Here is a 230,686-nt window from a genome sequence, read left to right on the forward strand (position 1 = left end):
CTGCCGTGCCCAGGCCGACGAGCGCGGCGAGCGGGAGGGCGAGCAGGCGCAGACGATCCTGTTCCATGGAACTCTCCTGTTGATTCGGGGTGTCGTGATTCGGGGGATTGCCCGAGTCGGGCGGATCGACTGTCGTCATGCGCTGACAGCGCTGTCAACGTCCGCGGGTACGCATGTGTCGTTTGGCGAGACAGGTCACGAAACGATGTTCAGTGATCGTGAAAAGACGTGAACCCGCGCACGCGCGATGCTGCGCGGCAGCACGCGCGCGCGTGGTGTCTACGTGGCGTCCGAGGGCGCGTCGCGGGTCGCTTTGAGCTGCATCAGGAACGCGTGCAGCATTTCCGTCGACAGGCCGTGCAGGCTCAGGCGATAGCCGGCGCGCAATGTCGACATCGGCAGCAACGGATGCTTGTTGTTGACCAGGATCAGGTGCTCGCGGGCATCCAGCAGGGTGGCCGCGTAGATGCCGATGGTCTCGTCGAGCTGCAGCGAATTGGTCGCGCGCCAGAAATCGTCATCGGTGAGCAGCAGTTGATAGATCGGGGTGAACAGTTCGATCGCGCTCTGCAGATCGAGCACGTTGCGCCAGCGCCGCGGCATGGCGTCGAGCTCCAGTGCGGGTCGCTCGATCATCGACAGGTCCGGATCGACCACCGGCATCAGTCGCGCCCCTTCCGCATCGAGCGCCTGGTTGAGGCGGATGATGAAGTTGTACAGGTTGAGGTCGTGGACCAGGAACATGTCCTCGCGCACATCGGCGATGCGGTCGGGACGCAACGGGTTGGTCGGCACGTCCACCGGCGCATTGCGGGCGATGAACGACAGCACCTGCGACCCGAGATGGAAGTGACGCAGGATCAGCCAGTTCGCCTCGGGCCGGATGAAATGCTCCATGCCCCAGGCCAGCAACCGGTGCAGGGTGCGCGAGAACGCCATCTTGCGCGGCGTGAAGACTTTGGCGATCTGGAACAGCACGATCAGGGCGCGCGCCAGCGGGCGGACGAACGGCAGGATGTACTGGCGCGAACGCGAACTCGAATCCGCGAGCCAGGCGCGCTTGACCTCGTCGTCGATCGGCGTGCTGCGGTCGAGATAGAGCGCCAGCCACGGGTTGGGATCGCGAGGGTCGTGCGGCTGGGACAGGAAATCCGGCGTCGAGGTCATGGCGAAGGCTCCGGCACGGCGTCGGCGCCGAGCACGTGTTCGAACTGCATCAGGTAGAGCTGCGCGGTGCGGTGCGCGGTCTGCACGATGGCGCGCACGTTGCGGCCGTCCGCATCGTCGTGGGCGAGTGCGATCTCCACGCCACGCAGCCAGCGCAGCAGGTGATGCTCGTCGTTCTCGCCGTGGTAGTCGAGGAAGCGGAACGCATCCGCCGGCAGCGGCAGGGCGCGTTTCATCAGCGGCAGCAGCGCCGGGATGATGCGTTGGCCGGTGCCCTCGATGATGTAGATCGCCCCGAGCAGGCCGATCGGGTTGGGCGTGGCGGCCAGCGCGTGCAGGTAGGCATTGAGCGCCTCGCCTCCCGGGTTGCGGTGCAGGCGGTCGATGTCGTCGACGCGGCCGCCGGCACGGCGGTAATCGTCGAACAGGATCGCGTAGTCGTCCTGCTCGTCGCCGGCATGCAGCTCGATCAGCGCCGCGAGATCCTGATACGGCGCGCTCACCGATGCCGCGCCTTCGCGCATCCACTTGCTGCCCTCGCGCACCTGCGGGATCCAGTCGCGCATCCATTGCAGGTAATGTGCGGTACCGAATCCGCCCGCATGAAGCGTGCGCACCAGCGGTGTGCGCCACACCCGCGACCGGTAGTCGTGCCACAGCGTGGCCAGCTCGCCGAGCACGTGGCGCAACGGGGCCGGGGCGGCCGCCGGGTCGTGCGGTGGCGGGACCGCGTCGGCCGCAGTGCGCCGCACGGCATCGGTCGCCGCTTCGGGGACTGTCGATGGCGTGGCCCCGATGGGCTTGGACTGCGACCGGCCGGGCTGCGCGGACGCGGGCAGCGGCGCGTCGCCGTCCTCGACCTCGATCAACACGAATGCCACGCTGAACCGGCCCGATTCCGGAACGAAGCAGAGGATACGCTCGCCGGGCTGCGGATCGCGGGTGCGCAGGAATTCGTCGAGCATCACGAAGATCGATGCGGAGCCGGTATTGCCGCGCTGCACGAGATTGCTGTACCAGCGCTCGCGCGGGATCGCCAGGCCGGCCTTGTGCATCAGCGTGTCGACCACCGGCGCGAACTTCTCCGACGAGTAGTGGCACAGGAAATGGTCGATCCGCGCCGGGTCGATCCAGCCGGCGTGGCACAGGCTCGCGTATTCGTGCACCCCGACATCGAACAGATGCGGCAGCAGGCGGATGTCCTGGCGCAGGAACAGTGCGCCGTCGGCCTCGGCGTCCGCCCAGGCGTCGTAGTCGAGGTGCGAACGGCTGCGGTCCGGGGTCAGCCCGAGCTGCATGCAGACCGGATAGTCGCCGGAGAACGAGCGCTGATGGAGGCCGCGCAGGCGCAGCCGGATCGGGCGGTCGCGCCGCGGCGTCGCCGTCAGCCGCAGCGCGCCGGCACCGTCGGACAGCATCCAGCGCAGGAAATGCGCGTCGAAATCGGCGTCGTAGCCGTGTGCGGCGTAGCGGCCGCGCCGGAACAGCCGCGACGGCATCTCCGCGGCGGCGACCAGCGCGTTCGCATGCGCGCCCAGCTCCACAGCGGCGGCCGCCGCTTCCCAGGCGCCGACGCCGGATGCGCAGATGCCGTGCGCGGACAGGGTCTGCATCGGCGGGGCGCCGAGTTCGCCCTGCACCATATTCGCGAATCCCGGCATCAACGCATCGCCACCGGCGGTGCCGCAGGCGAGCATGCCGATCCGCCCGATGTCGGTTCCGGCGTCGTCCAGGCAGGCGCGCAGGGCGGCGGCGGCCATGCCTGCGCACGACACGCGCGTGGTGCCGTCGTCGCCGATCGCGTAATGGCGGCTCAGGATGCCGTTTTCGGCCAGGATCCGGCGCTTGATGCGCGACGACAGCCGGTTGAGGGGGGCGATGTAGGCGTCCATCGCCGTGTTGTCCACGGCGGGTCCGGGCAGGTGGGCGCCGGTGCCTTCGATCCAGGTCCGTTCGAATGCGGTGGGCATGCAGCTCTCGTCAGTGGGAGGCGGGCGGCGTTCGCACAGGCCGGGGGGGCGTGTCGCGATCCGGAAGCGCGGTACCGAACCAGCGGTCGAAGGCGCCGAGCAGAAAACCGAAATTGCCGTGGTAGTGGGCGTGGTGCTGTTGATGGCGCCGGCTGGCGGCGGCCCAGCCCGTCGCCGGCCGGCGGCGGCCGATCTCGTAGTTGCTGTGGCCGAAGGCGTTGAGCGCGATGCTCATCACCGGCAACGCCAGCAACGCCCACGGGCTGAAGTCATGCGCCAGCATCGGCAACAGCGGCACGCTGCCCAGCATCGCGGCCTCCACCGGATGGAAGGCGTAGGTGGAGAAGGGGGTGGGGACGTGCGAGCGATGGTGGTGGGCGTGGACACGGCGCAGCGGCCGCGTGTGCAAGAGCCGATGGCAGGCGTAGAAGTGCAGTTCGTTCCACAGGAACAGGAGAGCGATCTCCAGCGCGATCCGCCAGCCCGGCGCGTGCCACGCCAGGTTGGCCCATCCCATGACCAACAGCGCCCAGGGCAGCAACAGGCCGATGCCGAACACCAGGATCGACCCCGTCGATGCGAAGATCTCGCGCCGGATCTGTCCGGGCGCCGGCGGCCGCGGATCGATCGGACCGCCCCAGCCGATCCGTGGCAGCGCCGTGCGCACCAGCCACCAGGTGCCGACGCCGGCCACCGCGTACAGCAGGCCGAATCCGGCCACACCGGCAGCGGCGACCTGCAGCGGGGACAAGGCGACGATGGCGGCGGTCATCCGGAACTCCGGGTGGACGTGCGCCGATTGTAGGCGCTGGGGGTTTCCGGGCGCCGCCCCGGCGCCGGTGCCGACGTACCGGGACAGGACGGAAGGCGCGTCCCGCCGCGAGGTCCCGCAGTCGGCGTTAAGATCGGGCATCACTCGAGGGGGAGGGGGCACTATGCAGTCGAAGACACGGTTCCGCTGTTGCACGCTGGCGCTGCTGGTGGGCGCGTTGATGGCGACTGCCGCGCATGCGGCGCGGCCGGAGCGTACATTCCAGACCGACGAGGCATTCGACGCGGCCGCGGTGCCTGCCTATGCGGGCGATCACGCCGCGGCCTACGCGCGCATCGATGCGGACCTGGACGAACACGTCGCGCACCTGCAGCGCTGGGTCCGGCAACGCTCCATCAGTGCGCAGGACGACGGGATCGACGCCATGGCGCGCCTGGTGGCCGACGACCTGCGCGGTCTCGGATTCCGGGACGTGGAGCTGGTGGAGACGCCCGGCCATCCCGGCGTGCTCGGGTACTACGATGCGGGTGCGCCGCACACCCTGGTCGTCTACATGATGTACGACGTGCAACCGATCGAGGCCGACTGGCAGATCGGCGACCCGTTCGCAGGCGAGCTGGTAGACCACGAGCTCGGCACGGTATTGATGGCGCGCGGCGCCACCAACCAGAAGGGCCCGCAACGCGCCTTCCTCAACGCCGTCGACGCCATGCTCAAGGCCGACGGCACCCTGCCGGTGAATCTGTACGTCGTCGCCGAGGGCGAGGAGGAGCTCGGCTCGCCCAACTTCGGTGCGGTCCTGGAACCCTGGATCGACCGCCTGCGGCAGGCCGACGGCGCCTTCTTTCCGGCCAACGCGCAGACCTCCGCGGGCGAGATCGCCCTGCCGCTCGGCGTGAAGGGCATCGTCTACTTCGAGCTGGAAGCGCGCGGTGGCGAGCGCGGCGGCCCGATGCGCGCGGAGATCCACGGTTCCTACAAGGCCCTGGTGGACTCCCCGGCGCTGCGGCTGGTGCAGGCGATCGCCTCGCTGACCGACGCCGACGGCAACACCATCGCCGTGCCCGGCTACTACGACCAGGTGCGCGCGCCGAGCCTGGACGAGCAGCGCCTGATCAACGCGCTGGCGGCGACGGCCGACGATGCCGGCGTGCAGCGCCAGCTCGGCGTCTCGCGGTGGATCGACGGCATCGAGGGGCGCGACGCGCTGGTGCGCCTGCTCTACGACCCCACGCTCAACATCAACGGCATCTGGTCGGGCTACGGCGGCGAGGGGATGATGACCATCCTGCCCCACGTGGCCACCGCCAAGATCGACTCGCGCCTGCCGCCGGGGCTGGAGCCGGACGTCGCCGAGCGGATGATCCGCGCGCACCTGGACGCCGGTGGCTTCGAGGACGTGACCCTGCGCCGGCTGTCGGGCTACCCGGCCGCGGCCACCGGCGTCGACACGCCGCTGGTACAGGCCTCGATCGGCGTCTTCAACAAGTACGGCGTGGTACCCCGGGTGTCGCCCTGGCTGGCCGGCAGCGCGCCGTTCTACCAGTTCACCCGCACCCTGGACCTGCCGTTCGTGCTCGGCGGCCTTGGCCACGGCTCGGGCGCGCACGCACCCAACGAGTACATGGTGATCCGTCCCGCCGACGGCGTGAACGCGGCCGGGCTGGCCGAGGTGGAGAAGGCCTACGTGGATCTGCTGCACGCGCTGGCCGAGCAGGCCGGGGCGCCCTAGCGTGAGCGGATCCACCTGGCCCGCGGCGTTCGCCACCGAGCGGCTGCATATTCGCCCGGTCCGGTCCGACGACGATGCCTTCCATGCGGCCCTGTATGCCGATCCGGAGGTGATGCGCCATGTCGGTCCCACGTTGGGCGGGAAGGCGTCGGGGCGTCTGCTCGAGCGGTTCGTGGCGGCCTGGGCGGACGCGAGTGGTCTGGCGCGGCTGTGGATGGTGGAGCACACTGGGCGCGGGGCGCGGCTGGGCCTGATGAGCGTGCGGTCGAACGGGGACGAACCGACCGGCGAGCTGGGCCTGCTGTTTTCGGTCGAGAGCCAGGGCGGCGGCTACGCGGCGGAAGCGGTGGCCGGCTTGCTGTCCTGGATCGGGCCGTCCGGGGGGGCGCTGCGGGTCCAGCACCGGGCGTCGAACGAACGGGTGGTCGCGTTGATGGGAAGGCTGGGATTCGTCGACGATGGTATGCGCGACGGATTTCGCTGGTGGAGGAGCGGCTGACCGCGGTTGCGGGATGTTTCCAAGGGATGCGGGTTTTTCGAATTCCGGACAGGTGACGTGTGGTGGACAGGGGACGGTTGGCATGTGTCGGCGTGGGCATGATGCTCGGAGCGCATCTCACGCCGAGGGCGAGGAGCGAAATCGCCCACGCGGAGGTGGTGTTCGCGGCGGTGTCGGACCCGTTGGTGGAGATCTGGGTGCAGCGTATGCATCCGGACGTGCGCAGCCTGCAGCACTGCTACGCTGATGGCCGCTCGCGGCACGATACCTATCGCCGCATGGTGTCGCTGATGGTGGACGAGGTGCGCGCGGGGCGCCGGGTCTGTGGTGTCTTCTACGGTCATCCAGGGGTCTTCGCAACGGTGCCGCACAAGGCCATCGCACAGGCGCGCGAGGAAGGGCACGAAGCTCACATGGAGGCGGCCGTCTCCGCCGAGGATTGTCTGTACGCGGATCTGGGCATCGACCCGGGGCGGACGGGGTGCCAGCACTTCGAGACCAGTCAATACATGCTGTACGAGCGGACGATCGACCCGTCGTCCTATCTGATCCTGTGGCAGATCGGCGTCGCGGGCGATGTATCCGTGACGCGGACCCGCACCGGCCCGGCACATCGCGGCCTGCTGGTCGAGAAACTCTCCGCGATCTATCCGAGTAGTCACGTCGTCACGCTGTACGAAGCGGCGACCCTGCCGATCAGGGCTGCGCGCATCGAGCATTTCGCACTCTCCAAACTGAGGGACGCGACGCCTACGATGCACAGTACGTTGGTGCTGCCGCCGGCGGCGCCGATGAAGCGGGATGAGGCGATGAGGGCAAGAATTGCCGAGCTTGAATCGTCGCTCGGCGAAGTACCGGCCTGACCACAGGCCGGGTGGCACCGCCCGCGGCACGATCGTGCCGCGGGTTTCAACCAAGAAGAGGGGGATTCGTGGACGCAATTTCGTATCTTGAGCAGTTGGGGGCCAACCCCCACGCCGCAATGTCGGACGAAGATGGGGCCGACGCGACGCGCGAGGCGGTCCGGGACAGGCTGGAGGCGGCGGGTCGGGCGATGTTGTCCGAGCGTGCCGAAGCACCCGTCGTGTTCTCTTGTCTGATCATGACGCCGGACGGGGAGGAGGGTGAGGATGAGTCGCCTTCGGAGAACGAGGATGACGACGAGCGGGGAGACCGGGAGTCCCGCTGATCCGATCGCGAGATGGAAAGGATTCTGCTCATGATGCGCCCCTGCCACGCACTGCTGGCGGTGTCGATGGTGTTCGCCAGCTGCCTCTACCCCTCTGCGGCGCGGGCGGTGGAGGGCGGACTGGATGCGATGCTGGCCGAGGCCGAAGCCGCCAGGACCGCGAACACCCAACGCCTCGATGAGATCATCGAGGCGGCCGCGCCGCTGCTTCCCGATGGCACCGAGCGGCAGCGGCGGCGGTTCGAGATCATCACGGCTCATCGCAAGATGACCCTCGGCCGGCCCGAGGAGGCGGTCGCCATCATGGCCGGTTCCAACCTGATGGCGTCCTCCTCGGACAGCGAGAACTATCTCGTCTGGTCGATGATGGCAAACGCGTACGTGGTCATGCGCGACTTCACCAACGCGCTTCGTGCGACCGAATCGATGCTGGCGCTCCGCGATGCCGTGGGTGACGACCCGAGCCTGTTGCATCGCGGCTTGATGGTCGCCGCCTCCGTCTACAGCCAAACGGGCGAGTACGGGCTGGGAATCCGCTACGCAGAGGAGGTCCTGGCGGGCGGCCCGGACGCACGCAACCGGTGCGCTGCGGAGATCGTCGTCATGGAGGGACGGGTCGGTCTGGCGGAAGGGTTCGGAGACGACTATTCGTCCGATGTGCTGCTTGGCTGCGATGCGCTCGGGGAGCCGATCTTCTCGGGGCTTGCCCGTCTGCACGTGGCCAGGGAGTGGGCGCGCGTGGGCCGTCTGGACGAAGCGCTGGCGATGATCGAGGGTGCCTTGCCAGCCGTCGAGGGCATCGGCTACTCGTTTCTGACCGGCCACTACCACGCCCAGCTCGCCGCGATCCATTCCGAACTCGCCGATACAGCCGCCGCACTCGAACATGCCCGACGCTCGGTCCAACACGAGAGTTCGATCCGTGGTTCCGAGGCGCTCGTCGGCGCCTGGCGGTTGATCTACGAGGCGGCCGAAGCCGGCGGCGATCCGGCGGTCATCCTGCCGGTGTACAGAAAGTATGCGGAAGCCCAGCGCGCCTATTTGAGCGACGTGCGGTCCCGGGAGATGGCCCATCAGATCGTGCGTCACCAGTCGCAGCAGCAGGCCCAGCAGATCGAGCTGCTCGCACAGCAGAACGCGTGGCTCGAGCTCGAGCAAACGCTCACCCGGCAGCGTGCGAGGTTGTGGCTGGCGATGGCGTTGCTGCTGTCGTTTCTGCTGGTCAGCATCGCGTACTGGGCGTACAAGACCAAGCGCCTCCAAATGCGCCTGCAGCGCTTGGCCGAGACGGACACTCTGACGGGACTGAGCAACCGCGGCCATTTCACCGGGCAGGCGCAACGGGTGCTGGAGGAGCATCGCCGTACGCGGGATCGTGCCGCGTTGGTGATGCTGGATCTGGATTACTTCAAGCAGGTCAACGACCGGTTCGGACATGCGGCCGGCGACTGGGTGCTCGCCGAGGTCGCCAGGGCCTGCCGCGAAGCAAGCCCGGCAGGCAGTTGCATCGCCCGCCTGGGGGGCGAGGAGTTCGCGATCCTGTTGCCCGGCGCCGACGTACAGGTGGGGCGGGGCGTCGCCGAAACGCTACTGCAGCGGTTGATCGAGGTCGATACCGCGGCGAGCGGTCACGATATCCGCTTGAGCGCGAGCTTCGGTGTCGCCGACACGGCGGGCGGGGGCTACGAACTGAGCCGTCTGCTGTCGCATGCCGACCGGGCCATGTACGCGGCGAAGGGGGCCGGCCGCGGCCGGGTGCGCGTGGCCGGGGACGTCGTTCCCTCACCGGTCAGCGAGCCGCGATCGGAGGGGCCTGTGCAGACGGCCGCCATGGCGTGCCCGGGATCGGCCGCGCCACGCATGCTGCCTACCTGAGTATCGGATGCGTTAGAACCTGATCTCCACCGCCGGCACACTGCGGTGCGCCGGTCCGTGGTGGGCGAATTCGATGTTGTTGCCGTCGGGGTCGAGGACGAAGGCGGCGTAGTAGTCGGGGTGGTAGTGGGGGCGCAAGCCGGGTGCGCCGTTGTCGCGCCCGCCGGCGTCCAGCGCCGCGCGGTGGCAGGCGGCGACGATCTCGCGATCGCCTGCCTGGAACGCGAAATGATGGCGGCCGGTCAACGTCCCTTGCGCCGCTTCGCTCCCGGCCGAGGACACGACCAGTTCGTCCGCCCAGAAGTAGCCATCGCCCCCGCCGCCGATCGGGATCCCCAGCACTTCGAGGATGGCGGCGTAGAAGCGGCGGCTGGCCTCGAGATCGCGGACAACCAGTTGCAGGTGATCGATCAGGCGGCCACGGAACAGGCGGTCGGCGTCCATCGGAGTTCCTCGGGCGTTGCGGGGCGGTGTGGTCCGCGACGGTGCGCGGTGCCGGCGTCGACGATGTGAAGATGGACCATGGCGTTCGCGGGATCGCCCGCACGGCCGCGGTTCGCCTACCCCGGGACTTCTGGCCCACTGCAGCCGTCGGCCGGCGACGCTATCCTGCCGGGCTGGGTGCCCGCGAGGCAACCCGTCGTTCCCATCGGAGAAGTGCATGAAGAAGTCCTTGTTGACCCTCGCCACCGCATTGGCGCTGAGCACCGCCGCGCCGCTGGCCTCGGCCCACGAAGCCCGCCCTTGCCTTGACGACGCCTGCGACATGCTGGCCCTGTTCCACGCTGCGCCCGACGCGGAAGGCGGCAGTGCGACCGTCGAGGCGCCGAAGTTCGGCACCTGGGGCATCGACACCGCGGGCATGGACACCAGCAAGCGCCCGGGCGAGGACTTCTTCGGTTACGTGAGCGGCACCTGGGCGGCGAATACGCCGATTCCGTCTGACCGTTCCAACTACGGTGCGTTCGCCATTCTGCGCGACCTGTCCGAGGCCCGGTTGCGCAGCCAGCTGGAAGGCTACGAACTCGGAAATCCGGCCGTGGACGGCGACGGCGCCAAGATCGCCGCGCTCTACCAGGGTTTCATGGACGAGGCGACGATCGAGGCGCTCGGCGCGCAGCCGCTGGAACCTTACCTGGCGGCGATCCGCGCCGCCGACACCCACGACGCGCAGGCGCGCCTGATGGGGGCGAGCAGCGGCGATTTCGGCCGCAGTTTCTTCGGCCTGTTCGTCTCCGACGACCAGCGCAACCCGGATGTCTACACGCTGTACCTGAGCCAGGGCGGCCTGGGCCTGGGCGATCGCGAGATGTATATCGATACGCGCTTCGCACCGCAGCGCGAGCGCTACCAGGCCTACGTGGCGCAGTTGCTGGGCCTGGTCGGCTGGGCCGATCCCGAGACCAGCGCGCAGGCGATCGTGGCGATGGAGACCGAACTGGCGCAGGCGCACTGGACGCGCGCCGAGAGCCGCGACCGCGACAAGACCTACAACCCGCTGGCCACGGCCGAGTTCGACGACGCGGCGCCGGGTTTCCCCTGGAGCACCTTCTTCACGGCGGCCGGCGTCGATCACGCCGAGGTGGCGGTGGTCCGCCAGGACACCGCAGTGCCGAAGATGGCCGCGATCTTCGCCGCCACCGATGTCGCCACGCTGCAGGCCTGGCAGGCGTTCCAGACCGTCGACAACGTGGCGCCGGTGCTGTCGTCGGACTTCGCCGACGCGCAGTTCGAGTTCCGCTCCAAGTTCCTCTCCGGGCAGCCGGAGCAGCGCGAGCGCTGGAAGCGCAGCGTGGAGTTCGCCGAGCGCGCCATGGGCGAGGCGATCGGCCGCGACTACGTGCAGATGTATTTCCCGCCCGATGCCAAGGCCAAGATGGACGAGCTGGTCGCCAATGTGAAGACGGCGATGGGCGCGCGCCTGGACCAGCTCGACTGGATGGGCGACGAGACCAAGGCCGAAGCGCACGCCAAGCTGCAGAACTTCGGGCTCAAGATCGGCCATCCGGATGACTGGCGCGATTACAGCGGTTTGCAGGTGGTCAACGGTGACGTGTTCGGCAACGCGCAACGTTCGGCTGCGTTCGAGTGGGACTACCGCCGCAACCGCATCGGCCAGCAGGTGGACAAGGCCGAGTGGGGCATGACCCCGCAGACGGTCAACGCCTACTACAACGCGGTCAAGAACGAGATCGTGTTCCCGGCCGCGATCCTGCAGCCGCCGTTCTTCGATCCCGATGCCGATCCGGCCGTGAACTACGGTGCGATCGGTGGTGTGATCGGTCACGAGATCATCCACGGTTTCGACGATCAGGGTCGCAAGTCGGACGGCCAGGGCGTGCTGCGCGACTGGTGGACGGCCGAGGACGCGGCGAAGTTCGAAGCGCAGGCGGCCAGGCTAGGCGCGCAGTACGAGGCGTACACCTTCCCGGAACTGCCGGGCATGCACATCAACGGTCGCGTCTCGATGGGCGAGAACATCGGCGATCTGGGCGGTCTGACGATCGCACTGGAGGCGTACCGGCGTTCGCTGGACGGTCAGCCGGCACCGGAGATCGACGGCTTCAGCGGCGAGCAGCGGCTGTTCATGGGTTGGGCGCAGGTGTGGCGCACGCTGTGGCGCGACGATGCGCTGCGTCAGCAATTGGTCAACGGGACCCATTCGCCGGGCCAGATCCGCGCGTTCGCGCCGCTGCGCAACATCGACGCCTGGTACGACGCGTTCGACATCACCGAATCCGATCCGCTGTGGATCGCGCCGGAAGAGCGCGTGCGGATCTGGTGATCGGTCTGCGCAGTTGAAACATGAAGAACGGGCGCCGCGAGGCGCCCGTTCTTCGTTCTGCGGATCGTCTTGGGGGCCTGGAGAATCCTCAGCGCGAGGGCGCGGCGTTTTCGAAGAAGGCGCTGTAGATCCGCCGGCCTTCGTCCACGCTCGCCGCCCACTCCGCATCCGACAGGTCGCCGTAGCGCTCCGGTCCCTCGCGCCAGAGGGCATCGAAATCGCCGACCCTGCGCCTGCGCACGAGGTCCAGCGCGTATCCGTAGGCGTGGAAGGTCTTCGGGTCACGGGAGTAGAGCAGGTTGCCGTCGCCGTGACTCCGCACATAGGTCTGCAGCGCGGCTTCATCGCCGGCGCGGAGCCGCGCTTCTAGCCAGGTGCGTGCCAGATCTCGCCGACGGACGACTTCTTCGATCTCGCGGACGATTTGACCGCGCGTGCGGAACTGGGCCAGGCCCTGTGTCGCGTATGCCGTCTGGGCACGGGCGTGCCCGGCTCGCGCTGCGCGTTCGAGCCATTCGGCGGCGCGGCCGATGGCGTCCGGGCCCACGGCGTCGCATTGGGCGTGACGCGCCAAGTCCTGCAAGAACCGGCCTTGCAGGTTCTCCAGGCGGGTATCGCGGATCAGGTCGGATACGGTTGCGTCCCCATCCAGCCGACCCAGCTCGTCCTCGTACGCCTGCAGGAGGATATCCGGCGAGCCCTCTTCGAGGGCGCGCGGGCATCCCGACAGTCGCGAGCCGAGCACGTGCATCGCGTCGAGGTCGCCGGCGTCGGCACGCGCCTCGAGGTGGCCGAGGATCTCGTCCAGCGGCGCCGTCCAGTCCGCATCGTGATGTGCTTCCAAGGCCCGGAAGCGTTCGGTACGCTCGATATGGGCGGTCGATGCCTCGATGCGCGCGCGCAGGGCGGCCGCCTGCGCGATGCGTTCGTCCGCCGCGGGCGCGGTGGGTGTGGCGACGTCGATGGGCCGGGCGCTGCTTTCGGCCGTGGCGACGTCGCCGCCGGTGCAGGCGGCCAGCAGGAGCAGCAGTGCGGCCAGCGCCCACGTGGCCGGCGGTGGTGCGCACCGGGTCATCGCAGGGTCTCCGGTCTCGGCCAGCCGGCGAGTATCTGCTGCGCGGCGGCCTCCGCATTCCTTCGCGCGACGGCATCGAGCCCACGCGCGTACCGGTGCTCGGCCGTGTCTAGCAGCGAGTGCGGTGCGCGCGCGCCTTCGCGGGTCTGCCGATAGGCGAGGAAGTACGCGAGTGATCGCGCGGGATCGGGACCGAACACGCCATCGGCGCCGTAGGCCTGCGCGGCCGCGCCCAGCGCAGCCGGCTCGCCCCGTTCGAGGGCGGTGTGGAGATGGGCGCGCGCGCGTTCGCGACGCCTGACGACCTCGGCCATGTCGGCCAGCAGTGCCGCGTCGTCGCGGTACGCATCGAAGGCCAGATGGGGGTAGAGCGCCATCGCACCCGTATGCCCGGCATCGGCGGCGCGGGCGATCCAGTCGAAGGCGCTGTCGTCCGGTGGTGCGGCCCGCAGGCCGTCGGTGCCGGCGCACAGCCGCTGGGATTCCTCCTGCGCGAACAGCAGCATGTCCAGGTTGCGGTCGTCACCCCCTCCTGCGCGAACAGCAGCATGTCCAGGTTGCGGTCGTCACCCAGGGGGCGCCCGCCAATGCTGATCGTGTCGCCGGCACTTGCGATCAGCTCGACGAGCATCGTGGTGAAGCGCCCGCCCGGCATCGGCTGGTGGTGCAGGCAATGGGCGATGGTGCGGCCGATGATGAAGGCGGCCTCGGGGTGGCCCGCGCGGGCCGCGGCCTCGAGGTCCGGCCGCAGGTCGTCGAACCTGCCCGTCGGCAGCGGGGCGTGCGCCCGGGATGCATCGCCCGGCGCGGCGTTCGGTGCCGACGACGCGCCGGGGTGCGCCGCCGTGGCCGGCGACGGTGCCTCTCGCGTCCACCACCACGTCAGCCCCGCGAGGACGCTCCCCGCAAGGCCTGCGAGCATCCATGCCCGCAGCCGGTGGTTCATGACGACTGCGACGCCTGCGCGATGTAGTCGTCCACTTCGCGCTCCAGCAGGTCGAGCGGGACCACGCCGGTCAGCAGCACGCGGTTGTGGAAGGCGCGCGGGTCGAAGCGGTCGCCGAGGGCGTCGCGGGCCTTGTCGCGCAGGCGGATGATCTCGAGCTGGCCGATCATGTAGGACGTGGCCTGGCCGGGCATCACCACGTAACGGTCGACCTCCGACGGCGGGATGCCGTAGTCGATCGCCTGCTGGCGGGTCCAGCGCATGGCGTGCAGGCCGGTATCCACGACCAGGCGGCGGGCGCGGAACAGTTCCGCGTCCAGTTGGCCGAGCAGGCCTTCCGGATCGTTCTCGTACCAGCCTTCTTCGGTCGCCAGACGTTCGGCGTACAGCGCCCAGCCTTCGCTGAAGGCGGAGATGCCGCCGAGCGCGCGGGTCTGGCGGAACTTCGGAAGGTCCTGGTTCTCCACCGACAGCGCGACCTGGAAGTGATGGCCGGGCACGGTCTCGTGATAGACCAGCGTGCGCAGACCGAAATGGGTCAGGCGGTCGGGCCGCAGCGGCATCTGGTAGATGCCCGGTCGCGAGAGGTCCAGCGGCGGCGCGGTGTAGCTGGCGGCGGCGCTGGCCCAGCGGTACTCGGGGTAGGGCTGGGCGATAACTTCGGATTCGGGGCGGATGTCGAACAGCGCATCGGCGCGACGTTCGGCATCGCGCATCATCGTCTCGATGTCGTCCATGATCGCCTTGCGGCCGCTGGCGTCGTCGCTGTAGGCGAGATCCTTGCGCAGCGCGTCCACGCGCTCGCGCACGCTGCCGTCGGTGCGACCGATCGATTGCAGGATGGTGTCCATCTCGCCTTCGATGCGCGCGACCTCGCGCAGGCCGATCTCGTGGATCTGCTCGGCACTGAGGTCGGTCGAGGTGAAGCGGCGCAGATGGTACGCGTAGGCGTCGGCGCCCTGGTCGAAGCGCCACAGACCGGCGTCGTCGGTGGCATCGGCCAGTTGTGCTTCCAGCGTGTCGATCGCGCGTTGCCAGGCGGGGTAGACCTGCTCGCGGACCATCTCCGTCGCGCTGGCCACATGCGCGGTACGCGTATCGGCGTCGATGCCGTCAGCCGACGCCAGGCGTTCGTCGAACGTCGTCACCAGCGGATTCTCGGCGGGCGGAGCGGCGATGAACTGGCGCATCTGTCCGAGGGTGGCGTCGAGGATGAAGCGGGGTGGCAGGACGTCGCGCTCCGCGAGCTCGCGGCTGCGGGCGATCGCCTCGTCCATGCGCGCCTCGAACTGGCCCAGGCGTTGCAGGTAGTGGTCGGCGTCCTGTGCGTTGCGCACCGGGTGCATCACCGTCATCAGGTTCGGCAGGCCGACGTTGGCGCCGCCGAACTGCTGCAGCGGATAGCTGTAGTCCTCGAAGGGTTCGCCTTCGATCATCGTGCGCAGCTGCCAGTCCATGAGCTCGGCGGAGACACGGTCGGTCGCGTTCATCGCGTCGCGGTCGAAGCCGGCCAGCTCTGCGCGGCCGCGCTCGGCCAGCGCGAGCGTCTCGCGCCGGTACTCGGCCGTCTGCGGCGTGAGCTGGCGATCCATCTCGGCCTGCACTGCGGGATCGTCGAAGTAGCGGCTGGCGGTGGCGGCGGTGGGCTGTCGACGCATCCATTCGTCGGTGAAGGACTGGAAGAACGCCGAGACCGATGCGTCGGTCTGTTCGGCGCCCGCCTCGCGGGGCGTCGCGCTCTCGGCTGCGCCCTGCGGTGCGGGCGAGCACCCGGTGAGAGATGGGGCGGCGAGGGACAGGGCGGCGGCGAGTGCCAGCCCCAGCGGGGCACGGCGGATGCGTTGGACCACGCGGAACTCCTGTTGAACGAACGATCCCCGATCTTAATCGACACGTCGCCTCGTCGTGACCGGGCGTGTTCCATCCGGACGCGCAGGCGAGCGCGTCGCAGCGCTGCGACGCCACACGCTCACACCAGCAGGAGCACCGCGCTGATGATGAAACCCGATGCGAACAGCAGCATCAGGCAGTAGCCCATGATGTCCTTGATCTTGAGACCCGCGATGGCGAGCAACGGCAGCGCGAAGAACGGCTGCAGCATGCTGGTCCAGGCGTCGCCCCAGGCGACCGCCATGGCCACGCGCGGCAGGTCGGCGCCCAGCGCCTGCGCGGCCGGGATCATCACCGGCGCCTGCACCGCCCACTGGCCCCCGCCCGAGGGCACGAACATGTTGATCAGCCCGGCCGACAGGAACGTCCACAGCGGCAGGGTGCGATCGGTGGCGAACGACACGAACCATTCCGACATCGTCGTCGCCAGCCCCGAGCCGACCAGGATCGCCATGATTCCGGCGTAGAACGGGAACTGGATGACGATGCCGGCGCCGCCCTTGATCGCCTCCTGCAGCGCCGCCAGCAGGCGTGCCGGCGTCCGGTGCAGCACGATGCCCAGCATCAGGAAGCCGTAGTTGACGATGTTGAGGTTGAGGCTGCCGCCGGACAGGAAGTGGTCGGCGAGATAGACCAGACCGGCCAGACCGATCGCCACCGACAGGATCCAGCCGTGCTCGAGACGTACGGCGGGCGTGGCATCGTCTTCGAGCACCGGCGGCTTCGCGTCGTCGGGCGGCGTGAACAGCACCGCATCCTTGTCCGAAGGCGTCATCGCGCGGTTGATCAACGGCACGGCGATCACCAACAGGCCGATGATGATCAGGTTGAACGGTGCGAAGATCGTCTGGCTGGTGGGAATCAGGCCGATGGCGTCCTGCAGGAAGTGCCCTTCGGTGGCGATCGTCAGCGGGATCGAGCCCGACAGCCCGCCGTGCCAGATGATGAAGCCGGAGTAGGCGCTGGCGACCAGCAGACGGTAGTCCACGCGCACGTGACGCGCGACCTCGCGGGCGAACAGCGCGCCGATGACCAGGCCGAAGCCCCAATTGATCCAGTTGGCCGCCAGCGCGACCAGGGTCACCACGACGATGGCATTCTTCGGCGTGCGGCAACGCGAGGCGAGTGCGGTCAGGGCGCGGGCGACCGGCGGGGTCTTGGCGAGGATGAAGCCGGTCACCAGCACCAGCAGCATCTGCATCGAGAAGCCCAGCAGTTCCCAGAAGCCGGTACCCCAGTAGCGGATCAGCTCCAGCGGCGGCGTGCGCTCGACGGTCAGCGCGGCGATGGCCGCCAACGCGGTGAAGATCAGGACGAAGACGTAGGCGTCGGGCAGGAAGCGCTCGACCAGGCGGACGGACAGGCGGGTGGCTCGCTGGAACATGGGCGCGGGATCGACGACGACGGGCGGTCGTCCAGCCTAGCGATCCGCCGGGCGCTTGGCCCTTGGACCATCGTCGATATCGCAACCCGGCGTCATCCGCGCGACGTTCGCGGACGATGGCCGCCGCGTTCACGCCGCAGGCGGCACGATGCGCGGGACATCCGTTCAGGGAGCCTCGCCATGCCGCCCATCCCGCCGTTCCGTCGCGTTCCCGTCGCGGTGCTCGCGGCCGCACTCGTCGCCGCGCTGGCGGCGTGCGGCAGCGGTACATCCGACCCGGCGGGGGCGACGCCCGATCGTCCGGATGCGGACGCGGAGCCGCTGGGCCCTGCCACCGTGCCGATGCCGGCCACGCGCGCCGACGGCGGCGCAGAGCGTGCGCCGCCGGGTGGCGATGCGGTGCCGGTGCCCGAGGCGGTGATCGTGTCGACCAACGAGCCGTTCTACCAGGCGCGGGTGGAAGGCGGCACGCTGGTGCTGACGGGCGTCGGCTTCGAGGCGCGGACTCTTTCGATCGAATCGTCGGACTTCGCAGGCGGGATGCGCATGATCCGGGCCCGTGACGCCGAGGGGACGGTGGAGGCCGGCGTGCGCGCCGTCGAATGCGAGGACGACATGTCGGGTGCCGAGTTCCCGCTGACGGGCACGCTGACGGTCGGCGACAGCGGGCCGCATCGGGGTTGCGCGCGGCCGGCCGACATGCCGCCGCCGCGCGAACCGGGCATGGCGCACCATGGTCAAGCGCGGGCGTCGCTGCCCCCCGCCCTGCAGGGACGCTGGGCGCCGGATGCCGAGGCGTGCCGCGATCCGGCATCGACCATCGAAGGGATCCGGGTGACGTCCGACGAGATCCGTTTCCACGAGAGCACCGGCGTCGCGCGTCATGTGGAGACCGATGCGGAGGGGGCGAGTCGCGTCCGCTTCGATTTCGAAGGGGAAGGCGAGCGCTGGGAGGCGGCCTACACCCTGCGGATCGACGAGAACGGCGCGTTGCAGCTCATGGGCCCCGACGACACCGCATGGGTTCGCGTGCGTTGCGAGGGCTGACCGTGGAATCGCCGGAGCGCCGCAGCGGGCGCGTTCAACAGGTTCGGCCCTGATCCAGCCGGGCGCCGCGCCCGGTACTGCGCGCAGGCCTTCGCGGCGCCGCCTGCGTGACGATCGATGGCGCGGGCGGTCGTGCAGGCGTGCGGAGGCTCCGGACCTACGGCTCTCCACGCGATATCGATCCGGATCCGCATGCGGCGGTGGCGCGCACCGTGGCGTCGCCCGTGCTTTCGGTGGCCATGCTGCCGGCGGCCTCGCCGCCAGAGGCCGCGACGTCGGCTGCGGTACACGCGCGCAGGTGGGCCGACACCGCGTCCACATTGACGCGCTGGGCGACGAGTTCGTCGCGCAATGCCGCAGGCAGTGCCTGTTCGGCATCGGCGATCAAATTTAGGCCATCCTGCTCCCGCCCGGCTTGCAGCGCCCGCGCGCGCGCGCCGGCGGCCGCGCGCTCTTCCGCCTGTGGCAGACCGTATCCCGGGATCTCGGCGAGCAGCGCGGCGGGGCGGATCAGCACCCCTTCCGCGGCGAGCACGCCCTCCAACAGGGCGGCGACATCGTGATCGGCCTCGTCCGCGCGCAGCAGCCGGCGCTTGAAGGCGTCGCGCGCGCGCAGCTCGACGCGCCGCAGCGCGGCATCCTCCAGCACCATCAGCGCCGCCGTGGCGCGCAGATCGCTGCTGGTCAGCCAGGGCCGGCGCGCGGCCGCATCCAGATCGAGCCACGCCACGACATCGGCGGCCGGCAGGTGCAGCGCAGCGTCGGCCACGGCGAACAGCATCCGATAGTGGTCGCTGGCGGCGGGGAAGCGATAGCCCAGCCGGGCCGCTTCGGCCGGGTCGTCGAGTACCGAGGCGTCGGCGATGCCGCGTCGTTCCAGCTTGCGCAGCAGACCGGTCGGGGTGATCGCGGCGAGACGCTCGTCGGCCAGCCTGGGGACGCCGTCGTGCAGCAGCTTGAAGGTCTCGCTGGCGCAGTTGTTGCCGAGGAAGGTGTAGCGCCCGTCGTAACTCCAGTGCAGCTGCGCGGCGCGTTCCACGAGGCCGGCGATCTCGTTCGCATCCAGGCGCAGCGGCACCGAACGCAGGCCGCGCAGTTCGGTGCGGGTGTATTCGTCGACGACCTGCGACAGCGGCAACACGAACAGGCGCGACGGATAGCGGCCTGTGAGACCGCGCCAGTTCGACAGCTGCACATCGTCGACGAAGGCGCGGAACGACAGCACGCGGTGGTGCTCGAGGTCGAACCGGCAATCGGGTCCCGGCGGACGGCCGGGTGCGCAGACCACCAGCCGCAACATGCTGTGGCCCCACCGGCTCATGATCGCGTCGGTCGGCTCGGCGAACAGGTATTCGACCGCGACCACGCGGTCCGGTGTCAGGCCGTCCAGCGGCGTGCCGTCCGCATCGGGCATGACGAAGGGCAAAGAGGGATCGCACTCCGGTCGGGTATCGTCGCCGGCGCCCGGGATGCCGAGCGCTGCCGCGAAATGACGATGCAGCGCTGGCCGCCGGCAGCGGTAGGCCGGGTCGAGCAGGAAATGCTCCAGGTTGACCGCGACGAACTCCGCAGGACTGTGCAGCTCGTAGGGGTCGGGCGAGCGGTCGCGCATCGGATTGCGCGCATTGCGCAACCCGAAACGGCGCGGCCGGTACTGCCAGCCGGCCAGATCGAGCAGGCGCGGGTCGCGTGAGAGCCGCGCTCTACGGTCGAGGGCGTGGGCGAGTTCGTGCAGCAGCGCCGGCAGGGCGACGGCCGGGTCGGGTGAGCGCAGCAGTCCGCGCGGCAGCCTGAGATCGCGTCCGCGCAGGCGGCCCTGGATGTGATCGGGCAGATCGTCGACGAAACGCAGGCGCAGGGCCGGCAGGTGCGCCTGCACCGCGGTCGGCAGCAGGGCGTCGGCCTGCTGCAGCAGGGCGTCGGCGCGGCGGGCTTCGTCCTCGGTCAGCGTTTCCGTGTCGAGGGTCACCGGCAGCATGGTCGCTGCGGCGGGCGGGCCGGCGCCTGCCAGACCGACGGCGAGCAGCGCGGCGGCGAGCCGGGCGCGGATGCGGCCGGCCGCGCCGCGCCCGGCACTCACAGCGCCAGGATCTGCCGGGCGAGCTCCAGATCCGATGCAGTGCGCGCCTGCGTGGAATGCGCACGCAGGTGATGCAGTGCGGCCTCCAGTTGCACGCCGCGCAGGCGTCCGTCGGTGGCGACGAAACTCGCTGCCTCGGTACGTGCCTGGACCAGCACCTTGTCGTCGCCCGAACTGCTCCCGCTGGAGGCCGAGCTGCCGCCGGACGCGGCGCCGGCGGAGGTGCCGGCAAAGCTCGATGCGGCGGCGGGCGTCGCGATCGCCAGGGCGCCCAGCATGGACAGGATCAGTGTGGCGTTGCGTGGCATCGGCGTGATTCTCGCGTGAAGGTGGCCTAGCCTAGCGCAGGTGGCACCGCGTGTTCGCTGACCGGCTCGGCCGGTGTTCTCGGCTGCTTCAGGAAGGCGAGCATGCCCTCGGCGGCGACGATGCCGCTGGCGAAGCAGGCGGTGAGCAGATACCCGCCCGTCGGCGCCTCCCAGTCGAGCATCTCGCCGGCGCAGAACACGCCCGGACGGCGGCGCGCCATCAGCCCGGCGTCGAGCGCTTCCAGGCGCACCCCGCCGGCGGTGCTGATGGCTTCGTCCATCGGGCGCGGACGCCGCAGCCGGAGCGGCAGGCGCTTGAGCAGGACGGCGATGCGGGCGGGGTCGTGCAGGGCGTCGGCACCGCCGACTTCGCGCAGCAGGCCGATCCGGACCGGGTCGAGGCCGGCGGCACGGCGCAGGTGCTCGCTGAGGCTGCGCTTGCCGCGCGGGCGTGCCAGATCCCGCTGGAGACGGTCGATGTCGCGGCCAGGCACGAGGTCGAGCTGCAGGTCCGTCCCGCCGTCGCGGGCGATGCCCTCGCGCAGGTCCGCGCCGATGGCGTAGATCGCGCTGCCCTCGATGCCGGTGGCGGTGACCACGCATTCGCCCTGGAGCTGCCGCGCCTGGCCGCTGCCGTCGGTCCAGTGCAGGACCACCGGCTTGAGCGGCGCGCCGGCGTGGCGTTCGGCGAAATGGGCACTCCAGCCGATGTCGAATCCGCAGTTGGCCGGCTGCAACGGTGCGACCTCGATGCCGGCAGCCTCCAGCCAGGGTACCCAGCCGGCGTCCGAGCCCAGTTGCGGCCAGCTGCCGCCGCCCAGGGCGAGCAGGGTCGCGCCGGCGCGGACCTCGCGTGGACCCAGCGGCGTATCGAAGTGCAGGGCGCCTTCCGCCGTCCAGCCCGTCCAGCGATGCTGGACGTGGAAACGAACCCCTTCTTCGCGCAGCCGGCGGACCCAGCCGCGCAGCAGCGGTGCGGCCTTGCGGTCGTTCGGAAAGACACGCCCCGAGCTGCCGACGAAGGTGTCGACACCCTGGTCGCGGGCCCACGCACGCAGGGCGTCGGCGTCGAAGCGGCGCAGCCAGGCGGCGACGGCCTCTTCGCGTTCGCGATAACGGGCGGCGAAGGGCGCGAACGGTTCGGCATGGGTCAGGTTGAGCCCGCCCTTGCCGGCGACGAGGAACTTGCGGCCGACCGAACCCATGGCATCGAACAGATCGACCTCGACGCCCGCGCCGCGCAGGATCTCGGCGGCGATCAGACCGGCGGGGCCGCCACCGATGACGGCGGCGCCGGGAAGGGCGAGAGGGGAGAGGCCTGACATCGGGCCATTATCCCCCGATTGCTCCGGTGCACGCCGCCGTGCCGGGTGCGCCTCAGGCAGTGGCGGCAGGCGGCGCGTGACGTTCGCGGCGTTCGGCTTCCAGCGCGTCGAGATGGGCGTCGAGCGTGCGGCCGTGGACGGCGGCTTCGTCTGCGGCGGCCGCGCGCAACTGGGGCGAACAGCGCAGGCGCGGACCGCCCGGGCTGTCCGCGTCGTGACGCCGGGCGACGTGGCGCAGCATCGCCAGGGCCATGGCGGCGCTGTCGGTCCGGGCTACGGTGCTGCCATCGAGCAGCAGCAGCCACTCGCCGTCGCGCAACGCCACCGCGGCGAGGGTGTCGCCGGATGGATCGGTCAGGCTCGCCTGGATCTGCAGGGGGTCGCCGAGGCGCCGGAAAGACCGCGGCGACGCGGTTCGGCGGCGGGCGTCGCGTCGGGCCTTGGAGTTCTGGGACATGGGGGCTTCCCGTCGCGCGTGGAGGAGCGCACCCGGTCATGCTAAGGGATGCGGACGCCGCGCGCGCGTACCTGAACGCGTCACGATGCAGACTTGGCCGGCGCGGCGCCCGGCCCCATTGTCTGGGTTCGTTCCGAGAACGCATTGGGAGACCGCTATGGCGACCGGATGGGCTGGAGACGGCGCGGTGCACGAGCAGATCGACGCGACCGTCGAGGATGCGGTGCGCCGCGCGCGCAGCCGGATGCGGCAGGGCCCTGGCCGTGCCGCATGCGAGGAATGCGATGCGCCGATTCCGCCGGCGCGGCGGGAGGCGGTGCCGGGCGTGCGCCTGTGCGTGCGGTGCCAGGACGCGGAAGACCGTGACGCGACGGGGGCGGGCGCCTACAACCGCCGCGGCAGCAAGGACAGTCAGCTGCGTTGAACGTCGCCGCCGGGCGCTCTCTGGGCGCCGGGCAGGACGGGCGGCGGCGGAACGTCGTCGCCGCGCCAGCGCCGGACCGTGCGCTGGAAAAACATGTTGTTGGGCACCTGCAGGATGGTGCCGCGGGTGCCGTCGCCGGTCTCGTGCAGGGTGGTGTAGACCAGGTGGATGTCGGCGACGTAGCCGCGCAGCCCGGGTTTCTCGCCGTTCTCGAGGATCTCGATATAGTCGTGCAGGCGAAACGGCCGGGTGGTGAAGATCAGGATCGTGCAGAAGATGTTGGACAGCACGCTCCACGCGGCGAAGAACGCCACCGCCGCCACCGCGGCGAAACCGGTGAATGCCGTCCACAGCACGGTGCCCGACACGCCCATGCGTTCCAGGATCAGCAGGGTCGCGGCCGCATAGATCGCGAAGCTGGCGATGCGGCGCGTACCGGTCGCGATCTCGCGCGGCAGTTCGTAGCGATCGCAGATGCGGGCGCTCACGCGGCGCACCACCCTCACGAGGATCCAGGCCAACAGCACGATCAGCAAGGCTTGCGCCAGCGGCACGACGATGCCGAACCATTCCTGGAACCAGGGCGGCAGCCGGTCGCGCATCGGGGAGGTCTCGTGAAGGAGGGTGGGCGCATTCTAGCGGTGCGCCTCGCCGGCCACGCGCCCGGCGCGACCTCTGCGTCATCCGTCGTGTCGCATTGCGCAGCAACGGCGCGAGCGCCCGCCATGCGGAGGTCGCACGAGGCCGTCCATAATGGCGGCCGATCATTCGTGGAGTCGTCGATGCGCGCTGTCCTGCCGGTTCTCGTCCTCGCTGCCTGGGCGTTGCCGCTGGGGTCGATCCTGGCCTGTACACAGGGGCGCGTACTCGTGCGCGATGGTGCTGCGCTGGATCCGCTCCCGGACGTCCGTGTGTCGGACGGGCGGCAACTCGTGGCCACCGATGCGCGCGGCGATTTCGTGTTCGCTGCCGCGCCCACCGGGCCCGTGTTCGCGATCAAGCCGGCCGGTTACGCATTTCCCGTGCGCGACGACGGCTTGCCCGACTTCTGGCGTGCGCCGGATGCGGTGACCTGCGACTTCGAACTGGCGCCCGCGCCGGTTGTGCGCGATGCGCTCGATGTCCTGGTGTTTTCCGATCCTCAGACCACCGATCTGCGCGAAGTCGGCTACTACCGCGACGACGTGGTGGCGCCGCTGGTCGGGCAACACCGCGCCGCCCTCGGGGTGACCCTGGGCGATGTCGCCAACGACGATCTGGCGCTGTACCCCGCGATCAACGCGGTGACCGCGCAACTCGGCGTGCCCTGGCTGCATGTGGCCGGCAACCACGACCTCGATGCGGAGGCCGATTCCGATGCGGCCTCCCTGGCGACCTTCCGCAGCGTCTACGGTCCGGACAGCTTCGCCTGGGAAGAGCCCGAAGCGGTGTTCGTGGGACTCGACAACGTGGTGGTCCAGCCGGGCCGGCGGCCTGCCTACATCGGCGGCCTGCGCGACGACCAGTTCGCCTTCCTCGAAGCCTATCTGCCCGGTGTGCCCGACGACCGGCTGCTGGTGCTGATGATGCATATCCCGTTGTTTGACGCACCGGCCGGCCGCGAGACCTTCCGCGATGCCGATCGCCAGCGGCTTTACGCACTCCTGGCGCGACATCCGCGCGTGCTCGTGCTCAGCGGGCACCGGCACGTGCTGCAGCACCGGTTCCACGGGGCGGAGGACGGCTTCGACGGGGCGACGCCGTTGCACGAATTCAACGTCGGCGCGGTCAGCGGCGCGTTCTGGAGCGGAGTGCCGGATGCCGAGGGCATTCCCGACGCGCGGATGGCCGACGGCACGCCGAACGGACATGCGTCGCTGCGCGTACGCGCAGGCGGCGAGTACGCGCTCGCCTGGCATCCGGCCCGGGTCGGTGACGCGCCGGATGCGACCGAAGCGATGGCGCTGCATGCGCCGCGGGTGCTGCGGCAGGGTGCGTATCCGGCCTTCGGCGTTTACGCCAATGTGTACATGGGTCTGCCGGAGACGCGGGTCGAGTTCCGCGTCGGCGACGGCACGTGGCGTCCGATGCAACGGGTCGCGGCGCCCGATCCCCGGCTGACGCTGGAGAACGCGCGCGACGACATGGCCGAGACCCTGCGCGGTCGCGACCGCTCGCCCGAGGCGGTGGTCTCCACGCACCTGTGGCGCGGTGCGATGCCGACGGACCTGCCGGCGGGCGAGCACCGCGTGGAGGTCCGCGCGTTCGACCCCTGGCTGGGCGAACAGCGTGCGGCCACCCGCTACCGGCTGCAGGCCGACGAGGCACCGGCCCGGTAAGTCCCGGCGGCGGGCCCAGCTCGGCCGGATGGCGGCGTCCGCGAGGGGATGCCGCCCCGGCGACGCGCTGCGGGGGGCGACGACGAACGGCGCCGGTTACGGCCGGTATCAGGGCGCCCCGCGCGCGATCAGGGGCTGTCTTCGCCGAACATCGGGGGCGGTGGATCGAACGCGACCGCTGCGCCGGCCGTCGACGTCTCGCGCCAGCGTTGCAGGACGGTGCCGATCCGGGCGCCCTGGGCGATCTGCGGATGCGAGCGTGGAAAGCCTTCCGTGCGCTCGCGTTTGGCGATCGCACGTGCGGCATCCTTGTAGGCGGCGACGAAGTCGGTCTTGCGGTTGAGGCCGTCGATCAGCCAGGCGCCGCCGAAGTAGGTGAGTTCGGCATCCACGCCGCAGCCGAACGAGGGACGATCCGCGCGCGCGGCGGTGATCACCAGGGTGTCCGGATCGGAAAGGGCCGGGATGAAGCCGCCGGAGAAGCAGGCGGACACGACGACCACGCGATGACGGATGCCGGAGGCGTCGAGCGCCTCGCGCAGTTCGGCCGGCGAGATCTCCTCGTCCACGAACGGCGGCAGGATCGCCGCGAGGTGGTGATCCTCGCTGCCATGCGTGGTCAGGAACAGCAGCAGCACATCCTCGTCCGGGTCCATCGCCCGGCCGACGCCGGCCAGCGCGTGGCGCAGTCCCGCCAGGGTGGCGAGCGGGCGCTCGGTGGCCGGTTCGAGCGCATCGGGGTGGTTGACCAGCGTGACCGTGCGGCCGCCGTTGCCGAGGCGTTGCGCGGCGGTGCGTTCCAGATGCAGCACCTCGTTGCGGAACACGTCCTCCTGGCCGTCGCCGGCCATGCCGACCACGTACAGGTCCACCTCACCGGGGCGCTGGGCAGGCATCGCGGCCAGCGCCGCGTCGATCAGGCGGCGGTCGCGCGCGTCCCAGTCCTCCTCGGCCGCGTGCAGTGCGCCGGCAACCAGGCCCAGGAGCAGGGCGAACACGGCGAACTGCGCCGGCGTACCGGCGCGCAGGCCGAACAGTCGAGGCGGCCGCCGCCGCTCGCCGCGCACGCTCAGTCCCGCAGGGCGTCGAAGCGCTCGACCCGGCGATGTCCGCCGCTGGCATCGTCGAGGCGGGGTTCGGGGTAGTCGTCGCGGCGGTCGAGCAGCACCGTCTGAAGTCCCGCGTCGCGTGCGGCATCGAGTTCGGCGACCACATCGGACAGGAACACGATGTCCGACGGCGACGCCTGCAACGCCTCGGCGATGCGTACGTAGCTGACCGCCTCGCGCTTGCCGCCGATCTCGGTGTCGAACCAGGCGGAGACCAGCGGACTCAGGTCGCCGGCGTCGCTGTAACCGAAGAACAGCTTCTGCGCGGCGACGGAGCCGGACGAGTACACGGCGATGCGGTGGCCTTCGGCATGCCAGGCGCGCAGCGACGCGACCGCATCGGGATACATGTGCGCGCTGTAGGCGCCGTTGCGGTAGCCGTCCGCCCACAGCAGACCCTGCAGGGCCTTGAGCGCGGTGTGCTTGCGGTCGGCGTCGATCCAGGATTGCAGGATCGCGACGACCTCGTCGTCGCTGGCCACGCCTGCCTCGCCGGCGACGGCGTCCAGCCAGCGCCGGACCTCACGGTCCGCGGCGTGGGCGGCGACGAAAGCCGGCAGCTGCTCGCGCGCGTACGGGAACAGCACCTCCTTGACGAAGGAGATGCTGCTGGTGGTGCCCTCGATGTCGGTGAGGATGATGCGCGGCAACGGCATGTCGGACCTCAGCTTCCGGCCTGGTAGCGGGGGAACTTGCTGGCGATGTCCGACCCGGTGAAGTGGCCGACCCAGCCGTCGGGCTGTTCGAAGAAGCGGATCGCGACGAAGTTCGGCTCGTCGCCCATGTCGAACCAATGGGTGGTGCCGTCGGGCACGCCGATCAGGTCGTTCCTGACGCACTCGATCTCGTAGACGCGATCGTCGACGTGCAGGGTGAACAGGCCCGAGCCGGCGACGAAGAAGCGGACCTCGTCCTCCTTGTGGAAGTGCTCCTCGAGGAACTTGGCGCGCAGCTCGTCCTTCTTCGGGTTGTCCGGGGCGATGCTGATGACGTCGACGGTATTGAAGCCGCGTTCGGCGATCAGGCGGTCGATGTCGGCCTGGTAGGCGGCGATCACCTCGTCCTGCGACGCACCCGGGGCGACCGGGCGATTGGCTTGCCAGCGTTCGAAGGTCACGCCGATCCGGTCCAGCTCGCGGGCGATCTCGTCGCCATCCTGGCTGACCAGCAGCGGGGTATCGGGGGCGTCGTCGGCAAAGATGCGCAGTCGGCTCATGGGGGACTCCATTGGCGGGCGGCGGAAAGCGCCCAGACTAACAAGCGGGATCGGAGTGGGGACGTCACCGCCGGAACACAAGGCGCGCGTGGCCGAAACACCGCAGGGCAGGCCGTCGTCGCGATGGTCTGCCGGTCATGAAGGAACCGGCGCGCACCGGGCGCGGGGTCGGCAGGGCCCGGGTCGACCCGCCAGCCGCGTGAAGCGGCTGGCGGGATCCTAGCGGTCAGCCGCGCACACCGAAGCGGCGCAGCTCCAGCTCGCAGTCCAGCAGGAACTCGAACGCCTCGAGGTGACGTCGCGCCTCGGCCATGTCGCGGCCCCAGGCATACAGGCCGTGGCCGTCGATGAGATAGCCCCACATCGGCCGGTCATCGAGCAGCGCTTCGACCTGGGCGGCGAGGGTGGGCATGTGCTGGCTGTTGGGCAGGACCGGGAGGTCGAGCGCGGTCTCGTGGGTGTCGTTGCCGCGGAAGGCCTTGAGCAGTTCGTAGCCTTCCAGGCGGACTTGGCCCTCGCCGGCGAACAGGCGCGAGGCCACGGTCTGGTTGCGCGAATGGGTGTGCAGCACGCAGCCGATGTCGGCGTCGCGGCGGTAGAGCTGGGTGTGCAGCAGGGTCTCGGCGGACGGACGGTGGTCGCTGCCGACGGCCTGGCCGTCCATGTCCACGACCATGATGTCGGCTTCGCGCAGCTTGCCCTTGTCGCGGCCGGAGACGGTGATCGCCGCGTGGCGGTCGTCGAGGCGGCGGGAGAAGTTGCTGCTGGTGGCCGGTGTCCAGCCCAGCGCGGACAGCTCGCGCACGTTGACGATGATTTCGCCGGCGAGTTCGCACAGGCGATGGTGGTCGTAAGGGACGGCGCTCATCGGGCTCTAGGCGTCACGGGGCGCTTCACTATACCGGTTCGGGCGGTTCGGCCATCCCCCGGCGGGGACCCTGGCGGGCCTGCGTGGCGCGGGATTAAGCTGCGCCGTCCCCAGGAGATGCCGATGCCATCCTCCCCGTCCGCGTCGCGCCGCCGGCTGCCGTTGCACTGGAAGATGTTGATCGGTTTCGCGGCGGGTCTCGCCGTGGGCCTGACCGCCTACCTGACCAGCCCGGACGCGGCGTGGGTGGAGGCGGTCACCCGCTACGTGACCACCCCGTTCTCGACGATCTTCCTCAACCTGATCTTCATGCTCATCGTGCCCCTGCTGTTCTCGGCGCTGGTCGCCGGAATCGCCGAGATGGGCGACGTGCGTTCGCTGGGGCGGATCGGCTGGAAGACCCTGGCCTACACGATCACGCTGTCCACGGTCGCGGTGTTGATCGGCCTGCTGATGGTGAACTGGCTGCGCCCGGGCAGCGGAGTGGATCCCGCGCTGGCCGAGTCGCTGATCGCCGAGAACAGCGAGCGCACCCGGCAGATCGTCGACAGCGTGGACGAGACGCCCAGCGGCATCGACATGCTGCTGTCGATCGTGCCCGACAACGTGGTGGAGGCCGCGTCCAGCAATGCCTCGATCCTGGCGCTGATGTTCTTCGCGGTGATGTTCGGCATCGGCATCGTGCTGTCGGACCCGGAGAAGACCGCGCCGCTCAAGCGCCTGGTCGACGGGGTCTTCGAGGTCTCGATGACGCTGATCAACCTGGTCATCCGGCTGGCGCCTTACGCGGTGTTCTGTTTCATGTTCAATCTGGCGGCGGTGTTCGGCTTCGAACTGCTGATCAGGCTCGGCGCCTACGTGGGCGTGGTGGTCGGTGCGCTGGCGTTGCACATGTTCGTCAGCTACTCGGTGGCGCTGCGGCTGGCCGGCTACTCGCCGCTGGCGTTCTTCCGCGGCATCCAGGAGGCCACGGTCATGGCGTTCTCGACCGCGTCGAGCAACGCCACCCTGCCCACCGCACTGCGCGTGGCCGACGAGAAGCTGCACCTGCCCAACAAGGTGTCGCGGTTCGTGCTGACCGTGGGAGCGACCGCCAACCAGAACGGCACGGCGTTGTTCGAGGGCGTGACGGTGCTGTTCCTGGCCCAGTTCTTCGGGGTGGACCTCACCCTCGGCCAGCAGGTGATGGTGATGCTGGTCTGCATTCTCGGCGGTATCGGCACCGCCGGGGTGCCTTCGGGCTCGTTGCCGGTGGTGGCGCTGATCTGCGCGATGGTCGGGGTCAACCCGATCGGCATCGGTCTGATCCTGGGGGTGAACCACTTCCTCGACATGTGCCGGACCACGCTCAATGTCACCGGCGATCTCGCGCTGGCGGCGATGGTGTCGCGGGGCGAGGAGGCCGACGCCGGGCCGGCGCTGCCTCCAGACCCGGGTCCGGCAGCTCCGAAGGAAGCCGTCTAGCGTCCGCCACCGGGGCCAGCGCCGGGGCCAGGGCTCCAGCGCAGCGCCAGGGCCAGGGCCATGACAACGTGCTCCGAGGTGAAGCGCACGGGGCGCGCTTCGCTTCGTCCCGTCAGGTCGCGGGCCTTCGAAGCGAAGCGAAGCGTTTCACAGCATCTCTCGCAGCCAGTAATTCCTGCTGAGGAAAAGGCCCCGTCCTCACATGGCGCGAAGGCTCGTCCCGGCTTTCAGACAGCGCGAAGGCGCGTCCCGCGCCGGTCCGATCCGGGGTGCGGGCGCTGAATCAGTCGGCCGACGACGCCCGTCGCGAGAAGCCGCGGTAGGCCGCCCAGGCCAGCAGCGCGACCACCAGCGAACCGATCAGGGTGTCCACCGGCGTCGACCAGACCAGCAGGCCGCAGGCGACCAGCGCGCCCATGCCCAGCGCCTTCTCGCGGCCGGTGGACGCGTGCTCGCGCGTGCCCAGCAGCAAGGCGAGGCCGGCGGCGGCATACGCCATCACCACCAGCATCACCACCATCTCGATCAGGATCTCGAACTGGCTGCCCACCGTGGGCGCCATGGTGACCGCGGCGATCACGCTCATCGACAGGGCGACGATGAACAAGCCCCAGCCGGCGGCGCCGTTCGGGCGCAGGCGGCCGAAGATCGCGGGCAGATACCCGCGCTGCGCCGCGCGCGCACCGGTCTCGCCGGACACCAGCATCCAGCCGCCCAGGGTGCCGGTGGCCTTGATCGCCGCCGCGGCGGCGATGATCGGGATCGCCCAGGCGCCGAACATCTCGCCGGCCACCAGCGCGAACGGAGCGCTGGACCCCGCCAGCACGTCGGCCGGCACGATGCCCATCATCAGCACCGACGAGATCAGGTAGACGACACCGGCGATCAGGATGCCGCCGATGGTCGCGCGCGGCACGTTGCGGTCCGGGTCGTCGACCACGCCGGCGACCATCGCGCCGGTTTCCAGGCCCACGAAGGCCCAGAAGATCGGTGCCAGCGAGCCGAACACCACGGCCGCGTCGGATTGCCCGGAGACGTTCCAGGCCGAGCGGTAGATGTCGCCGTCGAAGCTGGCCCAGCCGGCGACCAGCACGCAGGCCACCGGCAGCAACCCGAACACCACGCAGAACGACTGGAAGCGCGCGATCGGCCGCGGCCCCATCATGTTCAGCGCGAACATCGTCCAGATCAGCAACAGCTGGCCCCCCAGGCGCACGCCGTAGCCGTCCTCGACCGGCAGCAGCAGGATCAGATAGCCGAACGCGGCCACGGCGATCGCGTTGTTGCCGATCCACGACGAGATCCAGTACAGCGTGCTGGTCAGAAAGCCCATGTCGCGGCCGAGCGCAGGGCGCACGTAGTCGTCGGGCGAGTTCATGTGCGGGTACTGGCGCGCCAGCCGCGCGAACGCGGCGCCGAGTACCACCGCCAGGCAGGTCGCCAGCAGCCAGCTCAGGGCGGTGATCGCGCCGGAGCGCGCCAGCGTGGCCGGCAGCAGGAAGAAGCCCGATCCGATCATGTTGTTGGCGACCATGAAGGTCGCGAGGAGCGGGCCGATCTTCTTGGCGGTGGAGAGCGTGGTCATCCGTGGATCCGGTTCGACGTGTTCGACATGCGCCCCGGCGACTGCAGGGGGCGGGAATGCACACGGCCCGCGCGAGGCGGGCCGTGCGGGTGTGGGTCGCGTCAGCTGGCGGCCTTGTTGAGCTTGCTGTGGTGCCGGCCGTAGAAGAAGTAGATGCACATGCCCAGGATCGTCCAGGCGACGAACAGGTGCCAGTGCTCCACGAACGACTGGAAGAACAGGAACATGCAGGCCAGGAAGCCGAGCGGGCAGATGATCGTGGCCGCCGGCACCCGGAACGGGCGGTGCAGCTCGGGACGCGTGCGGCGCAGCACCAGCACGCCCAGGCACACCGTGGCGAAGGCGATCAGGGTGCCCATCGACACCAGCTCGCCGAGCACGCTCAGCGGCATCAGGCCGGCGAGCATGCAGGCCGCGACGCCGACGATGATCGTGCCCACGTACGGGGTCTGGTGTTTCGGATGCACCTTGCCGAACAGCTTCGGCAGCAGGCCGTCGCGCGACATGGTGAAGAAGATGCGCGGCTGCGCCATCAGCATCACCAGGATCACCGACGACAGGCCGGCGATGGCGCCGATCTCGACCGCGGTCCGCAGCCAGGCCAGGCTGGGATGCGCTTCCAGTGCGGTGACCACCGGCTGCGAGGTGCCCAGCAGGTTGTACGGCAGCAGGCCGGTCAGCACCGCGCAGACCGCGATGTAGATGATGGTGCAGATGGCCAGCGAGCCGAGGATGCCGATCGGCATGTCGCGCTGCGGGTTCTTGGCCTCGCCGGCGGCGGTGGAGACCGCGTCGAAGCCGATGTAGGCGAAGAACACGATGGTCGCCGCGCGGAACACGCCGTCCATGCCGAACTGGCCGGGGCCGGTGTTCTCGGGGATGAAGGGGGTCCAGTTGGCCGGGTCGATGTAGAACAGACCGAAGCCGAGGAAGGCGACGATGACCGCGGTCTTGATCGCCACCACGATGCCGTTGACGAACGCGGACTGGGTGATGCCGACGTAGCACAGCCCGCTGACCGCGGCGACGATCATCACCGCGGGCAGGTTGAAGATGTTGGCGGTGCGCACGAAGCCGCCGTTCTCCCAGGCGATCGGCGCTCCGGCCAGCTCGGCCGGGAACGGAATCCCGAGGGTGGTGGTCAGGAAACTGACGAAGTAGCCCGACCAGCCCACCGCCACCGTGGACGAGGCGAACAGGTACTCCAGGACCAGGCACCAGCCGATGAACCAGGCGATGAACTCGCCCAGGGTGGCGTACGAATACGAATAGGCGCTGCCCGACACCGGCAGCAGGGCCGAGAACTCCGCGTAGCACAGGCCGGCCAGGGCGCAGGCGAAGCCGGCCAGCACGAAGCTGAGCATGATCGCCGGACCGGCGTGGTTGGCGGCGGCCTGGCCGGTCAGCACGAAGATGCCGGCGCCGATGACCGCGCCCAGGCCCAGCAGCACCAGGTGCTTGGCGGTCAGGGTGCGCTTGAGTTGTGCTTCGCCATGAAGACTCCCTTCGACGGGTTCGCCCGCGTCCACGTGCGGTGCGGGTTGGACCGGTTTGACCCGGAAGAGGTCTTTGAGCATGTTGTTCCCCAACTGAAATCTTGCAGGCGAGGGCGGCTTCGAGCACGCCAGGCGGGTGCCGCACCCCGGGGCACGGCCGCCGTACCTTGCCAAAGCTGCACCGGGATCACAAGCGCGTGACGGCATGGATAATGATGCGTCGCAGCGCAAACACCCGGGGACCCATGTCGTACCGCCGCCCAGAGATCGCCGCCCTCTTCGTCGATTACCTCGAACGGTGGCCCGACGAGGCGGACACCGTCCACGCATTCATCGCGCTGGCCGACGATGCCGCCGATCCGTTCGTCCGCGCGCGCACGGCGGGGCATTTCACCGCGTCGGCGTGGCTTGTGAGTGGGGACGGGCAACGGGCGCTGCTGATGCATCACCGGAAACTCGATCGGTGGCTGCAGCCCGGCGGCCATGCCGATGGCGATCCCGACCTGGCCGCGGGCGCGCGGCGCGAGGCCGAAGAGGAGACCGGTCTGGCCGGACTGCGAGTCGACCCGGTGCCGTTCGATCTCGACCGGCATTGGATCCCGGATCACGGCGACGTGCCCGGGCATTGGCATTACGACGTCCGCTACGTCGTGCACGCGGGCGCCGACGAGCGCTTCGTCGGCAACATCGAATCGAAGGCGTTGGCCTGGCGCGGCGTGGACACCCTGGCGCTCGACCCGGCCCTGGATGCTTCGCTGCGACGCATGGCGCGCAAGTGGCTGGCCCGCCGCACCGGCGGTTGAGGGCGGCGCTGCGGCGGCTTCGGCGAAGCGCAGGGGAGGCCGCCGGCCATCGTGTCGTGCCGTCGCCGGCCCGGGTGCCGGGAAGCGGGGTCACCAAAGGGGACGGTGGTGTGTCGCGCGACCGCTCGCACAAGGTGGCTCGACGGAACCTCGGCCCCCCGCGATCGGAGGACCGCTCGCCGGGTGAGGCGGGCCTCGACGGATCAGGCGACCGTGTTGGTGTCGTCGCGCTTCTCGCGCGGCGGCAGGCTGTCTTCGCCGTGCACCAGGAACCAGATGTTCTCGGCGATGTTGGTCGCGTGGTCGCCGATGCGCTCGATGTTCTTGGCGATGAACAGCAGATGGGTGCACGGGGTGATCGCGCGCGCGTCCTCCATCATGTAGGTCAGCAGTTCGCGGAACAGGCCGGTGTAGAGCGCGTCGAGCTCGGCGTCCGCCTCGCGTACGCGCTGCGCGGCCTCGGCATCGTTGTCGCGGTAGGCCGCCAGCACCGCACGCAGCTGGCGTGCGGCGATCTCGCCGAGTACGGCCAGACCGCGGGTCAGCGGCAGCGGCGGTGCCTGATTGAGCGCGACCGAGCGCTTGGCGGCGTTGGCGGCGTAGTCGCCGATGCGTTCGATGTCCGACGACACGCGGAGCGCGGCGAGGATCTCGCGCAGGTCGCGCGCCATCGGGCCACGCAGGGCGAGGGTCATGACATCGTGGCTGATGCTCTTTTCCAGCGTGTCGATGGCGTCGTCGTTGGCGACGATGCGCGCGGCGGCGTTGTCGTCCCTGCGTTCGATCACGTCGAGTGCGGCTTCCAGCTGCGCGGCCGCCATTTCGCCCATGCGCAGGATCTCACCCAGCAGCCGCTGGCGCTCTTCGTCGTAGCTCTTGACGATGTGGTCGTGGGGTTGGGTGGTCATCGGAATGTCCTGGGCACGTGTCGGTCGGGGTGCCGGTTGCGATGTGGGTCGACGGTTCGGTCGCGGTATCGTGGCGGCCGCCCATGGCGGGGCCTCGTGGGCTCCGGAACGTCCGGCCCGGCCATCCATGGCCGGGCGTTCGGCAGGCCGCGCGGGAGTGCCGCGCAAGCGGCCTGCCTCACCCGAACCGCCCGGTGATGTAGTCCTCGGTCTGCTGCTTCGAGGGGTTGGAGAAGATCGTCTGGGTGGTGTCGTGCTCGATGAGGTCGCCCAGGTACATGAAGGCGGTGAAGTCGGACACGCGCGCGGCCTGCTGCATGTTGTGGGTGACGATCACGATGGTGTAGTCGCGCTTGAGCTCTTCGACCAGCTGCTCGATGCGGCTGGTGGAGATCGGGTCGAGCGCGGAGGTCGGTTCGTCGAGCAGCAGCACGTCCGGGCGCAGGGCCACGGCGCGCGCGATGCACAGGCGCTGCTGCTGGCCGCCGGACAGACCGAGCGCGTTCTGCCCCAGCTTGTCCTTCACCTCATCCCACAACGCGGCCTGGCGCAGGGCCAGTTCCACCCGCTCGGCCATCTGCTTCTTGGACAGCTTCTCGTGGTGACGGATGGCGTAGGCGACGTTCTCGTAGATCGTCATCGGGAACGGCACCGGCTTCTGGAAGACCATGCCGACCTTGCTGCGCAAGCGGTTGAGCGGGTACTTCGGCGACAGCACGTTCTCGCCGTCCAGCAGCACCTCGCCGCTGGCCTGCATGCCGGGATACAGCGCGTAGATGCGGTTGAACACGCGCAGCAGGGTGGACTTGCCGCAGCCGGAGGGGCCGATCAGCGCGGTGACGCGCTTTTCCGGAATCTCCAGGTCGATGCCTTTCAGGGCGAGGAACTTGCCGTAGTGGAAGTCCAGCTTGCGCGCGGCGATCTTCACCGGCGCGGCCGGCAGCGCGTCGCGCGGCTGCGTCGCCACCTGGATCCGGTGATGCGACGAGGGGGTCTGGATGTCGTTCATGGACGGGTCCGTAGCGAAGAAGGTCATGGTGGGATCAGTCGTGCACGACGCGGTTGCGCAGCAGCAGCATCCGCGCCAGCAGGCTCACCACCAGCACGAACGTGGTCAGGACCAGCGCACCGGCCCAGGCCAGTTGCTGCCAGGATGCGTAGGGGCTACCGGCGTACTGGTACATCACCAGCGGCACGCTGGCCATCGGCCGCATGACGTCGCTGTTCCAGTACTGGTTGCCGAATGCGGTGAACAGCAGCGGTGCGGTCTCACCCGAGATTCGCGCAAGGGCCAACAGGATGCCGGTGACGATGCCGGCCATCGCGCTGCGGTAGAGCACCTGCACGATCACCTTCCACTGCGGGATTCCCAGCGACAGGGCCGCCTCGCGCATCTGCGTGGGCACCAGCCGCAGCATCTCGTCGGTGGTGCGCACCACCACCGGCAGCACGATGAAGGCCAGCGCGATCGCGCCCGCCAGTGCGGAGAAGCGGCCGCCGGTCTGCATCACGAAGAGGGTGTAGACGAACAGGCCCAGCACGATCGACGGCGCCGACAGCAGGATGTCGTTGACGAAGCGCACCACGGTGCCCGCCTTGCGGGCGTGGCCGTACTCGGCGAGCCAGGTGCCTGCGGCCACGCCCATCGGCGTGCCGATGGCGATCGCCAGACCGCACATCACCGCGCTGCCGAAAAAGGCGTTGAGCAGGCCGCCCTCGACCATGGGCGGGGGCGTCATCTGGGTGAACAGTTCCACGTTGATGCCGCCGATGGCGCGCACCACGAGGGTCCACAGGATCCAGCCGAGGAAGAACAGGCCGAAACCGGCGGTCAGGCACGACACGACGATCGCGACGACGTTGCGGAACCGGCGGCGTGCGTAGAGCGCGTCGGCGCCGGCGCCGGCGCGGTCGGCGGGGGCGGCAGCGGCCATCAGGTGCCCTCCTTGCGCGCGAGCCGCATGAGCATCAGCCGGGCGATCGCCAGCACCACGAAGGTGACCAGGAACAGCACGAAGCCGAGCAGCAGCAGCGCGGAGCGGTAGGTTTCGGTGGCTTCACCGAAGTCGTTGGCGATCAGCGCGGCGATGGTGGTGCCGGGATCGAGCAGGGACGGCGACAGGCGCACCGAATTGCCGATCACGAACGCGACCGCCATGGTCTCGCCCAGGGCGCGGCCCAGACCGAGGAACACGCCGCCGATGACCGCCGAGCGGGTGTAAGGCAGCACGATGTCCCAGCTGACTTCCCACTTGGTGGCGCCGAGCGCGTAGGCCGACTCCTTGAGTCGGGTCGGCACGGTCAGAAACACTTCGCGCATGACCGCCGAGACGAACGGGATCACCATGATCGCCAGCACGAAGCCGGCGGTGAGCATGCCGATGCCCAGCGGCGGGCCGCGGAACAGGACGCCCAGGCCGGGAATCGCGCCCAGGTAATCGTTGAGCCAGGGCGTCACGTACACGGTCATCACCGGCACCAGCACGAACAGTCCCCACATGCCGTAGATGATCGACGGGATACCGGCCAGCAGCTCGATCGCGGTACCGACCGGGCCGCGCATCCAGCGCGGCGCGACCTCGGTCAGGAAGAACGCGATGCCGAAGCTCACCGGCACCGCGATCAGCATCGCGATCAGGGCGGTGACGAGGGTGCCGTAGATCGGCACCAGCGCCCCGTACCGGTTCTCGACCGGATTCCAGTCGGCGGAGTAGAAGAAGCTCAACCCCTGGCTTGCGAGCACGTCCCGCCCGCCCCACAACATCGACAGCGCCGCGCTGGCCAGCGCGACCAGCACGAAGATCACGACACCGGTGAGTGCCCAGCGGAACAGGCGGTCGGCCCGCGCGTCGCGGACATCGCGTCCGCTCGGTGCAGGGGGCGTGTGGGGGAGAGAGGTCGCGTTCATGGCGATGCGCTCGTCGGGCCCTTACGGCTGGACCTGGAAACCGAGCTCGCGCTGCCAGTAGGCCTCGACCTGCTCGACCAGGGCCGGCGGCAGCGGCACGTAGTGCAGCTCGGAGGCCTGCGACTGGCCTTCTTCGAACGCCCACTTGAAGAACTCGAGCGTGGCCTGCGAACGGGCCGGATCGCGCGGCTGCTTGTGCATCAGCATGAAGTTGGTCGCGGTGATCGGCCAGGCGTTCTCGCCGGGGGCGTCGGTGATGACCAGGTTGAAGTCCTGCGCGTTCGCCCAGTCCGCGGTCTCTGCCGCGGCGGCGAAGCTGCTCTCGCTCGGCTCGACCCAGTTGCCGGCGGCATTGCGCAGCGAGGCGTACGGCATGTTGTTCTGCAGGGCGTAGGCAAGTTCCACGTAGCCGATCGAGCCGCGGATCTGCTGCACGTAGGACGCCACGCCTTCGTTGCCCTTGCCGCCGACGCCGCTGGCCCACTGGACGGTGGTGCCTTCGCCGACCTTGGTCTTCCAGTCCGGGCTCACCTTGGACAGATAGTTGGTGAAGTTGAAGGTGGTGCCCGAGCCGTCGGAGCGGTGGACGATGCTGATCTTGGCGTCGGGCAGGGCGGTGCCTTCGTTGAGCGCGGCGATCGCCGGGTCGTTCCAGTTGGCGATCTGGCCCATGAAGATGCCGGCCAGGGTGGGGCCGTCCAGACGCAGCTGACCGGGGCTCATGCCTTCCAGGTTGACCACCGGCACCACGCCGCCGATGGCGGACGGAAACTGGCCCAGGCCGTCGGCGGCCAGTTCGGCGCTGTCGAGCGGACGGTCGGAGGAGCCGAAATCGACCGTCGCCGCCTTGATCTGGGCGATGCCGCCGCCCGAGCCGATCGACTGGTAGTTGACGCGGTTGCCCGTGGCGGCGTTGTAGTCGGCCGACCACTTGGACACCAGCGGGAAGATGAAGGACGCGCCGGCACCGGAGATCTCCGCGGTGACGCGGCTGCCGGAGGCCGGAGCCGTTGCGCCGTCGGCGCCGGGGGCACCGGTGGCGGGCTGCGCGGCGTCGTCGGACGGCTGGCAGGCGGCGAGGCCGAAGGCGATCGACAGGGACAGGACGGCGAGGCGGGCCGAGGACGGGTTCATGCGCGCTCCAATGGACAACAGGCCGGACGAGGCCGGCGGACAGGCGTCATGAAATGATGTTTTTGTGACAGGGTGATGACATGGCGCCGGACAACGGGCTCTGTGGCCTGAATGCGTCGATTCGCTACGGTTCTGCGGCGTCGTCTGAGACCGGAATTGAAGGGCTCCGTGCTCGGGCAGGGCTTGGCGAGGTCTGGCAGGTCACACCAGCGAGGTTCGCTGCGGCGTACAGAACTGAAAACTTCTTTGTCCGGCTGCGGGGGCGGGGGCTGCCTGCGTTGGAGCACGTGGTTAGGGCTCTTCGCTTCTTCTCGTCGCGACCTGGCGGGCCCCGCCGGAACCGGCAGCCTCCTCGCGCGAATGTCCCCCGGCCACCGCCATGCGGCGGCGGCCTCCTCCTTGATTTCGCCGAGAAGGCCACCGGTCCCGGCGGGGCCCCTCAGGTCGCTACGCAAAAGAGCGAAGCGAGGCCTCTCGTAGCGTCCCGGCCCTTGTCTGGGAGAAATCCCAAAAAGAAGCGGGCCCGAAGGCCCGCAAGGGAGGCTGTGGGGAGAGAGCGTGGGAGGGATCAGTAGGGAAGCTGGGCGCTCCAGTGCGCCTCGATCTGCTGCACGAGGCTGGCCGGCAGCGGCACGTAGTCGAGCGCACGGGCCTGCTGGGCGCCGTTGGCGTAGATCCAGCGGAAGAACTCGCGGGCCTGGCGGGCGCCTTCGACGTCGCGGGGTTCCTTGCGCATCAGGATGAAGTTGGTCGCGGTGATCGGCCACGCGTCCTGGCCCGGCGCGTCGGTCATGATCAGGTAGAAATCGCGTGCGTTCGCCCAGTCGGCGCTGGCCGCCGCGGCCGCGAAGCTGGCATCGCTGGGCTGGATCCAGCGGCCGGCCGCATTGCGCATCTGGGTGTGCGAGAGGTTGTTCTGGATCGCGTAGGACAGCTCCACGTAGCCGATGCTGTTGCGGACCTGGCGCACGTAGGCGGACACGCCTTCGTTGCCGCGACCGCCGATGCCGGTCGGCCAGCGCACGGTGGTGCCTTCGCCCACCGAGGACTTCCACTCCGGACTGACCTTGGACAGATAGTTGGCGAAGTTGAAGGTGGTGCCCGAGCCGTCGGAGCGGTGGACGACCGTGATGCGCGCGGACGGCAAGGTCGCATTCGGGTTGAGCGCGGCGATCGCCGGATCGTTCCAGGTGGCGATCTCGCCCAGGAAGATGCGGGCCAGGGTCGCGCCGTCCAGGCGCAGCGCGCCCGGGGCGACGCCGGAGATGTTGACGATCGGCACCACGCCGCCGATGACCGAGGGAAACTGGACCAGCTTGTGCTGTGCCAGTTCTTCCGGGCGCAACGGCGCGTCGGAGGAACCGAAATCGACGGTGCCCGCGCGGATCTGGGCGATGCCGCCGCCGGAGCCGATGGACTGGTAGTTCACCTGGTGGCCCGTGGCCTGGCGGTAGTCGGCCGACCAGCGGGTCATCACCGGATAGATGAACGAGGCGCCGGCGCCGGTGAGCTCGGCGGCCGCGGCAGGCAGGGCGAGACAGGCGGCGAGGGCGACGCCCGCGAGCCGGATGAGGGTTTGGGTGGACACGGTGGACTCCTGGACTTCGGCGGACGATTCCGCTCGCCGCGCATTCCACCGCGGCCGCATGATCGGGCCATGGCAGCGGTGTGACGTTCAGGTGACATGCGGGAGTGGGCGACACCGGCGGTACCGGCGTGGTCGCCGTCACCGCTCGCCTGTCATGGCGACGTCACCCGTTCGTCGCCGAACGGTCTCGCCGTGCCATCCGTCCGTACGTGGCTGTCAGAACGTGCGGCACTGCCGGAACCGGACCGGCACGTCGCTGCCCGCAGGCAGGTTCAACTGGATGCGCGAGGTGGCGATGTCCGGATGGCGTTCGACCAGTGGACAGATGTGCTCGAACGCGTCGGCGTCCGTGCTCCGCAACTCGACCTGCAGCGTGGAGGCGCTCGTCCACTCGGCGCGCGCGACCATCGGCAGGTCCACGACATCGCGTACAGCGGCGTGGCGCTGGTCCGCAGGCGACAACGATGATGTGGTGGCCGGCGGAGGCGGGTCGGCCACCGCCGCTGCCGCCACCGGTTCCCCGTCCGCAGCGGGGGGGCTCCGGACAGGGAGCGTCTCGGGTGCGACAGGCTCCTGCGCGGATGCCCCGGCACTGGCGGTTGCGATGTCCGGAGTCGTCGCCGTTCCGGTGGGCGGCATCAGGCGCGTCAGGACGCCGTGGCTGCCGATACCCGCAAGCGCGGCCATCAGCCATGCGGCCACGATGCGTCTGCATGCACGCCGGGCCGCGGTCTTCCGGATCGAGGCCAGGGTGCTTTCAGGCAGGCGCGTCCGCGCCTCGGTCCACAGGGCGGACCCGTCCAGCAGTTCGATGCCCTGATCGCTTGCCGCATCGCGCGCATCCTCGACGATGCGTCCCTGGGTCGCCAGAACGCCTGCCCGGGTGCCGGCGAGCCGCATGTCGTTCGCAAGCTCGTTGACGGTGAGCTTGCCGATCAGGAAGGCACTGCCGTGTTTGCACCACAGGCTCAGCCGTTCGGAACCACGGACGAGCGTATGGCGGCCATCGTCGGCCGCGGTGTCGTTCTCGGTCCGGAGGAACCCGCGGTGCGCCATCACATCCAGCATGAGGCGGGTGAACTCCCGCCAAGACATCGTCGCCAGTGTTCTCAGGCCGGCGGTGGTCTCGTCTCGCGGTCTCGATACCCAGAGGGCATAGGCGGTGCCTCCGCCCCCGACCACCCCCGACACCACCATGGCGACGCCCACCTGCACGACTGCACTCACAACGGCCCCTGTTGACTACTCACTGCGACAACGCACTGCATCCGGCAACGCACCGGCGATCAGCGCGGGAGGATAGTGGCAACGGCATGCGGGGTTAAGCCGGCCGCCCATTCGGGACAGCCGGTCTTCAGCCGGGAATGAGTCCGACGCTGCGGTCAGCGGGACGCGGGCGTAACCGATCAGATCGAGGTATCGGATCCGCCGCCGGTGGCGCTGGCCGCCGGCGTCGACGCGGGTGTCGGCGTCGGTCTGCTGGCCTTCTTGCGCGGCGCGGCGGCAGTGCGTGCCGGCTTGCTCGCGCGCTCCTGTGCATGCAGCTGCGCATTCAAGGCGTCGATACGGGCGCTCAGGGCGGCGATATCGTGGCGGGTCGGAACGCCGAGCCGGGTCAGCGTGCGCTGGAAACGCTCGTCGAATGCGTGCTCGACCCGATCCCAGGCGGCGGTCGCCTGTTCGCGGGTGTGGTCGACGGTGGCCTCGACCTCGTCGCGGAACTCCTCCGCCGTCGCCTCGGCCTGGGCGCGCGCGTTCCGGTCGAGCTGGGCACCCTCACGGGCCAGGGTATCGAACAGACGCGAGCCTTCCTCCTGGGCGCGGCTCAGTGCGCCGAGCCCCGCCAGCCAGATGCGTTGCGCGGAATCGCCCAGGCTGCGGGCGGGCGCGTCCGGATCGGCCGGCGGCGGCGTGTGCGGCGGGCGCGGTGTCTTCGGCTTCTTGTAGGTCGCCATGGGGAGCTCCTGTCGAAGGATGCCCCGATGCTGTCGCAGCGGACATGATCGCTGCGTCGAGGGCGTCGCCCGGCGCCGGGTTCAGCCCAGGCGCTCGGTGAGCACGCGCCGGATTTCGGCCTCGATCGGGCCGCGCATGGCCGACAACAGAAAACCGAGTTTGGCGGTGACCCGGACATCGTCGGCACCGACCGCGATCGCCCCGTCGACGCCGGAGCGGTTGAAGCTGAGGACATCGCCGTTCCAGGCATGGGCGACGTCGAACTTCTCGGCCAGCTTGGTGGCGACGTCCTCGATCGCGGCGCGTGCCTGGGGCAGCGGAAGGGCGTGCGGATGACGGATATCGATGTCGGACATGGGAAGGCTCCAGCGGCGGAGGCCTATTGTGGGCGTCTCCGGCGCCGGCTCCAAGCGTGGCGGCGTGCTAGATTCGCCGCGCATGGAAATCCTCAGATTGCGCTTCGTCGGCAGCGAGCAGCCCGACCTGCCGCTCGACGCCGGCATGCACGACCTCGGCCGGCTGCCGCAGGGCGGTATTGGACGGGTGGAGGGCGACCATCAGGTGCTGGCCCGGTTGTGCGTGGACGGGCGCGGCGTCTGGCTCAACGCCGATGCCGGTGACCGGCGCGTCCACGTCAACGGCCGCGCGGTGCGCCGGCTGGCCATGCTGCGGCGTGGCGACACCCTGCATCTGGACGGCGTCGAACTGCGCCTGCTCGCCGACCGTCCGGTCCGCGCACCCGACGATCCGGCGACCGACGTCGCGGAGGGCGCCAGCGCCAGCCCGCACGCGGTTCTGCGCGGCATCGGCGGCCGTCATCATGGGCGTTGCTTCACGCTCGACCGGGCACGCGTGGTCGGCAGCGTCGCCGAAGCCGATGTGCGGATCGACGACCCGGCGTTCGCCGAGCGCCACGCGCGGATCGAGCCGGTCGAGGGCCGCCTGGTGTTGCGCGATCTCGGATCGGCCGACGGCAGCGTGGTCAACGGCGAGCCGGTGCGTGATGCGGTGCTCGAGCCCGGCGACCAGATCGTGTTCGACGCCTACCACCGCTTCGTCGTCGAGGCCCCGGGTCCGGGCCGCGCCGGCGCCCGGCGCGGTGGCGACCAGGACGAGATGCCGATGCCGGCGTTCGACGACGTCGAGACGCCGCCCCGACGCGCGTGGCCGCTGCCGTGGTTGTTGCTGGCGGCGTTGCTGATCGCCGGCCTGTTGAGTCTGCTGCTGCTCTACGGCGCGCCCTGAGGGCGGCGTGGGTCGGCCGCTGGGCGGAACTTCCGCCACAGCCGCCAGCCCAGCAGCGTGGCCAGGATCGCTGCGTACAGCGCGGGCTCGCGGATGTCGGATTTCACCACCCACCAGAAGTGGAGAACCGCCAGCGCGGCGATCGGATAGATCAACCGGTGCAGCGGCTGCCAGCGCCGGCCCAGGCGCCGCATCCAGCCTCGTGTGGACGTGGCCGCCAGCGGGACCAGCAGCAGCCAGGCCAGGAAGCCGACGGTGATGAAGGGGCGGCGCACGATCTCGGTCGTCACGCTCGACCAGTCCCAGCGGAGGTCCAGCCACAGCCAGGCGGCGAAGTGCAGGCTGGCATAGGCGAAGGCGTACAGGCCCAACAGGCGCCGGAACCGCACCAGCACGGCCTGCCCGGTGAGCTGCCGTAGCGGCGTGACGGCGAGGGTGATCAGCAGAAAGCGCAGCGCCCAGAGGCCGAGGGTGTGCTCGATGAGGGCGACGGGGTCCGGGCCGAGGGCGTCGATGTCGGCGCCGCTCTGGACCTGCCACGCGCCGTGCAGCAGCAGGACCAGCGGCAGCAGCGCCAGGAGATGGATCGCGGCCTTGGTCGGCGGCAGCCAGACGGGCGTGTTCGGACGCGGGCGGGGTCGGGAGGCGATGGCTGCGCTCCCGGTCAGTACCAGCGCCGCAGGTCCATGCCTGCGTACATGGAGGCGACCTGTTCGCCATAGCCGTTGAAGGGCTGGGTGTCGATACGGTTGGCCAGCAGGCGTCCTTCGTTCCCGGCGATCCGGCGCTCGCTCGCCTGGCTCCAGCGGGGGTGATCCACGGCCGGATTGACGTTGGCGAAGAAGCCGTACTCGCGCGGCTGCAGATCGTTCCAGGCGGTGGACGGCATGCGTTCGGTGAAACGGATCTCGACGATCGACTTGATGCTCTTGAAGCCGTACTTCCACGGCACCAGCAGGCGCAGCGGGGCACCGTTCTGCTGCGGCAGGGCCTTGCCGTACAGACCGGTCGCCAACAGCGTCAACGGGTGCATGGCCTCGTCGATGCGCAGCCCCTCACGGTAGGGCCAATCGATGGAGCGATAGCGCAGGCCGGGCATCTGGGCGCGGTCGGCCAAGGTGGTGAAGGCCACGAACTTGGCGTTCGCCGTGGGTTCGAAGCGCTGGAGGATCTGCCCCAGCGGCACACCCAGCCAGGGGATCACCATCGACCAGCCTTCCACGCAGCGCAGACGGTACACACGCTCTTCGGGCAGGAAGCCGGCCAGCAACTCGTCGAACGACACCCGCCCCGGTTTGTTGCATTCGCCGGAGATTTCGACCTCCCACGGCGACGTCCGCAGGGTTTTCGCGGCGCGCGAGGGGTCGGCCTTGCCGGTGCCGAACTCGTAGAAATTGTTGTAGCCGGTGGCGTCGGCCTCGCGGGTGAGCGTTTCGTCGGTCGAGAAGCCCGCCTCCACCTGCTCGCGCGAGGGCGATTGCCGCGTGGGCGGCGGCGGCGGCTCCGCAGCGGCGCAGCCGGCCAGCCCGAGCGCGGGCAGGGCACCGAGCGACGCCAGCAGGCGCCGTCGGCTGCGCCAGACCGTCTCGTCGGTGATCTCGGAGGCGCGGACGCGCAGGGCGTCGCGGAGGGAACGGTCGTGTCGGGGCATGGCGTTGCCTCCTGGAGGAGGTGGAAGGGGCTTGCCGGATAGACGTGCCGGAGGGCGTAAAAGTTGCAGGGAGGCGACGGGCTGTTGCGCTGCGGCATACTAGAGCGCTTCCTGTTGCCTGGACGTCACGATGTCGCGCGCCTACAACTTCAGCCCGGGTCCCGCCGCATTGCCCGAGGACGTCCTGCGCCGGGCGCAGGCGGACATGCTGGAGTACGTGGGGCCGGGGCAGGCCGCCGCGGGCGCGTCGATCGTCGAGCTGAGCCATCGCGGCCCCGAGTTTCTCGACGTCGCCCAACGCGCCGAGGTCGATCTGCGCGCGTTGATCGGCATCCCCGATGCGTACGCCGTGCTGTTCCTGGCCGGCGGCGCGACGACCCAGCAGGCCCTGATCGCACTGAACTTCGCGGCGATGGGCCAGCCCGCCGACTATGTGCTCACCGGGCATTGGGGCCACACCGCGATCAAGCAGGCGCGTCCCTACGTGGATGTGCGGATCGCCGCCAGCAGCGAAGCGGAGGGCTTCAAGGCGATTCCCGACCGCGCGGACTGGCGTCTGTCCGCCGACGCCGCCTACGTGCACATCACCGCCAACGAGACCATCCACGGGGTCGAGTTCCGCGACACGCCGGAGACCGGCGACGTGCCGCTGTTCGCCGATTTCAGCTCGTCCATCGCCTCCGAGCCGCTCGACGTGGGTCGCTACGGCCTGATCTACGCCGGGGCGCAGAAGAATCTCGGGCCGGTCGGGATCACGGTGGTGATCGTCCGCCGCGACCTGCTCGAACGCAGCGGGCAGCCGCGCGCCGGGATCTTCGATTACCGCGCCCATCTCGCGGCGGACTCCATGCTCAACACGCCGCCGAGCTGGAACTGGTATCTGCTGGGATTGACGGTGAAGTGGATGCGCGACGAGGGCGGCGTCGAGGTGTTCGCCGAGCGCAGCCGGGCCAAGGCGCGGTTGCTGTACGACACCATCGACGGCTCGGACGGGTTCTACCGCAACGACGTGGACGTGGCCGCCCGGTCGCGAATGAACATCCCGTTCTTCCTGCACGACGCGCGCCTCGACGCCGAGTTCCTGGCCGGTGCGCGCGAAGCCGGCCTGATCGGTCTGAAGGGGCATCGCGTGCTGGGCGGCATGCGCGCGTCGATCTACAACGCGATGCCGGTGGCCGGGGTCGAGGCCCTGACCGCCTACATGCGCGATTTCCAGCAACATCGGAGCTGATCATGAGCGACAAGAAGAAAGCACCGGCCGCGGCCCGCGGATCGAACCGCACGTCGGCTCCGGATCGCGCGACCGGTGGCGCAGGCAAGCGGGATGCCGGGGCGTCGAAGGCGGCAACCGCGAAGAAAACGGTCGCGAAAAAGGCAGCCGGCGCGCCGCCGCGCCCGCTCCAGAGCAGCGGTGGCGCGGGCAAGCCCGATCTCGCCGAGGTGCGCGCGCGCATCGACGGCATCGATCACCGTATCCAGACCCTGATCGCCGAACGGGCCGACTGGGCGCATCAGGTGGGCCGGGCCAAGGGGAAACTGGCCGCGGCGGTGGACTATTACCGCCCCGAGCGCGAGGCGCAGGTGCTGCGCCGCGTGGTGGACCGCAACGACGGTCCGTTGTCGGACGAGGTGCTGGTGCGCCTGTTCCGGGAAATCATGTCGGCCTGCCTGGCCCAGCAGGAACCGTTGAAGATCGGCTTCCTCGGCCCGGAGGGCACGTTCTCGCAGCAGGCCGTGCACAAGCACTTCGGGCATTCCGCGCGCGGCCTTCCGTTGTCGAGCGTAGAGGAGGTGTTCGACGAGGTCGCCGACGGCACCGCGGATTTCGGCGTGGTGCCGGTGGAGAATTCGGGGCAGGGCACGATCCAGTCCACACTCGATCTGTTCCTGACCTCGCCGCTGATGATCTGTGGCGAGGTGGAGTTGCGGGTGCACCAGTACCTGCTGTCGCGGACCGGCCGCCTGGAAGACATCGAGCGGGTCTATTCGCACGGGTTGTCGCTGGGCCAGTGCCGGAACTGGCTGCGCCAGCATCTGCCGCGGGCCGAGAAGCAGGCCGTGGTCAGCAATGCGGAAGGGGTGCGCCGTGCGCGCAGCGCCGACGATGCCGCCGCCATCGCCGGCGAGAACGCCGCGCACGTGTACGGCATGAAGGTGGTGGCCGGCCCGATCGAGGATCGCGACGACAACACCACCCGCTTCCTGGTGATCGGTCGTGCGGCATTCCCGCCCTCGGGCAACGATCGCACGTCGTTGCTGGTGTTCATCCGCGACCAGCCGGGCGCCCTCTACAAGATCCTGGAGCCGTTGGCCCGCATGGGCATCAGCATGAACCGCATCGAATCGCGTCCCGCGCACGGCGGGTTGTGGCAGTACGCGTTCTTCATCGACGTGACCGGGCATGTGGACGAATCCCCGTTGCGCGACGCGCTGGGAGAGATCGACGACTTCGCAGGCGAAGTACGCGTGTTGGGCTCCTATCCGGTGGCCGTGCCATGAGCGGCGGCGACCTGCACTGGACCGCGCGGACCGGCGCGGCGCTGCGCGGTACGTTGTCGGTGCCGGGGGACAAGTCCGTTTCCCATCGCGCGATCATGTTCGCCGCGCTCGCCGAGGGCGTCTCGCGGATCGAGGGCTTCCTGGAAGGCGAAGACGCGCGCGCGACCGAAGCGGTGTTCCGGCGCCTGGGCGTGTCCATCGACGCGCCCGGCCCCGGGCGGCGCGTGGTGCATGGCGTCGGCCTGCACGGGCTGCGCGGCGTGGACGGGCCGCTCGACTGCGGCAATGCCGGGACCGCGATGCGGTTGTTGGCGGGCCTGTTCGCCGGGCAGGCGTTCGATACGACGCTGGTGGGCGATGTGTCGCTGTCGAAGCGACCGATGCGGCGGGTGACGGAGCCGCTGGCGCGGATGGGTGCGCGTATCGACACCGGCGAGGGCGGTCTGCCGCCGCTGCATATCCACGGCGGCACACCGCTGAAGGGCATCGAGTTCGAGACCCCGGTCGCCAGCGCCCAGGTGAAATCGGCGCTGCTGCTGGCGGGGCTGTACGCGCAGGGCACGACCACGGTGCACGAGGCGCAGCCCACGCGCGACTACACCGAGCGGATGCTGGCCGCGTTCGGCTGGCCGATCGATTTCGCACCGGGGCACGCGCGCCTGGAAGGCGGACACCGCCTGCAGGCGATGAACGTGATCGTCCCGGCCGACTTCTCGTCCGCCGCGTTCTTCATCGTCGCCGCAACCCTGATTCCGGGCTCCGAACTGCGCCTGCGGCGGGTCGGCATGAACCCGCGACGGGTCGGACTGCTGCATGTGCTGCGGTTGATGGGCGCGGACATCCACGCGGAGTCGGCGGACGAGCAGGGCGGCGAACCGGTCGCCGACCTCGTCGTGCGCCATGCGCCGCTGCGCGGGATCGAGGTGCCGGAGGAACACGTCGCCGACATGATCGACGAGTTCCCGGTCCTGTTCGTGGCGGCGGCGTGCGCGGAAGGCGCGACCGTGGTACGCGGCGCCTCGGAGCTGCGTGTGAAGGAGTCCGACCGCATCGGCACGGTGGCTGCGGGCCTGCGGGCGCTGGGCATTCGCGTCGACGAGACGCCGGATGGCGCCACGGTCCACGGCGGCGCGCCGGGTGGCGGGCGCATCGACAGCCACGGCGATCATCGGGTGGCGATGGCGTTCGCGGTCGCGGGGCAGATGGCCTCGGCGCCGGTGCGGATCGACGACATCGCCAATGTGGCGACGTCGTTCCCCGGTTTCGACGCGATGGCGCGCGAGGTCGGCTTCGGGCTGGACTGACGCGTTCGGCGATCGGGTGTTCAGACGCATACGGCCCCGCGAACGGGGCCGTATGCGTTGCGCTGGAGGTCTGTCCGGAAGGTCCCCGGCGCAACGCTGCCGGAGACGAGGGTCGTCAGTGCGTCGCGCTTTCGCTCAGGCGGAAATCGACCGGTACGTTCACCATCGACTCGATCGGCTGGCCGTCGCGCATGGCCGGGTTGAAGCGGGCACTGCGCACCGCGTCGCGCGCGGCCCGGTCGAGCTCGCGCGAGCGGCTCGAGTTGACGATCTCGATATCGCTGGCCTGGCCCTGCGCGTCGACGTGCACTTGCAGCAGCACCGAACCTTCCTGGCGCGCGCGCAGTGCCGCGGGCGGGTAGTCGGGCTGGATCGGCGCCAGCGGGGACGCATCGCGGGTGATCCCGGCGCTGGGCCGGGGCGCGGCGGGCGCGCGTTCGCTGGCCGGCGGGGGGGCGGTGCCGTCGCCGATGTCTGGCGTCGTGCCGATCGGGGTCGGCGGCACGTCCGGCGCCTGCGTCGGGCCGCGCTGACTGAAGAAGTACCAGCCCAAGGCCATCACGGCGATCAGGATCAGCAGCCAGACCAGCGTGCCCGAGCTCTTGCGCGGCGGCGCATCCTGCGGCGGCTCGTCGCCGGGCGGTGGCGGCGTCTGAGGGCGAGGATCGTTCATGCGAAACCCCTGTTCAGGTTAGGGGCGTCGAGCGTTCCACAGCGGATGTGGGCGCGGCGTCACGATGGCGTCTCAACCGCCGTCGCGCATGAAATCCACCGGAACCTGCACGTCGCCCGGCACCGGGCGGCCGGCCCGGAGGGCCGGTTCGAACCGCCAGCGCTCGACAGCCCGGACAGCGGCGCGGTCGAGTGCCGGGTAGCCGCTGCTACGCAGCACCTGGACCGTATGCGGCAGGCCATCGACGCCGACCTGTGCCGAGACGAGGACTTGCCCGGTCTCGCCGCGGCGCATGGCGCTGCGGGGATAGCCGGGTGGCGGCATATGCGTCGCGACCGGTGCGCGTTCCGGACCTGCGGCATCGGTCGCAGGCTGTTCTGGCGCCGGGGAATCGAAGGCGGGCACGTCCACGGTCGGGAAGGGTGCGTCGGCCGCTGGCAACGCATCGTCCGGCGCGGGGCCGTACAGGCCGGGCGCCAGCGACGCATCGCCGGAGCCCGCAGGCGTCGCCGGCGCGGACAGGGGCTGCGCCGGTTGCGGCGCCGGCAACGCCGGCACCTCCGGCGATTGCGAAGGATCGCGCGCGGGCAGGGCGAGCGTGTCTTCCGGCAACGACGGCGTGCGATCGCCCACCATCAGTGCGGTGAACAACAGCAGGCCGGCCACGAAGGCGATGCCGGTCGCGATGGCGACGCGCCAGGGGAACGGCAGTCGGGTCAGGCGGCGGAGCGTGGCGTTCATCCGGGCGGGCGCTTGGGGTCGCCGGCATTCTTGCACAGCCGCGGATGCGGTCGGCGCCCACGCGGGCGATAATCGTGAACCTTTCCGTACTCCGATTGGAATTTCCATGCTCGACCCGGCTCTGCTGCGCGCCCGTCCCGACGACATCGCCCGTCGCCTCCTGGAGACGCGTGGTTTCGCGTTCGATGCCGGTGCGCTGGAACGCCTGGAAGCCGAACGCAAGCAGATCCAGATGCGCACGCAGGAGCTGCAGAATCTGCGCAACACGCGCAGCAAGGCCATCGGTCAGGCCAAGGCGAAGGGCGAGGATGTCGCCCCGTTGCTGGCCGAGGTGGCGGGCTTCGGCGAGGAGCTCAAGGCCAGCGAAGCACGCCTGGAGAGCATCCGCGGCGAGATCGACGCCATCGTGCGCACCTTGCCGAACCTGCCGGACGACAGCGTGCCGTTGGGGGTCGACGAAACCGGCAATGTCGAGCAGCACCGCTGGGGCGAGCCGACGCGGTTCGACTTCGCCGTGCGCGACCACGTTGACCTGGGCGCGCGCCACGGCTGGCTGGACGCCGATGCCGGCGCCAAGCTGAGCGGCGCCCGTTTCACCGTGCTGCGCGGGCGGCTCGCGAGGCTGCACCGGGCGCTGGCGCAGTTCATGCTCGGCCTGCATGTGGACGAGCACGGCTACGAGGAGACCAGCGTGCCGCTGATCGTCAACGCCGACACCATGGAAGGCACGGCGCAACTGGGCAAGTTCGTCGACGACATGTTCGCCACCGAGGTGGGCGAGACCACCCGCTACCTGATTCCGACCGCCGAGGTTCCGCTCACCAATCTCGTGCGCGACGAGATCGTCGATGCCGCGCGGCTGCCACTGCGCATGAGCGCGCACTCGATGTGTTTCCGCGCCGAGGCCGGCAGCCACGGCCGCGACACCCGCGGCATGATCCGCCAGCACCAGTTCGAGAAGGTGGAAATGGTGTCGGTCGTGCGGCCGGACGACAGCGACGCCGAACACGAGCGCATGACCCGCTGCGCCGAAACGGTGCTGGAGCGCCTCGGCCTGCCGTACCGGCGCATGCTGCTGTGCACTGGCGACATGGGTTTTTCCGCGCGCAAGACCTACGACCTGGAGGTCTGGCTGCCGTCGCAGGAGACGTATCGCGAGATTTCGTCGTGCTCGAATGTCGGCGATTTCCAGGCGCGTCGCATGCAGGCGCGCTGGCGCAACCCGGAAACGGGCAAGCCGGAACTGGTTCACACCCTCAACGGCTCGGGTCTCGCGGTAGGCCGGACGCTGATCGCGGTCATGGAGAATTACCAGCGCGCTGACGGCAGCATCGCGATCCCCGAAGCATTGCGGCCGTGGATGGGCGGCGCCGATGCGATCGAATGAGGCCGGCAGGCCCGAGTCCGGCACTGGCCGGGCGGCTGGCGCATGCGCCGCTGCTGTCGCCGCTGCTGATCGTGGGGGCGTTCCTGCTCCTGGGCGACGAGCCGACTGAAGGCCTCGCCTGGCTGTTGGCCGGCGTCGCGTTGAGCGCGGCCGACTGGGCGCTGCGCCGTCGAGGGCGCTGGCGGATCGCGTTGGCCGTCGCCGGCTGGCTCATCCTGGTCGCACTCGCGCTGGGTGCCATGCCCGGACTCGGCGCGGTTTTCATCGTCATGACGATTTGGTTCAGCGCGATCGCGATACCGGTCTGGATCGCCGCGAGAAAGTCCCTCACACGGCGCTGAAGCGTGCCCGCGGCCTTTGTTGTGCGGGCGGGATAAACGTGGTTCGATGGCGGTTATCGTTCCATCGGGCCCCCGGCCATGCAGGACCTCAACGATCTCTATTACTTCGCCGTCGTCGTCGAACACGGCGGCTTCGCCGCAGCCGAACGCGCGCTCGGCATTCCCAAGTCGCGGTTGAGTCGCCGGATCAGCCAGTTGGAGAACGACCTCGGCGTACGCCTGTTGCAGCGCTCCACCCGGCGTTTCGCGGTCACCGATGTCGGTCAGAGCGTCTACCGCCATGCGCAGTCCATGCTCGCCGAGGCCACGGCGGCGCGCGAGGTGGTCGACCGGCTCAGTGCGGAGCCGCGCGGGCTGGTGCGGGTGAGCGTTCCCGTCTCGATCGCGCAGCATGCGATGCCGAAACTGCTGCCCGACTTCCTGGCCCGCTACCCGCAGGTGCGGGTGCAGCTGCACGTCAACAACCGGCGCGTGGATGTCATCAACGAGGGCTTCGACATCGCCGTACGCGTGCGTTCCAAGCTCGACGACGACGGGAGTCTGATCATGCGCAGCTTCGGCCAGATCCAGGAGCTGCTGGTCGCCAGTCCCGAGTATCTGCGCCGTGCCGGCCGTCCGCAGGATCCGGATGAACTGCGCGAACACGTCACCATGACCATGAGCGAAGACGAGGCGAAGCAGCGCTGGGACCTTCACGGCGAGGACGGTCAGGTTCGACGGATCGAGCTCAAGCCGCGTGTGGCCGGCTTCGATTTCCCGATGCTGATGGCGCTGGCCAAGCAGGGACTGGGGATCACCATGCTGCCCGAGACCGTCTGCGCCGACGCGGTGCGCAGCGGCGAGCTGGAAGTCGTGTTGCCCGATTGGACCCTGCCACAGGGCATCGCGCACGCCGTGTTCGCGTCGCGCCGCGGCTTGCTGCCGGCGGTGCGCGTGTTCATCGACTACCTCGCCGAGCGCCTGCCGTCGTTGCTGGAGGAATCCAGCCTGGACTGCAAACACTGCGAAGAGCACAAGGCGGCGCAGACTGCAGGTGCATCCGCGCCGCTGCGTGCGACAATGTCCTGACGCGTTGCGCCTTCCGTCCCGTGTGGAGATATCACCTCGGGGCGACGACGGAGAGATGGCCGAGCGGTTTAAGGCACCGGTCTTGAAAACCGGCGAAGGGTCAAACCTTCCGTGGGTTCGAATCCCACTCTCTCCGCCATACTCGTGCGCAATCCGCTGATCCGCCGCGCGCATCCGGCGTTCGGCTCCCGCTACCCACACGCGGACCCTACGTCGTGTCGCACCTTGCGATGCGCTTCGTCGCGCAGTGCGATGCTCAGGCGTCCACGTGACGGATCACATCGCTCGGGCTGGCGGGGCCGCCTCGGCCGCCTTCGTTTCGACGGCGTGATCGGTTTCGCTCAGGCTGCGACGGGTCGCTCGATGGCGGCACTCAGGTCCGCCAGCACAGGCGCGGCCGAACGGTCTTCCTGAATGATGCAGTCCGGCGATATGCCGTGCGAACGGGCGACGACGCGGAGTTCTTCAGTGAGCCAGGCCTGGTCTTCCGCGGGCACCTCGTGGCGCAACGAAAGGGCCCGGTTGCTGAACAGAGCGATCTTGCGCAGATACGGATGCGCACAGATTTCGGCGTGGGCCAGTCCGTTCTTCAGATCGGCCAGTGCGGCGCCGACGTGTTCTCTGGTGGTCATGAAGAGTCTCCCGAAAAAGGGGATGTGCCTGCATCCCGATGGCGCGATGATCGGCGAGATGTCATGAAGACGATGCATCCGCGTGTCGTGCGCACGCCTCGTTTCCGCGGACGCGAAGCCTCGCCTGCGCATCGTCGGCCCCTCGTGGCGGCCACGGCGTCTCCTTCGGCACGACACGATGCGCGCGCCACGCGTCACTTCGTGCGGGGCGGGCAGTCCTACGACGGAGGACGCCGATGGATACATAAGGCCGGGGTCAGTACGTGGTGGTCGCCCGGCGTAGGTGGCGATCGTTCATCCCATGCGCCACGTGTCGCGGCAGACTGGGCTATGCGTCGAATCCTGCCCGCCGCGCCCGTCGTGCTCGCCGTCGTCCTGGCGACGTTTCCCGCATTGTTCGCCGCTGCGCAGCCACAGCCGACCGCGTCAGCACCGTCGTCCGCCCTGGTCCGCACTGCGGATGCCGCTGAATCGATCGCGCCGCTGCAGACGTTGATCGTCGCGCAGCACGGCGAAGTGCTGCTCGAGCGCGGCTATCGCGGTCGTCGGCCGGACGCGCCGACCAACATCAAGTCGGCATCGAAGACGGTGATGTCGGCGCTGATCGGAATAGCGATCGAGCGGGGCGTGCTGGAGAGCGTCGATCAACCGGTCGCGCCGATACTGCGCGAGCGACTGCCCGCGGATCCCGATCCACGCCTCGCTCGCATCAGCATCGGGCACCTGTTGTCGATGCAGGCCGGTCTCCAGTCGACATCCGGGCGGAACTACGGGCGATGGGTGGCGCAGCGCGATTGGGTGCGAGCGGCATTGGCGGTGCCGTTCGCCGACGACCCGGGTGGCGGGATGATCTATTCGACCGGTTCCACGCATCTGCTGGCGGCGGCGCTGACCCGTGCGGCGGATCGGCCCTTGCTCGCGCTGGCGCGCGATTGGCTGGGCGAGCAGGAAGGATTCGCGATCTCGTCATGGGATCGCGACCCGCAGGGCATCTATTTCGGTGGCAATCAGATGGCGATGACGCCGCGCTCATTGCTGGCGTTCGGCGAGCTTTACCGCAACGGGGGACGCTCGCGCGGTGGGGTGCAGGTGATTCCCGAGGCGTGGGTCGATGCGAGCTGGCAGCCACGCACGCGTTCGGTGTTCAACGGGGACGGCTATGGCTACGGCTGGTTCGCGCGTCGTATCGGCGGACACGACGTGCGCTACGCCTGGGGATTCGGCGGCCAGATGCTGTACGTCGTGCCGGCGCTCGACGTCACCGTGGTGATGACCTCGGACGACAGCATGCCGTCGGCGCAAGGTGGGCACCGGACTGCGCTGCACGGATTGCTGGCGCGCCTTCTGGACGATCTCCAGGCGCAGGGCTGAATCCGGGACACATCATCCCATCCGGGCCGGTGGGGCCCTGCGGCCACGACCTCGTTGCTCGAATGGGTGGACGGCATCGTGATCCAGGTCGCTGAAAGCGGGCGCTCGCCTGTTCGGAGCCCGTTTCCGAACGATCGGGCAATCGCGCAGCCGGGCAACTCTTAATCGAACACTGTTGCGGTTACTGCAGTGCGCAGCTAGCCTCGCGTGCAAGGGGATGCTGCATGATTGAAATGAAGAGGGGCCAGGGATGACGATCCGGGTGTTCATGGTCGACGACCATGCGCTCGTGCGCACGGGGTTGCGCATGATCTTGGCGAACGAGGTGGATATCGAGGTGGTCGGCGAAGCCGAGAGCGGCGAGGCCGCGTTGCCCGAGATCCGCCGCCTGAAGCCTGATGTGGTGCTGTGCGATCTCCATTTGCCGGGGTTGAGCGGGCTGGAGGTCACCGAGCGGGTCGTGCGTGGCAAGTACGGCTCGCGCGTGATCGTGGTGTCGGTGCTCGAGGATGGGCCGATGCCCAAGCGCCTGATCGAGGCCGGAGCGTCCGGCTACGTGGGCAAGGCGGGCGATGCGAGCGAACTGGTCCGCGCGGTGCGCACTGTCGCGACGGGCAAGCGTTTCCTGGCCAGCAGCATTGCGCAGAACATGGCGTTGTCGGGCCTGTCGGGAGACGACAGCCCATTCGACCTGCTGTCCGCGCGCGAGCTCGAAATCGCGATGTTGCTGATCCAGGGCCTGCGGCAGGAGCAGATCGCCAAGCGCTTGAGCCTCAGCGCGAAGACGGTGAACACGCACAAGACGCGCATGTTCGCCAAGCTCCAGGTGCAGGACACGATCGCGCTGGCCCGCCTGGCGGGGCAGTATGGATTGGCCGAGCCGACCCAGGTGCTCTGATCCGGGTGTGCCGACTGGCGCGGACGGACGTGCTGCGTAGCCCGTAGCAATCCGCAGGCGGTATGCGTCTGGGTCAGCGGTGTGCTGGATGCGGCTTGCCGCGTTCGTCACTGCCGTCCAGCATGCCCATGCATGTGGTCGCCGTTTCCGGCGTGCGCCCGATGGGTGCGGCGCGCTTGGTGCAACGCCGCAGGCTGCCGTTGGCCGTAACGCCGAACGGGCGGCCAGAGCCGCCCGTTCGGGGAATCGGGACTGGATCGTCCGATCAGTTGCGGGAGGAGGGCTCCGCCGCCGGAGCAACGGTCCCGGCGGCGTCCTGCCCGGTCTCCTGAGTCTCGTCGTCCGTGTCCACGGTCTCGTCGGACGGAGAGGACGAGGCCTCGGAGGCGGCGGGAGACGATTCCGCATTCTGCGGAACGGCGTCCACCGGATCGCTGTGCGCGTCCTCGGCGGGTGCCTGCTCGGCATCGACTGCGTCGAACAGCCCGGGCGTCACCGGTCGCGCTGCCGCGGCGGGTGCTGGCTGCGACGCAGGAGGCAGCGACGTGGGAGCGTCCTCGGCGACGACGGCAGCGGCCACATCCGCAGCAGTGTCGGCCGCGACGCCCGCCGCCTGGGCACCGGCGTCTGCGTCGACCGGCGTCGAGGCGGGCGCGGCGTTCGCGGATGCCTGCATCGGAGCGGCGTCCTGCTCGACGACCGGCGCGCTCGACGCCTCAGGGCGCGTGATCGCTTCGCCGGCGGTGGCCACCGGCGTCTCGGGAGCGGTAGCCGCGGACTCCGACACGATGGCGTCCGCACGGGCTGCGTCAGGTTGCGTCACGGCCGCGTCGGCGTCGTCCGCCCGGGGCGTCCTCGATGCCTGTGCCACGGCAGCCGCCGTCATCGCCGCGGATGCCGCAGCCATGCTGGCGGCGGCCCGGCGCACGGGCTCGTCCGCAGCCGGGATGGGCGTCGAGCCGGTGCTGCCCGTCGGCGGTGCGGTGCTGCGCAGGTCCTCGAAATCGAACTCGGGCTGCGAGGCGTCGACCGCCGGCGTGTCCGCATCGTGCAACGCGCTCTCGTCGTTCGCGCCGGACGTTTCGTCGCCGTTGGCGGCGCTGCCTTCGCCACCGCGACGACGACGACGACCGCCCCGACGGCCCCGACGGCGGCGACCGCCGCCTTCGCCATCGCCGGCTGCGTCCTGTCCATCGGCGGGTGCGTCGTCCACAGCGCGATCGGTTTCGGGAGCGGCCGAAGGCGCGGTGGTGGTGTCCGTCGTCGCGACTTGGGCGGCCTGTGCCTCGGTGGCGACCGGCGCGTCCGTCACGGCGGAGACTGCGGCCGGTGCCGTGTCGTCGACGGCGGGAGCGGCGACGCTGTTCGGCTTCGCCTTGGCAGGGGCATCCTCGCGACGGCGCGGCTCGCGCTGTTCGGTCCCGGCCTTCGTGGTGTCGTCCTGGATGTCCTGTCCGCGCGCTGTCTGCTCGGACCTGGCGTCCGCCTTGGGCTTCTGGGAACGCCCCTGCTTCTGGGCGGGGGCCGTATTGCCCTGGCTGGCGCGGCTCTTCTCTGCCTTGTCCTGCTTGTCCTGACCGCCGTTGCGGTTGCCGCCATCGCGACCGCCGTTGCCGTTGCGCGATTCGCCCTGGGGTGCCTGCTTCTGGGAAGGGCCTTGACCCTGGCCACGGCGCTCATCGCGACGGCCGCCGCCATCGCGGCCCTGACGCCGGTCGCGGCGTGCGTTGCCGCGTCCGTCGCGCTCGCCCTGATTGCGGTTGTCGCGAGACGGCGACGGCGTCGCGGTAGGCGCCGGTGCGGCTTCGACCGGCGCGAAGATGCGCTTCAGCCAGCCGACCACGCCACCGACCGGGGCTGCCGCCAGCGGCTGCGGGGCCGGCTGGGGCGCCGGCTGGACCGGGGCGGGCGCCGGGGCATCCTCGCGCGGCTCGCGCAGCGGTGCCGGCTGCGTGGGGCGTACGTTGGTGACCGCCGGCGGCGGGATGTTGAGGTTGTTCTTGTTGAGCGAGATCGTCGCCAGCTTGCGCGGGGTGCCGCGCTGGTAGCTGGGCTTGCTGGTCTCTTCGCCCAGTTCGTTCTGGCGAACCCGGGTGACCTCGTAATGCGGCGTATGCAGCTGCTCGTCGGCGACGATCACGATCGGCGCGCTGTGGCGCTTCTCGATCTCGGCCAGCGCGCCGCGCTTCTCGTTGAGCAGGTAGTTGGCGATCTCCACCGGGGCCTGCACCAGCACCTGCCCGGTGTTGTCCTTCATCGCATGCTCTTCGGCGACGCGAATGATCGACAGGCTCATCGATTCCACGCTGCGCATGCGGCCGTGGCCTTCGCAACGCGGGCAGACGATCTGGCTGGATTCGCCCAGCGACGCGCGCAGGCGCTGCCGGCTCATCTCCAGCAGGCCGAACTTGGAGATCCGGCCGAGCTGCACGCGGGCGCGGTCGTACTTCAGCGCGCCCTGCAGGCGGTTCTCGACCTCGCGCTGGTGCTTGTTGGACGACATGTCGATGAAGTCGATCACCACCAGGCCGCCCAGATCGCGCAGGCGCAACTGGCGGGCCACTTCCTCGGCCGCTTCCAGGTTGGTGTGGAACGCGGTCTCCTCGATGTCGCCGCCGCGGGTCGCGCGGGCGGAGTTCACGTCCACCGCGGTCAGCGCCTCGGTCTGGTCGATCACCAGCGCGCCGCCCGAGGGCAGGCGGATGGTGCGCTCGTAGGCGTTCTCGATCTGCGACTCGATCTGGTAGCGATTGAACAGCGGGGTGTCGTCGGTGTAGTGCTTGAGCTTGCGCTTGTTGTGCGGCATCACCTGCTCGACGAACTCCAGCGCCTCGGCGTACATCTCCGGGGTGTCGATCAGGATCTCGCCGATGTCGGCGCGCATGTAGTCGCGCAGGGCGCGGGTGATCAGACGCGATTCCTGGTAGATCAGGAACGCCGAGGGCTTGCTCAGGGCGGCCTCGGTGATGGCGCGCCAGATGCTGAGCAGGTAGTCCAGGTCCCACTGCAGCTCTTCGGCATCGCGGCCGACGCCGGCGGTGCGGATGATGACCCCCATGTCGTCGGGGATCGCCAGCTTGTCCATCGCTTCCTTGAGGGCGGCGCGGTCGTCGCCCTCGATCCGGCGCGAGACGCCGCCGGCCGACGGCGAGTTGGGCATCAGCACCATGTAGCGGCCGGCCAGCGAGATGAACGTGGTCAGGGCAGCGCCCTTGTTGCCGCGTTCTTCCTTCTCGACCTGGACCACGACCTCCTGGCCCTCGCGCAGCAACTCGCGGATGCCGGCATTCCGGTGATCGACACCGGCCTGGTAGTAGTCGCGGGAGATTTCCTTCAGCGGCAGGAAGCCGTGACGGTCGGCGCCATACTCGACGAACGCCGCCTCGAGGGACGGCTCGAGCCGGGTGATGCGGCCCTTGTAGATGTTGGACTTCCGCTGTTCCTGGGACGGCTGCTCGATATCGATGTCGTACAGGGTCTGGCCGTCGACGATGGCGACGCGCAGCTCTTCTGCCTGCGTCGCATTGATCAGCATGCGTTTCATTGATGCGTTCCTCGCGCGCTGCAACCGCGCGGAACGCCGTGGGGCGTTTCGCCTCTGGAGACTTGAGATCGCGCCAGCAGGGCAGGGCCGTGGCCCGGCGCCGGCGGCGCGGTCTTGGGTATTCCAGCGCTACGACACCACGGCATGCCGCGGGAGCGCTTGTTGTTCTGGAGCTTCTGTTTCGGGGCCGGGGGCGGCGTCGGCCGGGCCGGGCGCGCCACACGGGTCATGTTCAGCACCGGACCTCGCGGGCCGGGCGATGGCCGGGTCTGCCGTTGAGCCGCTAACATGTCCGCCCCGGGGGCGGTGGCCGCGCACTGCATCGGAATCGAGGAAGACGGGCTTTCGGCCCTGCGCGCGACGCCTGGCCGTGACCGGCGGCGTCGCTTGCAACTTCCAGCGAAATCAAACCCTTATATCGCGCGGCGAGTGTAGCAGATCAAAATCGCCGATGTCCTATTCAGAATCGAACGCGCGTCCCGGAGTGGGCGCACGTACCGTCAAGGTGCCCGAGGACCGGGAAGGTCAGCGCCTGGACAACTTCCTCCTGGGGCAGCTCAAGGGGGCGCCGCGCAGCCTGGTGTACAAGCTGGTGCGCTCCGGGCAGGTGCGGGTGAACGGCGGGCGCGCCAAGGCCGACCGTAAGCTCGCCGGTGGCGACGAGGTCCGGATTCCGCCGGTCCGGCTGGAAGAGCCGGGTGCCCAGGGGCGTCCCGCGAAGGGGCTGATGGAGGCGCTGGCGGCCGGCATCGCGTTCGAGGACGAGCGTCTGCTGGCGCTCAACAAGCCGTCCGGGGTGGCCAGCCACGGCGGCAGCGGCATCGGCTTCGGCGCGATCGAGACCTTGCGTGCGCTGCGCCCCCAGCAGTCGCTGGAACTGGTGCACCGGCTCGATCGCGACACCTCGGGCCTGCTGGTGATCGCCAAGAAGCGCGCGGCGCTGGTCGAGCTGCAGGCGCTGATGCGCGGCGAGGGGGGCATCGAGAAGCGGTATCTGGCCCTGCTGGCCGGACGCATGCCCGACGGGGTGATGAGCGTGGATGCGCCGCTGCACATCGGGTTGCGCCAGGGGGGCGAGCGCCACGTGCAGGTCAACGATGCCGGCAAGCCTTCGCTCAGCCATTTCAAGGTGCTGGAGCGTCGTGGCGGGCATTCCTGGTGCGAGGTGCGGATCGAGACCGGCCGGACCCATCAGATCCGCGTGCACGCCCAGCACATCGGCCATCCCGTGGCCGGCGACGACAAGTACGGCGATACGGAGATCAACCGCCGCCTGCGCGACCAGGCCGGTCTGCGCAGGCTCGCGCTGCATGCGGCATCGATGCGCTTCGAACTCGACGGTGGCCGCGCGCCTTACGTCCTGCATGCACCGCTGGCGCCGGAGCTGGGTGCGGTGCTGGAAGCGCTGGGATAGCCGAGGTCGGGCGACGCCACGGCCAGTCCGCATGCGTCGGCCCGCGCCTGCGGCGGCGTGCCGCGCTCAGCCCAGCAACGCGTCGGCGCGTGCCGCGCAGATGAAGTCGTTCTCGGACAGACCGCCCACGTCGTGCGTCGAATAGCGCACGACGACGCGGTCGTAATGCACGCCGAGGTCGGGATGATGGTCTTCGCGGTGGGCGATGAAGGCCAGCGCGTTCACGAAGGCCATGGTGCGGTGGTAGTCCTCGAAGCGGAATGTCCGGACCAGGGCCTGGCCGTCCTCGGCAAGGCGCCATTCGGGGACGTCCGCCAGCAGTTCGCGCACTCGGGCCTCGGCCAGGCGGTGCGCGTCGCCCCGGCGGGGGATGCAATGGGCCTGGGCGAGCGGGACGGGATCGGACATGGCGGACTCCTGGAATGCCGTGGACGGGCCGGGCGGCCCGGCGGCATTAGACTGTTTGCCCGGCGTTCCGAATGCATCATCGAAGAGGTCTAGAATACCGCGATGATCCAGATATCAGACAACGCGCAGGGTTACTTCCGCAAACTCATCGAGCGCGAGGCGCTGCCCGACCTGGGCGTGCGCCTCTCGGCCGTGCATCCGGGCACGGCCCACGCCGATGTGCGCCTCGAGTTCGCCGAGCCGGGCGATCTCAAGGGCGACGAATGGGCGGTGGATTGCGAGGGGTTCACATTGTGGCTGGATGCCGACAGTGTGCGTTGGCTCGACAGCGCCGAGATCGATTACGCCACCCAGGCGACCGGCGGTCAGCTGCAGATCCGCGCACCGAAGATCAAGGGTGAAGCGCCGGCCGATTCGGCGTCGCTGGTGGAGCGCGTGCGCTGGATGGTCGAACACGAGATCAATCCGCAGCTCGCGCAGCATGGCGGACACGTCTCGGTGGTGGAGGTCAGTGGCGAAGGCGTGGTGCTGCTGCGCTTCGGCGGCGGCTGCCACGGCTGTGGCATGGCCGATGTCACCTTGAAGCAGGGCATCGAGAAGACCTTGCTGGAAAAAGTGCCGGGCGTGACCGCGGTGCGCGACGCGACCGACCACGACACCGGCGCCGCGCCCTATATCCCGCGCGACGTGGCCTGAGCGGACGCCGGCGCGAGTGCTGACCTCCGCCGACGTCATCGCCGTGCTGCATCGGCGCCGGCGCCGTTCGCTCCGGCCCGGTCCCGAGGCCGGCGAATTCCCGCCGGGGTGGCAGGCATGGTTCGAGCAACTCGCTTCACGTCCCGGCCGGGTGCATGGTGCGCCGGCGGCGGAACTCGTGGCGGTGCTGGCCGTACGCACACCGCGTCCGCGAGCACCGGGGCGGGTGCCCGCGGACCGCTGGCAGGCGTTCACCTCGCTCTGGCGTCAGCACTGGGAGCCGCCCCATCCGGACGAGCGTCGTCTGCGCGCGTTTTCCGCGGGGGGCTCCGGGGCCGTCCACCTGGTGTTGCTGCTGGCGATGGCCGTGCTGTTGTTCGTGCCGCCTTCCCGCGGTCCGACCCAGGCCGGCGACGAGCGCGCGATCGAAGTGACCTGGATCGGCGAAGGCACCCCGATCGACGAGGGCGGCGGGACACCGGCCGCGGTCGAGTCCGAGCGCGATCCGTCCGCATCCGCGCCGGCGCCATCGGCACAGGCACCGGCCGATCCCGTGGCGTCGGCGACGCCGCCCGTGCAGCCGCCCCCGCAGCCCGCGCCCGAGGCCGCGGAGCCGATCGAACCTGCTGAGCCGGTACCGGCTCCCACTCCCGTCGTCGAGGCTGCGCCGGATCCGACGCCGGTCGCACCCGTCGAGCAGCCCCTGCGGGTGACCGAGGTTCCGATGCCCGATCCGGTGTTTGCGGTACCGCCGCCGCCGGACGTGGCCGCGCCGACGGTCGTGTCGCGCGAGGCGACGGTGGAGCTGCGGACGCGCGAGATCGCATTGCCCGATGCCCCCGAGATCCGCCGCCCGGACATGCAGGCGGTCCAGGTGCCACCGACATCGCGTCCGGTCGAACAACCGCGCCTGGATGTCGTCGAGCGGGAAATCCCGTCGCCGCCGCGCGAGGTGAGATCGCCCGACATCGCGGTGCCTTCTGCGCCGGCGCCGGTCGTGCAGCGCGATGCCCAGGCACGGGTGCGAGAGATCCCGATGCCCGAACCGGCAGCCGGTGCGGGCGAGGGCGCTTCCGAGGCGCAGAACCCGTCCGCGGCGACGCCGGCTGCAGGGACGGATGCGGGCTCCGAGGCGGCGCGCGCGGACCCGTCCGGGTCGCCCGCGGCCACGCAAGGCACCCGCGCCACGGCGGACAGCGCCGGCAGCGGCGTGTCGCCCGCGGCACCGCCGGGAGCGCTGCCCAGCAGGGCACCGCCCGGCGACGACTGGGGTGCGGCCGCACGCGACCAGGCGGGAGGGCAGCGCGGTACGGCAGGTCTGTTCAACCGCGACGGTCGTCCGCAACTGCCGCCAGGCAGCGGCGGGCGTGTCGGTGGCGGCCTGCCGCCCGGGACGGTGACCGAGGACTACGAGAAAATCGATCGGATGGGCACCTGGCTGCGCCGGCCGCCGAACGATTTCGAGGAAACCTCGCTGGACCGCTTCTGGGTGCCGAACGAGAACCTGCTGGAAGAATGGGTGAGACGCAGCATCCGCACGGTGCTCATCCCGATCCCGGGCAGCAGCAAATCGATCCGCTGCGATGTGGCACTGCTGGCATTCGGCGGCGGTTGCGGCATCACCGACCCGAACATGCAGGATGTGGAAGCCGAGGCGCGGCCGCCGCCGGACGTGCCGTTCAAACCCGAGTTGCAGGACGACCCGTAAGCGATTCGCGGGGCGCGCTGAGGTCGCGGTGAGCGGTGGCCGCCGGATGCCGGTGAAGCCGCCGGCCGCCACGAGAGTCGCCGCTCGCACGGATGCGGGACCTCCGATCGCGACCGACCGGGAACCTCGCGATGGGTGACACGAAAAAGGGGCCGCCCGGGCCCCTTTCCGATGATGTCCTTACCGGCGGCAACCGCCTCAGCGGCGCGAATGCGCGCCCTGCAGGTCGACGATCTGCGCCGGCCGGGAGCCGAAGTAGGCTGCGAGATCCGAAATTTCCTGGTCGGTGAGTTCGACGGCCTGATTGGCCATCAGCGCGTTTCCGCGCTGCCCGGCGCGATAGCCCTGGAGCGCATGCGCGAGGTAGTCCGCGTATTGCCCGCCGAGCTTCGGATACGTCGGGTCCAGAGGTTCGTTGCCGTCCTGTCCGTGACAGTCGATGCAGGACTGGCCGCTGGCCTGGCTGCGGACCTGCGCGCGGGCCTCGCCTTCGGCGACGCGTCCCTTGGGCAGGCCGGCGGACGAGGAGCGGTTCTGTGCGGTGGCGGTGGACTCGCCGTCCGCCTCCGGGCTGCCGGAACAGCCGACCAGCAGGGACGCGGATGCGAACAGGGCGGACAACACGATCGGGCGAAGATTCGTCATGGTCGGGCGGCTCACTTCTGCAGGCTGGACAGGAACGCCGCGATGTCGGCGATGTCCTGGTCGGAGAAGCTCTGGGCCTGCGCTTCCATGGTCGGATGCGTCCGCGTGCCGTTGCGGTATTCGGTCAGTGCATTGACCAGATACGGCACCGGCTGCCCGCCGATCTTCGGCACCCGGTAGTTCGGGTAGGCGTTCTTGTAGTTGGCGATCCCGTGGCAACCCTGGCAGGTATAGGTCAGGAGATGGCCGTTTTCGAGATTTCCCCCGTCCGCCGATGGTGCGGACTGTGCAAAGGCGGCAGGCGCCGCCATGGCGAAGGCGAGACAGGCTACGAGTTGCAGCGGTCGCATCATGGGTTCCGCAATCCTGTTTGGCTGATGTTGCTTGGCGTTGACCGGAAGGGATTGGCGTCGCGGGGCCCCCTGACGCGCAATCCGGACAGTATAGCCACGGTCAGCGGCGCTTCCCAAGAAGGGTATTGCCTACCCGTGTCACATCGAAGGCCCGAATGCGTCCTGGACAGGCGCCGGCGTCGCCTCGACGAGCGCGCAGCCATCCATGCCACCCGGCGGAACGAAGCGCCACGCGCCGATGTCCGACGTCACCATGACCTTCGGCCATGTCGCGCCCAAGGGGCCTGGTGATATACATGACTACAACACCAATCACTTGTTTCTGGGGAATCGCGGACATGCGTTCGTATCGTGATGCGGCCGGCCATTGGCGCAAGGCAGGATCTGCCATCGGACTTTCGGTTTTGATGCTCGCCGCGCTGGCGGGATGTGGACAGGGGCGCGGGACCGCGGCGGCGGGCGAGAGCGAGAATCCGGCCGCCGCGGCCGTGCCGGTGGAGACGGTGGAGGCCGAGCGCCGGCCGATCGCCGCCAGCTACGTCGGGACGGCGCCGCTGGAGGCCCGGGCGGAGTCGCAGGTCGTGGCGCGGACCTCCGGCGTCGCACTGCAGGTGCTGGTGGAAGAAGGCGACATCGTGCGCGCCGGGCAGACGCTGGTGCGTATCGATCCGGATCGGGCGCGCCTCAATCTGGCCCAGATCGAGGCGCAGATGCGCAAGCTGGAGAGCAACTTCAACCGCTCCGCGCAGCTCGCCGCGCAGCAGCTGGTCAGCGCGGGCGAACACGACCAGCTCCGCTATGAGCTGGAGAATCTGCGCGCCGCCTACCGGCTGGCGCAACTGGAACTCTCCTACACCGATGTGGAAGCGCCCATCTCGGGGGTGATCGCCTCGCGTTCGATCAAGACCGGCAATTTCGTGCAGATCAATACGCCGATCCTGCGGATCGTCGACAACGCCAACCTCGAGGCCACGCTCAACGTGCCCGAGCGCGAGCTGGCGACATTGAAGGCCGGCCTGCCGGTGCGGTTGCAGGTGGATGCATTGCCCGGCCAGGTGTTCGAAGGCACGGTGGCCCGGGTGGCACCGGTGATCGATGCCGGCAGCGGCACCTTCCGCGTCATCTGCGCCTTCAGCGCGGACGCCTTGCAGCCGGGCATGTTCGGGCGGGTCCGGATCGACTACGACCAGCGCGCCGACGCGCTCACCATCCCGCGCCTGGCCCTGCTCGACGACGAGGGCGATCCCGCGGTCTATGTGATCCGCGACGGGGTGGCAGCGCGTACGCCGGTGGAACTGGGCTACGTGGACGGCAGCCGGGTCGAAGTGCGTGCGGGCCTCGAAGCCGGCGACGCGGTGGTGACCGCGGGCAAGGTTGCCCTGCGCGACGGCAGCACGGTGCAGGTGATCGGCGCCCAGGTGGCGCAGGCGCCAGCCACGGATGACGGCGACGCCCAATGAACCGCGATCACGACGACATGGCTGACGTCCCCGAGGGCGCCGGCCCGGACGCTCGCGGCCGCGGCGGGCTGATCGAGTTCTCCACGCGCCGTCGGGTGACGGTGGCGATGGTGACGGTGAGCCTGCTGCTGTTCGGCCTGCTGGCGCTGGGCAACCTCAAGGTCAACCTGCTGCCCGATCTCAGCTTCCCGACCCTGACGGTGCGCACCGAGTACACCGGCGCGGCCCCGATGGAGATCGAGACCCTGGTGAGCCAGCCGGTGGAAGAGGCGCTGGGTGTGGTCAAGGGCCTGCGCAAGATGCGCTCGGTCTCGCGCACCGGGCAGAGCGACGTCGTGCTGGAGTTCGCCTGGGGCACCGATATGGACCAGGCCAGTCTGGAGGTGCGCGACAAGCTGGAAAGCCTGCAGCTGCCGCTGGAAGTCGCCGCGCCGGTGGTGCTGCGCTTCAACCCGTCGACCGAGCCGATCCTGCGTCTGGCGTTGAGCAGCGGCGCCGACGGCGATCCCGTGCGGCAGCTCACCGGCCTGCGCCGCTACGCCGACGACGACCTTAAGAAGAAGTTGGAGCCGGTGACCGGCGTGGCCGCGGTGCGGGTGGGCGGCGGGCTGGAGGACGAGATCCAGGTCGAGCTGGATACCCAGCAACTGGCACGTATCGGTCTGCCGGTGGCCAATGTCATCCAGCGGTTGCAGCAGGAGAACGTGAACCTGTCCGGCGGCCGCCTGGAGCAGGGCACGCAGCGCTATCTGGTGAGGACGGTCAACCAGTTCGGCCATGTCGACGAGATCCGCGACATGCTGGTCGCGACGCAGACAGCGGGTGCGGGTGACTCCGGTAACGACGAGGTCGCGCGCATCGCCGCGGCGTCAGGCGATGCCGCGGTGATGGCCGCGGCGATGCAGGCGCAAAGCGGTGCAGGCAATGGCGGCCGTGCCGTCGCCGATGGCCGGCCGGTGCGTCTGCGCGACATCGCCGAGGTCCGCCAGGGGTACCGCGAGCGGGAATCGATCATCCGCCTGGACGGTCGCGAAGCGGTGGAGCTGGCGGTCTACAAGGAGGGCGACGCGAACACCGTGGCCACGGCCGATGCGGTGCACGCCCGCATCGAGCAACTGCGCCGCGAGCTGCCGCCGGATGTCGAGCTGCGGGTGGTCGACGACCAGGCCCGCTTCATCCGCGCGGCGATCTCCGACGTCAAGTTCGACGCGGTGCTCGGCGGCATCCTGGCGATCCTGATCATCTTCCTGTTCCTGCGCAGCGGCTGGAGCACCTTCGTGGTCGGCCTGTCGCTGCCGGTGTCGATCATCGCCACGTTCTTCTTCATGGACCAGCTGGGCCTGAGCCTCAATGTGATGTCGCTCAGCGGCCTGGCGTTGGCCACCGGTCTGGTGGTCGACGATTCCATCGTGGTGCTGGAGAGCATCGCCAAGGCACGCGAACGCGGGCTGGGTGTGCTGGAGGCCGCGATCGAGGGGACCCGCGAAGTGAGCATGGCGGTGGTCGCGTCCACGTTGACGCTGATCGCGGTGTTCCTGCCGCTGGTGTTCGTCGAGGGCATCGCCGGACAGCTGTTCCGCGACCAGGCGATCACCATCGCACTGGCGGTGGCGATTTCGCTGGTGGTGGCGATGACGTTGATTCCGATGCTGAGCGCGCTCAAGGTCCGTACGTCGATGCAGTTCGACGACGAGCCGGCACATCCGCAGTGGCGACCCGAACGGCGCTGGCAGAAGCCGGTGGCTGCTACCGGACGCGGCCTCGGCGCGGCGGTGCGCGGGATGTTCTTCGGCATCGCTTGGCTGTTCGTGCGCTTGTGGCGCGGGGTCGCGGCGGTGATCGGGCCGGTGATGGGCAAGGCCAGCGATCTGGCGATGGCGCCGTACAACGCCGCCGAGCGCGGTTACCTGCGCTGGCTGCCGGCGGCCATGCAGCGGCCCTGGTGGGTGCTCGGCGTGGCCGCAGCGTGCTTCCTCGGCAGTCTCGCCATCGTGCCGACGCTGGGCACCGATCTGATTCCGCAGCTCGCGCAGGATCGCTTCGAAATGACGATGAAGCTGCCGCCGGGCACGCCGTTGCGCGAGACCGACCGGATCATGCGCGACGTGCAGACCCAGCACGCCGGGAATGAGCAGGTGGATGCGCTGTTCGGCTACAGCGGCGCCGGCACGCGCCTGGACGCCAATCCCACCGACAGCGGCGAGAACGTCGGCAAGCTCACCGTGGTCATGGCCGATGGCGGCAGCCGTGCGGTCGAGGCCGGCCTGAGCGACCGCTTGCGCGCGACGATGGCGAACTTCCCCGGCGTGCAGGTCGATTTCAGTCGGCCGGCGCTCTTCAGCTTCTCCACGCCGCTGGAGATCGAGCTGCGCGGGCAGGATCTGGAGAGCCTGGCGGTGGCCGGCCAGCGCATGGCGGAACTGCTGCGCGGCAGCGATCGCTACGACGACGTGAAGTCGACGGTGGAGCAGGGCGCACCGGAAATCCAGGTGGTGTTCGACCAGACCCGCGCGGGTGCGCTGGGACTGACCACGCGGCAGGTGGCCGATGCGGTGGTGCGCTCGGTGCGCGGCGAGGTCGCGACCCGCTACAACTTCCGCGATCGCAAGATCGACGTGCTGGTGCGCGCGCAGGAGAGCCAGCGCGATTCGGTGGATGCGATCCGCAATCTGATCGTCAACCCCGAGGCCGCGCGCCCGGTGCGGCTGTCGGCGGTGGCCGACGTGATCGCCACCACCGGACCGGCCGAGATCCATCGCGCCGACCAGACCCGCGTGGCGGTGGTGTCGGCGAACCTGCGCGGCATCGATCTCGGCACCGCCGTGGCCGACGTGCAGCGGCTGGTCGCGGAGAACCCGCTGGGCGCGGGCATCACGATGCACATCGGCGGCCAGGGCGAGGAACTGGCCAGCTCGATGCGCTCGCTGTTGTTCGCGTTCGCATTGGCGATCTTCCTGGTCTATCTGGTGATGGCGTCGCAGTTCGAATCGTTGCTGCATCCCTTCGTGATCCTGTTCACCATCCCGCTGGCGCTGGTCGGTGCGGTGCTGGCGCTGCTGGTGACGGGCAACACGATCTCCGTGGTGGTGTTCATCGGATTGATCCTGCTGGTCGGCCTCGTGGTGAAGAACGCGATCATCCTGATCGACAAGGTCAACCAGCTGCGCGAGGCCGGCGTGCCCAAGCGCGAGGCGATGGTGGAGGGCGCGCGCTCGCGCATGCGGCCGATCGCGATGACCTCGCTGTGCTCGGTGTTCGGCTTCATGCCGCTGGCGCTGGCCCTGGGCGAAGGCGCGGAGGTGCGCTCGCCGATGGCGATCACGGTGATCGGCGGCGTGATCGTGTCGACCCTGCTGACCCTGGTGGTGATTCCGGTGATGTACGACCTGATGGATCGTCGTGGGGACGCCTGGTATCGCGCCCGCGGTCTGCGTGCGCGGGGCGTGACCGATGCGGTCGTCGACGAGGACCGCGGTCCGGATGCGGGAGCGCGTCCTGCATGAGCGTCGCCGAACTCAGCCTGCGACGCCCCGTCACCACGGTGATGATGTTCGTGTCGCTGTTCGTGGTGGGGTTGATCGCCTCGTTCCGGCTGCCGCTCGAGGCGTTGCCCGATGTCTCGGTGCCGTTCCTGTTCGTGCAGTTGCCCTACACCGGCTCGACGCCGGAAGAGGTCGAGCGCAACGTGCTGCGGCCGGCCGAAGAAGCACTGGCGACGATGACCGGCATCAAGCGCATGCACGGCATGGCCAATTCCGAGGGCGCGCAGATCCGCATGGAGTTCTCGGACTGGGAGCGCGACATCGCGATCACCGCGTCCGAGGCGCGTGAGCGCCTGGATGCGGTACGCGACGAGTTTCCGGACGACTTCAGGCGCTACTTCGTCTACAAGTGGTCGACCTCGGACGAACCCGTGTTGCGGGTGCGCCTGGCCGGCGACGCGGATCTGACCGGCGCCTACGACCTCATCGACCGGCAGCTCAAGCGTCGCGTGGAACGCGTGCCCGGCGTGGCGCGGGTGGAGATCAGTGGCGCGCCGCCGAACGAGGTCGAGATCGCCATCGATCCCGAGCGCCTGAGCGCCCACGGCTTGGAGCTCAACGCCCTGGGCGAGCGCCTGCAGGCGGCGAACTTCTCGGTCTCGGCCGGGCTGATCGAGGACGGCGGACGACGTTTCCGCGTGCAGCCGGTCGGCGAGATCGTCGATCTGGAGCAGTTCCGGCAGATGCCGCTCAACGAGCGCGGCGTGCGCCTGGCCGATGTGGCCGAGGTGCGCCTGCGCCCGCAACGCATGGACTACGGGCGCCGGCTGGACGGACGTACCGCGGTGGGCCTGGACATCTTCAAGGAGCGCGACGCCAATCTGGTGGAAGTCTCGCGCGAGGCGCTGGAAGAGATCGAGCGCGCCAGCCGCGAACCCGGGCTGGAAGGCATCGAGCTCAAGGTCATCCAGAACATGGGCGACGAGGTGACCGGCTCGTTGCTCGAACTCGCCGAAGCCGGCGCAATCGGCCTGCTGCTGTCGACCCTGGTGTTGTTCTTCTTCCTGCGCCACTGGCCGTCGACCCTGATGGTGACCCTGGCGATCCCGATCTGCTTCGTGATGACGCTGGGCTTCATGCACTTCTTCGGCGTGACCCTCAACGTGCTGACGCTGATGGGTCTGCTGCTGGCGGTGGGCATGCTGGTCGACAACGCGGTGGTGGTGGTGGAGAGCATCTACCAGGAACGCGAGCGGTATCCCGACCGTCCGGCGTACGCCTCGATCGTCGGCACGCGCAACGTCGCCATCGCGCTGTCGGCCGGCACGCTGTGCCACTGCATCGTGTTCCTGCCGAATCTTCTCGGCGAGACCAACAACATCAGCATCTTCATGTCGCAGATCGCGATCACCATCTCGGTGTCGCTGCTGGCGTCGTGGCTGGTGGCGGTGAGCCTGATTCCGATGCTGTCGGCGCGGATGCGCACGCCGCCGGCGGTGGCGCGTCCGGACGGGCTGATCCCACGCCTGCAGCGCCGCTACGCGCGGTTCCTGCGCTGGACCCTGGAGCATCGTGGCTGGAGCGTGGCCGGCATCCTGCTGGTGGTGGCCGCGAGCGTTGTGCCGATGAGCCAGACCAAGATGGACATGTTCGGCGGCGGCGACGGCGGCAACGAGGTCAACATCTACTATCAGTGGAAGGGCAGCTACAACAAGGAACAGCGCTCGCAGGAGGTCGCCCGGATCGAGCGTTACCTCGCCGAGAACCGCGAACGGCTGGGCATCACCCAGGTCTACTCGTGGTTCGGCGAGCAGGGCGACTCCGGCACCATCGCCACGTTCGGCGAAGGCAAGGTGGACCTGCGTGCCAAGAGCGATCTGCTGAGCAAGGAGTTGCCGAAGTCGGCCCGCGCCGAGATCGGCGTGCGCGGCAGCGGCGGGCAGGGCGGTGGCATGGGCGGTCAGAACGTGCAGGTGATGCTGGTCGGCGATTCGGCGCAGGCGCTGCGCGAACTCGGCGCCGACATCCTGCCGCTGCTCGAGAGCCGCCCGGAGTTGCGCGACGTGCGCATCGACGCCGGCGACACCAACCAGGAGTTGATCGTGCGGGTCGACCGCGAGCGTGCGGCGGCCTACGGATTCAGCGCGGAACAGGTGTCGAGCTTCGTCGGCATGGCGCTGCGCGGCAACCAGTTGCGCGACTACCGCCGGGGCGAGAGCGAGGTGCCGGTCTGGGTGCGCTTCGACGGCGCCGAGCATTACAGCGAGTCCGACATCGCCACCTTCAACGTCCGTGCGCCGGACGGACGCAGCGTGCCGCTGCTGAGCATGGTGGACATCGTGCTGGTGCCCAGTGCCGACCGCATCAGCCGTACCGACCGGCAGACCACGCTGACCGTCCAGGCCAACCTCGAGGGCGCGACCACGATGCCCGAGGCCCGCCAGGCGATGGAGCAGACGCTGTCGGCGATGACGTTCCCGCCGGGGTACGGCTACAGCTTCTCCGGCAGCGGGTTCGAGGACGATGCGCAGGCCGGCCAGCAGATGCTGTTCAACCTGCTGATCGCGCTGATCATGATCTACGTGGTGATGGCGGCGGTGTTCGAATCGCTGCTGTTCCCGACCGCGATCATGAGCTGCGTGCTGTTCTCGATCTTCGGCGTCTTCTGGCTGTTCTGGCTGACGGGACAACCGCTGACGGTGATGGCCTTCATCGGCGTCCTGGTGCTGATGGGCGTGGTGGTCAACAACGGCATCGTGATGGTCGAGCACATCAACAATCTGCGGCGACGCGGGATGAACCGGACCGACGCGCTGGTGGAAGGCAGTCGCGAGCGCCTGCGGCCGATCCTGATGACGATGGGTACGGCGATTCTGGCGATGATCCCGATCTCGATGAGCGACACCGTGGTGCTCGGCGGCCTGGCGTACTCGCCGATGGCACGTGCGGTGGCCGGTGGGCTGGCGTTCTCGACCGTGGTCAGCCTGCTGTTCCTGCCGACGATCTACGCCCTGCTCGACGATCTGGCCGGCGGCACCAAGCGCCTCGTGCGTCGCGCGCGCGGAACGCCGGGCATCGGCGCCACGGCGACGGGATGATGCACCCATCCGGGGATGGCGACGAGCGCCATCCCCGGGGTCGGTCCGCCGATGTCAGATGGCGGTCGCGCCGGGGTCTGCGAAGCCTTGCGCTGCCCATGTCTCCGCAGCACGGGTAACCGCCGTCGGGTGGGAACGTGCGGGCGGCGCCGGCCGCGTGGAGCGCTCCGCAGGAGGTGCCGACGCGTCAGCCCAGCACTTGCCGCACGATGCGCAGGCCGGCGATCCAGACGCCCAGGCTGGAACCGAGGTTGGTCAGGATGAAGTTGAGCAGCGTGCGCGAGACCCGGTTGCGGTACCAGCCGCGCAGGGTGGCGGCATCGTCGCGCAAGGCCAGGAAATCGCCGTAGGCGGGTTTGCGCAGATGCGCCTCGATCAGGGCGCTGAACAGGCCGGGCGAAATGCCCGGTGGACGGAAGGGCTTCAGCGGGGCGGCGATCGCCGCGGCGATGACGCCGAGCGGATGCCCGGCGGCCAGGATCGTCCCCAGCGCCGCGCAACCGGCGGTGATCAGCACCCATTCGGTCAGCAACTGGCGACCGACCTCGACGCCGCCCTGCCAGTAGCCCCAACCGATCATCGCCAAAATCAACACCATGATCGCGGTGCCGATCCAGCGCAGGCTGCGCGAGGGCGGCACCTCTTCGAGGGCCTGGCGGGTCGCCGACGGCGATTCGCCATCCTCGGCCAGATGCTTCGCGAGGCCGGCGAGGTGTCCGGCGCCGACCACCGCCAACACCTCTTTCGCGCCGGTGGGCGCCTCGCGCAGCCGCGCGGCCATGTAGCGATCGCGCTCGGCGATCACGCTTTCGTACAGGGCAGGGCTGCTCTCGGCGAACTCGCCGAAGCTGGACTCGAGGATGTCGCCCTGCTTGAGTTTCTCGATTTCCTCCTCGGTCATCTCGTCGCTGCTGAGCAGGCCGCTGAGCAGGCCACCGGCCAGCTTCATCTTGCCGCCCCAGCCGAGCCGGCCGGAAGCGCGTTTGAAGGTGAGGCCGACCTCGCGATCGATCAGTTCGACCGCGAGTCCGCGTTGCTTCGCCGCGGCGACGGCATGCTTGAGTTCCGCGCCGGGCTCGATGCCGAGCTGCTCGGCCAACCGACGCTGGTAGGCGGCCAAGGCGAGATTGGCCGCGAACATCGCCACCCGGCCCTTGCGGATCACATCGACAAGATTGAGCTTGGCCAGTGTGTCCGGATCGGTCAGCGCCTGCAGGCGGCCGGCATCGAGCTCGACGGCGACGGTGTCGTAGACGCCGCTGGCGATGGCGTCCTCCACCGCATCCACGCTGGTGCGCGAGACGTGGGCCGTGCCCAGCAGGGTATAGCGGATACCGTCGCGTTCGACGATGGCGTGGGGCTGGCTCTGCCAGGGCGACGCGGTGGATTCGGTCATTCGAAGTCGGAACTCAGTCGATGTAGCGCTTGAGCAGGTCGCCGTAGGCGTCGATGCGGCGGTCGCGCAGGAACGGCCAGATCCGGCGCACCGACTCGCTGCGCGCCATGTCGATCTCGGCGAACAACACGGTCGGGTCCTCGCCGGCCTCGGCGAGGAACTCGCCTTGCGGACCGAGCACATGGCTGTTGCCCCAGAAGCGGATGCCGGACGCGCCGAGCGGCGAGGGTTCGTGGCCGACACGATTGCACGACAGCACCGGCAGGCCGTTGGCCACCGCGTGGCCGCGGTGGCTCAGGATCCAGGCGTCTCGCTGGCGCATGCGCTCGTCGTCGACATCGTCGGGGTCCCAGCCGATCGCGGTGGGATACAGCAGCACTTCGGCGCCGGCCAGCGCCATCAGACGCGCGGCTTCCGGGTACCACTGGTCCCAGCACACCAGCACCCCGAGCCGGCCGACCGAGGTTTCGACGGGCTGGAAGCCCAGGTCGCCGGGAGTGAAATAGAACTTCTCGTAGAACCCCGGGTCGTCGGGAATGTGCATCTTGCGGTACTTGCCGGCGAGGCGGCCGTCGCTGTCGAAGACCACCGCGGTGTTGTGATACAGGCCGGGTGCACGGCGTTCGAACAGCGAGCTCACGAGTACCACGCCGTGCCGTTCGGCGAGCGCGGAAAGACGTTCCGTGCTCGGTCCCGGGATCGGTTCGGCCAGATCGAACTCCGCCACCGATTCGTGCTGGCAGAAGTACGCGCCGTTGTGCAGTTCCTGCAGCAGGACCAGTCGTGCGCCGCCCTGGGCGGCCTCGGCCACGCGCTGCTCGATGACGGCGAGGTTGGCCTCGGCGTCGCCGTGATTGCGCTCCTGGACGAGCGCGACGGAGAGGGTCTTGGTCTTCATGGGGACAGTCTAATCCTTGCAGGCTGTATGCCTGATGCGCCCATGCGGCGCGTGTCGGGCGAGATGCGGACGATGCTCGCCGCACCCGACCGAGCGGGTGGGCGGCCGTCCGCATCCGTTGGCATCGATGCCGTCGACGTGCTACGGCACCCGCGCCAGGACACCGCGCGGGAGCTGCATCGTCAGGCAATGCAGGCTGCCGTTCTGCCAGATCAGCGGGCGACAGTCGATCTGCACGATTTCGCGGCCCGGGAAGGCCTGGGCCACGACCGCAGCCGCATCGATATCGGCAGGATCGCCGTAGCCGGGCATCAGGACGGCGTCGTTGAGGATCAGGAAATTGGCATACGAGGCCGCGAGCCGGCGCGGGCCGTCCGGATGCGCCGCATCGTGGATCGGGCGCGGCCAGGGCAGGGGAAACAACCGGTATGGCGTGCCGTCGGCGGTCTCGAGTGCCGCCAGTTCGCCGGCCATCGCCTGCAGCGGACCGTGGTGCGCGGCGTCGTCGGCATCGTCGCAGGCCTGGTAGACGATCGCGTCGGGTGCGGCGAAGCGGGCGAGCGTGTCGATGTGGGCGTCGGTGTCGTCGCCCTGCAGATAGCCGTGGTGGAGCCAGAGCACGCGCGTCTGGGCCAGCCAACCGGACAGCTTCGCGCTCAACGTGGCCTCGTCGGCCTCGGGATGGCGCTCGCTGAGGCACGCCCAGGTGGTGAGCAGGGTGCCGGCACCGTCGGTCTCGATGGCGCCGCCTTCCAATGCGAAACCAATGGCCTCGCGGTGGCTGTCGGCGAACACGCCCATATCGTGCAGGCGGGCGACCAGCGCATCGTCTTCCGACGCCTCGAACTTGCCTCCCCAGCCGGTGAAGCGGAAGTCGAGCAGCCGGAAACCGTCGTCGCCATCGTGCAGGGTGATCGGCCCGGAGTCGCGCAGCCACGTGTCGTTGTAGGGCACCGTCACGAAGTGCACGCGGCCCATGTCGATCCGTGCCGACGCCAGACGCGCCCGCGCATAGGCTTCGACATCGTCGTCGGCCACGCACAGCAGCACGTCCTGGAAGCGGGTGATCGCCGCGACCAGTTCGATGTAGGTGTTCTCCACCTCGCCGAGACGGTCGGCCCAGTCGGTACCGGCGTGCGGCCAGGCGAGCAGGATGGCGTCCTGCGGTTCCCATTCGGCGGGGAATCGGAAGGCGTTCTGGGTCATTGCTGAAACGGATTCCTGATGTTGCCGTGAGCCGGGCTCACGCGGACGGGGAGGCGTGCGGCCAGTAAACGAAAGCCGGCCGCTGGGGCCGGCTGGAGAGGGCAGGCGCGCGCGGTCAGCGGATCGCCGGGCGCGGACCGGTCTCGTTGGGCGAGGCCTGGTTGAGGACCGCGCTGACCACGCGCTCGCGTTCGAAGTAGACGGTGAACCCGGGATACACCCAGCGATTGATGGCGGGCCAGTCGCGTTTCTGCCCGCCGCGGGGATCGAGCTTCTCGCTCGGCGTGCCGAAGTGCGCCTCGACATCGGCCATTCGCATGCCCTGCGCAGGCAGGCGAGTCCGCGACTGGGCCTCCACGCGGTCGATCAACAGCACATCGGCGGATGCCGCGCCTGCGAACGACAGTGCGGCACAGAGAACGACAGAAGCGGTAAGACGTCGCATGGGCGGCTCCCGGTTGGAATGTCGCGATTGTAAGCGCGCCGTTCGTAGGCTATCTGCCTGGCAACGGTACCGCCGGTCGCGCCGATGGAGCCGTACGCCGGATCGGCGTCCAAAACGACACGAGGCCGCATGCGCGGCCCCGTGAACGTCGTCGTTCGAACGCGCCTGGCGCGCCTCGAGCGTGTTCGAGAACTTTCAGCGCTGACGCGCTTTGAAACGCGGGTTGGACTTGCAGATCACGAAGACCTTGCCGCGACGACGAACGACCTTGCAGTCGCGGTGGCGGGTCTTCGCCGACTTCAGGGAGGACAGGACCTTCATGATGAAACCTCGGTGATGTAAGGATGACGACAGGAAACCCGCGATTCTAGCGGGGTTTCGGTCAAGGGATCAAGGGGTTGCGACCCGGTCGTGACGATCGGCGCGAAAATGGCGGCGCGAATCATGACGCAATCGCCGGTCGCCCGTTGCGCATTCATTAGAATGCCCTCTCCCCCTCAGTGTTGCCGAGTGCCTCATGTCCGACGCCGTTGCCGCCCCCGTCCTGACCATCGATGGCCCGTCGGGCTCCGGAAAGGGCACCATCAGCCGGGCGGTGGCCGCGCATCTGGGTTGGCATTACCTCGATTCCGGCGCGCTGTATCGCGCGGTCGGCGTGGCGGCCGGCTGGAACGACATCGATCTGGCCGACCCCGCGGCGCTGGTGCGCTGCACGTTCGATACGCGGGTGGGTTTCCGCGATGCGCCCGGCGGCGAGCCCCGTGTACTGATCAACGACGTCGATGCGACCGACGAATTGCGTACCGAAACGGCGGGCGCCGCCGCGTCGGCCATCGCGGCAATTCCCGAGGTGCGCGCTGCGCTCAAGGAGCGGCAGCGCGCATTCAGGCAGGCGCCGGGCCTGGTGGCCGACGGCCGCGACATGGGGACGGTGATCTTCCCGGACGCTCGCTGGAAGGTGTTTCTGACCGCAAGCGCGGAGGAGCGCGCGGAGAGACGCTATAAACAGTTGATGGACAAGGGGGTTTCAGTTACATTGGCGGGTCTGCTGCGCGAGATTCTCGCCCGCGACGCCCGCGACGCCAACCGTCCGGTGGCACCGCTGCGGCCGGCCGAAGACGCCGTCCGCATCGATACCACCGGCATGGGCATCGACGACGTCGTGGCGCGCGTGCTGGCGCTGATCGACGGCTGAAACCCGCCGGTCGGTGCCGTCTCGTCGCAGCAGCAAGGCCCGGACCGATGCAGACGCATCGGCCGGAAATCCACCAACCACGTCGACCGACGCGTTATCAAGCGCATCGGCACGGCGGACAGGTCGGACCGCGGCTTCATGACGGAAGTTCCCGTCGCCGGCGGTCCGTGTCATCAACCGAGTAACCACACAATGACCGAATCATTCGCAGAACTGTTCGAGCAGAGCCAGGCCAACCTCGCCAAGCTCAAGCCGGGCGCCATCGTCAGCGGCACCGTCGTCGACGTCCGTACGGACGTGGTCGTCATCAACGCCGGCCTGAAGTCCGAGGGCATCGTTCCGATCGAGCAGTTCCGTAACGAAGCCGGCGAGATCGACGTCGCGGTCGGCGACACCGTCAAGGTGGCGCTGGACTCGCTCGAGAACGGCTTCGGCGAGACCGTGCTGTCGCGCGAGAAGGCCAAGCGCGCCATGGTCTGGGACGAGCTGGAAGAGGCTCTGGAGAAGAACGAGACCGTCACCGGCAAGATCAGCGGCAAGGTCAAGGGCGGCTTCACCGTCGACATCAAGGACGTCCGCGCGTTCCTGCCGGGCTCGCTGGTCGACGTGCGTCCGGTGCGCGATCCGGTGTACCTCGAGGGCAAGGAACTCGAGTTCAAGCTGATCAAGCTGGACCGCAAGCGCAACAACGTCGTCGTGTCGCGTCGTGCCGTCGTCGAGAGCGAGCACTCCGAGGAGCGCGAGGCGCTGATGGAGAAGCTGGTCGAGGGCGCCAAGCTCAAGGGCGTGGTCAAGAACCTCACCGACTACGGCGCGTTCGTGGACCTGGGCGGCATCGACGGCCTGCTGCACATCACCGACATGGCGTGGAAGCGCGTGCGTCACCCGTCCGAAGTGGTCGAGGTCGGTCAGGAGCTCGACGTTCGCGTGCTCAAGTACGACCGCGAGCGCAACCGCGTCAGCCTGGGCCTGAAGCAGCTGGGCGAGGATCCGTGGGACAACATCTCGCGTCGTTACCCGTCCAACACCCGCGTGTTCGGCAAGGTCTCCAACGTCACCGATTACGGCGCGTTCGTCGAGATCGAGCCGGGCGTCGAAGGCCTGGTGCACGTGTCCGAAATGGACTGGACCAACAAGAACGTCAACCCGCAGAAGGTCGTGCAGGTCGGTGACGAGGTCCAGGTCATGGTGCTGGACGTCGACGAGGAGCGTCGCCGCATCTCCCTGGGCATGAAGCAGGTCACCTCGAACCCGTGGGAGACCTTCGCCGCGATCCACAAGAAGGGCGACAAGGTCGAGGGCCAGATCAAGTCGATCACCGATTTCGGCGTCTTCATCGGCCTGGACGGCGGTATCGACGGCCTGATCCATCTTTCCGACATGAGCTGGAACACCGCCGGCGAAGACATGGCGCGCAACCTGAAGAAGGGCGACACCCTGCAGGCCGTCGTGCTGGCCGTCGACCCGGAGCGCGAGCGCATCAGCCTGGGCGTCAAGCAGCTGGAGCAGGATCCGTTCGGCCAGTTCATGGCCTCGCATCCGAAGGGCTCGAAGGTCACCGGTACCGTCAAGGAAGTCGACGCCAAGGGTGCCGTGGTGGACCTGGCCGAAGGCGTGGAAGGCTACGTGGCCGCCCGCGACATCAACGACCAGCGCGTCGACGATGCCTCGCAGTTCCTCAAGGTCGGCGACGAGATCGAAGCCAAGTTCGTGGGCATGGACCGCAAGGGCCGCACCCTGCAGCTGTCGATCAAGGCGAAGGACGAGGCGGAGACCGCCGAGACCCTGGCCGAGTACAACCGCGTGGCGGCCGAAGCCTCCAGCGGCACCACCAAGCTGGGCGCGCTGCTGCGCGAGCAGCTGGGCAACAAGAACGACTAAGACTGCCAGTCAGTCATGCACGTCCGCGACGGCGGCCCACCCGGGCCGCCGTTTGCGGCACAGCGTCAGATCGGGGATATGACCAAGTCGGAACTCATCGAGATCCTGGCCGAACGACAGGCCCACCTGAAGGCCGACGATGTCGACCTCGCGGTCAAGTCGTTGCTGGAGATGATGGGCGGGTCCCTGGCGCAGGGCGAGCGGATCGAGATCCGTGGTTTCGGCAGCTTCTCGCTGCACTACAGGCCCCCGCGTACCGGCCGCAACCCGAAGACCGGCGATGCCGTCGCGCTGCCAGGCAAGCACGTACCGCACTTCAAGCCGGGCAAGGAGCTCCGCGAGCGCGTGAGCGATGTCGCGCCGCTGCCGGCAGACGACTGATCGGGCAAGGTGCGTCCGCGATCGGCGCGGGCGATTCAGGTCATACTTCATGTGCGCGGTACCGACCCGCGTGAGGCATTGCCGTGTCTGCGCCTGGTCGGACATGCGAACGGAAAGGAGTCGATGCGATGGCGTTCATCACCGAGTGGTTCTGGTTCTTCCTGCTGTTGCCGGTCGCGGCGTTGAGCGGCTGGATCATCGGCCGGCGCGGTGGCGAGCGTCACAGCGACACCCAGGTGAGCCGGCTGTCCACGACCTATTTCCGTGGTCTGAACTATCTGCTCAACGAACAGCCCGACAAGGCCATCGAGCTGTTCCTGCACATCGCCGAGCTCGACAAGGACACCTTCGAGACCCAGGTCGCGCTCGGTCACCTGTTCCGCCGGCGCGGCGAAGTCGATCGTGCGATCCGCCTGCACCAGGGGCTGGTGGAACGTACCGATCTCAGCGATCAGCAACGTGTGCAGGCCCTGCTGGCCCTGGGCGAGGACTACATGCGCTCCGGCCTGCTGGACCGCGCGGAAACCGTCTTCACCGATCTGGCCGCGCTCGACGATCGTGCGCCGCAGGCGCTGCGCCATCTGATCTCGATCTACCAGTCCGAACGCGACTGGCCCAAAGCGATCGAAAACGCCACCCGTTACGAAACCGTGACCGGCGAGCCGATGGGCAAGCTGATCGCCCAGTTCGAATGCGAGCTGGCCGAGCGTCTGCGCTCGACCGGCGACTTCGACGGTGCGCGCGAGGCGGTCGCCCGCGCGTACGCAGCCGATTCGAACTCGGTGCGTGCCGGCATCCTGTCCGGTCGCCTGGAGTTCGACGCCGGCAATGATGCGGCCGCGATCCGCGCCTTCGAACGTGCCGGCCGGCACGACACCGAGTTCCTGCCCGAGATCATGCCGCAGTTGCTGGCGGCCTACGCCCGGATCGGCGACGCGCCCGGTGCGCGCTCGTTCCTGGCCGAGATGACCGAGCACTATCGCGGCATCGCGCCGGTGCTGGCGTTGACGCGGCTGGTCGAGGCCGACCAGGGCATCGCGGCGGCACGCGAGTATCTGGCCGGACAGCTGAAGGACCGGCCGTCGGTCCGTGGCGAAGCGGCGTTGATCGACCTGACGCTGGCAGGCGAGGGCGGCGATCCGGCGCGAACCCTGCACGATCTCAAGCACATCACCGAGCAGTTGCTGGTGCGCAATCCCAGCTACCGCTGCAACCGCTGCGGCTTCGGCGCGCGCAGCCATCACTGGCAGTGCCCGAGCTGCAAGGAGTGGGGCAGCATCAAACCGCTGCTCAACTACGCGGTGGTCTGACGGGCACGTCGGCGATGTCGTTCACGCCGTTCTTGATCGCCGCGGTGGCCGCTGCGATCGCGACCGCCGTCGCGCGCCGCTACGCGCTGTCGCGACGCATGCTGGATCAGCCCGGCGAACGCCGCAGCCATCAGGTCGCCACCCCCCGCGGCGGTGGGATTTCGATCGCGCTCGTGATGCTGGGCGCGTTGGCGTGGCTGGCGGGAACGCGGTTCCTGCCGCAGCCGTTCGCGGTCGCATCGGCCGCGGGCTTGTTGCTGGTGGCCGGCATCGGCTGGTGGGACGATCACCGGCCGCTTCCGGCCAGTCGCCGGCTGGCTGTTCACGTGCTTGCGGCGGCGCTGCTGGGCTGGGGCTGCTGGATGGCCGGTGCTCCGTGGCCGTTGGCGTTGCTGGCGCTCGGGGTTGCGGTCGTGCTGGTGAACGTCTGGAACTTCATGGACGGCATCGATGGCCTCGCTGCCAGCCAGGCGGCCATTGTCGCGGCGACCGCGGCGATGCTGGCGGTTCCGGGCGGCGCGGCCTGGTGGCTGGCGGGGGCGCTCGCCGCGGCCACCATCGGCTTCCTGCCCTTCAACTTCCCGCGTGCCCGCATCTTCCTGGGGGACGTAGGCAGCGGTGCGCTCGGGTTCCTGCTCGCGATCGCGCTGGGAGCGTTGCTGTCGTCGGGGGCAGGGGAGGCGGCTGCAGCAACCTCCGTGCTCTTGCTGCTTCCCGCAAGCGCTTTCCTCGTTGATGCCACGCTCACATTGGCAAGGCGCATGCTACGCCGCGAACGTTGGTGGGAGCCCCACGTCCAGCACGCGTACCAGGCGACCGCCCGCCGTGTCGGCCACGTGGCTACGACGGTGGGCTACGCACTCTGGAGTCTGCTGGGAGCTTCGGTCGCGGTCTGGTGTGCCGACCGGGGAGTCGCATTTAGCTATATGATGACCGCCGCAGTGCTTTGGCAGGTCGCAGGGGGGGGCTGCTGGAGGATGTTGCAGGACGCTGGAAGCCGAATGAACAAGAGCCCCACCCGATGAATCGTTGGTACGACCGCGCGAGCGCCTGGGTTCCGCGCGCGGCCATCGTCGTGCACGACTTGTTCATGGTCTGGCTGTGCTGGATCGTCTTGCACCAGTTCCGCCTGTCGATGCAGCCGATCCAGCCCGAGTTGCCGATGTGGTCGACGACCACGCTGATCGTGCTCGCGGCCCAGGGCATCGTGCTCTGGCAGGTGGGCCTGTATCGCGGCGTCTGGCGGTTCGCCAGCGTTCCCGACCTCGTCAACATCTTCAAGGCCGGTGTTTTCGGCCTGCTCGCGACTCTGATCGCGCTGTTCCTCTACAACCGTCTCGAGGGCGTGCCGCGCACGGTTCTGGTGCTGTACCCCATCGTGCTCACTGCGATGCTCGGCATGCCGCGCCTGTTGTATCGCAGCTGGAAGGATTACAGCCTGACCCAGACCGATCACACGGCGGTCCGTGTGCTGATTCTCGGCGCGGGGCAGGCGGGCGAGGCCTTGCTGCGCGACTTGCGCCGCACCGGGGCCTATCAGGCGGTGGGCTTTCTCGACGATGCGCCCAAGCTGCACGGAAGCCACCTGCAGGGCGTGCCGGTTCTGGGCAGGATCGAGGATGTCGCGCGCATCGCACCCGAAACCGCTGCCCGCCTGCTGATCATCGCGATCCCGTCGCTGGACGCGGCGGCGATGCGCAAGGTCGTCGAGCTGTGCGAGGAGACCGGCCTGCCGTTCCGCACCGTGCCGCGGTTCGACGATCTGCTCGAGGGGCGCTCGCTGCCGGGCGAGCTCAAGGAAGTCGCGATCGAGGATCTCCTGGGTCGCCAGCCGGTGGTGCCGGACTGGAAGGCGATCCGTGGCTGGCTGGGCGGGCGCAGCGTGCTGGTGACCGGCGGCGGTGGCTCGATCGGATCGGAACTGTGCCGCCAGTGCGCCCGCAACGGTGCGCGCCAGATCACTGTGATCGATATCGACGAACTTTCTTTGATCAAGATCGAATCGCTGTTGCGTCGCGATCATCCGCAGGTGGAGTGCATTCCCATCCTCGGCGACTGCGGCGACCCGGCGGTCATGCGTCATGCGCTCGCCAAGGCACTGCCGGAGGCGGTGTTCCATGCGGCCGCCTACAAGCAGGTGCCGGTGCTGGAAGGGCAACTGCGCGAGGGCGTGCGCAACAACGTCCTGGCCACCGAGACGGTCGCCCGCGAGGCGGTCGCGGCGGGCGTGGCGTCGTTCGTGTTGATCTCGACGGACAAGGCGGTCGATCCGGCCAATGTGCTCGGTGCGACCAAACGTCTGGCCGAGATGGTCTGCCAGTCGCTCGCCGCGCCGGCGGAGACGCGTTTCATCACCGTCCGCTTCGGCAACGTGCTCGATTCGGCCGGCAGTGTGGTGCCGCTGTTTCGCGAGCAGATCCGCAGCGGCGGTCCGGTGACGGTGACGGATCCCGAAGTCACCCGCTACTTCATGACGATTCCCGAAGCCTGCCTGTTGATCCTGCAGGCCTCGGCGACGAGTACGCGACACGCGATCTATACGCTCGACATGGGCGAGCCCGTGTCGATCCGGCTGCTGGCCGAGCAGATGATCCGGCTGGCGGGCAAGCATCCGCACCGCGACATCGCGATCGTGTACACCGGGCTGCGGCCGGGCGAAAAACTCCACGAGACGCTGTTTCATGCCGACGAGCGTTATCGGCCGACCTCGCATCCCAAGATCCTGCAGGCCGAGGCGCGCGATATCGATGGAGAGAGCGTTCTGGGTGCGGCTGCACGGCTTCGTAACGCATCCGCCTGCTACGATCTGGATGAACTTTCGGCGACCTTGCGCACCTCGGTACCCGAATTTCTCCCGATCGAGGTGCCCGTCGAATCCAAGGCGCCTACGGTCGTGGCCTTCCCCGCCCGACACGCACGCAGGATATGACCCAACGAATCCGAAAGGCCGTCTTTCCCGTTGCCGGACTCGGCACGCGCTTCCTTCCCGCCACCAAGACCGTTCCGAAGGAGATGCTGCCGATCATCGACCGGCCGCTGATCCAGTACGCCGTCGACGAAGCCATCGAGGCCGGTTGCGACACCCTGGTCTTCGTGACTAACCGTTACAAACATGCGGTGGCGGATTACTTCGACAAAGCCTACGAGCTCGAGCAGAAGCTCGAGCGCGCGGGAAAGCTCGAACAGCTCGACAAGGTCCGCAATCCGCTGCCGGATCACGTCCGGGTGATCTTCGTCACCCAGACCGAGGCGCTCGGGCTCGGCCACGCCGTGCTGTGCGCCAAGCCGGTCATCGGCGACGAACCGTTCGCGGTCCTGCTGCCCGATGATCTGATCTGGAATCGGGGCGACGGCGCACTCAAGCAGATGGCCGACCATGCCGAGCGCAGCGGCGGCGGCGTGATCGCCGTGCAGAATGTGCCCCAGGAGAAGACCTCCAGCTACGGCATCGTCGCCACCCAGGGCTTCGAGGGACGCCACGGCCGCATCACCGGCATGGTGGAGAAGCCCAAGCCCGCGGATGCGCCCAGCACGCTGGCCGTGGTGGGTCGGTATGTGTTGCCGCCGGGCATCTTCGACGCCCTGGAGGCGACCGGTCGCGGCGCCGGGGGCGAGATCCAGTTGACCGATGCCATGGCTGCGATGATCGGCGCGGGGCGTCCATACGACGCCTACCGCTTCCAGGGGACGCGTTTCGATTGCGGCACCCACATCGGTCTGATCGAGGCGACGATCCGGTTCGCGCTCGACCACGAGAAACTCAGCGAGCCGGCCCGCGAGAGCATGCAGCGTGCGCTCGACGACCTGGGTGTCGCCGACAACGCGTAACGCCGTCGGCGCAGCGGCCGCTACGGCGCGCGGCGACGGACCTCGGTCCCGATGTTCCTGATGTTGCAACGAAGAACGGCGCCTCTCGGGCGCCGTTCTTCGTTGCGTCGCGAAACGTGTCCGCGGCCGTCAGAGGGCTTCGAAGATGCCCGCGGCGCCCATCCCGGTGCCGATGCACATCGTGACCATGCCGTACTTCTGCTGCTGCCGGCGCAGGCCGTGGACGAGGGTGGCCGTGCGGATCGCACCGGTCGCGCCGAGCGGGTGACCCAGTGCGATCGCGCCGCCGAGCGGGTTGACCTTGTCGGGATCCAGTCCGCTGTCGCGGATCACTGCCAGCGCCTGGGCTGCGAACGCCTCGTTGAGCTCGATCCAGTCCAGCTGGTCCTTGGTCAGGCCGGCCTGCTTGAGGGCTTTCGGAATGGCGGCGATCGGACCGATGCCCATCACTTCCGGGCGCACACCCGCGACCGAGAAGCTGACGAAGCGCGCCAGCGGCGTCAGGCCGTAATCCTTGATCGCCTGCTCGGAGGCCAGCAGCACCGCGCCGGCGCCGTCGCTCATCTGCGAGGCGTTGCCGGCGGTGACGGTGCCGCCGAACTGGCCGTTGCGGAACACCGGCCGCAGCTTGGCCAGTGCTTCGACCGACGTGCCCGGGCGCGGCCCTTCGTCGGTATCGACCAGCAGCTTCTTCAGCTGGATCGCGTTGCCGGCGAGGTCGGGCACGTGCGACAGGATCTCGTAGGGGCTGATCTCGTCCTTGAACGCGCCGGCCTCGATGGCCGCCAGCGCCTTGCGGTGGGAGGCGGCGGCGAAGGCGTCCTGCTCCTCGCGCGAGACCTTCCATTCCTCGGCGACCTTCTCGGCGGTGATGCCCATGCCGTAGGCGATGGCGACGTGGTCGTCCTTGAACACCGATGGCGACAGCGCGACCTTGTTGCCCATCATCGGCACCATGCTCATGCTTTCGGTGCCGCCCGCCAGCATCAGGTCGGTGTTGCCGAGGCGGATCTGGTCCGCAGCCAGCGCGACCGCCTGCAAGCCGGACGAGCAGAAGCGGTTGACGGTCTGGGCGGCCACGGTGTCGGGCAGGCCGGCCAGCAGCGCGCCGATGCGCGCCACGTTCATGCCTTGCTCGCCTTCGGGCATGGCGCAGCCGATGATGGCGTCGTCGATACGCCCGGTATCGATGCCCGGCGCCTGCGCGACGACGGCCCTCAGGACATGCGCGAGCATGTCGTCGGGACGGGTGTTGCGGAACACGCCCTTCGGCGCCTTGCCCACGGGCGTGCGGGTGGCGGCGACGATGTAGGCGTCCTGGATCTGCTTGGTCATGGGGTGGACTCCGGAGTCTGGATTCGGGTGGGAACGCGTCGGCACGGCATCCGCACTGGGCGGATACCGGTCCCGAACCTCAGTTCCTCAGCGGCTTGCCGGTCTTGAGCATGTGACCGATGCGGGCCTGTGTCTTTTCCTGCTGGGCGAGCTCGACGAAGTGCCTGCGCTCCAGCGTGAGCAGCCAGTCCTCGTCGACCACCGCATTGCGGTCGACTTCGCCGCCGCACAGCACGGTGGCGATGCGGGTGGCGATTTCGTCGTCGTAGGGGCTGATGAAGCGGCCTTCGAGCATGTTCACCAGCAGCATGCGGAACGTGGCGATGCCGACGTCGCCGGCCACGCGGATGCGGCGTGCCGGCAGCGGCGGGCGGTAGCCGGCCTCGGCCAGCGCGCGCGCCTCGGCCTTGGCGATGTGCAGCAGCTCGTAGGCGTTGAAGACCACGCGGTCGTCGGCACGCAGCAGGCCCAGCTCCTTGGCGTTGACCGCGGAATTGGAGACCTTGGCCATCGCCACGGTCTCGAAGGTCTTCTTCAGTTCGGCGAACACGTCGCCGCCGGGGCCGGCGGCTTCGGACGCCCGCAGGGCGATCTCTTTCAGGCCGCCGCCGGCCGGCAACAGGCCGACGCCGGCCTCGACCAGGCCGATGTAGCTTTCCAGGTGCGCCACGGTGCGGGCACTGTGCATCTGGAACTCGCACCCGCCCCCCAGCGCCAGCCCGCGAACGGCGGCCACCACCGGCACCAGCGCGTACTTGATCCGCTGGCTGGTGCGCTGGAAGTTGGCGACCATCGCCTCGAACGCATCGACCTTGCCGGCCTGCAGCAGGCCCAGGGCGCCGGCCAGGTCGGCACCGGCGGAGAAGGGCTCCTTCGGCTGCCAGATCACCAGGCCCTGGAAGTCGCGCTCGGCGATGGCGATCGCCTCCTGCAGTCCGTCGAGGACCTGGTCGGAAACCGTGTGCATCTTGGTCTTGAACGAAACCACGCCGATCCCGTCGCCGTCGTGCCACAGGCGCACGCCGTCGTTTTCGTAGACGGTCTCGCCTTGCGCGAAGGTTTCGCCCAGCACCGGGTCGGGAAACCGCTGGCGGGCATAGACGGGCAGGGTGGAGCGGGCGACCTGCGTGCCCTCGGCCGGGCTGTAGCTGCCCTCGGCCGAATGCACGCCCTTGCGGCCGTCGAGCACCCAGGCCGGCAACGGGGCGTCGCTCATGGCCTTGCCGGCGGCGATGTCGTCGGCGATCCACTGCGCCACCTGCTGCCAGCCCGCGGCCTGCCACGTTTCGAAGGGCCCGAGCGACCAGCCGTAACCCCAGCGGATGGCGAGATCGACATCGCGCGCGGTCTCGGCGATGTCGGCCAGATGGTAGGCGCTGTAGTGGAACAGGTCGCGGAACACCGCCCACAGGAACTGCGCCTGCGGATGGGCGCTTTCGCGCAGCTTCTGGAACTTCTCCGCGGGGTTCTTGATTTTCAGGATCTCGACCACCTCGTCGGCGGCCTTGCGGTCGGCGGGGCGGTAGTCCTGCTTCTCAAGATCGAGGACGTTGATGTCCTTGCCGACCTTGCGGAAGATGCCGGCGCCGGCCTTCTGGCCCAGCGCCCCCTGATCGATCAGGGCCTGCAGCCATGCCGGAGCGGCGAAGTACTTGTGCCACGGGTCGTCGGGCAGGGTGTCGGCCATGGTCTTGATGACGTGGGCCATCGTGTCCAGGCCGACCACATCGGAGGTGCGGTAGGTCGCCGACTTCGGGCGGCCGACCAGCGGGCCGGTCAGCGCGTCCACCTCGTCGAAACCGAGCCCCGACTGCTGGGTGTGGTGGATCGTGGACAGGATCGAGAACACGCCGATCCGGTTGCCGATGAAGTTCGGGGTGTCCTTGGCGTAGACCACGCCCTTGCCGAGCTGGGTCGTCAGGAAGGTCTCGAGCCCTTCGAGCACGCGCCTGTCGGTGCCGGCGGCCGGAATCAGCTCGGCCAGGTGCATGTAGCGCGGCGGGTTGAAGAAGTGCACGCCGCAGAACCGATGGCGAAGTTCTTCAGGAAGAACATCCGCCAACGCATTGATGCCGAGACCCGAAGTATTGCTGGCGAGGACCGCATGCCCGGCCACGTGCGGCGCGATCTTGCGGTACAGATCCTGCTTCCAATCCATCCGTTCGGCGATGGCCTCGATGATCAGGTCGCAGTCCTCGAGCTGGCTCAGGCCGGTCTCGTAGTTGGCCGGGACGATCGCCTCGGCGAGCGCCTTGCTCGCCAACGGCGCAGGACTCAACTTGCCGAGGTTGCCGATCGCCTTCAGGACGATGCCGTCCTGGGGGCCGTCCTTTGCCGGCAGATCGAACAGGACGGTGTCCACGCCGGCGTTGGTCAGGTGTGCGGCGATCTGCGCGCCCATGACGCCGGCGCCCAGTACGGCGGCCCGGCGGACCAGAAGTTTCTCAGACATTCTTCGCAACTCCTTGAATCGAAAAAGATCGAATCGACAGCTGTCGATCCGGAATGGATCCGCCCTCGGGCGGGTGAACAGACGATCGCGGCGTGCGGGCGATCGGCGATGTCATTGGCAACGGATGCCCGCCGCCGCGAACCGGATCAGCTCCTGCGCCGCGCGACGCCGATGCTCGGCCTCGTCGACGCCGGGCGGCCGCCGGATCAGGCCGAAATCCGCCATCGCGTAGGTCAGCGCGCCGCCCAGGAAATCCAGGCGCCAATACAGCGCTTCCTTGCTCAGGCCGGGGACGCAATCGGCGATCGCGCGGGCGAATTCGCGCTGGACATGGCCGTAGCGCTCGGACAGGAAGCCGCGCAGGCGGTCGTTCTGTTCCGCATAGGCGCGCGCGATGATGCGAATGAAGGCCGCGCCCCCGTCGCGATCGCCCGCCAGCGCCAGCGCCGGCTCCACGAATGCGGCCAGGACGGCTTCCAGCGCGCCGGGCCGCTCCATCCGGGCCGCGTTGAGCATCAGCAGGCGTTGGGCACTCATATCGTCCATGCGGCGCCGGAAGACCTCGTTGACGAGATTCTCCTTGCTGCCGAAGTGGTAGTTGACCGCCGCGATATTGACGTCCGCGCGGCCGGTCACCTGGCGCAGGGACGTGGCGCTGAACCCCTGGTCCGCGAACAGTTCTTCAGCGGCGCCGAGGATGCGCTCCTTGGTCGAAAACTGGGAAGAAGCCATGCCGCTCCACAATCAAACGCTTGTTTGGATGGTAGGCGGGTGTGGCGCGCGCGGTCAAACCGCAGCGCAACATCGGCATCGGGGCGCCTTCAAATGCGAATCGCGATGAGCTAGAATCGCTGCCAACCAGGTTGGCTAAACCCGCGCAAAGTCGCGGGTTTTTCCATTTCCCTGTGAACCTTCCCTGTTAATCCGGGCCGCGATTCGTTGCCGCCCACCCGATCGGAGACCGTCCATGGCGCTCGAGCGCACCCTGTCCATCATCAAGCCCGACGCCGTTGCCAAGAACGTCATCGGCGAGATCTACGCCCGTTTCGAGAAGGCCGGCCTGAAGGTCGTGGCCGCCCGCATGAAGCAGCTGTCGCGCAAGGAAGCCGAGGGCTTCTACGCGGTACATCGCGAGCGTCCGTTCTTCAACGCCCTGGTCGAGTTCATGATCTCGGGTCCGGTGATGATCCAGGTGCTGGAAGGCGAGGGCGCCATCGCCAAGAACCGCGACCTGATGGGCGCGACCAATCCGAAGGACGCCGAGGCGGGCACCATCCGCGCCGACTTCGCCGATTCGATCGACGCCAACGCCGTGCACGGGTCGGACGCCGCCGAGACGGCAGCCGTCGAGATCGCATACTTCTTCCCGAGCACCGACGTCTACGCGCGTTGATCGCGCAGTGACCGCGCCATGACCGACCGCATCGACCTGCCCCAGTCACCCGCAAGCGCCGCGACCGGATCCGCTCCGGCCGCGGCGTCGTCGCGCGCGGCCGTCGGGCAGGGCGGTGCGGCGGCCGCGCCGCCGCCGGCCCGGCAGAACCTGCTGGAGCTGGACCGCGAGGGCCTGGAGCGCTTCTTCGTCGAGAGCCTCGACGAGAAGCGTTTCCGCGCCCACCAGATCATGAAGTGGATCCACCACCGGCACGTCACCACCTTCGAGGAGATGACCGACCTCGGCAAGGCGTTGCGCGCCAAGCTCGAGGCGCATGCGGACATCCGCGTGCCCGGGATCCAGTTCGAGAAGCCCTCCGTCGACGGCACCCACAAGTGGCTGCTCGGCATGGACGGCAAGAACGCCATCGAGACGGTGTTCATCCCCGACAAGGGGCGCGGCACGCTGTGCGTGTCGTCGCAGGTCGGTTGCGCGCTGAACTGCCAGTTCTGCTCCACCGCGACCCAGGGCTTCAACCGCAACCTGTCGACCGCCGAGATCATCGGCCAGGTCTGGGTCGCGGCGCGCCACCTCGGCAACGTGCCGCACAAGCAGCGCAAGCTCACCAATGTCGTGATGATGGGCATGGGCGAGCCGCTGATGAATTTCGACAACGTCGTGCGCGCGATGAGCGTGATGCGCGACGATCTCGGCTACGGGCTGGCGAACAAGCGGGTGACCCTGTCCACCGCCGGCATGGTGCCGATGATCGACCGCCTCGGCGAGGCCAGCGACGTCTCGCTGGCGGTCTCGCTGCACGCGGCCAACGACGAACTGCGCACCGAACTGGTGCCGCTGAACAAGAAGTACCCGATCGCCGAGTTGATGGCCGCCTGCCAGCGCTACGCGCTGCGTCGCAAGGGCACCTCGATCACGTTCGAGTACACGCTGATGCGCGGGGTCAACGACCGCCCCGAGCACGCCCGCCAGTTGGCCAAGCTGATGCGCGCCTTCGACCGCGCGGTGCAGATGAAGGACGCCGCCAAGGTCAACCTGATCCCGTTCAACCCGTTTCCGGGCACGCGCTTCGAGCGCTCCGACGACGCCGACATCCGCACCTTCCAGAAGCTGTTGCTCGATGCGCAAGTGCTGACCATGGTCCGGCGCACCCGGGGCGACGACATCGATGCGGCCTGCGGGCAGCTCAAGGGACAAGTGGCCGACCGCACCCGGCGACAGGCCGAGTTCCAGAAGCAGCTGAAGGCGCAGGGAGGCGTCGATGCGGCGCTCTGAGCCGGCGGCGCGCGTTCTGTTCGTCATCGCGGTCGCGGCCGCGGTTCTCGCCGTCGGTTGTTCGTCCCGTCCCAGCTACACCGTGCGCGGCGAGACCAGCGTGGCGCCCGAGTACAACATCCGCTCGCGCCCGCAGGATCGTCGCCAGGCAGAGGCCGCGCTGCACCTGAGCCGGGCCGACCGCGCCCTCGCCACCGGCGATCTCGACGCCGCCGAGGCCGCCGCCCGCGAAGCCCTTCGGCTCGATGCGAAGTCCGCCGACGCGCTGACCATCCTCGCATTCATCGAGCAGGGTCGCGGACGCCCCGCGCAGGCCGGCGAGTTCTACCGCCGCGCCGCCGAGGCCGCGCCCGGCGACGTCATCGTGCTCAACAACTATGGGGCCTGGCTGTGCGGCAACGGCCGTGCCGTGGAGGCGATGGGCTACTTCGACCGCGTGCTGTCCGACGAGCGTCACGGCCGGCATGCCGACACGCTCGCCAATTCCGGCACCTGCGCCGCCGCGGCGGGGCAGCCCGACCGGACCGAGCGCGACCTGCGCGTGGCGCTGCGCCTGGATCCGGAAAACGCGCTGGCATTGTCATCGATGGCGGAATACCAGTACCGTATTGGGCAGTTTTTCGAGGCGCGCGCATTCTCGCAGCGCCGTCTGGCGGCCGCACCGGCGACTGCCGGCGCGCTCCGGCTGGCCTCGCAGATCGAAGAAGCACTCGGCGACAAGGTGAACGCCGATCGTTACCGTCAGCAACTGGGAACGGAATTCCCGGGCGCGCTGTCCGAATCAGCCGGGGAAAGCAGTCAGCCATGACATCTGCAGCGAATCCAGGCCTGCCCGACCAGGGCCACGGTGATCGCCTGCGAGACGCCCGCGAGCACGCCGGGCTGACGGTGGAGGCCGTCGCGTCCAAGATGCGCGTGCCGATCCGGGTCGTCGAGTCGCTCGAAGCCGGTGATTGGGGTCGCCTCGGCGCACCGGTCTTCGTGCGTGGCCAGATCCGCAGCTATGCGCGCGCGCTCGGCCTGCCGGGCGATGCCCTGTGGCCGGAAGACGCGCAGCGCCCGGTGGAACCCTCGCGGCTCGAGCCGCGTACCTACACCTCGCCGGTGCAGCGGTTCGCCGAACAGGCCGCCCGTCGCCTGGTCTACGTGGTGATCACCGCGGCCATCGCGGTGCCGGTCTGGGTGGTGACGCGCCAGCATGTCGACGGCGGCATCCAGTCGCTGGCCTCGCTCGATGTGGATCCTGCCGATCTCGCGCAGCCCGTCGATGGCGAGCGCGGGCCGGACAGCCGTCCGCCGGCGACGCAATCGCAGCGGCCGTTCGTGGCGTCGATCACGCCCTCGGTCCAACGCGCGCCGCAGCCGCAGGCCGTGCCGGATACGTCGCCCGCCGCCTCGTCGCTGACGCTGGCCTTCCGCGACGAGAGCTGGATGCAGATCATGGCGCCCGACGGCAGCGAGCTCGAGCAGGGGCTGCTGCGGTCGGGCGAGTCGCGGACCTACGAGGCCGGTCAGGTGGGGCGCGTGGTGCTGGGCAACGCCGGCGCGGTGGAGGTCCGACGCGGCGACGAGGTTCAGGATACGTCGGCCTTCCAGCGGGCGAACGTGGCGCGCTTTAGGGTATCCTCTGACGGCTCGCTGGCCCCGGTCTCCGATTGACGGAGCGCGCGGAGCGGGCATGACCGCCGGGCCGTGGTCCCGGTGCAGATCCAGTCGTCGGCGTTGAGCGCGGACGACTTCCCAGAAGAACAACAAGGCCGTGCACGCAATGCGTACGGCGAGAACGCGTACGGCGAACAACGGCATGGCGATCGACGATCTTCCCGACGAACACGAACAGAGCGAGCGCGTCCGCGACTGGCTGCGACAGAACGGTTTCGGCATCGTGGCCGGCCTGCTGGTCGCGCTGGGGCTCATCTTCGGCTGGCGCTGGTGGCAGGGCGAGCAGCATGTGCAGCGGGTCGAGGCCAGCGTCGCCTACCAGCGGATGGTGGCTGACCTCGCCACCGGCGACCTCGACGATGCCCGTCAGCAGGTCGCCGCGATGCAGGGGAGCCGCTACGCGACCCTCGCCGCGCTCGAACTGGCGCGCGCGCAGGTCGACGGCGACGATGTCGACGGCGCCATCCAGACCCTGGAGGCCGCCGACGCCTCGGACCCGGCCCTGGAGCCGATCCGCCGCCAGCGTCTGGCGCAGCTCCTGATCGCGGCCGAACGGGCCGACGAGGCCGTCGCACTGCTGCAGGATGCGAGCGATCCGTCCGGCCTGGAGACCCTGGGCGACGCCCAGGTGGCGCTGGCCCGGTCGGACGACGCGCGCGCCACGTATGGTCGTGCGCTTGCCCAGCTCGATGTCGCCTCGCCCGGACGCGGCCTGATCGAACTCAAGCTCGCCGATGTCGGCGGCGAACCGACCCCGAACGAGGCTCTCTGATGATGTCCGCTTCCCGTACCCTGGCCCAGCGCACGGCCATCGTGCTGCTCAGCGTGGCGTTTCTCTCCGGCTGCAGCACCGTGCGCGGCTGGTTCAGCAGCAACGACGACGACACCCCCAACACCACCGATCCCGTGGAGCTCGTCGATTTCACCGCGACCGCCTCGGCCAACCGGCTGTGGACGGCGAGCGCGGGGCGCGGCGAACGCCGGATCGGCGTGCGCCAGGCGCCGACGATCTCCAACGGCCGGGTGTACGCGGCGGCGGTGCGCGGCGGCGTAAGGGCCTTCGACCTGCAGACCGGCGCCCGGGTGTGGCATTACGACTCCGACCTGCGCCTGTCCGGCGGCCCCGGCGTGGGCGACGGCTTGGTGGTCGTGGGCGGCCTGGATGGCGAAGTGGTCGCACTCGACGCCGAGACCGGCGCGGAGCGCTGGCAGGCCAAGGTGCAGAACGAGGTGCTGGCGGCGCCCGTGATCGGCCAGGGCGTCGTGATCGTGCGTTCCAACGACGGGCGCGTGACCGCGTTCGATGCCACGACCGGCGATCGCCGCTGGTTCTGGGTCCGCGAGCTGCCGACGCTGACCCTGCGCGGGCACGGCTCGGTCGTGCTCGGCCCGGGCATCGCCTTCACGGGCAACGACGACGGCACCGTCGCCGCGCTGAGCCTCAGCGACGGCCGGGTGTTGTGGGAGCAGATGGTCGGGGTGCCCGAGGGCCGTACCGAGCTCGAGCGCATGGCCGATATCGACGGCACCCCGGTGCTGGAGGACACGACGCTGTTCGCGACCAGTTACGCGCGGCAGACCATGGCGATCGAAGGCCCGAGCGGGCGCCCGTTGTGGGCCAGCGATCGCGGCGGTGCCGGGCGTCCGGCGATCACGGCGAACCTGGTCACGGTGTCGGATCCGGCCGGCAGCGTCTGGGGCCTGGACAAGCGCAGCGGTTCGCCGATGTGGCACCAGGACGGCCTGGCGCGGCGCGATCTCACCTCCGCGGTCGCCCATGGCAACTACGTCGTGGTCGGCGATTACGACGGCTACCTGCACTGGCTCAGCCTGGACAGCGGGCAGTTCGCGGCCCGCGCCCGCGCCGGCCGCAAGGCGCTGCGCGGCACGCCGGTCGTGGCCGACGGCATCCTCGTGGTGCAGAACGTCGAAGGCGACCTGAGCGCCTGGCGCATCGGCGCCGAGTAAGCGCGTGGCGCCCCGCGTCGCGGGGTCCGCATCGCTGCACTACCATGGGCACCGGCCGCGTCGAGCGGCCGGTGCCGTTTTCGCGTTCGGCGCATCGGATGGGCGTGGTGCCGGACGTCGTCGCCCGCAGGCCGATGTACCCGGCTGATTCTTGACCCGGCCGATGTCCGCATCGGGCCGATTCTTCTCCAGGGTTGATCTCCATGCTTCCACTCGTCGCCCTCGTGGGCCGCCCCAACGTCGGCAAGTCGACACTGTTCAACGCGCTCACGCGGACCCGCGACGCGCTCGTGCACGACGAGCCGGGCGTGACCCGCGACCGCCACTACGGGGTGTGCCGGCTCGATCCGGAGCGGCCGTTCGTGCTGATCGACACCGGCGGCATCGCCGGCGACGAGGCGGGGCTGGCCGGTGCCACCGCGCGCCAGGCCCGGGCGGCGGCGGAGGAGGCGGATCTGGTGCTGTTCGTGGTCGACGGCCGCGAAGGCGCCTCCGCGCTCGACGACGACCTGATGCGCTGGCTGCGCAAGAGCGACCGGCCGACCCTGCTGGTGGTCAACAAGACCGACGGCCTGGATACCCGGGCCGCGGTCGCGGAGTTCGCGCGGTACGGCTTCGACGACATCGTGCCGGTGTCGTCGGCCCATCGCGTGGGCCTGGACGAACTGATCGAGGACGTCATGGCCCGGCTGCCCGAGGCCGGGGCGGGCGAGGAACTGGACCAGGATCCCGAGCGGATGCGCGTCGCCTTCGTCGGGCGGCCGAACGTCGGCAAGTCGACCCTGGTCAACCGCCTGCTGGGCGAGGAGCGGATGATCGCCTCCGAGGTCCCGGGCACGACCCGCGATTCGATCGCCGTGGACCTGGAGCGCGACGGGCGCAAGTACCGCCTGATCGACACCGCCGGCATCCGCCGGCGCGCGCGCGTCGAGGAGGCGGTCGAGAAGTTCTCGGTGGTCAAGACGCTGCAATCGATCGAGGAATGCCAGATCGCCGTGGTGCTCATCGACGCCAGCGAAGGCGTCACCGACCAGGACGCCAGCGTGCTCGGTGCGGTGCTCGATGCCGGCCGCGCCCTGGTGGTGGCGGTGAACAAGTGGGACGGCCTGACCACCTACCAGCGCGAGCAGGTCGAGGCGCTGTTGTCGCGCAAGCTCGCGTTCGTGCCGTGGGCCGAGGCGATCCGGATCAGCGCCAAGCACGGCTCGGGCCTGCGCGAGCTGTTCCGCGGCATCCACCGTGCGCACGTCTCGGCCACCCGCGAGCTCGGCACCACCGAGGTCACCCGGGCGCTGGAGATGGCCTACGAGAGCAACCCGCCGCCGACCGTGCGCGGCCACGTGCCGAAGCTGCGCTTCGCGCACCCGGGCGGCACCAACCCGCCGACCATCGTCGTGCACGGGTCGCGCCTGAAGAGTCTGCCGCAGAGCTATCACCGCTACCTGGAGAACTTCTTCCGCAAGCGGTTCAAGCTGGTCGGCACCCCGGTGCGCTTCGTCTTCAAGGAAGGCGACAACCCGTACAAGGACCGCAAGAACGTGCTCACCGAGCGCCAGGTGGCGCGCAAGCGCCGGTTGCTGCGCCACGTCAAGCGCAAGTAGGCCTGCGGCGTGACCGCGGACATGGCGCCGCCACCGCCGCCGGCCACGCCGGCCGACGTGACGCCGGCCGACGTGACGCTGGGAATCCTGGCCGGCGGACGCGCGAGCCGGCTCGGGGGCCTCGACAAGGCCTGGCTGCACCGCGACGGCCGGTCGCAGATCGAATCGATCATTGCCGAGCTCACGCCGCTCGTGGGCGCGGTGCTGGTCTCGGCCAACCGGAACGCCGAACGCTACCGCGCGCTCGCCCTGGACGTGGTCGCCGATGCGCACCCGGACTGCGGGCCGGTGGGCGGCCTGCACGCGCTCGCGCACGCCTGTGCGACGCCCTGGCTGCTCACCGTGCCTGTGGATGCGCTGCGGCTCGCGCCGGCCGCCGTCCGTGCCCTGATCGCCCATGCGCCCGCGTTCGCCGAAGACGACGACGGCTTGCAGCCGCTGTTCGCCTGCTGGCCCGCACACCGGCTGACGATGGCCGCAGCGCAGGCCATCGCCGACGGGCGTCTGCCGGTGCGCGGCCTGCATGCGGCGCTCGGCATGCGTGCCGTGGCGATTTCCGGCACGATCGGCAATCTCAACACCGCGGACGATCTGGCGGCGGCCGGCGTCCGTCCCGACGCCCGACGGCCGTGATCTCCCGCATCGACGCGGGTGCCGCACGCCATCGCGCATCGACCGCGCGCCGGCACCGCGATCCCGGCGTGCCGCCGAATCCCAAGCCTTTCGTACATCTGGACCCTACGTGACCCCGTCATTTCCGACCCGCATCTCGTACGCGCAGGCCTGCGCCATTCTCGACGCCGCCGCGGCGCGCAAGCGCCTGCCGGTCGAACGCCGGCCGCTGGCCCGCGCGCACGGCCACGTGCTGGCCGAGGATGTCCGGGCGACGCTGCCGCAGCCGCCGTTCGACAACTCCGCGATGGACGGCTTCGCCTTCCGGCACGACGACCTGGCGCAGGCGCGCGACGCCGGCCTGGCCTTGGCGGGCGAACAGTTCGCGGGCGAGCAGGCGCCGCTCGATGTCGCCGCCGGCACCTGCATCCGGATCACCACCGGCGCGCCGCTGCCGCCGGCCGCCGATACCGTGGTGATGAAGGAAGACACCGAGCTCTTGCAGGACGCCGACGGCACGACCCGCGTGCGCTTGCGCGTCGACCTGCCGCGCGGACGCCATGTGCGCAGCGCCGGCGAGGACAGCAAGGCCGGCGACCTGCTGGTGGCCGCCGGGCAACCGTTGACCGCGTCCCGGCTGGCGCTGTGCGCGTCGCAGGGGCTGGCGGAGGTCGCGGTCCGGCGGCGCCCGACCGTGGCGGTCTTCACCACCGGCGACGAGCTCGTGGAGCCCGGCCAGGCGCTGGCCCCCGGACAGATCTACAACTCCAACCGCGTGCAGTTGATGGCGTCCCTGCGCGATGCCGGACTGGAACCCACCGCGTGGCCGACGCTCCCCGACGATCCCGCACAGGTGTATTCGGCGCTGCTGCACGCCGGGCACGCGTTCGATCTGGTGATCACCTGCGGCGGCGTCTCGGCGGGCGAGAAGGACCACCTGCCAGCCCTGTTGCAGGAGAAGGCCGAGATCCTGTTCTGGAAGGCGCGCCTGAAACCGGGCATGCCGGTGCTGCTGGCCGAGGGCGGGCAGTTGGGCGATGCGCTGTTCCTGTGCCTGCCGGGCAATCCGGTCTCGGTGCTGGCGACCTGGCTGGCGCTCGGACGCCGGCTCGCCGAGGGCTTGCAGGGCGCCGCCGAACCGCCGCGGCGATTCGCCAGGCTGGCCAGCGACTGGGACAAGCGCCACGAGCGCCTGGAGTTCCTGCGCGGCCGCCTGCGCTGGCGCGACGACGGCACGCTGGAGGTCGAACCCAACCCCGCCGACGGCTCCCACCGCATGCGCGCGGCAGCGGATTCCGACGCCCTGGTCGTGCTCGACGAGGGCGCGCGCCCGTATCCGGCCGGGACCGCGGTGGAAGTGATCCTCTACTGAGGCCGCGCCCGGAGCGCGCGCAACGCTGCGATGCAGGCCTGGCCCGCCGCGGCCGGGCCGACGGGGGGATAATCCGCCCATGACAGCGACCGAGATTGCTCCCGAAGACGCGCGCCGGCGGCACCAGGCCGGCAGCCTCCTGATCGATGTGCGCGAAGCCCACGAACGCGACCTCGGCATGGCCGACGGCGCGGCCGGCATCGCCCTGGGCGACCTGGCCCGCGAGATCGCCGGTGTCGCCCCGGATCCCGATGCCGAAATCCTGCTGATCTGCCAGTCCGGCGGGCGGTCCGCGCAGGCCGTGGAACTGCTCGCCGCGCAGGGGTATCGACGCCCGCTGTCGGTCGCCGGCGGCACCTCGCGCTGGCAGGCCGAAGGCCTGCCGATGGGGGCGCCGGCCGAGGGCGTGGACCCGGATTTCCACGAGCGCTACGCGCGCCACCTGCGCCTGCCGGAGATCGGCGTGGACGGGCAGGCGCGCCTGGCCGAGGCGACCGTGCTGTTGATCGGCGCAGGTGGCCTGGGTTCGCCCGCGGCCTACTACCTGGCCGCGGCCGGCATCGGCCGCGTGCGCATCGCCGACGACGACGTCGTGGACCGCAGCAACCTGCAGCGCCAGATCCTGCACACCGATGCCCGCATCGGCAGCGCCAAGGTCGCCAGTGCGGCGACCGCGCTCACCGCGCTCAACCCCCGGGTGCGGGTGGAGGCGGTGGCCGAACGCGTCACCGCCGCAAACGTCGAGCGGCTGTTGGAGGGCGTGGACGTCGTCATCGACGGCGCGGACAACTTCCCCGTGCGCTACCTGCTCAACGACGCCTGCGTGAAGCTGGGCAAGCCGCTGGTCTACGGCGCCGTGCATCGCTTCGAGGGCCAGAGCAGCGTCTTCGACACCGCCGGGCGCCGCGGCCAGGCGCCGTGCTATCGCTGCCTGTTCCCGGAGCCGCCGCCGCCGGAGGCCGCGCCCAATTGCGCCGAGGCCGGCGTGCTCGGCGTGCTGCCCGGGGTGATCGGGCTGATCCAGGCGACCGAGGCGATCAAGCTGCTGCTCGGGATCGGCACGCCGCTGCGCGGTCGCCTGCTGCATTTCGACGCGCTCGACATGCGGTTCCGCGAAACCCGGCTGCACGCCGACCCGGACTGCCCGCTGTGCGCGCCCGGCCGGCCGTTCCCCGGCTACATCGACTACGTCGCCTTCTGCGCCGCGGGCACCGGCTGACGACCTCACGCCTCGTCGCGCCGGCCACGCCGACCCGCAGGCGTGGCGACGCCCTTCACGTCGCGACACGCAGGATCGACACGACTTTCCTACGGAGACGGCGATGCGGTCTGTCGCGATGGCCCTCGGCCTGATGCTGGTGTGGTGCGCATTGCTGGCGATGCCGGCGCCGGCGCACGCCGCCGATCCCTGTCCCTTGCTGCGCAGCCAGACGACCTCCGCCGAGACCGGGGTGAGAATCGCGGCCATCGCCTGCGAGGAGCACCTGCACTGGCATCGTCCTTTCATCGACGAGCGGGGGCGGGTGGCGGGCTCGGTGGTGCGCGAAGCGGAGACCGGGCTGCTGACCAATGGCGAGCAGGCCTGGCGCCGCGTCGCCACCTACTGGCGCGACAGCGGGCTGCTCCCGGCCGCCGCCGGGCGTCCGGGCGCCATGGATTGTGCTTATGCGCCGTACGCCACGACGCCGTCGCCGGCCTGCCGCGCCTTCGTCGTGGATACGCCGTGGTCGGCCGCGTTCGTGTCGTGGGTGATGCGTCGCGCGGCGCTGCCCGGCTTCAATGCCGCGGCCAGCCACGTGGCGTACGTGCGCGATGCCTATCGCTCGCCGGAGACCAGCGCCTACCGCGTGGCCGCGCCGGAATCGGCGCCGGTCCGTCCGGGCGATCTGCTGTGCTACGTGCGTGCCGCCAACCGCGTGTTCGGGTTCCAGGGGCTGGCCCAACTGCTGGCCGGCGGCGAGGAAGGCCTCGGGATGCACTGCGACGTGATCGTCGGCACGGACCCGGGGCAGGGCCTGGCCTGGCTGGTCGGCGGCAACGTGTTCGATGCGGTCACCTCGCGCACCTTGCCGCTCAGCGCGGGCGGGCACCTGCAGGGGTTGTCCATGCGCCAGTCGGACGATCCGGCCTGCAGTCCGGAGTGGCCGTCCGCCTGCGACGCCAACCGGCAGGACTGGACCGTGCTGCTGCAACTGCAGCCGGAGCAGACGCTGGCCGGCCTGACACCGGCTCCGGCCTGGCCGCCGTTGCAGGAGACCGCACCCACCGGCGCCCCCATGTCCGCACCCGGCCCGGGCGCGGTACCGACCGCGCCGCGACCGACGCAGATGTGTTGCATCGAATGCGTCGCCGGCGACGGCCTGCCGCGCTGCCCGGTGCGTTAGACCGCACGCGCCGTCACGGGCGTCCGCAACACGGGTTTCGATGTGGCCGTACCGGCCATCAGCCCATCAACCCATCAGCGCGGGTGCGCGCGTTGCGCGGCCTCGAACGCGGCGACCTGCTCGGGCGTGGCCTCGCGCTGGTGCTGCGCCTTCCACTCGGCGAACGGCATGCCGTAGATCCGCTCGCGGGCGGCGTCCTTGTCCATGGCGATGTCGTGCTCGGCGGCGGCCTCGCGGTACCAGTCGGCCAGGCAGTTGCGGCAGAAGCCGGCCAGGATCATCAGGTCGATGTTCTGCACATCGGGCCGGCGCTCATTGAGGTGCTGCAGCAGGCGCCGAAACGCGGCGGCCTCGAGCGCGGTCTGGGTGTCCGGTGTGGGGTCGGTCATGGGGCGTGTCGATCGGGGGGAAGAAGCGTCCAGCTTGGCCCGCCCACGCCGCGCCTGCAAACCCGCCCCGGCTTCGGCGACAATAGCGCGCCGCGATCCACCACAGTGCCCATGACGCCCGATTCCGATCCTTCGGCCCGCATCCTCGACGGCCGCCGCATCGCCGATTCCCTGCTCGACGAACTGCGCCTGCGGGTCGACGCGCGGGTCGCGGCCGGCGGCAACCGGCCCGGGCTGGCGGTGGTGCTGGTCGGCGGCGATCCGGCGTCGCAGTCGTACGTGCGCAACAAGCGCCGGGCGGCGGAGAAGGTCGGCATCCGCGCGATCGACATCGATCTGCCCGCCGACACCGGCGAAGCCGAACTCGAAACCCTGATCGACCGGCTCAATGCCGATCCCGAGGTCGACGGCATCCTGATCCAGCTGCCGCTGCCGGGCATTCCCGATGCCAACCGGCTCATCCAGCGCATCGATCCGCGCAAGGACGTCGACGGCTTCCACCCCGAGAACGTCGGCCGCCTGGTGCTGCGCCAGTTCGGCCTGCGGCCGTGCACGCCGCGCGGCATCACCACGCTGCTGGCGTACACCGACCGCCCGGTGCGCGGGCAGAACGCCACCATCGTCGGCGTGTCCAACCACGTCGGCCGGCCGATGGCACTGGAGCTGATGATCGCCGGCTGCACGGTGACCACCTGCCACCGGTTCACGCCGCCCGACATCCTGCAGCAGCGCGTCGGCGAGGCGGACATCCTCGTGGTCGCGGTGGGCCGCCCGGGCATCGTGCCCGGCGAGTGGGTCAAGCCGGGCGCCGTGGTCATCGACGTCGGCATCAACCGCACCGACGACGGCCGGCTGGTGGGCGACGTGGGCTTCGCCGCCGCGGCGCAGCGGGCCAGCTGGATCACGCCGGTGCCGGGCGGGGTCGGGCCGATGACCGTCGCCACCCTGATGCAGAACACGCTGGAGGCGGCCGAGGCCGCGGATCGCGCCCGCTGAAGGCCGCGGCCGACACCACCGCCGCACCGCGGCGTTCCAGCGATCACGTAGCGGCCGAAGCCCCCGGCACGCTACAATGGCGCGCTTCTCCCCCTCCGGTCCGCGCCATGCTGCGTATCCAGGTCGAAGCACTCACCTACGACGATGTCTCCCTCGTCCCGGCGCATTCGAACATCCTGCCCAAGGACGTTTCGCTCGCCACCCGCCTGACCCGCGACCTGCGCCTGAACATGCCCATCGTCTCCGCGGCGATGGACACCGTGACCGAGGCGCGCCTGGCCATCGCCATGGCCCAGCTCGGCGGCATCGGCATCGTCCACAAGAACATGACCCTCGACCGTCAGGCCGCGGAAGTGGCCCGGGTGAAGAATTTCGAGGCCGGGGTGATCCGCGAGCCGTTCACCGTCGGCCCGGACACCACCATCGGCGAAGTGCTCAAGCTCACCCGTGCGCGCAACATCTCCGGCGTGCCGGTGGTGGAGGGCGGCCAGCTGGTCGGCATCGTCACCGGGCGCGACATGCGCTTCGAGACCCGCCACGACGACCCGGTGCGCAACGTCATGACCCGCAAGGAGCGCCTGGTCACCGTGCGCGAGGGCGCCACCGACGACGAAGTGCTCGGCCTGCTGCACAAGCACCGCATCGAGAAGGTGCTGGTGGTCAACGACGGCTTCGAGCTGCGCGGCCTGATCACCGTCAAGGACATCCAGAAGGCGCGCGACAACCCCAACGCGGCCAAGGACGCGGAAGAGCAGCTGCTCGTCGGCGCGGCCGTGGGCGTGGGCGGCGACACCGAAGCGCGCGTGGAGGCCCTGGTGGCCGCCGGCGTCGACGTGGTGATCGTCGATACCGCGCACGGGCACGCCCAGGGCGTGATCGACCGCGTGACCTGGGTCAAGAAGACCTTCCCGCGGGTGCAGGTGGTCGGCGGCAACATCGTCACCGGCGACGCCGCGCTCGCGCTGATGGACGCCGGCGCCGATGCGGTCAAGGTCGGCGTGGGCCCGGGTTCGATCTGTACCACGCGCATGGTCGCCGGTGTCGGCGTGCCGCAGGTGACCGCGGTGTCGATGGTGGCCGAGGCCCTGCAGGACCGCATCCCGCTGATCGCCGACGGTGGCATCCGCTTCTCCGGCGACATCGGCAAGGCGATCGCCGCCGGTGCCTCCACGGTGATGATCGGCGGCCTGTTCGCCGGCACCGAGGAATCCCCGGGCGAGACCGAACTGTTCCAGGGTCGCAGCTACAAGAGCTACCGCGGCATGGGCTCGCTGGGCGCGATGGAGAAGGGCTCCAAGGACCGCTACTTCCAGGATTCGGCCGATGCCGACAAGCTGGTCCCCGAAGGCATCGAAGGCCGCGTGCCGTACCGCGGCCCGCTGTCGGGCGTGGTCCACCAGCTGGCCGGCGGCCTGCGCGCCACCATGGGCTACGTGGGCTGCGCGACCATCGACGACATGCGCACCCGGCCGTCCTTCGTGAAGATCACCGGCGCCGGACAGCGCGAAAGCCATGTCCACGACGTGCAGATCACCAAGGAACCGCCGAACTACCGGATGGGCTGACGTGCGCCGTGCCCGCAAGACCGGCGCCGACGCCGCGCCGTCCGCACGCCCGCCCATGCGCCGCCGCCGTCTCGGCCTCGGCATGGGCATCCTGGCGGCGATCGTCGTCGTGCTGATGGGCCTGCAGTGGTACCGCGGGCACCAGCTCGTCGATTCCTGCACCGGCAACGGCGGCCGCTGGGACGCCGAGCGTCAGGCCTGCACCTTCGGCGGGCCCGACAGCGCGCCGTCCACCTCCACACCCGCACCTCCAGAGCCCGCGCCGCAATGACCGATCTGCACAGCGACAAGATCCTCATCCTCGATTTCGGCGCGCAGTACACGCAGCTGATCGCCCGCCGCATCCGCGAGCTGGGCGTCTACTGCGAAATCTGGGCCTGGGACCACGATCCAGCCGAGATCGCCGCGTTCGCGCCCAAGGGGATCATCCTGTCGGGCGGCCCGGAATCGACCACCGAACACGGCTCGCCGCGCGCCCCGCAAGAAGTGTTCGACAGCGACCTGCCGCTGCTGGGCATCTGCTACGGCATGCAGACCATGGCCAAGCAGCTGGGCGGCGAGACCGAGGCCGCCGACGCGCGCGAATACGGCCATGCCGAAGTCGCCATCGTCGCCCGGGACCGCCTGTTCGAAGGCCTGAGCGACCACGCCGATGCGCAGCGTCTCGACGTGTGGATGAGCCACGGCGACCACGTCAGCGCCGCGCCGCCCGAGTTCACCGTCACCGCCAGCACCGACCGCGTGCCGGTGGCCGCGTTCGCCAACGAGGCCAAGCGCTGGTACGGCGTGCAGTTCCACCCCGAAGTCACCCACACCAAGCAGGGCCAGGCGCTGCTGCGGCGCTTCATCGTCGACATCTGCGGCTGCGCCACGCTGTGGACCGCGGCCAACATCATCGACGACCAGATCGCCCGCGTGCGCGAGCAGGTGGGCAATGACGAAGTGATCCTCGGCCTGTCCGGCGGCGTGGATTCCTCCGTCGTCGCCGCGCTGCTGCACAAGGCCATCGGCCCGCAGCTGACCTGCGTCTTCGTCGACACCGGCCTGCTGCGGCTGGGGGAGGGCGACCAGGTCATGGCGACCTTCGCCGACGCCTCCAGCGCGCACGGCCTCGGCGTGCGGGTGATCCGCGTCGACGCGCGCGAGCGCTACTTCAGCGCGCTCGCCGGCGTCAGCGACCCGGAAGCCAAGCGCAAGATCATCGGCAACCTCTTCGTCGAGATCTTCGACGAAGAGTCCAACAAGCTCACCAATGCCAAGTGGCTGGCGCAGGGCACCATCTACCCCGACGTCATCGAGTCGGCCGGCAGCAAGACCGGCAAGGCCCATGTCATCAAGAGCCACCACAACGTCGGCGGCCTGCCCGAGCACATGAAGATGGGCCTGGTCGAACCGCTGCGCGAGCTGTTCAAGGACGAAGTGCGGCGCCTCGGCGTGGAACTCGGCCTGCCGCGCGAGATGGTCTACCGCCACCCGTTCCCGGGCCCGGGCCTGGGCGTGCGCATCCTCGGCGAGGTCAAGGCCGAGTACGCCGAGATCCTGGCCAAGGCCGACCACATCTTCATCGAGGAACTGCGCAAGGCCGACCTCTACGACCAGACCAGCCAGGCCTTCGCCGTGTTCCTGCCGGTCAAGTCCGTCGGCGTCGTCGGCGACGCCCGCGCCTACGAATGGGTGATCTCGCTGCGCGCCGTGGAGACCATCGACTTCATGACCGCCCACTGGGCGCACCTGCCGTACGACTTCCTCGGCCGCGTTTCGAACCGGATCATCAACGAGGTGCGTGGGGTGTCGCGGGTGGTGTACGACATCAGTGGGAAGCCGCCGGCTACGATTGAGTGGGAGTGAGTTGGTCTCCCGCGCGCTGATCGCTCAAACAAGCAAGCCCGCCAGAGTGCGGGCTTTTTTTGGCGCCGTTGCGGGCGCGAACGCAGCAACCCATAGTCTTTTGGATGCGCTTGACTGGGAGCGGCGCGCTGGAAGTGCGCCGACGTCCCTTCCTCGGCGACAATCCCAATCTTGATTGTCTTGTTGGGGTTAAACGCGATGTCGTCGGAGTCACTAGCAGCAAAGTTCATCGCAGGCCTTCAGGAACTGGGAGGCTCCGCAGGCAATGGCAGTTTGCGCAATCAGTTGGGCTGGGCCGATAGCACCTATCAGCGCATCAAGCTGCAGCTGATCGAGGGAGGTAAGGTCGTTCCCGGCCGTGGTCGCGGAGGCTCGGTGGCTCTTGTGCAATCCGTCCAGTTGTCGAAGCCGGCAGGTGGGGACGGAGCGGGGCGTCGAGTCATGGCTGCACCGGCGAAGGTCAAGAAAAAGGCGGTGGCAAATGATTCTGGCCGCAGTGCTGGCCAACTCGGGTTTGAAGCCGAGCTCTTCAAAACTGCGGACAAGCTTCGGGGCAACATGGAGCCCAGCGACTACAAGCATGTCGTCCTGGGCCTGATCTTTCTCAAGTACATCTCCGATGCCTTCGAGGCCCGCCACGCAGAACTTTTGGCTGAGGACCCGAAAGCCGCCGAGGACAAGGACGAGTACCTCGCCGACAACGTGTTCTGGGTGCCGAAAGGCGCGCGCTGGTCGCACCTGAAGGCCAATGCAAAGCGCCCCGAAATTGGCACCCTGATCGACGACGCCATGCGCGCCATCGAGAAGGACAACGATTCGCTCAAAGGCGTGCTGCCCAAGGACTACGCCCGCCCCGCGCTCAACAAGGTAATGCTGGGCGAGCTGATCGATTTGATCTCCGGTATCGCCATGAACGAAGCCGGCGACAAGTCAAAGGATGTACTGGGCCGCGTTTACGAGTATTTCCTCAGTCAATTCGCCGGCGCCGAAGGCAAGCGCGGTGGCGAGTTCTACACCCCGCGTTCGGTGGTGCAGGTACTGGTACAAATGATCGAGCCCTACTCAGGCCGCATCTACGACCCCTGCTGCGGAAGCGGCGGAATGTTCGTGCAGAGCGAAAAGTTCGTGCTGCAGCATGGTGGACGCATTGGCGACATCGCCATCTACGGCCAAGAAAGCAACTACACCACTTGGCGCCTGGCCAAGATGAACCTCGCTGTGCGCGGCATAGACAGCGACATCCGTTGGAACAACGAGGGCAGCTTCCACAAGGACGAACTGCGCGACCTGCGCTTCGACCATATCCTGGCCAACCCGCCTTTCAACATCTCCGATTGGGGTGGCGACCGCTTACGTGAAGACCCGCGCTGGGTATTCGGCGCGCCGCCCGTAAGCAACGCCAACTACGCTTGGCTGCAGCACATTCACTGGCATCTGGCACCCTTCGGCACAGCCGGCGTTGTGCTGGCCAACGGCTCGATGAGCGCCAACCAGAGCGGAGAAGGCGAGATCCGCAAGGCCATGGTCGAGGCCGACGCGGTGGACTGTATGGTGGCGCTGCCCGGGCAGTTGTTCTACTCCACCCAGATTCCCGCTTGCGTATGGTTCCTGGCGCGCGACAAATCCAATGGCAAGCGCGGCAATGAAACCCTGCGTGACCGCCGAGGCGAATTGCTGTTCATCGACGCCCGCAATATGGGCACGTTGGTGGATCGCACGCGGCGCGAACTGACAGATGCCGATATCCAGAAGATCGCCGATGCCTACCATGCCTGGCGCGGCGAGAAGAAGGCTGGGAAGTACGCAGACATCCCCGGCTTCTGTAAAAGCGCCACCCTCGAAGAAATCCGCAAGCATGGTTATGTGCTCACGCCCGGCCGCTATGTTGGCACCGAGGCCCCCGAGGCTGACGGCGAAACCTTCTCCGACAAGCTGCAGCGCCTCAACACCCAGTGGCGCGAGCAGCAGCATCAAGCGGCGAGACTGGATGCGACGATTGAAGCCAACCTGAGGGAGCTTGGGTATGGCGGCTGAAGTCAATAATCGAACTTTGGGCGATTACTTCACCCTACAGCGGGGGACAACGTACAAGAGCTCGCTACTGGGAAGCCCGGGGCCAGTTCTTCTTGGACTGGCCACCATCAAAAGGAACGGTGGGTTTCGATCAGACTCGCTTAAGACTTACGGCGGAGACTCACAGGGAAAACTGCTTGTTCGCGCTGGCGAGCTTTATTTGTCATTGAAGGACGTGACGCAATCCGCCGATCTTCTGGGTGCTGTTGCCAGACTTCCACCGGAACATGCCCCCGGCCGTCTGACGCAAGACACAGTGAAGCTTGCCCCCAAGTCCGCGGACGCTCCTTTGGACTACCTCTACTGGCTCCTTCGCACTCCCCATTACCGAGCGTACTGCCGCTCTCATGCAACCGGCACCACCAATCTTGGGCTCGCGCGGGAGGATTTCCTTGCTTTTCCTGCACCGGCACCAACGGCCCAGCAGCATAAGATTGTCGAGACGCTCAACGCGCTCGACGACAGGATCGAACTTAACCGCCGCCGCAACCAGACCCTTGAGGCCATGGTGTCCGCCCTGTTCAAGGACTGGTTCGTCGACTTCGGCCCCGTCCGCGCCAAGATCGAAGGCCTCGAATCCTACCTGCCCACCGACCTCTGGTACCTCTTCCCCGACCGCGTCGACGACGAAGGCAACCCGGAGGGGTGGCGAACAGGAACGCTCAGCGATGTCGCGTCGCATCCGCGTCGAAGCGTTCAACCAAACAAAATTAAAGCGGATACTCCCTACATTGCGCTTGAGCACATGCCGAGGCAGTGCATTGCACTATCCGATTGGGGTGACGCTAACGACCTCGAAAGCAACAAGTTCGAGTTCAGAAAGGGAGAGGTCCTTTTCGGAAAGCTTCGTCCATACTTTCACAAGGTTGGCGTCGCCGCGATTGATGGCGTCTGCTCGACAGATATTTTGGTTATTGACGCTAAAGATGCACGCTGGTTTGGATTCGTACTCGGCCATTTATCGAGTAAGAAGTTCGTCGAGTACACAAATGCTGGATCGACTGGGACAAGGATGCCTCGAACAAGTTGGTCTGAGATGGCCCGTTACGAGTTTGCACTTCCGCCTGCACCCGTCGCAGAGGCTTTCAACAAGATTGTGGGCCCGTGGATTGAACAAATCATCGCCAGCATTCACGAATCCCGCACCCTCGTCCAGCTCCGCGATACCCTCCTGCCCAAACTGATCACCGGCGAGCTGCGCATCGCCGATGCCGAGCGATTCATCGAGGAGCGCGCTGCATGAGCGACATGAAGACCTGCTTCAAGCGCGTGGACTATGACCTGTCCAACCTGCTGCATTATCTCGATATCGGCGATGTCGGGCTGCCGGACATCCAGCGGCCCTTCGTCTGGTCCAACGCGAAGGTGCGCGACTTGTTCGACTCGATGTATCGCGGCTTCCCGGTGGGCTACTTCCTGTTCTGGGAGAACGCCCAGACCAATGGCGTGAAGCAGATCGGCGTGGGGGCGAAGGCCCACAGCGCGCCTTCGCGCTTGATCGTGGACGGCCAGCAGCGTCTGACCTCGCTGTACGCAGTGTTTCGCGGCAAGCGGGTGCTGGACGAGGACTATCGCGAACGCAAGATCGAGATTGCGTTCTGCCCGCGCACCGGTGCTTTCGAGGTGGCTGATGCAGCGATCAAGCGCGACCCGGAGTGGATCCCCAACATCTCCGAGTTGTGGGCTTCGGGCAATTCCAGCTTCAAGATGGTAAAGGGCTTCCTCAAGACGCTGGGAGCCAAGGCCGCACTGAGCGACGACGAAGAAGAGCACATCAGCCACAACCTCGACCGGCTGTTCGACTTGCAGAAGTACCCGTTCACGGCACTGGAAATTGCAGCGACCGTGGACGAGGAGCAGGTGGCTGACATCTTCGTGCGGATCAACAGCGAAGGCGTGAAACTCAACCAGGCGGACTTCCTGCTGACCCTGCTGTCGGTGTTCTGGGATCAGGGCAGGGCGGAACTGGAACAGTTTTGCCGGCGCTCGCGGCAGCCCCCGGCCGCCGGTGGGCAGGCCTCTCCCTTTAACCACTTCATCGAGCCAGATCCCGATCAGATGTTACGGGTATCTGTGGCGCTGGGGTTCTCCCGTGGGCGGCTGCAGAGCGTGTACCAAGTGCTGCGCGGCAAGGACCTGGAAACAGGCCAGTTCTCAGCCGAGCATCGCGATGCCCAGTTCAATGTGTTACGGGAGGCGCAGGCCAAAGCACTGGACCTGACATGTTGGCACCAGTTCCTCAGTGCATTGGTGGGCGCAGGCTATCGCAGCGGAGAGATGATCTCGTCGCGGAATGCGTTGCTGTATGCCTATGCGGTGTACCTGATCGGCCGCACCCAATGCCGTGTGCCAGAGCATCAGTTGCAGAAGGTCATCGGTCGCTGGTTTTTTTTCGCCAGCCTGACCGGACGTTACACCAGTTCGCCAGAATCGGTGATGGACGGCGATCTCAACCGCTTGCGCGGCGTCAACGATGCGGCGCGTTTCGTCGCGGTACTTGACGAGTTGATCGGCAATCAGCTGACCGGCGATTTCTGGACAACCACGCTACCTGCCGACCTCAACAGCTCATCGGCGCGCAATCCGGCGCTGTTTGCCTATGTGGCGGCACAGAACCGCCTGAGCGCGCCCGTGCTGTTTTCGCACAAGAAGGTGAGCGACCTGCTGGATCCTGCATTGAAGACCAGGAAGAAGGCGCTGGAGCGGCATCATCTGTTCCCGCGCGGTTGGTTGAAGAAGCAGGGTGAGGAGGATCTGAAGGTAATCAACCAGATGGCCAATTACGCCTTGTTGGAATGGCCAGAAAACATCGACATCAGCGATGACCCGCCGCAGGTCTATGTGCCGAAGATCAAGGCGCGTTTCAGCGCGGACGAGTGGCGGCGCATGCACGACCTACACGCCTTGCCCGAAGGGTGGGAGCAGATGACCTATCCTGACTTCCTGATGGCGCGCCGCAAGTTGATGGCCGACATCGTACGACGCGGCTTTGAAACCCTGAGGTAGCGGACGGATGGCCTTTATCTCCGAAGCCCTGCTGGAATCCGCGCTGCTCACGCAGCTCTCCTCGCTGGGCTATGCCTGCGCCTCGGATGAAGTTATCGGCCCCGACGGCAAAAATCCGGAGCGGGACGCCTACGATGAGGTGGTGCTGAAGGCGCGACTGGCCGCCGCCGTGGCGCGCCTGAACCCTTTGCTGCCCCCCGAGGCGCAGGCCGATGCCGTTCGCCGCCTGACGCAATCGGAATTGCCCCACCTGCTTGAGGAGAACCGCCGCATCCATCGCCTTCTGACCGAAGGCGCCGATGTGGAGTACTACGCGGACGATGGCACGCTGACGGCGGGCAAGGTACGGTTGATCGACTTCGAGCAACTCGCCAATAACGACTGGCTGGCGGTACAACAGTTCACCGTGGTGGCGAACCAGTCCAAGAGGCGGCCGGACGTGGTCGTGTTCGTCAACGGCCTGCCGCTGGCAGTGATCGAGCTCAAGGCCCCTGGCGGGGAGAACGCAACGTTGGCCAGCGCGTTCAATCAGTTGCAGACCTATAAGCAGCAGGTCCCGGCGCTGTTCCGCAGCAATGCGTTGCTGGTCACGTCCGATGGTCTATCGGCGCGGGTGGGCTCGCTGTCGGCGGATCAGGAGCGCTTCATGCCTTGGCGCACCACCGATGGCACACGGATCGAGCCCAAAGGCATGCCGGAGATGGCGACGCTGATCGAGGGCGCTTTCGAGCAGGGCCGCTTCCTCGATCTGTTGCGCCATTTCACCGTGTTCGGCGAGACCGGCGGCGGGCTGGTCAAGATCATCGCCGGCTACCACCAGTTCCATGCGGTCAAGAAAGCTGTGGCGTCTACACTGCGGGCCAGCCGCAAGAACTGGCAGGCCGAAGACCCGGCCGGGTATGGGTTGCCCAGCGTCAAGGACCAGCCGGCTGGCGACCACAAGGCCGGGGTGATCTGGCACACACAGGGGTCGGGCAAGAGCCTGCTGATGGCCTTCTACGCTGGCCTGCTGGTGTTCGATCCGCGAATGGCCAATCCCACGCTTGTGGTGTTGACCGACCGCAACGACCTAGACGACCAGCTCTTCGCCACCTTCGCCATGTGCAAGGACCTGCTGCGGCAGACGCCGGTGCAGGCGCAGGATCGGGCGCATCTGCGCGCCTTGCTCAACCGGGCTTCCGGTGGCGTGATCTTCACTACCTTGCAGAAGTTCTCCCCCGCGTCGGATGCGAGCGATTTTCCAACGCTGACCGATCGCGCCAACGTGGTAGTGATCGCTGATGAAGCGCATCGCAGCCAGTATGGATTCAAGGCCAAGATAGCCGGCAAAACAGGCGAAATTGCGTACGGATTTGCGAAGCACCTGCGCGACGGGCTGCCCAACGCTTCTTTCATTGGATTCACTGGCACGCCCATCGAAGCCACAGACGTGAACACGCCGGCGGTGTTCGGGCATTACATCGACATCTACGACATCAGCCGCGCCGTGGAAGACGGTGCAACCGTGCCGATCTATTACGAATCGCGGCTGGCACGCATTGAGTTTAATGAGAACGAGAAACCGCGCATCGACAGCGAGATCGACGCACTGCTCGAAGGTGAGGACGAATCGAGCGCGGAGCGTGCCAAACAGAAATGGAGCACGGTGGAGGCATTGGTTGGCAGTAACAAGCGCCTCAGCCTTGTAGCCTCTGATCTCGTGCAGCACTTCGAAGACCGGATAGCGGCCCTTCACGGCAAGGCGATGATGGTGTGCATGAGCCGGCGCATCTGCGTGGCGCTCTATGATCAGATCGTCAGACTGCGACCGGCTTGGCACAGCAGCGACGACGCTGCAGGCAGCGTCAAAATCGTGATGACAGGAGCAGCATCTGATCCCGTGGAATGGCAACAGCACATGGGGAATAAGGCGCGCCGCGATCTGTTGGGCAAGCGCGCGCGGGACCCGAAGGATCCACTGCAGTTGGTGATCGTGCGCGACATGTGGCTGACCGGGTTCGACGCGCCCAGCATGCACACGATGTACATCGACAAGCCGATGCGAGGCCACGGTCTGATGCAGGCCATCGCGAGGGTCAACAGGGTGTTTCGCGACAAGCCTGCCGGCTTGATCGTGGATTACATTGGCATTGCCCAGAACCTCAAATCTGCACTTGCGCAGTACTCTAAGCCCGATCAGGACAAGACCGGCATCGATGAGTCCCAAGCTGTGGCGGTGCTGCTTGAGAAGTACGAGATCGTTCGCGACATGTTCTACGGCTTCGATTACAGCACCGGTCTCGGCGGCGCGCCAAGCGATCGACTGATCATAATGGCCGGAGCTATTGAGTGGATTCTCGAAAAACAGCAGCAGTGGGCCAGTGCAGAAAAGACGCCGGATGCAAAAAATAAGGCTCGGCGGCGCTTTGCAGACGGTGTGCTGGCACTATCCAAGGCCTTCGCCCTGGCAGCGAGTTCGGATGAGGCGCGCGGTATTCGCGAAGAAGTCGGCTTTTTCCAGGCGATCCGCGCTGCGCTGGTCAAGACATCCGCTAGTGCTGGTGTTACACGGCAGGATCGTGACTTGGCAATACAGCAGATCGTCAGTCGTGCAGTGGTGTCTACTGAGATCGTCGATATCCTCGCTGCTGCGGGAATCCAGTCGCCGGATATCTCAATCCTGTCGGACGAGTTTCTTGCTGAAGTGCAGCAGATGGAGAAGAAGAATCTAGGATTGGAGGCTCTGCGCAAACTTTTGAACGACAGCATTCGCTCACGTACCCGCACTAACGTGGTCGAGACGCGAGCTTTCACCGTGAGGCTAGAAGACGCCATCGCGCGCTATCACGCCAATGCGGTCACGACGGCGGAAGTGCTACATGAATTGATCAGATTGGCAAAGGACATTCGCGCAGCGCGGCAACGCGGAGAGGAGCAGGGACTTTCGCCGGACGAGGTCGCGTTCTACGACGCGTTGGCCGAGAACAACAGTGCAGTCGAAGCGATGGGAGACGATCAGCTGCGTGTGATTGCGCACGAACTTCTCACCAGCCTTCGCGACAACGTGTCGGTTGATTGGGCGCACCGTGAGTCAGCGAGAGCCCGGATGCGCGTTCTAGTAAAGCGGATTCTTCGCCGGTATGGCTATCCGCCGGATCTGCAGGACGCCGCCGTGCGGACAGTGCTGCAACAGGCAGAGGCATTGTCGTCTATCTGGGCTACATCCGCCTAAGCTGCGGTCGGAAAGCGGTTCTGGATTCACTTCCTGGCGGGAACGGACATCTCCCTGGCGGACTATGCGACTCAACTTCACAGAAAAATTCCGAAGAGGTCAGCCGTGGGCTACGAATCAGGCTTGACCGATGTCCCTCTCGAACCGCCGCACGAAGCCGGTGAGGTCCTTCTTGCAGGCTGCGCAGTACTCACGCAGCTGAAGCAGATCCAGCCGCCTTACACCGCGCTCAACATCGCTCACGTATGACTGAGGCCGATCCAGCGCAGCTGACAGCTCGGTCTGCGGCAGGTCAGCCTTGACCCGCATTTCGCGGAGCAAAAACATGGGTTGGAGTGCGGTTTCCGAGTCCCGCGTCTGACTTCCGTCAAATGAACGATTCGTGTCGGCTTCAAGGAGGTCGGCCCGTATTCCCCGCGGACAATTCCTACAGCCCGATGTCGCAATAACGCCGCCCTTGACCTTGACGCCGCCGCGCGCCGCGTAGCAGACTCGATCCCAAGGAGCGTAGAAACTCCTCTCATAGCGGTCCCCACCTCCGTCAATCTGGTGGGTTTTTTGTGCCTGCACACTTGCAGGCATGGACCGACGCGATGCCTGCGTCGGGAGGGCGGCTAATACAACACCCTTCGGGGAAATACGCCCGCCGGCTATGAGCGGTTTCTAACCTCCCGACTTCCCGTCCACAGCCGTGGACGGGCACTTCATGGAATGGAGGAGAGGCGACGATGTCGAAGTTCGAAATGGATGATGAGGACACGGTGGGCTACTTCCTGCCCGAGGACAGCCAGTTCCGGCTGAAGAAGCTGCGCGAGCACATGGATTTCCTGTCGCGTGTGGCGCAGCCGCGTACGGCGAACGAGGACGACGAGTACGTCCCGGACATCCGCGCCGGCGAGGTGGCGGTCTGCCTGGAGTTGCTGGGCGAACAGGTGGAACTGGTCCTGGATGAGGTGACGTATCCGGCCACGCGCGAACTGTCCGCAGCGCGCTCCGCCGCCCACGCGCACGAGGATGAAGACGAGGACGCGGAAGAAGACGATGCAGACGCGGGCGACGACAGCCGCGTGCATGCAAGCGCCGCGGACGCGCCGACACTGCGCTTCGGTGTGACGCTGGACCAGATCGACGCACTCAACCGGCTGCTCGAACTGATCTCGGCGCATGGCGATGTGGTGTCTGTCGGCGAGATGGCGGACCACGCCACGCAGACGATGCCCGTCATGGGCCACGCGATCTTCGATCACGCGGCCGAGGTGCGGAAGATCCTGCTGCAGGTGGAGCACCAGCGCATCGATGGCGGCGCGCCACGTTCGAACCGGGTGCGCGAAGCGCCGGTTGCTTACGGCGTGCTGCCTGTGCGCAGCGCCTTGAGGCACGTCCAGTCGCCTGTCGGCGTTCGGCCGCACTGATCGCGCTGCCGGCATGAGAGCGGACAGGCATGCCGTCTGTCCGCTCTCGGATAGGGAGCGACTCGGTCGATGCGACGCCGATGCTGGCCGCGCTGGCGTGGCTGCGGCCGAGCTGGTGTTGCCGGCCGACGCGGTGCGGGCGCTCGATCGCATCGGCACGAGGCGTTGGTCCCGGCAAGCGTTTAGGGGTCTTATATGAGCCCTTGGGCGCAAAATAATTGATAAGAGATCATAAGTGATCTCTTGACATGGCTTCATATAAGCTCTTATATGATCCCCAAGGTGCGATTTTGCGCTCAAGGGTGCTGATATGAGCCGCTATCTCGAAAACGCGACGGCATCGACGGAGGCCGTCCAGCGCGCTCTCGGCGCTCGGCTCGCCGGCCTGCGCCTGGGCCGCAACCTGACCCAGGCGCATCTGGCCCGTGAGGCGGGGGCGTCGGTCAGCAGCATCAAGCGCCTGGAGGCGGGCGAGAACACCTCGGTGAACACGTTGCTGCGGGTGCTCGCGGTGCTCGGCCTGGACGGGCGCTTGCTGGACAGCCTGCCGGATCCGGCCGTGCGGCCGGTCGAGCGGGTCCGGCACGGCGGCCGCGAGCGCCGCCGCGCGCGCGAAACGCAGGCGCCGCCCAAGGCGACGGACTGGGCCTGGGGTGACGACGGCGATGGCGACGCCGGGGAGACGGGCGCGTGACCGATGCGACCGTCCGGCTCTGGGGACGCGATATCGGCGCGGTGAGCTGGCTGGCCGAGCGCGGGGTCGCGGCGTTCCAGTACATGCCGGAGTTCGTCGACAGCGGCATCCAGCTGGCGCCGGTGGAGATGCCGCTGCGTGCCGAGCCCTACGAGTTTCCGGGCCTGCCGCGGGAGGCTTTCAAGGGCCTGCCCGGCATGCTGGCCGACGCGTTGCCGGACAAGTTCGGCAATGCGCTGATCGATGCGTGGCGGGTGGCGCAGGGCCGGGCGGCCGGTACGTTCAATCCGGTCGAGCGGCTGTGCTACATCGGCACCCGCGGCATGGGCGCGCTCGAGTTCCATCCGATGCTGGCCGGTGGGGCGGGGCGATCGCGCCCGGTCGACATCGATGCGCTCACCCGCCTGGCCAACGACGTGCTCGATCACCGCGGGCAACTGAGCGGGGTGCTGGGCGGCGAGGACGACCAGGAAGCGCTGGAAGACATCCTGCGCGTGGGGACCTCGGCCGGCGGCGCCCGCGCCAAGGCGATCCTGGCCTGGAACCCGCAGAGCGGGGAGTTCCGCTCCGGGCAGGTCAAGGCGGGGGAGGGGTTCTCGTACTGGCTGCTGAAGTTCGACGGCATTTCCGGCAATCGCGACAAGGAACTGGCCGATCCCCAGGGCCTCGGCTTGGTGGAGTACGGCTTCCACTTGCTGGCCGTGGCCGCCGGGATCGACATGAGCGAATGCCGCATCCACCGCGAGGGGGGGCGGGCGCACTTCATGACCCGTCGCTTCGACCGCACGGCCGGCGGCCGCAAGTTGCACATGCAGTCGCTGGCGGCGATGCGGCATTTCGATTTCAATGCGGCCGGCGCGTACGCGTACGAGCAGGCGGTGGAGACCATTCGTGGGCTGGGTCTGCCGGCGCTGGATGTCGAACAGCAGTTCCGCCGTGCGGTGTTGAACGTGTTGATCCGCAACCAGGACGACCACGTCAAGAACATCGCCTTCCTGATGAACCGCGCGGGCGAGTGGCGGCTGTCGCCGGCCTTCGACGTGAGCTACGCCTACAACCCGGACGGCAGCTGGACCCACCAGCACCAGATGAGCCTCAACGGCAAGCGCGATCATTTCGAGCTCGACGATCTGGTCGCGTTCGGCGTGTTCTGCGGCTTCAAGCCGCCGCGGGCGCGGGCGGTGATCGACGAGATCCACGCGCAGGTCACGCAGTGGATGCGGTTCGCCGACCAGGCGGGCGTCGACGAACGCATGGCGGCGGCGATCCAGCGCAGCCTGCGGTTGGGCCTCGTCGGCCGATGACGGCCCACACCGCTCCGGCGGCCCGTTCACCCCGGCCGTGCGACGCTGCGGGCCTCTGACGCGAACGACCTCCCGGTATGCAGATCGAACTCCTGTCGCTGGCGACATGCGCGTGGCGTCCCGAACCCGCCACCCGGCCCGTCATCGTCTACCGCGGCGCTGCGCAGGGCGCGGACCGCGAGGGCACGGCCTCCGCGTTCGAGCGCCGCTTCGCCGCGTGCGGCTGGCCGCCGGAATGGCGGGCCGGCGTCTTCGACTATCACCACTACCACGCGTCGACGCACGAGGTCCTCGGGATCGCGGGCGGGTGGGCGCGCCTCCGGCTGGGCGGGCCTGACGGCATCGAGGCGACGCTGTCGGCCGGCGACGTGCTGGCGCTGCCCGCCGGGACCGGCCATTGCCGGCTGGAAGCGTCGGCCGATTTCCTGGTGGTGGGCGCCTATCCGGCCGGGCACGCCTACGACCTGGCCACGCAGCCGCCCGATGCGGCGCTCCGCCGACGCATCGGGCAGGTACCGGTTCCCGCGCAGGATCCGCTGCAGGGGACGCCGCGCGACGACGACACGCGGACGCTTCCGCGGCTCTGGGCGGTCGACGGCTGAGCGGTGCGTCGACGGGCGGGGGATAATGCGCCGATGCAGCACGACGCCCCTCCCCAAGACGACGCATCTCCCGCCGGTCCGCCGCCCGGTACGTCGGACAGCGATGTGCACTGGATGCGCCGGGCGCTCGCGCTGGCCGATCGCGCCGAGCGCGAGTTCGACGAGATTCCGGTGGGCGCGCTGCTGGTGGCCGCCGACGGCACCGTGCTGGGCGAGGGCTGGAACCGCAACATCGGCGATCACGATCCGTCGGCGCATGCCGAGATCGTCGCGATGCGCCGGGCCGGGCAGCAGTTGGGCAATCACCGGCTGCTGGGCACGACGCTCTACATCACGCTCGAACCCTGCGCGATGTGCGCGATGGCCGCGGTCCACGCCCGCGTGGCGCGCGTGGTCTACGCCGCCGCCGACCCGAAGACCGGTGCGGCCGGCAGCGTGTTCGATCTGTTGCTCGATGCGCGCCACAACCACCGGGTGGAGGTGACCGGCGACGTGCTGGGCGCCGAAGCGGGGCTGCGGCTGACGAACTACTTCCGTCGCAAGCGCGGGCGTGCGCCGCTCGACGCGCCGGGCTGAGCGCCGCTGCCTCGCGGACGCCGATCGTCAGGGGAAACCCCCGCGGGAGCGTGGATGGGCCGGCGGCGACGTCCAGCCGTTCGCGTCAGCCGCCCGCCGCTTCGGCCGGTGGCCGACGCAGCCGATGGGCGCGTGCGTGCGCGTCGTCCATTTCGTGGTTCACCGCGGCGACCGCCAGCGAGGCCTCGCGCGCGAGCAGCACGCTCGACGTCAGCATCGCCAGCACGCCGAGGACCGCGAGCACGGTGGGCAGATGCTGGAGATGGCCGAGGAACGCATCGCCGGCGACGCTGAGGCTGGTGCCGACGAAGCAGCTGATCGCCACGTACAGCAACTGGCTGGCGCGCAGGATCAGGCGGCTGCGCGTGCGCTGCAGGGCGATGCGCGCCTCGATGATCTTGCGGTCTTCCGGATCCTGGTTGTCGGCCAGTTCGCGCATGAGGTTGCGCGCGCGGTCGATCACGCGCGCCAGGCGCGCGTTCGCCGAGGTCAGCAGGCCGGCGGTCGCGGTGAGGAAGAACGCCGGCGCGAGCATGGCGGTCAGGATCGCGTACTGGCCGAGCGAGACGGGGTTGGGCATGGGACAGGGCGGGGCGGCGGACCGGGGTGGGCTATGATGCGCCGTCATGCATCAAGACGCGAACACGAGGTGAGGATGGAACACGCGGGCGAAGGCCGACTGATCTGGATCGACCTGGAAATGACCGGCCTGGATACCTACCGCGACGAGATCCTCGAGATCGCGACGGTGGTCACCGATGCTGACCTCAAGATCCTCGCCGAAGGGCCCGCGTTCGCCATCGCGCAACCGCTGGACCGGCTCGAAGGCATGGACGAATGGAACCGCACCCAGCACGGGCGTTCGGGCCTGTGGCGGCGCGTGCTGGAAGAAGGCGTGTCGTTGGCCGAGGCCGAAGCGAAGACGCTCGACTTCCTGAGCGAGTGGGTGCCCGAGCGGGCGTCGCCCATGTGCGGCAATTCGATCTGCCAGGACCGGCGCTTCCTGCACCGCCAGATGCCGGCGCTGGAGCGTTACTTCCATTACCGGAATCTCGACGTGAGTACGGTCAAGGAACTGGCCCGTCGCTGGGCGCCCGGGGTGTTCCAGGGCGTACGCAAGCACGCGGCGCACACCGCGCTGAGCGATGTGCACGACTCCATCGCCGAGTTGCGCCATTACCGCGGCCACATGGGCGATTTCGCCAGGCGCTGACGGCGCCGGAACCCGATGAACGAACGGGCCGCCCTGGATGGGGCGGCCCGTTGCCGTTACGCGTGTGCGCCGACGCGGTGCGTCAGCCGGCCTTCTTCTTGGCCAGCCGCAGCCAGGTGTCGACCACGGTGTCGGGGTTGAGCGACACCGACTCGATGCCCTCGGCCATCAGCCACTCGGCCAGGTCGGGGTGATCGCTCGGCCCCTGGCCGCAGATGCCGACGTACTTGCCCTTGGCCTTGGCGGCCTGGATCGCCATCGACAGCATCTTCTTGACCGCCGGGTCGCGCTCGTCGAACAGCCCGGCGACGATGCTCGAATCGCGGTCCAAGCCCAGGGTGAGCTGGGTCATGTCGTTGGAGCCGATCGAGAAGCCGTCGAAGATGTCGAGGAACTCGTCGGCCAGCAGCGCGTTCGAAGGCACCTCGCACATCATGATGATCTTCAGGCCGTCCTCGCCCTGGGTCAGGCCGTTGCCGGCGAGGACCTCGATGACCTTGCGGCCCTCGTCGAGCGTGCGCACGAACGGGATCATGACCCACAGGTTGTCCAGGCCCATCTCGTTGCGGACCTTGAGCACTGCGCGGCATTCCAGCGCGAAGGCTTCGGCGAACGACGGGTCGACGTAGCGGCTGGCGCCGCGGAAGCCGATCATCGGGTTCTCTTCCTCGGGCTCGTACTTCTGCCCGCCGATGAGGTTGGCGTACTCGTTGGACTTGAAGTCCGACAGGCGCACGATCACCGGGTTCGGCGCGACCGAGGCGGTCAGGGTGGCGATGCCCTCGGCCAGGCGGTCGACGTAGAACGACACCGGGTCGGCGTAGCCGGCCATGCGCGCGTCGATCGCGGCCTTGGTCTTGGCGTCCTGCTTGTCGTACTCCAGCAGGGCCTTGGGATGCACGCCGATGTGGCTGGCGATGATCATCTCCAGCCGCGCCAGGCCGATGCCGGCGTTGGGCAGCAGGCCGAAGTCGAACGCGCGCTCCGGGTTGGCGACGTTCATCATGATCTTCAGCGGCGCTTCGGGCATCGAGGCGAGATCGGTGGTGGTGCGCTCGAACGGCAACTCGCCCTCGTAGATGTAGCCGGTGTCGCCCTCGGCGCAGCTCACGGTGACGGGCTGGCCGTCCTGGATGGTCTCCAGCGCGTTGCCGGTGCCGACCACGGCCGGGACGCCCAGCTCGCGGGCGATGATGGCGGCGTGGCAGGTGCGGCCGCCGCGGTTGGTGACGATGGCCGCCGAGCGCTTCATCACCGGCTCCCAGTCCGGGTCGGTCATGTCGGCCACCAGCACGTCGCCGGGCTGGACCTTGCTCATGTCGTCGAGCGAGCGCACCACGCGGGCCACGCCGCTGCCGATCTTCTGGCCGATGGCGCGGCCTTCGGTGACGACCTTGCCGCGTTCGCCGAGCGCGTAGCGCTCGATCTGGGTGGCATGGCCGCGCGACTTCACCGTCTCCGGACGCGCCTGCACGATGAAGAGCTTGCCGCTGACGCCGTCCTTCGCCCATTCGATGTCCATCGGGCGCTTGTAGTGCTTCTCGATGGTCAGCGCCTGGCGCGAGAGCTCGTGCACGTCCTCGTCGGACAGCGAGAACTTGCCGCGCAGGTCGGCGGGCACGTCCTCGTTGCGCACGCGCTCGCCGGGTGCGTCGGAATAGACCATGCGGATCTGCTTGGCGCCCAGCGAGCGGCGCAGGATCGCCGGCTTGCCCTTCTCCAGCGTGGGCTTGTAGACGTAGAACTCGTCGGGGTTCACCGCACCCTGCACCACGTTCTCGCCGAGGCCGTAGCTGGCGGTCACGAACACGACGTCGCGGAAGCCGGATTCGGTGTCGAGGGTGAACAGCACGCCGGCCGCGCCGACATCGGAGCGGACCATCAACTGCACGCCGGCCGACAGGAACACGTCCTCGTGCTTGAAGCCGTGGTGCACGCGGTAGGCGATGGCGCGGTCGTTGTAGAGGCTGGCGAAGACTTCCTTGACCTTGTGCACGACGTCGTCGGCACCGGTGACGTTGAGGAAGGTCTCCTGCTGGCCGGCGAACGAGGCGTCGGGCAGGTCCTCGGCGGTGGCCGAGGAGCGCACCGCCACCGCGATGTCGCCGCCATCGCCGTCGCCGGCGTTCTCGGCGCAGAGTGTCTTGTAGGCCTCGCGGATGTCCTGCTCGAGCGCCGGCTGCAGCGGAGCGTCGATCACCCAGCCGCGGATCTCCTTGCCGGCTGCGGTGAGTGCGGGCACGTCCTCCACGTCCAGCGGCGCCAGGCGGTCGAAGATGCGCTGGTGCAGGTCGTTGTGGGCGATGAAGTCCTTGAAGGCATCCGCGGTGGTGGCGTAGCCGCCGGGGACGGAGACGCCCAGTTGCGCCAGATTGCCGATCATTTCGCCGAGCGAGGAGTTCTTGCCACCGACCTGGGCCAGGTCGTCGAGTCGCAAGTCGTGCAGCCAGAGGATGTTGGCGCTCAAGGGGGCTTCTCCATGGGGATGATGGGCGGGCGGGCCGGCATCCCGGGAAAAACGGGGACGCGCGTCGCGGATACCGGTATTTTAGCCCCGACGCATCCAGCGCGGAGCATGCATGACCGACGACACCACCACGCCTCCGATCCGACCGGTGTTCTACGTCTCGGACGGTACCGGTATCACCGCCGAGACCATCGGCCACAGCCTGCTCACCCAGTTCGTGGGCTTCCGGTTCGTGACCGACCGGATTCCGTTCGTCGATACCGCCGACAAGGCGCGCGAGGCGTGCGCGGAGATCCAGCGGGCAGGGGAGGCGCACGGCACCCGCCCGATCGTGGTCAGCTCCTGCGTGGATCCGACGATGAACGGCATGCTGGCCGAGAGCGGCGCCCTGATCCTGGACGTGTTCGCGCCGTTCATTTCGCCGATGGAGGTGGAACTGGGCGTGGCGCGCGAATCGCGGGTGGGCCGCGCCCACGGCATGGTCGACTTCGACACCTACCACCGCCGCATCAACGCGATGAACTTCGCGCTGACCCACGACGACGGCATGGCGATCAACTACGACGAGGCCGACGTGATCCTGGTCGCCGTGTCGCGGGCGGGCAAGACGCCGACCTGCGTCTACCTGGCGCTGCACTACGGCCTGCGCGCGGCCAATTACCCGCTGACCGAGGAGGATCTGGAGTCGGACCGGTTGCCGCCGCGCCTGCGTCCCTACCGCAGCAAGCTGTTCGGGCTGACCATCGACCCGCAGCGACTGCACCAGATCCGCCAGGAGCGCCGGCCGAACTCGCGCTACGCACAGATGGAGACCTGCAAGCGTGAGGTCTCGGCGGCCGAGACGATGTTGAGGATGGAACGGATCCCGGTGCTGAGCACCACGTACACGTCGATCGAGGAGATCTCGAGCCGGATCCTGGAGGAACTGAACCTCAACCGGGAGATGTTCTGAGCGGGCGACCGACAGGCTGAACCTGCAGCGCGAACCCTGAACGTTAGGCCCCGTGCGCGGCGCCGTCAATGCTGCCCGCGCGCCGATCCCGCGTGTAGGATCGAGGCATGTCCCACGTCACGTTGCGCAATCCCCGGATCCCCCGCATCGGCCGTTTCGGCTGGCTGATGGGGTTGTACGCCGAGAACCACACGCGCCTGGTCCGGCTGTTCGAGCCGGGCGATCTCGCCGTCGGCGCCTACGTGTCGTCGATCGGCGATGGATTGGACGTGCGGCTCGACGTGCTCGACCAGCATCCCTATACCGCCGAGCTGCGGCTGTCCTACGCCTTGACCGATCCGGTGACCGGCGAGCCCGACCCTTCAGCCTATCTGCGCCTGTACCGCGATGCGCGGCAGGTGGAGGCCACGCACTGTTATGTCGGGCGACGCTGGCAGGACGTGATCGGCATGTTCCCACCGCCGGCCGAGGTCATCGGCCACCGGATGCGGATGAACACCTTCCTCGGCAAGTGGCTGCAGTATCTGGCCGAGCGCGGTCACGGCGTGGCGACCCTGCACGCGGCGGACGCCGAGGCGCCGCTGGCCGAGGCCTGAGCGGCGCCTCGCCGCCGGGGCGATCAGCGCTCCGGAACGGTCCAGAGATAGATCGTGCTGTTGTCGACCTGTTCGGTGCGTTCCGGCGCCCACTCGTTGGCCATGTCGAAGGCATGGCTGACGATCCGCGTGCCCGGCCGCAGCTCGCTGAGCAGCTTCGGTCGCAACTTCACGTTGAGGCTCTGCAGCAGGTACAGGGTCACCACCGTGGCCTCGCTGATGTCGGCCTCGAACAGGTCCTCCTCGCGGAAGGTCACCAGCTCGGTGACGCCGGCCTGTTGCGCGTTCTCGTTGGCCTCGGCGATGCGGGTGGGATTGATGTCGATGCCGATCGCGCGGATGCCGTGCTCGCGCGCGGCCGTGACCGGAATGCGGCCGTCGCCCGAACCCAGGTCGTAGAGGACGTCGTTCGGGCCGACCTCGGCCAGGGCCAGCATCGCATCGACCACCGGTTGCGGCGTCGGCACGTAGATCACGTCGGGTTCGCGGGGCGGGCGAGGGCTTTCGGCCACCGGATCGGCCGGCATGGCCTCCGCGGCATCTTCGTTCGCGACCGGCTCGTAGGCGTCGATGGCCTCCTGGGCGCAGGCCATCAGCGGCAGGCAGAGCAACAGACTGGCGAGGGGCTTGAGTGTCATGAGGTCGGTTCCTGTGGGACTTGCGAAGGTTTGAGGAACAGCAGCAGTACACCGCCCAGTGCCAGGACGCCGACGCCCACGAGGGCGCCGATGCCGGTGTAGGCGAGGCTGGAGTACAGTAGGTACACGCTGGTCGTACAGAACAGCAGGGGCAGGACAGGGTACAGCGGGACGCGGAAGGGGCGGGGCAGGTCCGGATCGCGCCGGCGCAGCACGAACACCGACACGCCCACCAGCAGGAAGAACAACCAGAACACCGGCGCGGTGTACTCGACCGCGGTGCGGAACCCGTCGATGGCCGATGCCGCCAGGCCGACCAGCAGCAGCGACAGCACGCCCTGGACCAGCATCGCGGTGCGCGGCGTGCCGTGCCGCTGGTCCCAGCGGCCGATGAAGTCCAGGGCCGGGAAGTCGCGTCCCACCGCATAGACACTGCGGGCGCCGGTGATCATGGTGGCGTTGGCCGAGGTGAGCGCCGCCGCGACCACGATGGCGCTCATCAGCGTGGCCCCGGTGGGGCCGAACACCGCGGCCATCATGTCGGCCGCGACCGCATCGGAGTCGGCCATGCCGTCCATGCCCAGCACGCGCAGGTAGGCCAGATTGACCAGCACGTACAGCGCGGCGATGACGATCAGGCTCAGCACCAGGATGCGCGGCATCCAGCGGCGCGCATCCCGGACTTCCGCGGTGATGTACACGGCCTCGTTCCAGCCGCCGTAGGTCAGCAGCACGAACACGAGGATCAGACCGAGCGCATTGCCGTCGGCGCCGGCGGTCGACACCGTGGCGACGCCCTCGGGCGCGAACAGCAGGCCGGCGGCGATGATCAGCAGCACGCCCGCGATTTCCACCGCGGTCAGCACGTTCTGTACCGTCGTGCCCTGGCGGACGCCCCACCAGTTCACTGCGGTCAGCACGGCCACGGTCGTCGCCGCGTAGATCGACGACGACCAGGGACCGAGATCGAACAGCTGCTGCATGTAATCGCCCACGACGTACGCCAGCAGGACGATGGAGCCGGTCTGGATGACCGTCATCCGCGCCCAGGCGTAGAGAAAGGCGGGACGGCTGCCGTAGGCGCGACGCAGGTAGACGTAATCGCCGCCGGCCTGCGGATAGGTCGTCGCGAGTTCGGCGTAACAGAGCGCACCGACGATCGAAAGGGCGCCGCCCGCGAGCCAGGCCAGCAGCATGACCGCCTCGCTGGATGCGGCACCGGCCACCAGCGAGGGCGTGCGGAAGATGCCAGCGCCGACCACGATGCCGATGGTGATCGCGAACGCGGCGGCCGTCCCGAGCGTGGCGCGCGGCGCAGGCGTGGCGGCAACGGCCGACGCGTCGGCTTTCGAACTCATGGCGCTCCGGATCGCGTGAGGCACGCGATGCGCCGGAACGCACCGCGGGTCTGGACAGCCGAGATTAAGCCGCCGACGCATGCCCGTAATGTGAATACGAACGAACCATGCGCGATCGTGGTGAGCCGGGCGGTATCTGCCACCGCCGCGCCGGCAGCGTGCAAAACGAAAAACGCCCGCGTCTGCGGGCGTCTTCGGCACTCGATGAATTGGCGTCCCCACGGGGATTCGAACCCCGGTCGCCACCGTGAAAGGGTGGTGTCCTAGGCCTCTAGACGATGGGGACGCTGTGTCGCAAGCGTTGTCTGCACCGGCCTGTGGTGCTTGAAATTTGGTGGAGCCAGGCGGGATCGAACCGCCGACCTCCTGCATGCCATGCAGGCGCTCTCCCAGCTGAGCTATGGCCCCGTGTGTCTCGGGAGGCGAGATTCTAAGGACGTCTTCGCAGTTGCGCAACATCTTTTTCATGCGGATGACGAATTCGTTCGCTGCCGGTGGCGTACAGCGTCCTCGGCGTCGCCGTGTCGCGCGATGCCGGCACGCTGCGTCGAGCGTGTACGGCTGGCACGCGCGAGCGCCATGCGGCATCGTCTCCGCGCGCGCCAGCGCCGACTACCGCATCGGATACGTGCCCCTCATGTCATCGCCTCGAACGCAGCAGCGCGCCACGCGCGCCGCTTTCTTCATCCCGGGTCTGCTCATCGCCGCCTGGGCACCGATCGTGCCGTTCGCCAAGGCGAGGGCAGGGCTGGACGACGCCGCGCTGGGCCTGGTGCTGTTGTGCCTGGGCACCGGATCGCTGCTGGCGATGCCCGCCGCCGGCGTACTGGCCACACGTTACGGATGCCGCGCGATCATGCTGGCGAGCGTCGCGGTGATGGTGTGCACCTTGCCGGCATTGGCGGCGACCTCGACCGCATGGAGCCTGGGCGTGACGTTGCTGCTGTTCGGTGCGGCCATCGGTGCGATGGATTGCACCATGAACCTGCAGGCGGTCGCCGTCGAACGCGACGCGGGCCGCGCCCTGATGTCCGGATTTCATGCGTTCTACAGCATCGGCAGCCTGGTCGGCGCCGTCGTCGCGACCGTGCTGCTGGGGGCCGGCGTCGGCGTGCTGCCGATGACGCTGGCGATGGCCACGGTCGCCGTTTCGATCGCGGCGGTCGCCGCCACGGCGTGGTCCGCGCGACGTGCGCCGCATGGCGCACCGGCGCTCGCGATTCCCAAAGGCGCGGTGATCGCGATCGGCGCGGTGTGCTTCGTGACGTTCCTGGCCGAGGGCGCCATGCTCGACTGGAGCGCGGTCTTCCTGCACGAGCTGCGTGCAGTCGACGTGTCGCACGCCGGTTGGGGCTTCGTGGTCTTCAACATCGCGATGACGCTGTCGCGGCTGCTAGGCGACCGGATCGTGACCGCGCTCGGGCGACCGGCGACGGTGCTTGCAGGCGGACTCGTCGGCGCGCTGGGACTCGCGTTCGCGACCCTCGGCCCGGGGCTGTGGTCGTCGCATGTCGGCTATGCGCTGCTGGGCCTGGGCTGCGCCAACATCGTGCCGGTGATGTTCACGCTGGCGGGCCGGCAACGGGCGATGCCGGAGAGCATCGCGATTCCGGCAGTGACGACACTGGGCTACGCAGGCGTGCTGCTGGGCCCGGCGGCCATCGGTTTCATCGCGCACGGGGCGTCGTTGGCGGCGGCATTCGTTTTGGTGGCGGGGTTGCTGATGGCGGCGGCGGCGCTTGGGGCCAGGCTGGCGAGGCCTGGCGCGGAGTGAGTTCTGGAAAGACCTGGGACTGAGGCTATCTGCCTGTTACATAATCAACATTATGCGAAGTCATCTGTCAGGCTTGGTGCGGCCCTGTCTCAACCTCTTGCGATGCTCCTGACTGGATGCCTCGTCAATACAGCTCGTCAATCCAGTCAGCCGCTCGGGTCCAAGCACGTGGTGCTGCTGGCCGTTGTCGGCGCGCCGCGACGTCGATCCGTTATGCCGCTGCGTGAGCTCGCCTCACGCTCCGGCACACCGGCTTCAGGACCGACTGATGGCCCAGCGGTCCTGTCCGACTCCAACGTCCAGCTCGCTTGCAAGTCGAGCAAGCCTTACGACGCGGACGGCACCGGCGCATCCTGCGCGATCAGCCGTTCGGACTTCAGATCCCGCCAGAAGCCGTCCGGAATCCGCACCCGCATCGACGCCGCGTTCGCCTGCGCCTGCTCGGCCGTGCGTGCGCCCGGGATCACCGACGACACCACTTCCGGCGCCGCTGCGAACTGCAAGGCTGCGGTTCGCAGATCGATGCCGTGCGCATCGGCGATGGTCTGGACACGTTGCCGCTTCTCCGGCGCCCAGTCCGGCACGCTGCCGTCGTAGAGATACCGGTCGCGACCTGCCAGATAGCCGGCCAGCAGCGGCGCACCGACGACGACGGATGCGCCATGCGCCGCAATGGCCGGAAACGTCTCGTGCAGGGCCTGCTCGTGGTCGAGCAACGAGTACTGGCATGCGAGCAGGAAGATGTCGGGGTCGGCTTCCTGCACCGCGCGCAATGCGGGCTCCGGCCGGTTGACACCGAATCCCCAGGCCTTGATCAGCCCTTCCTCGCGCATGCGGGTGAGTTCGGGCATGGCGCCCTTGGCGGCTTCCTCGAAACGTTGCGCCCATGGCATGCCGAGATCTTCCTCGTTGTCCGGCGAAAGGTCGTGGATGAAGACGATGTCGATCCGCTCGATGCCCAACCGCTGCAGGCTGTCCTCGATCGACCGTCGGGTCCCTTCTGCGCTGTAGTCGTAGCGGTAGTCGAACGGCGATGGCGATTGCCACATCGTGTCCGGCACGTCCGAGGTCGCGGTCAGCAGACGGCCGACCTTGGTCGAGAGGACATAGCTGTCCCGGGGATGGGCGTGCAGTGCGTGACCGAATCGACGCTCGCTCAGTCCCAATCCGTACCACGGCGATGTATCGAAGAAACGCGCACCGCTGTCGAGTGCGGCCTCCAGTGTCTGTTGCGCCTGGGCATCGGTGGCGGGCGCGAAGCCGTTGCCGATTGCGACGCCCCCCAGTCCGAGCAGGTGCGGGGGCCGGTAACGTCCCTGCCCCGCGTCGTGCCGGGCGTCCGCCAGCGAACGTTCGCCGATGTCGCCTCGCGTCGGGAGCACGCTGCCGGGGCCGGCCGTGCCGGCGAACAACGGGGCGGCGGCCAGTGCGGCACCGCCCATGGCGGCGTGCGAGAGAAAACGACGACGTGGCAGCATGGCGGACTCCTGTAGGACCGTCATGCATCCGCGCACGCGGCCCGGCCGATGTGGGGGATCCCCAGTGTGCGCGCGGCCGCGTGCACGTCCCGTGGCCGTCTGCCGTCGAACGGACGGGCCGCTCGCACGACGCCTCAGATACCTGCGGCTCTGGCGATGGCGGACCGGCGGCTGCGGCGGCCCTACCCCAACGGTCCGCGTTCCTCAGGGGGGCGCACCTTGCGGTCCGACAGCAACGCCGAGACCACGAGGGTGACACCGAGGGTGGCGGCGAGCACGAACAGGATCAGCGCGAACGCCGGATACCCGAACAACGTGTGCGGTGTCTCGACCCTCGCGAGCATCGCCGCGCCGACCACCAGCGAAGCGGTGATCACGCCGGTGGAAATCCGGTTGGCGATCTTCTGGAGGCTCTCCATGAGGTGGGATTCCTCGAGCCCGCCCAATTGCACCCGCAACTTGTTGTCGGCGATCAGCGACAGGATGTCGGCGACCTTGCGCGGCGCACCGCGCAGGATCTGCTGCGTCTCCAGTGCCTCCATGCCGAGGTGACGCGGCGAAAGCGAAGCGCGCAGGCGTTTGCGCATGAGTCCATAGGTATGGCCCTCCACCACCGCCTTGACGTCGAGCTCCGGATCGAGCGCGCCGCAGACCGCTTCGAGGTTGAGCATGGTCTTGCCGAGCAGCGTGGTCGCCGGCGGCATGCGCAGGCTGCAATCGGTGCCGATGCGCGCGAGTTCGAGCAGCAACCTGCCTTCCGAGAGCCCCAAGCGCTCGGAACGCACCGCATAGCGGGCGACCAGTTGCGACACCTCGTGGACGTAGCGGGCCTCGTCGAACCGCTCCAGACGGGCGCTCATGGCCATGGCTTCGGACGCGACGTCCTCGCCCCGGCCGTCGACCGCGGCGAGGACGAGCTTGAGCAGACGCTCGCGCTGGCGCGGCGGCACGTGCGCCACCATGCCGAAGTCGAGCAGCGCGAGGCGCTGGTCGTCGGTGACCAGCACGTTGCCGGGATGCGGATCGGCATGGATCTCGCCGTGGACGAACACCTGGTCCAGATAGCCGCGCAGCAGTGCGGCCGCGAGCGGGCCGTAGTCGTGCTCGGTCCGCTGCAGGCCGGTGATGTCGGTCACCTTGGTGCCGCGCACGTACTCCATCGTCAGCACGCGATGCGAGGTGTAGTCCCAGATCGGTGCGGGCACGAACAGCTCGGGATACGGCTCGAAACGGTGCCGGAAACGCTCCAGGCTTTCCGCTTCGTCCAGATAATCCAGTTCGGCCAGCAAGGCGCGCTGCATCTCGCCGACGATGTCGACGAAGCGCATGCGATGGCCGATCGAGGTGAAGCGGTCCGCGCCACGGGCGAAGCGGTCGAGCACCGCCATGTCGGCCTGGATGAGGTCGGACACGCCGGGACGCTGGATCTTGACCGCGACCTCGCGGCCGTCGTGCAGCGTGGCGAGATGGACCTGGGCGAGCGACGCCGCCCCCAGCGGCTGTTCGTCGAAGGTGGCGAACGCCTTGCTCATGCGCACGCCGAGCGATTCCTCCAGAAGCGGTTTGAGCTCCAGGAAGTCCACCGGCTGCACGTCGTCCTGCATCCGCCGTAGCGCATCCAGATACACCGGCGCGACGAGATCGGTCCGGGTGGACAGGGATTGCCCGATCTTGACGAAGGTCGGCCCCAGGCGTTCGAGGTCGTCGACGAAATCCCGCGCCTTGGCGGCATCGCCCGGTCGCGGCCTGGACCCACCGCCGAACACGCCGGCGCGGTAGTACTTCAATGCGAAACGCATGATCCGCGAGGAGCGATCGAACGCTCCCGGGGACTCGGAAGATCCCATGCTGCTCCCCTCTCCTGTTCTTGCGCCGGCCGAAGACCGACGGGGATCAGGGTGGCAGCGGTTTCGTGAACGGGGCGTACCGGCCCTGGACGCCGGAAGGGTTCAACCCAGACGCCAGAACGCGTGCACCATCGCCCGGGACCGCGGCCAATCGCCGGGACGGTCGCGCTCCCAGAGTGTACGGATCAGGGGTTCGATGTCCGCCCAGGCGTGTCCCGGGTAGACATCCCTGGCCTCGCGGGCATACAGCGCGCCCAGTTGCCGGTTCGGAATCGCGGAGAGACGGATCTTGCGGGTCGTCATCGGACGGCCCTCCGGAATCGAATGGATTCCCCCTGTTGGACCCCAGTATGGACACGTTATGGGTCGATTTCATGACCGTCCGTCGCAAATCGGCCCATCGAGCGCCTGCGACGCCACCGCATCCGCGCCCCTCGGTGACGGTCCCGGGACGGCGCAGCCCCTGCGGCATATGCAGGCCCGGTCGCACGCGTCGACGCGCTGCCGCTGCCGTCGGTCAGGGGAGACGCCCCGGCCACAGCGCCTTGCCGAGGCGCCAGCCCAATGCGACGGCCGCCACCCCCAGGCCGACGTGCGCGGCCAGGGTGGCGCCGGCCAGCAGCCAGCGTTCGGCGCGCAGGAGTTGCCAGAGTTCGAGTCCGAGTGCGGAGAAGGTGGTCAACGCGCCCAGGACCCCGGTGATCAGCAACGCACGCCAGAACGCGGGATCGGCACGTTGTTCTATCCAGACCAACAACAGGCCGGCGAACAGGCAGCCGATCACGTTGACGATCAAGGTCGCGGCGGGCAGTCCGCCGATGCCTCCGCGGACACAGGCGAGATTCGCACCGAAGCGCAACAACGCCCCCGTTGCACCGCCTGCCGCCACCGCGATCGCCTGTGCGAACAGGGGATTCATCCGTCCTTCCCCTCTTCCTCTGCCTTCTGCCCTTCGCCACGCGCCTGCGCTCGCGCCGCACGCAGGCGGTCGAGCTTCTCGCCGAGCTTGAGTTCCAGGCCGCGCGGCACCGGCCGGTAGTAGACGCGCTCGCCCATCGCATCGGGAAAGCCGGTCTGGTCGAGCGCGACGCCATCTTCCGCGTCGTGGTCGTACTGGTAGTCCTTGCCGTAACCGAGTTGCTTCATCAGCCTGGTCGGCGCGTTGCGGAAATGCAGTGGCACGTCCTGCGTACCGAGACTGCGCACGTCGGCGCGCGCCTGGTTCCAGGCCGCATAGCCGGCATTGGATTTGGCGGTGCTGGCCAGATACAGCGTGAGTTGCGCGAACGCCAGCTCGCCTTCCGGGCTGCCGAGCCGATCGTAGGTCTCCCAGGCGTCTATCGCCATCTGCAGGGCGCGCGGATCCGCCAGGCCGATGTCCTCGACCGCCATCCGGGTCAACCTGCGTGCCAGATAGGCCGGGTCGCACCCGCCGTCGAGCATCCGCGCCAGCCAGTAAAGCGCGGCATCGGGATTGCTGCTCCGCACGCATTTGTGCAGCGCCGAGATCTGGTCGTAGAACTGCTCGCCGCCCTTGTCGAAACGGCGTGTCCGGTCCGCCAGCACCTGCAGCAAGGTCTGCTCGGTGATGCGCCCGCCTTCGTCGGCCGCCAACTCGGCGGCGATTTCCAGCAAGGTCAGCGCCCGGCGCACGTCGCCGTCGGCAGCGCCTGCGATCTCGGCCAGGGCGCTGTCTTCCACCGCGATGCCCTCCCCCCCCAGGCCGCGCGTCTCATCGGTCAACGCGTGACGCAGCGCCTGCTCGATATCGGCTGCGGACACCGCCTCGAGCACATGCACCCGGCAGCGCGAGAGCAGTGCCGAGTTCAGTTCGAACGACGGGTTCTCGGTGGTGGCGCCGACGAACACGATGCTGCCGCGCTCGATGTGCGGCAGGAACGCGTCCTGCTGGGCCTTGTTGAAGCGATGCACCTCGTCGACGAACAGCACGGTGCGCTGCCCGCCTGCGAATCGCTGTCCCGCTTCCGCCAGCACCTGGCGGACCTCCGGCAGGCCGGACAGCACCGCCGAGACCGCGCGGAACTCGGCGTCGGCATAGCGCGCCAGCAGCAGCGCGAGCGTGGTCTTGCCGCAGCCGGGAGGCCCCCACAGGATCATCGAGTGGATGCGTCCACTCTCCACCGCGCGCCGCAACGCGCTGCCGGTCGCGAGCAACCGTTTCTGCCCGACCATCTCGTCGAGCGTGCGCGGGCGCATGCGCTCGGCCAGAGGCCGCAGCGCCTCGTTGTCGCGGCTCAGCAGATCCCCGCCGGCGGGGGGTTGGAACGTCGTCTTCCTGGGCACGTCGGCATTCTACCGGTCCAGTCCCCTGCTCCGCGGCTCCGTCCCGCCCCCTGGAGAGACCGAGGTTACTCGCCGATCACGTCCACGCCTTCCGCAGGCGTGTAGCGGAAGGTGTCCGCCGCGAACGAGGGATTCTTCTGCCAGTCGCTGAAGGCGATCTCGGTGCGCTGGCCGAGCGCGTCCACCACGTCCATGCGTGCCAGGCCGTTGCCGTCGAAGCCCAGGCGCGCGGACTGGAAGCTCGCATCCTGTTCGCGCTTGGGCGTGAGCGTCATCCACTGCAGGCCGTCGCTGGCCGCGGCTTCCTGGCTGACGTCGAAATCGCGATCCAGGCGGTCCGGATCGGTCAGGGTCGCCAACGGGCTGTTCTGTTCCTCAGGCCCCTGCGGGCGCACCGTCACCTGCTCGAGATCGGGGTCGTAGACCCAGACCCGCTGGCCGTCGGCGACGATCAGCTGCGGATAGGGATTCTGGTACTCCCAGCGGAACAGGCGCGGCGCGGACAGCGCGACCCGACCGCTGGAGCTTTCCCGCACGCGGCCGTTGCCGTCGAACACGCGCTGGGTGAACTGACCGTCCAGACCCTTCAGATCCCGGGTGAAGCCCTGCAGGGCGTCGCGGGCGCCGGCGAATGCCTGGGCGGACAACAGCAGCGAAGACGCAACGGCGGCGGCGATCAGGAAACGGCGCATGGACTTCAGATCCGGAGTTCGTTCGATGTGCGGAGTGTGCCCGGAGCGACCTGAACGGGCGAGCCCTGGCTGCGCGGTCACGCGAAGCCACCCGCAGGCCGTCGTCACTTGGGTGGCGGCGGCGCCAGGACGCTGCGGTCGCCGTTGTGCTCGGGCGGACTGACCACGCCGGCGGCTTCCATCGCCTCGACCAGGCGCGCGGCGCGGTTGTAGCCGATCTTCAGCCGGCGCTGCACCCCGGAGATCGATGCGCGCCGGGTCTCGGTGACGATCTTGACCGCTTCGTCGTACAGCGGATCGCTCTCGTCGCCACCACCGCCGCCGCTTTCCGGGAGACCGGTCGCACCGACGACGGTGCCGTCGCCCATCGTCTGCACCTCGTCGAGCACCCCCTGGATGTAATCCACCGGGCCGCTCTGCTTGAGCTGTTCCACCACGCGATGGACTTCCTCGTCGCTGACGAAGGCGCCGTGGACGCGTTCGGGCAGCGCGGTGCCGGGTGGCAGATACAGCATGTCGCCGTTGCCCAGCAGCGATTCCGCGCCGGACTGGTCGAGGATGGTCCGCGAGTCGATCTTGGAGCTGACCTGGAACGCGATGCGGGTCGGGATGTTGGCCTTGATCAGGCCGGTGATGACGTCCACCGACGGCCGCTGCGTGGCCAGGATCAAATGGATGCCGGCCGCGCGCGCCTTTTGCGCCAGACGGGCGATCAGTTCTTCCACCTTCTTGCCGACGATCATCATCATGTCGGCGAATTCGTCGATGAAGATGACGATGTACGGCAGCGGCTCCAGCGGCTGGGCGACCTCGTCGATCTCCGGATTCGGCTTGAACAGCGGATCGAGCAGCGGCTGTCCGGCGTCCTGCGCGTCCTTGACCTTCTTGTTGAAGCCGGCCAGGTTGCGCACGCCGACCGCACTCATCAGCTTGTAGCGCCGCTCCATTTCCGCCACGCACCAGCGCAGGCCGTTGGCGGCCTCCTTCATGTCGGTGACCACCGGCGCCAGCAGGTGCGGGATGCCCTCGTAGACGCTGAGCTCCAGCATCTTCGGATCGATCATCAGCATCCGCAGGTCCTTCGGCGTGGCCTTGAACAGCAGGCTCAGGACCATCGCGTTGACCGCCACCGACTTGCCCGAACCGGTCGTACCGGCCACCAGCAGGTGCGGCATGCGGGCCAGGTCGGCCACCGTGGAGCGGCCGCTGATGTCCTTGCCCAGCGCCAGGGTCAGCGGGCTGGCGGACTTGTCGTACTCGCGCGAGCGCAGCAGCTCGCTGAGGTAGATCATTTCGCGCCGGGTGTTGGGGATCTCCAGGCCGATCACCGATTTGCCCGGGATCACGTCGACCACGCGGACCGATTTCACCGACAGGCCGCGGGCGATGTCCTTGTCCAGCGAATTGATCTGGCTGACCTTCACGCCCGGTGCCGGCTCCAGCTCGAAGCGGGTGATGACCGGGCCCGGCTGGGCTTCCTTCACCTCGACCTCGATGCGGAAGTCCTTGAGCTTGAACTCGATCTGCCGCGACAACGTCTCCAGCGTCTCCTCGTCGTAGCCCTTGGGCTGCGGCTTGGGGTCGTCGAGCAGCGACAGCGGCGGCAGGCCGCCATCGCCGCCGCCGGTCCCGACGAACAAGGGGATCTGCTGTTCGCGCTTGGCGCGCTCGCTGCGTTCGGCCACCGGCGGCGCCACCGGCGGTTCGATCCGGACCGGGGCGCGCTTGGCGCGCTTTTCGGTCTCGACCTTGCGGACTTCCTCGCGTTCCTCGCGCAGTTCGCGGGTCTTGCGCCAGTCGCTGGCCTGCTTGCTGCTCCGGCGCAGCAGGTCCGGCAGCTTCAGTGCCCAGCCGCCGATGCGGTCCATCACCGCGAACCAGGACAGGCCGGTCGCCAGGGTCACCGACACCAGCACCAGCGCCAGCAGGAAGAGATTGCCGCCCACCGGGCCGAAGCCCGCGAACAGCGAATGACCGACCAGGCGACCCAGGATGCCCCCGCCGCCCGCGGAGAGGTCCGCGACGTTGGGCATGCGCAAGGCCAGCAGCCCGGTCGCCGAGAACAGGAAGCCGACGATCCCGACCAGCCGCAGTGCCGGACCCAGGTCGGCCCGGCTTTCGCCGGCGTCTTCCCGGCCGAGCCCGAACATCGCGATCCAGGCGACCGCGCCGAGCATCAGCGGCAGCAGATAGGCGATGAAACCGAACAGGTGCAGGAGCACATCCGCGATCCAGGCACCGACCGGGCCGCCGACGTTGTTGAGCGGCGCGGTCACGCTGCCGGAGCGCGACCAGCCCGGATCGTCGGGCGAAAACGTCAGCAGGCTGGCGAACAGGTACAGCAGCAACGGTGCGATCAGGATCAACGCGATGTCGCGCCACAGCCGCTGCCGCCGGGGATTGGGCACCTTGGCGGCCGCATCGGCGGATGCGCCGGTGCGGGGACGTTTGCTGCTGCGTTCCTGGAGGGGTCGAGCCACCGTGTGTCGTTACCTGAGATACCCGTTGCAGGGCATTGATCTTACGACAGAAAGAGCGCGCTCACCACGGCCGTGATGGGCGGGCCGGCGGGCCGGCGCCGCCCAACGGCGTCTCAGAGCTTCATGCCCTGCAGGGCGGGATGGACGAGCTTGCCGCCTTCCACGTTGATGCCGCGCACCAGCGCGGCGTTGTCGCGCCACTCGCCCGAGGCCAGCTTGTTGACCCAGGGCAGGATCGCCGCGCAGATCGCCTGCGAACTGGTCTGCGGCACGGCGCCGGGCATATTGGTGACCGCGAAGTGGGTCACGCCCTCCTCCACGTAGGTCGGCTCCTTCCAGGTGGTCGGACGCGAGGTCTCGAAGCAGCCCCCCTGGTCGATGGAGATATCGACCACCACGCTGCCGGCCTCCATCTGCTTCAGGTGCTCGCGGGTCAACACGTGCGGGGCGACCGCGCCGGTGACCAGCACCGCACCGATCACCAGGTCGGCCGCGGCCACCTCGCGGGCGACCACGTCGTCGTACGGATACAGCGCGGTCACGTTCGCGCCCAGCGCCATCATCTGCGCCATCCGGTCCTGGCGCTTTTCGAACACCACGACGTTAGAGCCACCCGCCGCCGCCAGTGCCGCCGAGTTGCCGCCGGCCGCGCCGGCGCCGAACACCACCACCTTGCCGCGCTCGGTGGACGGCAGGCCGCCGAGCAGCTTGCCCTTGCCGCCCTCGGGCAGGTGCAGCAGATGGGTACCGACCTGCACGCCGATCCGGCCGGCGATCACCGACATCGGCGCCAGCAACGGCAGATCGCCGTTGTCGAGCTCCACCGTCTCGAATGCGACGCCGGTCAGGCCGATGTCGAGCAGGCGACGGGTCAGGTCCGGCAACGGCGCCAGGTGCAGGTAGCAGAACAGCAGGTGATCCTTGCGCAGGTGCTGCAGATCGCCTTCGATCGGCTCCTTCACCTTCACGATCAGTTCGCCCTTCTCGTACAGGGCCGCCGCATCCGGGGCGATGTTCACGCCCAGACGGGCGTAGTCGTCGTCGCTGAAACGCGACTTCTCGCCCGCACCGGTCTCGATCCAGACCTCATGGCCGCGGTTGACGAGATCGCCGGCCGCAGCCGGCACCAGGGCCACGCGGCCCTCCAGGGTCTTGGTTTCCTTCGGCACGCCAATGCGCATCGCCACATCTCCACGTCTGCTCGCCGGCGCTGCCGGCGGTCTCTTACGAAAAACCCGCACTCGGAAAGTGCGGGCGGTTGCATCGGCGTCGCGGTGGGGACGCGGGCCTGGATTGGGCCGGAGTGTTCCGGGATGGTTCGTTCCGCGTCGCCGGCGTCTGTCCGCCTTGTGCTGGCGGTGGCTCACCACCATGCTATGCGTCCACGGAACGCCACGTTTTCCAAGGCCACGAGTATACATGAGCACTACGAAGCACTGCCGTCTGCTGATCCTCGGTTCCGGCCCCGCCGGCTGGACCGCCGCCGTCTACGCCGCCCGCGCCAACCTCAAGCCGGTCGTGGTCACCGGGCTGCAGATGGGCGGCCAGTTGATGACGACCACCGAGGTCGACAATTGGCCGGGCGACGCGCACGGGCTGATGGGCCCCGACCTGATGGCGCGGATGCAGGCGCACGCCGAGCGCTTCGAGACCGAGGTGGTGTTCGACCACATCCACACCGCGGATCTTTCGCAGCGCCCGTTCCGGCTCAAGGGCGACAATGGCGAGTACACCGCCGACGCGCTGGTGATCTCGACGGGCGCGACGGCCAAGTACCTGGGACTGCCGTCGGAAGAGGCCTACAAGGGCCGCGGCGTGTCGGCCTGCGCGACCTGCGATGGATTCTTCTACAAGGACCAGGACGTGGCCGTGGTCGGCGGCGGCAACACCGCCGTGGAAGAGGCGCTGTACCTGTCCAACCTCGCCCGCAAGGTCTACCTGGTGCACCGCCGCGACACCCTGCGGGCCGAAAAGATCATGCAGGACAAGCTGCTGGCCAAGATCCAGGCCGGCAAGATCGAGCCGGTCTGGCATCACGTGGTCGACGAGGTTCTCGGCAACGATGCCGGCGTCACCGGCTTGCGCCTGAAGTCGGTGCAGGATGGCGCGACCCGGCAGATCGACGTGCACGGCTTCTTCGTGGCGATCGGCCACACCCCCAACACCTCGCTGTTCGAGGGCCAGCTGGCGATGAACAACGGCTACCTGGAGATCCGCTCCGGCCTGGGTGGCGGGGCCACCGAGACCTCGGTCCAGGGCGTGTTCGCGGCCGGCGACGTCGCCGACCAGCATTACCGCCAGGCGATCACCTCGGCGGGCTTCGGCTGCATGGCCGCGCTGGATGCCGAACGTTTCCTCGATCAGCAGGGCTGATGCCGCCTGGTTGCGACCCGGTGGATCGGGACCGATTCACCGTGAAGCACGGCGCGACGTGCCTGCGCGGTCGGCGCCGGTCCACTTGATGCAGGCGCCAGGCGCTCCCGACCCCGGCACCGGTTCGCCCCCCATCGGCGCGGCCCGGCGTACGCCATGAGGGCCACGCCCGACGGGCTGCGTGTCCTGACATCGCTGGCGGATGTCGCCGCCGGGGCCTGGGATGCGCTGCATGCCGGCGACAACCCGTTCGTGACCCATGCGTTTCTCGCCGGACTCGAAGCGACGGGCTGCCTGCGCGAGGAATGGGGCTGGACGCCGCGCCACGTCACCCTGTGGGAAGACGATCGTCTGATCGCGGCCGCACCGGGCTACCTGAAGACCAATTCGCACGGCGAGTTCGTCTTCGACCATGCCTGGGCGCACGCCTACGCGCGCTACGGACGCGACTACTATCCGAAGTGGCTGGGCGCCGTCCCCTACTCGCCCGTCACCGGGCCGCGGCTGCTGGCGCCCGACGGACCCACGCGCCAGGCGTTGCTGGAGGCGATCGTCGCCCACGCGCACGCGGCCGGATTGCCCTCCGCGCACATCAACTTCCATCCCGAATCCGAAGACGCGGCGTTCGGCGACGCGTGGCTGCCGCGCATCGACGTCCAGTATCACTGGCGCAATCCCGGCGACTGGCGGCGCTTCGACGACTACCTCGCGGCCATGGACCACAAGCACCGCAAGAACGTGCGCCAGGAACGCGCCCGGGTGGCACGGGCCGGCGTCCGCTTCCGCGTGGTGCACGGCGACGAGGCCAGCGACGACGACCTCGACGCGATGTACGGCTTCTATCTGCAGACGTTTCTCGAGTACGGCAACTCGCCGGCGCTGACGCCTGCCTTCCTGCGCCATCTGGCGGAGGCCATGCCGCGAGCGCTGGTGCTCATTCTGGCGGATGTGGACGGCGCGCCCGTCGCAGGCGCCCTGTGCCTGCGCGGCGCCGACACGCTGTACGGACGCTACTGGGGCGCGACCCGGACCTTGCCCGGCCTGCATTTCGAGACCTGCTACTACCAGGGGATCGAGTACTGCCTGCGCGAGGGACTGCGGACGTTCGAACCCGGTGCGCAGGGCGAGCACAAGATCGCGCGTGGCTTCCTGCCGACGTTCGTGCGCAGCCGGCACTGGATCGGCGACCCCGACTTCGCCGATGCGCTGCGGGCCTGGTGCAGCGAGGAGGCGCGCTCGGTCGTCGGCTACGCCAGCGCGCTGGAAGGCCGGACCCCCTTCAGATCCCCAGCACCCGACTCCGGCGGCGATCCATCGCGCTAGGCTCCGTCGCGTCGAAAGCGCGCGGCCCGCGCGGTCGCTGCACGGCTCCCTACAATGTCGGCATGCGACGACGCCCCTATCTTCTGGACGCCGATCCGCAGGCGCCTTTTCCGCCCGCGGCGCTGGCGTTGCGCGAACCCGACGGCCTGCTGGCCGTGGGCGGGGACCTGTCGCCTCCGCGCCTGCTTGCCGCCTATCGCGGCGGCATTTTCCCGTGGTACTCGGAGGGACAGCCCATCCTCTGGTGGTCGCCCGACCCGCGTGCGGTGTTCCGCACCGACGCCGTGCATCTGGCCACCCGCTTTCGTCGGCAGTTGCGCGCCTCGCGCTGGATCCTGCGGGCGGACACCCGTTTCGCCGATGTCATGGCCGCATGCGCCCGGGCGCCCCGCCACGGGCAATCCGGGACCTGGATCACGCCCGACATGATGGCGGCCTATGCCCGCCTGCATGCGCTGGGCCATGCCCACAGCGTCGAAGTATTCGACGGCGAGCGCCTGGTCGGCGGGATCTACGGCGTGGCCGTGGGGAGGATGTTCTTCGGGGAAAGCATGTTCAGTGCGGTCGCCGGCGGCTCAAAGGCGGCATTGGCCGGCCTTGCCGGATATCTGGCCGCGCGTGGCTGGCCGCTGATCGATGCCCAGGTGGAGAATCCCCACTTGCTGCGCATGGGCGCGGAACGCTGGCCGCGCGATGCCTTCATGGCGCGGATCGCACCGTTGGTGGGCCATGTCGGGAATGTCGGCGCCTGGACGAACGACTTCGGTGAAAGGACGGCCGCGTCACTGGGTGTGTCGGCGGGCGGCGCCGCGTGACCGGGGCTCGAACCGCCCCACGCCCGACCCGTGCGGGTTCGGTCCATTCCGACGGGCGCGGACTTCTGGGTCCGTCGGGGTTTTCTTAACGGAACTTTTGCTTCGCCCGCCGGTTCGTGGGAGAATGTCGCGTTTCCCGGGTCGATTTCCGTCCGGGTCCCCAGACGCGACGAACAGGACGCATGGCGAAAGACGACGTCATTGAATTCGAAGGCACCGTTTCCGAAACTCTCCCGAACACGATGTTCCGGGTGAAGCTCGAAAACGGTCATGAGATCATTGCCCACATTTCGGGGCGGATGCGCAAGAACTACATCCGTATCCTGACCGGTGACCGGGTCAAGGTGGAGATGACTCCATACGACCTCACCAAGGGGCGGATCACCTACCGCATGAAGTGATCGCTGGGCGCACGGCGTGCGCTTGCGACGAAAGAAAAGGCAGCCCAGGCTGCCTTTTCTCGTTTGTGTCGCCGAAGTGCGGCGGCGTCTTGATCGGCGCGACGCCGGCAGTCGCTCGTTAGGCGGCGTGCGAAACGAAAAAGGGCGCCGTCGGGCGCCCTTTTTCTCGTGGTGCGGTGAAGCGCCTAGACCGTCGCCGGCAGCAGCTTCTCCGACTCCGGGAACGCCTCGACCACGAGCTGGTCGTCGCGCACCTCGATGCTGACGCGACCGCCGTTCATCAGCTTGCCGAACAGCAGTTCGTCGGCCAGCGGCCGCTTGACCCGGTCCTGGATCACCCGTGCCATCGGCCGGGCCCCCATCTGCGGGTCGAAGCCGTGCTGGGCCAGCCACTCGCGGGCCTCCGGCGATGCGGTGACCGAGACGTTCTTCTCGTGCAGCTGGCTCTCCAGTTCGATGACGAACTTGTCCACCACCCGCAGGATGTGGTCGAAGCCCAGCGGCTGGAACTGCACGATCGCATCGAGCCGGTTGCGGAATTCCGGCGTGAAGCTGCGCCGGATCACCTCCATCGCATCGGTGCTGTGGTCCTGGCGGGTGAAGCCGATCGAGCGCCGCGAGGCCTGGGTGGCCCCCGCATTCGTGGTCATCACCAGGATCACGTTGCGGAAGTTCGCCTCGCGCCCGTTGGTGTCGGTCAGCGTACCGCGGTCCATCACCTGCAACAGGATGTTGAAGATATCCGGATGCGCCTTCTCGACCTCGTCGAGCAGCAGCACGCAGTGCGGCGTCTTGACGATCTTCTCGGTCAGCAGGCCGCCCTGGTCGAAGCCGACATAGCCGGGAGGCGCGCCGATCAGGCGGCTCACGGAGTGCGACTCCATGTACTCCGACATGTCGAACCGCACCAGTTCGATCCCGAGCTGGTGGGCCAGCTGACGGGTGACCTCGGTCTTGCCCACGCCGGTCGGGCCGGCGAACAGGAAGTTGCCGATCGGCTTGTCCGGATTCGCCAGGCCCGAACGCGCGAGCTTGATCGCCGAGGCGAGCGACTCGATCGCCGGGTCCTGGCCGAAGATCACCATCTTCAGGTTGCGGTCCAGGTGCTGCAGCACGTCCTTGTCCGACGCGCTGACCTGCTTGGCCGGGATCCGCGCCATCTTGGCGACGATGGCTTCGACTTCCTCGACGTCGATCAGCGCCTTGCGCGCCTCTTCCGGGAGCAGGCGCTGGCGGGCGCCGGCCTCGTCGATCACGTCGATGGCCTTGTCGGGCAACAGGCGATCGGCGATGTGCTTGACCGACAGTTCGACCGCGGCCTGCAACGCCTCGTCGGCGTAGGTCACGTCGTGATGGGCTTCGTACTTGGGCTTGAGGCCGCGCAGGATCTCGACCGTCTCGCCGGTGGTCGGCTCCGTGATGTCGATCTTCTGGAAGCGGCGCGCCAGCGCACGGTCCTTCTCGAAGATGCCGCGGTACTCTTGGAAGGTGGTCGAGCCGATGCAGCGCAGCTCGCCCTTGGCCAGGGCCGGCTTGATCAGGTTGGAGGCATCCATGGTGCCGCCCGACGCCGACCCCGCACCGATGATGGTATGGATCTCGTCGATGAACAGCACCGCACCCGGGTGTTTGCGGATCGCGGTGAGCACCGCCTTCAGGCGCTTCTCGAAATCGCCGCGGTACTTGGTGCCGGCCACCAGGGCGCCCAGGTCGAGCGAGTAGATCGTGGCCTCCGACAGCACCTCGGGCACCTCGCCGTCGACGATGCGCTTGGCGAGCCCTTCGGCGATCGCGGTCTTGCCCACGCCGGCCTCGCCCACGTAGAGCGGGTTGTTCTTGCGGCGCCGGCACAGGACCTGGATCGTGCGCTCGATTTCCTCGCCCCGTCCGACCAGCGGATCGATGCGGCCCTCGCGCGCGGCGGCGTTGAGGTCGGTGGCGTACTCGGCCAGCGCGTCGCCCTTGGCTTCGCCGCCCTCGCCCGCCGTCGCCTCGCCGTCCTCGCCGGTCTGCGCGGCTTCGCTCTCGCCGGTCTTGGCGATCCCGTGCGACAGATAATTGACGACGTCCAGCCGGGTGACGTCCTGCTGGTTCAGATAATAGACGGCGTGCGAATCCTTCTCGCCGAAGATCGCCACCAGCACGTTGGCACCGGTGACCTCCTTCTTGCCGGAGGACTGCACATGGTAGACGGCGCGCTGCAGGACCCGCTGGAAGCCCAACGTGGGCTGGGTGTCACGGCTGTCGCCCTCTTCCAGCTTGGACACGCTGGTGGCGATGGCCTGATCCAGATCGCCGCGTAGACGATGAAAATCGACGCCGGTCGCCTTGAGCACGGCTTCCGCCGAGGGGTTGTCCAGCAGTGCCAGCAACAGGTGTTCGACCGTCATGTACTCGTCGCGGGCCTCGCGGGCGCGCTTGTAGCACTGGCCGATGGAGTACTCGAGATCCTTGCTGAACATGGGGCGTGCGCCTCCGGAAAAGTTCTGCGAGTGAGATGGGGCCGGGACGCCGGATTTCCATGGCGGCACCGCGTCTCCGTTTTAGGCCTTTTCCATGGTGCACAGCAAGGGATGCTGATTGAGACGTGAGTATTCGTTCACCTGCGCCACCTTGGATTCGGCCACCTCCCGACTGTAGACCCCGCATACGCCACGGCCGCGTGTATGGACGTGCAGCATCACCTGGGTGGCGTTTTCCATATCCAAGGCGAAAAAACGCACCAGGACGTCGATGACGAAGTCCATCGGCGTGTAGTCGTCGTTGAGCAGGACGACGGCGTACATGGGGGGTTTGGCGACTTCGGGGCGGCCGGTTTCGACGGCGACGCCATGATCGTGTTCGTGGTCGTGCTGGGGATTGCGTGGCATGGGTGGAATTATACGTTCCGCTTCCTCTCTCTCGTGGACGCCATCGCAGGCCGGGCGCAAAATGGAACGCACTTTCCCGGACGCTGCCTCCATGCGCGCTCTCTCGTGGTTACTTTCCGGTCTGCTGCTGTCGTCCCCGGTCTGGGCCGGGGACGCGCCGCCCATCCAGCTGCCCCCTTCGGCGCCGTCGACGGACGTCGCCGACACGGTCCCGGCCATCCTGGGCGAGGCCGGCGTGGGGTACGAGGTCGACGACGACGGCGACTACCGGATCGTGTACGGCTGGGAGCGCGAGGGGCGCAGCCAGCTCGTGTACGTCTCCGGCCACACCGAGGAGATCGCCGGCCGCCGCGTGCGCGAGGTGTTCTCCCCGGCCGCGCGTCTGGACGAGGGCATCGAGGCCTCGGTCCTGCGCGATCTGCTTCGCGACAGCCGGTCCCGCAAGCTGGGCGCATGGGAAATCGCCGGCGAGATGCTGTTCTACGTCATCAAGCTGCCCGAGCCGGTCGACGCCACCCTGTTGCTGGCGGCATTGACCGCGGCGGCCGAGATCGCGGACGAACGCGAGCAGGCGTTCACCGGCGATCTGGACGCATTGTGAGCGCTGGATCCTCGCGGTTCTGGCAGCCCGATGTGACCGTCGCGACCCTGGTGGCCGACGCCGGACGCCTGCTGTGCGTGGAGGAGTCCGTAGGCGGCGCGCTGGTCCTGAACCAGCCGGCCGGCCATCTGGAGCCGGACGAGGCGCTCGCCGACGCCGCGGTCCGCGAGACGCTGGAGGAGACCGGCTGGCATGTGCGCGCGACCCATTTCGTCGGCGCCTACCAGTGGAAGGCGCCCTCGGGGCAGCACTTCCTGCGCTTCGCGTTCGCGGCCGAGCCGGTCTCGCACGATCCGCAGCGCCCGCTCGACGACGGCATCGTGCGCGCGCTCTGGCTCACCCCCGCCGAGCTCCGGCAGGCGGGCGAGCGTCACCGCAGTCCGCTGGTGTGGCAGGCCGTCGAGGATTACCTGGCGGGGCGCCGTTTCCCGCTGCATGCCGTGACGCAGGTGCCGTGAGCGCGGTGCGCACCATCGTCGGCATGTCCGGCGGCGTCGATTCGTCGGTGGCCGCGTTGCGCCTGCGCGATGCCGGCGAGCCGATCGCCGGATTGTTCATGCAGAACTGGGCCGACGACGGCAGCGGCGATTGCCGTGCCGAGGACGATCGACGCGACGCGGTGGCGGTCAGCGGCCGGCTCGGGGTCCCGATCCACTTCCGGGATTTCTCCGGCGAGTACTGGGCGGGCGTGTTCGAGCACTTCCTGGCCGAATATGCCGCAGGACGCACTCCCAATCCGGACGTGCTGTGCAATCGTGAGATCAAGTTCCTGCACTTCCTGTCCGCCGCGCGCGAACTGGGGGCCGAACGCATCGCCACCGGTCATTACGCCCGCGTGGCGCATCGCGACGGACGCTGGCGACTGCTGCGCGCCCGCGATGTCGGCAAGGACCAGAGTTACTTCCTGCACCAGCTCGGTCAGGCGCAACTGGCCGCCACGGTGTTCCCGCTGGGCGACATGCTCAAGGCCGATGTCCGCGCACAGGCGACCGCGGCCGGCCTGCCGACCGCGGGAAAGAAGGATTCCACCGGCATCTGCTTCATCGGCGAACGCGATTTCCGCACCTTCCTCGGTCGTTACCTGCCCGCCCGCGAGGGCGAGATCCAGACGCCCGACGGCCGTGCGATCGGCCGCCATCCGGGCGTGTTCTATTTCACCCTCGGACAGCGCGAGGGTCTGGGCCTCGGCGGCGTGCGCGGGCATGCGGCGGCGCCCTGGTACGTGGTGGACAAGCGCGTGGACGAGAACGTGCTGGTGGTCGACCAGGCGCACGACAGCCCTTGGCTGCTGTCCACGGTCACCCGCACCGAATCCGCGCACTGGGTCGCCGGTACGCCGCCCGCGGCGCGGTTCGAGGCGCTGGCGCAGACCCGCTACCGGCAGACGGCCGAGGCCTGCGAGGTCGAGGTGGCCGACGACGGCGCCCTGACGGTGCGGTTCGCCCGGCCGCAACGCGCGGTCACGCCCGGCCAGTCGCTGGTGCTCTACGACGGCGACGAATGCCTGGGTGGCGCGGTGATCGCCGCCACCGACGCACCCCGGACCGGCAGCCCCTCGGCTGTCGGGGCCCTCAGCGGTTAGAATCCGTCGGATGAGTGATGCCTTCGACGATCGGGTGCTCGCGCTCGCCGCGCTGACCCAGGCCCTGCAACAGGTCAGGACCACTGCCGAGTCCGGCCAGTCCCGCAACGACGCCGCCGAAGCGGTGGTGGACAGCGTGTTCCGGATCGATGCCGATTCCGTGGCCGATGTCTACGGCGGCGTGCCGCGCCTGCTGCCCGGCCTGCGCATGCTGCGCGACACCCTCGCCCGCACCACCCAGGAAGATGCGGTGCCGAAGCTGGCGATGTCGGTGATGCGGCTGGAGCGCCGCTTCTCCTCCGAATCCGGCGCCATCGAAGCGGTCTCGACCGGTCTGCGCCGGATCGCGCCCCAGGCCGAGGCGCACGGCAGCATGCATCCCGACGTGCTCAACGCACTGGGTACGCTGTACGCCGACACCATCAGCCATCTGCGACCCCGGGTCATGGTGCAGGGATCGCCCCACTATCTGGGTCAGGCCAGTGTGGTGGCGGAAATCCGCGCCCTGTTGCTGGCCGCGGTGCGATCGACGGTGCTGTGGCGACAGCTCGGCGGCCGGCAGTGGGATCTGCTGCTGTCGCGCGGCCGGATGCTGGCCTCGCTCGAGCGCCTGGTGCCCTGAGTCGGCCGGGGCGTCCGGCGCCCTCCTCGTTCCGCAGGGACACGTTCCGCAAGAAATGGACGGCGACCGGCACCGCGCCGGCGCGTCGCGGCGCGCTGTGAGCGGATGCGCGGACGGGCGGGCAGGCGCGCGTACGTCGAGAATGACTAAAGCCCGGGGCGCGGATGCCGATACCAGCATCGTAGAACCTCTCCGGGAACGCCCATGTACGCTCGCCCCCTGATCCGTCTCGCTGCACCGCTGTCGCTGACCCTGCTCCTGCCGCTGGCATTCGCGCTGGACTGGGCGGCGCCCGTCCGCTGGGCGATCCTGTTCACCCTGACCGCGAGCTGGCTGGTGCTGGCGGTCTGGCTGCTGCGCCGCGAAGTGCGCCAGCCGCCCGAGCAGGCCCGGATCATGAAGGAGCAGGACGAACTGCTCGGCGAACTGCGCCAGTTCGTGGGCAGCGAGATCGAGGGTTCCCGGGTCGAGGTCGAGCGTGCCCGCGAGCTGATCCGCCAGGCGGTCAGCGGTCTGGGCAGCAGCTTCGATGCGATGAACCGCAAGTCGCGGCAGCAGTCGCAGGCGATGGCGCGCATCCTCGACCGCACCGGCGAGCAGGACGGCGGCGGTGCCGACGTGGCCCGCTTCGCCCAGCACGCCAGCCAGCGGATGGAGCAACTGGTCGAGGCGCTGGAGCAGGTCAGCGGCCAGAGCGTGACCACGGTGTCGCACATCGACGAGATGGCCGGTCATCTGGATGGCATCTTCGCCCTGCTCGAGGACGTGAAGTCCATCGCCGACCAGACCAACCTGCTCGCGCTCAACGCCGCCATCGAGGCCGCCCGTGCCGGCGAGGCCGGTCGCGGGTTCGCGGTGGTCGCCGACGAAGTGCGCAACCTGTCCGAGCGCTCCACGGCGTTCAACGAGCAGATCCGCAAGCTGGCGCATTCGTCGAAGGAGTCGATCGCCAAGGTGCGCGATACCGTGTCGGGCATGGCCTCGCGCGATCTCGACCGCTCCCGCGAGGCGCGTTCCGAAGCCGCCGGCATGCTCGACCAGGTGGCCGCGATCAATCGCTCGCTCGGCGACGGCATGCGCGAAATCTCCGACTGCGGCCGGGCGATCGACGCCAGCGTGGCCGACGCGGTGCGCGCCCTGCAGTTCGAGGACATCGCCACCCAGGCACTGGGCGGGGTGCACTCGCACCTGGAGCGGTTGAACGCGATCAATCGCGAAGCGATCGATCTGCAGGATCTCCTGCGGCGCAACGGCGGCGTCTTCGACGACGAGCTGATGCGCGCCCTGCAGCGGATCGGCCAGCGTCTGCGCGAGATGCGCAGCGCCTGGGAAAAGCCGCCGCACAAGCCCGTCGCCCAGGAGTCGATGGGCGCCGGAACCGTCGAACTGTTCTGACCGCTTGGCAGTGCCGCTCGCCAGCGCCGCCGCGAACCGGGCCCCGGCCATCCGTGCCGGGGCCCGGTCGTTCGTGTCCTGCGGCACGGATAGCGTGCCCGCCGCCGCGCCCGCCGATGCACTGGCGCGGCTGGAGCGGATCGGCATGGACGAGTTGCGCGTGCTGCAGGCCCGCCTGCCCCCCTGTCCGGTCGCGCCCGACCCCATCGCCAGCGTCATCGAATGGGATCTCGCCTGCAGCTGATCCGGGCGACCCGGGGCGCGCCGGCGTGCGCGGGTCGGGGCAGGAAACACGCCATCCTGCGCCGGGGACCGCGGCAGGCATCGGCGTCGCGCGCTCGGACACCGCACCGGCTGTCGCGCGACCCGGTCGCGTCATCGGCGACAGGCGTGGGAATCCCGCACGGCAGGCGGTCCGATACCGCCCCGGTCCGGGCACAGCCTGCCCCGCTCTCCACCTGAGGCCACGGCGAACGAGTGGCGCATGGCGTGTGCCTGCGCAGACGCGCCGGACGTCATGGACGTGGATCGGCACGAACGGCTAAGCGCGCGACGGCGCGCCTGCCGGGCGCGTCAGCCGTGACGCACGTTCGCGAGCGACGGTGCGCCGCCCGGTGCCCCGTGGGCCATCAGCCAGCGGGCCATGTCGCGCGCGGCGAGTGGGCGCGAGTACAGATATCCCTGCGCCTCGTCGCAACCGCCGTCGATCAGCAGGCGCTCGTCGTCGGCGCTTTCCACGCCCTCGGCCAGCACCTGCATGCGTAAGGCCTTGCCGAGCTGGATGATCGCGCGCGCCACCTCGGTGGCGCGTTCGCCCTCGCCGATACCGGAAATGAAGCTGCGGTCGATCTTCAGCCGCCCCACCGGAAACCGGCTCAGATAGCTGAGGCTCGAGAACCCGGTCCCGAAGTCGTCGATCGCCAGGGCGACGCCGGCCGCGGTCAGCACCTGGAAACACTCGCGCAGGGTCTCCGTGTCGCGCAGCAAGGCGGATTCGGTCAGTTCGATCTCCAGCCGCGAGGGCGGCCACTCGGCCTCCGTACATGCCGACAGCACGCTGGCCGCGAAACCGGCATCGCGCAATTGCACCGCCGAGACGTTGACCGACATGCGGCCGAACGCGATCCCCGCGGCGGCCCACGCCGACGCCTGGCGACAGGCCTCGCGCAGGACCCAGTCGCCGATGGCGGCGATGTCGCCGGACATCTCCGCGATCGGGACGAACTCCTCCGGCAGGCAGCCGCCGAGTCGCGGATGCTCCCAGCGCACCAGGGCCTCCACGCCGGAGATCCGTTGCCGGGCGAGGTCGATCTGTGGCTGATAGACGAGCGACATTTCCTCGCGCTCGAGTGCGCCACGCAACGCCTGCTCCAGATGGAGCCGCCGCCGCGCGCGATGCCAGGCCTCGATGCTGTGGAACTCGATGCGGTTGCGCCCGCCCTGCTTGGCGATATGCAGCGCCGCAGTCGCACCGCGCAGCAGGTCGTCGAAGCCGACGTTCTCCGGGCGGATCGCGATGCCGGCGGCGACGCCCAGGTGCAACAGTTCCTCGCCCACCGGCACCGGACCCGACAGATCCGCCACGATCCGCCGCGCGTAGGCTTCCACTGCGCCGCGTCCTTCCTGGCGGCGGATCAGGATCGCGAACTCGTCGCCCCCCAGGCGTCCGAACAGATCGCCGGCCTCCACCAGAATGTGCAGGCGTGCGGCGACCGCCCGCAGGATGGCATCGCCCGCGGCCGGTCCGTGCGCCTCGTTGATGCCGCCGAAACCGTCCAGGTCCAGCAACAGCAGGGCCTGCCCCGCCGAGGGGCCTTCCGCGAACGCCTGCTCGACCTCCTCCCGGAGACACAGTCGGTTCGGGAGCCCGGTCAGCGGGTCGTAGTGCGACAGGCGCCGGATGCGCTCGTTGGCGGCGCGCTCGCCGGTAATGTCGCGGAACAGCACCAGGTGCCGACCGATACCGGAGGCCTGGCGCTCGAAGTCGATGACCGCGTGCGTCCAGACCTGCTGTCCGTCGGGCCGGTAAAAACAGAGTTCGAGCGCCTCCGCCGGCGCCCCGTCGGCGCCGCGGACCATGGCGGCCTGCAAGGCATCGCGCGATTCGGGCGTGTAGTGACGCAGGAGTTCGTCCAGCGCCAGCGTGCCGTCCTCGTGTCCGTGCAGGCGTGCGCATTCGCCGGTCCAGTACAGCACGCGGGTCGCGGGGTCGATCTCGCAGCCGCCGATACGACCGAGTTCGGCCACGCGGCGCAGCAGGTCGCTGCCGCGCCGCCACTCGTGTTCGGCGCGGATCTGCCGGGTCACATCCTGGATCTGCGCCAGGACCCGGGTCGGACGGCCCCGATCGTCGCAGTGCTGCGACGCCCAGACCCGGAGATGCACGACACCCGCGCGGCCGGGCGCTTCGAGATCGAAGCCGACGCGATCCTCGCCCCGGCGCATGGCGCGCCAGGCCTCGCGCAACGCGGTGGCGTTCGCCCGGCAGTGACGCACCCACGCGCGCACCCGGACGCCGTTGTCGATGGCGAGCGTGTCGCGCAGTTCCGGCGCGGCCCAGACCACGTCGCTGATCACGTCCCAGGTCCAACTGGCCATGCCGGCCAGCCGCTGCGCATCCTCGAGCATCCCGCGCTGTTCGCGCAGGCGCTGTTCGAGCTGCTTCTGGCTGTCGATCCCGGTCAAGGTGCCGGCGATGCAGATCGGGGCGCCGTCGGATGCGGTGTGGATCACCCGGCCGGAATCGCGCAGCCAGCGCCAGCTCCCGTCGTCGTGCAGGCGCCGGTACTCGCACTGGTAGACCGGAAGGCGCCCGGCCAGGCAGGCGTCCATGGCCTCGCGCGCACGCTGGCGGTCGTCGGGATGGATCGACTGCAGCGCATCCTCGAAGGTGTCCGTTCCGGACGTGGCGCCCAGGCGTTCCTCCCATGCCTCGGATCGCCGCAAACGGTCGCGGCGGACGTCCCATACCCACAGCGCGTGACCGCCGGCGTCGGCGGCCTGCAACCACTCGGCGTCGTCGGACGGCAACCGGACGCTGAGCGAGAACGCCACCGGCGCGCCGCCTTCGTCCGCGGCGATCACCCGCAGGCATGCGCTCAGGCAGCCGTCGCCGGCCGGAAGTTCGCAGTCCAGCGCCTGGGGCGTACCGGCCTGCAACCGATGGCGGTAACCGGCCAACGCGTGCGCGTGCCGCTCGACGATCCGGTCCAGGCCACGGCTGCGCGCGGCCGGATTCGCCAGCAGACAGCGACCCTCGCGATCGAGCACCAGCAGCCCGTCGGCGACAGGGTGGCTGAGCAGGCTCGAAATGACGCCGGATTCCATCGGACGGCTGCGCTCCAGTCGCGTTGCGCCGGCCGGGACGGGCGGGCTCGCCCCATCGATAGCGGCGTCCCCGCGCGGAAGTTGAGGGAGATCGCGACGCCCGCGTTAGACTGCTGCGACAGCCACCGCAACGAGGTCATCGCAGCCCATGGCGTCCGATCTGGAGCCCGCCGGCACCGCGGCGGGACGCAGCGTACCCGGCGCCCGCCTGGCGGGGCTGCGGTGGTGGATTCCCGTGCTGTACCTGCTGATCGGCATCGCCTGGATTCTCCTCAGCGATCGAATGGTCGATGCGATCTTCGCGGAGACGGCGGTGCGCAACCTGCAGTCGCTCAAGGGCATCGCGTTCGTGATCGTCACGGCCGGGGGGCTGTGGTTGCTGCTGCGCCATCACGCCGCCGGGATCGTGCGCGCGCACCGCGCCGAGCTCGAGCACGCCCGGCGCTATCGACAGCTGCTCGATCTGCACCCGGATCCGGCCTGGCTGTACGAGGCGGTCGGTCCCCGGCTGCTGTACGTCAATCCGGCCGCACGGACGTTCTTCGCGCTGGGAGACGGCGACGTCGCCAGCCTGGACGCGGCCGCCCTGCAGGCACTGATGCCGGGACCGGGCGACACGCCACCCGCCGTGTCGCTCCATCGCATCCGACGGCCCGACGGCCGGGTCCGGGATGTCGAACTGCACACGGCACCCGTCGGGTGCGCGCGCGGCGGCATGCGCTGGGCCGGTCTGCGCGACCGCAGCGCCGAGTCCGAAGCCGAGCGGATGCGCGATGAACTCGCCGAGGGCAACCGCCAACTGCAGGCGGTGGCGGCACGCGTCTTCACCCTGCAGGAGGACGAGCGCCGGGCGATCTCGCGCGAGCTGCACGACGAAATCGGCCAGGCCATCACCGCCATCAAGATGTCGGCCAGCGCAGCCCGCCACGAAGCCGACGCGCAGCGCCGCAGCGACGACATCGACGACATTCTGGTGCTCGCCGACGCGACCATCGAGCGCGTGCGCGACATCTCCATCCTGCTGCGCCCCCCGCAACTCGACGCGCTCGGCCTGGAAGCCGCACTGCGCTGGCATGCCGAGCGCCTGTTCCGCAATGCCACGCCCGCGCTTTCGCTCGAGATCGAGCATCTGCCGGAGCGGCCCGACCGCGAGATCGAGCAGGCCTGCTTCCGTATCGCGCAGGAGGCGCTGACCAACGCCCTCCGCCATGCCGGGGCCGGCGCAGTGTCGCTGCGGCTCAACGGCGACGATGGACATTTGCGTCTGCGGATCGAAGACGACGGCGGCGGCTTCGATCCCGTGGCGGGCGCAGGCGGTCTCGGCATCCTGATCATGCGCGAGCGCGCCCAGGGCGTGGGTGGCGATGTTTCCGTGGTGTCGGCGCCGGGCGACGGCACCCGCGTCGACGCGCGTCTGCCGCCGCGCGCGGAATCCATCGTCGCCCTGCGCGCTGCCGACGAGCGCATGCCCAGTTCCGGCGGCTAGAATCCGGGCATGCCTCTCCTGGATCCGGCTTCGCCTCCGCCCCTGCAACGCCTCGGTGCCGGCCACCCCGGACTGATCGCAGTGCTCGACCAGGCCCGGGAGCGGGGCCAAACCGTCGCGTTGCTGCATCTGGATATCGAGCACTTCGCGTCGATCAACCAGAACATGGGACCGGACGTCGGCGACGCCGCGCTCGACACGGTCGGCGGGCGGCTGGCCGAATGCCTCGGCGACCGCAGCGGGGTCTGGCGCCACGGCAGCGACGAGTTCGTCGTCGCCGCGCCGCTGAGCAGCGCCGAACCCGCCGCGGTCCAGGCGCTGGCGCAGCGCCTGATCGACGCGATCGGGCGCCCGCTCGTCGTCCTTCCCTACACCTTGTTCCTGGAAGCCAAGGTCGGCATCAGCCTGTTTCCCGAGCATGCACAGGACCCATCGGCCCTGCTGCACCTGGCCGAGACCGCGGTGCGCCGCGCCTCGCACCTGGTGCGCGAGCCGGTCCAACTGCACACCACCGAGGCGACCGATCGCGTCCAGAGCGAAAGCGCGATCGCGCGCCAGATCGTCGACGCCCTGCCCAACGGCGAACTGCGCTTGCGCTACCAGCCCAAGATCAGCGCCCGCGACGGCCGCGTGGTCGGCATGGAGGCGCTGGTGCGCTGGCAATCGCCGTCGCTCGGTCTGCTGCTGCCCGAACGCTTTCTGCCGACTGCCGAACGCCTGGGCGTGATCGTCCAGATCGGCGACTGGATGATCGAAAAGATCGTCGAACAGGTGCGGTCGTGGCGCGAGCAGGGGTTCGACGATTTCTTCGTCGGCGCCAACGTGTCCACGCTGCAGTTGCTGCAGCCCGGCTTCGTCGATGGCCTGCTCGGGCGCATGCACCAGGCCGCCCTGCCGATGTCGTCGATCCTGCTCGAGATCAACGAGAGCTCGCTCAACAACAACGCGCACGCGGTCTATCAGGCGGTCACCAAACTGCGGCACGAGGGCGTCGGGCTGACCCTGGACAATTTCGGTACCGGCGACGCCAGCCTCGGCGCGCTGGTGCGCTACCCGGCCGATATCCTGAAGATCGACCGCAGCTTCATCAATGCCGCCCCGGCCGGCAGTCGCGAGACGGCGATCGTGCGCGCGATGATCGCGATGGGCCACCAGCTCGGCATGAAGGTGATCGCCAACGGCGTGGAGACCGAGGCCCAGCTCGGGTTCCTGCGCCGCGCCGATTGCGATTTCTTCCAGGGCTACCTGTTCGGCGAGCCGATGAGCGCGGACACCGCGAGCCAGGCGCTGCGGCGCCGCTACCTGCGCCCCGAGCTGTTCACCGCCACCCAGCCGGACCGGACCCTGCTGCTGGTCGACGACGAGGAGAACGTGCTGCGTTCGCTGGTGCGGCTGTTCCGCCGCGACGGCTACCGCATCCTCGCCGCCGGCAACGTCCGCGACGCGTTCGGGCTGCTGGCCACCAACGAGGTCCAGGTGATCCTGTCCGACCAGCGGATGTCGGAGATGGACGGCACCGAGTTCCTCGGCCGGGTGAAGATGCTCTATCCGGACACGATCCGCCTGGTGCTGTCGGGCTATACCGACCTGGCCACTGTCACCGACGCCATCAATCGCGGGGCCATCTACCGGTTCCTGACCAAGCCCTGGGACGACCGCGAGCTGCGCGAGCACATCAGCCAGGCATTCCGGACCTACGACAGCCAGCGCAACCGGGACCACGGGAGCTGACGACGACGCCTTGGCGACGTCGCCGGCGACAGCGCGGGTCAGCCGTGGCTGCCGGGTTGGCGGACCGGCAACACCACCCGGAAGCGGCTGCCGACGCCCGGCTCGCTGTCGACCTCGATACGGCCGTGGTGCTTGGCGACGATGCCGTACGAGATGGACAGCCCGAGACCCGTGCCCTTCCCCACCGGCTTGGTGGTGAAGAACGGATCGAAGATCCGCGCCAGCATGTCCGGGGCGATGCCGCTGCCGGTGTCGCCGATCTCGATCCAGACCGTGCCGTCGCCCAGCCCTGAGCGCACGCTGATCACGCCGCGTTCCTCGATCGCCTGGCCTGCGTTGAGCAGCAGGTTCATGAAGACCTGGTTGAGCTCCGACTGCATGCACTCGATCATCGGCAGCTTGCCGTACTGCTTTTCCAGCGTGGCCTTGTAGCGCAGTTCGTTCCAGACGATGTTGAGGGTGGAATCGAGCCCGGCATGCAGATCCGCCAGTTTCCAGGCGTTGTCGCGGTCCGAGCGCGAGAAGTCCTTCAGGTCGCGCACGATCCGGGTCACCCGCTCGATGCCTTGGCGGGACTCGGTCAGCAGTTGCGGCAGATCGCGGCTGATGAAGTCGATGTCCAGCCGCTCGCGGGTGGCATCGATCTCGGCGCGCAGTTCGTCGGGCTCGGGCGCGCGCAGGGCGCGGTCGTAGGCATCGATCAGCGCGAACAGGTTGCCCACGTACTCCTGCAGGCTGCCCAGGTTGGAGTGGACGTAGCCGATCGGATTGTTGATCTCGTGCGCGACACCGGCGGCCAGCTGACCGATCGAGGCCATCTTCTCGGCCTGCAACAGTTGCTCCTGCGCGGCGGTGAGGCGGACGTTGAGTTCCTCGTGCCGGCGCAGCAGTTCCTGGTCGTCCTCGCGGATCAGGCCGGGATCCTGCAGCAGGAGCAGCAATTGGTCGTCCTGGTCGTGCAGCGCGTGCAGACGTGCGGCCAGCGTGCGACCCTCGCCGAACGACAGATAGTCGCTCCAGCGCTCCTGTGCGCGGGCCTGCTCGGGCGCGTGCGCGGGCAGCAGATCCTCGATCCGCGGGTCGGTTTCCGACCACAGCGGGTGCGAACGCCCCAGCGCCCGCGCCGACGGATTGGCGTAGACCAGCCGTCCGTCGCGCGCGTACAGCAACACGCCCTCCTGCAGACGGTCGAGAGAGGCCAGCAGCGGCTGGGCGAGCGAAGAAGGCATGGGTAGGGTCACGAAGTCCGGTCGGCTTGAGCTCGACCGCATTCTAAGGCCGCTGGCGCGGCCTGCCCGAAGGCGCGGCTCAGGCGATCGCGAGATCGCGCGAGCGGCAGGCCTGCTCGGTGCGCCCGTGGGCGTCGTAGGCGGGCGTACTCTCGACCCGGCCGAGGTGGCGCAGCGCCCAGTTCACTTCGCGCCGGCGACGGGCCAGCAGGGCGCCGTTGGCCCGGTTCAGTTCCGCCAGCTCGCCGAGCGGTCCGGCGAGTTCGCTGCTGGGGTGGCGTTCCAGCTCGCGCAACGCGGCGAGCTTCTCGCCGGTCGAGCGCATCAGCGCCTCGACATCGTGGCCGATCAGCGCTTCGCGCTCGTCGGCGAGCGCGATCGCCAGACGGTCCAGTCGGGCCTGTGCGTCGGACATCAGCCGCCCAGCTGCCCGTCCAGGTCCAGCATGCGCTGGGCGATGGCTTCGGGATCGATCCGGTACTGGCCCGAGGCGAGCGATTCGCGCACCGCCTGCACGCGCGCCTCGTCGAAGGCGGGACGTGCGGACAGGTCGCGCTGCAGGGCCTGCAGCCCGGCGGCCTCGCCGGTCAGGCGCAGGCTGTCGGCGGCCGCCGGCGCTTCGATCGCCTTGTCGCGGGCTTCGCCGGCGCGGCCGACCTGGTTGCCGATCGGGCCTGTGCTGCGGACGGCGGGAGGGGGTGTCCCTTCGATTTTCTGGCTCATGGCAGGGGTCCTGTCACCAGGGTCTTGATTGGGTTCATGGCCACTATCGGCCGGGTCTCGGGGTTCTTTAGCACGGCGTGGTCCTCGTCCGGACGGTCAGCGTCCGGCGACGATCACATCGCCGCTGGCATCCACCACGCCCTGCACCACACGGCGGGAGGACAGGTTCTCCACGCTCACGCGTTCGCGTTCGCCGGCATCGGCGAGCGCCCGCCCGACCATGCGCACCTCGACGCCGCCGTTGCGCGAGACCAGGGCGATGGTATCGCCTCGACGCACCAGCCGCGGCGCGACCAGGTCGCCCGCCGCCAGCACGCTGCCGGCGACCAGGGTGCGGCGCGCCACCCGGCCGACCGCTTCGGCCGGATCGGCGACCGCGGCGCCGGCGACGCGGCCGGTGTCGCGCTGTTCGATCGACAGCGTGTCCAGGGTGATCGTCTCGCCCGCCGCGACCCCACGGGCGAGCACCAGGACATCCTGGCTGCGGCGGGAGCGCACCGGCACGAACAGCCGCCAGCCGTCGGGGCAGGCGACCTCGACCGTCGCCGCGGCGGTCTGGCGCGCTTCCAGGCCGCTGGCGCAACGCGGCATGCGCAGCGCCGGATCGAGCGTGGCTTCCGCACCCGCAGGCACGCCGCTGGCGCCGAGCGCGGCGGCGCGGATCGATTCGACCGGCTGGAAGGCCGATGCGGCGGCCGATGCGGCGGCCGATCCGGCCGCGACCGACAGGAGCATCAGCAGCGCCGCGATGTGCACGATGCGCATGCGCCGGACGCCATGCGGTCGCGGGATGCGGGCGCAGGCGGTGTCGGTGCAGGCGGTGTCGGGGGCCGGTCGCATCGGCACTCCAGAAGAAACGGGACGCCCCATCCGTGCAAGCGCCGTGCCGTTTCCTGCGCTCAAGGGGGGATGACCCCGGCCGATACAGCGGGCATGACGCAGGATCTGCTCGCACGCATCGACCAACGCACCCGGCTGGCCGGCCACAACCGTCTGGCCTTGTTGTTGTTCCGCCTCGGCGGACGCCAGCTTTTTGGCGTGAACGTCTTCAAGGTGCAGGAGGTGCTCCGTCGCCCCTGCCTGTTCCGCGTGCCCGGCCTGCCGGAGCAGTTCGCCGGCGTGGCCGATGTCCGGGGCCGCAGCGTGCCGGTGCTGGATCTGGGCCGGGCCATCGGCCATCCGGAGCGGCAGGACGACGGTCTGCCGGGGTATCTGGTGGTGACGGAATTCAATCGCTCGGTGCAGGGTTTCCTGGTCGGCGGCGTGGAGCGGATCGTCAACATCGCGGTCGAGGACATCCAGCCGCCGCCGGACCTGGGCGCCGAAGCCGGCTATCTGACGGCGGTCACCCGGCATCAGGACGAACTGATCCAGGTCATCGACGTGGAAAGCGTGCTCGCCGACATCTCCCAGGCGCGCATGGACGCCGATCTGCCCCCCGAATACGCCCTGCCCGCCGACGCGCCGCCGATGCAGGTGCTGGTGGTGGACGATTCGCGGGTGGCGCGCCAGCAGATCCGCAGCGTGCTCGACCAGTTGGGCGTCGGCGTGACCCTGCTGTCGGACGGGCGCCAGGCGCTGGACCATCTCGTCCAGATCCATGCCGGCGGCGAACGTCCCGCCGAGCGCTACGCGATGATCGTGTCCGACATCGAGATGCCGGCGATGGACGGTTACACCCTGACGACGGAAATCCGTCGGAACCCGGCCCTGGCCGACCTGTTCGTGCTGCTGCACACCTCGTTGTCGGGCGTGTTCAACACCTCGATGGTGCAGAGCGTCGGCGCGGATGCATTCGTCGCCAAGTACAGTCCGCACGATCTGGCCGAGCACGTGCTGCGGCGCCTGCGCGAAGTGGCCGCCACCGTCGGGATGCGGTTGTCGGAGCCGGCCTGACCGCCGCGGCGTAGCCCACCGACCCCGCTGCGGGCGGCGTGCCTTCACGGGCATCGCCGTGCGACGCGCATTGGCACACCGCTTGCATCCACCCGGACACGGTTCCGGCGGAGCATGCCGATGTCCAATCCGATCTCGTCCTACCTGGGTCTGCAGGCCGACGCGCTGCCGCTGCGCGAGCAGCGCATGAAGCTGATCGCCAGCAACCTGGCCAACGCCGACACGCCGGGCTACCAGGCTCGCGATCTCGATTTCAATGCGGCGCTCGCCGACGCGGCCCAACGCCGCCAGCACGGCGCGCCCGCGTCCACCGGCGACACCCGCGACAACCACATTCCGCTTCCGGCGGTCCCGGGCGGCGATGCCTTCGCGGTCGCCCGCGTGGCGACCCAGGCCAGTCTGGACGGCAACACCGTCGATCCCGATGCCGAACGCGCCGCATACGGCCGCGCGGCCCTGGAGTACCGCGCCTCGCTGAACTTCCTCGAGTCGAAGGTGCGCTCCCTCATGACCGCCATCACCGGACAGTAACCGCCATGAGCAATCTGCCGATCTTCGACATCGCCGGCTCCGCGCTGCAGGCGCAGTCGGTGCGCATGAGCACACTGGCCAGCAATCTCGCCAACGCCGATTCCGTGGCCGGCAGTCCGGACCAGGTCTACCGCCCGCTCGAACCGGTGTTCCGCGCCACCGCGCACGGCAGCGATCCCGCCCTGACCGGGGTCGAGGTCGGCGGCATCGTCGAGCGCGGCAGCCCGCCGATCCAGCGTTACGAGCCCGGGCATCCGCTGGCCGACGAGAACGGCTACGTCTACGCGCCGGATGTGGATCCGGTCTCGCAGATGGTCAACCTGATCTCGGCCTCGCGCAGCTATCAGGCCGGCGTGGAAGTGCTCAACACCGCGAAGGAACTGGCCGTCGCGACCCTGAGCATGGGCCGCTGAACGCCGACCACAGGACATCACCGATGAGTACGATCGCCAACGATCTCTACAGCTCGCTGGGTTTGACCGGCAATGCCGGCGCCAACCAGGACCGTCGCGCCGACTCGCTCGGCCAGGCCGACTTCCTGCGCCTGATGACCGAGCAGCTGCGCCACCAGGATCCGCTCAATCCGATGGAGAACAGCGCGTTCCTGGGCCAGCTCGCCCAGTTCTCCACGGTGCAGGGCATCCAGGACCTCAACGGCATGGTCAACGGCTTCGCCGATGCGATGGCGTCGGACCAGATCCTGCGCGGCGCAGCGCTGGTGGGACGCGAGGTCCTGGTGCCCTCGGCGAAGATTCCGCTCGACGAGAGCGGCGACGCCACCGGCGTCATCGCCGCGCCGTCGGCGGGCACGGTGAACTTCGAGGTGACCGACGCCAACGGTCAGGTGGTGCGGCGCTTCAGCGTCGCGGCCGAAGCCGCCGGCGAAGTGCCCTTCGCCTGGAACGGCCAGGGCGACGACGGCAACCGTCTGCCGCCAGGCGCCTACGGCATCACCGCGCGGCATGTCGCGGCCAACGGCGACGCCAGCACCCTGGGCACCTACGTCCGTGGCCGCGTCGACAGCGTGTCGGTCGGCTCCGACGGCCTCTATCTCGACCTCGAACGCCTCGGCACCGCCCCGCTCGCCTACGTGCTGCGCGTGGGCTGAGCCGTCCCGCCTCCCTGCTCGATCCGCCCTTCTTCCGCGCACGACCTCCACCGGAGTCCGCCATGAGTTTCAAGACCTCGCTGTCCGGCATCAACGCGGCCAACGCCAATCTCAACGTCACCGCGAACAACATCGCCAACGTCAACACCACCGGCTTCAAGGAGTCGCGGGCGGAGTTCGCGGACCTGTTCTCGTACACCTCGTACGGCCTGTCGCGCAACGCGATCGGCTCGGGCGTGAAGCTGAGCAACGTGGCGCAGCAGTTCTCCCAGGGCAACATCGACCCCACCGGGCGCAACCTCGACATGGCGATCGACGGCGAGGGCTTCTTCACCCTGAGCAAGAACGGCGCCCGCGTCTACTCGCGCGCCGGCAACTTCCAGACCAATGCGCAGGGCTTCGTCGGCACGCCGGACGGCGCCCGCCTGCAGGTGTATCCGCCGCGCGAGGGCGGCGACGGTTTCGACATCGGCCGGGTCGGCGACCTGCAGTTGCTGACCACCGACAGCCCGCCGCGCCAGACCGGCCAGGTCAACCTGATGGTCACCCTGCCCGCCGACACCCAGGCGCCCACCGTGACCCCGTTCGACCCTGCCGAACCGAACAGCTACAGCGCCTCCAGCGGCGGCGTCACCGTGTTCGATTCGCTGGGCGTGAGCCACACCCAGACCTCGTACTTCGTCAAGACCGGCACGCCGAACGAGTGGCAGGTCCACAACTACGTGGACGGCGAGCCCGCCGGCGAGCCGGTGACCCTGCGCTTCTCCGACAGCGGTGCGCTGGTGGAACCCGCCGACGGGCGCATCGCACTGGATCCGGTCACCCCGTCGACCGGTGCCGGCGTGCTGCAGATGGGCCTGAACCTGTCCGGCTCGACCCAGTACGGCGAGGAATTCCAGCTCCGCGACTCGCGCCAGGACGGCTACGCCGCCGGCAAGCTCAACGAGATCAGCATCTCGGCCGACGGCGTGGTGTTCGCGCGTTATTCCAATGGCGCCGATGCCGCGCTGGGCCAGATCGCGCTGACCACGTTCGTCAATCCGCAGGGCCTGCAGGCGCAGGGCGACAACACCTGGGCGGAGACCCATGTCTCCGGCACGCCGCGCACGGGGGCGCCCGACAGCTCGGATTTCGGCCAGATCCAGGCCGGCGCGCTGGAATCGTCCACGGTCGACCTCACCGAGCAACTGGTGAACATGATCACCGCGCAGCGCAACTTCCAGGCCAATGCGCAGATGATCTCCACCCAGGACCAGGTCACGCAGACCGTCATCAACATCCGGTGATGACGGCGGAGGTCGCGCGTTATGGATAAAGCCCTCTACATCGCCATGACCGGGGCCCGCGCCACCCTGCAGGCGCAGGGCACGGTCGCGCACAACCTCGCCAATGCCGACAGCGCCGGCTTCAAGGCCGCGCTGGCGAACACCCGGCCTTACCGGATCGACGGCGGCGAGCACGCCTCGCGCATCGCCACCCAGCACAGCGACCAGGGCTTCGACAGCCGTGCGGGAGCGCAGCGGGTGACCGGCAATCCGCTGGACGTCTCGCTGCGCCCCGACCGCTGGCTGGCCGTGCAGACCGCCGACGGCGGCGAGGCCTATACACGCGCCGGCAACCTGTCCCTGACGCCCAACGGGCAGTTGGTCACTGCGGGGGGGCACCCGCTGCTCGACCAGCAGGGCATGCCCATGGTCGTCCCGCCGCACCAGGCGCTGGATGTCGGACACGACGGCACGGTCTCCATCGTGCCGATGGGCGAAGGGCCGGAGACGCTGGCCATCGTCGGCCGGATCCGGACCGTGGATGCGGCGCCGGATCGCCTGCAGCGCGGCCTCGACGGCCTGATGCGCAACGCGCAGCCGGACCTGCCGCTGGCCCAGGCACCCGGAGACGTCATGACCACAGGCGCGCTGGAAGGCAGCAATGTCGATGCGGCCGGCGCGCTGGTGCAGATGATCCAGTTGCAGCGGCAGTTCGAAATGCAGGTGAAGCTGATCCAGCGCGGCGACGACAACGCCCAGGCCGCCAACAGCCTGCTGCGCCTCGGCGGTTGAAACGGGCGCCGGCGTCCGCCGCGACGCCGGCGATGCCGCCTCGTTCCGGGTTTCCGGCACGCCGCTTGCAACTCCCTTCCACGAGGGCGCCACCGGCGCCGAACCGAGGATCCGCCCATGAACCAGGCTCTCTGGGTCGCCAAGACCGGACTGGACGCGCAGCAGACGCGGATGTCCGTGGTGGCCAACAATCTCGCCAACACCAACACCACCGGTTTCAAGCGCGACCGCGCCAACTTCGAGGATCTGCTGTACCAGCAGGTCCGGCAGCCCGGCGGCGCCACCTCGCAGCAGACGCAGTTGCCCTCCGGCCTGCAGTTGGGCACCGGCGTGCGCGTAGTGTCGACCGACAAGGACTTCCAGCAGGGCAATCCGCAGCAGACCGGCCGCGCGCTCGACGTGATGATCAACGGCCGCGGCTTCTTCGAGGTGCTGATGCCCGACGGCACGCCGGCCTACACCCGCGACGGCAGCTTCCAGATCAACCCGCAGGGCGAACTGGTCACCAGCAGCGGCTATCCGGTGCAGCCGGGCATCCAGATTCCCGAGGGCGCGCAGTCGATGACCATCGGCAACGACGGCACCATCAGCGTGCAGATGGCCGGCGAGCCGCAGGCCATCGAGATCGGTGCGCTCACGGTCACCGATTTCATCAATCCCGCGGGCCTGCAGGCCCGCGGCGAGAACCTGTTCGTCGAGACCACCGCCTCGGGCCCGGCGCAGAACGGCACCCCCGGCCTGGCCGGCTTCGGCCTCGTCGAGCAGGGCGCGCTGGAAGGCAGCAACGTCAACGTGGTCGAGGAGCTGGTGGGCATGATCGAAACCCAGCGCGCCTACGAGATGAACGCGAAGGCGATCTCGACCACCGACCAGATGCTCGCCTACCTCAACAACAACGTGTGATGCCCGCCATGACGTCCCTCGTCCCGTTCCGTGGCCGACGCCCAATGCCCGCCCTCGCCGCCCTCGCCGCACCGGCGCTGCTGGCCGGCTGCACGGTCGCCGGCGATGTCCGCCCCTACCCGCCGATGGCGCCGATCCAGACGGTCGTCGCCGCGCCCGTGGCCGCCACGCCCGGCGCGATCTACCAGGGGGGCGGCGGACAGGGGCTGTCGCTGTTCGCCGACAAGCGCGCACGCGACGTGGGCGATCTGCTGACCGTGCAACTGATCGAGAACACCACCGCGCAGACCAATGCCACCACCCGCATCGGCCGCGACAGCAGCATCGAGATGGGCGTGCCGAACCTCTTCGGCGGACCGGTGACCGTCAACGGCCGCGACGTGCTCAGCGTGTCGGCGGGCGGTTCGCGCGATTTCGACGGCAACGGCCGCAGCGCGCAGAGCAACCGCCTGCAGGGCAGCGTGACGGTGACCGTCGTCCAGCGTCTGCCCAACGGCAACCTCGTGGTCGAGGGCGCCAAGGAATTGCGTCTGAACCAGGGCAACGAACTGGTCCAGGTGCAGGGCATCGTGCGGCCCTCGGATATCGGTCCGGACAACAGCGTCCTGTCGAGCCGCGTCGGCGAGGCCCGCATCGTCTACGGCGGCCGCGGCGCGATCGCCCAGTCCAATGCCATGGGCTGGCTCGGACGCTTCTTCAACTCCGGCCTCTCGCCGTACTGAGTGACCTCGTCATGACCCTCGCTCCCCTGCTCCGCCTGATCGCCTGGGCGATCGCCGGAACGCTGGTTTTCGGCGCGACGGCGGCCCCTGTGCACGCCCAGGAGCGCATCAAGGATCTCGCCGGCGTCGGCGGCGTCCGCGGCAATGCGCTGGTCGGTTATGGCCTGGTCGTCGGGCTCGACGGCAGCGGCGACCGCACCAGCCAGGCGCCCTTCACCGTGCAGAGCCTGCGCAACATGCTCAACGAGCTCGGCGTGACCGTGCCGTCGAACGTCAACCCGCAGCTGCGCAATGTCGCCGCGGTCGCGATCCACGCCGAGCTGCCGCCCTTCGCCAAGCCCGGGCAGACCATCGACGTCACCGTGTCCTCCGTCGCCAACGCGGTGTCGTTGCGGGGCGGCACGCTGTTGATGGCGCCGCTCAAGGGCGCCGACGGCCAGGTCTACGCCGTCGCCCAGGGCAGCCTGGTGGTCGGCGGTTTCGGCGCCGAAGGGCGCGACGGGTCGCGGGTGTCGGTCAACGTGCCCAGCGTCGGCCGGATTCCGAACGGGGCCATGGTCGAGCGCGAGGTCGGCGGCGGATTCGGTGGCGGCGGCTACGGTGGCGACCCGGGCGAGCTCACGCTCAACCTCAACCGCCACGATTTCACCACCGTGTCGCGCATGGTCGCCGCGCTCGACGCGCGCTTCGGGCCGGGCACGGCACGCGCCGTCGACGGCGTCACCGTCGCGGTCCGCGCCCCGTACGACCCCGGCGCGCGGGTCGGCTTCATGGCCGAGGTGGAGAATGTCACCCTGACCCCCGGCCAGGCGCCGGCCAAGGTCATCGTCAACTCGCGCACCGGCACCGTGGTGATCGGCGCCCAGGTGCAGGTGATGCCGGCCGCGATCGCGCACGGCTCGCTCAGCGTGACCATCTCCGAGAGCTTCGACGTGAGTCAGCCGGAGCCGTTCGGGCGTGGCAGCACCGTGGTATCGCCACGTTCGGATGTCGAGGTCAGCCAGGACGGCAGCCGCATGTTCAAGTTCGCCGGCGGCACCTCGCTGGACGAGATCGTGCGCGCAGTGAATGCCGTGGGCGCTGCCCCGGGCGACCTGATCGCGATCCTGGAGGCGCTCAAGCAGGCCGGCGCGCTGCGCGCGGAGCTCGAGGTGATCTGACGTGCGTATCGACGCCGCCCCCATCGAGCTCGCGCCCCTGCGGCGCCCGGATGCCGGTCGCATCCAGGAGGCTGCGCGCCAGTTCGAGGGCGTGTTCGCGCAGATGCTGATCAAGAGCATGCGCGACGCCAGCTTCGGCGATGCGCTGTTTCCCGGCGAGAATCAGCTCTATCGCGACCTGTACGACCAGCGCCTGGCGCAATCGCTGACCGAGGGCCGAGGTCTCGGCCTGGCGCAGACCATCGCGCGTCAGCTCGGAGCCGCCGACACCGACTCGCCTGCGCTGGATGTCGGCCTGCCGCCGGGCGTCGGTGCACCGCGGCCCGACGCGGGGTTCGGCGGAACGGCCGACGCCGACGATCTGCAGGCGCGCACGCTCGACATGATCGGCGGGCGCACGCCGCCGACGGGCGCCGACACGGCACCGGCCGCGGCGCGCTCGCCGATGGACGCCTTCATCGATCGCCTCATGTCCGGTGCCCGCAGTGCGGGCGAGGCCGCCGGCCACGCGGTCCGCAGTGTGCCGGGCGCGCTCGAAGCCGCTGCGCGCTCGGCCGCCGAGACCTTCGCGCCGCGCTCGCCGGAGCGCTTCGTCGCGTCGATCTGGTCGCAGGCCCAGGACGCCGCGCGCGAACTGGGCGTCGACGCCCGCGCCCTGGTCGCGCAGGCGGCACTGGAGACCGGCTGGGGACGGCGGACGATCCAGCGCGCCGACGGCGGCACCGCCAACAATCTGTTCGGGATCAAGGCCACCGGATGGCAGGGCGAACGCGCCGGCGCCATGACCCACGAATACCGCAACGGCGTGCGCACGACCGAGCGCGCCGAGTTCCGCGCCTATGCGTCGCCGGGCGAAAGCTTCGCCGACTACGTGCGCCTGCTGAAACAGAACCCCCGCTACCGCCAGGCGCTGGAATCGGGTGGCGACGTGCGCCGCTTCGCCAATGCCCTGCAGCGCGCCGGCTACGCCACCGACCCCCGCTATGCCGACAAGCTCGATGCGATCGCCAACGGCCCGACGCTCGAGCGCGCCCTGTCGGCGATCCGGCGCGTGGCGCAGAACGCGCAGGACACCGCCGTCGACCGCGTGCAGTCCGCCCTCGCCTCGCCCCTGCCCGCCGCCGCACAGTCGGCCACGCTCCCCCGCCACACCTGGCACCGCTAAAGGCCCGCCCTCATGCCGAACGTCCTGTCCACCGGCACCAGCGCCCTGATGGCGTTCCAGCGCGCCCTGGCGACGGTCAGCCACAACGTCGCTAACGTCAATACGCCCGGCTACAGCCGACAGCGCGTGGAGTTCGAGGCCCGGAACCCCGCGTTCGTCGGCGTGGGCTACATCGGCAGCGGCACCCAGGTCTCGGACATCCGCCGGGTCGTGGACGATCTCGCCAACGCGCGTCTGATCGAAAGTGGTGGCGAACTGGCGCGCCTGCAGCAGCTGTCGACGCTCTCGTCGCGCGTCGACGTGCTGTTTTCCGACAGCGCGACCAACCTGGCCGGTGTCTGGTCGAACTTCTTCGACTCGGTCAGCGCCCTGTCGTCCAATGCAGGGTCGTCGGCCGAGCGCGCGAGCGTGCTGGCCCAGGCCACCGCATTGACCACCCGGTTCCATCAGCTCGGCGGCCACCTCGACGGTCTGGAGCGCGAGGTCAACGACGGCATGCGCTCGGGTGCCGGCGAGATCAACCGCCTGACCGCCGAGATCGCACGCCTCAACGGCCAGATCGGCGCCAACGGTGCGAACGCCGCGCCCGATCTGCTCGATCGGCGCGAGCGTCTGGTCGGCGAGCTGGTCGCCTACACCGGCGGTGCCGCGGTGGTCCAGGACGGCGGCGCGATGAACGTCTTCACCGCCGGCGGCCAGGCCCTGGTGGTGGGCACCACCGCCTCCCAGGTCGTCACCGTCGCCGATCCCTACCAGCCCCAGCGCCTGCAGCTGGCCCTGGACAGCCAGGGCCACCGCATTCCGATGGATGCGCGCGTCCTCGGCGGCGCCATGGGCGGGCTGATCGAATTCCGGGCCAGCGTGCTCGATCCCAGCCGGGCCGAGCTGGGGCGGATCGCCGCCGGGCTCGCGCACAGTTTCAACGAGGCGCATGCCGCCGGCGTGGATCTGTACGGCACGCCCGGTGGCGAGTTCTTCAGGCTGCCGCCACCGACGGTCGCCGGTCATGCCGGAAACGGCGGCAACGCATCGTTCGCTGCCGACTTCGACGATCTCGGCCAGTTGGACGGCGCCGATGTGGTACTGCGCTTCCAGGACGGCGCCTGGACCGCGCGTCATGCCGACTCGGGCGCCGTCCTGGAGATGACGGGTGCGGGGACCGCGGGCGATCCGCTGCGCATCAATGGCGTCGCGCTGACGCTGTCGGGAACGCCCGCGGAGGGAGACCGGTTCCTGCTGCAGCCGACCGCCAAGGCCGCGACCGGCATTTCGCTGGCGATCACCGATCCCTCGCGGATCGCGGCGGCATCGCCGGTCGGCGCGACTGCCGACCTGGGCAATACCGGGACCGGCAAGGTGGCGGGCGTGCGGATCACCGATGCGGCGGATCCGAATCTCCGCACACCGGCCGAGATCGTGTTCATCGATGCCAATACCTACGCCATCGATGGCGGCGAGCCGCAGAGCTACACACCCGGCGATGTCATCGCCGGGCCTGGCTGGTCCCTGGTGCTGGACGGCGTTCCCGCGGCCGGCGACGGCTTTTCCATCGTGCCGACCGCGGCGGGATCGAGCGACAACGGCAACGCACTGCACCTCGCCGGACTCGACGACGCCCGCATGCTCAACGGTGGCACCGTGACCCTCAACGGCGCCATCGGCGGCCTGACCACCGCGATCGGGTCCACCGCGCGCCAGGCCGAGTACTCCGCGGATGCGCAGCGCGTCATCCACCAGCAGGCGCAGGCGTCCCGCGATGCGGTCTCCGGCGTCAACCTCGACGAGGAGGCCGCCAACCTGTTGCGTCTGCAGCAGGCCTACCAAGCCGCCTCGCAGATCATCGCCACCGCCGACACCCTGTTCCAGTCCATTCTCGGAGCCGTTCGCCGATGAGCACACGCATCTCCACCGGCATGGTCTTCAACCAGTCGGTCAATCTCATGCTCGACAAGCAGGCCCGGTTGATGCATCTCCAGCAACAGCTGGCGACGGGACAGAAAATGGTCACCGCCAAGGACGACCCGGTCGGCGCCGGCACCGCCGTCGGGCTGGACCGTGCGCTGGCCGAGCTGGAGCGCTACGGCAAGAACGCGGATCACGTGCAGAACCGGCTGGGCCTGCAGGAAAACGCGCTCGCACAGGCCGGCGACGCGATGGCGCGCATCACCGAGCTCACGGTGCGCGCCAACAATCCGGCGCTGTCGGAAGACGACCGCAGGGCCATCGCGTCCGAACTCGTCACCATCCAGGACCAGCTGCTGAGCCTGGCCAACAGCACCGACGGCAGCGGCCGCTATCTGTTTGCCGGAACCGCCGATGACACCGCGCCCTTCGCGCGCGGTGGCGGCCAGGTGACCTACAACGGCGACCAGACACAGCGCAGGATCGAGATCGCACCGGAAACCCACGTACTCGATGCCGTGCCCGGCAGCGAGATCTTCATGCGCGTACGCACCGGCGACGGCACTCTGGATGCGAACGCGGATGCGGCCAATACCGGCACCGCCGTCCTGACCGGATTCGGCAGGGCGCCGGGGAACTGGAGCGGAGAACGCTATGACATCGTCTTCACCTCTGCCGAAACCTACGAGCTGCAGAACACTGCCGGCGAGGTGATTCGCACCGGCGAATACCGCAGCGGAGAGGACATCGTGCTGGAAGAAGGCCTCCGTCTGCGACTCGAAGGCGCGCCCGCAGCCGGCGACACGTTCGCCATCGGGCCGTCCGAAACCCGCGACGTGTTCGGAACGCTCGACCGGCTGATCGGCGCGTTGCAGATGCCGTTCGGCTCGCCGGAAGAGAAGGCCGCACAGCAGAATCTCCTGCAGTCGTCGCTGCGCGACATCGCCCGGGCGTCGGAACACATGATCGACGCCCGCGCGGCGGGTGGCGCGCAACTCGCCGCGCTCGACAACGCGCAGGCATTGCGCGAGGCCAACGCGATCACCTTCGAGACCACGCTGTCTTCGTTGCGCGATCTCGACTACGCCGATGCGATCGGCCGTTACCAGATCGAGACCGCGGCGCTGCAGGCTGCGCAGACGGTGTTCACGCAGATGCAGTCGATGTCGCTGTTCGACAGGATCCGCTGAGCCCGCCAAGGCGCGATACCCCGACCGCACCGACGCGATGCCGGTGCGCGCTGCGAGGCTCGCTGCCGACGGGCCTCGCCACGCCCGTGCGGCAAGTCCCAAGGCCGTCCCGTCGCGATACGGCGGGCAACGTCGGTGGCATCGGCCCGGTTCGGCGACATCAGCGTCGCGTGCGCCAGGCCTGCAGGGCCGCGCGATGTTCGTCATCGCCAGGACAGTCCGTCGCGCGCTCGCATCCCGACACCAGCCTTCGCTGCGAGCAGGTCGCGCCCCTCGCCCTCCCTACGTACAGCTGCGGCACGCCCCGCACCGGCCGCCGGTTGCGCGTGCGCGAACGGGACGATTCAAGTTTCCGGAACCGCTGTCGTTAATGCACCTTCGGCAGCGTTCGCGACGCCGGGACTGCACGAAGAAAGCGATACGCGGGCCCTAAAGCTTCCTGAAACCTCGCCGTTATTCATCACAGCAGCGGCACCGGTCAGTTTGATGACCCCCCTGCGGAGGCTCCGGCCAGGGCATTCCTCCCGCCGGGAAAAATCGTTAGAGGAGAATCAACCATGTCCCAAGTCATCAACACCAACGTGATGTCGCTCAACGCCCAGCGCAACCTGGGCGCCAACAGCTCGAGCCTGGCGACCACGATCCAGCGCCTGTCCTCGGGCCTGCGCATCAACAGCGCCCGCGACGACGCCGCCGGCCTGGCGATCGCCGAGCGCTTCTCGACCCAGATCCGCGGTCTCGACGTCGCCGTGCGCAATGCCAACGACGGCATTTCGCTGGCCCAGACCGCCGAAGGTGCGATGGTCGAGATCGGCAACAACCTGCAGCGTATCCGCGAGCTGTCGGTGCAGTCGGCCAACGCCAGCAACTCGCAGTCGGATCGTGACGCGCTGAACGCCGAAGTCGCGCAGCTGACCGCCGAGATCGACCGCGTCGCCAACCAGACCAACTTCAACGGCACCAAGCTGCTCGACGGCAGTTTCGCCGGCGCCCTGTTCCAGGTCGGCGCGAACGCCGGCCAGACCATCGGCATCAACAGCATCGTCAACGCCAAGTCCGATTCGCTGGGCTCGGCGGCGTTCGCCACGGATTTCACCACCGAAGCGGCGAGCACCCTCGATACCGAAGAAGCCGCGACGCTGAGCGGGCTGAGCATCGTGATGACCGATGCGGACGGCAACGAGACCACGGTCGCGTTCGGCGACATCGAGATCGCGGCGGGCACGGACGCGGCCGACATCAACAAGGCTGTGGCGCAGGCGATCAACAACAAGCTCGATCAGACCGGCGTCTACGCCTCGCTCGACGATGACGGGAATCTCAACCTGTCCTCGATCAAGGCCGGCCAGACGTTCGAGTTGGATTTTGCCGACGATGCGAGCACTGCCGCCGAGTATGGTCTGGCGGGTACGGGTGGCGACGAGCTGGCAGCCGCAAGCCGCGCCGCCGACCTGGACATCTCGTCCTTCATCGGTGCCCAGCGCGCCCTGGAAATCGTCGATTCGGCACTGACCTCGGTGAACTCCGCCCGCGCCGACATGGGTGCGGTGCAGAACCGCTTCACCTCGACGATCGCCAACCTGCAGACCACCTCCGAGAACCTGTCGGCCTCGCGCAGCCGCATCCGCGACACCGACTACGCCAAGGAGACCGCGGAGCTGACCCGCACGCAGATCCTGCAGCAGGCCGGTACCGCGATGCTGGCCCAGGCCAACTCCGTGCCGCAGAACGTGCTCAGCCTGCTGGGCTGATCGCAAGGGCGTCCGCGCCCCGTCCAGCGCCCCTGCCGCTCGCGGTGGGGGCGTTTTCGTTGGGGCTCCGGCGCGCCTGCGAGGCGTCGGCCGATGCTCTCCCGGACCTTCCGCTTTTTTCGCCATGCCTGTGGCAGCGAAGGACAAGCGCGACGTCCGCCTTCGTGCCGGATTCCTGCATCCGGATGCGATCGGGAGCGCCAGCATGGGGGCGTACGCACTGCACACTGCACGAGAGTGGTGCCGGGTGGCGCGGCTGTGGCAAGCATGACGTGATGTGCCGCGGTACCGGAGGGCGTTTTTGGAACGAAGCTTGCATCGCTCGGCGCACGCGTGCGCCTGCGAAGCGACGGGCACTCGATTTCCGCCATCTTCGGCCGATAACAGAACAGCGACCTGTTCCAGGAGTTCGACATGACCACGATCAACTTCAGCGGCATCGGCACCGGCATGGATATCCGCGGGTTGGTCGAACAGTTGGTCGCCGCCGAGCGGGCACCTGCGGAGAACCGGATCAATCGGGCCGCCGCGCAGGTGAATGCGCAGCTTTCGGCGCTAGGTCAGGTCCGCGGCGTGTTCGGCAACCTGCAGACGGCATTGGGCCGTCTGTCCACCAGCTCGGATACGCCGGCCCACAGGGCGACCGTGCCGGAAGGCGCAGGCTTCACCGCGACCACCGGCAGCAGCGCGGTCGCCGGCCGCTACAGCATCGAAGTGGCTGCCCTGGCGCAGTCGCACAAGCTGGCGTCGGACGTGTATGCAGCGGATGCCGCCGTGGGCACCGGTCGCCTGACCATCGACGTCGGCGACCGTACCCACACCGTCGAAATTGCCGCCGACAGCACCCTGTCGGACGTGGCGCGGGCGATCAACGCAAGTGCGGGCGGGCGCGGCGTCACGGCCAGCGTGATCAACATCGATGGCGGCCAGCGGCTCGTGCTCAGTGCGACCGATGCCGGCAGCGACAATGCCATTCGCGTCCGCGCCGAGGGCGGCGATGGTGGACTCGCTGCCCTCGCCTACGATCCCGATGCCGGCGTCAACGGTCTCGACGAGGTGAATGCGGCTACAGACGCCCGGATGCTGATCGACGGCTTCGAGCGCTCCGCCGGCAGCAACACGATCACCGACCTGGTCCCCGGGCTGACCCTGAATCTGACCAAGGCCCAACCCGGCGAAACCTTCGACATCCGTATCGAACAGGACCATTCAGCGGTGCTGTCGCAGATGCAGGCCTTCGTCACCGCCTACAACAACGCCAATACGACGCTGCGCTCGGTCAGCGCCTACAACGCCCAGACCCAGACCGCGTCGGCACTCACCGGCGATGCGATGGTGCGCGGCATGCAGCAGCAGATGCGCGGCATGCTCAGCCAACATGCCGACACGTTGTCCACCCTGGGACTGTCGATCTCGACCAATGGCGCGCTGTCGCTGGACACCGGCACGTTCAACACGGCGATGGCCGAGGATCCGACTCTCGTCGCGGGCGTGTTCGGCAAGTCCGGCTCGATCGCCGCCGACCTCGACGGCATGCTGAAAGGCGCGCTCGACAGCAGCTCCGGCACGTTGACCAACCGCACCAACAGCCTCAATCGGCAGATCGGCTCGCTGTCGGACCAGCTCGACGCGCTCGACCGCCGCATGGAATCGGTGTCGGACCGCTATCTCGCCCAGTTCATCGCGATGGACACCATGGTCGCGCAGATGAACAGCACCAGTTCCTATCTGAGCCAGCAACTCGAATCCCTGCAGCGACAGCTCAACCGATAGACCCCGCTGCCGATAAGGATACGCCGGCCGCGTCGCGGTCATCGATACACCGGGCGACAGGATCCGCCCGAACCAGGAGAGTCACGACATGTACGGGCCCAGCCGCCAGTTCACAGAGCAATACCGGAAACTCGGCGTGAGCAGCGCGGTCATGGAAGCCGACCCGCACAAGCTGATCGCGCTGTTGCTGTCGGGCGCCTGCGAGCGTATCCGGCTCGCCGAAGCCTGCCTGGAGCGCGGCGATCTCGCCCGCAAGGGCAAGGCCATCGGGGAGGCCTGCGCGATCATCGGCCATCTCGACGGGTCGCTCGACCACGAAGCCGGTGGCGAGATCGCGGGCAATCTGTCGTCGCTGTACGACTACGTCGTGCGCCGCCTGACCGAATCCAATCTTCACAACGACAGCGAGGCAATGCGCGAATCGCTGGCACTGCTGGAGGAGATCGAATCCGCATGGTCGGCGGTGCGTCCCGGTGTGGCCGGAGCGACGGCGTGAGCGTCCCCGCGTTGCACGAGCTGCATGCCGGACTGGAGGCGCTGGACGGTGCCATCGATGCCGACGACCTCAGCGGGGCCGGTGACATCATGTCCGCCTACGATCGTCAGCTCCGCCAGTACATCGAGCAGACCGGGCAGGACGCGCCGCTGGCAGGACTCCGCCAGCTGCTCGGCATGCAGAACGCGCTGCTGTCGCGGATGCGCGATCGCCAGGAGGCGCTCGGGGACGAACTGCGCCGCGATCGTCGTGCCGTTCGTGCCTCCCAGGCCTACGCCCAGGTGGGTGTGTCGCTGTGACGTTTCCCCTGCCCGCCGACGCCAGTGGCGCCGATGCAAGGCTGTTCGGCGAGACCTTGAGCTGCGAAGTCGAACTGCCGATCGCCGTGATCGCGTCCGAAGCGCGCGGGCGGCAGGCGCAGGCGGTCGCGTTGCTGGCGGGACTGGCCCAGATCGAGGATCTGCGCAAGGACGACGGTGGCGAAGAGCGCGGAGAACTGCCCCTGCTGGCGCAGCGCATGGATGCCAAGCTGGACCTGATCCTGGCCCTGATCGGGCGTCTGGCCCGGGCCTCCGACGAACTCCCCGAACGTCGCGTGCACTGGTCCCGGCTGGGCCTGCGGGTGGATCTCGACCTCGTCCCTTCGCCCCACGCCCCTTCGCTCGCCGCTGGCACGGCCGTGGTCCTCCGGCTGCAACCCGCAGACTGGTTGCCCGACCATCTCGAATTGCCGGCGACCGTGATCGCCCGGACGGAGCATCCAGGCGGCGTGCGCCTCTGGCTGCGCTTCGCCGATCTGCGTCCCGATCTGACCGAAGCCCTGGACCGCCACCTGTTCCGGTTGCATCGGCGACAGATCGCCGAGCAGCGCCGACGCTGAGCGCCGATTGGCGTATTCTTGACTGGATGCGGCCGCACGGTCGCCTGGAGGACCCGACGGGTGCGCGTTCTGATCGTCGATGACCACACGCTCGTGCGTGCGGGCCTGACCCGCCTGTTGCAGGGTTTCGATGGTGTCGACGTGTGCGGCGAAGCGAGCCGCGCGGACGAAGCGCTGGATCTGAGCCTGATCCACCGGCCCGACGTGGTGCTCATGGATCTCTCCCTGCCCGGCCGCAACGGGATCGACGCGATGGCCTCGATCCACGCCGAGCTGCCCGGCGTCCGCGTATTGATGATGTCGATGCACGACGACGCCATGCACGTCCGCAGTGCGCTGGAGCGCGGCGCGTCCGGTTTCATCGTCAAGGATGCCGCGCCGCTCGAACTCGAGCTCGCCCTGCGCACGGCGATGGGCGGCGAGGTGTTCCTCAGCCCCCGTCTGTCCTCGCGGATGATGGCGCCGCTGTTCGGACGCGAGAAAGCCGGCGCCAGCGGCATCGATGCGTTGTCACCGCGGCAGCGGCAGATCCTGGGCATGATCGGGCGCGGGCTCAGCAACAAGGAGATCGGCGCGGAGCTCGGTATCAGCGTCAAGACGGTGGAGACCCACCGTGCGCGGATGATGGAGGCCCTCGGCTGCCGACGCGCCAATGAGCTGGTCCTGCTGGCGGCACGGCATTTGCAGGAAGTCGTCTAGGGTCGCCGCATCCAGCGACAGGCCGTTCGCATCGGCCGCTCCCGGCTTCCGCACCTTCGCTGCGGGGCCCCCGGCACCGCGGCGTCCCGGCACACGGACCCGCTCTCGAAGTCGAAAAACCGTCACCTTCCGACGCCAACGCGTAGGGAATATCCCGACAGTCGTCGGGACCACCCTGTCGCCGGCCGGGATCTTCCCGATACCGTTGCCGTCGCGACGCCTTCACGATATCTCCACGGGTGCCGGGGGGCGCGCCGAGGGATCCCACCATGAAGGCAAGCACGACCACGTCCATGCAGCTCGGCCAGCAGCTGCACATGACGCCGCAGTTGCTCCAGTCGATCCGGTTGCTCCAGCTCGATGGCCTGCAACTCGATCTCGAACTCCGTCGTGTGCTCGCGCACAACCCGTTGCTCGAACTCGACGAAGAGCCGTTGCCGGCACCGGTCGGCGACACGGCAGATGCGGCCGACGTGCAGGTCGCCGCGTTCGACGAACTGCCCGAATCCTCGATGTGGGATGTGCGTGGTGGCGGCTGGGGCGACGGCGACGACGACGGTCTGCAGCGGATCGCGGCACCCGAATCCAGCGATGCCCACTGTCGCATCCTGCAACGTCTGGCGCTCGACTGCACGAGCGACGAACTCGAAATCGCCGCGTTCTGGCTCGACCACTGCGACGACGCGGGATATCTGGATGCGCCGCTGGACGCGTTGCTCCTCCGGGCCTGCGCGCGTTTCGATCGTTCGGGCACCGTGATCGAAGGCGTACGCCAGCGCTTGCTGTCGGGCGATCCGGCCGGCATGGCCGCACGCGATCTGCGCGAGAACCTGCTGGCGCAGCTGGCGGCCCTGCCCGGCCGGGTGCCGGGTCGCGCGCTCGCTGCGCGCCTCGTGCGCGATGCGCTGGACTGCCTCGCGGCGCACGACATCGTCGCGATCGCCGGGACACTGGGCTGCGACGAGGACGACGCACACGAAGCGGTCCGGCTGGTGCTTTCGCTCGACCCGCGTCCGGGCGAGGCCGAAGTGCGCGACGCGGCCGCTCCGGTCGTCCCCGACGTGGTGGTCTGGCACGGCGACGGTTGCTGGCGGGTGGCGCTCAACGCCCGCGCCGCGCCGCGCGTCAGCGTCCACGCCGGCTACGAACGCGCGCTTTCCGAGAGCGATGGCGCAGCGGCCGCGCCGATGCGCGAACTGTTGCAGGAAGCGCGCTGGTTCGCCCGCGGGCTCGCCATGCGCTACGACACCCTGCTGCGCACGGCCCGGGTCATCGTGGAGCGTCAGGCTGCGTTCCTCGAACGTGGCGAGGAGGCGATGGCCCCGTTGACGCTCAAGGACGTGGCCGATGCGATCGGCATGCACGAATCCACCATCTCGCGCATCACCACCGGCAAGTATCTGCAGACACCGCGCGGCACCTTCGAGATGAAGCGCTTCTTCGCGGTGCGGCTGGAAGGCGCCAGCGTCTCCGGTGCCGCGGTCAAGGCGATGGTGCGGCGGCTGATCGAGGCCGAGCCGCCGCAGCGCCCCCTGGCCGACGAGGCCATCGCCGCCCTGCTCGCCCGCCAGGGGGTCAACATCGCCCGGCGCACCGTGGCCAAGTACCGCGAACAACTCGAGATCGCTCCGGCCCGCGCGCGCCGCCGGGGCGCCCGTTCCCCCGCTTCCCCCCTGCTGGCCCGCGCGGGCTGAGGACTCCCCCATGGACACGATCAAGGTCCTGCTCGTCGACGACCACGAAGGCTTCATCAACGCCGCCCTGCGGCATTTCCGCCGGGTGACCTGGCTGGACGTGGTGGGCACGGCGGGCAACGGGCTCGAGGCGATCGAACGCGCCGAAAGCCTGCGTCCGGATGTCGTGCTCATGGATCTGGCGATGCCTGAAATGGGCGGCCTGCAGGCCACCCGTCTGATCAAGGCCCAGGACGAGCCGCCTTACATCGTGATCGCCAGCCACTTCGACGATGCCGAGCACCGCGAGCACGCCACCCGCGCCGGTGCCGACAACTTCGTCAGCAAACTGTCCTACATCCAGGACGTCATGCAGATCCTGGAATCCCTGAACGCCGCCGCCGACGGCAAGGAAGACGTGTCATGAGCGAGCCCCGCATCCTGGTCATCGACAGCGACGCCGATCGCGCCGAGCGTCTGTGCACCCTGCTTGAGTTCATGGACCTCAAGCCGCGCTGGGTCTCCGAGCCGGCCGACATCCCCACCGCCCGCCACCGCCAGAGCGACTGGATGGCGGTGCTGGTCGGCAGCCTGGACGCGGGCGACGACGGCATCTTCTTCGCGTGGCTGGCGCAGGCGTCGGTACCGCCGCCGGTGCTGCTGCTCGATGCCGATCCGGCCGCATTCGCACGCCGGCACGGTCTGCACGAGGCCGGGGTCTGGCCGCTGGAGTCTCCACTGCGCCATGCCCAGCTCGAGCATCTGTTGCGCCTGGCCAGTCTCAAGCGATTGGACGCCGACGCCCAGGCCACTGCCGACCAGGGCGGCGGCCCGACCGGCCAGAGCGACGCCGTGCAGCGTCTGCGCCGGATGATCGACCAGGTCGCGCCGTTCGACACCACGGTCCTGATCCTCGGCGAATCCGGAACCGGCAAGGAGGTCGCCGCGCGGGCGATCCACCAGCGCTCCGGCCGTCGCGACGGACCGTTCGTGGCGATCAACTGCGGCGCGATCCCACCCGAACTGCTGGAAAGCGAACTGTTCGGTCACGAGAAAGGCGCGTTCACCGGCGCGCTGTCGGCACGCAAGGGCCGCTTCGAGATGGCCGACGGCGGCACCCTGCTGCTCGACGAGATCGGCGACATGAGCCTGCCGATGCAGGTCAAGCTGCTGCGCGTGCTGCAGGAACGCTGCTTCGAGCGCGTGGGCGGCAACCAGTCCATCCGCTGCGACGTGCGCGTCATCGCGGCCACCCACCGGAACCTCGAGGCGCGCATCGGCGACGGCCAGTTCCGCGAGGATCTCTTCTACCGCCTCAACGTGTTCCCGATCGAGATGCCGGCGCTGCGGGAGCGTCGGACGGACCTGCCCGAGCTGGTGACGACCATCGCCGGCCAGCTCGCACGCAACGGCCGCGGCGAGATCCGCTTCGCCGCCGAAACGCTGGACGTCCTGTCCGGCTACGCCTGGCCGGGCAACGTGCGCGAGCTGTGCAATCTGGTCGAACGGCTGGCCGTGCTCAATCCGGGCGGCCTGGTGCGCACGCAGGATCTGCCGCAGCGCTATCGCGATCACGTCGTGGCCGTGGCCGCCGCACACGCCGCGGCACCGCCCGCCGCCCGGGCGCCGCAGACGAGCACGATCCTCGAAGCCGCCCGCGAGGGCCACCTGCCCGAGGACGGGCTGGATCTGCGCGATCACATGGCCCAGATCGAACTGCGGCTGATCCGCGAGGCGCTGGAGCGCACCGACGGCGTGATCGCCCATGCGGCCCACCTGCTGGGCCTGCGCCGGACCACATTGGCCGAGAAGCTGCGCAAGTACGGCATCGATCGCGAGCTGGTCGGCGCGACGGAGTCCTGACGCCGCCGCGAACGGCACGCGGCTTGCATCGTCTGCAGCGACTACCGCCAACCGTGCCGCGATGAGCCACTCGGTCGATTCGATCCTCAACCAGATCCGCAGCTACCAGGGCCAGATGGGTCCGACGCGGCCGCTGGCTGGCGCCGACGCACCGCGCAGCGACGCGATTCCGTCGCCGGGCGGGATCCCGGGTGCGACCGGCGCTGCCACGCCGAGCTTCGGCGCCACCCTGCGCAATGCGCTGGAAGGCGTGAACGGCGCGCAGGCGCGCACCGGCGAGCTGGTGCGCGCCTTCGAACTCGGGGAGCCGGGTGCGGATCTGGCGAAGGTGATGGTCGCGGCACAGCATTCGCAGGTCGCCTTTCGCGCCACCGTGGAAGTCCGCAACCGTCTGGTGCAGGCCTACCAGGACGTCATGAACATGCCGCTGTAAGGCGGCCACAGGGGAATCCGCAAGACCATGGCGATCTCGTTGTCCAAGGACGCGCTCAAGCCCGAAAACGCCGGGCACAAGGCGGTCGAGGTGCTCGACCGGCTGGAGAAGATGCAGCTCGCGCGCAGGCTCGGCAAGATGCTGCTGCTCGCCGCGGCGGTGGCGATCGGGCTGATCGTGTTCTTCTGGTCGCAGAAGCCCGGCTACGTGCCGCTGTACGCCGGGCTCGACGCCAAGGCCACCGCGGAGGCGACCGACCTGCTGCGCGCCGCGCAGATCCCGTTCCGGATGGATCCGTCCACCGGCGCGATCGCGGTGCCTGAGAAGAACGTCCACGACGCGCGCCTGAAACTCGCCGGTTCCGGCCTGACCGAATCCGGACGCCTCGGGTTCGAGATGATCGAGCGCGACCCGGGCTTCGGCGTCAGCCAGTTCGTCGAGACCGCCCGTTACCAGCACGCACTGGAAACCGAGCTGGTCCGCACCATCGCCGCCCTGCGTCCCGTCCGCGACGCGCGCGTGCATCTGGCCATCCCCCGCCCCAGCGCATTCACCCGCCAGCGCGAGCCGGCAAGTGCATCCGTGGTGCTGGAGCTGCGCGGCGGCGCCACGCTCGAGCGCGGCCAGGTCGATGCCATCGTGCATCTGGTCGCCTCCAGCATTCCCGACCTGTCGCCCGAACGCGTGACCGTCGTCGACCAGAGCGGACGCCTGCTCAGCAACAACGGCCAGGACCCCGCCGCCACGCTCAGCGCGATCCAGTTCGAGCAGGTGCGCCGGCAGGAGACCTCGTTCAACCAGCGCATCCGCGAACTGCTCGAGCCCATGACCGGCGCGGGCCGGGTCAATGCCGAAGTCACCGTGGACATGGACTTCTCGGTCAGCGAGGAGGCGCGCGAGCTGTACAACGCCGAGCCGCCGAAGCTGCGCAGCGAGCAGGTCAACGAGAGCACTGCCCGCGAGGGCACCCAGGGCATTCCCGGCGTCACCAGCAACCTGCCCGAGACCGCCGATGCGCCTGCTGCCGTCGACGCCGAGGTCGCCGCCGCCAGCGCGAATGCGGGCGAGTCCTCGCGCAGCGCCACCCGCAACTACGAGCTCGACCGCACCCTCAGCCACACCCGCCAGCCGCCGGGGCGCATCCGTCGCGTCACCGCTGCGGTGCTGGTCGACCACGTGCCGCGCGCCGGCGGCGACGGCGCCCCGGTCCTGCAGGCGCTGTCGGACGCGGAGCTGCAGCGGATCGAAGCGCTGGTCCGCCAGGCGGTGGGGTTCGACGAGAACCGGGGCGATGTGGTGTCGGTGATGAACGCACCGTTCGTGCGCGAGCAGGTCGAGAACATCGGCGGCCAGCCCTGGTGGCAGGCGCCGCAGGTGCGCGACATCGCCCGGCTCCTGCTCGGCGCGGTCGTGGTGCTGGCGTTGCTGTTCGGCGTGGTCCGGCCGGCGATCCGGCAGATCTCCGATCCCGATCCCAGACGGGCCAAGATCGCGCCGCCGGTGAACGCCGAGATCACCCTGCTCGACGACGAGGTGCCCGGCCTGGCCGACGACACCGCGAAGATCGGCGGCACCGCGGGGGCGCCGTCCGCACCCAGGGCACTGGGATCGGACGCCTACGAAGACCGCCTGCGTCAGGCGCGCGAAGCCGTGCGCGACGATTCCAAGCGCGTGGCCCAGGTCGTGAAGGGATGGTTGGGCGATGAAGCAGCCGTCTAACATCGAAGATCTCAGCGGCGTGCAGCGGGCCGCGGTGCTGCTGCTGTCGCTGGGCGAGGCCGATGCCGCCGAGGTGCTCAAGCACATGGGCGCCAAGGAAGTGCAGAAACTCGGTCTCGCCATGGCCACGATGGGCGCGGTCAACCGCGAACAGGTGCTGGCGGTGATGGACCAGTTCGACGGCGCGCTGCAGTTGCAGACCTCGCTGGGCGTGGGTGCCGACGACTACATCCGCGCGGTTCTGGTCCAGGCGCTGGGCGCCGACAAGGCCGGCAGCCTGATCGACCGCATCCTGCTCGGCCGCAACACCACCGGTCTCGACACGCTCAAGTGGATGGACCCGCGCGCCATCGCCGATCTGGTCCGTCACGAGCATCCGCAGATCATCGCCATCGTGCTCTCGCACCTGGATCCCGACCAGGCCGCCGAGACGTTGAAGCTGATGCCCGAGCGCACCCGCGCCGACGTGCTGCTGCGCATCGCGACCCTGGACGGCATCCCGCCCAACGCGCTCAACGAACTCAACGAGATCATGGAGCGGCAGTTCGCCGGCAACCAGAACCTGAAGTCCTCGGCCATCGGCGGGGTCAAGGTCGCCGCCAACATCCTCAACTTCATGGACTCCGGCCAGGACCAGAGCCTGCTCGGCGCGATCCGCAAGGTCGACGATCCGCTGGGACAGCGCATCCAGGACCTGATGTTCGTGTTCGACGACCTGGTCGAGCTCGACGACCGCGAGCTGCAGACGGTGCTGCGCGAAGTGTCCGGCGAGCGCCTCGGCGTGGCCCTCCGCGGCGCCGAACCGAAGGTGCGCGACAAGATCACCCGCAACATGTCGCAACGCGCCGCCGAGATCCTGCTCGAGGACATGGAGAGCCGCGGTCCGGTGCGGCTGTCCGATGTCGAAGCGGCGCAGAAGGAAATCCTCGCCATCGTCCGCCGTCTGGCCGAGGAAGGCGCGGTCGTGCTCGGCGGCAACAACGCCGAGGAACTGGTATGAGCGCGGCCGTCCGCTGGTTCGCGCCCCCGCTCGACCGGATCGACGCCACGACCGCGGGCGCGGCGCCGACGGATGGTGTCGAGGTCGTCGCCGTGCCGGCGCCACCGTCGCTCGAGGAAATCCAGCGCATCCGCGACGAGGCCCAGCGCGAAGGTTACGAAGCCGGACTTGCCGAAGGACATGCCGAGGGCCTGGCACAGGGACAGACGGAGATCCGCCGCCTGACCGCGCAGATCGAGGGCATCCTGGACAACTTCTCGCGTCCGCTGGCGCGTCTGGAGAACGAGGTGGTCGCCGCGCTCGGCGACCTGGCAGTGCGTGTGGCCGGCAGTCTGGTCGGCCGCGCCTACGAGACCGATCCCGCCCTGCTCGCCGACCTGGTCGCGGATGCGACGGACGCGGTCGGCGGCCTGAACCGCGATGTCGAGGTGCGCCTGCATCCCGACGACATCGCCGCGGTCGAGCCGCTGCTGGCGTTGCGCGACGGCAGCCGCCTCGTCGCCGATCACGCGCTGGCCCGCGGCGACCTGCGCGTCCATGCCGAAGGCGTGCGCCTGGACGGCAGCCTGGATGCGCGCCTGCGCGGCGCGCTCGAGGCCGTCCTCCATCGTGCGAGGGCCGCCACGTGAGCGCACAGACCGCCAGCGCCGATCCGGCCGCCTGGCTGGCCGCGCGCAACCTGCGCCTGGCCGCACGCCTGGATGCCGCCGGTCTCGATCCCGCGGCCGGGCGCGGCCTGATCCGCGAGGGCATCCTGCGCCGCGCCGTGGGCCTGACCCTGGAAGCCGTCGGTTGCGAGGCGCCGCTGGGCGCCACCTGCAAGGTCGAGGTCGCGGACGGCGGCTGGGTCGACGCCGAGGTGGTCGGCTTCGCCGGCGACCGGATCTATCTGATGCCGAGCGCCGAGCTGCACGGCCTGCTGCCCAACGCCCGCGTGGTGCCGCTGCGCCGGCGCGGCCGGGTCGAGGTCGGCGAGGGCCTGCTGGGACGCGTGATCGACAGCGACGGCGTGCCGCTCGACGGCAAGGGGCCGGTGCGCGCGGAAGACAGCGTCGGCATGGCCGGCGCGTCGATCAATCCGCTCGCACGCGAGCCGATCACCAAGCCGCTCGACGTCGGCGTGCGTGCGATCAACGCCATGCTGCCGATCGGGCGCGGCCAGCGGGTGGGCCTGTTCGCGGGCTCCGGTGTCGGCAAGTCCACGCTGCTCGGCATGATGACCCGCTACACCGCCGCCGACGTGATCGTCGTCGGCCTGATCGGCGAACGCGGCCGCGAAGTCCGCGACTTCGTCGAGAGCACCCTCGGCGAGGAAGGACTGCGCCGCGCGGTGGTGGTGGCCGCCCCGGCCGACCGGCCGCCGCTGGCGCGCCTGCAGGGTGCCTACCGCGCGACCGCGATCGCCGAATGGTTCCGCGACCAGGGCCTGAACGTGCTGCTGCTGATGGACTCGCTGACCCGCTTCGCCCAGGCGCAGCGCGAGATCGGCCTGTCGGTCGGCGAGCCGCCGACCACCCGCGGCTATCCGCCCTCGGTGTTCGCCAAGCTGCCGGCGCTGGTCGAGCGTGCCGGCAACGGCGCCAACGGACGCGGTTCGATCACGGCGTTCTACACCGTGCTCACCGAGGGCGACGACCCGCAGGATCCGATCGCCGATGCGGCGCGCGCGATCCTCGACGGCCACATCCTGCTGTCGCGTCGGATCGCCGACGCCGGCCTGTACCCCGCCATCGACATCGAATCGTCGGTCAGCCGCGTGGTGACCGAGATCGCGGACGAGACCTGGCGCGAGCGCATCCGCGGCCTCAAGCGGCTGGTGTCGGCCTACAACGCCAATCGCGACCTGATCGCCATCGGCGCCTACCAGCGCGGCAACGATCCGGTCGTGGACGAGGCGCTCGCCCGCTGGCCGGAGATCGTCGAGTTCCTGGGCCAGGACGTCGCCCGCGCCGCCGACCTGCAAGACAGCCGCGACGGACTCGCCCGCGTGCTGCATTCCGAGGAAGCCACTGCATGAAACAGTCCCGTCGCATCGATCCGCTGCTGAGCCGCGCCCAGGACCACGAGGACAGCGTGGCCCGTGTGCTCGCCGAGCGGCAGCGCGTGCTGGCCGATCACGAGACCCGGCTGGACGAACTGCGCCGCTACGCCGACGAGTACGCCGGCAGTCAGCTCGCGGCGACCAGCCCGGCCCAGCTGAGCAACCGCCGCGCCTTCCTGGACCGTCTGCAGAGCGCCGTGGATCAGCAAAGCCGGACCGTGGACCAGAGCCGGCAGATCGTCGAGGTCGAGCGTGGCCGCCTGCTGCTGGCAAGCCGCGACAAGCAGGTGCTCGAACAACTGGCCGCGAGCTATCGCGCCCAGGAGCGCCAGGTCGACGAACGCCGCTCCCAGCGCGAGATGGACGATCTCGGCGCGCGCCGCGCGCGTGCCGCGCTGCTGGCGACGGAGGGGCACGGTCCGTGACGCCCCTGGGACTGGGCGCGAGCGCGCCCGCATCCGCGCCGCCGACACCCCAGACCGGGACAAGCCGCGAACGTGGCGCCCCCGGCCAGGAGGCCTTCGCCCGGACCCTGACCGCGAGCGGCCCCCCGCGCTCGTCCACCGGCGCCACCGCACGCGTGCCCGCATCCGATGCGGAAGACGGCGTCCGTCCGGAATGGCCGAAGTCAGAGCAGGATGCCGAGGACGGCATGGACCCGGCCGGCATCGCGCCCGCCACGATGTCTGCCGAGACGACGCACGCGGCCTGGCCCCCGGCCGGACTCGCGGTCCTCTTCGGGCTGCCCGATGCGGACACGGGGGCTGACGACGGCACCGCGCCGAGCGACGTACCCGATGCGCTTCTCGACCCGGCGGCGCCAGCACCGCAGTCCCCGGCCGCGATATCGGCTCTGCCCGCTGCCGCGTCCGCGCCGACATCCGCACCGGCGCTCGTCGCCCCGCTTCCGCCCGCGGCCGTAGCCGCCGAGCCGCTGTCCACACGGCTGTCGGACGCGGCAGCGGCCTTGCCGGCCGACCTGCCGTTGCAGGACGCCGAAGCACCGCCACCGGCATTCTCGCTGCCATCGATACCCGCCACCGCACCGGCGCGCGCGCCGGCGCCCCTGCTGCAGACCCCGTTGCCGCCGCCCGACGTCAATGGCGACGACTTCGGCGAGCGCTTCGGCGCGCAGCTGGAATGGATGGCCGCGCAGAAGATCGGCCACGCCCGGATCCAGGTGTCCCCGCACGACCTCGGCCCGGTCGAAGTACGGCTGCGCCTGGAGGGCGACCGCATCAGTGCGGACTTCGTCAGTGCGCATGTGGAAACGCGACAGGCACTGGAGCAGGGTCTGCCCCGATTGCGCGACCTGTTGGGCGAGCACGGCTTCCAGCTGGCCCACGCCGGTGTCGGCGACGGGGCGCAACACGGGACCGCACACGGCGGTTCCGGCGGCTCCGACGCATCCGCGCATGCGATCTCCGCCGACACGGACGACGCCACGCCGGACAGGACGCCGGCCGACGGCATGCCGACCGCACGCGGCCTGCTCGACGCCTACGCCTGATGCCGACGGCCTGACCCGGGCGAGAAGGCTCTGCGCTCGGCCGTCCATCGCCCCTGCCGCCTGTCCGACACCGGCATCCACCGGGGCCTCGAACGCGACGGAAATCCGGCACCGCTCCCGCGGCACGGGGATTGCAACGTGAGGGGGGTATCTCCCTCGGAACCCTCACGTGGCCGTCGCTGCAGACAACAAGAAATCCTCCGGACTTCGCACCACGCGCATCATCGTCGCGGCCGTGGCCCTGCTCGGCATCGTGGGTGCCGGCGCCTGGTACATGGTGTCGCGCACGGAGGCCTCGGACCCGGCCGCCGCATTGCCGGCGCCGGCGCAGTATTTCCCGCTCGCACCGCCGTTCGTGGTCAACCTGGACGGCACCACGATGGGGCCCCGCTATCTGCAGGTCGAAGTGCAAGTGGTCACCCGCGACCCACAGGCGGTCGATCACCTGCGTACGCATGCCCCGGCCCTGCGCGCGCGTCTGTTGATGCTGTTCGCGCAGCAGACCTACGAAGGGCTGGCCACGCGCGAAGGCAAGGAAGCGCTGCGCGACGAGGCACTGGGCGAGGTGCAGGCGGTGATGATGGCAGAGACCGGCCTGCCGGTCGCCGAGTCGTTGCTGTTCACCAGTTTCGTGACCCAGTGACGCCCACGCCATGAGCAACGACCTGCTGTCACAGGACGAAATCGACGCCCTGCTCCATGGCGTCGATTCCGGCGCGGTGGATACCGAGCCGACCCCCGACCCCGGCGTCGCCCGCAGTTACGACTTCGCCAGCCAGGACCGGATCATCCGCGGGCGCATGCCGACGCTGGAGATGGTCAACGAGCGCTTCGTGCGGCTGTGGCGCATCGGCCTGTTCAACCTGATCCGACGCTCGGCCGATCTCTCCGTGCGCGGCATCGAGCTGATCAAGTTCGGCGACTACATGCGCCAGCTCTATGTGCCCACCAACCTCAACCTGATCAAGTTCAAGCCGCTGCGCGGGACCGGCCTGATCGTGTTCGAGCCGAAGCTGGTGTTCACGGTGGTCGACAACTTCTTCGGTGGCGACGGGCGCTACCCCACCCGCATCGAGGGACGCGAGTTCACCGCGACCGAGATGCGCGTGATCCAGTTGATGCTCAAGCAGACCTTCGCCGATCTGTCCGAGGCCTGGGCGCCGGTGCTCGACGTCGATTGCGAGTACATCAATTCCGAGATCAACCCGCACTTCGCCAACATCGTCACCCCGCGCGAATACGTGGTGGTGAGCCGCTTCCATGTCGAACTCGAAGGCGGCGGCGGCGAGATCCACATAACCCTGCCGTACTCGATGCTGGAGCCGATCCGCGAACTGCTCGACGCCGGCATCCAGAGCGACCGCAACGACCGCGACGAAAGCTGGAACCTGTCGATGCGCGAACAGTTGCTGTCCGCCGAAGTCACGCTCTCGAGCATTCTCGCCAGGCGCGAGATCGATCTGCGCCGGCTCACCCGGTTGAAGGTCGGCGACGTGCTGCCGATCGACCTGCCGGACGAGGTGCCGGTCTGCGTCGAGGGCATCCCGGTCTTCAGTGCGAAGTTCGGCACAGCCAACGGCAGCAACGTGGTCAAGATCACCGACAACCGTCCGCCCGGCACGCCTGTGCCGCGTCGTCCAGACACTCAGGATTCCAACGCATGAACCCCCAGGACCAGGATCTCCAGGACCCCGCGCCCGCCCGTTTCGAAGACCTGCAGGCCGATCCCGTCGCCGACATCGGCGATCTCAACCTCGACATGATCCTCGATGTGCCGGTGGCGCTGTCGCTGGAAGTCGGGCGTACCCGCATGCCGATCCGCAACCTGCTGCAGCTCAATCGCGGCTCGGTGATCGAACTCGAACGCGGCGCGGGCGAACCGCTCGACGTCTACGTCAACGGCACCCTGATCGCCCACGGCGAAGTGGTGGTGATCAACGACCGCTTCGGTGTGCGTTTGACCGACGTGGTCAGCCCCAGCGAGCGGATCCGGAGACTGCGTTGATCCTCGTGAGCACCTTTCAGGTCGCCGGCGTCGTGCCGGTGACCACGCACGGTGACGGGACCGCCTCGCCGTCGATCGCGACAGTGGCCGGAGCGGACGATCGCGCATCGTCCGCGAGCGCGACCGCGCCGGCCGCAGCCGCCGAAGAAACGCCGGCCGATGTCGAGGCCGCGGAAGGTGTTGCGCTGAGCCACGATGACGAACGCGGCACCCACGAGACCGCGTCCGCCACCGGAACGGGAACGGGAACCACCACCGGAGTCGCGACACAATTCGACGACATCGCATCGCGTGGTACGGCGACCGGCGTCGCCCAACCCGCGCCGATGGCCATCGGTGCGCACGCGCCGCAGACCCCCGGCCTGGGCGGCGCGTTCTTCGCGCTGGTGCTGGTGCTGGGCTTGATCCTCGGTCTGGCCTGGGTGCTCAAGCGCCTGCCCGGCAGCGGGCTGCGTGCCGCCGATGGTCTTCGCGTGGTCGCCAGCATTCCACTCGGCGCCAAGGAGCGCGCGGCTGTGGTCCAGGTCGGCGATGAGCAACTGCTGCTCGGCATCGGCCCGGGCGGCGTGCGCACCCTGCACCTGTTGCCGACCCCGCTGCCGGAACCCGCGGCCGCCGCGATGCCGTCCCTGCGCGGGCTTCCCGACTTCAAGCAACTGCTCGCGCAACGTCTGCGCAAGGATCCCTGAGATGCCCCGCCTGACTTTCTGGCTGACCGTGCTCGTCGGCCTCGCCGGCTTCTGTGCGCCGTCGCTGGCGCTCGCGGCGCCGGCGCTGCCGTCGCTGCCGGACGTGACCGTCGGCCAGATCGGCGACGCGCCGGTCAGCCTGCCGCTGCAGACCCTGCTGCTGATGACGGCGATCACCCTGATCCCGTCGATGCTGCTGGTGCTCACCGGTTTCACCCGCATCATCGTGGTGCTCGCCCTGCTGCGGCAGGCGCTGGGGACCGGGCAGACGCCGTCGAACCAGGTGCTGGTCGGCCTGGCGCTGTTCCTGACCGCACTGGTCATGACCCCCGTCTGGGAGGCGGCCTGGCGCACCGGCTTCGGTCCCTACCTCAACGGCGACATGGACTTCCGCGCTGCCTGGAGCCTCGGCACCGAGCCGCTGCGGGCGTTCATGCTGGCCCAGGTCCGCGAGACCGACCTGATGACCTTCGCCGGGCTCGCCGGCCACGGCGGCTACGCCGGGCCGGAGGACGTGCCGTTCCAGGTGCTGGTCGCGTCGTTCGTGACCAGCGAGCTCAAGACCGCTTTCGAGATCGGTTTCCTGATCTTCATCCCCTTCATCATCATCGACCTGGTGGTCGCCAGCGTGCTGATGTCGCTGGGCATGATGATGCTCTCGCCGATGCTGGTCTCCGCGCCGTTCAAGATCCTGCTGTTCGTGCTGGTCGACGGCTGGGTGCTGACCGTCGGCACCCTGGCTGCCAGCTTCAACGCGGTCTGAGCCGATGAGCCCCGAACTCGCCCTGACGGAACTGCGACGTGGCCTGGAAGTCGCCCTGTGGGTGGGCGGCCCGCTGCTGGTGACTGTGCTCGTGGTCGGCGTCGTGGTCGGCGTGCTGCAGGCCGCCACCCAGATCAACGAGCCGACGATCGCCTTCGTGGCCAAGGCCGCGGCATTGACCGCGGCCCTGTTCGCCCTGGGCGCGATCCTGCTGACCTACCTGGTGGACTACACGGTCACCTTGTTCCATCGCATTCCCCACCTGATCGGGTGAACGCGATGTACCGCAGGCAGGGCTGATGGACGCGGCCACCCAGATGGCCATCGACGGGCAGCAGGCGTTCGCCATGATCGGCACCCTGCTGTGGACCGCTTTGCGGGTCGGCGCCCTGTTGATGGCGATGCCCCTGATCGGCACCCGGGCGATCCCCGCGCGGATCCGGGTGATGGTGGCGCTGGTGATCAGCCTGGCGCTGGCGCCGCTGCTGCCGGCGCCACCGGAGTGGCGCGGCTTCGATGCCGCGACCATCCTCTCCATCGGTCGCGAGTTGGCGGTGGGCGCCGCCATGGGCTTCATGCTGCGGCTCGTGTTCGAGGCCGGCGCGATGGCGGGCGAACTGATCTCCCAGGGTACCGGTCTGTCGTTCGCCCAGATGAGCGACCCGCTGCGCGGTGTGAACTCGGGCGTGATCGCACAGTGGTTCTACCTGGCCTTCGGCCTGCTGTTCTTCGCCGCCAATGGTCACCTCGCGATGGTCTCGCTGCTGGTGCACAGTTACGACATGGTGCCCATCGGCACCGCCCTGCCGGACGTGCAGGCCACACTGTCGATCGCCCCGCAGTTCCTTGCGGTGGTGCTGCGCGGCGCGGTCACGCTGGCGTTGCCGGTGATGGTCGCGATGCTGGCGGTCAACCTGGCGTTCGGCGCGCTGTCGCGCGCGGCGCCCGCCCTGAATCCGATCCAGCTCGGCCTGCCGATCTCGGTGTTGCTCGGCCTGCTGCTGATCGCGGTGCTGGCCGGAGAACTGGGCGGGCCGGTGCAACGCCTGTACGACGCCGCGTTCGAGGCAGCGGGACAGGTGCCGCTCGGGCATTGAGCGCGGCCATCGGCCCAATCCGGGCTAAACGGTCGCAGCCACGGGCGCGCCCACCTATTCAAGTCCCTGTCGCCCGGGCCGATACTTTGCCATCTCCCGCGCGACCGCCGCCATGCTCGTCAGCAGCTATAACCAGGTGCTCGTGCTGTTTTCGCTGGCGGTCGCCATCCTGGCGTCGTACACCGCACTGGACATGGCGGGACGTGTGGCGACGAGCACGGGTCGCGCCAGCCGCTGGTGGCTGGCCGGTGGCGCCTGTGCGATGGGGTTCGGCATCTGGTCGATGCACTTCATCGGCATGCTCGCCTTCCGCCTGCCGATTCCACTGGGATACGACCTGGCGATCACGTTGTACTCGGTGGCGATTTCCGTCGTTGCGTCGGCGTTCGCGCTCTGGCTGACCTCGCGACCGGACCTGCCCCGTCGCCGCCTGGTGGCCGGCGCCTGCCTGCTGGGCGCCGGCATCGCGGCGATGCATTACACCGGCATGGCCGCGATGCGGATGCAGCCCGGCATCGAATGGCATCTGGGGTGGGTGGCTGCATCGGTGGCCGTCGCGGTGCTGGCGTCCGGGGCCGCGCTCTGGATCGCCTTCCGGTTGCGGGCGGAGATCCGCGGGCGTCACCTGTCGCGCGCCGGCGCCGCCGTGGTCATGGGCGTCGCCATCGTGGGGATGCACTACACGGGGATGGCGGCCGCCAGCTTCCCGGTCGGCAGCTTCTGCGGCGCCGCGCTCGACGGCCTTCATAACGATTGGCTGGCGATCCTGACCATCGTGGTCACCGTCGCGATCCTGGGCATCGCGTTGATCGTGTCGGTTCTCGACCGCCGTCTGCAGCAACGTACCGCTGTCCTGTCGGCATCGCTCGCACGTGCCCACGACGATCTGGTGCATGCGGCGTTGCACGACCCGCTGACCCGTCTGCCCAACCGGATCCTGCTGCGCGACCGGACCACTCGCGCCATCGAACTCGCAGCGGCGACGCGGCGTCGTGTGGCGCTCATGTTCGTCGACCTGGACGGCTTCAAGGCGGTCAACGACGGCTATGGCCATCGCGTAGGCGACCTGTTGCTGTGCGCAGTGGCCGATCGCCTGCGCGGCCTGCCGCGCAAGAGCGCCACCCTGGCACGCCTGGGCGGCGACGAATTCGTCCTCGTCGCCGATGTCGGCGACGCGGACGAAGCCGCACGCCTGGCCACTGCGCTGGTCGCCGCGATCGAACGCCCGTTCGAGGTCGAAGGACGTCCGCTGATCGTGTCCGGCAGCGTGGGGATCGCCCTGTATCCCGACGATGCCGCCGACGAGGAACTGCTGATGGCCCACGCCGATGCCGCCATGTACGCGGTGAAGGACCAGGGCCGCAACGGGTACCGTTTCTTCGAGCCCGCCATGCAGGCCAGCGCCAACGAACACATCCAGTTGCTGGACGGGTTGCGGCGCGCGCTCGACGGCGACGAACTGTGCCTGCACTATCAGCCCAAGTACGGCGACAGCGGCGCGGTGGTCACCGGTGCCGAGGCGCTTCTGCGATGGCAGCATCCCGAACTCGGCGAACTCCCCCCTGACCGCTTCATCCCGATCGCCGAGCGCAGCGGGCTGATCCTGCCGCTCGGCGACTGGGTCGTCGACGAGACCTGCCGTCAGATCCGGGCCTGGCGCGATGCCGGGCTGGGCGACTGGAACGTGGCGATCAATCTGTCGGCGGTGCAGTTCCTGGCGCCCGACCTCTCGGCGAAGATCGCGGACGCGCTCGAGCGCCATGGCGTCGCCGCGAATCGGCTGACGCTCGAAATCACCGAGAGCACGGCCATGCAGGACACCGAGGCCACCATGGCGACGCTGCAGACGCTCGCGGCGATGGGCGTCCACATCGCCATCGACGACTTCGGCACCGGCTACTCCAGCCTGCTGCAGCTCAAGCGCATGCCCGCGACCGAGCTGAAGATCGACCGCGGCTTCATCCGCGACCTGGAAGCCAACGGCGAAGACGCCGCCATCGTGGCCTCGATCATCGCCCTGGGCCGCGCCCTGAACCTCACCGTCGTCGCCGAAGGCGTGGAAACCCATGGCCAGCGCGAGCACCTGCGCAACCTGGGCTGCCTCGACCTGCAGGGCTTCCTGCTCGGCCGGCCGGTGCCGGCGGATGCGTTCGCGCAGTTGTTGGGAGGTCTGACGCCTCGTATGGCGTGAGACCGTGCCGAGTAGGCGCGGTGCGGTGAACGATCAGACGGGGGGATTACCCCGTCGGCGCGCTCCCCTGATAACGGCCCGCGACCGATACCAAGTGTCTCAATAAGCACGAAGCACGCTGGCGATCAGGGTTGGCCGGACGTCTTTGCCGAGCCAAGGATTTGGTCCCAGAGCGCGATGAGCGTCTCTTCGTTCGGTGGCGCCTCACCGGGCTTGAACTTGTCGCCCACATCCATGCCGATGGTGACGTTCTCGGTGCCATTCAGACGGCCTGTCCATCGGAAAACATGACGCCGGGCACCGTTGTTGAGGCGCTCGCGCCAGACGGCTTCCTCTCCCGTGACCCCTGCGACCCTGCGACCCTGCTGGCGTGTCACGTCGAACTCCCGCGGATACTCCGGATCGGACGCCGCATCGGGTTCGAGGCGGCGCGTCTGCGCGATCGCCTCACGTCTGGCTGCCAATTCGTCGTTTGCCGACACCGCTTCCCCACGTTGCCCGTGTCGGACCGACCCAGCCCAAACACGCACGTGTTGGGCGCCGGTCGCCTGCGTCGACGCACCCGCGGAAATCTTGCCGACATCGCCGCGCACCACTGCGCCGTCGATACAGAAGCCCAGGCCATCGCGCTCGCCATTCGTGCGCGGGGCCAGTTTCTCGAACACGGCGCCTTGGCGTGCAGCATCGTCGGCAAACTGCGGCCGCATTGCCTGCACCGAATCGAACACATAACCGCGATCGCCCAGCCACAGGAAACGCTGGATCTGCCACGCGCGACTGGATGCCGGGTGCTCGCGGTAGCGGAGAATGGCCGCGTGATCGCCTTGCCACGCCAGCGCACCGAGTCGGCCTTGTTCGGTATCGTGAGGAAGCGCCCGCAGCTCCGCGGCGCGCGCCTCGACCCGCACCCGGAACGCGTCGACGTCGCGCACGCCGGGCAGCAGTTCCACCCGGGCATGGTCGAAGCTCTGGGACAGCGTAATCCGCTGCCCGGGCAGCGAGACTTGCAGGCTGCCGACGCATACAGATTCCCAAGCCTGCGGGTGCACGCCGACCGTGACGCCGGGTGGCGTAGGCCACGCGCCGGCGAGGCTCACAAGAAGGAGAACGACCTGCATTGTCGAGGCATGCGTTGCATCTGTTGCACGAAGCCCTTCTCCGTCATGCACGCATCCACATCGGCGCAATCGCACTCACGACTGCATGCATTGATGGCCTCCCGAGCAACATGTGTCGCTTCGGGGTCGTCAGGCCAGACCCAGGCTGGCCGTTCGAATCCACCGCTGCTTCCGTACAGGCAACAGCCCGACAGCAACACTGTCGCCAGCAGGCCGATGACGCGCACCACCGGCCCGGACCGCGTGCGATCAAACCAGCCCACTCCGGTCAGCGTCCCACTGCGCCGGACCTGAGCCGCAATGTACTCAGCACGCCTTCCCAGAACGCGATGGCCTCGTCGTCGGAAGCGAATGGCGCGTCGATGACCTCGCCTCGACCATCCGTATGTTCCGTCGTGCTCAAGCGCAACGAAAGAAACGGCCGTTCGATCGAGTTCGCCTGCCCCTGCGACTCCCAAAGGAACTCGTACGCGGTTTTGCCCTCACTGTCGGCCCGGATCAACAATTCCTGACCAGACGCTCCGTTCACCTCGCGCGTACCGCGACGGAGCGTCTTCATGCGGGCCGCGACCTCCTCGTAACCGGGAGGAATGGAGGACGACCGTTCCAGAAGTTCGACATCCGGCGTCCCCGTGACGTAGGACAGGAAGCGTACCGCGACGCCCGGATACCGAGGCAACACGGCATCGGCGGTCACACGTTCCTTGTTGACCGTGCTCCGGGCGATGAAGCCCGAGTCGATACAGAATCCGGGCTCGCGCGGAATATCATTGTTCGGACGATAACGCAGCGAGCCGGTGAGTAGCGCCTGCTGGTAATCGCTTGCCATCGATCTGGCACGCGGCGTCGCATTGCCTTGACCCGACAGCTTGAACAGCACCTGCTGCTCCGGCGCATAGGCGTACATGTCGTAGCGATACACCCGGCGGCTGTTCGGCCCATTCCAGGAGGCGAGCGAGACGTGGTGAGGATCGAAGTCTTCACGGCCGACGAACTGGCTGCCGGTCTCTGCATGCGGGCTATCGCGGAGCTCGCGCTCCTTCGCCTCCACGCGCTGCCGATATCCCGCCTCGTCCACGGTCCGGATCGTCTCGATCTCGGCATCGGCGAACGCGAACTTGGCCTCGATGCGCGCGTCCGCGGGAAGGTCCAACAGATAGCGGCCGAGGCAATGGGTTTGTTGTGCGCCCACGGTGCGATGCTCCTTAGCGATTCCTTCTTGCACGATCCCTCCTCCAAACAGGAAGGCCATCGATAGCGCGACCTCCCTGATCACGCCCAATCGGCCTCTTGAGCGATTTTCACGACGCTGTACATCGTGGCCCACCTCGCCCGGTCGTCGTTATAACTGGCTTGGTGGTCGTAGCCTTTGCGGGGCGTCCCATTGTGATCTGCCGCGGCGTATTGGCCCTGGCCCTGGTCGCCTTGACGGAAGTTGGCGGCCACCGATCCCATCCCGGGCGCCCCTCCCGAGACCGCAGGAACGGTTTCATCCCCCGGCGCATCCTGAGCCGCGATTTTGAGCTCCAGTTGTGCGCTGCCGTGACTCAAACGCACGGAGTCCTTCCCGTTGTCCGAGACGACGCCAAGCGACGCGACCTCCGCACCCGTCGGAAGATTCGAGCCAGCCCAGTGCAGCCTTCCCCAGGCGTGCATCTTGCTGTCATCGCCGTAATGGACATACGCCGGGTCCGGGTAAGCACCTGAGATCGCGCCATGGAACGCTTTCACTTCGTCGATGCGATCGTCGAACAACGCCAAGGGATCCAGTTCGCCGCCGATGCTCTCCATGGCCCCGGCCGATACCGTAAGAGCTGCCGGATCGAGCATGCCGGCGTTATGCGCGGGAACGAGACCGTACCAGGCACGGTTTTGGTAGATCTCGCCGTAAGGATCACCCAGCGCAGGCAAGGCGGCTGACGGGCGTCCACCTGCAGGGCCGCCGAGCTTCAACCAGTCGCGCTGATCCTGGGAGCCGACGCCGTACTCCGGCATCGGGCAGAGCTCGAGTGCTCCTGGAGAGTTCCCCATGATGGCCGTTACCTCAGCGGCATTACGTCCCAGAACAACTTTGGCGACACCTTCGAAACCCGAGCGCATACGCTTGTAGGTCGCGGGTGCGCCCGTCGCCGGCATGACCCCGTGAACAACGCCAAGGACACGCTCATACGCGTGTATACGGTCCATGGCACGGGCGACGAATCCCCCCATCGAGTGCGTGACGAGGATGACTTTTATTTTTTCTGCATCGGCACCGATTTCGTTCCGATAGTGATCGATGACGACGTCATCAATGTATTTGATGATGTCGTCGGCACTCTCTTCATTGGATCGAAGCCAGTTGTAGCCCCCCGCCCACACCTCGAACCGATATGCCGCGGCGTGCTTCACCTCGTCGCTCGTCAAACCGGCATTGCCGACGGTGTCGCCGTAATCGGTGGGCGATCGGCGGTACAGTTGTCCATCCCCCCATGACTCCAGAAAGGCGGCGCTTTCCATCAAGGCGTTCAACTCTTTCTGCATGGCGCTCATGACGGGGTGATACGCGGAACGCATCAGGCTCCCCCAGCCCCTGGTTTTCGCTTCTTCCTTGCTCAGAGCGCCCTCGGTATCGATCGGGCCGCGATCGTCGACCTCGGTGCTGTCCGGATCCAACATGGTCTGGCGGGTCGCAGGCCCTCGAAAGAAAAATCCGACCAATGTCCCAACGGCACTCAGGATCGAGAGAACGCTGTCCATATTCGGCGGACGCCAGACGGAACCGCCTCCTTCGGACGCTCTGAGATTGGTACCCATGATTCCAGGCAGGAAAATGACGGGAATGATGGCGTCAGGCTCGCAGAGTACGAGGCACTCACCCGTATCCGTCGTGGGGGTCAAACGTGTGTGCGCCTGCGGGCGGCCCTGATCATCGCGCCCCGACTGGGAGACGTGGGAGGATGGTGTTGTCGTCATGCGTCAGGAATCCTTTCCGAGGACTTTCAGCACAACGCTTTCCAGCGACATGCCCTGCTGCGGCGGGAGTCGGCCCTCGCCGTCGGTCACGGCTTGGATGATTGCGCCATCCGCCCGCTGGATCTCCACCCTGGTATTACGCAGGGGCTCTCCGGTCCGTCTGTGCTTCATCACGTATTTCTGATCGAATTTCGTCTCCGGCCAGGCATTCATCTCCCGGCTCAGCTGGGTCGGCCCGATGAGGCTGTGCCTGGACGCATGCGCCTTGATCGTGCCCGGGCAGGCCAGCGTGATGTTGCCGCCCTCGATGGTCAGGCTGGCCCCGCCCGCGGTGGCGAGGTGGATGGTCCTGCCGGCCGCGAGGTCCACCTCCGCGTTCGCGCTGACCACCTTCAGCGCGTCCTTGCTGCGAATTCTTATCTCGTGGTTCTGCGCCTGCAGGTCCAGCTCGCCTTCGCCGGCCACCACGCTCAGGGCGTTGTCTTCGGTCTGACCTTCCACCGCCGCGGCCAGCAGGCCGATCGCCTGGCCGGCATGCACGCGGAGGTCGCCGGCCACGCCCAGGTGGCTGGCCGCGCCGCTGGCCAGGGTCAGGGTCTCGCCCGTGCTCCAGGTCAGCGATTGGCCGGCGATCAGGCCGATGCCGGCCGGCGCCGCCAGGCCCAGCAGCGCGTCGCCGGTGTGCGGCACCCGACCCTCGCCGGCCGCCGGGCTGCGCTCGGCCGCGGCGCCTTGCGCCTCGTCCCAGGTCGCGCCCGGCACCGTCGTCTTCGCGCTGGTGCGCAGGGCCGCCAGCGGCGCTTCTTCGCCGATGAGGTTGGATTGGCGGGGCTCGGTGGCCCCTTCGTGGCCGGCCAGCTTCACCGTCTGGTGGGTGCCGGCCGCCTGCGAGAAGGTCTCGCCGAGCTTGGCCAGCTGGTCGAGCAAGGCCGTCGGGGCGACGGCGTCGCCGGCCGGCGTGCTGCCGTCGCGGCCGTAGGCGGACAGCCACAGGCCGCGCTCGGCGCGCACCGCGCCCCAGGCGTCGGTGCGCAGTTCGAAGCCTTCGCCGCGGAAGCTGCCGCGGTAGTTGTCGGCCTGGTGGATCAGGTGACCCAGGTTGAGCTGGCTCGCGGCCTGGGTGGTCGCCAGCTGCAGGCGCAACTGGCCGTCCGAGTCGTCGAACACCAGCCGGGTGTGGCCGCTGCCGCCCCACTCCTTGGATTGCACGCCCCACAGGGCGGCGGCGTTGCGGTGGGCGTCGTCGCCGGCACCGGCGCCGTGCCACGGCGGGGCATGGCCACCGGCCAGGTTGGCCTGCGCGCTCGGGCGGTGGTCGCCGGCCTGGCCGTAGGCGCTGGTGTCGGCCTCCGCGCTCTGCCCGCCCGGCGTGGCCGGCACGCCGGCTTCGCCGCGGCCGTTGTACAGCGCACCGACCACCACCGGCCGGTCGATGTCGCCGTCCAGGAACGCCACCAGCACTTCCTGACCGATCCGCGGCAGGAACTGGCTGCCCACGCCGGGGCCGGCGTAGCGCTGGGCCACGCGCAACCAGCACGACGCCTTCGCGGTGTCGCCACCGGCGCCGTCCATGAAATGGAACTTCACCCGGATCCGGCCCAGGCGGTCGCAATGGACCTCCCCACGGCCGTTGGGCGAGGTGCCGCCGTCGCCATCGACCACGAGCGCGCTCTGGTAGCCGGGGGCGGTCGGGCGCGGGTTGAAGCGCACGCCGGTGTCGTCGGCCAGCACCGGCCGCCACGGGCGGGCGCGGCTCACGGCTTCGAAGCGGGCGGCGTAGCCCACGGATTCGGCGCGCTGTTGCAGGGCTTCGGACAGGGCCGCCTCCGTGGGGCCTGTGCCCGATCCGTCGGTCCAGACGCTGCCGGTGGCGTGATCGAGGCCTGATGCCGGGCCGTCGTCCCTCATCAGGCCGCCGTCGAGCAGGTCGGCGGCTGGGCCGAGGTGCTCGTCGATCTGTGCGCGCAGGTCGGTGGGCAGGTTGTTCACCCCCAACTGGCGGACGCGGGTGATCAGCAGTGCCTCCGGCGCGCCGTCGGCCGGGCCCGGGGCCTGGGTCAGCCGGAACCAGGTCCCGGCGCGCAGGGTGCGCGCGGTCGCTTCGCCCTGCCAGCCGTCGCGGCGGGCTTCCTCGGCCTGCGCCATCAACCCGGCGTAGCGCTCGGCCTCGGCGGCATCGGCGAAGGCGTAGGCACCCACCGGATCGTAGGCGGCCAGGGACACGTCGTGCTCCGCGCCTTCCAGCGGCAGGTCCACGCCCAGGGCCTGGGCGCGCTTGTAGTCGTGGCTGAGCAGGGTCAGGCGGTCGCTGCCCAACTGGCGGCGGCGGCCGATCGACAACACGCTGTCTTCCGATTCGGTGGCGTCGCTGCGGTGGAAGCGGATCCCGCCGTGGGCGCTCGAGGCCGGGTCCTCCGGCGCCTGCGCGCTGTCGGCGAACAGCACCAGCGCATGTCCGCCCGCGGCGTCCTCGTCCTCTTCCAGCCGCCAGCCCAGGCCTTCTTCGGCCAGCAGCCGGGCCACGAAATCGGCGTCGCTCTCGCGGTACTGCACGCAATAGCTGCGCGGCCGGGTCTCGCTGACGAAGCCGGCGACCTCGTCGCCCAGCCGCCACTGCGCCAACGGCGCGTAGCCGGCGAACACCGCCTCGACGATCTCGATCACCGTCTTGTCCTGGAACACCCGGCTGTGCCGGCCCTGGCCCAGCAGCCAGCTCCACGGCACCACGGTCAGGCGGTAGCGCGCCAGGCCGCTGTCGGCCCCGAGCAGCACCGCTTCGCGGACCACGCCGCTGCGGCGGACGTCGCCGCCGTCGGCCCGGCGCGTGCGCAACGTCGCCGGCTGGCCCAGCCAGTCCGCCAGCGGCAGGCCGGCGTCGGTCGAGAGCACGTCGATGCGCCATTCGAAGCCCGACGACAGCCCCTCCTCCCCCGCCCAGCGCTCCACCAGCAACGGCGTGGCCGCGGGCAGCTCCAGGCGGTGCAGCCGGGTCGCATCGTCGATGCGGGCGAGGCTGGCGAGTGTACGGATGACGTCCATGCAGTCTGATATCCCCCGGGCGGGCGTCCTGCCCCATGGCCCGATGATGCCATCCCCCGGCGTCGAATCAACCTTCGGCCGGGCGCCGGCGGCACGGTGCTTGCATCGCAAGCGCGGACGCCCGGATGCCCGATACGCATGGCCGAGAACGAAAACGGTCAGGAAAAAACCGAACAGCCCACCGAAAAACGCCTGCGCGAAGCCCGTGAAAAAGGCAATGTTCCGCGCTCGCGCGAGTTGTCGACGGTGGCCGTGTTCGGCGCGGGCGTGGCCGCCCTGCTGGCCCTGGGCGGTGGTCTGACGGCCCGCGCGATGGACTGGATGCGCGGCGCGCTGAGCCCCGACCGATCTCTGCTGGAAACACCGGAGCTGCTGTTCGGGCACATGGGCGGGCTGATGCTGGGCTTCGCCTGGATCCTGGCGCCGCTGCTGCTGGTCACCCTGTTGGCCTGCTTCATCGCGCCCCTGGTCATGGGCGGCCTGAACTTCTCCAGCAAGAGCCTGGTTCCCGATCCCAAACGCCTGAATCCGATCTCGGGGCTCAAACGCATCTACGGCCCGGAGGGCCTGGCCGAGCTGCTGAAATCGCTGCTTCGCGTGGTGCTGGTGGGCACGGCGGCGGCATTGTTCCTGTGGCCCGGCCTGCAGCGGTTGAAGGCGATGGTGCACCAGCCGCTGGAAGATGCCGCCCGCGGCGGGCTGAGCTTCGCGTTGTGGATGCTGATGGCGACCGCCGCCGCACTGCTGCTGCTCGGCCTGCTCGATGCGCCCTATCAGCGCTGGAACTGGCGCCGCAAACTGATGATGACGCGCCAGGAGCTGCGCGAGGAGCTCAAGCAGACCGAAGGCAAGCCGGAGGTCAAGGGACGTATCCGCCAGTTGCAGATGCAGATGTCGCAGCGCCGGATGATGGAAGACGTCCCCAAGGCCGACGTGATCGTGGTCAATCCCACCCATTACGCCGTCGCGCTCAAGTACGAAGGCGGCTCGATGCGCGCGCCGACCGTGGTCGCCAAGGGCGTCGACGAACTGGCGATGAGCATCCGCGAAATCGCCGAGCGGCACCGCATCGCCCTGGTCTCGGCACCGCCTCTGGCACGCGTCTTGTATCGGGAGGCGGAGATCGGCCAGGAAATCCCCGTGAAGCTCTACGCCGCCGTTGCCCAGGTGCTCTCCTATGTCTACCAGCTGAAGAGCTGGCGGCCGGGCACGCCACGTCCGGAGCTGTCGACCATCGACGTCGACGAAGGCGGCGACACCGGAGCCGCGCCATGAGCGCGGTGATGGCCACCGGCTCCAAGCGGCTGTTCGACATGCTGCGCTACGGCCTGGGCGCGCCGCTGGTGGTGCTGGCGCTGCTGGCGATGGTGGTGGTACCGCTGCCGCCGACGATCCTGGACGTCCTCTTCAGCTTCAACATCGCGATGTCGCTGGTGGTGCTGCTGGCGGTGGTCTACGTGCAGCGGCCGCTGGACTTCAGCATTTTCCCGATCGTGCTGCTGGTCACCACGATGTTGCGGCTGGCGCTCAACGTGGCCTCCACCCGGGTGATCCTGCTGCACGGGCAGAACGGGCCGGAAGCGGCAGGCCAGGTGATCGCCTCGTTCGGCGAATTCGTCGTCGGCGGCAACTTCGCGGTGGGCATCGTCGCCTTCGCGATCCTGACCATCATCAATTTCGTGGTGATCACCAAGGGCGCCGGGCGCGTGTCCGAAGTGACCGCACGCTTCATCCTCGATGCCATGCCCGGCAAGCAGATGGCGATCGACGCCGATCTCAACGCCGGCCTGCTCAACCGCGAGGAGGCCAAGGCCCGCCGCGAGGAAGTCCGCCAGGAAGCCGATTTCTACGGCGCGATGGACGGCGCCAGCAAGTTCATCCGCGGCGACGCCATCGCTGGCATCCTGATCATGGTGGTCACCATCGTCGGTGGCCTGGCGATCGGCGTGCTCCAGCACGGCATGGCGATGGGCGATGCCGCGGCCACCTACACCCTGCTGTCCATCGGCGACGGCCTGGTGTCGCAGTTGCCGGCGCTGCTGATCTCCTCGGCGGTGGCGATGCTGGTGACCCGTGCCTCGCGCTCGCAGGACATGGGCGGCGCGGTCACCGGGCAGGTCTTCGGGCAGTACAAGGCGCTGGCGATCGCGGCGACGATCCTGCTGGTGGTCGGCCTGGTGCCGGGCATGCCGAACTTCGCGTTTCTCAGCCTGGGCAGCCTGGTCGCGGGTGCCGCCTGGCTGATGTGGAAACGCAGCCAGGAGGCCGAAGCCGCCGCACGTCCCGAGGCCGCCCTGCCCGCACCGGAACAGGCCGCCAACGCCGAGCTCGGCTGGGACGACCTGCGCCCGATCGATCCGCTGGGGCTGGAAGTCGGCTACCGGCTGATCCCCCTGGTCGACAAGAACCAGGGCGGCGAGCTGATGGCGCGGATCAAGGCCGTGCGCCGCAAGCTCACCCAGGATGTCGGCTTCCTGATTCCGCCGGTCCACATCCGCGACAACCTGGAGCTCGCCCCCACCGCCTACCGCGTGCTGGTACACGGCGTGCCGGTGGCGTCGGCCGAGATCCATCCCGACCGCCTGCTGGCACTCGATCCGGGCGGCGCCATGGGCAAGCTCGAAGGCATTCCCGGCAAGGATCCCGCATTCGGCCTGGATGCGCTGTGGATCCTGCCGACCCTGCGCGCACAGGCCGAGGCGTCCGGCTATACGGTGGTGGACCCGGCCACGGTCATGGCGACGCACCTGTCCCACCTGGTGCGCGAGCAGGCGCCCGAGCTGCTCGGCCACGAGGAAGTCCAGCAGTTGCTGGCGACCCTGGCCCGCAGCGCGCCGAAACTGGCCGAGGACCTCACCCCCAAGACGCTGCCGCTGTCGGTGATCGTGCGGGTGCTGCAGAACCTGCTGATCGAACGCATCCCGATCCGCCAGCTGCGGCGCATCGCCGAATCGCTGGTCGAGCACGGCGCGCAGACCCAGGACCCCACCCAGCTCACCACCGCGGTGCGGACCGCACTGGGCCGTTTCATCGTGCAGGAAATCGCCGGCCCCTCGGCCGAACTGCCGGTGTACACCCTGGCCGCGCCGCTGGAACGCGTCTTGCAGGATTCCGCGCAGGGCACGGGAGCCGCACTGGAGCCGGGCCTGGCCGAACGCCTGCAGCAGAGCCTCGCCGATTGCGCGAAGCAGCAGGAGGCCAGGAACGAACCCGCCGTGGTGCTGGTGCCCGGCCAGGTGCGCGCCGCGCTGGCGCGTCTGGTCCGCCACAGCGTTCCGGGCCTGTCGGTCCTGGCCTACACCGAAGTACCGGAAGACAAGCGCCTGAAGCTGATCGGGACGATCAATTGACCGGCCCAAGCCAACGCGCGCGAAGGGAGAGGACACCGCCGATGACCATCGCAGCAACACGGCGGACACCGCCGCCCGAACGTACCGGCACCGACGCGCGCCCTGTCCCACCCCCGCCCCACGCCAGCCAGCCAGCACACTCATGAAAATCCGCCGATTCGTCGCCACCGATATGCGCACCGCCCTGCAGCAGGTCCGCGATGCGCATGGTCCGGATGCCGTGATCCTCTCCAACCGCCGGACCGACGAGGGTGTGGAGATCGTCGCGGCGAGCAACTACGACGAGAGCGTCGTGCAGCGCGCCATCGAGGACGCGCAACGCGATGCCGATGCGCGCGCGCAGGCGACCCCGCCGGCGCCCGCCGCCGAGATGCCGACGCCGCCGGCCGGCGAACACGCCGCCGAGATGCCCCGGGCCGAGCGCTGGCTGCGCGAGCTGTCCGCGCCAGCTGCGGCCGATCCGATGCCCCATGCACCGGCCCAGCCACCCGCTCGGGTCGCGCAAGCGCCGCATCAGGCAACGCGTTCGTCCCCGCAGGACGATCCGGCGACGACCCGCTCCACGCGTCTGGCGGCCCAGCCGACTCCGGACTTCAGCGCTGCGCTCCGGCACGACATCGAAGTACCCGTCTTCGCCGAGCTGATCGCGCGCGCCGCGTCTCCGGCGCAACCGCCCCCTGCCCATGCGGACACGACCGCGGCGTCCTCGCCGGTGCCGCCGGCCCACGGCGCCGACAATCCGTCGCCCGCCCCGGTCGCGGCCGCGCTGCACGCGGTCGCCCCGGTGGCGGCACCTGCGAGCGACGGAGAATTGGCGCACCTGCGCGGCGAGCTGGCGCAGATGCGGCAGATGATCGAACGCGAGATGGCCCGGCTCACCGACGAGCGCCTGCGCGGGTCTGCGGTCCGGGCCCAGGCCCTGGACCTGATGGACGAGTACGGCTTCGATGCCGGCATCACCCGCGACGTGGTGCTGCAGATCCCGCCCGACAGCGCCGCGCACCGCGCCCGCGGCCTGATGCTGGGACTGATCTCGCGCCGCCTGCCGATCTGCCCGGTGGATCCGCTGCACGAGGCCGGCGTGATCGCGCTGGTCGGTCCGACCGGCGCCGGCAAGACCACCACCATCGCCAAGCTGGCCGCGCTCTACGCCGCCCAGCACCAGCCGCGGGATGTGGCGCTGGTCACCACCGACACCGCCCGTATCGGCGGGCGCGAACAACTGCACAGCTACGGCCGCCAGCTCGGCATCGCCGTGCACGAGGCCGACACCGAGGCCGGCCTGCTCGCCCTGCTGCAGAAGCTGCAGGACTACCGGCTGGTCCTGGTCGATACCGCCGGCCTCAGCCAGCGCGACCGCGCCCTGGCCGCCCAGCTCAACTGGCTGCGCGCCGCACGCCAGGTCCGCACCCTGCTGGTGCTGCCGGCCAACACCCATTTCGCCGATCTCGACGAGGTCGTGCGCCGCTTCGAGAACGCCCGCCCGCAGGGCGTGGTGCTGACCAAGCTCGACGAGACCAGCCGCCTGGGCAGCGCCCTCTCGGTCGTGGTCGACCACCAGCTGCCGCTGACCTGGGTGACCGACGGCCAGCGGATCCCGGACGACCTGCACCGGGCCAATGCGGCCCATCTGGTGCTCCGCCTTGAAGATCTCCGCCGAGATGCCGATAAGCCGTCTATCCCGGAACACGACCATGCCGTCGCTTGAGCCCCTGCCCCCGATGCAACCGCTGGTACCGCCGTCGCTGAAGCCCGTCCGCACCCTCGCCGTCACCGGCGGCAAGGGGGGCGTGGGCAAGACCAACGTGTCGGCGAACCTGGCCATCGCGCTGACCGAGCTCGGCCAGCGCACGATGCTGCTCGACGCGGATCTCGGCCTCGCCAACATCGACGTGCTGCTGGGGTTGTCGCCGCGCCACACCCTCGCCGATCTGGTCGCGGGGCGCTGCGAGCTCGAGGATGTGATCCTCGAGGGCCCGGGGGGCGTGCTGGTGGTCCCGGCCGCCTCCGGACGCCGGCACATGGCCGAACTGCACCCGGCCGAGCACGCCGGGCTGGTCAATGTGTTCAACGACCTGCAGCGCGAGCTGGACATGCTGGTGATCGACACCGCCGCCGGCATCACCGATTCGGTGCTGACCTTCTGCCAGGCCGCACAGGATGCGGTCGTCGTGGTCTGCGACGAGCCCGCCTCGATCACCGACGCCTATGCGTTGATCAAGGTGCTCGCCCGCGAGCGCGGCGTGGATCGCGTGCAGGTCGTCGCCAACATGGTGCGCAGCCCGCAGGAGGGCCGCGCGCTCTACGACAAGCTGTCGCGTGTCTGCGAGCGTTTCATCGGCGACGTGTCGCTGAATTACCTAGGCGCGGTGCCGCAGTGCGATTGGCTGCGCATGGCCGTGCAGCGCCAGCAACCGGTGGTCCGCGCCTACCCGGGCAGTCCGTCGGCGCGCGCGCTCGCCGAGATCGCCCGTCGCACCGCCCGCTGGCAGGCGCCGATGGCACCGCGCGGGCACGTGGAGTTCTTCGTCGACCGCATGCTGCGGCAGGGAGCGCCGGCATGAGTCTCGCCGCGCGCCACTACCAGGCCGTGCAGCGCGCCGTCGTCGATCCGGTGGTCCAGCACGCCGAGCTGGTGCGCCGGATCGCCCACCACCTGGCCGCGCGCCTGCCCGCCAGCGTGGAAGTGGACGACCTGGTCCAGGCCGGCATGATCGGGCTCATCGAAGCCTCGCGCAGCTACGACGCCGACCAGGGCGCCTCGTTCGAGACCTACGCCTCGATCCGCATCCGCGGCGCGATGATCGACGAGATCCGCCGCGGCGACTGGGTGCCGCGCTCGGTGCATCGCAAGGCCCGCGAAGCCGCGGCCGCGATCCGCGAAATCGAACAGGCCAGCGGCCGCTCGGCCACCGCACAGGAAGTCGCCACGCGACTGGACATGCCGCTGACCGATTACATGCGCCTGCTCGAGGACGCCGCCCGCGGCCACGTGCTCAGCCTCGACTCCCATGTCGAGGACCACGGCGAGGTGGAGCCCGCCCGTCGCGGCGGTCCGACGCCGCAAGACGCGATGGTCCGCGGCGAGTTCGGTCAGCAGCTCGCGCACGCCATCGGCCAGTTGCCCGAACGCGAGCGCCTGGTGCTGTCGCTGTACTACGAACAGGAGCTCAACCTCAAGGAAATCGGCGCCGTCCTCGGCGTCAGCGAATCCCGGGTGTGCCAGATCCACGGCCAGGCCGTGGTCCGCCTGCGCGGCCGCCTGACTGCGTTCGAGCTCGCCGATACCGGCATCGGCGACGACGATTGACCTATCTTCTCTGGAGTTCGACTTGAACAAGAACATGCGCGTGCTGATCGTCGACGATTTCTCGACGATGCGCCGGATCATCAAGAACCTGCTGGCCGACCTCGGTTTCAACAACACCGTCGAGGCCGAGGACGGTCACAGTGCGCTGGCCGTGCTGCGCCAGGATGCGGTGGAACTGGTGGTCACCGACTGGAACATGCCCGGCATGACCGGCATCGAACTGCTGCGGGCGATCCGCGCCGACGACAAGTTCCGCACCCTTCCGGTGCTGATGGTCACGGCCGAAGCCAAGCGCGAGCAGATCATCGAGGCCGCGCAGAACGGCGTGAACGGCTACATCATCAAGCCGTTCACCGCGCAGACGCTGGAGGAGAAGCTCGGCAAGATCTTCGAGCGCCTGGGGACCGCCGCGTGAACGCGGTCACCGCGGCCACCGCCGACCGCCATCAGCTGGCACTGCTGCTGCAGGACGCGCTCGATGCACTGGAGCGCGGCGACGAGTCGGCCTGGCGCGCGCATGTCGACATGCTGGCGAGCGCCCGCACGCGCACCCTCGCCAGCGGGCTCGGCCGTCTCGCGCGCGAGCTCGAGCAGGCGCTGGTCGCGCTGCCCGCGCTCCCCGCCGACGAAGGGCTCGACGACGCCTGCGCGCGCCTGGACCACGTCGTGGAAATGACCGAGCGCGCCACCCATCACACGCTCGATCTGATCGATCACAGCCGCGCACTGGTCACGCGGCTGCGCGAAGGCATGCTGTCCGGCGATGCGGTCGCTGACGAGCAGGTGGCGCAGGTGGACACGCTGCGCGACCACCTGCGCGACATGGCCTTGGCGCAAAGCCACCAGGATCTCGGCGGACAGATCATCCGCAAGGTCGCCGGCATCGTGCGCCGGGTGCACGAGAACCTCGGTGCGCTGGACCTGCCCGCGCCGGAGCCGGACTCGTCGGACCGCGGTCACGGCCCGGCGGTGAAGGGACTCGATGCCGGCGTCGCCGACCAGAACGACGCCGACGACCTGCTCGCGCGCCTGGGACTCTGAGCCATGCACGGGTGCACGCCTGAGATCGCCGCCGACTTCGTCGTCGAAGCGCGCGAACTGCTCGAGGATCTCGGCGGGCAGCTGGTCGAACTCGAACACGACCCCGCCGACCGCGAGCGTCTCAACGCGGTGTTCCGGGCCTTCCACACCCTCAAGGGCGGTGCCGGCTTCCTCGGCGTCACCCCGCTGGTGGAGCTGTGCCACGCTGCGGAAGAAACCCTCGGCGCGGTGCGCAGCGGCGCGGCCCAGTTGCTCGACCGGCATTTCGATGCCGCACAGCAGTCGCTGGACTGGCTGCAGGCGATGGTGGACGCGATCGATGCCGGTACCGAAGTGCCGCACGCCCCCCAGGCCCTCATTGCGGGGTTCGCGCTGGACGCAGAGATCGTCGCCGTTCCAGTCGCCGCGGTTCCGGCGACGGCGGCCGCCGTCGCCGGCGACGACATGATCGACGACGACGAATTCGAGGCGCTGCTCGACCAACTGCACGGCGCAGCTGTGCCGGGCAGCAGCGCACCTGCGCCGGTGTCGCCGCCACCGGCAGGCGCGGCCGACATGATCGACGACGCCGAATTCGAAGCATTGCTCGACCAGTTGCACGGCGCGGCCGCACCCGGCACACACGCGACGGCCGCTGCAGCGGTGACCGCGCCACCCCCGCCGCCGCCGACACGCGCGCCGGTCGCACCGCCGAAAGCGGCGTCGAAAGCCGCACCGGCCACCGGCGCCGAGCGCGAGACCACGGTACGCGTGGATACCCGGCGTCTGGACGCCATCGTCGACCTCGTCGGCGAACTCGTGCTGGCCCGCAACCGCCTCAAGACGCTGCGCGCACGCCTGCGCGACGAAGAGCTCGATCGCGCCGTCGCCACCCTGGACAACGCCACCGCACGCCTGCAGGGCGCGGTGATGCGCACCCGCATGCAACCCGTCGGCAAGGTGTTCTCGCGGTTCCCGAAGGTCGCGCGCGATGTGGCGCGCGCGCTCGACAAGGAAATCGACCTGGAGCTGGTCGGCGCCGAGACCGAGCTCGACCGCAACCTGGTCGAGGCGCTGGCCGACCCGCTGGTGCACCTGGTCCGCAACGCCATCGACCACGGCATCGAAGCACCCGGCGTGCGCGAAGCCACCGGCAAGCCGCGCGCCGGACGACTGCGCCTGCTCGCGCAGCAACAGGGCGACTACGTCGGCATCGAGGTCCAGGACGACGGCGCCGGCATCGATCCGGAGCGCTTGCGTGCCAAGGCCCGCGAGAAGGGGCTCATCGACGCCGAAGCGGCGGCACGCCTCAATGCCGAGGAATGCCTCAACCTGATCTTCATGGCCGGTTTCTCCACCCGCACCGAAGTCAGCGACATCTCGGGGCGCGGGGTCGGCATGGACGTGGTGCAATCGCGCATCCGCGAACTCGGCGGACAGATCCAGGTGCAGTCCGAGCTCGGCCGCGGCAGCCGCTTCTCGCTACGGGTGCCGCTGACCCTGGCGATCCTGCCGACCCTGCTCGTGCACGCGGCCGGCGACGCCTACGCCTTGCCGCTGGCGCGCGTGCAGGAAGTGCTGCATGCGCCGTCACGCGCGGTGAACTGGTTCGACGGACGCGCCGCGCTGGACCGCCGCTCGCACACCCTGCCCCTGCTCGACCTGCGGCACTGGCTGGCGCAACCGGCGGCGCAGACCGACCTGCTCACCGTGGTCGTCCTGCAACGCGGCGACAGCCGCTTCGGCCTGGTCGTCGACGAAGTGCGAGGCCGCGAGGAGGTCGTGATCAAGGCGCTCCCGCGGGCGTTACGCGGCCTGCCCGGATACGCCGGCGCCACCCTCATCGGCGACGGGCGCCTGGCGCTGATCCTCGACGTGGACGCGCTTCGCCACGCGTGACCGATGTCGCACTGCCGACGCTCCCGATTCAAGTCCCCTTCTCCTCCGCCGATACCACCCACATGGACATCTTCAGTGTCGTCGGCCTCCTGCTGGCAATCGCATCCCTGATCGGCGGCAGCATGCTCAAGGGTGCGGGCCTGGCCGCACTGTGGTCGCCGGCCGCGTTCGTGATCGTGATCGTCGGCACCGTCGCCGCGATCCTGCTGCACACACCGCCCTCGGTGTTCGGGCGCGCGATGCGCATCTCACCGTGGACGCTGAAACCGCCGGTGTCCGACCGCCAGGCCCTGATCGCACAGATGCTGGAATGGAGCAACGTGTCCCGGCGGCAGGGCCTGCTCGGGCTGGAGAGCCATGTCGAATCGCAGGGCGATCCCTTCCTGCGCAAGGGGCTGCAGATGCTGGTCGACGGACTGGAGCCCGAAGCCATCCGGCACATGCTCGAAATCGAACTGCATGGCGAGGAGCACCAGGACCTGGCCGCGGCGAAGGTGTTCGAAGGCATGGGCATCTACGCACCGACCCTGGGCATCGTCGGCGCCGTGCTCGGTCTGATCGCGGTGATGCAGAACCTCGCCGATCCGAGCAAGCTCGGCCACGGCATCGCCGCCGCGTTCACCGCCACGATCTACGGCATCGCCTCGGCGAACCTGCTGTTCCTGCCCATGGCCGCCAAGCTGAAGAGCCTGATCGGTCGCCGCAGCGGCGAGCGCGAGCTGGTCATCGAGGGCCTGATCGCGATCGCCCAGGGCGAGAATCCGCGCAACATCGAAGCGCGCCTGGCCGGCTTCCTGCACTGAGTCCGCGCGCATGGCCCGCCGCAAACAACACGAAGAACACGCCAATCACGAGGCCTGGGCCATCCCCTATGCCGACCTGATGACGTTGCTGCTCGCGTTCTTCGTGGTGATGTACGCGATCTCGTCGCTCAACGAGGGCAAGTACCGCGTGCTGGCCGAGTCGCTCGCCAATGCCTTCAGCGGCACGCCGCGGACGGTCGATCCGATCCAGATCGGCGAGAGCAATCGCCGCGAGTCCGACTTCGGCCAGCCCACGCCGATTCCCAGCGGCGCTCGCCGGGGGCCGCAGGCGCCCTCGCCGGTGCTCGACTCCCCGCTGCAGCCGATGCTCGAATCCAAGATGCGCGCCGACCGGACCGGCGAAGGCATCGATGCGGCCGCGATCGCCGCCTCGCGCCGCCAGCTCGACATCCTGGCGCTCGAAATCGAGCAGGCACTGGCCGAAATGGTGCGCGCGCGCCTGATCACCATTCACCGGGCCGACCTCTGGCTGGAGGTGGAGATCAACAGCGACATCCTGTTCGAGACCGGCTCGGCGGCGTTGGACGCCGGCGCGCAGGCACTGCTGACCAAGCTCGCCGGGGTCCTCGGCGACAGCCCCAACCCGATCCGGGTCGAGGGCTACACCGACGATCGCCCGATCCGCACCCTGCAGTTCCCGTCCAACTGGGAGCTGTCGGCCGGGCGTGCGGCCAGCGTGGTGCATCTGTTCGTCCGGAGCGGGCTGCGGCCCGAACGACTGGTGATGGTGGGCTACGGCGAGCATCGTCCGAAAGCCGACAACGCCACCGAAGCCGGCCGCAACGCCAACCGACGCGTGGTGCTGATGGTGCTGGCCCCACCGGACGCCCGGGAGGCACCGGACACCCCGCCCGGCATGGAACGGCAGCCGACCGCGTCGACCGTCGCATCCAGGCCACCGAACCATCCTAATCCGTCATTCCAATCCGTACGGGGAGAAAGCTGATGCGCGTCTGGGCGATCGCCAACCAGAAAGGCGGCGTCGGCAAGACCACCAGCACGCTGGCCCTGGGTCGCATGTTGGTGGCACGCGGCATGCGCGTGCTGCTGGTCGACCTGGACCCGCACGCGTCGTTGACCCGCGCGTTCGGCGTGCCGGGCGACCCGCAGCCGGCCGGCGTGCTCGACCTGTTCGCCAGCCCACCGGCCACGCTCGCCGGCCTCGCCCGGCCGGCGCCGGTCGAAGGGCTGGCGTTCGTCTGCGCACAGACCGCACTGGCGACGCTGGAGAGGCGCAGCGCCAGCCAGCCGGGCCTCGGCCTGCAGCTGTCGCAGGCCATCACCCGCCACAGCGGCGACCACGATGCGGTCCTGCTCGACTGCCCACCGACGCTCGGCCTGCTGATGGTCAACGCCCTGGCGGCCGCCGACCGGTTGATCGTGCCGACCCAATGCGAGCCGCTCGCGCTGCACGGCCTGGCCGGCATGTGCCGGACGGCTGCGATGGTGGAGCGTTCCCGCCAGCGGCCCCTGCCCGTCTCGATCCTGCCTACCCTGTACGACCGCCGCACCCGCGCCGGGCGCGATACCTTGCATCGGTTGCAGCAGGACTATCGCGACCGCGTCTGGAGCGATGCGATCCCGATCGACACCCAGCTCAGCAATGCCGACCTGCTGGCCCAGCAGCCAGCCGTCGGCGACAGCGGCCGCGCCATGCCCGCCTACGGCCGCGCGCTCGACTGGCTGCTCGACGAGGCCGCCACCCTGGAGGACGCGGCATGACCCACTCCGCCCACGCCGTCGACGATTACCTCGAACTGCTGCTGGCGGGCGCCCCCGCCGCGGAGACCCCGCCGGACGGCGAAGCCGCACCGCCGGCGCCCGCGCCGCGGACGGACCCCGTACCTGCGCCGACACGCATCGTGGAGACCCGCCCGCCGCCCGCCATCGCGCCCGCGCCACCGTCGCCGACGACCCGCGCACGGCCCGAGCGCGTACCTCCGCCTTCACCCGCCCCCACCAGCGCGCTGGCCTCGCGTGCGGAGGAAGCAGCGCACGACGCCCCGACAACGGCGCGCCGCGCCTCGGACCGCCGCGCCCGTTGGCTGCGCCTGCGCTGCGGTCGACAGATCTACGCGCTGGAGCTGTTGTGCATCCGCGAGGTCGTGCTGCCCTCGCCCCTGCTGCCATTGCGTGGTGCGGCGCCGGCCGTGGCCGGGGTCATGAACCTGCGCGGCCAGGTCGTGCCGGTGATCGATCTCGGCCTGCAACTGGGCGAAGGCATCGTCGAAGACGGTCCCGAGACCCGGATCGTCGTGCTCGACGACCAGGGCGAAGTCCTGGGCCTGCGCGTGTCCGCGGTGGAAGACGTGGTGCTGGTGGAGGACGCCCAGATCGAGGACGCCCGCAGTTCCCGGCTGGCGCCCGTCGGCGACCAGCGCATCCGCGGGATCGCGCGGATGCTGGGGACGGTGGTGCTGCTGCTCGATGCCGGCCGCCTGCTGCGGATGCCGCTGCATCCGGGCAGCTGAGGTCCGTCGCAGCCGGGCCTAAAGTCCGCGCCCGGTCGGCCGCTACTGCCTGCGAGCCGTCCACAACCCCGGGGACACGTCTTGGACGTGATGACACTGCCCGCCGATCTCGGCATCGAACACAGCACCGCCCTGAAGGACGCGCTCGCCGCGCGCGCCGACGACACCGACATCGCGCTCGATGCCGGCCAGGTGACCCGTGTCCATACCGCCAGCCTGCAGGTGCTGCTGGCCTGGCTGCGGCTGCGCGCCGGGCGCGGCCGCACCACCGGCTGGCAGGCCACCGGCGCGGCGCTGCATGCCGCCGCAGCCACACTCGGCCTCGTCGCCGCGCTCGACATGCCCGCCACCCCATCCCTCCAACCGCCTTCCACGGAGACAACTCCATGAGCGCCCACATCCTCGTCGTCGACGACTCCGCGTCCATGCGGCAGATGGTGTCCTTCGCCCTGACCTCCGCCGGCTACACCGTCGACGAGGCCGAAGACGGCCAGGTCGCACTGGGCCGCGCCCAGGGCGCGCGTTTCAACGCGGTGATCACCGACGTCAACATGCCCAACATGGACGGCATCTCGCTGATCCGCGAACTGCGGCAGCTGCCGGACTACAAGTTCACCCCGCTGCTGATGCTGACCACCGAGTCGGCCGCGGACAAGAAGGCCGACGGCCGCGCCGCCGGTGCGACCGGCTGGCTGGTCAAGCCGTTCGACCCCGACCAGCTGGTCGCCACCGTGCGTCGCGTCATCAGCTGACACCGCGTCTCCGGAGCAAGCCCTTGAGCATCGACCTGAAGCGGTTCCACGCCACCTACTTCGAGGAAAGCCGTGAAGGGCTGGACGCGATGGAGTCCGGCCTACTCGCGCTGGAAGGCGGCGAGCGCGGTGCGGAGCTGATCAACTCGGTGTTCCGGGCCGCGCACTCGATCAAGGGCGGCGCGGCCACGTTCGGCTTCGCCGCGATGGCCGAGCTGACCCACGTGCTGGAGACGCTGCTGGACCAGATCCGCGCCGGCGAACGCGCGGTGGCGGCCGACGCCGTCGACGCCATGCTCGGCTCGGTCGATGTGCTGCGCGCCCTGCTGGCCGAAGCCGAGCACGGCCGTCCGGCCGAGACCGCGGCCATCCGCCACGCGCACGCGCGGCTGCAGGCGGTGCTCGGCGGCGATGCGCCGCCGGTGCAGGAGGCCGCGCCCGTCGAATCGACGGCGGCGCGCGGACCGTTGCTGGGCTGGCGGATCGGCTTCCAGCCCGAGTCCACGCTGTTCATGAGCGGCAACGACCCGCTGCGCATCCTGCGCGAGCTGGAAAGTCTCGGGCCGCTCCGGGTCGAGGCCGATCTCGACGCACTGGCCGCGTTCGATGCGCTCGATCCGCTGCAGGCGCAGATCGGCTGGACGTTGCAGCTCGATGCGCCGGTCTCGCGCGCGGCCATCGAAGATGTCTTCGCCTGGGTTTCGGACGAATGCCGCCTGGAGATCGCCACCGTCCACGCCGAGCTCGCGGCCGCCGCCTCCAACGACGAGCGCGGCACCGGCACTGCGCGCCGCGGCGGACAGGACGGCGCCGAAGGCTCGATCCGTGTCGGCGTGGACAAGGTCGACGCCCTGATCAACCTCGTCGGCGAACTGGTGATCACCCAGTCGATGCTGCAGCAGATGGGCGCCGGTGTGCAGGGCGACCTGGGCGAACGCCTGCAGACGGCGCTGGGCCTGCTCGAACGCAACACCCGCGAACTCCAGGACGCCGTGATCGGCATCCGCATGCTGCCGGTCGAAGCGGTGTTCAGCCGCTTCCCGCGCCTGGTCCGCGACCTGTCCGGGAAACTCGGCAAGCTGGTCCGCCTGCAGACCAGTGGCGAGGCCACCGAACTCGACAAGGGCCTGATCGAGAAGATCGGCGATCCGCTGGTGCACCTGGTCCGCAACGCGATCGATCACGGGCTCGAAGACCCGGCCACCCGCAATGCCGCCGGCAAGGACCCCACCGGCACGATCCGGCTGGCGGCTTCCCACCAGGACGGACACATCGTCATCGAGGTCGCCGACGACGGTCGCGGCCTGGCCCGCGATCGCATCCTGGCGAAAGCGCGCGAGCGCGGCCTGGCGGTCCCGGAGCATCCGTCCGATGCGCAGGTGTGGGATCTGATCTTCCAGCCCGGCTTCTCGACCGCCGACGCGGTGACCGACCTCTCCGGACGCGGCGTGGGCATGGACGTGGTCCGCAGCAACATCCAGCAGCTGGGCGGCAGCGTCCAGCTCGAGAGCACCACCGGCCACGGCACGCGGATCACGATCCGTCTCCCGCTGACGCTGGCGATCCTCGACGGCATGACCGTCTCGGTCGGCCGCGAAACCCTGGTCCTGCCGCTCACCCATGTCCGCGAGGCGCTGCAGCCCGAGCCCGGCGACATCCGCACCGTCAAGGGCGAAGGCCGCTTGCTGCGCGTGCGCGAAGAGTATCTGCCCCTGCTGTCGCTGGGCGACGCCTACGGTTTCGACCGCAGCGATCACGACGCGCCGGTGGCGGTGGTCGTGGAGGGCGGCGGTCATCGGATCGCCGTCGAAGTGGATGCGCTCGTGGGCCAGCAGCAGGTCGTGGTCAAGAGCCTGGAGCGCAATTACCGCAAGATCGAAGGCATCTCCGGCGCGACCATCCTCGGCGACGGACGGGTCGCCCTGATCGTCGACGTCGGCGGCCTGGCACGCCAGCAGAAGCTCCCTCGGGCGGCGTGAACGCGGGGGCGCAACGCGATCCCCCAGCCTCCGGCCGTCCGGGACATGCGCCCTGCCCGGACGACATGCTCATCGAATCGACGGCGTCGTCCAGCCTCTCCGGGCCCGCCGAAATCGACATGCTGGAGGCCTGCGAGAAGCGCGAACCGGCGCAGATCCGGCGCCTGCTGGACGCGTTGGCCGACACGAGGGCGCTGGTCAGCGCCCAGCCCGTGCCGGGCGGCGGACTCTTTCCGACCGCGGTGCTGGCCGTCCGCGACGACGGCCACCTGCTGCTCGACGGCCACCCGGATGCCCGTCTGACCCGTCGCGCGACCGAGGCCCGGCACGTGATCTGCGTGGCCCAGCTCGACCGGATCCGCATCCAGTTCCGCCTGGGGCCGCTGCGCGCGGTCGACGAGGGCGGGCTGAGCGCGTTCCTCGCGCCGCTGCCGGACGCCGTGCTGGAACTGCAGCGCCGCGACAGCTTCCGCCTGCAGATTCCGCCCATGCACCCGGTACATTGCAATGTCCCGCGCGACGACGACGCGCCGGACCGCCTGCGGGTCGCCGACCTCAGCGCCGGCGGGCTGGCGTTGCTGGCGACGCCCGAAGACCCCCGCTTCCCGTTGCGGGCCTGCCTGCCCGGCTGCGCGCTCCTGCTGCCCGACCAGGATCCGATCCCGGTCGCCCTCACCGTCGCCCATCACCGGATCGAGCGCTCTCCTTCGGGGGAACGGCTGCGGATCGGATGCCGGTTCGAGGGCCTGCCGCCCGCGGCCGAACGCACGATCCTGCACTACATGTTCCGGATCGAGCGCCAGCGCAGCGCCCGCGAACGGCGCGCGGTCTGAGCGCTCAAGTTCCCTCGCCCGCGGCCGATGCCTTGGTCGAGGCCGGTTTTCGGCGGCCACTGCGAAACAGGAGCGGCACTTGAGCACTTCCGACAGTCTCCCCGATCCCGGCGAGTACCTCAGCTTCACCCTCGGCGACGAGCACTACGCGCTCGACATCCTGAAGGTCCAGGAGATCCGCGGCTACGACGGCGTCACCCGCGTCCCCGACACACCGGCCTACATCCGCGGCGTGGTCAACCTGCGCGGCGCGATCGTGCCGGTGCTCGATCTGCGGATGAAGCTCGGATTGCCCGACGCGCGCTACGACGCCTTCACCGTGATGATCGTGCTCAATCTCGACGGCCGCAGCGCCGGCGTCGTGGTGGATGCGGTCTCCGACGTGGTGCGCCTGGACGCCGAGCAGATCCGCCCGACCCCGGAGCTCGGCGCCGCGGTGGACACGCGCTTCATCTCCGCCATCGGCGCCGCCGAGGAGCGCATGGTGATCCTGCTCGACATCCAGTCGCTGATCGACTGGGCCGACATCGAACACGACGCCATGGCCGCGGCGTGATGCCGAACCGGCGTCTAAAGATTTCCCGGCGGCGGCCGATAGGGCTGGTCAGCGGCCCGACCGCCCCACCCCGTGACCGTCTTTCCCCAGGAGTTCCTCTCATGATCGCCCATCGTCTGCTGGCCCTCGCCGCGCTGAGCACCCTCTTCGCTGCCGGCTCCGTCGCCGCGCAGGACATGATTCCTGCCGAACAGGCCGTGCGTCACGTCGGCAAGACCGGCATGGTCTGCGGCAAGGTCGAGCGCACCCGCCACGCCCAGAACACCGAGGGCGAGCCGACGTTCCTCTACATGGGCGGCGCGTTCCCCCGCCATACCTTCTCGGCCCGTATCCCCGGCTCGATCCGCGACAACTTCCGTCCGTCGCCCGAGGAACTGCAGGGCCGCGACGTCTGCGTGGTCGGCGCCATCCAGCGCGATGCCAGCCGGGCCGAAATCGCGGTGAGCTCGCCGTCCAACATCAAGTTGGCCGACATCCGCTGACCGTCGTCATCGTCCCGGGCGCGCGCACATCGCGCCCGGGGCCATGTTCCCGTTCCGCCCGTTCGACCCGGAAGCACGCGCCATGATGCAACGACTGAAGAATCTCAAGCTCTCCTACAAGCTGATGCTCGCGTTCGGCATCGTGCTCGCGATCATGCTGGTCCAGGGCATCGTGGCCTACAGCGGCATGTCGTCCCTGGCCCGGGAAAGCGACCGTCTGGTCAACCAGACCATGCGCTCGGTGGCGATCGCCACCGAAACGAAAGTCCTGCTGGGCGAGTATCGCGACACCTCCTACCGGGGCCTCATCCGCGCCAGCGACGCGGTCAAGGAACAGGCCCGCCAGGAGGCGCAGGTCCAGGACGAACGCATCGGCGAGACCCTGGCCAGCTATCGCGGGCTGCTGGATGCCGAAGACACCATGAGCGATCGCGATCTGTTCGAGACCGTGATCGCCCGCTGGGACGCCGCGCGCGGCTCCTACCTCGACGTCAACGAAATGATCGACCTCGAGTTGCCCGAGGACGCGCTGGACACCTTCCTGGGCGAGACCCAGCAGGCCCACAACGCCACCATCGCCGCGCTCACCGCGTTGATCGATCACGACAACGCGATGGCCGCCGAAGCCGAGGCCGAAGCGCAATCCACCTACGCCACCGCGAGCACGCTGGTGGTGATCATGCTCATCGCCGGCATCGGCGGTGGCCTGGCGATCGCCTGGCTGGTCGCCGCCGCGCTGACCCGCAGCCTGCACCGTGCCGTGGACGTGGCCAACGCCGTCGCCGGCGGCAAGCTCGACAACGAGATCGTCGTCGATCGCGAAGACGAGATCGGCGAGCTGTTGCAGGCGATGGCCCGCATGCAGACCGACCTGCGCGAACGCATCGAGCGCGACCAGCACGTCGCCGGCGAGAACCTGCGCATCCGCACCGCGCTGGACAGCTCCGGCACCAGCGTGATGATCGCCGACGCCTCGCGCACCATCATCTACGCCAATGCCGCAGTCACCACCTTGCTGGGCGGCTACGAGGACGAGATCCAGCGCGCCCTGCCGCATTTCGACCAGAGCGCCATCGTCGGCAGCAATATCGACGCCTTCCATGCCGATCCGCAGCGCATCGCGACCATGCTCGAGCAGCTGCAGGGCACCCATCACGGCGAGATTTCGATGGGCGACGCCCATTTCGTCCAGACCGTGGCGCGGGTGAACGACGATCAGGGCCGCCTGCTGGGCTACGTGGTCGAATGGCGCGACCGCACGCCGCAAGTCCGGGTCGAAGTCGAGCTCGGTCGCGTGGTCCGCGCCGCCGCCGCCGGCGACCTTTCGCAGCGCATCGGCCTGGAGGACAAGCAGGGCTTCTATCTGCAGTTGGCCGAGCAGCTCAACGGCCTGCTGGACGCCAACGCCACCAGTCTGGACGGCGTGTCGCAGGTGCTGCAGGCCCTGTCGGCCGGCGACCTCACGGTGCGCATGGACGGCGAGTACGCAGGCGTGTTCGCCAGCATGCGCGACGATGCCAACCGCACCGCCGAACAGCTCACCACCCTGGTCGGCAGCATCCAGCGCGCATCGCGGGCGATCAACACCGCATCGAGCGAAATCGTGTCGGGCAACAACGACCTGTCGCGCCGCACCGAGCAGCAGGCCGCCAATCTCGAAGAGACCGCAGCCTCGATGGAGGAGTTCACCTCCACGGTCAAGCAGAACGCAGAACACGCGCATCAGGCCAACCAGCTCGCCATCGGCGCCGCCGACGTCGCCACCCGGGGCGGTGACGTGGTCGGCCAGGTGGTGACGACCATGCGCGAGATCGAGCAGGCCTCCAAGCGCATCGCCGAGATCATCTCGGTCATCGACGGCATCGCCTTCCAGACCAACATCCTCGCCCTCAACGCCGCCGTCGAGGCCGCACGCGCCGGCGAGCAGGGCCGCGGCTTCGCCGTGGTCGCCGCCGAGGTGCGCTCGCTGGCCCAGCGCTCCGCCACCGCCGCCAAGGAAATCAAGGGCCTGATCGAGGATTCCGTCGGCAAGGTCGGCAACGGCTCCGCGCTGGCCGCCCAGGCCGGCCAGACGATGGGCGAGATGGTCGCCTCGGTGCAGCGGGTGACCGACATCATGGCCGAGATCTCGGCGGCCTCGCAGGAGCAGGCCTCGGGCATCGAACAGGTCAACCAGACCATCACCCAGATGGACGAGACCACCCAGCAGAACGCGGCGCTGGTGGAAGAAGCGTCCGCCGCCGCGCGCAGCATGGAAGAACAGGCCAGCCAGTTGTCCGATGTGGTGTCGGTGTTCCGCGTGGCCGATGGCGGCGAAGCCCCCGCCGTCCCGGCAGCATCCACCGTCAAGCCCGCGCCGGCGGCGCGCAAGCGCCCGACCCGCTCGACGTCCCCGGCGACGCCTCGCAAGGCGAGCCCCGAGCCGGCCCTGGCCGACGGCGACGACTGGCAGGAGTTCTGATCCACGACGGCCGGCACACCGCCGTCCTCCGCGATCGCCTTCCTGCGAGCAGCCTCTTGAGCGTCGGCCTTCGGGCCGGCGCTTTTTTTTGGTCGACCGACGGCAGGCCCGTCTGACGGCCGGTGACCGGCGCGCGTTCCTGCGGGACATCCCTCGCAGGAATGGGTCGATCAGTCCCCCGAACGACGAGGGCGCCCCCGTCGGCACGAGGCGCACGGCCAACACTCGAAAAGCGTGAACGAAGGCACACCCATTCATGACCAACGTCACTTTTTAGATCAAGTCCGATGTGTCTCCGGCCGATACAGGCGTCGGACACCCAAGGGGATGACGTTGCAATGTTCCGTTCAAGATTCCAGAACCTGCCGCTGGGCAACAAGCTGGCGCTCGTCGTCAGCGCATCCGTGGCCGCGACCCTCGCCATCCTGGCGACCCTGGTCGCGCTCGATTCGCGCAGCCTGCTCGAAGACCGTGCACGCCAGGCCCTCGATGCGGGCAACCACCTCATGCGCGATTCGATCGCCCTCTACGACGCGACGTTGACCGACGAAGCCCGGCGTCTGGCCGGCGCGCTCGCCGCCGCCATGCCGCGCGGCGCGGTCTCCCGCGACAGCGACGACATCGTCCGCGTGGGGGAGCTCGATACCCCGACACTGGTGCTGGGCGAGCGGCGCATGAACCTGGATTTCGAAGCGGTCGACGACTTCACCGCCCGGACCGGCGCAGTCGCGACACTGTTCGTCCGCGAGGACGACACCTTCGTGCGGGTCACGACCTCGCTGACCGATCAGGCCGGCCGACGCGCCATCGGGACCCGGCTCGATCCGGCCCACCCTGCCCACGCGCGCATGCTTGCGGGCAGTCACTACACGGGCCCGGCACGATTGTTCGGCCTGGACTACATGACCCACTACGAGCCCCTGCGCGACGACGCCGGCGACGTGGTGGGCATCCTCTTCATCGGTCGCAACTACACCGAAGGTCTCGCTGCGCTGCGGGCGCGCATCCGCGAGACCGTGATCGGCGAGCGGGGCTACTTCCTGGCCCTGCGGACCAGCGACGACGTACCGCAGGTCGTGGTGCATCCGGGCGCGGACGATGGTCCAGTCGGGATGGACACCCTGCTCCGTCCGGAGGACACCGCGGCCTTCCAGGCGCTGCTCGACGGCGGACGTGGGCATCTGCACCTGCGCTCGACCGCCGACGGCGACTTCGTCGACACCGCCGTCAGCGCGATCCGCTTCGAGCCTTGGGACTGGACCCTGCTCGCAGTGGAACCGCATGCCGACATCGTCGCCGCCGCCGATCTCCTGCTGCTGCGCATCCTGTTGATGTCGCTCGCCGCCCTGGTCGTCATCGCGGGCCTGACCTGGTGGACGATGCGGCGGCTGGTCTCGCATCCGCTGTCGCACGCCATCGCGGCCGCCGACAACGTCGCGCTGGGGCGCCTGGACGACGATATCGAGGTGGAAGCGGGACGCACCGACGAGATCGGCCGGCTGTCCCGGTCGATGCAGCAGATGCAGCGCCAGCTGCGCGCGGTGATCGACGCCCTGCGTGGCATGGCGCAGCGCCACGAAGCGGGCGCGATCAGTGCCCGCATGGACGCCAGCGTGTTCCAGGGCAGCTATGCGGCCATGGTCACCGACGTGAACGCACTCGTCGCGGCCCACATCGAGGTCAAGATGCGTGCCGTGCAGATCATGGGCCGCTATGCGGTGGGCGACCTCTCCCAGGACATGGAACGCCTGCCCGGCGAAAAGGCCGTCATCAGCCGGACAATGGACACGATCAAGGCCAATCTGACCGCCGTCAACGGCGAGATCCGGCAGCTCGTGCAGGCCGCCGGCCGGGGTGATTTCTCGGTGCGCGGCGACGAGCGACGCTTCGAGCACGAGTTCCGCGAGATGATCGCCGGACTCAACCACCTGATGACCACCACCGACGGCAGCCTGGCCGACGTCTCCAACCTGCTGCGCGCCATCGCCGACGGCGACCTGTCGGTGCGGATCGACGGCGACCACCAGGGCGTGTTCGCCCGCATGCGCGACGATGCCAATACCACCATCGAGCGGCTGACGGCCATCGTGACGCGGATCCAGGGCGCGTCGCGGTCGGTGGATGTGGCCGCCGGCGAGATCGTGTCGGGCAACAACGACCTGTCGCGCCGCACCGAGCAGCAGGCCGCCAATCTCGAAGAGACCGCAGCCTCGATGGAGGAGCTCACCTCCACGGTCAAGCAGAACGCAGAACACGCGCATCAGGCCAACCAGCTCGCCATCGGCGCCGCCGACGTCGCCACCCGGGGCGGTGACGTGGTCGGCCAGGTGGTGACGACCATGCGCGAGATCGAGCAGGCCTCCAGGCGCATCGCCGAGATCATCTCGGTCATCGACGGCATCGCCTTCCAGACCAACATCCTCGCCCTCAACGCCGCCGTCGAGGCCGCACGTGCCGGCGAGCAGGGCCGCGGCTTCGCCGTGGTCGCCGCCGAGGTGCGCTCGCTGGCCCAGCGCTCCGCCACCGCCGCCAAGGAAATCAAGGGCCTGATCGAGGATTCCGTCGGCAAGGTCGGCAACGGCTCCGCGCTGGCCGCCCAGGCCGGCCAGACGATGGGCGAGATGGTCGCCTCGGTGCAGCGGGTGACCGACATCATGGCCGAGATCTCGGCGGCCTCGCAGGAGCAGGCCTCGGGCATCGAACAGGTCAACCAGACCATCACCCAGATGGACGAGACCACCCAGCAGAACGCGGCGCTGGTGGAGGAAGCGTCCGCCGCCGCGCGCAGCATGGAAGAACAGGCCAGCCAGTTGTCCGATGTGGTGTCGGTGTTCCGCGTGGCCGATGGCGGCGAAGCCCCCGCCGTCCCGGCAGCGTCCACGGTCAAGCCCGCGCCTGCGGCGCGCAAGCGCCCGACCCGCTCGACGTCCCCGGCGACGCCTCGCAAGGCGAGCCCCGAGCCGGCCCTGGCCGACGGCGACGACTGGCAGGAGTTCTGATCCACGGCGGCCGGTGCGCCGCCCGCCTTCGCGGCGACTCCTTGCGATCGCACGTTTCGAGCGTCGGCCTCCGGGTCGGCGCTTCTTTCCGTATGGGGCCGGGCCGCTGGAGACGTCGCTGCGCCAGCGTCCGCGTGACCACCGAACACGCTCAAGTTCGGGGCGATCCTTCCGCTATCGCAGAACGGCCCGGGGTTGATCGGCCGGAACCCGGCGCACGCAGGATGCGTGGCCAGCCGACGCGGTGCGATCTCGCGCCGCGTCCATTCCAGGAAGGGACGGACGTATGCACGATGCCGCAGCACAGGACACCCAGCGGTCGCAGGCATACCGGCACGCGGCTGGCGCTCCGCTCCCCGGCGACGACGCTGCGGACGCGAGGCGCCCCGGGGAGCGCCACCGACTCGTTGCCGTCATGATCGTGTTGGCGGCCTGGCTCGGCTGGATGATTCCCGCGACCGGCGCGCTGGTGCCTTCACCGGGCAGCGATGCCGCGACCGGCCTGCGGTTGCAGCATCTGCATCGCGACGCCCTCGATCGCCACCCCGGCAGGCCCGTTGCGGTGATCGCCGCGCCGCCACCGGGTTGCGCCTGCGATGACAGCCGCGCGCAACGCACAGTGCTGATCGACGCCCTGACCGAAGCGCGCATTGCCGTGGTCGACGACCACGGAGCTGAGCCTGTCTCCGGAACCGGCCCTGGCGTGGAAGCCCTCGGTCGGCACCACTACCCGTTGACGGTGTTCGACGCCCGGCATCGTCTCGTCTTCGCCGGCCCGGTGGCCGGCCGCGATTGCGGCGGTTCGCCGCGCCTGCGCGTGCGCCAGCTCACCCGATGGCTCGACGGACCCGAGCGCGACCTCATTCAACCCGCCTGCCTCTGCAAGGATTGAGCCATGGACACTGCATCGCGCTCGCCGCTTGAACGTCTCCTCGGACGGGAGGCGTCGCCCTATCTGCACCGTCTGGCGACCGATGCCGACCGCCTGTTCGTCGGGGTGGGTGCGCTGCTCGGTCTCGCCTCGCTGGCGATCGCGGCCGTCCGCCAGGACTGGCTGCCGTTCGTCGCCGCCAGCCTGCCGACGCTCGCCGTGCTCGGCGCGGTACGGTTCGCGATTCCCGGCACGGTGCTCGCCCGCTGCGCCATCGCGGCGCTGTTGATGGTGCTCTCGGCGACGATCATCCAGCAATCGGGCGGCATGATCGAAACCCACTTCGGGGTGATCCTGCTGATCGCCGCCCTGCTCTATTACCGCGACTGGCGACCGATCGTCACCGCGGCCGCGACGATCGCGATTCACCACGTGGCGTTCTTCTGGCTGCAGCAGCGCGGCTTCCCGTTGCTGGTGTTCCCGGCGGGCGCGGGCATTCCGATTCTGCTGCTGCATGCGACCTACGTGGTGGCCGAGGCCGGTCTGCTGACGGCGATGGCACGGTCGATGCGGCGGCAACTGGTCGCACTCGGACACGATCCGGACGAGCTCGCCTTGCTTGCCAGCGGTGTCGCCGCAGATGCACCGATGCCGCCGACGCTTCGCGGGACGCGATTTCCGGACCGCTCGCTGGCGCATGCGCTGTGCGCCTCCGTCGAGCGGCTCGGCACCCAGCGCGAGGAGGAGCGCCGCCTGCTGCGCGAGAACTTGCGGATTCGCGCCGCGCTGGATCACGCCACCACCCACATCATGCTCGCCGACGCGGCCCGCGACATCGTCTACGTCAACCGGCCCCTGCAGACGATGCTCGAAGCCGCGCAGCCCGATATCGCGCGCGATATTCCGGATTTCGATGCGCGAACCCTGGTCGGCCGCAACATCGACCTGTTCCACCGGTCCCCGCAGCGCCAGGCGCGCATGCTGGCGGCCCTGGAGGGCACGCACCAGGCGGAGATCCGCGTCGGCGGGCGCATCATGCGCCTGATCATCAATCCCATCGTCGACGACAGCGGAGCACGTCTGGGATTCGTCGTGGAATGGACCGACCGCACCGCCGAAATACGCGTGGAGGAGGAGATCGAACGCATCGTGCGCGCCGCCGCCGCCGGCGATCTGCAGGGCCGCATCGGCACCCACGACAAGCAAGGTTTCCTGCTGCGCCTGACCGAACGGGTCAATACGCTGCTCGACGCCAACGCGCACAGCATCGAGGGAATCTCGGTCCTGCTCGATGCCCTGGCCCAGGGCGATCTGGCCGCCCGCATCGACGACGACGACGCCCACGGGATCTTCGCGCGCATGCGCGACGATGCCAATCGCACGGTCTGCCAGCTGGCCGGGATCGTGACGGGTATCCAGTCGGCGGCGGGCAGATTGCGGACCGCCGCCGACGGCATCGTCGGGGCGAACCGGGATCTGGATGCCTCGACCCGCCGTCAGGACGCCCTGCTCGGTGGCGCGGCCCAGCGCCTGCACGCCTTGACCACCACGGTGCACCGCAACGCCGAGCATGCCGGTCAAGCGGAGCGGCTGGCCGCCGAGGCGATGCGTGCGGCCGAGGACGGTGGCGTGTCCGTCGACGACATGGTCGCCTCCATGCGCGGCATCGAGCAGGCGTCGTCGCGCATCGCGGACATCACCGCGCTGATCGACGGCATCGCCTTCCAGACCAATCTCCTGTCGCTCAACGCCGCGGTCGAGGCCGCCCGGGCCGGCGAGCACGGCCGTGGCTTCGCCGTGGTCGCCGGTGAGGTCCGCGAACTGGCTAGGCGCTGTGCGAACGCCGCACGCGAGATCCGTTCGCTGATCGGCACGTCGTCGCAGGCCATCGAATCCGGTGTCGAACGCGCCCGCCACGCCGGCGACACGATGCAGGGCGTGGTGGCGTCGGTGGATCGCGTGGTCGCGATCATGGCGGCGATCTCCGAGGCCTCCGGTGCGCAGTCCACAGGCATCGACGCCATCGAACGCGCGATCGCCGATGTCGGCGAAGCCACAGTCCACGGCAACGCACTCGTGGCCGAGGCCACCGCTTCGGCCGAAGCCATGCGTCACGACGCGCTCCAGCTGGGCGTCGCGGTGGCGGCGTTCCGGCTGGGCGAGCCCGATACCGCCGGTGCAGCCGAGACCACTCGGGCCCCGGCGATGCCGGCCTGATCGACCGAGGGCACGCCGTCGCCCGATCCGGGCTTCGGGATTCAAGCCCGTCCGCACCGGGCCGATAACCGTCTCAAGCCGACAGAAGCGCATCATGTCCGGGATCTCCGCCCTCCCCGTTCCGCCCCAGGAACGGGAATTCGCTTTCCACGACCGCGATTTCCGCCGCGTGTGCGAACTCATCCATCGCCAGGCGGGCATCTCGCTGGGTCCGGCCAAGCGGGACATGGTCTACGGCCGGCTGTCGCGCCGCTTGCGCGTGTTGCGGCTCGACAGCTTCCGCACGTATCTGGACCGCATCGAGTCCGGCGACGAGGGCGAGATGCAGGCCTTCGTCAACGCCCTGACCACCAACCTGACCTCGTTCTTTCGCGAGCCGCACCATTTCGAGCGCCTGGAGGAAGAACTCCAGGCCCGCGCCGGCACCGGGCGGTCGCCCGTGTCGCGGCTGTGGTCATGCGCCGCATCGACCGGCGAAGAGCCGTACTCGATGGCGATCTCCGCGTGCGAGGCCTTCGGCAGCCTGCAGCCGCCGGTGCGCATCCTGGCGACGGACATCGACACCCAGGTCCTGTCGGTCGCGGCACGCGGCATCTATCCGATCGAACGCATCGCCGGCCTGCCGGAGACGCTGGTCCGCCGCTACTTCCTGCGCGGGACCGGTGCGCAGGCGGGCCAGTGCCGGGTGCGTCCACAGTTGCAGGCGTTGCTGGACTTCCGCCCGCTCAACCTGCTGCTGCCGCGCTACCCGGTCGAACGCGACATGATGGCGCTGTTCTGCCGCAACGTCATGATCTACTTCGACAAGCCCACCCAGCGCTCGATCCTCGGCCGGCTGGTCGAACACATGGCGCCCGACGGCATTCTGTACACCGGCCATTCCGAGAACTACCTGCATGCCGCCGACCTGATCCAGCCCTGCGGCCGGACGCTCTATCGTCGCGCGGAGGCCAGACCTTGAGCCTGCCCGCCGAGGACGTGCTGCGCTACCGGGACAGCCGTTTCCAGGTATCGGCGGCGAAGCTGCTGCCTACCCAGTACCTCGTCGTCGACGACGGCACCGCCCTGGTGACCGTGCTCGGTTCCTGCGTGGCCGCATGCCTGCGCGACCCGGTCCTGCGCATCGGCGGCATGAACCACTTCATGCTGCCGGAGGGCGTCGCCGACGACGGCGCCCCGGCGCGTTACGGCAGCCACGCGATGGAACTGCTGATCAACGATCTGCTCAAGCGCGGCGCCAACCGGCGACGCATCGAAGCGAAGGTGTTCGGCGGCGCCAACGTCCTGCGCGGCTTCACCAGCAACCCGGTCGGCAGCCGCAATGCCGCCTTCGTCAGTCAGTATCTCGACGCGGAACGCATTCCGGTGATGGCGTCCGACCTGCGCGGAATCCATCCGCGCAAGGTGTGGTTCTTCCCCGACACCGGCCGGGTGATGGTGCAGCGCCTGCCGCATGCCCACGACGCCGAGGTCGCCGCCGCCGAAACCGCCGTGCGTGCGCGGCTGTCCGGCTCGCCGAGCAGCGGCGGCGTGGAGCTGTTCCAGTGAGCGCCGCAGCGCCGGTGCGGGTACTGATCGTCGACGACTCCGCCGTCGTACGCCAATTGCTGGGCGAAATGCTCGCCCGCGACCCGGGCATCGACGTGGTCGGCACCGCGGCCGATCCCCTGATCGCGCGCGAGAAGATCCAGCGCCTGCGCCCGGACGTGCTCACCCTGGACATCGAGATGCCGCGCATGAGCGGACTCGAGTTTCTGGAGCAGCTGATGCGGATGCGCCCGATGCCGGTGGTGATGGTGTCGACACTGACCGAGCGCGGCGCGGCGGCCACGCTGCAGGCGCTGTCGCTGGGCGCGGTGGATGTGGTCGCCAAACCGAAGGCGTCGGTCGCCGCCGAATTCGAACGCTCGGCGGCGGACATCGTCGCGCGGGTCAAGCATGCCGCCAGGGCACGCATCCGGCCGGCCGTGCGCGGCGAGCCGACTCCGCCCGTATCCGTCCTCCCCGCCCGCACCCCCGTCATCCCCTCGGGACCGTCGGCAGTGCGTCCGATGCCGGCCACGGCGGCCGAGGGCGATGCACACCTGATCGCCCTCGGCGCATCGGCAGGCGGCACCGAGGCGTTGCGCGTGGTCCTGCAAGGACTGCCCGCGCACGCGCCCGCCGTGGTGCTGGCGCAACATCTTCCGGCGAACTTCAGCGCGGCGTTCGCCGAGCGGCTCGACCGCCATTCGGCGATGCACGTGCGCGAAGCGCGCGACGGCGAGGACATCCTGCCCGGTCACGCCTACATTCCCCCGGGCGGCCGCCACCTGGCGGTCGTGCGCCACGGTCGCGGCTGGCGCTGCGCGGTGGAGGACGGTCCACCGGTCAACCGGCACAAGCCGGCCGTGGACGTGCTGTTCCATTCGGTCGCCCGCCACGCCGGCGCGCGCGCCATCGGCGCCTTGCTGACCGGCATGGGCGACGACGGCGCCCGCGGCCTGCTCGCGATGCGCGTCGCAGGCGCCCGGACCCTGGTCCAGGACGAGGCGACGAGCGTGGTCTGGGGCATGCCGGGCGCGGCGATGCGACTGGGCGCGGCGGCCGATGCCCTGCCACTGGATGGCATCGCGTCGCGTCTGCTCGAGCTGTCGCGCCCGCACGCATCCGTGGCCTGACCGGCCCTCGGCCCGGCCGGCGTCCGGCTCGGAAGCCGACCCGCGGTTCCAGGCCGAGACGGCGAATTCATGCAGTGGCGGTGCAGCACGCATCGCGCGGCACGACCATGCCGTCGCGCCACAGCATGCCGATGCAGCCGCGCGGGAACCCGCCCGCTCACGCCCCATCAGCGACGGAACAGGTGCCTCGGGACCCACCACAGGTAGACGATCATCCCGATCAATTCCACCAGCGATTGCACCACGACGACCACCGCGGCGACCGACCACGCCTCCGGCAGTGCCAGTGCCAGCGGCAGCACCAGGAACGAGTTGCGCGTACCCATGCTGAAGCACAGGGTCCGGCCGTGGGACGCGGGCAGCCGGAGCAACCACGCGATACCCCGTGCCGCGAGCGCCACCAGCAGCAGGAATGCCGCGAACGCCGGCACCACCGTCGGCAACACGGCGACGGCATCGAACACCGCGGCCACCTGGGCGCCCGCGATGAGGAACACCACGGTCGCCAGCAATGGAACAGGCGCCCATCCCAGCCGTTCTCTCACCGCCAGCCGCCCGACGTCCCGCCCCATCCAGCGCTCGGTGACGGCCGCGGCCAGCAGCGGTCCGATCACGATGCCGACCGCGATGGACAGGTGCGCCGGCGACAGGTCCGGCGCGACCGCCCCACCCGGCGACCACCACAGATAAACCGGCAGCAGCACCAACTGCAGCACGAGATTCAGGGGCGTGATCGCCATGGCGCGCGAGGTGTCTCCGCCACCGAGCTGGGCGAACGTGACGAACCAGTCCGTGCACGGCACCAACAGCACCAGCAGCACGCCCAACCGCAACGCGGGATCGGGCGGAAGCCACTGCACCAGGAAGAATGCGATCGCCGGAATCACGATGAAATTCCCGCTCACCACCGCCACGACGAAGCGGCGGTCGCGGAAGGCGTCGCGAAGCTGCAGCAAGGGCACCTGCACGAACGTCGCGTACAACAGGACGGCCAGCATCGGCCACACCAGCAGCGAGAACGCGTCGCGCACGGTCGGAAATGCCGAACCGATGGCGAGTCCCGCGGCGACGGCGACGAGATACCACCACACTTGGTGCCGCTCGAGCTGGGTGCGTGTCATCCGCGAATGGTAAGTCCATGCAGCACCGAGCAGCGCGGACGCCATGGCGAAATCCACATGTTTTGCGGCGCTGCGGCGAACGTGCGATCGCACCGCATCGCGCCTTGCGGCGACCTGGTGCCTATGCTCCAATCCGGCGAGGATCGCGGATTGCAATCCGAAAACCAAAAAAAACTACACAGGGAGAGGGAGCGGTGATGATCGAGCGTCCGTGGCTGAAGAGTTATCCCGCAGGTGTGCCGGAACAGATCGACCCCGAGGAGTTCCCCTCCATTGTCGCGGTCCTGCAGGCATCACTCGAGCGTTACCGTGATCGCCCTGCGTTCTCCCACATGGGCCGTTCGATCACTTACGCCGAGGTCGACGCGTACAGCCGTCAGTTCGCCGCGTACCTGCTCAACGAGCTGAAGCTCAAGAAGGGCGATCGCGTCGCGATCATGATGCCCAACTGCCTGCAGTATCCGATCGCGACCTTCGGCGTGCTGCGCGCCGGCTTGACCGTGGTCAACACCAATCCGCTCTACACCGCACGCGAGCTCAAGCATCAGCTCGTCGACTCCGGCGCCACCGCCATCCTGGTCCTCGACAACTTCGGCAAGACCGTGCAGGAGGTGCTGTCCGCCACCCAGGTCAAGCACATCGTCACCACCGGGCTCGGCGACATGCTGCCGTTCCCCAAGGGCGCCATCGTCAACTTCGTGCTCAAACACGTGAAGAAGATGGTGCCGGCCTACGATCTGCCCGGCAATGTGCGTTTCCGCGACACGCTGCGGATCGGCCAGAAGCACGCACTGCCCGATGTCGACATCGACGCCGAAAGCATCGCTTTCCTTCAGTACACCGGCGGCACCACGGGCCTGTCCAAGGGCGCCATGCTGACCCACCGCAACCTGGTGGCGAACATGCAGCAGGCGTCGTCGTGGATCGGCACCAATGCACGCCTGGGCGAGGAAGTGATCGTCACCGCGCTGCCGCTCTACCACATCTTCGCGTTGACGGCGAATTGCCTGGTCTTCATGAAGTTCGGCGGCCACAACCACCTGATCACCAATCCGCGCGACATGCCCGGCTTCGTGAAGGAGCTCAGCAAGATCCCCTTCACCGCCATC

204 protein-coding genes, 3 tRNA genes and 3 pseudogenes (2 of these 210 running past the window's edge) are annotated in these 230,686 nt (G+C 69.1%); 136 read left to right on the forward strand and 74 right to left on the reverse strand.

Going from position 1 to position 230,686, the window contains the following annotated elements; all coding sequences use genetic code 11:
- From RG19_RS06125 to RG19_RS06140, 4 genes are all read right to left on the reverse strand, one after another.
- A protein-coding gene (locus tag RG19_RS06125; protein WP_058834498.1) for a glycoside hydrolase family 16 protein crosses the window boundary here: on the reverse strand, positions 1–67 show its start. The gene continues 1,307 nt to the left of window position 1, outside the view; the window shows 67 of its 1,374 coding nt (coding positions 1–67); the start codon lies at positions 65–67; its stop codon lies beyond the left edge, outside the window.
- Positions 68–279: 212 nt separating this feature from the next.
- Positions 280–1,167: a DUF6999 family protein gene (locus RG19_RS06130; protein WP_058834499.1), complete on the reverse strand. Its 888-nt coding sequence runs from the start codon at positions 1,165–1,167 to the stop codon at positions 280–282.
- Positions 1,164–3,137 carry a StlD/DarB family beta-ketosynthase gene (locus RG19_RS06135; protein ID WP_058834500.1) on the reverse strand — a complete coding sequence of 658 codons (1,974 nt, stop codon included), beginning with the start codon at positions 3,135–3,137 and terminating at the stop codon, positions 1,164–1,166. The genes RG19_RS06130 and RG19_RS06135 overlap by 4 nt, the downstream gene beginning before the upstream one ends.
- Positions 3,138–3,147: 10 nt before the next feature.
- Positions 3,148–3,909: a sterol desaturase family protein gene (locus tag RG19_RS06140; protein ID WP_058834501.1), complete on the reverse strand. Its 762-nt coding sequence runs from the start codon at positions 3,907–3,909 to the stop codon at positions 3,148–3,150.
- A 163-nt stretch (positions 3,910–4,072) separates the two neighbouring features.
- On the opposite strand from RG19_RS06140, the gene RG19_RS06145 reads away from it, so the two are divergent.
- The 5 genes from RG19_RS06145 to RG19_RS06165 all read left to right on the forward strand — a co-directional run bounded on the left by RG19_RS06145 (position 4,073) and on the right by RG19_RS06165 (position 9,204).
- A complete protein-coding gene (locus RG19_RS06145; protein WP_058834502.1) occupies positions 4,073–5,641 on the forward strand; it encodes a M20/M25/M40 family metallo-hydrolase in 1,569 nt (522 codons plus the stop codon).
- A 1-nt stretch (position 5,642) separates the two neighbouring features.
- The gene (locus tag RG19_RS06150) at positions 5,643–6,140 is read left to right on the forward strand and encodes a GNAT family N-acetyltransferase (RefSeq protein WP_058834503.1); all 498 of its coding nucleotides are present in this window, start codon (positions 5,643–5,645) and stop codon (positions 6,138–6,140) included.
- Between the two features lie 62 nt (positions 6,141–6,202).
- Positions 6,203–7,003 carry an SAM-dependent methyltransferase gene (locus RG19_RS06155; RefSeq protein ID WP_082672798.1) on the forward strand — a complete coding sequence of 267 codons (801 nt, stop codon included), beginning with the start codon at positions 6,203–6,205 and terminating at the stop codon, positions 7,001–7,003.
- A gap of 68 nt (positions 7,004–7,071) precedes the next feature.
- Positions 7,072–7,329 carry a hypothetical protein gene (locus tag RG19_RS06160; protein WP_058834505.1) on the forward strand — a complete coding sequence of 86 codons (258 nt, stop codon included), beginning with the start codon at positions 7,072–7,074 and terminating at the stop codon, positions 7,327–7,329.
- Positions 7,330–7,341: 12 nt separating this feature from the next.
- Positions 7,342–9,204: a GGDEF domain-containing protein gene (locus RG19_RS06165; RefSeq protein ID WP_058834506.1), complete on the forward strand. Its 1,863-nt coding sequence runs from the start codon at positions 7,342–7,344 to the stop codon at positions 9,202–9,204.
- A gap of 12 nt (positions 9,205–9,216) precedes the next feature.
- On the opposite strand, the gene RG19_RS06170 is transcribed toward RG19_RS06165, so the two are convergent.
- Positions 9,217–9,648 carry a VOC family protein gene (locus tag RG19_RS06170; RefSeq protein WP_058834507.1) on the reverse strand — a complete coding sequence of 144 codons (432 nt, stop codon included), beginning with the start codon at positions 9,646–9,648 and terminating at the stop codon, positions 9,217–9,219.
- A 217-nt stretch (positions 9,649–9,865) separates the two neighbouring features.
- Between RG19_RS06170 and RG19_RS06175 the strand changes: the two genes are divergently transcribed.
- Positions 9,866–11,989, forward strand: a complete 2,124-nt coding sequence (locus tag RG19_RS06175; protein WP_058834508.1) for a M13 family metallopeptidase — start codon at positions 9,866–9,868, stop codon at positions 11,987–11,989.
- Positions 11,990–12,077: 88 nt separating this feature from the next.
- Here the strand turns inward: RG19_RS06175 and RG19_RS06180 are convergent, their stop codons facing one another.
- From RG19_RS06180 to RG19_RS06195, 4 genes are all read right to left on the reverse strand, one after another.
- Positions 12,078–13,064 (reverse strand): hypothetical protein, encoded by a 987-nt coding sequence (locus tag RG19_RS06180; protein ID WP_058834509.1) that lies wholly within the window; start codon positions 13,062–13,064, stop codon positions 12,078–12,080.
- Complete coding sequence (locus RG19_RS06185) at positions 13,061–13,570, reverse strand: hypothetical protein (protein ID WP_058834510.1); 510 nt, start codon at positions 13,568–13,570, stop codon at positions 13,061–13,063. Before RG19_RS06185 ends, RG19_RS06180 begins: the two co-directional genes overlap by 4 nt.
- 436 nt (positions 13,571–14,006) lie before the next feature.
- Complete coding sequence (locus RG19_RS06190; RefSeq protein WP_058834511.1) at positions 14,007–15,860, reverse strand: DUF885 domain-containing protein; 1,854 nt, start codon at positions 15,858–15,860, stop codon at positions 14,007–14,009.
- Positions 15,861–15,979: 119 nt separating this feature from the next.
- Positions 15,980–17,284 carry a short-chain fatty acid transporter gene (locus RG19_RS06195; RefSeq protein WP_058834512.1) on the reverse strand — a complete coding sequence of 435 codons (1,305 nt, stop codon included), beginning with the start codon at positions 17,282–17,284 and terminating at the stop codon, positions 15,980–15,982.
- A 180-nt stretch (positions 17,285–17,464) separates the two neighbouring features.
- On the opposite strand from RG19_RS06195, the gene RG19_RS06200 reads away from it, so the two are divergent.
- Positions 17,465–18,331 carry a hypothetical protein gene (locus RG19_RS06200; RefSeq protein ID WP_058834513.1) on the forward strand — a complete coding sequence of 289 codons (867 nt, stop codon included), beginning with the start codon at positions 17,465–17,467 and terminating at the stop codon, positions 18,329–18,331.
- A gap of 157 nt (positions 18,332–18,488) precedes the next feature.
- Here the strand turns inward: RG19_RS06200 and RG19_RS06205 are convergent, their stop codons facing one another.
- The 4 genes from RG19_RS06205 to RG19_RS06220 all read right to left on the reverse strand — a co-directional run bounded on the left by RG19_RS06205 (position 18,489) and on the right by RG19_RS06220 (position 22,501).
- Positions 18,489–20,309, reverse strand: coding sequence for a DUF7844 domain-containing protein (locus tag RG19_RS06205; RefSeq protein ID WP_082672799.1), 1,821 nt, complete (start codon positions 20,307–20,309; stop codon positions 18,489–18,491).
- Positions 20,310–20,407: 98 nt separating this feature from the next.
- Positions 20,408–20,689 carry a DUF2388 domain-containing protein gene (locus RG19_RS06210; protein ID WP_082672800.1) on the reverse strand — a complete coding sequence of 94 codons (282 nt, stop codon included), beginning with the start codon at positions 20,687–20,689 and terminating at the stop codon, positions 20,408–20,410.
- 56 nt (positions 20,690–20,745) lie between these two features.
- Positions 20,746–22,044 (reverse strand): TIGR03862 family flavoprotein, encoded by a 1,299-nt coding sequence (locus tag RG19_RS06215; RefSeq protein WP_058834516.1) that lies wholly within the window; start codon positions 22,042–22,044, stop codon positions 20,746–20,748.
- A 52-nt stretch (positions 22,045–22,096) separates the two neighbouring features.
- The gene (locus RG19_RS06220; protein WP_058834517.1) at positions 22,097–22,501 is read right to left on the reverse strand and encodes a hypothetical protein; all 405 of its coding nucleotides are present in this window, start codon (positions 22,499–22,501) and stop codon (positions 22,097–22,099) included.
- Positions 22,502–22,658: 157 nt separating this feature from the next.
- Here RG19_RS06220 and RG19_RS06225 point away from each other — a divergent pair, with 157 nt between their 5' ends.
- Complete coding sequence (locus tag RG19_RS06225; protein ID WP_058834518.1) at positions 22,659–22,925, forward strand: DksA/TraR family C4-type zinc finger protein; 267 nt, start codon at positions 22,659–22,661, stop codon at positions 22,923–22,925.
- On the opposite strand, the gene RG19_RS06230 is transcribed toward RG19_RS06225, so the two are convergent.
- Positions 22,913–23,527, reverse strand: coding sequence for a mechanosensitive ion channel family protein (locus RG19_RS06230; RefSeq protein ID WP_058834519.1), 615 nt, complete (start codon positions 23,525–23,527; stop codon positions 22,913–22,915). The genes RG19_RS06225 and RG19_RS06230 overlap by 13 nt on opposite strands.
- Before the next feature lie 180 nt (positions 23,528–23,707).
- Here RG19_RS06230 and RG19_RS06235 point away from each other — a divergent pair, with 180 nt between their 5' ends.
- Positions 23,708–25,243: a calcineurin-like phosphoesterase C-terminal domain-containing protein gene (locus tag RG19_RS06235; RefSeq protein WP_058834520.1), complete on the forward strand. Its 1,536-nt coding sequence runs from the start codon at positions 23,708–23,710 to the stop codon at positions 25,241–25,243.
- A gap of 128 nt (positions 25,244–25,371) precedes the next feature.
- Here RG19_RS06235 and RG19_RS06240 read toward each other — a convergent pair whose 3' ends face one another.
- From RG19_RS06240 to RG19_RS06255, 4 genes are all read right to left on the reverse strand, one after another.
- Complete coding sequence (locus tag RG19_RS06240; protein ID WP_157515186.1) at positions 25,372–26,241, reverse strand: C13 family peptidase; 870 nt, start codon at positions 26,239–26,241, stop codon at positions 25,372–25,374.
- A gap of 71 nt (positions 26,242–26,312) precedes the next feature.
- Complete coding sequence (mtnC, locus tag RG19_RS06245) at positions 26,313–27,008, reverse strand: acireductone synthase (RefSeq protein WP_058834522.1); 696 nt, start codon at positions 27,006–27,008, stop codon at positions 26,313–26,315.
- An 8-nt stretch (positions 27,009–27,016) separates the two neighbouring features.
- A complete protein-coding gene (locus RG19_RS06250; protein WP_058834523.1) occupies positions 27,017–27,568 on the reverse strand; it encodes a 1,2-dihydroxy-3-keto-5-methylthiopentene dioxygenase in 552 nt (183 codons plus the stop codon).
- Between the two features lie 226 nt (positions 27,569–27,794).
- Positions 27,795–28,436 (reverse strand): methylthioribulose 1-phosphate dehydratase, encoded by a 642-nt coding sequence (locus RG19_RS06255; RefSeq protein ID WP_058834524.1) that lies wholly within the window; start codon positions 28,434–28,436, stop codon positions 27,795–27,797.
- A gap of 123 nt (positions 28,437–28,559) precedes the next feature.
- On the opposite strand from RG19_RS06255, the gene RG19_RS06260 reads away from it, so the two are divergent.
- Positions 28,560–29,900, forward strand: a complete 1,341-nt coding sequence (locus tag RG19_RS06260) for a dicarboxylate/amino acid:cation symporter (RefSeq protein ID WP_058836451.1) — start codon at positions 28,560–28,562, stop codon at positions 29,898–29,900.
- Between the two features lie 283 nt (positions 29,901–30,183).
- Here RG19_RS06260 and RG19_RS06265 read toward each other — a convergent pair whose 3' ends face one another.
- Complete coding sequence (locus tag RG19_RS06265; RefSeq protein WP_058834525.1) at positions 30,184–31,485, reverse strand: amino acid permease; 1,302 nt, start codon at positions 31,483–31,485, stop codon at positions 30,184–30,186.
- A 101-nt stretch (positions 31,486–31,586) separates the two neighbouring features.
- Positions 31,587–33,062, reverse strand: a complete 1,476-nt coding sequence (locus RG19_RS06270) for an amino acid permease (protein WP_058834526.1) — start codon at positions 33,060–33,062, stop codon at positions 31,587–31,589.
- Positions 33,063–33,226: 164 nt separating this feature from the next.
- On the opposite strand from RG19_RS06270, the gene RG19_RS06275 reads away from it, so the two are divergent.
- Entirely contained in the window at positions 33,227–33,784 is a 558-nt protein-coding gene (locus RG19_RS06275; protein ID WP_058834527.1) for an NUDIX hydrolase, read from the forward strand.
- A gap of 203 nt (positions 33,785–33,987) precedes the next feature.
- Here RG19_RS06275 and phoU read toward each other — a convergent pair whose 3' ends face one another.
- The 9 genes from phoU to RG19_RS06320 form a co-directional block, all read right to left on the reverse strand.
- Positions 33,988–34,692, reverse strand: coding sequence for a phosphate signaling complex protein PhoU (gene phoU / locus RG19_RS06280; RefSeq protein WP_058834528.1), 705 nt, complete (start codon positions 34,690–34,692; stop codon positions 33,988–33,990).
- A 178-nt stretch (positions 34,693–34,870) separates the two neighbouring features.
- A complete protein-coding gene (pstB, locus tag RG19_RS06285; RefSeq protein WP_058834529.1) occupies positions 34,871–35,701 on the reverse strand; it encodes a phosphate ABC transporter ATP-binding protein PstB in 831 nt (276 codons plus the stop codon).
- A gap of 34 nt (positions 35,702–35,735) precedes the next feature.
- Positions 35,736–36,626 (reverse strand): phosphate ABC transporter permease PstA, encoded by an 891-nt coding sequence (gene pstA / locus RG19_RS06290; RefSeq protein WP_058834530.1) that lies wholly within the window; start codon positions 36,624–36,626, stop codon positions 35,736–35,738.
- Positions 36,626–37,600, reverse strand: a complete 975-nt coding sequence (pstC, locus tag RG19_RS06295; protein ID WP_058834531.1) for a phosphate ABC transporter permease subunit PstC — start codon at positions 37,598–37,600, stop codon at positions 36,626–36,628. Before pstC ends, pstA begins: the two co-directional genes overlap by 1 nt.
- A 21-nt stretch (positions 37,601–37,621) precedes the next feature.
- On the reverse strand, positions 37,622–38,734 hold the full coding sequence (gene pstS, locus RG19_RS06300; RefSeq protein ID WP_058834532.1) for a phosphate ABC transporter substrate-binding protein PstS: 1,113 nt from the start codon (positions 38,732–38,734) through the stop codon (positions 37,622–37,624).
- 568 nt (positions 38,735–39,302) lie between these two features.
- A complete protein-coding gene (gene pstS, locus RG19_RS06305; RefSeq protein WP_058836452.1) occupies positions 39,303–40,304 on the reverse strand; it encodes a phosphate ABC transporter substrate-binding protein PstS in 1,002 nt (333 codons plus the stop codon).
- A gap of 234 nt (positions 40,305–40,538) precedes the next feature.
- Positions 40,539–41,549, reverse strand: coding sequence for a restriction endonuclease (locus RG19_RS06310; RefSeq protein ID WP_157515187.1), 1,011 nt, complete (start codon positions 41,547–41,549; stop codon positions 40,539–40,541).
- Between the two features lie 179 nt (positions 41,550–41,728).
- Positions 41,729–42,277 carry a phasin family protein gene (locus tag RG19_RS06315; protein WP_058834534.1) on the reverse strand — a complete coding sequence of 183 codons (549 nt, stop codon included), beginning with the start codon at positions 42,275–42,277 and terminating at the stop codon, positions 41,729–41,731.
- An 81-nt stretch (positions 42,278–42,358) separates the two neighbouring features.
- The gene (locus RG19_RS06320) at positions 42,359–42,634 is read right to left on the reverse strand and encodes a polyhydroxyalkanoic acid system family protein (RefSeq protein WP_058834535.1); all 276 of its coding nucleotides are present in this window, start codon (positions 42,632–42,634) and stop codon (positions 42,359–42,361) included.
- A gap of 82 nt (positions 42,635–42,716) precedes the next feature.
- On the opposite strand from RG19_RS06320, the gene RG19_RS06325 reads away from it, so the two are divergent.
- Positions 42,717–43,523, forward strand: coding sequence for an FHA domain-containing protein (locus RG19_RS06325; RefSeq protein WP_058834536.1), 807 nt, complete (start codon positions 42,717–42,719; stop codon positions 43,521–43,523).
- On the opposite strand, the pseudogene RG19_RS06330 reads toward RG19_RS06325, so the two are convergent.
- Positions 43,459–44,131 (reverse strand): annotated as a pseudogene (locus tag RG19_RS06330) (protein-methionine-sulfoxide reductase heme-binding subunit MsrQ); the annotation flags it as partial. The gene RG19_RS06325 and the pseudogene RG19_RS06330 overlap by 65 nt on opposite strands.
- A 56-nt stretch (positions 44,132–44,187) precedes the next feature.
- Positions 44,188–45,174, reverse strand: coding sequence for a protein-methionine-sulfoxide reductase catalytic subunit MsrP (gene msrP, locus RG19_RS06335; protein WP_058834537.1), 987 nt, complete (start codon positions 45,172–45,174; stop codon positions 44,188–44,190).
- Between the two features lie 130 nt (positions 45,175–45,304).
- Here msrP and serC point away from each other — a divergent pair, with 130 nt between their 5' ends.
- Genes serC through aroA form a run of 3 tightly spaced genes read left to right on the forward strand, consistent with a single transcriptional unit; the run spans position 45,305 to position 48,977 of the window.
- A complete protein-coding gene (gene serC, locus RG19_RS06340; RefSeq protein ID WP_058834538.1) occupies positions 45,305–46,405 on the forward strand; it encodes a 3-phosphoserine/phosphohydroxythreonine transaminase in 1,101 nt (366 codons plus the stop codon).
- A 2-nt stretch (positions 46,406–46,407) separates the two neighbouring features.
- Positions 46,408–47,673 (forward strand): prephenate dehydratase, encoded by a 1,266-nt coding sequence (pheA, locus tag RG19_RS06345; RefSeq protein WP_058834539.1) that lies wholly within the window; start codon positions 46,408–46,410, stop codon positions 47,671–47,673.
- The gene (aroA, locus tag RG19_RS06350) at positions 47,670–48,977 is read left to right on the forward strand and encodes a 3-phosphoshikimate 1-carboxyvinyltransferase (RefSeq protein WP_058834540.1); all 1,308 of its coding nucleotides are present in this window, start codon (positions 47,670–47,672) and stop codon (positions 48,975–48,977) included. The genes pheA and aroA overlap by 4 nt, the downstream gene beginning before the upstream one ends.
- Positions 48,978–49,092: 115 nt before the next feature.
- Here aroA and RG19_RS06355 read toward each other — a convergent pair whose 3' ends face one another.
- A complete protein-coding gene (locus RG19_RS06355; RefSeq protein ID WP_058834541.1) occupies positions 49,093–49,650 on the reverse strand; it encodes a TonB family protein in 558 nt (185 codons plus the stop codon).
- Positions 49,651–49,722: 72 nt separating this feature from the next.
- Entirely contained in the window at positions 49,723–50,391 is a 669-nt protein-coding gene (locus RG19_RS06360) for an energy transducer TonB (RefSeq protein WP_058834542.1), read from the reverse strand.
- A 106-nt stretch (positions 50,392–50,497) separates the two neighbouring features.
- Here RG19_RS06360 and serS point away from each other — a divergent pair, with 106 nt between their 5' ends.
- The 4 genes from serS (at position 50,498) to RG19_RS06380 (ending at position 53,326) form a co-directional block, all read left to right on the forward strand.
- Positions 50,498–51,778 carry a serine--tRNA ligase gene (serS, locus tag RG19_RS06365; RefSeq protein ID WP_058834543.1) on the forward strand — a complete coding sequence of 427 codons (1,281 nt, stop codon included), beginning with the start codon at positions 50,498–50,500 and terminating at the stop codon, positions 51,776–51,778.
- The gene (locus RG19_RS06370; protein ID WP_058834544.1) at positions 51,775–52,119 is read left to right on the forward strand and encodes a hypothetical protein; all 345 of its coding nucleotides are present in this window, start codon (positions 51,775–51,777) and stop codon (positions 52,117–52,119) included. Before serS ends, RG19_RS06370 begins: the two co-directional genes overlap by 4 nt.
- A 78-nt stretch (positions 52,120–52,197) precedes the next feature.
- Positions 52,198–53,187 (forward strand): LysR family transcriptional regulator, encoded by a 990-nt coding sequence (locus RG19_RS06375; protein WP_058834545.1) that lies wholly within the window; start codon positions 52,198–52,200, stop codon positions 53,185–53,187.
- A 49-nt stretch (positions 53,188–53,236) separates the two neighbouring features.
- Positions 53,237–53,326: transfer RNA gene (locus RG19_RS06380), tRNA-Ser, on the forward strand.
- 202 nt (positions 53,327–53,528) lie between these two features.
- On the opposite strand, the gene RG19_RS06385 is transcribed toward RG19_RS06380, so the two are convergent.
- Positions 53,529–53,819, reverse strand: a complete 291-nt coding sequence (locus RG19_RS06385) for a hypothetical protein (RefSeq protein WP_058834546.1) — start codon at positions 53,817–53,819, stop codon at positions 53,529–53,531.
- Positions 53,820–54,149: 330 nt separating this feature from the next.
- Here RG19_RS06385 and RG19_RS06390 point away from each other — a divergent pair, with 330 nt between their 5' ends.
- Complete coding sequence (locus tag RG19_RS06390; RefSeq protein ID WP_058834547.1) at positions 54,150–55,190, forward strand: serine hydrolase domain-containing protein; 1,041 nt, start codon at positions 54,150–54,152, stop codon at positions 55,188–55,190.
- Between the two features lie 250 nt (positions 55,191–55,440).
- On the forward strand, positions 55,441–56,088 hold the full coding sequence (locus RG19_RS06395; RefSeq protein WP_058834548.1) for a response regulator: 648 nt from the start codon (positions 55,441–55,443) through the stop codon (positions 56,086–56,088).
- Between the two features lie 616 nt (positions 56,089–56,704).
- Here RG19_RS06395 and RG19_RS06400 read toward each other — a convergent pair.
- Positions 56,705–59,623 (reverse strand): annotated as a pseudogene (locus tag RG19_RS06400) (Rne/Rng family ribonuclease); the annotation flags it as partial.
- A gap of 460 nt (positions 59,624–60,083) precedes the next feature.
- Here RG19_RS06400 and RG19_RS06405 point away from each other — a divergent pair.
- Positions 60,084–61,046: an RluA family pseudouridine synthase gene (locus tag RG19_RS06405; protein WP_058834550.1), complete on the forward strand. Its 963-nt coding sequence runs from the start codon at positions 60,084–60,086 to the stop codon at positions 61,044–61,046.
- Between the two features lie 66 nt (positions 61,047–61,112).
- On the opposite strand, the gene RG19_RS06410 is transcribed toward RG19_RS06405, so the two are convergent.
- Entirely contained in the window at positions 61,113–61,454 is a 342-nt protein-coding gene (locus tag RG19_RS06410) for a 4a-hydroxytetrahydrobiopterin dehydratase (protein WP_058834551.1), read from the reverse strand.
- A 102-nt stretch (positions 61,455–61,556) separates the two neighbouring features.
- On the opposite strand from RG19_RS06410, the gene RG19_RS06415 reads away from it, so the two are divergent.
- Together RG19_RS06415 and RG19_RS06420 are read left to right on the forward strand one after the other, a co-directional pair.
- Positions 61,557–62,150, forward strand: coding sequence for an NfuA family Fe-S biogenesis protein (locus RG19_RS06415; RefSeq protein ID WP_058834552.1), 594 nt, complete (start codon positions 61,557–61,559; stop codon positions 62,148–62,150).
- Positions 62,151–62,166: 16 nt separating this feature from the next.
- On the forward strand, positions 62,167–63,858 hold the full coding sequence (locus tag RG19_RS06420) for a hypothetical protein (RefSeq protein ID WP_058834553.1): 1,692 nt from the start codon (positions 62,167–62,169) through the stop codon (positions 63,856–63,858).
- A 198-nt stretch (positions 63,859–64,056) separates the two neighbouring features.
- Here RG19_RS06420 and RG19_RS06425 read toward each other — a convergent pair whose 3' ends face one another.
- Both RG19_RS06425 and RG19_RS06430 read right to left on the reverse strand, forming a co-directional pair.
- On the reverse strand, positions 64,057–64,503 hold the full coding sequence (locus tag RG19_RS06425) for a c-type cytochrome (protein WP_058834554.1): 447 nt from the start codon (positions 64,501–64,503) through the stop codon (positions 64,057–64,059).
- A gap of 11 nt (positions 64,504–64,514) precedes the next feature.
- Complete coding sequence (locus RG19_RS06430) at positions 64,515–64,853, reverse strand: c-type cytochrome (protein WP_082672803.1); 339 nt, start codon at positions 64,851–64,853, stop codon at positions 64,515–64,517.
- A 341-nt stretch (positions 64,854–65,194) separates the two neighbouring features.
- Here RG19_RS06430 and RG19_RS06435 point away from each other — a divergent pair, with 341 nt between their 5' ends.
- From RG19_RS06435 to RG19_RS06445, 3 genes are read left to right on the forward strand one after another with little or no spacing between them, the layout of a single operon-like run.
- Entirely contained in the window at positions 65,195–66,316 is a 1,122-nt protein-coding gene (locus RG19_RS06435; protein ID WP_058834556.1) for an efflux RND transporter periplasmic adaptor subunit, read from the forward strand.
- Positions 66,313–69,819, forward strand: a complete 3,507-nt coding sequence (locus RG19_RS06440) for an efflux RND transporter permease subunit (RefSeq protein ID WP_425599690.1) — start codon at positions 66,313–66,315, stop codon at positions 69,817–69,819. The genes RG19_RS06435 and RG19_RS06440 overlap by 4 nt, the downstream gene beginning before the upstream one ends.
- Complete coding sequence (locus RG19_RS06445) at positions 69,816–72,896, forward strand: efflux RND transporter permease subunit (protein ID WP_058834557.1); 3,081 nt, start codon at positions 69,816–69,818, stop codon at positions 72,894–72,896. Before RG19_RS06440 ends, RG19_RS06445 begins: the two co-directional genes overlap by 4 nt.
- 187 nt (positions 72,897–73,083) lie before the next feature.
- On the opposite strand, the gene RG19_RS06450 is transcribed toward RG19_RS06445, so the two are convergent.
- The 5 genes from RG19_RS06450 to ykgO all read right to left on the reverse strand — a co-directional run bounded on the left by RG19_RS06450 (position 73,084) and on the right by ykgO (position 77,162).
- On the reverse strand, positions 73,084–74,292 hold the full coding sequence (locus tag RG19_RS06450) for a TraB/GumN family protein (RefSeq protein ID WP_058834558.1): 1,209 nt from the start codon (positions 74,290–74,292) through the stop codon (positions 73,084–73,086).
- 13 nt (positions 74,293–74,305) lie between these two features.
- Positions 74,306–75,190 (reverse strand): carbon-nitrogen hydrolase, encoded by an 885-nt coding sequence (locus RG19_RS06455; RefSeq protein ID WP_058834559.1) that lies wholly within the window; start codon positions 75,188–75,190, stop codon positions 74,306–74,308.
- Positions 75,191–75,331: 141 nt separating this feature from the next.
- A complete protein-coding gene (locus RG19_RS06460) occupies positions 75,332–76,396 on the reverse strand; it encodes an agmatine deiminase family protein (RefSeq protein ID WP_058834560.1) in 1,065 nt (354 codons plus the stop codon).
- Positions 76,397–76,511: 115 nt separating this feature from the next.
- The gene (locus tag RG19_RS06465; RefSeq protein WP_058834561.1) at positions 76,512–76,841 is read right to left on the reverse strand and encodes a hypothetical protein; all 330 of its coding nucleotides are present in this window, start codon (positions 76,839–76,841) and stop codon (positions 76,512–76,514) included.
- Between the two features lie 195 nt (positions 76,842–77,036).
- A complete protein-coding gene (gene ykgO, locus RG19_RS06470) occupies positions 77,037–77,162 on the reverse strand; it encodes a type B 50S ribosomal protein L36 (RefSeq protein ID WP_005913193.1) in 126 nt (41 codons plus the stop codon).
- A 196-nt stretch (positions 77,163–77,358) separates the two neighbouring features.
- Between ykgO and cmk the strand changes: the two genes are divergently transcribed.
- The 7 genes from cmk (at position 77,359) to galU (ending at position 85,436) form a co-directional block, all read left to right on the forward strand.
- Positions 77,359–78,036 (forward strand): (d)CMP kinase, encoded by a 678-nt coding sequence (cmk, locus tag RG19_RS06475; protein ID WP_058834562.1) that lies wholly within the window; start codon positions 77,359–77,361, stop codon positions 78,034–78,036.
- A 192-nt stretch (positions 78,037–78,228) separates the two neighbouring features.
- Entirely contained in the window at positions 78,229–79,917 is a 1,689-nt protein-coding gene (gene rpsA / locus RG19_RS06480; protein ID WP_058834563.1) for a 30S ribosomal protein S1, read from the forward strand.
- A 15-nt stretch (positions 79,918–79,932) separates the two neighbouring features.
- Positions 79,933–80,298, forward strand: coding sequence for an integration host factor subunit beta (locus tag RG19_RS06485; RefSeq protein WP_486624531.1), 366 nt, complete (start codon positions 79,933–79,935; stop codon positions 80,296–80,298).
- Positions 80,299–80,426: 128 nt separating this feature from the next.
- Complete coding sequence (gene lapB / locus RG19_RS06490) at positions 80,427–81,608, forward strand: lipopolysaccharide assembly protein LapB (protein WP_058834565.1); 1,182 nt, start codon at positions 80,427–80,429, stop codon at positions 81,606–81,608.
- Positions 81,609–81,622: 14 nt separating this feature from the next.
- The gene (locus RG19_RS06495; RefSeq protein ID WP_058834566.1) at positions 81,623–82,633 is read left to right on the forward strand and encodes an MraY family glycosyltransferase; all 1,011 of its coding nucleotides are present in this window, start codon (positions 81,623–81,625) and stop codon (positions 82,631–82,633) included.
- Entirely contained in the window at positions 82,630–84,537 is a 1,908-nt protein-coding gene (locus RG19_RS06500; protein WP_058834567.1) for a polysaccharide biosynthesis protein, read from the forward strand. The genes RG19_RS06495 and RG19_RS06500 overlap by 4 nt, the downstream gene beginning before the upstream one ends.
- Positions 84,534–85,436: a UTP--glucose-1-phosphate uridylyltransferase GalU gene (galU, locus tag RG19_RS06505; RefSeq protein ID WP_058834568.1), complete on the forward strand. Its 903-nt coding sequence runs from the start codon at positions 84,534–84,536 to the stop codon at positions 85,434–85,436. The genes RG19_RS06500 and galU overlap by 4 nt, the downstream gene beginning before the upstream one ends.
- A 129-nt stretch (positions 85,437–85,565) precedes the next feature.
- Here the strand turns inward: galU and RG19_RS06510 are convergent, their stop codons facing one another.
- The 3 genes from RG19_RS06510 to RG19_RS06520 all read right to left on the reverse strand — a co-directional run bounded on the left by RG19_RS06510 (position 85,566) and on the right by RG19_RS06520 (position 89,955).
- Complete coding sequence (locus tag RG19_RS06510; protein WP_058834569.1) at positions 85,566–86,771, reverse strand: acetyl-CoA C-acyltransferase; 1,206 nt, start codon at positions 86,769–86,771, stop codon at positions 85,566–85,568.
- 79 nt (positions 86,772–86,850) lie between these two features.
- A complete protein-coding gene (locus RG19_RS06515) occupies positions 86,851–89,223 on the reverse strand; it encodes a 3-hydroxyacyl-CoA dehydrogenase/enoyl-CoA hydratase family protein (protein ID WP_058834570.1) in 2,373 nt (790 codons plus the stop codon).
- Between the two features lie 111 nt (positions 89,224–89,334).
- On the reverse strand, positions 89,335–89,955 hold the full coding sequence (locus tag RG19_RS06520) for a TetR/AcrR family transcriptional regulator (protein ID WP_058834571.1): 621 nt from the start codon (positions 89,953–89,955) through the stop codon (positions 89,335–89,337).
- Positions 89,956–90,190: 235 nt separating this feature from the next.
- Between RG19_RS06520 and ndk the strand changes: the two genes are divergently transcribed.
- The 11 genes from ndk (at position 90,191) to RG19_RS06575 (ending at position 101,490) form a co-directional block, all read left to right on the forward strand.
- Positions 90,191–90,616: a nucleoside-diphosphate kinase gene (gene ndk, locus RG19_RS06525; RefSeq protein ID WP_058834572.1), complete on the forward strand. Its 426-nt coding sequence runs from the start codon at positions 90,191–90,193 to the stop codon at positions 90,614–90,616.
- Positions 90,617–90,634: 18 nt separating this feature from the next.
- Positions 90,635–91,891, forward strand: a complete 1,257-nt coding sequence (rlmN, locus tag RG19_RS06530) for a dual-specificity RNA methyltransferase RlmN (protein ID WP_082672524.1) — start codon at positions 90,635–90,637, stop codon at positions 91,889–91,891.
- A complete protein-coding gene (locus RG19_RS06535) occupies positions 91,878–92,699 on the forward strand; it encodes a tetratricopeptide repeat protein (RefSeq protein ID WP_058834573.1) in 822 nt (273 codons plus the stop codon). The genes rlmN and RG19_RS06535 overlap by 14 nt, the downstream gene beginning before the upstream one ends.
- Entirely contained in the window at positions 92,696–93,550 is an 855-nt protein-coding gene (locus RG19_RS06540; RefSeq protein WP_058834574.1) for a helix-turn-helix domain-containing protein, read from the forward strand. The genes RG19_RS06535 and RG19_RS06540 overlap by 4 nt, the downstream gene beginning before the upstream one ends.
- Before the next feature lie 145 nt (positions 93,551–93,695).
- Positions 93,696–94,325 carry a YfgM family protein gene (locus tag RG19_RS06545; protein ID WP_058834575.1) on the forward strand — a complete coding sequence of 210 codons (630 nt, stop codon included), beginning with the start codon at positions 93,696–93,698 and terminating at the stop codon, positions 94,323–94,325.
- 2 nt (positions 94,326–94,327) lie between these two features.
- On the forward strand, positions 94,328–95,521 hold the full coding sequence (gene bamB / locus RG19_RS06550) for an outer membrane protein assembly factor BamB (RefSeq protein ID WP_058836456.1): 1,194 nt from the start codon (positions 94,328–94,330) through the stop codon (positions 95,519–95,521).
- Between the two features lie 203 nt (positions 95,522–95,724).
- Positions 95,725–97,122 (forward strand): ribosome biogenesis GTPase Der, encoded by a 1,398-nt coding sequence (der, locus tag RG19_RS06555; protein ID WP_058834576.1) that lies wholly within the window; start codon positions 95,725–95,727, stop codon positions 97,120–97,122.
- A gap of 9 nt (positions 97,123–97,131) precedes the next feature.
- Positions 97,132–97,755 (forward strand): molybdenum cofactor guanylyltransferase, encoded by a 624-nt coding sequence (gene mobA, locus RG19_RS06560; protein ID WP_238376598.1) that lies wholly within the window; start codon positions 97,132–97,134, stop codon positions 97,753–97,755.
- Positions 97,756–97,864: 109 nt separating this feature from the next.
- Positions 97,865–99,106 carry a molybdopterin molybdotransferase MoeA gene (locus tag RG19_RS06565; protein WP_058834578.1) on the forward strand — a complete coding sequence of 414 codons (1,242 nt, stop codon included), beginning with the start codon at positions 97,865–97,867 and terminating at the stop codon, positions 99,104–99,106.
- A 79-nt stretch (positions 99,107–99,185) separates the two neighbouring features.
- Positions 99,186–100,325, forward strand: a complete 1,140-nt coding sequence (gene moeB / locus RG19_RS06570) for a molybdopterin-synthase adenylyltransferase MoeB (protein ID WP_058834579.1) — start codon at positions 99,186–99,188, stop codon at positions 100,323–100,325.
- A 103-nt stretch (positions 100,326–100,428) separates the two neighbouring features.
- Positions 100,429–101,490 (forward strand): DUF2272 domain-containing protein, encoded by a 1,062-nt coding sequence (locus RG19_RS06575; RefSeq protein WP_082672526.1) that lies wholly within the window; start codon positions 100,429–100,431, stop codon positions 101,488–101,490.
- Between the two features lie 74 nt (positions 101,491–101,564).
- Here the strand turns inward: RG19_RS06575 and RG19_RS06580 are convergent, their stop codons facing one another.
- Positions 101,565–101,879: a DUF1244 domain-containing protein gene (locus RG19_RS06580; RefSeq protein ID WP_058834581.1), complete on the reverse strand. Its 315-nt coding sequence runs from the start codon at positions 101,877–101,879 to the stop codon at positions 101,565–101,567.
- A 111-nt stretch (positions 101,880–101,990) separates the two neighbouring features.
- On the opposite strand from RG19_RS06580, the gene folD reads away from it, so the two are divergent.
- The 8 genes from folD to RG19_RS06620 all read left to right on the forward strand — a co-directional run bounded on the left by folD (position 101,991) and on the right by RG19_RS06620 (position 114,578).
- The gene (gene folD, locus RG19_RS06585) at positions 101,991–102,875 is read left to right on the forward strand and encodes a bifunctional methylenetetrahydrofolate dehydrogenase/methenyltetrahydrofolate cyclohydrolase FolD (protein ID WP_058834582.1); all 885 of its coding nucleotides are present in this window, start codon (positions 101,991–101,993) and stop codon (positions 102,873–102,875) included.
- A gap of 107 nt (positions 102,876–102,982) precedes the next feature.
- Entirely contained in the window at positions 102,983–104,440 is a 1,458-nt protein-coding gene (gene guaB, locus RG19_RS06590; protein ID WP_058834583.1) for an IMP dehydrogenase, read from the forward strand.
- A gap of 1 nt (position 104,441) precedes the next feature.
- Positions 104,442–104,711, forward strand: coding sequence for a hypothetical protein (locus RG19_RS06595; protein ID WP_058834584.1), 270 nt, complete (start codon positions 104,442–104,444; stop codon positions 104,709–104,711).
- Positions 104,708–106,288 (forward strand): glutamine-hydrolyzing GMP synthase, encoded by a 1,581-nt coding sequence (guaA, locus tag RG19_RS06600; RefSeq protein WP_058834585.1) that lies wholly within the window; start codon positions 104,708–104,710, stop codon positions 106,286–106,288. Before RG19_RS06595 ends, guaA begins: the two co-directional genes overlap by 4 nt.
- A gap of 441 nt (positions 106,289–106,729) precedes the next feature.
- Positions 106,730–108,322 (forward strand): class I SAM-dependent DNA methyltransferase, encoded by a 1,593-nt coding sequence (locus RG19_RS06605; RefSeq protein ID WP_058834586.1) that lies wholly within the window; start codon positions 106,730–106,732, stop codon positions 108,320–108,322.
- Positions 108,312–109,604, forward strand: coding sequence for a restriction endonuclease subunit S (locus RG19_RS17195; RefSeq protein ID WP_082672527.1), 1,293 nt, complete (start codon positions 108,312–108,314; stop codon positions 109,602–109,604). The genes RG19_RS06605 and RG19_RS17195 overlap by 11 nt, the downstream gene beginning before the upstream one ends.
- Complete coding sequence (locus RG19_RS06615) at positions 109,601–111,367, forward strand: GmrSD restriction endonuclease domain-containing protein (RefSeq protein ID WP_058834588.1); 1,767 nt, start codon at positions 109,601–109,603, stop codon at positions 111,365–111,367. Before RG19_RS17195 ends, RG19_RS06615 begins: the two co-directional genes overlap by 4 nt.
- Positions 111,368–111,374: 7 nt before the next feature.
- Positions 111,375–114,578, forward strand: a complete 3,204-nt coding sequence (locus RG19_RS06620) for a type I restriction endonuclease subunit R (RefSeq protein ID WP_058834589.1) — start codon at positions 111,375–111,377, stop codon at positions 114,576–114,578.
- A gap of 117 nt (positions 114,579–114,695) precedes the next feature.
- Here RG19_RS06620 and RG19_RS06625 read toward each other — a convergent pair whose 3' ends face one another.
- Positions 114,696–114,905: a helix-turn-helix domain-containing protein gene (locus tag RG19_RS06625; RefSeq protein ID WP_058834590.1), complete on the reverse strand. Its 210-nt coding sequence runs from the start codon at positions 114,903–114,905 to the stop codon at positions 114,696–114,698.
- A 401-nt stretch (positions 114,906–115,306) separates the two neighbouring features.
- On the opposite strand from RG19_RS06625, the gene RG19_RS06630 reads away from it, so the two are divergent.
- From RG19_RS06630 to tadA, 5 genes are all read left to right on the forward strand, one after another.
- Complete coding sequence (locus tag RG19_RS06630) at positions 115,307–115,990, forward strand: XAC0095 family protein (RefSeq protein WP_058834591.1); 684 nt, start codon at positions 115,307–115,309, stop codon at positions 115,988–115,990.
- 310 nt (positions 115,991–116,300) lie between these two features.
- Positions 116,301–116,684: a helix-turn-helix domain-containing protein gene (locus tag RG19_RS06635; RefSeq protein WP_058834592.1), complete on the forward strand. Its 384-nt coding sequence runs from the start codon at positions 116,301–116,303 to the stop codon at positions 116,682–116,684.
- Entirely contained in the window at positions 116,681–117,988 is a 1,308-nt protein-coding gene (locus RG19_RS06640) for a type II toxin-antitoxin system HipA family toxin (RefSeq protein WP_058834593.1), read from the forward strand. Before RG19_RS06635 ends, RG19_RS06640 begins: the two co-directional genes overlap by 4 nt.
- A 77-nt stretch (positions 117,989–118,065) precedes the next feature.
- Entirely contained in the window at positions 118,066–118,590 is a 525-nt protein-coding gene (locus RG19_RS06645) for a hypothetical protein (RefSeq protein ID WP_058834594.1), read from the forward strand.
- Between the two features lie 33 nt (positions 118,591–118,623).
- Entirely contained in the window at positions 118,624–119,166 is a 543-nt protein-coding gene (gene tadA / locus RG19_RS06650) for a tRNA adenosine(34) deaminase TadA (protein WP_082672528.1), read from the forward strand.
- A gap of 85 nt (positions 119,167–119,251) precedes the next feature.
- Here tadA and RG19_RS06655 read toward each other — a convergent pair whose 3' ends face one another.
- On the reverse strand, positions 119,252–119,746 hold the full coding sequence (locus RG19_RS06655) for a DUF2721 domain-containing protein (RefSeq protein WP_058834595.1): 495 nt from the start codon (positions 119,744–119,746) through the stop codon (positions 119,252–119,254).
- Positions 119,747–119,821: 75 nt separating this feature from the next.
- Between RG19_RS06655 and orn the strand changes: the two genes are divergently transcribed.
- Positions 119,822–120,379: an oligoribonuclease gene (gene orn / locus RG19_RS06660; RefSeq protein WP_058834596.1), complete on the forward strand. Its 558-nt coding sequence runs from the start codon at positions 119,822–119,824 to the stop codon at positions 120,377–120,379.
- Between the two features lie 82 nt (positions 120,380–120,461).
- Here the strand turns inward: orn and ppsA are convergent, their stop codons facing one another.
- Entirely contained in the window at positions 120,462–122,846 is a 2,385-nt protein-coding gene (gene ppsA, locus RG19_RS06665; protein ID WP_058834597.1) for a phosphoenolpyruvate synthase, read from the reverse strand.
- Positions 122,847–122,958: 112 nt separating this feature from the next.
- Between ppsA and ppsR the strand changes: the two genes are divergently transcribed.
- Positions 122,959–123,798 (forward strand): posphoenolpyruvate synthetase regulatory kinase/phosphorylase PpsR, encoded by an 840-nt coding sequence (gene ppsR, locus RG19_RS06670; RefSeq protein ID WP_058834598.1) that lies wholly within the window; start codon positions 122,959–122,961, stop codon positions 123,796–123,798.
- Positions 123,799–123,905: 107 nt separating this feature from the next.
- Complete coding sequence (locus RG19_RS06675) at positions 123,906–124,394, forward strand: DUF1249 domain-containing protein (RefSeq protein ID WP_058834599.1); 489 nt, start codon at positions 123,906–123,908, stop codon at positions 124,392–124,394.
- Positions 124,395–124,417: 23 nt separating this feature from the next.
- Here the strand turns inward: RG19_RS06675 and RG19_RS06680 are convergent, their stop codons facing one another.
- From RG19_RS06680 to RG19_RS06695, 4 genes are all read right to left on the reverse strand, one after another.
- Complete coding sequence (locus RG19_RS06680; RefSeq protein WP_058834600.1) at positions 124,418–125,032, reverse strand: SAM-dependent methyltransferase; 615 nt, start codon at positions 125,030–125,032, stop codon at positions 124,418–124,420.
- The gene (locus tag RG19_RS06685) at positions 125,029–126,390 is read right to left on the reverse strand and encodes an APC family permease (protein WP_058834601.1); all 1,362 of its coding nucleotides are present in this window, start codon (positions 126,388–126,390) and stop codon (positions 125,029–125,031) included. Before RG19_RS06685 ends, RG19_RS06680 begins: the two co-directional genes overlap by 4 nt.
- A 210-nt stretch (positions 126,391–126,600) precedes the next feature.
- Positions 126,601–126,676, reverse strand: a tRNA-Glu gene (locus RG19_RS06690).
- Positions 126,677–126,722: 46 nt separating this feature from the next.
- Positions 126,723–126,798, reverse strand: a tRNA-Ala gene (locus tag RG19_RS06695).
- Positions 126,799–127,027: 229 nt separating this feature from the next.
- On the opposite strand from RG19_RS06695, the gene RG19_RS06700 reads away from it, so the two are divergent.
- Positions 127,028–128,164 carry an MFS transporter gene (locus RG19_RS06700; protein WP_058836458.1) on the forward strand — a complete coding sequence of 379 codons (1,137 nt, stop codon included), beginning with the start codon at positions 127,028–127,030 and terminating at the stop codon, positions 128,162–128,164.
- 326 nt (positions 128,165–128,490) lie between these two features.
- On the opposite strand, the gene RG19_RS06705 is transcribed toward RG19_RS06700, so the two are convergent.
- From RG19_RS06705 to RG19_RS06740, 8 genes are all read right to left on the reverse strand, one after another.
- Positions 128,491–129,642, reverse strand: a complete 1,152-nt coding sequence (locus RG19_RS06705; RefSeq protein WP_058836459.1) for an aldo/keto reductase — start codon at positions 129,640–129,642, stop codon at positions 128,491–128,493.
- A gap of 182 nt (positions 129,643–129,824) precedes the next feature.
- A complete protein-coding gene (locus RG19_RS06710) occupies positions 129,825–131,489 on the reverse strand; it encodes an ABC1 kinase family protein (RefSeq protein ID WP_058834602.1) in 1,665 nt (554 codons plus the stop codon).
- Between the two features lie 102 nt (positions 131,490–131,591).
- The gene (locus RG19_RS06715) at positions 131,592–131,792 is read right to left on the reverse strand and encodes a hypothetical protein (protein WP_058834603.1); all 201 of its coding nucleotides are present in this window, start codon (positions 131,790–131,792) and stop codon (positions 131,592–131,594) included.
- Positions 131,793–132,006: 214 nt separating this feature from the next.
- Positions 132,007–132,408, reverse strand: a complete 402-nt coding sequence (locus RG19_RS06720) for a fluoride efflux transporter FluC (protein ID WP_082672531.1) — start codon at positions 132,406–132,408, stop codon at positions 132,007–132,009.
- Positions 132,405–133,751 (reverse strand): replication-associated recombination protein A, encoded by a 1,347-nt coding sequence (locus RG19_RS06725; RefSeq protein ID WP_274377958.1) that lies wholly within the window; start codon positions 133,749–133,751, stop codon positions 132,405–132,407. Before RG19_RS06725 ends, RG19_RS06720 begins: the two co-directional genes overlap by 4 nt.
- A gap of 107 nt (positions 133,752–133,858) precedes the next feature.
- Positions 133,859–134,485, reverse strand: coding sequence for an outer membrane lipoprotein periplasmic chaperone LolA (gene lolA / locus RG19_RS06730; protein ID WP_058834606.1), 627 nt, complete (start codon positions 134,483–134,485; stop codon positions 133,859–133,861).
- Between the two features lie 104 nt (positions 134,486–134,589).
- Complete coding sequence (locus tag RG19_RS06735; RefSeq protein WP_058834607.1) at positions 134,590–136,965, reverse strand: DNA translocase FtsK; 2,376 nt, start codon at positions 136,963–136,965, stop codon at positions 134,590–134,592.
- 113 nt (positions 136,966–137,078) lie between these two features.
- Positions 137,079–138,146, reverse strand: coding sequence for an alanine dehydrogenase (locus RG19_RS06740; protein ID WP_058834608.1), 1,068 nt, complete (start codon positions 138,144–138,146; stop codon positions 137,079–137,081).
- A gap of 238 nt (positions 138,147–138,384) precedes the next feature.
- Here RG19_RS06740 and trxB point away from each other — a divergent pair, with 238 nt between their 5' ends.
- The 4 genes from trxB to infA all read left to right on the forward strand — a co-directional run bounded on the left by trxB (position 138,385) and on the right by infA (position 141,877).
- Positions 138,385–139,338, forward strand: coding sequence for a thioredoxin-disulfide reductase (trxB, locus tag RG19_RS06745; RefSeq protein WP_058834609.1), 954 nt, complete (start codon positions 138,385–138,387; stop codon positions 139,336–139,338).
- A 156-nt stretch (positions 139,339–139,494) separates the two neighbouring features.
- Positions 139,495–140,661, forward strand: a complete 1,167-nt coding sequence (locus RG19_RS06750; RefSeq protein WP_058834610.1) for a GNAT family N-acetyltransferase — start codon at positions 139,495–139,497, stop codon at positions 140,659–140,661.
- A gap of 62 nt (positions 140,662–140,723) precedes the next feature.
- Positions 140,724–141,476: a leucyl/phenylalanyl-tRNA--protein transferase gene (aat, locus tag RG19_RS06755; protein WP_058834611.1), complete on the forward strand. Its 753-nt coding sequence runs from the start codon at positions 140,724–140,726 to the stop codon at positions 141,474–141,476.
- Between the two features lie 182 nt (positions 141,477–141,658).
- Positions 141,659–141,877, forward strand: coding sequence for a translation initiation factor IF-1 (infA, locus tag RG19_RS06760; protein ID WP_024890331.1), 219 nt, complete (start codon positions 141,659–141,661; stop codon positions 141,875–141,877).
- A 185-nt stretch (positions 141,878–142,062) separates the two neighbouring features.
- Here the strand turns inward: infA and clpA are convergent, their stop codons facing one another.
- Positions 142,063–144,339: an ATP-dependent Clp protease ATP-binding subunit ClpA gene (clpA, locus tag RG19_RS06765; RefSeq protein WP_058834612.1), complete on the reverse strand. Its 2,277-nt coding sequence runs from the start codon at positions 144,337–144,339 to the stop codon at positions 142,063–142,065.
- Positions 144,340–144,420: 81 nt separating this feature from the next.
- Complete coding sequence (clpS, locus tag RG19_RS06770) at positions 144,421–144,747, reverse strand: ATP-dependent Clp protease adapter ClpS (protein WP_058834613.1); 327 nt, start codon at positions 144,745–144,747, stop codon at positions 144,421–144,423.
- Between the two features lie 91 nt (positions 144,748–144,838).
- Between clpS and RG19_RS18175 the strand changes: the two genes are divergently transcribed.
- From RG19_RS18175 to RG19_RS17555, 6 genes are all read left to right on the forward strand, one after another.
- Positions 144,839–145,348: a hypothetical protein gene (locus tag RG19_RS18175; protein ID WP_238376599.1), complete on the forward strand. Its 510-nt coding sequence runs from the start codon at positions 144,839–144,841 to the stop codon at positions 145,346–145,348.
- The gene (locus RG19_RS06780) at positions 145,345–145,806 is read left to right on the forward strand and encodes an NUDIX hydrolase (RefSeq protein WP_058834615.1); all 462 of its coding nucleotides are present in this window, start codon (positions 145,345–145,347) and stop codon (positions 145,804–145,806) included. The genes RG19_RS18175 and RG19_RS06780 overlap by 4 nt, the downstream gene beginning before the upstream one ends.
- Positions 145,807–145,829: 23 nt before the next feature.
- Positions 145,830–146,930, forward strand: coding sequence for a tRNA 2-thiouridine(34) synthase MnmA (mnmA, locus tag RG19_RS06785; protein ID WP_425599722.1), 1,101 nt, complete (start codon positions 145,830–145,832; stop codon positions 146,928–146,930).
- Positions 146,931–146,940: 10 nt separating this feature from the next.
- Positions 146,941–147,552 (forward strand): high frequency lysogenization protein HflD, encoded by a 612-nt coding sequence (gene hflD, locus RG19_RS06790; RefSeq protein WP_058834617.1) that lies wholly within the window; start codon positions 146,941–146,943, stop codon positions 147,550–147,552.
- A 204-nt stretch (positions 147,553–147,756) separates the two neighbouring features.
- The gene (locus RG19_RS06795; RefSeq protein ID WP_058834618.1) at positions 147,757–148,947 is read left to right on the forward strand and encodes a methyl-accepting chemotaxis protein; all 1,191 of its coding nucleotides are present in this window, start codon (positions 147,757–147,759) and stop codon (positions 148,945–148,947) included.
- Positions 148,948–149,041: 94 nt separating this feature from the next.
- Entirely contained in the window at positions 149,042–149,191 is a 150-nt protein-coding gene (locus tag RG19_RS17555; RefSeq protein ID WP_157515188.1) for a hypothetical protein, read from the forward strand.
- A gap of 329 nt (positions 149,192–149,520) precedes the next feature.
- On the opposite strand, the gene RG19_RS06805 is transcribed toward RG19_RS17555, so the two are convergent.
- The gene (locus tag RG19_RS06805; RefSeq protein ID WP_058834620.1) at positions 149,521–152,274 is read right to left on the reverse strand and encodes a GGDEF domain-containing phosphodiesterase; all 2,754 of its coding nucleotides are present in this window, start codon (positions 152,272–152,274) and stop codon (positions 149,521–149,523) included.
- 697 nt (positions 152,275–152,971) lie between these two features.
- Between RG19_RS06805 and RG19_RS18500 the strand changes: the two are divergent.
- Together RG19_RS18500 and RG19_RS06815 are read left to right on the forward strand one after the other, a co-directional pair.
- Positions 152,972–153,760: pseudogene (locus RG19_RS18500) on the forward strand (sensor histidine kinase); the annotation flags it as partial.
- Positions 153,761–153,769: 9 nt separating this feature from the next.
- The gene (locus RG19_RS06815; RefSeq protein ID WP_058834622.1) at positions 153,770–155,491 is read left to right on the forward strand and encodes an EAL domain-containing protein; all 1,722 of its coding nucleotides are present in this window, start codon (positions 153,770–153,772) and stop codon (positions 155,489–155,491) included.
- Between the two features lie 38 nt (positions 155,492–155,529).
- On the opposite strand, the gene RG19_RS06820 is transcribed toward RG19_RS06815, so the two are convergent.
- The 4 genes from RG19_RS06820 to flgA form a co-directional block, all read right to left on the reverse strand.
- On the reverse strand, positions 155,530–156,720 hold the full coding sequence (locus RG19_RS06820) for an ATP-binding protein (protein WP_082672533.1): 1,191 nt from the start codon (positions 156,718–156,720) through the stop codon (positions 155,530–155,532).
- A 79-nt stretch (positions 156,721–156,799) separates the two neighbouring features.
- Positions 156,800–157,135, reverse strand: a complete 336-nt coding sequence (locus tag RG19_RS06825) for a flagella protein (protein WP_058834624.1) — start codon at positions 157,133–157,135, stop codon at positions 156,800–156,802.
- The gene (gene flgM / locus RG19_RS06830) at positions 157,135–157,443 is read right to left on the reverse strand and encodes a flagellar biosynthesis anti-sigma factor FlgM (protein ID WP_058834625.1); all 309 of its coding nucleotides are present in this window, start codon (positions 157,441–157,443) and stop codon (positions 157,135–157,137) included. Before flgM ends, RG19_RS06825 begins: the two co-directional genes overlap by 1 nt.
- Positions 157,444–157,539: 96 nt before the next feature.
- On the reverse strand, positions 157,540–158,181 hold the full coding sequence (gene flgA / locus RG19_RS06835; RefSeq protein WP_058836460.1) for a flagellar basal body P-ring formation chaperone FlgA: 642 nt from the start codon (positions 158,179–158,181) through the stop codon (positions 157,540–157,542).
- 195 nt (positions 158,182–158,376) lie between these two features.
- On the opposite strand from flgA, the gene RG19_RS06840 reads away from it, so the two are divergent.
- The 36 genes from RG19_RS06840 (at position 158,377) to RG19_RS07015 (ending at position 192,660) form a co-directional block, all read left to right on the forward strand.
- Positions 158,377–159,339, forward strand: coding sequence for a chemotaxis protein CheV (locus tag RG19_RS06840; RefSeq protein ID WP_058836461.1), 963 nt, complete (start codon positions 158,377–158,379; stop codon positions 159,337–159,339).
- A gap of 120 nt (positions 159,340–159,459) precedes the next feature.
- On the forward strand, positions 159,460–159,870 hold the full coding sequence (flgB, locus tag RG19_RS06845; protein ID WP_058836462.1) for a flagellar basal body rod protein FlgB: 411 nt from the start codon (positions 159,460–159,462) through the stop codon (positions 159,868–159,870).
- Positions 159,871–159,875: 5 nt separating this feature from the next.
- Positions 159,876–160,283, forward strand: a complete 408-nt coding sequence (gene flgC, locus RG19_RS06850; RefSeq protein ID WP_058834626.1) for a flagellar basal body rod protein FlgC — start codon at positions 159,876–159,878, stop codon at positions 160,281–160,283.
- 23 nt (positions 160,284–160,306) lie between these two features.
- Positions 160,307–160,978: a flagellar hook capping FlgD N-terminal domain-containing protein gene (locus RG19_RS06855; RefSeq protein WP_058834627.1), complete on the forward strand. Its 672-nt coding sequence runs from the start codon at positions 160,307–160,309 to the stop codon at positions 160,976–160,978.
- Positions 160,979–161,040: 62 nt separating this feature from the next.
- Complete coding sequence (gene flgE / locus RG19_RS06860) at positions 161,041–162,264, forward strand: flagellar hook protein FlgE (protein ID WP_058834628.1); 1,224 nt, start codon at positions 161,041–161,043, stop codon at positions 162,262–162,264.
- Between the two features lie 21 nt (positions 162,265–162,285).
- Positions 162,286–163,035 (forward strand): flagellar basal body rod protein FlgF, encoded by a 750-nt coding sequence (locus RG19_RS06865; RefSeq protein ID WP_058834629.1) that lies wholly within the window; start codon positions 162,286–162,288, stop codon positions 163,033–163,035.
- Between the two features lie 117 nt (positions 163,036–163,152).
- Positions 163,153–163,938 (forward strand): flagellar basal-body rod protein FlgG, encoded by a 786-nt coding sequence (flgG, locus tag RG19_RS06870; RefSeq protein WP_058834630.1) that lies wholly within the window; start codon positions 163,153–163,155, stop codon positions 163,936–163,938.
- A 44-nt stretch (positions 163,939–163,982) separates the two neighbouring features.
- Positions 163,983–164,660, forward strand: coding sequence for a flagellar basal body L-ring protein FlgH (flgH, locus tag RG19_RS06875; RefSeq protein WP_058834631.1), 678 nt, complete (start codon positions 163,983–163,985; stop codon positions 164,658–164,660).
- A gap of 11 nt (positions 164,661–164,671) precedes the next feature.
- Positions 164,672–165,820 (forward strand): flagellar basal body P-ring protein FlgI, encoded by a 1,149-nt coding sequence (locus RG19_RS06880; protein WP_058834632.1) that lies wholly within the window; start codon positions 164,672–164,674, stop codon positions 165,818–165,820.
- 1 nt (position 165,821) lies between these two features.
- Positions 165,822–166,985 (forward strand): flagellar assembly peptidoglycan hydrolase FlgJ, encoded by a 1,164-nt coding sequence (flgJ, locus tag RG19_RS06885; protein WP_082672534.1) that lies wholly within the window; start codon positions 165,822–165,824, stop codon positions 166,983–166,985.
- A 12-nt stretch (positions 166,986–166,997) separates the two neighbouring features.
- Complete coding sequence (gene flgK / locus RG19_RS06890; RefSeq protein WP_058834633.1) at positions 166,998–168,878, forward strand: flagellar hook-associated protein FlgK; 1,881 nt, start codon at positions 166,998–167,000, stop codon at positions 168,876–168,878.
- The gene (gene flgL, locus RG19_RS06895; protein WP_058834634.1) at positions 168,875–170,077 is read left to right on the forward strand and encodes a flagellar hook-associated protein FlgL; all 1,203 of its coding nucleotides are present in this window, start codon (positions 168,875–168,877) and stop codon (positions 170,075–170,077) included. The genes flgK and flgL overlap by 4 nt, the downstream gene beginning before the upstream one ends.
- Before the next feature lie 557 nt (positions 170,078–170,634).
- The gene (locus RG19_RS06900; RefSeq protein WP_058834635.1) at positions 170,635–171,828 is read left to right on the forward strand and encodes a flagellin; all 1,194 of its coding nucleotides are present in this window, start codon (positions 170,635–170,637) and stop codon (positions 171,826–171,828) included.
- 414 nt (positions 171,829–172,242) lie between these two features.
- Positions 172,243–173,601, forward strand: a complete 1,359-nt coding sequence (gene fliD, locus RG19_RS06905) for a flagellar filament capping protein FliD (RefSeq protein WP_058834636.1) — start codon at positions 172,243–172,245, stop codon at positions 173,599–173,601.
- A gap of 88 nt (positions 173,602–173,689) precedes the next feature.
- Entirely contained in the window at positions 173,690–174,097 is a 408-nt protein-coding gene (gene fliS, locus RG19_RS06910; RefSeq protein WP_058834637.1) for a flagellar export chaperone FliS, read from the forward strand.
- A complete protein-coding gene (locus tag RG19_RS06915) occupies positions 174,094–174,396 on the forward strand; it encodes a hypothetical protein (RefSeq protein ID WP_157515189.1) in 303 nt (100 codons plus the stop codon). The genes fliS and RG19_RS06915 overlap by 4 nt, the downstream gene beginning before the upstream one ends.
- Positions 174,393–174,977: a PilZ domain-containing protein gene (locus tag RG19_RS06920; RefSeq protein ID WP_082672535.1), complete on the forward strand. Its 585-nt coding sequence runs from the start codon at positions 174,393–174,395 to the stop codon at positions 174,975–174,977. Before RG19_RS06915 ends, RG19_RS06920 begins: the two co-directional genes overlap by 4 nt.
- A 60-nt stretch (positions 174,978–175,037) precedes the next feature.
- Positions 175,038–175,676, forward strand: a complete 639-nt coding sequence (locus RG19_RS06925) for a response regulator (RefSeq protein WP_058834639.1) — start codon at positions 175,038–175,040, stop codon at positions 175,674–175,676.
- Positions 175,677–175,945: 269 nt separating this feature from the next.
- The gene (gene rpoN, locus RG19_RS06930) at positions 175,946–177,370 is read left to right on the forward strand and encodes an RNA polymerase factor sigma-54 (RefSeq protein WP_058834640.1); all 1,425 of its coding nucleotides are present in this window, start codon (positions 175,946–175,948) and stop codon (positions 177,368–177,370) included.
- Positions 177,371–177,380: 10 nt separating this feature from the next.
- Positions 177,381–177,776 carry a response regulator gene (locus RG19_RS06935; RefSeq protein WP_058834641.1) on the forward strand — a complete coding sequence of 132 codons (396 nt, stop codon included), beginning with the start codon at positions 177,381–177,383 and terminating at the stop codon, positions 177,774–177,776.
- Positions 177,773–179,212 carry a sigma-54 dependent transcriptional regulator gene (locus tag RG19_RS06940; protein WP_058834642.1) on the forward strand — a complete coding sequence of 480 codons (1,440 nt, stop codon included), beginning with the start codon at positions 177,773–177,775 and terminating at the stop codon, positions 179,210–179,212. The genes RG19_RS06935 and RG19_RS06940 overlap by 4 nt, the downstream gene beginning before the upstream one ends.
- A gap of 61 nt (positions 179,213–179,273) precedes the next feature.
- Positions 179,274–179,645 carry a flagellar hook-basal body complex protein FliE gene (gene fliE, locus RG19_RS06945; protein ID WP_058834643.1) on the forward strand — a complete coding sequence of 124 codons (372 nt, stop codon included), beginning with the start codon at positions 179,274–179,276 and terminating at the stop codon, positions 179,643–179,645.
- 27 nt (positions 179,646–179,672) lie between these two features.
- Positions 179,673–181,364, forward strand: a complete 1,692-nt coding sequence (fliF, locus tag RG19_RS06950) for a flagellar basal-body MS-ring/collar protein FliF (protein ID WP_058834644.1) — start codon at positions 179,673–179,675, stop codon at positions 181,362–181,364.
- A complete protein-coding gene (fliG, locus tag RG19_RS06955; protein WP_058834645.1) occupies positions 181,348–182,364 on the forward strand; it encodes a flagellar motor switch protein FliG in 1,017 nt (338 codons plus the stop codon). The genes fliF and fliG overlap by 17 nt, the downstream gene beginning before the upstream one ends.
- Entirely contained in the window at positions 182,361–182,993 is a 633-nt protein-coding gene (locus tag RG19_RS06960; protein WP_058834646.1) for a FliH/SctL family protein, read from the forward strand. Before fliG ends, RG19_RS06960 begins: the two co-directional genes overlap by 4 nt.
- Positions 182,990–184,381 (forward strand): flagellar protein export ATPase FliI, encoded by a 1,392-nt coding sequence (gene fliI, locus RG19_RS06965; protein ID WP_058834647.1) that lies wholly within the window; start codon positions 182,990–182,992, stop codon positions 184,379–184,381. Before RG19_RS06960 ends, fliI begins: the two co-directional genes overlap by 4 nt.
- Complete coding sequence (fliJ, locus tag RG19_RS06970; RefSeq protein ID WP_058834648.1) at positions 184,378–184,830, forward strand: flagellar export protein FliJ; 453 nt, start codon at positions 184,378–184,380, stop codon at positions 184,828–184,830. The genes fliI and fliJ overlap by 4 nt, the downstream gene beginning before the upstream one ends.
- Positions 184,827–185,915, forward strand: coding sequence for a flagellar hook-length control protein FliK (locus tag RG19_RS06975; protein ID WP_157515190.1), 1,089 nt, complete (start codon positions 184,827–184,829; stop codon positions 185,913–185,915). The genes fliJ and RG19_RS06975 overlap by 4 nt, the downstream gene beginning before the upstream one ends.
- Positions 185,916–186,084: 169 nt before the next feature.
- Positions 186,085–186,558: a flagellar basal body-associated FliL family protein gene (locus RG19_RS06980; protein ID WP_058834650.1), complete on the forward strand. Its 474-nt coding sequence runs from the start codon at positions 186,085–186,087 to the stop codon at positions 186,556–186,558.
- A 10-nt stretch (positions 186,559–186,568) separates the two neighbouring features.
- Positions 186,569–187,579, forward strand: a complete 1,011-nt coding sequence (fliM, locus tag RG19_RS06985) for a flagellar motor switch protein FliM (protein WP_058834651.1) — start codon at positions 186,569–186,571, stop codon at positions 187,577–187,579.
- A complete protein-coding gene (gene fliN, locus RG19_RS06990; RefSeq protein ID WP_058834652.1) occupies positions 187,576–187,920 on the forward strand; it encodes a flagellar motor switch protein FliN in 345 nt (114 codons plus the stop codon). Before fliM ends, fliN begins: the two co-directional genes overlap by 4 nt.
- Positions 187,921–188,246: 326 nt before the next feature.
- Positions 188,247–188,609 carry a flagellar biosynthetic protein FliO gene (gene fliO / locus RG19_RS06995; protein WP_058836464.1) on the forward strand — a complete coding sequence of 121 codons (363 nt, stop codon included), beginning with the start codon at positions 188,247–188,249 and terminating at the stop codon, positions 188,607–188,609.
- 1 nt (position 188,610) lies between these two features.
- Positions 188,611–189,372 carry a flagellar type III secretion system pore protein FliP gene (gene fliP, locus RG19_RS07000; RefSeq protein WP_058834653.1) on the forward strand — a complete coding sequence of 254 codons (762 nt, stop codon included), beginning with the start codon at positions 188,611–188,613 and terminating at the stop codon, positions 189,370–189,372.
- Between the two features lie 4 nt (positions 189,373–189,376).
- Entirely contained in the window at positions 189,377–189,646 is a 270-nt protein-coding gene (locus RG19_RS07005; protein ID WP_058834654.1) for a flagellar biosynthetic protein FliQ, read from the forward strand.
- A 25-nt stretch (positions 189,647–189,671) separates the two neighbouring features.
- The gene (fliR, locus tag RG19_RS07010; protein WP_058834655.1) at positions 189,672–190,469 is read left to right on the forward strand and encodes a flagellar biosynthetic protein FliR; all 798 of its coding nucleotides are present in this window, start codon (positions 189,672–189,674) and stop codon (positions 190,467–190,469) included.
- A gap of 112 nt (positions 190,470–190,581) precedes the next feature.
- Positions 190,582–192,660, forward strand: coding sequence for a putative bifunctional diguanylate cyclase/phosphodiesterase (locus tag RG19_RS07015; protein ID WP_058834656.1), 2,079 nt, complete (start codon positions 190,582–190,584; stop codon positions 192,658–192,660).
- A gap of 125 nt (positions 192,661–192,785) precedes the next feature.
- Here RG19_RS07015 and RG19_RS07020 read toward each other — a convergent pair whose 3' ends face one another.
- The 4 genes from RG19_RS07020 to RG19_RS07035 all read right to left on the reverse strand — a co-directional run bounded on the left by RG19_RS07020 (position 192,786) and on the right by RG19_RS07035 (position 199,772).
- On the reverse strand, positions 192,786–193,778 hold the full coding sequence (locus RG19_RS07020) for a T6SS immunity protein Tli4 family protein (RefSeq protein ID WP_157515191.1): 993 nt from the start codon (positions 193,776–193,778) through the stop codon (positions 192,786–192,788).
- A 268-nt stretch (positions 193,779–194,046) separates the two neighbouring features.
- Entirely contained in the window at positions 194,047–195,054 is a 1,008-nt protein-coding gene (locus tag RG19_RS07025) for a T6SS immunity protein Tli4 family protein (RefSeq protein ID WP_157515192.1), read from the reverse strand.
- Entirely contained in the window at positions 195,051–196,733 is a 1,683-nt protein-coding gene (locus tag RG19_RS07030; RefSeq protein WP_058834659.1) for an esterase/lipase family protein, read from the reverse strand. Before RG19_RS07030 ends, RG19_RS07025 begins: the two co-directional genes overlap by 4 nt.
- A 3-nt stretch (positions 196,734–196,736) precedes the next feature.
- On the reverse strand, positions 196,737–199,772 hold the full coding sequence (locus RG19_RS07035) for a type VI secretion system Vgr family protein (RefSeq protein WP_082672537.1): 3,036 nt from the start codon (positions 199,770–199,772) through the stop codon (positions 196,737–196,739).
- Between the two features lie 138 nt (positions 199,773–199,910).
- Here RG19_RS07035 and flhB point away from each other — a divergent pair, with 138 nt between their 5' ends.
- From flhB to RG19_RS07160, 25 genes are all read left to right on the forward strand, one after another.
- Positions 199,911–201,047 carry a flagellar biosynthesis protein FlhB gene (gene flhB / locus RG19_RS07040; protein WP_058834660.1) on the forward strand — a complete coding sequence of 379 codons (1,137 nt, stop codon included), beginning with the start codon at positions 199,911–199,913 and terminating at the stop codon, positions 201,045–201,047.
- Positions 201,044–203,122 carry a flagellar biosynthesis protein FlhA gene (gene flhA, locus RG19_RS07045; protein ID WP_058834661.1) on the forward strand — a complete coding sequence of 693 codons (2,079 nt, stop codon included), beginning with the start codon at positions 201,044–201,046 and terminating at the stop codon, positions 203,120–203,122. The genes flhB and flhA overlap by 4 nt, the downstream gene beginning before the upstream one ends.
- 142 nt (positions 203,123–203,264) lie before the next feature.
- Complete coding sequence (gene flhF, locus RG19_RS07050; protein ID WP_058834662.1) at positions 203,265–204,830, forward strand: flagellar biosynthesis GTPase FlhF; 1,566 nt, start codon at positions 203,265–203,267, stop codon at positions 204,828–204,830.
- Positions 204,817–205,686, forward strand: coding sequence for a MinD/ParA family protein (locus tag RG19_RS07055; protein WP_058834663.1), 870 nt, complete (start codon positions 204,817–204,819; stop codon positions 205,684–205,686). Before flhF ends, RG19_RS07055 begins: the two co-directional genes overlap by 14 nt.
- Entirely contained in the window at positions 205,683–206,432 is a 750-nt protein-coding gene (locus RG19_RS07060; protein ID WP_058834664.1) for an RNA polymerase sigma factor FliA, read from the forward strand. The genes RG19_RS07055 and RG19_RS07060 overlap by 4 nt, the downstream gene beginning before the upstream one ends.
- 22 nt (positions 206,433–206,454) lie before the next feature.
- Positions 206,455–206,847: a chemotaxis response regulator CheY gene (locus RG19_RS07065; protein ID WP_058834665.1), complete on the forward strand. Its 393-nt coding sequence runs from the start codon at positions 206,455–206,457 to the stop codon at positions 206,845–206,847.
- A complete protein-coding gene (locus tag RG19_RS07070) occupies positions 206,844–207,473 on the forward strand; it encodes a protein phosphatase CheZ (protein WP_058834666.1) in 630 nt (209 codons plus the stop codon). Before RG19_RS07065 ends, RG19_RS07070 begins: the two co-directional genes overlap by 4 nt.
- A 3-nt stretch (positions 207,474–207,476) precedes the next feature.
- Complete coding sequence (locus tag RG19_RS07075) at positions 207,477–209,351, forward strand: chemotaxis protein CheA (RefSeq protein WP_058834667.1); 1,875 nt, start codon at positions 207,477–207,479, stop codon at positions 209,349–209,351.
- A 62-nt stretch (positions 209,352–209,413) separates the two neighbouring features.
- Positions 209,414–210,154, forward strand: a complete 741-nt coding sequence (locus tag RG19_RS07080; RefSeq protein ID WP_058836465.1) for a flagellar motor protein — start codon at positions 209,414–209,416, stop codon at positions 210,152–210,154.
- A gap of 10 nt (positions 210,155–210,164) precedes the next feature.
- Positions 210,165–211,121 (forward strand): flagellar motor protein MotD, encoded by a 957-nt coding sequence (gene motD / locus RG19_RS07085; RefSeq protein WP_082672538.1) that lies wholly within the window; start codon positions 210,165–210,167, stop codon positions 211,119–211,121.
- Positions 211,121–211,897 (forward strand): ParA family protein, encoded by a 777-nt coding sequence (locus RG19_RS07090; protein ID WP_058834668.1) that lies wholly within the window; start codon positions 211,121–211,123, stop codon positions 211,895–211,897. Before motD ends, RG19_RS07090 begins: the two co-directional genes overlap by 1 nt.
- Positions 211,894–212,646, forward strand: coding sequence for a chemotaxis protein CheW (locus tag RG19_RS07095; RefSeq protein WP_058834669.1), 753 nt, complete (start codon positions 211,894–211,896; stop codon positions 212,644–212,646). The genes RG19_RS07090 and RG19_RS07095 overlap by 4 nt, the downstream gene beginning before the upstream one ends.
- A gap of 90 nt (positions 212,647–212,736) precedes the next feature.
- Positions 212,737–213,036, forward strand: coding sequence for an STAS domain-containing protein (locus RG19_RS07100; protein ID WP_058834670.1), 300 nt, complete (start codon positions 212,737–212,739; stop codon positions 213,034–213,036).
- Positions 213,033–213,398, forward strand: coding sequence for a response regulator (locus RG19_RS07105; RefSeq protein WP_058834671.1), 366 nt, complete (start codon positions 213,033–213,035; stop codon positions 213,396–213,398). The genes RG19_RS07100 and RG19_RS07105 overlap by 4 nt, the downstream gene beginning before the upstream one ends.
- A 23-nt stretch (positions 213,399–213,421) precedes the next feature.
- Positions 213,422–215,377 carry a chemotaxis protein CheA gene (locus RG19_RS07110; RefSeq protein ID WP_058834672.1) on the forward strand — a complete coding sequence of 652 codons (1,956 nt, stop codon included), beginning with the start codon at positions 213,422–213,424 and terminating at the stop codon, positions 215,375–215,377.
- 65 nt (positions 215,378–215,442) lie between these two features.
- The gene (locus RG19_RS07115; protein ID WP_058834673.1) at positions 215,443–216,210 is read left to right on the forward strand and encodes a flagellar brake protein; all 768 of its coding nucleotides are present in this window, start codon (positions 215,443–215,445) and stop codon (positions 216,208–216,210) included.
- A gap of 79 nt (positions 216,211–216,289) precedes the next feature.
- Positions 216,290–216,766, forward strand: coding sequence for a chemotaxis protein CheW (locus tag RG19_RS07120; RefSeq protein ID WP_058834674.1), 477 nt, complete (start codon positions 216,290–216,292; stop codon positions 216,764–216,766).
- 101 nt (positions 216,767–216,867) lie between these two features.
- Positions 216,868–217,248, forward strand: coding sequence for a hypothetical protein (locus tag RG19_RS07125; RefSeq protein WP_058834675.1), 381 nt, complete (start codon positions 216,868–216,870; stop codon positions 217,246–217,248).
- Between the two features lie 85 nt (positions 217,249–217,333).
- A complete protein-coding gene (locus RG19_RS07130; protein WP_058836466.1) occupies positions 217,334–219,709 on the forward strand; it encodes a methyl-accepting chemotaxis protein in 2,376 nt (791 codons plus the stop codon).
- A 338-nt stretch (positions 219,710–220,047) separates the two neighbouring features.
- Positions 220,048–222,708, forward strand: coding sequence for a Cache 3/Cache 2 fusion domain-containing protein (locus RG19_RS07135; RefSeq protein WP_058834676.1), 2,661 nt, complete (start codon positions 220,048–220,050; stop codon positions 222,706–222,708).
- A 415-nt stretch (positions 222,709–223,123) separates the two neighbouring features.
- Positions 223,124–223,600: a hypothetical protein gene (locus RG19_RS07140; protein WP_058834677.1), complete on the forward strand. Its 477-nt coding sequence runs from the start codon at positions 223,124–223,126 to the stop codon at positions 223,598–223,600.
- A 3-nt stretch (positions 223,601–223,603) separates the two neighbouring features.
- Positions 223,604–225,796 carry a methyl-accepting chemotaxis protein gene (locus tag RG19_RS07145; RefSeq protein ID WP_058834678.1) on the forward strand — a complete coding sequence of 731 codons (2,193 nt, stop codon included), beginning with the start codon at positions 223,604–223,606 and terminating at the stop codon, positions 225,794–225,796.
- Positions 225,797–225,890: 94 nt separating this feature from the next.
- Complete coding sequence (locus RG19_RS07150) at positions 225,891–226,757, forward strand: CheR family methyltransferase (RefSeq protein ID WP_058834679.1); 867 nt, start codon at positions 225,891–225,893, stop codon at positions 226,755–226,757.
- Positions 226,754–227,344, forward strand: a complete 591-nt coding sequence (cheD, locus tag RG19_RS17880) for a chemoreceptor glutamine deamidase CheD (RefSeq protein ID WP_058834680.1) — start codon at positions 226,754–226,756, stop codon at positions 227,342–227,344. The genes RG19_RS07150 and cheD overlap by 4 nt, the downstream gene beginning before the upstream one ends.
- Positions 227,345–227,412: 68 nt before the next feature.
- On the forward strand, positions 227,413–228,456 hold the full coding sequence (locus RG19_RS07160) for a protein-glutamate methylesterase/protein-glutamine glutaminase (RefSeq protein ID WP_425599723.1): 1,044 nt from the start codon (positions 227,413–227,415) through the stop codon (positions 228,454–228,456).
- Positions 228,457–228,623: 167 nt separating this feature from the next.
- On the opposite strand, the gene RG19_RS07165 is transcribed toward RG19_RS07160, so the two are convergent.
- Complete coding sequence (locus tag RG19_RS07165; RefSeq protein WP_058836467.1) at positions 228,624–229,577, reverse strand: arsenic resistance protein; 954 nt, start codon at positions 229,575–229,577, stop codon at positions 228,624–228,626.
- Positions 229,578–229,774: 197 nt separating this feature from the next.
- On the opposite strand from RG19_RS07165, the gene RG19_RS07170 reads away from it, so the two are divergent.
- Positions 229,775–230,686 carry the 5' portion of an AMP-binding protein gene (locus tag RG19_RS07170; protein ID WP_238376600.1) on the forward strand. It continues 771 nt past the right edge of the window, so the window shows 912 of its 1,683 coding nt (coding positions 1–912); the start codon lies at positions 229,775–229,777; the stop codon falls past the right edge of the window.

Origin of the sequence: Luteimonas abyssi (assembly GCF_001482195.1) — a bacterium.
GTDB lineage: Bacteria > Pseudomonadota > Gammaproteobacteria > Xanthomonadales > Xanthomonadaceae > Luteimonas > Luteimonas abyssi.

Bases quoted from the DNA above. Each gene is read 5' to 3' on its own strand.
- RG19_RS06130 (WP_058834499.1), bottom strand. From the start codon at position 1,167: ATGACCTCGACGCCGGATTTCCTGTCCCAGCCGCACGACCCTCGCGAT.
- RG19_RS06135 (WP_058834500.1), bottom strand. From the start codon at position 3,137: ATGCCCACCGCATTCGAACGGACCTGGATCGAAGGCACCGGCGCCCAC.
- RG19_RS06140 (WP_058834501.1), bottom strand. From the start codon at position 3,909: ATGACCGCCGCCATCGTCGCCTTGTCCCCGCTGCAGGTCGCCGCTGCC.
- RG19_RS06145 (WP_058834502.1), top strand. From the start codon at position 4,073: ATGCAGTCGAAGACACGGTTCCGCTGTTGCACGCTGGCGCTGCTGGTG.
- RG19_RS06165 (WP_058834506.1), top strand. From the start codon at position 7,342: ATGGAAAGGATTCTGCTCATGATGCGCCCCTGCCACGCACTGCTGGCG.
- RG19_RS06170 (WP_058834507.1), bottom strand. From the start codon at position 9,648: ATGGACGCCGACCGCCTGTTCCGTGGCCGCCTGATCGATCACCTGCAA.
- RG19_RS06175 (WP_058834508.1), top strand. From the start codon at position 9,866: ATGAAGAAGTCCTTGTTGACCCTCGCCACCGCATTGGCGCTGAGCACC.
- RG19_RS06180 (WP_058834509.1), bottom strand. From the start codon at position 13,064: ATGACCCGGTGCGCACCACCGCCGGCCACGTGGGCGCTGGCCGCACTG.
- RG19_RS06185 (WP_058834510.1), bottom strand. From the start codon at position 13,570: ATGCTGCTGTTCGCGCAGGAGGAATCCCAGCGGCTGTGCGCCGGCACC.
- RG19_RS06195 (WP_058834512.1), bottom strand. From the start codon at position 17,284: ATGTTCCAGCGAGCCACCCGCCTGTCCGTCCGCCTGGTCGAGCGCTTC.
- RG19_RS06200 (WP_058834513.1), top strand. From the start codon at position 17,465: ATGCCGCCCATCCCGCCGTTCCGTCGCGTTCCCGTCGCGGTGCTCGCG.
- RG19_RS06205 (WP_082672799.1), bottom strand. From the start codon at position 20,309: ATGCTGCCGGTGACCCTCGACACGGAAACGCTGACCGAGGACGAAGCC.
- RG19_RS06210 (WP_082672800.1), bottom strand. From the start codon at position 20,689: ATGCTGGGCGCCCTGGCGATCGCGACGCCCGCCGCCGCATCGAGCTTT.
- RG19_RS06215 (WP_058834516.1), bottom strand. From the start codon at position 22,044: ATGTCAGGCCTCTCCCCTCTCGCCCTTCCCGGCGCCGCCGTCATCGGT.
- RG19_RS06220 (WP_058834517.1), bottom strand. From the start codon at position 22,501: ATGTCCCAGAACTCCAAGGCCCGACGCGACGCCCGCCGCCGAACCGCG.
- RG19_RS06225 (WP_058834518.1), top strand. From the start codon at position 22,659: ATGGCGACCGGATGGGCTGGAGACGGCGCGGTGCACGAGCAGATCGAC.
- RG19_RS06230 (WP_058834519.1), bottom strand. From the start codon at position 23,527: ATGCGCGACCGGCTGCCGCCCTGGTTCCAGGAATGGTTCGGCATCGTC.
- RG19_RS06235 (WP_058834520.1), top strand. From the start codon at position 23,708: ATGCGCGCTGTCCTGCCGGTTCTCGTCCTCGCTGCCTGGGCGTTGCCG.
- mtnC (WP_058834522.1), bottom strand. From the start codon at position 27,008: ATGCCGTTGCCGCGCATCATCCTCACCGACATCGAGGGCACCACCAGC.
- RG19_RS06250 (WP_058834523.1), bottom strand. From the start codon at position 27,568: ATGAGCCGACTGCGCATCTTTGCCGACGACGCCCCCGATACCCCGCTG.
- RG19_RS06255 (WP_058834524.1), bottom strand. From the start codon at position 28,436: ATGAGCGCCGTCCCTTACGACCACCATCGCCTGTGCGAACTCGCCGGC.
- RG19_RS06260 (WP_058836451.1), top strand. From the start codon at position 28,560: ATGCCATCCTCCCCGTCCGCGTCGCGCCGCCGGCTGCCGTTGCACTGG.
- RG19_RS06265 (WP_058834525.1), bottom strand. From the start codon at position 31,485: ATGACCACGCTCTCCACCGCCAAGAAGATCGGCCCGCTCCTCGCGACC.
- RG19_RS06270 (WP_058834526.1), bottom strand. From the start codon at position 33,062: ATGCTCAAAGACCTCTTCCGGGTCAAACCGGTCCAACCCGCACCGCAC.
- RG19_RS06275 (WP_058834527.1), top strand. From the start codon at position 33,227: ATGTCGTACCGCCGCCCAGAGATCGCCGCCCTCTTCGTCGATTACCTC.
- phoU (WP_058834528.1), bottom strand. From the start codon at position 34,692: ATGACCACCCAACCCCACGACCACATCGTCAAGAGCTACGACGAAGAG.
- pstB (WP_058834529.1), bottom strand. From the start codon at position 35,701: ATGAACGACATCCAGACCCCCTCGTCGCATCACCGGATCCAGGTGGCG.
- pstA (WP_058834530.1), bottom strand. From the start codon at position 36,626: ATGGCCGCTGCCGCCCCCGCCGACCGCGCCGGCGCCGGCGCCGACGCG.
- pstC (WP_058834531.1), bottom strand. From the start codon at position 37,600: ATGAACGCGACCTCTCTCCCCCACACGCCCCCTGCACCGAGCGGACGC.
- pstS (WP_058834532.1), bottom strand. From the start codon at position 38,734: ATGAACCCGTCCTCGGCCCGCCTCGCCGTCCTGTCCCTGTCGATCGCC.
- RG19_RS06315 (WP_058834534.1), bottom strand. From the start codon at position 42,277: ATGGCGACCTACAAGAAGCCGAAGACACCGCGCCCGCCGCACACGCCG.
- RG19_RS06320 (WP_058834535.1), bottom strand. From the start codon at position 42,634: ATGTCCGACATCGATATCCGTCATCCGCACGCCCTTCCGCTGCCCCAG.
- RG19_RS06325 (WP_058834536.1), top strand. From the start codon at position 42,717: ATGGAAATCCTCAGATTGCGCTTCGTCGGCAGCGAGCAGCCCGACCTG.
- msrP (WP_058834537.1), bottom strand. From the start codon at position 45,174: ATGCCCCGACACGACCGTTCCCTCCGCGACGCCCTGCGCGTCCGCGCC.
- serC (WP_058834538.1), top strand. From the start codon at position 45,305: ATGTCGCGCGCCTACAACTTCAGCCCGGGTCCCGCCGCATTGCCCGAG.
- pheA (WP_058834539.1), top strand. From the start codon at position 46,408: ATGAGCGACAAGAAGAAAGCACCGGCCGCGGCCCGCGGATCGAACCGC.
- aroA (WP_058834540.1), top strand. From the start codon at position 47,670: ATGAGCGGCGGCGACCTGCACTGGACCGCGCGGACCGGCGCGGCGCTG.
- RG19_RS06355 (WP_058834541.1), bottom strand. From the start codon at position 49,650: ATGAACGATCCTCGCCCTCAGACGCCGCCACCGCCCGGCGACGAGCCG.
- RG19_RS06360 (WP_058834542.1), bottom strand. From the start codon at position 50,391: ATGAACGCCACGCTCCGCCGCCTGACCCGACTGCCGTTCCCCTGGCGC.
- serS (WP_058834543.1), top strand. From the start codon at position 50,498: ATGCTCGACCCGGCTCTGCTGCGCGCCCGTCCCGACGACATCGCCCGT.
- RG19_RS06370 (WP_058834544.1), top strand. From the start codon at position 51,775: ATGAGGCCGGCAGGCCCGAGTCCGGCACTGGCCGGGCGGCTGGCGCAT.
- RG19_RS06375 (WP_058834545.1), top strand. From the start codon at position 52,198: ATGCAGGACCTCAACGATCTCTATTACTTCGCCGTCGTCGTCGAACAC.
- RG19_RS06385 (WP_058834546.1), bottom strand. From the start codon at position 53,819: ATGACCACCAGAGAACACGTCGGCGCCGCACTGGCCGATCTGAAGAAC.
- RG19_RS06390 (WP_058834547.1), top strand. From the start codon at position 54,150: ATGCGTCGAATCCTGCCCGCCGCGCCCGTCGTGCTCGCCGTCGTCCTG.
- RG19_RS06395 (WP_058834548.1), top strand. From the start codon at position 55,441: ATGACGATCCGGGTGTTCATGGTCGACGACCATGCGCTCGTGCGCACG.
- RG19_RS06405 (WP_058834550.1), top strand. From the start codon at position 60,084: ATGTCCTATTCAGAATCGAACGCGCGTCCCGGAGTGGGCGCACGTACC.
- RG19_RS06410 (WP_058834551.1), bottom strand. From the start codon at position 61,454: ATGTCCGATCCCGTCCCGCTCGCCCAGGCCCATTGCATCCCCCGCCGG.
- RG19_RS06415 (WP_058834552.1), top strand. From the start codon at position 61,557: ATGATCCAGATATCAGACAACGCGCAGGGTTACTTCCGCAAACTCATC.
- RG19_RS06425 (WP_058834554.1), bottom strand. From the start codon at position 64,503: ATGACGAATCTTCGCCCGATCGTGTTGTCCGCCCTGTTCGCATCCGCG.
- RG19_RS06430 (WP_082672803.1), bottom strand. From the start codon at position 64,853: ATGCGACCGCTGCAACTCGTAGCCTGTCTCGCCTTCGCCATGGCGGCG.
- RG19_RS06435 (WP_058834556.1), top strand. From the start codon at position 65,195: ATGCGTTCGTATCGTGATGCGGCCGGCCATTGGCGCAAGGCAGGATCT.
- RG19_RS06440 (WP_425599690.1), top strand. From the start codon at position 66,313: ATGAACCGCGATCACGACGACATGGCTGACGTCCCCGAGGGCGCCGGC.
- RG19_RS06445 (WP_058834557.1), top strand. From the start codon at position 69,816: ATGAGCGTCGCCGAACTCAGCCTGCGACGCCCCGTCACCACGGTGATG.
- RG19_RS06450 (WP_058834558.1), bottom strand. From the start codon at position 74,292: ATGACCGAATCCACCGCGTCGCCCTGGCAGAGCCAGCCCCACGCCATC.
- RG19_RS06455 (WP_058834559.1), bottom strand. From the start codon at position 75,190: ATGAAGACCAAGACCCTCTCCGTCGCGCTCGTCCAGGAGCGCAATCAC.
- RG19_RS06460 (WP_058834560.1), bottom strand. From the start codon at position 76,396: ATGACCCAGAACGCCTTCCGATTCCCCGCCGAATGGGAACCGCAGGAC.
- RG19_RS06465 (WP_058834561.1), bottom strand. From the start codon at position 76,841: ATGCGACGTCTTACCGCTTCTGTCGTTCTCTGTGCCGCACTGTCGTTC.
- ykgO (WP_005913193.1), bottom strand. From the start codon at position 77,162: ATGAAGGTCCTGTCCTCCCTGAAGTCGGCGAAGACCCGCCACCGCGAC.
- cmk (WP_058834562.1), top strand. From the start codon at position 77,359: ATGTCCGACGCCGTTGCCGCCCCCGTCCTGACCATCGATGGCCCGTCG.
- rpsA (WP_058834563.1), top strand. From the start codon at position 78,229: ATGACCGAATCATTCGCAGAACTGTTCGAGCAGAGCCAGGCCAACCTC.
- RG19_RS06485 (WP_486624531.1), top strand. From the start codon at position 79,933: ATGCACGTCCGCGACGGCGGCCCACCCGGGCCGCCGTTTGCGGCACAG.
- lapB (WP_058834565.1), top strand. From the start codon at position 80,427: ATGGCGTTCATCACCGAGTGGTTCTGGTTCTTCCTGCTGTTGCCGGTC.
- RG19_RS06495 (WP_058834566.1), top strand. From the start codon at position 81,623: ATGTCGTTCACGCCGTTCTTGATCGCCGCGGTGGCCGCTGCGATCGCG.
- RG19_RS06500 (WP_058834567.1), top strand. From the start codon at position 82,630: ATGAATCGTTGGTACGACCGCGCGAGCGCCTGGGTTCCGCGCGCGGCC.
- galU (WP_058834568.1), top strand. From the start codon at position 84,534: ATGACCCAACGAATCCGAAAGGCCGTCTTTCCCGTTGCCGGACTCGGC.
- RG19_RS06510 (WP_058834569.1), bottom strand. From the start codon at position 86,771: ATGACCAAGCAGATCCAGGACGCCTACATCGTCGCCGCCACCCGCACG.
- RG19_RS06515 (WP_058834570.1), bottom strand. From the start codon at position 89,223: ATGTCTGAGAAACTTCTGGTCCGCCGGGCCGCCGTACTGGGCGCCGGC.
- RG19_RS06520 (WP_058834571.1), bottom strand. From the start codon at position 89,955: ATGGCTTCTTCCCAGTTTTCGACCAAGGAGCGCATCCTCGGCGCCGCT.
- ndk (WP_058834572.1), top strand. From the start codon at position 90,191: ATGGCGCTCGAGCGCACCCTGTCCATCATCAAGCCCGACGCCGTTGCC.
- rlmN (WP_082672524.1), top strand. From the start codon at position 90,635: ATGACCGACCGCATCGACCTGCCCCAGTCACCCGCAAGCGCCGCGACC.
- RG19_RS06535 (WP_058834573.1), top strand. From the start codon at position 91,878: ATGCGGCGCTCTGAGCCGGCGGCGCGCGTTCTGTTCGTCATCGCGGTC.
- RG19_RS06540 (WP_058834574.1), top strand. From the start codon at position 92,696: ATGACATCTGCAGCGAATCCAGGCCTGCCCGACCAGGGCCACGGTGAT.
- RG19_RS06545 (WP_058834575.1), top strand. From the start codon at position 93,696: ATGGCGATCGACGATCTTCCCGACGAACACGAACAGAGCGAGCGCGTC.
- bamB (WP_058836456.1), top strand. From the start codon at position 94,328: ATGTCCGCTTCCCGTACCCTGGCCCAGCGCACGGCCATCGTGCTGCTC.
- der (WP_058834576.1), top strand. From the start codon at position 95,725: ATGCTTCCACTCGTCGCCCTCGTGGGCCGCCCCAACGTCGGCAAGTCG.
- moeB (WP_058834579.1), top strand. From the start codon at position 99,186: ATGACAGCGACCGAGATTGCTCCCGAAGACGCGCGCCGGCGGCACCAG.
- RG19_RS06575 (WP_082672526.1), top strand. From the start codon at position 100,429: ATGCGGTCTGTCGCGATGGCCCTCGGCCTGATGCTGGTGTGGTGCGCA.
- RG19_RS06580 (WP_058834581.1), bottom strand. From the start codon at position 101,879: ATGACCGACCCCACACCGGACACCCAGACCGCGCTCGAGGCCGCCGCG.
- folD (WP_058834582.1), top strand. From the start codon at position 101,991: ATGACGCCCGATTCCGATCCTTCGGCCCGCATCCTCGACGGCCGCCGC.
- guaB (WP_058834583.1), top strand. From the start codon at position 102,983: ATGCTGCGTATCCAGGTCGAAGCACTCACCTACGACGATGTCTCCCTC.
- guaA (WP_058834585.1), top strand. From the start codon at position 104,708: ATGACCGATCTGCACAGCGACAAGATCCTCATCCTCGATTTCGGCGCG.
- RG19_RS06605 (WP_058834586.1), top strand. From the start codon at position 106,730: ATGGCTGCACCGGCGAAGGTCAAGAAAAAGGCGGTGGCAAATGATTCT.
- RG19_RS17195 (WP_082672527.1), top strand. From the start codon at position 108,312: ATGGCGGCTGAAGTCAATAATCGAACTTTGGGCGATTACTTCACCCTA.
- RG19_RS06615 (WP_058834588.1), top strand. From the start codon at position 109,601: ATGAGCGACATGAAGACCTGCTTCAAGCGCGTGGACTATGACCTGTCC.
- RG19_RS06620 (WP_058834589.1), top strand. From the start codon at position 111,375: ATGGCCTTTATCTCCGAAGCCCTGCTGGAATCCGCGCTGCTCACGCAG.
- RG19_RS06625 (WP_058834590.1), bottom strand. From the start codon at position 114,905: ATGTTTTTGCTCCGCGAAATGCGGGTCAAGGCTGACCTGCCGCAGACC.
- RG19_RS06630 (WP_058834591.1), top strand. From the start codon at position 115,307: ATGTCGAAGTTCGAAATGGATGATGAGGACACGGTGGGCTACTTCCTG.
- RG19_RS06635 (WP_058834592.1), top strand. From the start codon at position 116,301: ATGAGCCGCTATCTCGAAAACGCGACGGCATCGACGGAGGCCGTCCAG.
- RG19_RS06645 (WP_058834594.1), top strand. From the start codon at position 118,066: ATGCAGATCGAACTCCTGTCGCTGGCGACATGCGCGTGGCGTCCCGAA.
- tadA (WP_082672528.1), top strand. From the start codon at position 118,624: ATGCAGCACGACGCCCCTCCCCAAGACGACGCATCTCCCGCCGGTCCG.
- RG19_RS06655 (WP_058834595.1), bottom strand. From the start codon at position 119,746: ATGCCCAACCCCGTCTCGCTCGGCCAGTACGCGATCCTGACCGCCATG.
- orn (WP_058834596.1), top strand. From the start codon at position 119,822: ATGGAACACGCGGGCGAAGGCCGACTGATCTGGATCGACCTGGAAATG.
- ppsR (WP_058834598.1), top strand. From the start codon at position 122,959: ATGACCGACGACACCACCACGCCTCCGATCCGACCGGTGTTCTACGTC.
- RG19_RS06675 (WP_058834599.1), top strand. From the start codon at position 123,906: ATGTCCCACGTCACGTTGCGCAATCCCCGGATCCCCCGCATCGGCCGT.
- RG19_RS06680 (WP_058834600.1), bottom strand. From the start codon at position 125,032: ATGACACTCAAGCCCCTCGCCAGTCTGTTGCTCTGCCTGCCGCTGATG.
- RG19_RS06685 (WP_058834601.1), bottom strand. From the start codon at position 126,390: ATGAGTTCGAAAGCCGACGCGTCGGCCGTTGCCGCCACGCCTGCGCCG.
- RG19_RS06700 (WP_058836458.1), top strand. From the start codon at position 127,028: ATGTCATCGCCTCGAACGCAGCAGCGCGCCACGCGCGCCGCTTTCTTC.
- RG19_RS06705 (WP_058836459.1), bottom strand. From the start codon at position 129,642: ATGCTGCCACGTCGTCGTTTTCTCTCGCACGCCGCCATGGGCGGTGCC.
- RG19_RS06710 (WP_058834602.1), bottom strand. From the start codon at position 131,489: ATGGGATCTTCCGAGTCCCCGGGAGCGTTCGATCGCTCCTCGCGGATC.
- RG19_RS06715 (WP_058834603.1), bottom strand. From the start codon at position 131,792: ATGACGACCCGCAAGATCCGTCTCTCCGCGATTCCGAACCGGCAACTG.
- RG19_RS06720 (WP_082672531.1), bottom strand. From the start codon at position 132,408: ATGAATCCCCTGTTCGCACAGGCGATCGCGGTGGCGGCAGGCGGTGCA.
- lolA (WP_058834606.1), bottom strand. From the start codon at position 134,485: ATGCGCCGTTTCCTGATCGCCGCCGCCGTTGCGTCTTCGCTGCTGTTG.
- RG19_RS06740 (WP_058834608.1), bottom strand. From the start codon at position 138,146: ATGCGCATTGGCGTGCCGAAGGAAACCAAGACCCTGGAGGGCCGCGTG.
- trxB (WP_058834609.1), top strand. From the start codon at position 138,385: ATGAGCACTACGAAGCACTGCCGTCTGCTGATCCTCGGTTCCGGCCCC.
- RG19_RS06750 (WP_058834610.1), top strand. From the start codon at position 139,495: ATGAGGGCCACGCCCGACGGGCTGCGTGTCCTGACATCGCTGGCGGAT.
- aat (WP_058834611.1), top strand. From the start codon at position 140,724: ATGCGACGACGCCCCTATCTTCTGGACGCCGATCCGCAGGCGCCTTTT.
- infA (WP_024890331.1), top strand. From the start codon at position 141,659: ATGGCGAAAGACGACGTCATTGAATTCGAAGGCACCGTTTCCGAAACT.
- clpA (WP_058834612.1), bottom strand. From the start codon at position 144,339: ATGTTCAGCAAGGATCTCGAGTACTCCATCGGCCAGTGCTACAAGCGC.
- clpS (WP_058834613.1), bottom strand. From the start codon at position 144,747: ATGCCACGCAATCCCCAGCACGACCACGAACACGATCATGGCGTCGCC.
- RG19_RS18175 (WP_238376599.1), top strand. From the start codon at position 144,839: ATGCGCGCTCTCTCGTGGTTACTTTCCGGTCTGCTGCTGTCGTCCCCG.
- mnmA (WP_425599722.1), top strand. From the start codon at position 145,830: ATGTCCGGCGGCGTCGATTCGTCGGTGGCCGCGTTGCGCCTGCGCGAT.
- hflD (WP_058834617.1), top strand. From the start codon at position 146,941: ATGAGTGATGCCTTCGACGATCGGGTGCTCGCGCTCGCCGCGCTGACC.
- RG19_RS06795 (WP_058834618.1), top strand. From the start codon at position 147,757: ATGTACGCTCGCCCCCTGATCCGTCTCGCTGCACCGCTGTCGCTGACC.
- RG19_RS06805 (WP_058834620.1), bottom strand. From the start codon at position 152,274: ATGGAATCCGGCGTCATTTCGAGCCTGCTCAGCCACCCTGTCGCCGAC.
- RG19_RS06815 (WP_058834622.1), top strand. From the start codon at position 153,770: ATGCCTCTCCTGGATCCGGCTTCGCCTCCGCCCCTGCAACGCCTCGGT.
- RG19_RS06820 (WP_082672533.1), bottom strand. From the start codon at position 156,720: ATGCCTTCTTCGCTCGCCCAGCCGCTGCTGGCCTCTCTCGACCGTCTG.
- RG19_RS06825 (WP_058834624.1), bottom strand. From the start codon at position 157,135: ATGTCCGACGCACAGGCCCGACTGGACCGTCTGGCGATCGCGCTCGCC.
- flgM (WP_058834625.1), bottom strand. From the start codon at position 157,443: ATGAGCCAGAAAATCGAAGGGACACCCCCTCCCGCCGTCCGCAGCACA.
- RG19_RS06840 (WP_058836461.1), top strand. From the start codon at position 158,377: ATGACGCAGGATCTGCTCGCACGCATCGACCAACGCACCCGGCTGGCC.
- flgB (WP_058836462.1), top strand. From the start codon at position 159,460: ATGTCCAATCCGATCTCGTCCTACCTGGGTCTGCAGGCCGACGCGCTG.
- flgC (WP_058834626.1), top strand. From the start codon at position 159,876: ATGAGCAATCTGCCGATCTTCGACATCGCCGGCTCCGCGCTGCAGGCG.
- RG19_RS06855 (WP_058834627.1), top strand. From the start codon at position 160,307: ATGAGTACGATCGCCAACGATCTCTACAGCTCGCTGGGTTTGACCGGC.
- flgE (WP_058834628.1), top strand. From the start codon at position 161,041: ATGAGTTTCAAGACCTCGCTGTCCGGCATCAACGCGGCCAACGCCAAT.
- RG19_RS06865 (WP_058834629.1), top strand. From the start codon at position 162,286: ATGGATAAAGCCCTCTACATCGCCATGACCGGGGCCCGCGCCACCCTG.
- flgG (WP_058834630.1), top strand. From the start codon at position 163,153: ATGAACCAGGCTCTCTGGGTCGCCAAGACCGGACTGGACGCGCAGCAG.
- flgH (WP_058834631.1), top strand. From the start codon at position 163,983: ATGCCCGCCCTCGCCGCCCTCGCCGCACCGGCGCTGCTGGCCGGCTGC.
- RG19_RS06880 (WP_058834632.1), top strand. From the start codon at position 164,672: ATGACCCTCGCTCCCCTGCTCCGCCTGATCGCCTGGGCGATCGCCGGA.
- flgK (WP_058834633.1), top strand. From the start codon at position 166,998: ATGCCGAACGTCCTGTCCACCGGCACCAGCGCCCTGATGGCGTTCCAG.
- flgL (WP_058834634.1), top strand. From the start codon at position 168,875: ATGAGCACACGCATCTCCACCGGCATGGTCTTCAACCAGTCGGTCAAT.
- RG19_RS06900 (WP_058834635.1), top strand. From the start codon at position 170,635: ATGTCCCAAGTCATCAACACCAACGTGATGTCGCTCAACGCCCAGCGC.
- fliD (WP_058834636.1), top strand. From the start codon at position 172,243: ATGACCACGATCAACTTCAGCGGCATCGGCACCGGCATGGATATCCGC.
- fliS (WP_058834637.1), top strand. From the start codon at position 173,690: ATGTACGGGCCCAGCCGCCAGTTCACAGAGCAATACCGGAAACTCGGC.
- rpoN (WP_058834640.1), top strand. From the start codon at position 175,946: ATGAAGGCAAGCACGACCACGTCCATGCAGCTCGGCCAGCAGCTGCAC.
- RG19_RS06935 (WP_058834641.1), top strand. From the start codon at position 177,381: ATGGACACGATCAAGGTCCTGCTCGTCGACGACCACGAAGGCTTCATC.
- RG19_RS06940 (WP_058834642.1), top strand. From the start codon at position 177,773: ATGAGCGAGCCCCGCATCCTGGTCATCGACAGCGACGCCGATCGCGCC.
- fliE (WP_058834643.1), top strand. From the start codon at position 179,274: ATGAGCCACTCGGTCGATTCGATCCTCAACCAGATCCGCAGCTACCAG.
- fliF (WP_058834644.1), top strand. From the start codon at position 179,673: ATGGCGATCTCGTTGTCCAAGGACGCGCTCAAGCCCGAAAACGCCGGG.
- fliG (WP_058834645.1), top strand. From the start codon at position 181,348: ATGAAGCAGCCGTCTAACATCGAAGATCTCAGCGGCGTGCAGCGGGCC.
- RG19_RS06960 (WP_058834646.1), top strand. From the start codon at position 182,361: ATGAGCGCGGCCGTCCGCTGGTTCGCGCCCCCGCTCGACCGGATCGAC.
- fliJ (WP_058834648.1), top strand. From the start codon at position 184,378: ATGAAACAGTCCCGTCGCATCGATCCGCTGCTGAGCCGCGCCCAGGAC.
- fliM (WP_058834651.1), top strand. From the start codon at position 186,569: ATGAGCAACGACCTGCTGTCACAGGACGAAATCGACGCCCTGCTCCAT.
- fliN (WP_058834652.1), top strand. From the start codon at position 187,576: ATGAACCCCCAGGACCAGGATCTCCAGGACCCCGCGCCCGCCCGTTTC.
- fliO (WP_058836464.1), top strand. From the start codon at position 188,247: ATGGCCATCGGTGCGCACGCGCCGCAGACCCCCGGCCTGGGCGGCGCG.
- fliP (WP_058834653.1), top strand. From the start codon at position 188,611: ATGCCCCGCCTGACTTTCTGGCTGACCGTGCTCGTCGGCCTCGCCGGC.
- RG19_RS07005 (WP_058834654.1), top strand. From the start codon at position 189,377: ATGAGCCCCGAACTCGCCCTGACGGAACTGCGACGTGGCCTGGAAGTC.
- fliR (WP_058834655.1), top strand. From the start codon at position 189,672: ATGGACGCGGCCACCCAGATGGCCATCGACGGGCAGCAGGCGTTCGCC.
- RG19_RS07015 (WP_058834656.1), top strand. From the start codon at position 190,582: ATGCTCGTCAGCAGCTATAACCAGGTGCTCGTGCTGTTTTCGCTGGCG.
- RG19_RS07020 (WP_157515191.1), bottom strand. From the start codon at position 193,778: ATGCAGGTCGTTCTCCTTCTTGTGAGCCTCGCCGGCGCGTGGCCTACG.
- RG19_RS07030 (WP_058834659.1), bottom strand. From the start codon at position 196,733: ATGACGACAACACCATCCTCCCACGTCTCCCAGTCGGGGCGCGATGAT.
- RG19_RS07035 (WP_082672537.1), bottom strand. From the start codon at position 199,772: ATGGACGTCATCCGTACACTCGCCAGCCTCGCCCGCATCGACGATGCG.
- flhB (WP_058834660.1), top strand. From the start codon at position 199,911: ATGGCCGAGAACGAAAACGGTCAGGAAAAAACCGAACAGCCCACCGAA.
- flhA (WP_058834661.1), top strand. From the start codon at position 201,044: ATGAGCGCGGTGATGGCCACCGGCTCCAAGCGGCTGTTCGACATGCTG.
- flhF (WP_058834662.1), top strand. From the start codon at position 203,265: ATGAAAATCCGCCGATTCGTCGCCACCGATATGCGCACCGCCCTGCAG.
- RG19_RS07055 (WP_058834663.1), top strand. From the start codon at position 204,817: ATGCCGTCGCTTGAGCCCCTGCCCCCGATGCAACCGCTGGTACCGCCG.
- RG19_RS07060 (WP_058834664.1), top strand. From the start codon at position 205,683: ATGAGTCTCGCCGCGCGCCACTACCAGGCCGTGCAGCGCGCCGTCGTC.
- RG19_RS07075 (WP_058834667.1), top strand. From the start codon at position 207,477: ATGCACGGGTGCACGCCTGAGATCGCCGCCGACTTCGTCGTCGAAGCG.
- RG19_RS07080 (WP_058836465.1), top strand. From the start codon at position 209,414: ATGGACATCTTCAGTGTCGTCGGCCTCCTGCTGGCAATCGCATCCCTG.
- motD (WP_082672538.1), top strand. From the start codon at position 210,165: ATGGCCCGCCGCAAACAACACGAAGAACACGCCAATCACGAGGCCTGG.
- RG19_RS07090 (WP_058834668.1), top strand. From the start codon at position 211,121: ATGCGCGTCTGGGCGATCGCCAACCAGAAAGGCGGCGTCGGCAAGACC.
- RG19_RS07095 (WP_058834669.1), top strand. From the start codon at position 211,894: ATGACCCACTCCGCCCACGCCGTCGACGATTACCTCGAACTGCTGCTG.
- RG19_RS07100 (WP_058834670.1), top strand. From the start codon at position 212,737: ATGACACTGCCCGCCGATCTCGGCATCGAACACAGCACCGCCCTGAAG.
- RG19_RS07105 (WP_058834671.1), top strand. From the start codon at position 213,033: ATGAGCGCCCACATCCTCGTCGTCGACGACTCCGCGTCCATGCGGCAG.
- RG19_RS07115 (WP_058834673.1), top strand. From the start codon at position 215,443: ATGCTCATCGAATCGACGGCGTCGTCCAGCCTCTCCGGGCCCGCCGAA.
- RG19_RS07125 (WP_058834675.1), top strand. From the start codon at position 216,868: ATGATCGCCCATCGTCTGCTGGCCCTCGCCGCGCTGAGCACCCTCTTC.
- RG19_RS07130 (WP_058836466.1), top strand. From the start codon at position 217,334: ATGCAACGACTGAAGAATCTCAAGCTCTCCTACAAGCTGATGCTCGCG.
- RG19_RS07135 (WP_058834676.1), top strand. From the start codon at position 220,048: ATGTTCCGTTCAAGATTCCAGAACCTGCCGCTGGGCAACAAGCTGGCG.
- RG19_RS07140 (WP_058834677.1), top strand. From the start codon at position 223,124: ATGATCGTGTTGGCGGCCTGGCTCGGCTGGATGATTCCCGCGACCGGC.
- RG19_RS07145 (WP_058834678.1), top strand. From the start codon at position 223,604: ATGGACACTGCATCGCGCTCGCCGCTTGAACGTCTCCTCGGACGGGAG.
- RG19_RS07150 (WP_058834679.1), top strand. From the start codon at position 225,891: ATGTCCGGGATCTCCGCCCTCCCCGTTCCGCCCCAGGAACGGGAATTC.
- RG19_RS07160 (WP_425599723.1), top strand. From the start codon at position 227,413: ATGCTCGCCCGCGACCCGGGCATCGACGTGGTCGGCACCGCGGCCGAT.
- RG19_RS07165 (WP_058836467.1), bottom strand. From the start codon at position 229,577: ATGACACGCACCCAGCTCGAGCGGCACCAAGTGTGGTGGTATCTCGTC.